The organism is Halomarina pelagica, assembly GCF_024228315.1.
Taxonomy (GTDB): Archaea; Halobacteriota; Halobacteria; order Halobacteriales; family Haloarculaceae; genus Halomarina; species Halomarina pelagica.
Window position 1 is genome coordinate 224,365 of sequence record NZ_CP100454.1, and the last position, 222,711, is coordinate 447,075.

The 222,711-nt window shown below is 60.8% G+C and carries 231 protein-coding genes, 1 tRNA gene and 7 pseudogenes (2 of these 239 cut by a window edge); 124 read left to right on the forward strand and 115 right to left on the reverse strand.

Going from position 1 to position 222,711, the window contains the following annotated elements:
- Together cydB and NKI68_RS01175 are read right to left on the reverse strand one after the other, a co-directional pair.
- On the reverse strand, positions 1-752 hold the 5' portion of the coding sequence (gene cydB, locus NKI68_RS01170; RefSeq protein ID WP_254544858.1) for a cytochrome d ubiquinol oxidase subunit II. It extends 250 nt beyond the left edge of the window; 752 of the gene's 1,002 nt are visible here — the first part of the coding sequence; its start codon is at positions 750-752; its stop codon lies off the left edge, out of view.
- Complete coding sequence (locus NKI68_RS01175) at positions 745-2,169, reverse strand: cytochrome ubiquinol oxidase subunit I (protein ID WP_254544859.1); 1,425 nt, start codon at positions 2,167-2,169, stop codon at positions 745-747. Before NKI68_RS01175 ends, cydB begins: the two co-directional genes overlap by 8 nt.
- A gap of 241 nt (positions 2,170-2,410) precedes the next feature.
- On the opposite strand from NKI68_RS01175, the gene NKI68_RS01180 reads away from it, so the two are divergent.
- The 7 genes from NKI68_RS01180 (at position 2,411) to NKI68_RS01210 (ending at position 8,143) form a co-directional block, all read left to right on the forward strand.
- Positions 2,411-2,950, forward strand: a complete 540-nt coding sequence (locus tag NKI68_RS01180) for a plastocyanin/azurin family copper-binding protein (RefSeq protein ID WP_254544860.1) — start codon at positions 2,411-2,413, stop codon at positions 2,948-2,950.
- 209 nt (positions 2,951-3,159) lie between these two features.
- Positions 3,160-4,131, forward strand: a complete 972-nt coding sequence (locus NKI68_RS01185; RefSeq protein WP_254544861.1) for a transcription initiation factor IIB — start codon at positions 3,160-3,162, stop codon at positions 4,129-4,131.
- On the forward strand, positions 4,128-4,421 hold the full coding sequence (locus tag NKI68_RS01190; protein WP_254544862.1) for a transcriptional regulator: 294 nt from the start codon (positions 4,128-4,130) through the stop codon (positions 4,419-4,421). Before NKI68_RS01185 ends, NKI68_RS01190 begins: the two co-directional genes overlap by 4 nt.
- A 95-nt stretch (positions 4,422-4,516) precedes the next feature.
- The gene (locus NKI68_RS01195) at positions 4,517-4,894 is read left to right on the forward strand and encodes a winged helix-turn-helix domain-containing protein (RefSeq protein WP_254544863.1); all 378 of its coding nucleotides are present in this window, start codon (positions 4,517-4,519) and stop codon (positions 4,892-4,894) included.
- Positions 4,891-5,172: a DUF7521 family protein gene (locus tag NKI68_RS01200; RefSeq protein WP_254544864.1), complete on the forward strand. Its 282-nt coding sequence runs from the start codon at positions 4,891-4,893 to the stop codon at positions 5,170-5,172. Before NKI68_RS01195 ends, NKI68_RS01200 begins: the two co-directional genes overlap by 4 nt.
- A gap of 173 nt (positions 5,173-5,345) precedes the next feature.
- On the forward strand, positions 5,346-7,649 hold the full coding sequence (locus tag NKI68_RS01205; protein WP_254544865.1) for a nitric-oxide reductase large subunit: 2,304 nt from the start codon (positions 5,346-5,348) through the stop codon (positions 7,647-7,649).
- Positions 7,650-7,744: 95 nt separating this feature from the next.
- Positions 7,745-8,143: a group I truncated hemoglobin gene (locus tag NKI68_RS01210; protein WP_254544866.1), complete on the forward strand. Its 399-nt coding sequence runs from the start codon at positions 7,745-7,747 to the stop codon at positions 8,141-8,143.
- 31 nt (positions 8,144-8,174) lie between these two features.
- Here the strand turns inward: NKI68_RS01210 and NKI68_RS01215 are convergent, their stop codons facing one another.
- Positions 8,175-9,362, reverse strand: a complete 1,188-nt coding sequence (locus tag NKI68_RS01215; RefSeq protein ID WP_254544867.1) for a hypothetical protein — start codon at positions 9,360-9,362, stop codon at positions 8,175-8,177.
- Positions 9,363-9,695: 333 nt separating this feature from the next.
- On the opposite strand from NKI68_RS01215, the gene NKI68_RS01220 reads away from it, so the two are divergent.
- The gene (locus NKI68_RS01220) at positions 9,696-9,941 is read left to right on the forward strand and encodes a ferredoxin (RefSeq protein ID WP_254544868.1); all 246 of its coding nucleotides are present in this window, start codon (positions 9,696-9,698) and stop codon (positions 9,939-9,941) included.
- Positions 9,942-10,020: 79 nt separating this feature from the next.
- Here the strand turns inward: NKI68_RS01220 and NKI68_RS01225 are convergent, their stop codons facing one another.
- The 3 genes from NKI68_RS01225 to NKI68_RS01235 form a co-directional block, all read right to left on the reverse strand.
- Entirely contained in the window at positions 10,021-10,893 is an 873-nt protein-coding gene (locus tag NKI68_RS01225; RefSeq protein ID WP_254544869.1) for a succinate dehydrogenase/fumarate reductase iron-sulfur subunit, read from the reverse strand.
- The gene (locus tag NKI68_RS01230) at positions 10,890-11,219 is read right to left on the reverse strand and encodes a cupin domain-containing protein (protein WP_254544870.1); all 330 of its coding nucleotides are present in this window, start codon (positions 11,217-11,219) and stop codon (positions 10,890-10,892) included. Before NKI68_RS01230 ends, NKI68_RS01225 begins: the two co-directional genes overlap by 4 nt.
- A 64-nt stretch (positions 11,220-11,283) precedes the next feature.
- Complete coding sequence (locus NKI68_RS01235) at positions 11,284-11,610, reverse strand: CGCGG family putative rSAM-modified RiPP protein (protein ID WP_254544871.1); 327 nt, start codon at positions 11,608-11,610, stop codon at positions 11,284-11,286.
- A gap of 245 nt (positions 11,611-11,855) precedes the next feature.
- Here NKI68_RS01235 and NKI68_RS01240 point away from each other — a divergent pair, with 245 nt between their 5' ends.
- Entirely contained in the window at positions 11,856-12,833 is a 978-nt protein-coding gene (locus tag NKI68_RS01240) for an IS1595-like element ISHrub1 family transposase (protein ID WP_254544872.1), read from the forward strand.
- Between the two features lie 69 nt (positions 12,834-12,902).
- Here NKI68_RS01240 and NKI68_RS01245 read toward each other — a convergent pair whose 3' ends face one another.
- On the reverse strand, positions 12,903-13,943 hold the full coding sequence (locus tag NKI68_RS01245) for an AI-2E family transporter (RefSeq protein ID WP_254544873.1): 1,041 nt from the start codon (positions 13,941-13,943) through the stop codon (positions 12,903-12,905).
- A 329-nt stretch (positions 13,944-14,272) separates the two neighbouring features.
- Here NKI68_RS01245 and NKI68_RS01250 point away from each other — a divergent pair, with 329 nt between their 5' ends.
- Entirely contained in the window at positions 14,273-16,081 is a 1,809-nt protein-coding gene (locus tag NKI68_RS01250) for an SLC13 family permease (protein WP_254546461.1), read from the forward strand.
- Between the two features lie 96 nt (positions 16,082-16,177).
- Positions 16,178-16,606 (forward strand): DUF7539 family protein, encoded by a 429-nt coding sequence (locus NKI68_RS01255; RefSeq protein ID WP_254544874.1) that lies wholly within the window; start codon positions 16,178-16,180, stop codon positions 16,604-16,606.
- A gap of 159 nt (positions 16,607-16,765) precedes the next feature.
- Here NKI68_RS01255 and NKI68_RS01260 read toward each other — a convergent pair whose 3' ends face one another.
- Positions 16,766-17,284, reverse strand: coding sequence for a DUF21 domain-containing protein (locus NKI68_RS01260; protein ID WP_254544875.1), 519 nt, complete (start codon positions 17,282-17,284; stop codon positions 16,766-16,768).
- Between the two features lie 369 nt (positions 17,285-17,653).
- On the opposite strand from NKI68_RS01260, the gene NKI68_RS01265 reads away from it, so the two are divergent.
- Both NKI68_RS01265 and NKI68_RS01270 read left to right on the forward strand, forming a co-directional pair.
- The gene (locus NKI68_RS01265) at positions 17,654-18,574 is read left to right on the forward strand and encodes an AI-2E family transporter (protein WP_254544876.1); all 921 of its coding nucleotides are present in this window, start codon (positions 17,654-17,656) and stop codon (positions 18,572-18,574) included.
- A gap of 82 nt (positions 18,575-18,656) precedes the next feature.
- Entirely contained in the window at positions 18,657-18,989 is a 333-nt protein-coding gene (locus NKI68_RS01270) for a DUF7344 domain-containing protein (RefSeq protein ID WP_254544877.1), read from the forward strand.
- Between the two features lie 130 nt (positions 18,990-19,119).
- Here NKI68_RS01270 and NKI68_RS23745 read toward each other — a convergent pair whose 3' ends face one another.
- Together NKI68_RS23745 and NKI68_RS01275 are read right to left on the reverse strand one after the other, a co-directional pair.
- Positions 19,120-19,389 carry a HalOD1 output domain-containing protein gene (locus NKI68_RS23745; protein ID WP_368410903.1) on the reverse strand — a complete coding sequence of 90 codons (270 nt, stop codon included), beginning with the start codon at positions 19,387-19,389 and terminating at the stop codon, positions 19,120-19,122.
- A gap of 77 nt (positions 19,390-19,466) precedes the next feature.
- A complete protein-coding gene (locus NKI68_RS01275) occupies positions 19,467-20,267 on the reverse strand; it encodes a TrmB family transcriptional regulator (protein WP_254544878.1) in 801 nt (266 codons plus the stop codon).
- Positions 20,268-20,652: 385 nt separating this feature from the next.
- Between NKI68_RS01275 and NKI68_RS01280 the strand changes: the two genes are divergently transcribed.
- Entirely contained in the window at positions 20,653-21,456 is an 804-nt protein-coding gene (locus NKI68_RS01280) for a TrmB family transcriptional regulator (RefSeq protein WP_254544879.1), read from the forward strand.
- 39 nt (positions 21,457-21,495) lie between these two features.
- On the opposite strand, the gene NKI68_RS01285 is transcribed toward NKI68_RS01280, so the two are convergent.
- On the reverse strand, positions 21,496-21,786 hold the full coding sequence (locus tag NKI68_RS01285; RefSeq protein WP_254544880.1) for a HalOD1 output domain-containing protein: 291 nt from the start codon (positions 21,784-21,786) through the stop codon (positions 21,496-21,498).
- Positions 21,787-21,902: 116 nt separating this feature from the next.
- Here NKI68_RS01285 and NKI68_RS01290 point away from each other — a divergent pair, with 116 nt between their 5' ends.
- The gene (locus NKI68_RS01290; RefSeq protein WP_254544881.1) at positions 21,903-22,475 is read left to right on the forward strand and encodes a diadenylate cyclase; all 573 of its coding nucleotides are present in this window, start codon (positions 21,903-21,905) and stop codon (positions 22,473-22,475) included.
- Between the two features lie 22 nt (positions 22,476-22,497).
- Positions 22,498-23,748 carry a cation:proton antiporter gene (locus NKI68_RS01295; RefSeq protein WP_254544882.1) on the forward strand — a complete coding sequence of 417 codons (1,251 nt, stop codon included), beginning with the start codon at positions 22,498-22,500 and terminating at the stop codon, positions 23,746-23,748.
- A 769-nt stretch (positions 23,749-24,517) separates the two neighbouring features.
- Here the strand turns inward: NKI68_RS01295 and NKI68_RS01300 are convergent.
- From NKI68_RS01300 to NKI68_RS01310, 3 genes are all read right to left on the reverse strand, one after another.
- Entirely contained in the window at positions 24,518-24,934 is a 417-nt protein-coding gene (locus tag NKI68_RS01300; protein ID WP_254544883.1) for a DUF5789 family protein, read from the reverse strand.
- A 575-nt stretch (positions 24,935-25,509) separates the two neighbouring features.
- Positions 25,510-26,334: an IS5 family transposase gene (locus NKI68_RS01305; RefSeq protein ID WP_254544884.1), complete on the reverse strand. Its 825-nt coding sequence runs from the start codon at positions 26,332-26,334 to the stop codon at positions 25,510-25,512.
- Between the two features lie 629 nt (positions 26,335-26,963).
- Positions 26,964-27,167 carry a transcriptional regulator gene (locus NKI68_RS01310; RefSeq protein ID WP_254544885.1) on the reverse strand — a complete coding sequence of 68 codons (204 nt, stop codon included), beginning with the start codon at positions 27,165-27,167 and terminating at the stop codon, positions 26,964-26,966.
- Positions 27,168-27,510: 343 nt separating this feature from the next.
- Here NKI68_RS01310 and NKI68_RS01315 point away from each other — a divergent pair, with 343 nt between their 5' ends.
- Positions 27,511-28,287, forward strand: coding sequence for a YihY/virulence factor BrkB family protein (locus NKI68_RS01315; protein WP_254544886.1), 777 nt, complete (start codon positions 27,511-27,513; stop codon positions 28,285-28,287).
- A gap of 123 nt (positions 28,288-28,410) precedes the next feature.
- Positions 28,411-28,650: a DUF8172 family protein gene (locus NKI68_RS01320; protein ID WP_254544887.1), complete on the forward strand. Its 240-nt coding sequence runs from the start codon at positions 28,411-28,413 to the stop codon at positions 28,648-28,650.
- A 32-nt stretch (positions 28,651-28,682) separates the two neighbouring features.
- Here the strand turns inward: NKI68_RS01320 and NKI68_RS01325 are convergent.
- Positions 28,683-29,487, reverse strand: a pseudogene (locus NKI68_RS01325) (HpcH/HpaI aldolase family protein).
- Between the two features lie 289 nt (positions 29,488-29,776).
- Here NKI68_RS01325 and NKI68_RS01330 point away from each other — a divergent pair.
- The gene (locus tag NKI68_RS01330) at positions 29,777-30,109 is read left to right on the forward strand and encodes a DUF5789 family protein (RefSeq protein ID WP_254544888.1); all 333 of its coding nucleotides are present in this window, start codon (positions 29,777-29,779) and stop codon (positions 30,107-30,109) included.
- 385 nt (positions 30,110-30,494) lie between these two features.
- Here NKI68_RS01330 and NKI68_RS01335 read toward each other — a convergent pair whose 3' ends face one another.
- The 4 genes from NKI68_RS01335 to NKI68_RS01350 all read right to left on the reverse strand — a co-directional run bounded on the left by NKI68_RS01335 (position 30,495) and on the right by NKI68_RS01350 (position 35,466).
- The gene (locus NKI68_RS01335) at positions 30,495-31,745 is read right to left on the reverse strand and encodes a magnesium transporter (protein ID WP_254544889.1); all 1,251 of its coding nucleotides are present in this window, start codon (positions 31,743-31,745) and stop codon (positions 30,495-30,497) included.
- An 83-nt stretch (positions 31,746-31,828) separates the two neighbouring features.
- The gene (locus NKI68_RS01340) at positions 31,829-33,022 is read right to left on the reverse strand and encodes a site-2 protease family protein (RefSeq protein ID WP_254544890.1); all 1,194 of its coding nucleotides are present in this window, start codon (positions 33,020-33,022) and stop codon (positions 31,829-31,831) included.
- On the reverse strand, positions 33,022-33,807 hold the full coding sequence (locus tag NKI68_RS01345) for a mechanosensitive ion channel family protein (protein ID WP_254544891.1): 786 nt from the start codon (positions 33,805-33,807) through the stop codon (positions 33,022-33,024). The genes NKI68_RS01340 and NKI68_RS01345 overlap by 1 nt, the downstream gene beginning before the upstream one ends.
- Positions 33,808-34,257: 450 nt before the next feature.
- Positions 34,258-35,466, reverse strand: coding sequence for a CBS domain-containing protein (locus NKI68_RS01350; protein WP_254544892.1), 1,209 nt, complete (start codon positions 35,464-35,466; stop codon positions 34,258-34,260).
- A 249-nt stretch (positions 35,467-35,715) separates the two neighbouring features.
- On the opposite strand from NKI68_RS01350, the gene NKI68_RS01355 reads away from it, so the two are divergent.
- From NKI68_RS01355 to NKI68_RS01400, 10 genes and pseudogenes are all read left to right on the forward strand, one after another.
- Positions 35,716-37,056: a hemolysin family protein gene (locus NKI68_RS01355; RefSeq protein WP_254544893.1), complete on the forward strand. Its 1,341-nt coding sequence runs from the start codon at positions 35,716-35,718 to the stop codon at positions 37,054-37,056.
- A gap of 71 nt (positions 37,057-37,127) precedes the next feature.
- Positions 37,128-37,523 carry a DUF7567 family protein gene (locus NKI68_RS01360; RefSeq protein ID WP_254546462.1) on the forward strand — a complete coding sequence of 132 codons (396 nt, stop codon included), beginning with the start codon at positions 37,128-37,130 and terminating at the stop codon, positions 37,521-37,523.
- Between the two features lie 79 nt (positions 37,524-37,602).
- Positions 37,603-38,007: a DUF6166 domain-containing protein gene (locus NKI68_RS01365; protein ID WP_254544894.1), complete on the forward strand. Its 405-nt coding sequence runs from the start codon at positions 37,603-37,605 to the stop codon at positions 38,005-38,007.
- A 19-nt stretch (positions 38,008-38,026) separates the two neighbouring features.
- The gene (locus NKI68_RS01370) at positions 38,027-38,305 is read left to right on the forward strand and encodes a DUF7389 domain-containing protein (protein ID WP_254544895.1); all 279 of its coding nucleotides are present in this window, start codon (positions 38,027-38,029) and stop codon (positions 38,303-38,305) included.
- A 50-nt stretch (positions 38,306-38,355) separates the two neighbouring features.
- Complete coding sequence (locus NKI68_RS01375; RefSeq protein WP_254544896.1) at positions 38,356-38,577, forward strand: DUF8129 domain-containing protein; 222 nt, start codon at positions 38,356-38,358, stop codon at positions 38,575-38,577.
- Between the two features lie 55 nt (positions 38,578-38,632).
- Positions 38,633-38,932, forward strand: coding sequence for a hypothetical protein (locus NKI68_RS01380; protein WP_254544897.1), 300 nt, complete (start codon positions 38,633-38,635; stop codon positions 38,930-38,932).
- A gap of 103 nt (positions 38,933-39,035) precedes the next feature.
- Entirely contained in the window at positions 39,036-40,046 is a 1,011-nt protein-coding gene (locus tag NKI68_RS01385) for a DUF6610 family protein (RefSeq protein WP_254544898.1), read from the forward strand.
- A 76-nt stretch (positions 40,047-40,122) separates the two neighbouring features.
- A complete protein-coding gene (locus NKI68_RS01390; protein ID WP_254544899.1) occupies positions 40,123-40,470 on the forward strand; it encodes a DUF8013 domain-containing protein in 348 nt (115 codons plus the stop codon).
- Positions 40,471-40,556: 86 nt separating this feature from the next.
- Positions 40,557-41,483, forward strand: coding sequence for an ArdC-like ssDNA-binding domain-containing protein (locus NKI68_RS01395; RefSeq protein WP_254544900.1), 927 nt, complete (start codon positions 40,557-40,559; stop codon positions 41,481-41,483).
- A 110-nt stretch (positions 41,484-41,593) separates the two neighbouring features.
- Positions 41,594-42,459, forward strand: a pseudogene (locus tag NKI68_RS01400) (hypothetical protein).
- Between the two features lie 70 nt (positions 42,460-42,529).
- Here NKI68_RS01400 and NKI68_RS01405 read toward each other — a convergent pair.
- Complete coding sequence (locus tag NKI68_RS01405; protein WP_254544901.1) at positions 42,530-43,468, reverse strand: ADP-ribosylglycohydrolase family protein; 939 nt, start codon at positions 43,466-43,468, stop codon at positions 42,530-42,532.
- A gap of 168 nt (positions 43,469-43,636) precedes the next feature.
- On the opposite strand from NKI68_RS01405, the gene NKI68_RS01410 reads away from it, so the two are divergent.
- From NKI68_RS01410 to NKI68_RS01425, 4 genes are all read left to right on the forward strand, one after another.
- Positions 43,637-44,557, forward strand: a complete 921-nt coding sequence (locus NKI68_RS01410) for a metallophosphoesterase family protein (protein ID WP_254544902.1) — start codon at positions 43,637-43,639, stop codon at positions 44,555-44,557.
- A gap of 148 nt (positions 44,558-44,705) precedes the next feature.
- Complete coding sequence (locus NKI68_RS01415; RefSeq protein WP_254544903.1) at positions 44,706-45,527, forward strand: hypothetical protein; 822 nt, start codon at positions 44,706-44,708, stop codon at positions 45,525-45,527.
- Positions 45,528-45,557: 30 nt separating this feature from the next.
- Positions 45,558-46,367 (forward strand): hypothetical protein, encoded by an 810-nt coding sequence (locus NKI68_RS01420; protein WP_254544904.1) that lies wholly within the window; start codon positions 45,558-45,560, stop codon positions 46,365-46,367.
- A gap of 436 nt (positions 46,368-46,803) precedes the next feature.
- Positions 46,804-48,708: an ATP-dependent nuclease gene (locus NKI68_RS01425; RefSeq protein WP_254544905.1), complete on the forward strand. Its 1,905-nt coding sequence runs from the start codon at positions 46,804-46,806 to the stop codon at positions 48,706-48,708.
- Between the two features lie 253 nt (positions 48,709-48,961).
- Here the strand turns inward: NKI68_RS01425 and NKI68_RS01430 are convergent, their stop codons facing one another.
- A complete protein-coding gene (locus NKI68_RS01430; protein WP_254544906.1) occupies positions 48,962-50,692 on the reverse strand; it encodes a transposase in 1,731 nt (576 codons plus the stop codon).
- Positions 50,693-50,987: 295 nt separating this feature from the next.
- Between NKI68_RS01430 and NKI68_RS01435 the strand changes: the two genes are divergently transcribed.
- A complete protein-coding gene (locus NKI68_RS01435; protein WP_254544907.1) occupies positions 50,988-51,536 on the forward strand; it encodes a hypothetical protein in 549 nt (182 codons plus the stop codon).
- A 354-nt stretch (positions 51,537-51,890) separates the two neighbouring features.
- Here NKI68_RS01435 and NKI68_RS01440 read toward each other — a convergent pair whose 3' ends face one another.
- Positions 51,891-52,697, reverse strand: a complete 807-nt coding sequence (locus tag NKI68_RS01440; RefSeq protein WP_254544908.1) for a DUF1801 domain-containing protein — start codon at positions 52,695-52,697, stop codon at positions 51,891-51,893.
- A gap of 220 nt (positions 52,698-52,917) precedes the next feature.
- Here NKI68_RS01440 and NKI68_RS01445 point away from each other — a divergent pair, with 220 nt between their 5' ends.
- The 3 genes from NKI68_RS01445 to NKI68_RS01455 are packed head-to-tail and all read left to right on the forward strand — an operon-like array spanning position 52,918 to position 53,983.
- Positions 52,918-53,256, forward strand: a complete 339-nt coding sequence (locus NKI68_RS01445; RefSeq protein ID WP_254544909.1) for an ArsR/SmtB family transcription factor — start codon at positions 52,918-52,920, stop codon at positions 53,254-53,256.
- Entirely contained in the window at positions 53,253-53,744 is a 492-nt protein-coding gene (locus NKI68_RS01450) for an SRPBCC domain-containing protein (protein WP_254544910.1), read from the forward strand. The genes NKI68_RS01445 and NKI68_RS01450 overlap by 4 nt, the downstream gene beginning before the upstream one ends.
- Positions 53,745-53,746: 2 nt before the next feature.
- Entirely contained in the window at positions 53,747-53,983 is a 237-nt protein-coding gene (locus NKI68_RS01455) for a hypothetical protein (protein ID WP_254544911.1), read from the forward strand.
- 225 nt (positions 53,984-54,208) lie between these two features.
- On the opposite strand, the gene NKI68_RS01460 is transcribed toward NKI68_RS01455, so the two are convergent.
- Positions 54,209-56,917 (reverse strand): PEP/pyruvate-binding domain-containing protein, encoded by a 2,709-nt coding sequence (locus tag NKI68_RS01460; RefSeq protein WP_254544912.1) that lies wholly within the window; start codon positions 56,915-56,917, stop codon positions 54,209-54,211.
- Positions 56,910-57,584, reverse strand: a complete 675-nt coding sequence (locus NKI68_RS01465) for a TetR/AcrR family transcriptional regulator (protein ID WP_254544913.1) — start codon at positions 57,582-57,584, stop codon at positions 56,910-56,912. Before NKI68_RS01465 ends, NKI68_RS01460 begins: the two co-directional genes overlap by 8 nt.
- Before the next feature lie 686 nt (positions 57,585-58,270).
- On the opposite strand from NKI68_RS01465, the gene NKI68_RS01470 reads away from it, so the two are divergent.
- Complete coding sequence (locus tag NKI68_RS01470; protein ID WP_254544914.1) at positions 58,271-59,395, forward strand: tyrosine-type recombinase/integrase; 1,125 nt, start codon at positions 58,271-58,273, stop codon at positions 59,393-59,395.
- Between the two features lie 412 nt (positions 59,396-59,807).
- Here the strand turns inward: NKI68_RS01470 and NKI68_RS01475 are convergent, their stop codons facing one another.
- Positions 59,808-61,730: a hypothetical protein gene (locus NKI68_RS01475; RefSeq protein ID WP_254544915.1), complete on the reverse strand. Its 1,923-nt coding sequence runs from the start codon at positions 61,728-61,730 to the stop codon at positions 59,808-59,810.
- A gap of 526 nt (positions 61,731-62,256) precedes the next feature.
- A complete protein-coding gene (locus NKI68_RS01480; RefSeq protein WP_254544916.1) occupies positions 62,257-62,733 on the reverse strand; it encodes an ArsR family transcriptional regulator in 477 nt (158 codons plus the stop codon).
- A gap of 115 nt (positions 62,734-62,848) precedes the next feature.
- Here NKI68_RS01480 and NKI68_RS01485 point away from each other — a divergent pair, with 115 nt between their 5' ends.
- A complete protein-coding gene (locus tag NKI68_RS01485) occupies positions 62,849-63,631 on the forward strand; it encodes a DUF8170 family protein (RefSeq protein ID WP_248898257.1) in 783 nt (260 codons plus the stop codon).
- Between the two features lie 251 nt (positions 63,632-63,882).
- Here the strand turns inward: NKI68_RS01485 and NKI68_RS01490 are convergent, their stop codons facing one another.
- Both NKI68_RS01490 and NKI68_RS01495 read right to left on the reverse strand, forming a co-directional pair.
- Positions 63,883-66,780: a UvrD-helicase domain-containing protein gene (locus NKI68_RS01490; RefSeq protein WP_254544917.1), complete on the reverse strand. Its 2,898-nt coding sequence runs from the start codon at positions 66,778-66,780 to the stop codon at positions 63,883-63,885.
- Positions 66,773-69,355 (reverse strand): PD-(D/E)XK nuclease family protein, encoded by a 2,583-nt coding sequence (locus NKI68_RS01495; RefSeq protein ID WP_254544918.1) that lies wholly within the window; start codon positions 69,353-69,355, stop codon positions 66,773-66,775. Before NKI68_RS01495 ends, NKI68_RS01490 begins: the two co-directional genes overlap by 8 nt.
- Positions 69,356-69,574: 219 nt before the next feature.
- Here NKI68_RS01495 and NKI68_RS01500 point away from each other — a divergent pair, with 219 nt between their 5' ends.
- Together NKI68_RS01500 and NKI68_RS01505 are read left to right on the forward strand one after the other, a co-directional pair.
- A complete protein-coding gene (locus NKI68_RS01500) occupies positions 69,575-69,895 on the forward strand; it encodes a DUF6788 family protein (RefSeq protein ID WP_254544919.1) in 321 nt (106 codons plus the stop codon).
- Between the two features lie 59 nt (positions 69,896-69,954).
- Entirely contained in the window at positions 69,955-70,932 is a 978-nt protein-coding gene (locus tag NKI68_RS01505) for an IS1595-like element ISHrub1 family transposase (protein WP_254544872.1), read from the forward strand.
- A gap of 95 nt (positions 70,933-71,027) precedes the next feature.
- Here NKI68_RS01505 and NKI68_RS01510 read toward each other — a convergent pair whose 3' ends face one another.
- Together NKI68_RS01510 and xseA are read right to left on the reverse strand one after the other, a co-directional pair.
- Entirely contained in the window at positions 71,028-71,213 is a 186-nt protein-coding gene (locus tag NKI68_RS01510; protein ID WP_254544920.1) for an exodeoxyribonuclease VII small subunit, read from the reverse strand.
- Positions 71,214-72,275, reverse strand: a complete 1,062-nt coding sequence (xseA, locus tag NKI68_RS01515; RefSeq protein WP_254544921.1) for an exodeoxyribonuclease VII large subunit — start codon at positions 72,273-72,275, stop codon at positions 71,214-71,216.
- Positions 72,276-72,450: 175 nt separating this feature from the next.
- On the opposite strand from xseA, the gene NKI68_RS01520 reads away from it, so the two are divergent.
- Positions 72,451-72,942 carry a halocyanin domain-containing protein gene (locus NKI68_RS01520; RefSeq protein ID WP_254544922.1) on the forward strand — a complete coding sequence of 164 codons (492 nt, stop codon included), beginning with the start codon at positions 72,451-72,453 and terminating at the stop codon, positions 72,940-72,942.
- A gap of 132 nt (positions 72,943-73,074) precedes the next feature.
- Positions 73,075-73,263 (forward strand): DUF7333 family protein, encoded by a 189-nt coding sequence (locus tag NKI68_RS23905; RefSeq protein WP_438267795.1) that lies wholly within the window; start codon positions 73,075-73,077, stop codon positions 73,261-73,263.
- A gap of 135 nt (positions 73,264-73,398) precedes the next feature.
- Here NKI68_RS23905 and NKI68_RS01525 read toward each other — a convergent pair whose 3' ends face one another.
- The 3 genes from NKI68_RS01525 to NKI68_RS01535 form a co-directional block, all read right to left on the reverse strand.
- Entirely contained in the window at positions 73,399-73,677 is a 279-nt protein-coding gene (locus tag NKI68_RS01525) for a DUF7521 family protein (protein ID WP_254544923.1), read from the reverse strand.
- A complete protein-coding gene (locus tag NKI68_RS01530) occupies positions 73,674-74,048 on the reverse strand; it encodes a helix-turn-helix domain-containing protein (RefSeq protein ID WP_254546463.1) in 375 nt (124 codons plus the stop codon). The genes NKI68_RS01525 and NKI68_RS01530 overlap by 4 nt, the downstream gene beginning before the upstream one ends.
- Before the next feature lie 152 nt (positions 74,049-74,200).
- The gene (locus NKI68_RS01535; protein WP_254544924.1) at positions 74,201-74,857 is read right to left on the reverse strand and encodes a helix-turn-helix domain-containing protein; all 657 of its coding nucleotides are present in this window, start codon (positions 74,855-74,857) and stop codon (positions 74,201-74,203) included.
- Positions 74,858-74,997: 140 nt separating this feature from the next.
- Here NKI68_RS01535 and NKI68_RS01540 point away from each other — a divergent pair, with 140 nt between their 5' ends.
- Complete coding sequence (locus NKI68_RS01540; RefSeq protein WP_254544925.1) at positions 74,998-75,234, forward strand: DUF2249 domain-containing protein; 237 nt, start codon at positions 74,998-75,000, stop codon at positions 75,232-75,234.
- 53 nt (positions 75,235-75,287) lie between these two features.
- Positions 75,288-75,521, forward strand: coding sequence for a DUF2249 domain-containing protein (locus NKI68_RS01545; RefSeq protein WP_254544926.1), 234 nt, complete (start codon positions 75,288-75,290; stop codon positions 75,519-75,521).
- An 88-nt stretch (positions 75,522-75,609) separates the two neighbouring features.
- On the opposite strand, the gene NKI68_RS01550 is transcribed toward NKI68_RS01545, so the two are convergent.
- The 7 genes from NKI68_RS01550 to NKI68_RS01580 form a co-directional block, all read right to left on the reverse strand.
- Entirely contained in the window at positions 75,610-76,137 is a 528-nt protein-coding gene (locus NKI68_RS01550; RefSeq protein ID WP_254544927.1) for a DUF488 domain-containing protein, read from the reverse strand.
- A gap of 191 nt (positions 76,138-76,328) precedes the next feature.
- On the reverse strand, positions 76,329-76,898 hold the full coding sequence (locus NKI68_RS01555) for a methyltransferase family protein (RefSeq protein ID WP_254544928.1): 570 nt from the start codon (positions 76,896-76,898) through the stop codon (positions 76,329-76,331).
- 94 nt (positions 76,899-76,992) lie between these two features.
- On the reverse strand, positions 76,993-77,313 hold the full coding sequence (locus NKI68_RS01560; protein WP_438267796.1) for a DUF2249 domain-containing protein: 321 nt from the start codon (positions 77,311-77,313) through the stop codon (positions 76,993-76,995).
- Entirely contained in the window at positions 77,310-78,011 is a 702-nt protein-coding gene (locus NKI68_RS01565; protein ID WP_254544929.1) for a hypothetical protein, read from the reverse strand. Before NKI68_RS01565 ends, NKI68_RS01560 begins: the two co-directional genes overlap by 4 nt.
- Positions 78,004-78,288, reverse strand: a complete 285-nt coding sequence (locus tag NKI68_RS01570) for a sulfurtransferase TusA family protein (protein ID WP_254544930.1) — start codon at positions 78,286-78,288, stop codon at positions 78,004-78,006. The genes NKI68_RS01565 and NKI68_RS01570 overlap by 8 nt, the downstream gene beginning before the upstream one ends.
- Complete coding sequence (locus NKI68_RS01575; protein WP_254544931.1) at positions 78,281-79,270, reverse strand: hypothetical protein; 990 nt, start codon at positions 79,268-79,270, stop codon at positions 78,281-78,283. The genes NKI68_RS01570 and NKI68_RS01575 overlap by 8 nt, the downstream gene beginning before the upstream one ends.
- 394 nt (positions 79,271-79,664) lie before the next feature.
- A complete protein-coding gene (locus NKI68_RS01580) occupies positions 79,665-79,952 on the reverse strand; it encodes a hypothetical protein (protein WP_254544932.1) in 288 nt (95 codons plus the stop codon).
- A 281-nt stretch (positions 79,953-80,233) separates the two neighbouring features.
- Between NKI68_RS01580 and NKI68_RS01585 the strand changes: the two genes are divergently transcribed.
- Both NKI68_RS01585 and NKI68_RS01590 read left to right on the forward strand, forming a co-directional pair.
- Positions 80,234-80,647: an SRPBCC family protein gene (locus tag NKI68_RS01585; protein ID WP_254544933.1), complete on the forward strand. Its 414-nt coding sequence runs from the start codon at positions 80,234-80,236 to the stop codon at positions 80,645-80,647.
- Positions 80,648-80,703: 56 nt separating this feature from the next.
- Positions 80,704-81,007: pseudogene (locus NKI68_RS01590) on the forward strand (CGCGG family putative rSAM-modified RiPP protein).
- A gap of 80 nt (positions 81,008-81,087) precedes the next feature.
- Here the strand turns inward: NKI68_RS01590 and NKI68_RS01595 are convergent.
- Complete coding sequence (locus tag NKI68_RS01595; RefSeq protein ID WP_254544934.1) at positions 81,088-81,522, reverse strand: universal stress protein; 435 nt, start codon at positions 81,520-81,522, stop codon at positions 81,088-81,090.
- A gap of 146 nt (positions 81,523-81,668) precedes the next feature.
- On the opposite strand from NKI68_RS01595, the gene NKI68_RS01600 reads away from it, so the two are divergent.
- The 3 genes from NKI68_RS01600 to NKI68_RS01610 all read left to right on the forward strand — a co-directional run bounded on the left by NKI68_RS01600 (position 81,669) and on the right by NKI68_RS01610 (position 83,606).
- Positions 81,669-82,100, forward strand: coding sequence for a pyridoxamine 5'-phosphate oxidase family protein (locus tag NKI68_RS01600; protein WP_254544935.1), 432 nt, complete (start codon positions 81,669-81,671; stop codon positions 82,098-82,100).
- Between the two features lie 315 nt (positions 82,101-82,415).
- The gene (locus NKI68_RS01605; protein ID WP_254544936.1) at positions 82,416-82,691 is read left to right on the forward strand and encodes a glutamyl-tRNA reductase; all 276 of its coding nucleotides are present in this window, start codon (positions 82,416-82,418) and stop codon (positions 82,689-82,691) included.
- A gap of 36 nt (positions 82,692-82,727) precedes the next feature.
- Complete coding sequence (locus tag NKI68_RS01610; protein WP_254544937.1) at positions 82,728-83,606, forward strand: universal stress protein; 879 nt, start codon at positions 82,728-82,730, stop codon at positions 83,604-83,606.
- A 194-nt stretch (positions 83,607-83,800) separates the two neighbouring features.
- Here NKI68_RS01610 and NKI68_RS01615 read toward each other — a convergent pair whose 3' ends face one another.
- Both NKI68_RS01615 and NKI68_RS01620 read right to left on the reverse strand, forming a co-directional pair.
- Positions 83,801-84,763 (reverse strand): transcription initiation factor IIB, encoded by a 963-nt coding sequence (locus NKI68_RS01615; RefSeq protein ID WP_254544938.1) that lies wholly within the window; start codon positions 84,761-84,763, stop codon positions 83,801-83,803.
- Positions 84,764-84,788: 25 nt separating this feature from the next.
- Entirely contained in the window at positions 84,789-85,046 is a 258-nt protein-coding gene (locus NKI68_RS01620) for a hypothetical protein (protein ID WP_256562668.1), read from the reverse strand.
- A gap of 170 nt (positions 85,047-85,216) precedes the next feature.
- Here NKI68_RS01620 and NKI68_RS01625 point away from each other — a divergent pair, with 170 nt between their 5' ends.
- The gene (locus tag NKI68_RS01625; RefSeq protein ID WP_368410906.1) at positions 85,217-85,690 is read left to right on the forward strand and encodes a DUF7321 family protein; all 474 of its coding nucleotides are present in this window, start codon (positions 85,217-85,219) and stop codon (positions 85,688-85,690) included.
- 94 nt (positions 85,691-85,784) lie between these two features.
- Here the strand turns inward: NKI68_RS01625 and NKI68_RS01630 are convergent, their stop codons facing one another.
- The gene (locus NKI68_RS01630; protein WP_254544939.1) at positions 85,785-86,114 is read right to left on the reverse strand and encodes a DUF7130 family rubredoxin-like protein; all 330 of its coding nucleotides are present in this window, start codon (positions 86,112-86,114) and stop codon (positions 85,785-85,787) included.
- A 246-nt stretch (positions 86,115-86,360) separates the two neighbouring features.
- On the opposite strand from NKI68_RS01630, the gene NKI68_RS01635 reads away from it, so the two are divergent.
- The 4 genes from NKI68_RS01635 (at position 86,361) to NKI68_RS01650 (ending at position 88,987) form a co-directional block, all read left to right on the forward strand.
- Positions 86,361-87,386 carry a halocyanin domain-containing protein gene (locus tag NKI68_RS01635; protein WP_254544940.1) on the forward strand — a complete coding sequence of 342 codons (1,026 nt, stop codon included), beginning with the start codon at positions 86,361-86,363 and terminating at the stop codon, positions 87,384-87,386.
- A 325-nt stretch (positions 87,387-87,711) separates the two neighbouring features.
- Entirely contained in the window at positions 87,712-87,957 is a 246-nt protein-coding gene (locus NKI68_RS01640; RefSeq protein WP_254544941.1) for a ferredoxin, read from the forward strand.
- Between the two features lie 54 nt (positions 87,958-88,011).
- The gene (locus NKI68_RS01645; protein WP_254544942.1) at positions 88,012-88,314 is read left to right on the forward strand and encodes an antibiotic biosynthesis monooxygenase family protein; all 303 of its coding nucleotides are present in this window, start codon (positions 88,012-88,014) and stop codon (positions 88,312-88,314) included.
- 82 nt (positions 88,315-88,396) lie between these two features.
- On the forward strand, positions 88,397-88,987 hold the full coding sequence (locus NKI68_RS01650) for a DUF7998 family protein (RefSeq protein ID WP_254546467.1): 591 nt from the start codon (positions 88,397-88,399) through the stop codon (positions 88,985-88,987).
- A 27-nt stretch (positions 88,988-89,014) separates the two neighbouring features.
- Here NKI68_RS01650 and NKI68_RS01655 read toward each other — a convergent pair whose 3' ends face one another.
- Together NKI68_RS01655 and NKI68_RS01660 are read right to left on the reverse strand one after the other, a co-directional pair.
- Entirely contained in the window at positions 89,015-89,488 is a 474-nt protein-coding gene (locus NKI68_RS01655) for a metal-dependent transcriptional regulator (RefSeq protein ID WP_254544943.1), read from the reverse strand.
- Between the two features lie 211 nt (positions 89,489-89,699).
- Positions 89,700-90,398, reverse strand: coding sequence for an SDR family NAD(P)-dependent oxidoreductase (locus NKI68_RS01660; RefSeq protein WP_254544944.1), 699 nt, complete (start codon positions 90,396-90,398; stop codon positions 89,700-89,702).
- A gap of 305 nt (positions 90,399-90,703) precedes the next feature.
- On the opposite strand from NKI68_RS01660, the gene NKI68_RS01665 reads away from it, so the two are divergent.
- Positions 90,704-91,882: a hypothetical protein gene (locus NKI68_RS01665; protein WP_254544945.1), complete on the forward strand. Its 1,179-nt coding sequence runs from the start codon at positions 90,704-90,706 to the stop codon at positions 91,880-91,882.
- A 21-nt stretch (positions 91,883-91,903) separates the two neighbouring features.
- On the opposite strand, the gene NKI68_RS01670 is transcribed toward NKI68_RS01665, so the two are convergent.
- The 3 genes from NKI68_RS01670 to NKI68_RS01680 form a co-directional block, all read right to left on the reverse strand.
- Complete coding sequence (locus NKI68_RS01670; RefSeq protein ID WP_254544946.1) at positions 91,904-92,206, reverse strand: cupin domain-containing protein; 303 nt, start codon at positions 92,204-92,206, stop codon at positions 91,904-91,906.
- A 105-nt stretch (positions 92,207-92,311) separates the two neighbouring features.
- On the reverse strand, positions 92,312-93,685 hold the full coding sequence (locus NKI68_RS01675) for a hypothetical protein (RefSeq protein WP_254544947.1): 1,374 nt from the start codon (positions 93,683-93,685) through the stop codon (positions 92,312-92,314).
- Positions 93,686-95,184: 1,499 nt separating this feature from the next.
- Complete coding sequence (locus tag NKI68_RS01680; protein WP_254544948.1) at positions 95,185-96,156, reverse strand: transcription initiation factor IIB; 972 nt, start codon at positions 96,154-96,156, stop codon at positions 95,185-95,187.
- Between the two features lie 216 nt (positions 96,157-96,372).
- Here NKI68_RS01680 and NKI68_RS01685 point away from each other — a divergent pair, with 216 nt between their 5' ends.
- A complete protein-coding gene (locus NKI68_RS01685) occupies positions 96,373-98,121 on the forward strand; it encodes a cbb3-type cytochrome c oxidase subunit I (protein WP_254544949.1) in 1,749 nt (582 codons plus the stop codon).
- 472 nt (positions 98,122-98,593) lie between these two features.
- On the opposite strand, the gene NKI68_RS01690 is transcribed toward NKI68_RS01685, so the two are convergent.
- On the reverse strand, positions 98,594-98,872 hold the full coding sequence (locus tag NKI68_RS01690; protein ID WP_254544950.1) for a DUF7521 family protein: 279 nt from the start codon (positions 98,870-98,872) through the stop codon (positions 98,594-98,596).
- On the reverse strand, positions 98,869-99,246 hold the full coding sequence (locus NKI68_RS01695; RefSeq protein ID WP_254544951.1) for a winged helix-turn-helix domain-containing protein: 378 nt from the start codon (positions 99,244-99,246) through the stop codon (positions 98,869-98,871). Before NKI68_RS01695 ends, NKI68_RS01690 begins: the two co-directional genes overlap by 4 nt.
- Positions 99,247-99,486: 240 nt before the next feature.
- Here NKI68_RS01695 and NKI68_RS01700 point away from each other — a divergent pair, with 240 nt between their 5' ends.
- The 4 genes from NKI68_RS01700 (at position 99,487) to NKI68_RS01715 (ending at position 103,489) form a co-directional block, all read left to right on the forward strand.
- Entirely contained in the window at positions 99,487-101,328 is a 1,842-nt protein-coding gene (locus NKI68_RS01700; RefSeq protein ID WP_368410907.1) for a multicopper oxidase family protein, read from the forward strand.
- Positions 101,329-101,452: 124 nt separating this feature from the next.
- On the forward strand, positions 101,453-101,920 hold the full coding sequence (locus NKI68_RS01705; RefSeq protein ID WP_254544953.1) for a redoxin domain-containing protein: 468 nt from the start codon (positions 101,453-101,455) through the stop codon (positions 101,918-101,920).
- A 394-nt stretch (positions 101,921-102,314) separates the two neighbouring features.
- A complete protein-coding gene (locus NKI68_RS01710) occupies positions 102,315-103,067 on the forward strand; it encodes a hypothetical protein (RefSeq protein WP_254544954.1) in 753 nt (250 codons plus the stop codon).
- Positions 103,068-103,180: 113 nt separating this feature from the next.
- Positions 103,181-103,489 (forward strand): DUF5789 family protein, encoded by a 309-nt coding sequence (locus NKI68_RS01715; RefSeq protein ID WP_254544955.1) that lies wholly within the window; start codon positions 103,181-103,183, stop codon positions 103,487-103,489.
- 92 nt (positions 103,490-103,581) lie between these two features.
- Here the strand turns inward: NKI68_RS01715 and NKI68_RS01720 are convergent, their stop codons facing one another.
- On the reverse strand, positions 103,582-104,454 hold the full coding sequence (locus NKI68_RS01720) for a succinate dehydrogenase/fumarate reductase iron-sulfur subunit (protein ID WP_254544956.1): 873 nt from the start codon (positions 104,452-104,454) through the stop codon (positions 103,582-103,584).
- Between the two features lie 384 nt (positions 104,455-104,838).
- Here NKI68_RS01720 and NKI68_RS01725 point away from each other — a divergent pair, with 384 nt between their 5' ends.
- The gene (locus NKI68_RS01725; RefSeq protein WP_254544957.1) at positions 104,839-106,020 is read left to right on the forward strand and encodes a tryptophan--tRNA ligase; all 1,182 of its coding nucleotides are present in this window, start codon (positions 104,839-104,841) and stop codon (positions 106,018-106,020) included.
- A 75-nt stretch (positions 106,021-106,095) separates the two neighbouring features.
- Here the strand turns inward: NKI68_RS01725 and NKI68_RS01730 are convergent, their stop codons facing one another.
- Positions 106,096-106,545 carry a universal stress protein gene (locus NKI68_RS01730; protein WP_254544958.1) on the reverse strand — a complete coding sequence of 150 codons (450 nt, stop codon included), beginning with the start codon at positions 106,543-106,545 and terminating at the stop codon, positions 106,096-106,098.
- 372 nt (positions 106,546-106,917) lie between these two features.
- On the opposite strand from NKI68_RS01730, the gene NKI68_RS01735 reads away from it, so the two are divergent.
- A complete protein-coding gene (locus NKI68_RS01735; RefSeq protein ID WP_254544959.1) occupies positions 106,918-108,159 on the forward strand; it encodes an RNA-guided endonuclease InsQ/TnpB family protein in 1,242 nt (413 codons plus the stop codon).
- 30 nt (positions 108,160-108,189) lie between these two features.
- Here NKI68_RS01735 and NKI68_RS01740 read toward each other — a convergent pair whose 3' ends face one another.
- The 3 genes from NKI68_RS01740 to NKI68_RS01750 form a co-directional block, all read right to left on the reverse strand.
- Positions 108,190-109,416, reverse strand: a complete 1,227-nt coding sequence (locus NKI68_RS01740) for an MFS transporter (protein WP_254544960.1) — start codon at positions 109,414-109,416, stop codon at positions 108,190-108,192.
- A gap of 353 nt (positions 109,417-109,769) precedes the next feature.
- Positions 109,770-110,072, reverse strand: a complete 303-nt coding sequence (locus tag NKI68_RS01745; RefSeq protein ID WP_254544961.1) for a cupin domain-containing protein — start codon at positions 110,070-110,072, stop codon at positions 109,770-109,772.
- 65 nt (positions 110,073-110,137) lie between these two features.
- Complete coding sequence (locus NKI68_RS01750; protein ID WP_254544962.1) at positions 110,138-110,464, reverse strand: CGCGG family putative rSAM-modified RiPP protein; 327 nt, start codon at positions 110,462-110,464, stop codon at positions 110,138-110,140.
- Between the two features lie 426 nt (positions 110,465-110,890).
- Between NKI68_RS01750 and NKI68_RS01755 the strand changes: the two genes are divergently transcribed.
- Positions 110,891-111,115, forward strand: coding sequence for a heavy-metal-associated domain-containing protein (locus NKI68_RS01755; RefSeq protein ID WP_254544963.1), 225 nt, complete (start codon positions 110,891-110,893; stop codon positions 111,113-111,115).
- A 68-nt stretch (positions 111,116-111,183) separates the two neighbouring features.
- On the opposite strand, the gene NKI68_RS01760 is transcribed toward NKI68_RS01755, so the two are convergent.
- The 4 genes from NKI68_RS01760 to NKI68_RS01775 form a co-directional block, all read right to left on the reverse strand.
- Positions 111,184-112,974, reverse strand: a complete 1,791-nt coding sequence (locus NKI68_RS01760; protein WP_254544964.1) for a ribosome biogenesis/translation initiation ATPase RLI — start codon at positions 112,972-112,974, stop codon at positions 111,184-111,186.
- 97 nt (positions 112,975-113,071) lie between these two features.
- Complete coding sequence (locus NKI68_RS01765; RefSeq protein ID WP_254544965.1) at positions 113,072-114,007, reverse strand: thiamine pyrophosphate-dependent enzyme; 936 nt, start codon at positions 114,005-114,007, stop codon at positions 113,072-113,074.
- Between the two features lie 5 nt (positions 114,008-114,012).
- The gene (locus tag NKI68_RS01770) at positions 114,013-115,932 is read right to left on the reverse strand and encodes a 2-oxoacid:acceptor oxidoreductase subunit alpha (RefSeq protein ID WP_254544966.1); all 1,920 of its coding nucleotides are present in this window, start codon (positions 115,930-115,932) and stop codon (positions 114,013-114,015) included.
- Positions 115,933-116,019: 87 nt separating this feature from the next.
- Positions 116,020-116,310 (reverse strand): DUF5789 family protein, encoded by a 291-nt coding sequence (locus NKI68_RS01775; RefSeq protein ID WP_254544967.1) that lies wholly within the window; start codon positions 116,308-116,310, stop codon positions 116,020-116,022.
- Between the two features lie 225 nt (positions 116,311-116,535).
- Here NKI68_RS01775 and fer point away from each other — a divergent pair, with 225 nt between their 5' ends.
- Entirely contained in the window at positions 116,536-116,925 is a 390-nt protein-coding gene (gene fer, locus NKI68_RS01780; protein ID WP_254544968.1) for a ferredoxin Fer, read from the forward strand.
- Positions 116,926-117,181: 256 nt separating this feature from the next.
- Here the strand turns inward: fer and NKI68_RS01785 are convergent, their stop codons facing one another.
- Positions 117,182-117,646 (reverse strand): NuoI/complex I 23 kDa subunit family protein, encoded by a 465-nt coding sequence (locus NKI68_RS01785; RefSeq protein ID WP_254544969.1) that lies wholly within the window; start codon positions 117,644-117,646, stop codon positions 117,182-117,184.
- A 69-nt stretch (positions 117,647-117,715) separates the two neighbouring features.
- Positions 117,716-118,096 carry a cupin domain-containing protein gene (locus NKI68_RS01790; RefSeq protein WP_254544970.1) on the reverse strand — a complete coding sequence of 127 codons (381 nt, stop codon included), beginning with the start codon at positions 118,094-118,096 and terminating at the stop codon, positions 117,716-117,718.
- 207 nt (positions 118,097-118,303) lie between these two features.
- On the opposite strand from NKI68_RS01790, the gene NKI68_RS01795 reads away from it, so the two are divergent.
- Both NKI68_RS01795 and NKI68_RS01800 read left to right on the forward strand, forming a co-directional pair.
- A complete protein-coding gene (locus NKI68_RS01795; protein WP_438267807.1) occupies positions 118,304-120,445 on the forward strand; it encodes a (Fe-S)-binding protein in 2,142 nt (713 codons plus the stop codon).
- A 168-nt stretch (positions 120,446-120,613) separates the two neighbouring features.
- Positions 120,614-120,817, forward strand: a complete 204-nt coding sequence (locus NKI68_RS01800) for a hypothetical protein (RefSeq protein ID WP_254544972.1) — start codon at positions 120,614-120,616, stop codon at positions 120,815-120,817.
- A gap of 225 nt (positions 120,818-121,042) precedes the next feature.
- On the opposite strand, the gene NKI68_RS01805 is transcribed toward NKI68_RS01800, so the two are convergent.
- The 3 genes from NKI68_RS01805 to NKI68_RS01815 form a co-directional block, all read right to left on the reverse strand.
- Positions 121,043-123,316, reverse strand: a complete 2,274-nt coding sequence (locus tag NKI68_RS01805; protein WP_368410910.1) for a copper-translocating P-type ATPase — start codon at positions 123,314-123,316, stop codon at positions 121,043-121,045.
- Positions 123,317-123,371: 55 nt separating this feature from the next.
- Positions 123,372-123,653, reverse strand: coding sequence for a hypothetical protein (locus tag NKI68_RS01810; RefSeq protein WP_254544973.1), 282 nt, complete (start codon positions 123,651-123,653; stop codon positions 123,372-123,374).
- Between the two features lie 181 nt (positions 123,654-123,834).
- Entirely contained in the window at positions 123,835-124,098 is a 264-nt protein-coding gene (locus NKI68_RS01815) for a NifU family protein (protein WP_368410911.1), read from the reverse strand.
- Positions 124,099-124,264: 166 nt separating this feature from the next.
- Here NKI68_RS01815 and NKI68_RS01820 point away from each other — a divergent pair, with 166 nt between their 5' ends.
- The 3 genes from NKI68_RS01820 to NKI68_RS01830 all read left to right on the forward strand — a co-directional run bounded on the left by NKI68_RS01820 (position 124,265) and on the right by NKI68_RS01830 (position 128,364).
- On the forward strand, positions 124,265-125,800 hold the full coding sequence (locus tag NKI68_RS01820; RefSeq protein ID WP_254544974.1) for a molybdopterin-dependent oxidoreductase: 1,536 nt from the start codon (positions 124,265-124,267) through the stop codon (positions 125,798-125,800).
- A 54-nt stretch (positions 125,801-125,854) separates the two neighbouring features.
- Positions 125,855-126,967 (forward strand): tellurite resistance/C4-dicarboxylate transporter family protein, encoded by a 1,113-nt coding sequence (locus tag NKI68_RS01825; RefSeq protein WP_254544975.1) that lies wholly within the window; start codon positions 125,855-125,857, stop codon positions 126,965-126,967.
- 221 nt (positions 126,968-127,188) lie between these two features.
- Entirely contained in the window at positions 127,189-128,364 is a 1,176-nt protein-coding gene (locus NKI68_RS01830) for a trans-sulfuration enzyme family protein (protein WP_254544976.1), read from the forward strand.
- 159 nt (positions 128,365-128,523) lie between these two features.
- On the opposite strand, the gene NKI68_RS01835 is transcribed toward NKI68_RS01830, so the two are convergent.
- Together NKI68_RS01835 and NKI68_RS01840 are read right to left on the reverse strand one after the other, a co-directional pair.
- Positions 128,524-129,798, reverse strand: coding sequence for an RNA-guided endonuclease InsQ/TnpB family protein (locus NKI68_RS01835; RefSeq protein WP_254544977.1), 1,275 nt, complete (start codon positions 129,796-129,798; stop codon positions 128,524-128,526).
- A 144-nt stretch (positions 129,799-129,942) separates the two neighbouring features.
- A pseudogene (locus NKI68_RS01840) lies at positions 129,943-130,146 on the reverse strand (aminotransferase class III-fold pyridoxal phosphate-dependent enzyme); the annotation flags it as partial.
- A gap of 17 nt (positions 130,147-130,163) precedes the next feature.
- On the opposite strand from NKI68_RS01840, the gene NKI68_RS01845 reads away from it, so the two are divergent.
- The gene (locus tag NKI68_RS01845) at positions 130,164-130,295 is read left to right on the forward strand and encodes a hypothetical protein (RefSeq protein WP_254544978.1); all 132 of its coding nucleotides are present in this window, start codon (positions 130,164-130,166) and stop codon (positions 130,293-130,295) included.
- Here NKI68_RS01845 and NKI68_RS01850 read toward each other — a convergent pair whose 3' ends face one another.
- The 3 genes from NKI68_RS01850 to NKI68_RS01860 all read right to left on the reverse strand — a co-directional run bounded on the left by NKI68_RS01850 (position 130,296) and on the right by NKI68_RS01860 (position 132,941).
- Positions 130,296-130,730 carry a DUF488 family protein, N3 subclade gene (locus NKI68_RS01850; protein ID WP_254544979.1) on the reverse strand — a complete coding sequence of 145 codons (435 nt, stop codon included), beginning with the start codon at positions 130,728-130,730 and terminating at the stop codon, positions 130,296-130,298.
- Between the two features lie 192 nt (positions 130,731-130,922).
- Positions 130,923-131,858 carry a WD40/YVTN/BNR-like repeat-containing protein gene (locus NKI68_RS01855; RefSeq protein WP_254544980.1) on the reverse strand — a complete coding sequence of 312 codons (936 nt, stop codon included), beginning with the start codon at positions 131,856-131,858 and terminating at the stop codon, positions 130,923-130,925.
- Positions 131,859-131,963: 105 nt separating this feature from the next.
- Positions 131,964-132,941, reverse strand: a complete 978-nt coding sequence (locus NKI68_RS01860; RefSeq protein WP_254544872.1) for an IS1595-like element ISHrub1 family transposase — start codon at positions 132,939-132,941, stop codon at positions 131,964-131,966.
- A gap of 208 nt (positions 132,942-133,149) precedes the next feature.
- Between NKI68_RS01860 and NKI68_RS01865 the strand changes: the two genes are divergently transcribed.
- The 6 genes from NKI68_RS01865 (at position 133,150) to NKI68_RS01880 (ending at position 135,988) form a co-directional block, all read left to right on the forward strand.
- Positions 133,150-133,683: a DUF7342 family protein gene (locus tag NKI68_RS01865; protein ID WP_254544981.1), complete on the forward strand. Its 534-nt coding sequence runs from the start codon at positions 133,150-133,152 to the stop codon at positions 133,681-133,683.
- 8 nt (positions 133,684-133,691) lie between these two features.
- Positions 133,692-134,126 (forward strand): toxin-antitoxin system TumE family protein, encoded by a 435-nt coding sequence (locus tag NKI68_RS23750; RefSeq protein WP_368410913.1) that lies wholly within the window; start codon positions 133,692-133,694, stop codon positions 134,124-134,126.
- A gap of 78 nt (positions 134,127-134,204) precedes the next feature.
- Positions 134,205-134,489 (forward strand): DUF8069 family protein, encoded by a 285-nt coding sequence (locus NKI68_RS01870; protein ID WP_254544982.1) that lies wholly within the window; start codon positions 134,205-134,207, stop codon positions 134,487-134,489.
- 5 nt (positions 134,490-134,494) lie between these two features.
- Complete coding sequence (locus NKI68_RS23755; RefSeq protein ID WP_368410914.1) at positions 134,495-134,833, forward strand: DUF7558 family protein; 339 nt, start codon at positions 134,495-134,497, stop codon at positions 134,831-134,833.
- 55 nt (positions 134,834-134,888) lie between these two features.
- On the forward strand, positions 134,889-135,491 hold the full coding sequence (locus NKI68_RS01875) for a DUF7437 domain-containing protein (RefSeq protein WP_254544983.1): 603 nt from the start codon (positions 134,889-134,891) through the stop codon (positions 135,489-135,491).
- Positions 135,488-135,988, forward strand: a complete 501-nt coding sequence (locus NKI68_RS01880; protein WP_254544984.1) for a PIN domain-containing protein — start codon at positions 135,488-135,490, stop codon at positions 135,986-135,988. Before NKI68_RS01875 ends, NKI68_RS01880 begins: the two co-directional genes overlap by 4 nt.
- A 473-nt stretch (positions 135,989-136,461) precedes the next feature.
- Here the strand turns inward: NKI68_RS01880 and NKI68_RS01885 are convergent, their stop codons facing one another.
- Together NKI68_RS01885 and NKI68_RS01890 are read right to left on the reverse strand one after the other, a co-directional pair.
- Positions 136,462-138,342, reverse strand: a complete 1,881-nt coding sequence (locus NKI68_RS01885) for an SLC13 family permease (protein ID WP_256562695.1) — start codon at positions 138,340-138,342, stop codon at positions 136,462-136,464.
- 223 nt (positions 138,343-138,565) lie between these two features.
- Positions 138,566-138,862 carry a hypothetical protein gene (locus NKI68_RS01890; RefSeq protein WP_254544985.1) on the reverse strand — a complete coding sequence of 99 codons (297 nt, stop codon included), beginning with the start codon at positions 138,860-138,862 and terminating at the stop codon, positions 138,566-138,568.
- Between the two features lie 874 nt (positions 138,863-139,736).
- On the opposite strand from NKI68_RS01890, the gene NKI68_RS01895 reads away from it, so the two are divergent.
- The 3 genes from NKI68_RS01895 (at position 139,737) to NKI68_RS01905 (ending at position 143,625) form a co-directional block, all read left to right on the forward strand.
- Entirely contained in the window at positions 139,737-140,450 is a 714-nt protein-coding gene (locus NKI68_RS01895) for an alpha/beta fold hydrolase (RefSeq protein WP_254544986.1), read from the forward strand.
- A 399-nt stretch (positions 140,451-140,849) separates the two neighbouring features.
- Positions 140,850-142,097, forward strand: a complete 1,248-nt coding sequence (locus NKI68_RS01900) for a serine hydrolase domain-containing protein (RefSeq protein ID WP_254544987.1) — start codon at positions 140,850-140,852, stop codon at positions 142,095-142,097.
- Positions 142,098-142,764: 667 nt separating this feature from the next.
- Complete coding sequence (locus NKI68_RS01905; RefSeq protein ID WP_254544988.1) at positions 142,765-143,625, forward strand: DNA-binding protein; 861 nt, start codon at positions 142,765-142,767, stop codon at positions 143,623-143,625.
- Positions 143,626-143,808: 183 nt separating this feature from the next.
- Here NKI68_RS01905 and NKI68_RS01910 read toward each other — a convergent pair whose 3' ends face one another.
- Positions 143,809-144,432, reverse strand: a complete 624-nt coding sequence (locus tag NKI68_RS01910) for a hypothetical protein (RefSeq protein WP_254544989.1) — start codon at positions 144,430-144,432, stop codon at positions 143,809-143,811.
- A gap of 288 nt (positions 144,433-144,720) precedes the next feature.
- On the opposite strand from NKI68_RS01910, the pseudogene NKI68_RS01915 reads away from it, so the two are divergent.
- The 4 genes and pseudogenes from NKI68_RS01915 to NKI68_RS01930 all read left to right on the forward strand — a co-directional run bounded on the left by NKI68_RS01915 (position 144,721) and on the right by NKI68_RS01930 (position 147,674).
- Positions 144,721-145,892: pseudogene (locus NKI68_RS01915) on the forward strand (ISH3 family transposase).
- Positions 145,893-146,075: 183 nt separating this feature from the next.
- Positions 146,076-146,960 (forward strand): annotated as a pseudogene (locus NKI68_RS01920) (transcription initiation factor IIB); the annotation flags it as partial.
- Positions 146,961-146,988: 28 nt separating this feature from the next.
- Positions 146,989-147,534, forward strand: a complete 546-nt coding sequence (locus NKI68_RS01925; protein ID WP_254544990.1) for a type II toxin-antitoxin system death-on-curing family toxin — start codon at positions 146,989-146,991, stop codon at positions 147,532-147,534.
- A gap of 2 nt (positions 147,535-147,536) precedes the next feature.
- A complete protein-coding gene (locus NKI68_RS01930; RefSeq protein WP_254544991.1) occupies positions 147,537-147,674 on the forward strand; it encodes a hypothetical protein in 138 nt (45 codons plus the stop codon).
- Between the two features lie 107 nt (positions 147,675-147,781).
- Here the strand turns inward: NKI68_RS01930 and NKI68_RS01935 are convergent, their stop codons facing one another.
- Entirely contained in the window at positions 147,782-148,309 is a 528-nt protein-coding gene (locus NKI68_RS01935; RefSeq protein ID WP_254546471.1) for a DUF7342 family protein, read from the reverse strand.
- 136 nt (positions 148,310-148,445) lie between these two features.
- On the opposite strand from NKI68_RS01935, the gene NKI68_RS01940 reads away from it, so the two are divergent.
- The 3 genes and pseudogenes from NKI68_RS01940 to NKI68_RS23760 all read left to right on the forward strand — a co-directional run.
- Positions 148,446-149,330 (forward strand): biosurfactant protein 1, encoded by an 885-nt coding sequence (locus NKI68_RS01940; protein WP_368410965.1) that lies wholly within the window; start codon positions 148,446-148,448, stop codon positions 149,328-149,330.
- A 196-nt stretch (positions 149,331-149,526) separates the two neighbouring features.
- Positions 149,527-149,715: a DUF8012 family protein gene (locus NKI68_RS01945; RefSeq protein WP_254546472.1), complete on the forward strand. Its 189-nt coding sequence runs from the start codon at positions 149,527-149,529 to the stop codon at positions 149,713-149,715.
- A 100-nt stretch (positions 149,716-149,815) separates the two neighbouring features.
- A pseudogene (locus NKI68_RS23760) lies at positions 149,816-150,016 on the forward strand (hypothetical protein); the annotation flags it as partial.
- 116 nt (positions 150,017-150,132) lie between these two features.
- Here NKI68_RS23760 and NKI68_RS01950 read toward each other — a convergent pair.
- The 5 genes from NKI68_RS01950 to NKI68_RS01970 all read right to left on the reverse strand — a co-directional run bounded on the left by NKI68_RS01950 (position 150,133) and on the right by NKI68_RS01970 (position 157,269).
- Positions 150,133-152,595, reverse strand: a complete 2,463-nt coding sequence (locus tag NKI68_RS01950; protein ID WP_254544993.1) for a DEAD/DEAH box helicase — start codon at positions 152,593-152,595, stop codon at positions 150,133-150,135.
- Between the two features lie 3 nt (positions 152,596-152,598).
- Positions 152,599-153,981, reverse strand: coding sequence for a ribonuclease H-like domain-containing protein (locus tag NKI68_RS01955; protein ID WP_254544994.1), 1,383 nt, complete (start codon positions 153,979-153,981; stop codon positions 152,599-152,601).
- Positions 153,982-154,122: 141 nt separating this feature from the next.
- On the reverse strand, positions 154,123-154,965 hold the full coding sequence (locus NKI68_RS01960) for a hypothetical protein (RefSeq protein WP_254544995.1): 843 nt from the start codon (positions 154,963-154,965) through the stop codon (positions 154,123-154,125).
- A gap of 33 nt (positions 154,966-154,998) precedes the next feature.
- Positions 154,999-156,438, reverse strand: a complete 1,440-nt coding sequence (gene tnpC / locus NKI68_RS01965; RefSeq protein ID WP_254544574.1) for an IS66 family transposase — start codon at positions 156,436-156,438, stop codon at positions 154,999-155,001.
- 138 nt (positions 156,439-156,576) lie between these two features.
- Positions 156,577-157,269: an MEDS domain-containing protein gene (locus NKI68_RS01970; RefSeq protein ID WP_254544996.1), complete on the reverse strand. Its 693-nt coding sequence runs from the start codon at positions 157,267-157,269 to the stop codon at positions 156,577-156,579.
- 143 nt (positions 157,270-157,412) lie between these two features.
- On the opposite strand from NKI68_RS01970, the gene cofD reads away from it, so the two are divergent.
- Genes cofD through NKI68_RS01990 form a run of 4 tightly spaced genes read left to right on the forward strand, consistent with a single transcriptional unit; the run spans position 157,413 to position 160,631 of the window.
- A complete protein-coding gene (gene cofD / locus NKI68_RS01975; protein WP_254544997.1) occupies positions 157,413-158,408 on the forward strand; it encodes a 2-phospho-L-lactate transferase in 996 nt (331 codons plus the stop codon).
- Positions 158,405-159,208: a tRNA-dihydrouridine synthase gene (locus tag NKI68_RS01980; protein WP_254544998.1), complete on the forward strand. Its 804-nt coding sequence runs from the start codon at positions 158,405-158,407 to the stop codon at positions 159,206-159,208. Before cofD ends, NKI68_RS01980 begins: the two co-directional genes overlap by 4 nt.
- Complete coding sequence (locus tag NKI68_RS01985) at positions 159,208-160,041, forward strand: triphosphoribosyl-dephospho-CoA synthase (protein WP_254544999.1); 834 nt, start codon at positions 159,208-159,210, stop codon at positions 160,039-160,041. Before NKI68_RS01980 ends, NKI68_RS01985 begins: the two co-directional genes overlap by 1 nt.
- On the forward strand, positions 160,038-160,631 hold the full coding sequence (locus NKI68_RS01990) for a DUF447 domain-containing protein (RefSeq protein ID WP_254545000.1): 594 nt from the start codon (positions 160,038-160,040) through the stop codon (positions 160,629-160,631). Before NKI68_RS01985 ends, NKI68_RS01990 begins: the two co-directional genes overlap by 4 nt.
- A gap of 1 nt (position 160,632) precedes the next feature.
- On the opposite strand, the gene gvpO is transcribed toward NKI68_RS01990, so the two are convergent.
- Together gvpO and gvpA are read right to left on the reverse strand one after the other, a co-directional pair.
- The gene (gene gvpO, locus NKI68_RS01995) at positions 160,633-161,226 is read right to left on the reverse strand and encodes a gas vesicle protein GvpO, halophile-type (protein ID WP_254545001.1); all 594 of its coding nucleotides are present in this window, start codon (positions 161,224-161,226) and stop codon (positions 160,633-160,635) included.
- Positions 161,227-161,255: 29 nt separating this feature from the next.
- Positions 161,256-161,537: a gas vesicle protein GvpA gene (gvpA, locus tag NKI68_RS02000; protein WP_254545002.1), complete on the reverse strand. Its 282-nt coding sequence runs from the start codon at positions 161,535-161,537 to the stop codon at positions 161,256-161,258.
- A 180-nt stretch (positions 161,538-161,717) separates the two neighbouring features.
- On the opposite strand from gvpA, the gene NKI68_RS02005 reads away from it, so the two are divergent.
- The 7 genes from NKI68_RS02005 to gvpM are packed head-to-tail and all read left to right on the forward strand — an operon-like array spanning position 161,718 to position 165,430.
- Positions 161,718-162,350 (forward strand): GvpL/GvpF family gas vesicle protein, encoded by a 633-nt coding sequence (locus NKI68_RS02005; protein ID WP_254545003.1) that lies wholly within the window; start codon positions 161,718-161,720, stop codon positions 162,348-162,350.
- A complete protein-coding gene (gvpG, locus tag NKI68_RS02010; RefSeq protein WP_254545004.1) occupies positions 162,350-162,601 on the forward strand; it encodes a gas vesicle protein GvpG in 252 nt (83 codons plus the stop codon). The genes NKI68_RS02005 and gvpG overlap by 1 nt, the downstream gene beginning before the upstream one ends.
- 7 nt (positions 162,602-162,608) lie before the next feature.
- Positions 162,609-163,436 (forward strand): hypothetical protein, encoded by an 828-nt coding sequence (locus tag NKI68_RS02015; RefSeq protein ID WP_254545005.1) that lies wholly within the window; start codon positions 162,609-162,611, stop codon positions 163,434-163,436.
- Positions 163,429-163,905 (forward strand): gas vesicle protein GvpJ, encoded by a 477-nt coding sequence (gvpJ, locus tag NKI68_RS23675; RefSeq protein WP_303657481.1) that lies wholly within the window; start codon positions 163,429-163,431, stop codon positions 163,903-163,905. Before NKI68_RS02015 ends, gvpJ begins: the two co-directional genes overlap by 8 nt.
- On the forward strand, positions 163,902-164,222 hold the full coding sequence (locus tag NKI68_RS02025) for a gas vesicle protein K (RefSeq protein ID WP_254545006.1): 321 nt from the start codon (positions 163,902-163,904) through the stop codon (positions 164,220-164,222). Before gvpJ ends, NKI68_RS02025 begins: the two co-directional genes overlap by 4 nt.
- The gene (gvpL, locus tag NKI68_RS02030) at positions 164,215-165,147 is read left to right on the forward strand and encodes a gas vesicle protein GvpL (RefSeq protein ID WP_254545007.1); all 933 of its coding nucleotides are present in this window, start codon (positions 164,215-164,217) and stop codon (positions 165,145-165,147) included. Before NKI68_RS02025 ends, gvpL begins: the two co-directional genes overlap by 8 nt.
- Positions 165,134-165,430 carry a gas vesicle protein GvpM gene (gene gvpM / locus NKI68_RS02035; protein WP_254545008.1) on the forward strand — a complete coding sequence of 99 codons (297 nt, stop codon included), beginning with the start codon at positions 165,134-165,136 and terminating at the stop codon, positions 165,428-165,430. Before gvpL ends, gvpM begins: the two co-directional genes overlap by 14 nt.
- Here the strand turns inward: gvpM and NKI68_RS02040 are convergent, their stop codons facing one another.
- A complete protein-coding gene (locus tag NKI68_RS02040; protein WP_254545009.1) occupies positions 165,431-166,498 on the reverse strand; it encodes a 2,3-butanediol dehydrogenase in 1,068 nt (355 codons plus the stop codon). It lies immediately after the preceding gene.
- Between the two features lie 558 nt (positions 166,499-167,056).
- On the opposite strand from NKI68_RS02040, the gene NKI68_RS02045 reads away from it, so the two are divergent.
- The 3 genes from NKI68_RS02045 to NKI68_RS02055 all read left to right on the forward strand — a co-directional run bounded on the left by NKI68_RS02045 (position 167,057) and on the right by NKI68_RS02055 (position 168,872).
- The gene (locus NKI68_RS02045) at positions 167,057-167,245 is read left to right on the forward strand and encodes a 30S ribosomal protein S17e (RefSeq protein ID WP_254545010.1); all 189 of its coding nucleotides are present in this window, start codon (positions 167,057-167,059) and stop codon (positions 167,243-167,245) included.
- A 164-nt stretch (positions 167,246-167,409) separates the two neighbouring features.
- Positions 167,410-168,447, forward strand: a complete 1,038-nt coding sequence (asd, locus tag NKI68_RS02050; RefSeq protein WP_254545011.1) for an aspartate-semialdehyde dehydrogenase — start codon at positions 167,410-167,412, stop codon at positions 168,445-168,447.
- A gap of 50 nt (positions 168,448-168,497) precedes the next feature.
- A complete protein-coding gene (locus NKI68_RS02055; protein WP_254545012.1) occupies positions 168,498-168,872 on the forward strand; it encodes a VOC family protein in 375 nt (124 codons plus the stop codon).
- Between the two features lie 3 nt (positions 168,873-168,875).
- Here NKI68_RS02055 and NKI68_RS02060 read toward each other — a convergent pair whose 3' ends face one another.
- Entirely contained in the window at positions 168,876-169,076 is a 201-nt protein-coding gene (locus NKI68_RS02060; RefSeq protein WP_254545013.1) for a hypothetical protein, read from the reverse strand.
- A 40-nt stretch (positions 169,077-169,116) separates the two neighbouring features.
- A complete protein-coding gene (locus tag NKI68_RS02065) occupies positions 169,117-172,284 on the reverse strand; it encodes an FAD-binding and (Fe-S)-binding domain-containing protein (protein WP_254545015.1) in 3,168 nt (1,055 codons plus the stop codon).
- A gap of 140 nt (positions 172,285-172,424) precedes the next feature.
- Between NKI68_RS02065 and NKI68_RS02070 the strand changes: the two genes are divergently transcribed.
- Complete coding sequence (locus NKI68_RS02070; protein ID WP_254545016.1) at positions 172,425-173,201, forward strand: helix-turn-helix transcriptional regulator; 777 nt, start codon at positions 172,425-172,427, stop codon at positions 173,199-173,201.
- Positions 173,202-173,381: 180 nt separating this feature from the next.
- On the opposite strand, the gene NKI68_RS02075 is transcribed toward NKI68_RS02070, so the two are convergent.
- Together NKI68_RS02075 and NKI68_RS02080 are read right to left on the reverse strand one after the other, a co-directional pair.
- Positions 173,382-174,905, reverse strand: a complete 1,524-nt coding sequence (locus NKI68_RS02075) for an amidase (RefSeq protein WP_254545017.1) — start codon at positions 174,903-174,905, stop codon at positions 173,382-173,384.
- A gap of 117 nt (positions 174,906-175,022) precedes the next feature.
- Complete coding sequence (locus tag NKI68_RS02080) at positions 175,023-175,970, reverse strand: D-2-hydroxyacid dehydrogenase (protein ID WP_254545018.1); 948 nt, start codon at positions 175,968-175,970, stop codon at positions 175,023-175,025.
- Positions 175,971-176,144: 174 nt separating this feature from the next.
- On the opposite strand from NKI68_RS02080, the gene NKI68_RS02085 reads away from it, so the two are divergent.
- On the forward strand, positions 176,145-176,768 hold the full coding sequence (locus NKI68_RS02085) for a CFI-box-CTERM domain-containing protein (protein WP_254545019.1): 624 nt from the start codon (positions 176,145-176,147) through the stop codon (positions 176,766-176,768).
- Here the strand turns inward: NKI68_RS02085 and NKI68_RS02090 are convergent.
- The 3 genes from NKI68_RS02090 to NKI68_RS02100 all read right to left on the reverse strand — a co-directional run bounded on the left by NKI68_RS02090 (position 176,728) and on the right by NKI68_RS02100 (position 179,494).
- Entirely contained in the window at positions 176,728-177,264 is a 537-nt protein-coding gene (locus NKI68_RS02090; RefSeq protein WP_254545020.1) for a hypothetical protein, read from the reverse strand. The genes NKI68_RS02085 and NKI68_RS02090 overlap by 41 nt on opposite strands.
- A complete protein-coding gene (locus tag NKI68_RS02095) occupies positions 177,261-177,656 on the reverse strand; it encodes a hypothetical protein (protein WP_254545021.1) in 396 nt (131 codons plus the stop codon). Before NKI68_RS02095 ends, NKI68_RS02090 begins: the two co-directional genes overlap by 4 nt.
- 89 nt (positions 177,657-177,745) lie before the next feature.
- Complete coding sequence (locus tag NKI68_RS02100) at positions 177,746-179,494, reverse strand: Nramp family divalent metal transporter (protein ID WP_254545022.1); 1,749 nt, start codon at positions 179,492-179,494, stop codon at positions 177,746-177,748.
- 258 nt (positions 179,495-179,752) lie between these two features.
- On the opposite strand from NKI68_RS02100, the gene NKI68_RS02105 reads away from it, so the two are divergent.
- The 3 genes from NKI68_RS02105 to NKI68_RS02115 all read left to right on the forward strand — a co-directional run bounded on the left by NKI68_RS02105 (position 179,753) and on the right by NKI68_RS02115 (position 181,948).
- Positions 179,753-179,929, forward strand: a complete 177-nt coding sequence (locus NKI68_RS02105) for a hypothetical protein (RefSeq protein WP_254545023.1) — start codon at positions 179,753-179,755, stop codon at positions 179,927-179,929.
- A gap of 56 nt (positions 179,930-179,985) precedes the next feature.
- On the forward strand, positions 179,986-181,347 hold the full coding sequence (locus NKI68_RS02110) for an NAD(P)/FAD-dependent oxidoreductase (protein WP_254545024.1): 1,362 nt from the start codon (positions 179,986-179,988) through the stop codon (positions 181,345-181,347).
- A 460-nt stretch (positions 181,348-181,807) separates the two neighbouring features.
- Positions 181,808-181,948: a hypothetical protein gene (locus NKI68_RS02115; protein ID WP_254545025.1), complete on the forward strand. Its 141-nt coding sequence runs from the start codon at positions 181,808-181,810 to the stop codon at positions 181,946-181,948.
- A gap of 106 nt (positions 181,949-182,054) precedes the next feature.
- On the opposite strand, the gene NKI68_RS02120 is transcribed toward NKI68_RS02115, so the two are convergent.
- The 6 genes from NKI68_RS02120 to NKI68_RS02145 form a co-directional block, all read right to left on the reverse strand.
- Positions 182,055-182,384 (reverse strand): hypothetical protein, encoded by a 330-nt coding sequence (locus NKI68_RS02120; RefSeq protein ID WP_254545026.1) that lies wholly within the window; start codon positions 182,382-182,384, stop codon positions 182,055-182,057.
- Positions 182,385-182,750: a hypothetical protein gene (locus NKI68_RS02125; RefSeq protein WP_254545027.1), complete on the reverse strand. Its 366-nt coding sequence runs from the start codon at positions 182,748-182,750 to the stop codon at positions 182,385-182,387.
- A 99-nt stretch (positions 182,751-182,849) separates the two neighbouring features.
- Positions 182,850-183,509 carry an HAD family hydrolase gene (locus NKI68_RS02130; protein ID WP_254545028.1) on the reverse strand — a complete coding sequence of 220 codons (660 nt, stop codon included), beginning with the start codon at positions 183,507-183,509 and terminating at the stop codon, positions 182,850-182,852.
- A 63-nt stretch (positions 183,510-183,572) separates the two neighbouring features.
- A complete protein-coding gene (locus NKI68_RS02135; protein WP_254545029.1) occupies positions 183,573-186,260 on the reverse strand; it encodes a PEP/pyruvate-binding domain-containing protein in 2,688 nt (895 codons plus the stop codon).
- A gap of 203 nt (positions 186,261-186,463) precedes the next feature.
- Positions 186,464-187,816, reverse strand: coding sequence for an FAD-dependent oxidoreductase (locus tag NKI68_RS02140; protein ID WP_254545030.1), 1,353 nt, complete (start codon positions 187,814-187,816; stop codon positions 186,464-186,466).
- 473 nt (positions 187,817-188,289) lie between these two features.
- The gene (locus tag NKI68_RS02145) at positions 188,290-189,225 is read right to left on the reverse strand and encodes a winged helix-turn-helix domain-containing protein (protein ID WP_254545031.1); all 936 of its coding nucleotides are present in this window, start codon (positions 189,223-189,225) and stop codon (positions 188,290-188,292) included.
- Positions 189,226-189,426: 201 nt separating this feature from the next.
- Here NKI68_RS02145 and NKI68_RS02150 point away from each other — a divergent pair, with 201 nt between their 5' ends.
- From NKI68_RS02150 to hisD, 5 genes are all read left to right on the forward strand, one after another.
- A complete protein-coding gene (locus NKI68_RS02150) occupies positions 189,427-190,251 on the forward strand; it encodes a helix-turn-helix transcriptional regulator (RefSeq protein WP_368410966.1) in 825 nt (274 codons plus the stop codon).
- A 106-nt stretch (positions 190,252-190,357) separates the two neighbouring features.
- Entirely contained in the window at positions 190,358-191,776 is a 1,419-nt protein-coding gene (locus NKI68_RS02155; protein ID WP_254545033.1) for an FAD-binding oxidoreductase, read from the forward strand.
- 62 nt (positions 191,777-191,838) lie between these two features.
- Positions 191,839-192,048: a hypothetical protein gene (locus NKI68_RS02160; protein WP_254545034.1), complete on the forward strand. Its 210-nt coding sequence runs from the start codon at positions 191,839-191,841 to the stop codon at positions 192,046-192,048.
- A 60-nt stretch (positions 192,049-192,108) separates the two neighbouring features.
- Positions 192,109-192,879, forward strand: a complete 771-nt coding sequence (locus tag NKI68_RS02165; protein ID WP_254545035.1) for an ArsR/SmtB family transcription factor — start codon at positions 192,109-192,111, stop codon at positions 192,877-192,879.
- Positions 192,880-192,924: 45 nt separating this feature from the next.
- Positions 192,925-194,292 (forward strand): histidinol dehydrogenase, encoded by a 1,368-nt coding sequence (hisD, locus tag NKI68_RS02170; RefSeq protein WP_254545036.1) that lies wholly within the window; start codon positions 192,925-192,927, stop codon positions 194,290-194,292.
- On the opposite strand, the gene NKI68_RS02175 is transcribed toward hisD, so the two are convergent.
- Entirely contained in the window at positions 194,293-194,730 is a 438-nt protein-coding gene (locus NKI68_RS02175) for a GNAT family N-acetyltransferase (protein ID WP_254545038.1), read from the reverse strand.
- Between the two features lie 124 nt (positions 194,731-194,854).
- On the opposite strand from NKI68_RS02175, the gene NKI68_RS02180 reads away from it, so the two are divergent.
- On the forward strand, positions 194,855-195,220 hold the full coding sequence (locus tag NKI68_RS02180) for a HesB/IscA family protein (RefSeq protein WP_254545039.1): 366 nt from the start codon (positions 194,855-194,857) through the stop codon (positions 195,218-195,220).
- Between the two features lie 40 nt (positions 195,221-195,260).
- Here the strand turns inward: NKI68_RS02180 and NKI68_RS02185 are convergent, their stop codons facing one another.
- From NKI68_RS02185 to NKI68_RS02215, 7 genes are all read right to left on the reverse strand, one after another.
- Positions 195,261-195,458, reverse strand: coding sequence for a dodecin (locus NKI68_RS02185; protein ID WP_254545042.1), 198 nt, complete (start codon positions 195,456-195,458; stop codon positions 195,261-195,263).
- Between the two features lie 73 nt (positions 195,459-195,531).
- A complete protein-coding gene (locus tag NKI68_RS02190; protein ID WP_254545043.1) occupies positions 195,532-195,759 on the reverse strand; it encodes a hypothetical protein in 228 nt (75 codons plus the stop codon).
- Between the two features lie 114 nt (positions 195,760-195,873).
- Complete coding sequence (locus NKI68_RS02195; protein ID WP_254545044.1) at positions 195,874-196,536, reverse strand: DUF2238 domain-containing protein; 663 nt, start codon at positions 196,534-196,536, stop codon at positions 195,874-195,876.
- On the reverse strand, positions 196,533-197,120 hold the full coding sequence (locus NKI68_RS02200) for a hypothetical protein (protein ID WP_254545045.1): 588 nt from the start codon (positions 197,118-197,120) through the stop codon (positions 196,533-196,535). Before NKI68_RS02200 ends, NKI68_RS02195 begins: the two co-directional genes overlap by 4 nt.
- 60 nt (positions 197,121-197,180) lie before the next feature.
- Entirely contained in the window at positions 197,181-198,107 is a 927-nt protein-coding gene (locus NKI68_RS02205) for a metal-dependent hydrolase (protein WP_254545046.1), read from the reverse strand.
- Positions 198,108-198,191: 84 nt separating this feature from the next.
- On the reverse strand, positions 198,192-198,509 hold the full coding sequence (locus tag NKI68_RS02210; RefSeq protein ID WP_254545048.1) for a DUF7116 family protein: 318 nt from the start codon (positions 198,507-198,509) through the stop codon (positions 198,192-198,194).
- A gap of 79 nt (positions 198,510-198,588) precedes the next feature.
- A complete protein-coding gene (locus tag NKI68_RS02215; RefSeq protein WP_254545050.1) occupies positions 198,589-198,828 on the reverse strand; it encodes a DUF5816 domain-containing protein in 240 nt (79 codons plus the stop codon).
- 178 nt (positions 198,829-199,006) lie between these two features.
- Between NKI68_RS02215 and NKI68_RS02220 the strand changes: the two genes are divergently transcribed.
- Entirely contained in the window at positions 199,007-200,350 is a 1,344-nt protein-coding gene (locus tag NKI68_RS02220) for a bifunctional metallophosphatase/5'-nucleotidase (RefSeq protein WP_254545051.1), read from the forward strand.
- Between the two features lie 35 nt (positions 200,351-200,385).
- Entirely contained in the window at positions 200,386-200,784 is a 399-nt protein-coding gene (locus tag NKI68_RS02225; protein WP_254545053.1) for a universal stress protein, read from the forward strand.
- A gap of 14 nt (positions 200,785-200,798) precedes the next feature.
- On the opposite strand, the gene NKI68_RS02230 is transcribed toward NKI68_RS02225, so the two are convergent.
- Positions 200,799-201,980 (reverse strand): mechanosensitive ion channel family protein, encoded by a 1,182-nt coding sequence (locus tag NKI68_RS02230; RefSeq protein ID WP_254545054.1) that lies wholly within the window; start codon positions 201,978-201,980, stop codon positions 200,799-200,801.
- Positions 201,981-202,056: 76 nt separating this feature from the next.
- On the opposite strand from NKI68_RS02230, the gene NKI68_RS02235 reads away from it, so the two are divergent.
- Together NKI68_RS02235 and NKI68_RS02240 are read left to right on the forward strand one after the other, a co-directional pair.
- Positions 202,057-202,797: a proteasome assembly chaperone family protein gene (locus NKI68_RS02235; protein WP_254545055.1), complete on the forward strand. Its 741-nt coding sequence runs from the start codon at positions 202,057-202,059 to the stop codon at positions 202,795-202,797.
- Positions 202,798-203,338: 541 nt separating this feature from the next.
- Complete coding sequence (locus tag NKI68_RS02240) at positions 203,339-203,548, forward strand: DUF8106 domain-containing protein (RefSeq protein WP_254545056.1); 210 nt, start codon at positions 203,339-203,341, stop codon at positions 203,546-203,548.
- A 91-nt stretch (positions 203,549-203,639) separates the two neighbouring features.
- Here the strand turns inward: NKI68_RS02240 and NKI68_RS02245 are convergent, their stop codons facing one another.
- The gene (locus NKI68_RS02245; protein ID WP_254545058.1) at positions 203,640-204,473 is read right to left on the reverse strand and encodes an eIF2B alpha/beta/delta subunit family protein; all 834 of its coding nucleotides are present in this window, start codon (positions 204,471-204,473) and stop codon (positions 203,640-203,642) included.
- A 73-nt stretch (positions 204,474-204,546) separates the two neighbouring features.
- Positions 204,547-205,332 (reverse strand): DUF502 domain-containing protein, encoded by a 786-nt coding sequence (locus NKI68_RS02250; RefSeq protein WP_254545059.1) that lies wholly within the window; start codon positions 205,330-205,332, stop codon positions 204,547-204,549.
- 133 nt (positions 205,333-205,465) lie between these two features.
- On the opposite strand from NKI68_RS02250, the gene NKI68_RS02255 reads away from it, so the two are divergent.
- The 4 genes from NKI68_RS02255 to NKI68_RS02270 all read left to right on the forward strand — a co-directional run bounded on the left by NKI68_RS02255 (position 205,466) and on the right by NKI68_RS02270 (position 210,296).
- Positions 205,466-205,951 (forward strand): GNAT family N-acetyltransferase, encoded by a 486-nt coding sequence (locus NKI68_RS02255; RefSeq protein ID WP_254545061.1) that lies wholly within the window; start codon positions 205,466-205,468, stop codon positions 205,949-205,951.
- Positions 205,952-206,287: 336 nt separating this feature from the next.
- Complete coding sequence (ggt, locus tag NKI68_RS02260; RefSeq protein WP_254545062.1) at positions 206,288-208,129, forward strand: gamma-glutamyltransferase; 1,842 nt, start codon at positions 206,288-206,290, stop codon at positions 208,127-208,129.
- 77 nt (positions 208,130-208,206) lie between these two features.
- Positions 208,207-209,388, forward strand: a complete 1,182-nt coding sequence (gene priS / locus NKI68_RS02265; RefSeq protein ID WP_254545063.1) for a DNA primase small subunit PriS — start codon at positions 208,207-208,209, stop codon at positions 209,386-209,388.
- Positions 209,385-210,296: a DNA replication complex subunit Gins51 gene (locus NKI68_RS02270; RefSeq protein ID WP_254545064.1), complete on the forward strand. Its 912-nt coding sequence runs from the start codon at positions 209,385-209,387 to the stop codon at positions 210,294-210,296. The genes priS and NKI68_RS02270 overlap by 4 nt, the downstream gene beginning before the upstream one ends.
- Positions 210,297-210,646: 350 nt before the next feature.
- On the opposite strand, the gene NKI68_RS02275 is transcribed toward NKI68_RS02270, so the two are convergent.
- Entirely contained in the window at positions 210,647-212,911 is a 2,265-nt protein-coding gene (locus tag NKI68_RS02275) for a CDC48 family AAA ATPase (RefSeq protein ID WP_254545066.1), read from the reverse strand.
- On the reverse strand, positions 212,908-213,141 hold the full coding sequence (locus NKI68_RS02280) for a DUF7127 family protein (RefSeq protein ID WP_254545067.1): 234 nt from the start codon (positions 213,139-213,141) through the stop codon (positions 212,908-212,910). Before NKI68_RS02280 ends, NKI68_RS02275 begins: the two co-directional genes overlap by 4 nt.
- A gap of 264 nt (positions 213,142-213,405) precedes the next feature.
- On the opposite strand from NKI68_RS02280, the gene NKI68_RS02285 reads away from it, so the two are divergent.
- Positions 213,406-214,203, forward strand: coding sequence for an alpha/beta fold hydrolase (locus NKI68_RS02285; RefSeq protein ID WP_254545068.1), 798 nt, complete (start codon positions 213,406-213,408; stop codon positions 214,201-214,203).
- Positions 214,204-214,254: 51 nt separating this feature from the next.
- Here the strand turns inward: NKI68_RS02285 and NKI68_RS02290 are convergent, their stop codons facing one another.
- The 3 genes from NKI68_RS02290 to panB all read right to left on the reverse strand — a co-directional run bounded on the left by NKI68_RS02290 (position 214,255) and on the right by panB (position 217,434).
- Positions 214,255-215,070 (reverse strand): sulfite exporter TauE/SafE family protein, encoded by an 816-nt coding sequence (locus NKI68_RS02290; RefSeq protein WP_254545069.1) that lies wholly within the window; start codon positions 215,068-215,070, stop codon positions 214,255-214,257.
- Positions 215,071-216,351, reverse strand: coding sequence for an NRAMP family divalent metal transporter (locus NKI68_RS02295; protein WP_254545071.1), 1,281 nt, complete (start codon positions 216,349-216,351; stop codon positions 215,071-215,073).
- Between the two features lie 270 nt (positions 216,352-216,621).
- A complete protein-coding gene (gene panB / locus NKI68_RS02300) occupies positions 216,622-217,434 on the reverse strand; it encodes a 3-methyl-2-oxobutanoate hydroxymethyltransferase (RefSeq protein ID WP_254545072.1) in 813 nt (270 codons plus the stop codon).
- Positions 217,435-217,585: 151 nt separating this feature from the next.
- On the opposite strand from panB, the gene NKI68_RS02305 reads away from it, so the two are divergent.
- A complete protein-coding gene (locus NKI68_RS02305; protein ID WP_438267808.1) occupies positions 217,586-217,780 on the forward strand; it encodes a DUF5822 domain-containing protein in 195 nt (64 codons plus the stop codon).
- Here the strand turns inward: NKI68_RS02305 and NKI68_RS02310 are convergent.
- The 4 genes from NKI68_RS02310 to NKI68_RS02325 all read right to left on the reverse strand — a co-directional run bounded on the left by NKI68_RS02310 (position 217,771) and on the right by NKI68_RS02325 (position 221,941).
- Positions 217,771-218,307 carry an HAD family hydrolase gene (locus tag NKI68_RS02310; protein ID WP_254545075.1) on the reverse strand — a complete coding sequence of 179 codons (537 nt, stop codon included), beginning with the start codon at positions 218,305-218,307 and terminating at the stop codon, positions 217,771-217,773. The genes NKI68_RS02305 and NKI68_RS02310 overlap by 10 nt on opposite strands.
- Before the next feature lie 70 nt (positions 218,308-218,377).
- Entirely contained in the window at positions 218,378-219,499 is a 1,122-nt protein-coding gene (locus NKI68_RS02315) for an acyl-CoA dehydrogenase family protein (protein ID WP_254545076.1), read from the reverse strand.
- Positions 219,500-220,109: 610 nt separating this feature from the next.
- Positions 220,110-221,318 carry an alanyl-tRNA editing protein gene (locus NKI68_RS02320; protein ID WP_254545078.1) on the reverse strand — a complete coding sequence of 403 codons (1,209 nt, stop codon included), beginning with the start codon at positions 221,316-221,318 and terminating at the stop codon, positions 220,110-220,112.
- A gap of 104 nt (positions 221,319-221,422) precedes the next feature.
- Positions 221,423-221,941 carry a helix-turn-helix domain-containing protein gene (locus NKI68_RS02325; RefSeq protein WP_254545080.1) on the reverse strand — a complete coding sequence of 173 codons (519 nt, stop codon included), beginning with the start codon at positions 221,939-221,941 and terminating at the stop codon, positions 221,423-221,425.
- Between the two features lie 121 nt (positions 221,942-222,062).
- Here NKI68_RS02325 and NKI68_RS02330 point away from each other — a divergent pair.
- Together NKI68_RS02330 and NKI68_RS02335 are read left to right on the forward strand one after the other, a co-directional pair.
- Positions 222,063-222,147: transfer RNA gene (locus NKI68_RS02330), tRNA-Leu, on the forward strand.
- Positions 222,148-222,448: 301 nt separating this feature from the next.
- Positions 222,449-222,711 carry the 5' end (the start) of a DUF420 domain-containing protein gene (locus NKI68_RS02335; RefSeq protein WP_254545082.1) on the forward strand. 295 nt of this gene lie beyond the right edge of the window, so only the first 263 of its 558 coding nucleotides appear in the window; the start codon lies at positions 222,449-222,451; its stop codon lies off the right edge, out of view.

Sequence of the window (222,711 nt, forward strand, 5' to 3'; positions counted from 1 at the left end):
CGACGGAAAGCGACGACGTAGGCGCCTGTAAGGACGCCAGTTGTGATTACAAGCAGACCGACGAACGGTGACCGGAACGACGCGCGTAGGCCCGGTGTGGTCGCGTACGCGGTCTCCAATGTGAGCACGGCGAGTCCCAGATAGGTCAGCGCAGCACGTACGCCATACGTACTGGCCTCTGCACGGAGGCTTCCGCGGGTCTTCAGGCCGAGAAACGCCGCCCCGTCGACGACGGTGAGCGCGACGACTGCGAGGCCACCGAGGATACCTGCGGGCGTGATGAGGCCGGAGGCCCCGAGCAGCCAGTTCATCACGAACAGCCCCAGCAGGAACGGCGTCATCGCACTTCCGATGATGAACGCGGACCCCCAGAATCGCCGCCACCGGGTGTCCGCACGTTCTTCGTACATTTCGGGAGCGAGTCCTCGAAGTCCGAGCGCAGCGAGAATCGCGAACATCAGCAGATAATACCGACTGAAGAGATTCGCATACACGGCCGGGAAGGCTGCGAACAGGGCCCCACCGAAGACGACGAGCCAGACCTCGTTGCCGTCCCAGAACGGCCCAACGGCTGCGAGCAGTTGTTCTTTCTCGTGGTCGTCGTCGCGGGTGGCGAAGAGGATGCCGACGCCAAAGTCGAAGCCGTCCAGGAAGAGGAACATCCCGAAGATGAAGAACAGGAGCGCAAACCAGAGGTCTGCCAGCGGTAATCCAAACAGCGGCTCGGCGGCGAGCGCGTCGATGTCAACCACTGGTACTCACCTCTGACGTGGACGATTCCGCGTGGTCGCTGAGTTCGAGGTCGTCACGTGCCGGCGGGCCGGCTCGAATGATGCGACCGACGACGTAGGTGTACAGGCCGAGCAGCAGCGCATACCCGGTGGCGAATCCAAGGAGTGTGAAGGTCGCCTCCGTCGCCGTCAGCCCTGGAGAGACACCGGCTGCCGTCTTCATGACGCCCTGGATGACCCACGGCTGGCGACCGACCTCCGTGACGATCCAGCCGACCTCGACGGCGACGAAGCCGAGAAGTGAGGATGCCATCAAGGCCTTGTGGAGCAGGTCATCGTCGAACAGTTCACCACGCCACCAGCGGTACGCGCCCCATCCCGCGAGCAGGATGAACCAGAATCCCAGTGCGACCATGATGCGGAACGCCCAGAAGACGATCGCGACTGGTGGTGCCCGTGTGTCGAATGACTCGAGTCCGCGTATCGTCGCCTCGGCATTCCCGCCGCTCGCGAGCCACGAAGCGCCACCTGGAATTCCGATTCCGAAAAGATCCTTCGTCCGTGGATCGAGCAGATCGTTGAGGTCAGTCGGAAACGCGACGATGTACTCGGGAACGTACGATTCGGTCTCCCAGACGGCCTCCATCGCAGCGAACTTCTGGGGTTGGGTTTCGGCAACGTGGCGCGCGTAGGCGTCGCCCTGCAGAACCTGGAGTGGTGCCGTGATAATGAGCGCGACGAGCGCGATCTTGAGTGTTTTCTCCCAAAAGCCGATGTGTTGAATCGGGTAGCCCCAAACGTGGTGGCGGAAGACGTAGTAGGCGGCGACGCCGGCCATGAAGAGGGCGACCGATTCGACTGCAGCGTTCTGCATATGGACGAACATATAGGGGAAGCGTGGGTTGAGGTACGCCGCGAGAGGGTCGGTGAGTTTCACGACGCGGTGGCCGTTCTCGACGACGATCTCAAATCCACGAGGCGTCTGCATCCACGAGTTCGCGATCAAGATCCAGACGGCCGAGAGCCACGTTCCGAGGCCGACAGCGAGACTCGAGAGAAGGTAGAGGCGGTCCGAGACGCGGTCTCGACCGAAAACGAAGATCCCAAGGAAGGTCGCTTCCAGCATGAACGCCATCATGCCTTCGAGCGCGAGTGGGCCGCCGAACAGCTCCCCGGCCGTCCGCGAGAACGCAGCGAAGTTCGTCCCGAACTCAAACTCGAGGACGAGGCCCGTCACCGTCCCGACGACGAAGCTCACGGCGAAAATTTTTGTCCAGAATCGGCGCAATTGCTCGTAAATCGGTTGTTCGGTGCGGATCTCTTTCCACGTGAAGTAGATGAGGAATGGTGCGAGCCCCATGCTCATCACCGGGAAGATGATGTGAACGATTGTGGTGAGCGCGAACTGGAGCCGGCTCGCGATGACCGGATCAACCATCGACATCACCGCCATACAGCCATCTGGTATAACGTCTCGGTGGCGTTGAGATGATAGAAAGTTGAAGCGGGTCTGCAAACCCCACTTGCCCTGCAGACGATTCCGTAACACAGGGACGTACAGAGACGATTGGTATTGTCATAGGTAGCCTTTCGAGTGGAGTAACAGTCAATCGACGGCGGAGTCCCGAGAGTTGGGAATCCGCCAAAGTGGCCTATCACTGACGTGCCGAAGTACAAGTATGGAGCGCCGACGGGTTCTGAAGGCAGCTGCAGTCGCTTCAACTGTCGGTCTAACCGGCCTCGCTGGCTGCAGTAGTTCGAATCCAGATGGAAACAATGATTCGGATTCACCATCGAACAGGCCCACGAACACGATCCTGATGGTCACAGAAGGAAGTGACTACTACTTCGATCCAATCGGACTCTTCGTAGAGTCCGGCAAAACTGTCACGTTCGAGATCGACAGCGGAAGCCACTCTGCAACTGCATATACGAAAGGAACGGGTCAGGCATCAGTCACCCGCATCCCCGAGGGTGCTAAAACGTGGGACAGTGGGATTCTCAGCGAGCAGGGCGCAACTTTCGAACATACGTTCAAGACCACAGGAACGTACGACTACTATTGTACGCCTCACAAGAGTCTCGACATGGTCGGACGAATTGTTGTCGGCGAGCCCGGCGGACCCGCTGAAGGCAGTATGCCGCCCGATGGAGACGTACCTGAGAGTCAAACGATTGTTGACCAAGGCGCAGTTTCGTATAGCAGCTTTTCTGAGTGAGGACGTTCTCTCACTCGCTAGGTGATGGATTTCCAGAGGAACACGTATCAAATCCTAATAGCACGAAACTTCGTTGCCTTCTTGTAAACCACATTGACGGATTCCCATCCGTTGGGAATGCGCCATGTATTCTTCGGGAGCCCCGCCCCATCATTGCTAGAGACACCCACTCGGAGCGATCAGAGGAAGAAATCCGAGTCCCAGCACTCATGAGTAATACGCAGCTCAATATCGAAGACGGTCGTCCCGATGAATCGCAATCGGTCACCGAGTCACAGCCCCGTTCATCATGTCCAGAATGCGACGGTCAGATCGTTCGAGACGACGAGCACGGTGAGACAACCTGTGAGGAGTGTGGATTGGTTCTTGATGAGGCGTCCATTGACCGGGGGCCAGAGTGGCGAGCCTTCCATAGCGACGAAAAAGACGAGAAAAGCCGTGTCGGAGCGCCGACGACCCACCTCATGCATGACAAGGGACTCAGCACGACGATCAGCTGGCAGAATAAAGATGCGTACGGGCAAGCAGTCTCCAATCAAAAGCGAGAACAGATGCAGCGCCTGCGAACGTGGGATGAACGGTTTCGGACGAAAGACGCTCACGAACGGAATCTCAAACAAGCACTCGGGGAGATTAGTCGCATGGCTTCCGCCCTCGATGTGCCAGAACCGGTACGTGAAACTGCGGGCGTGCTCTATCGGCGAGCAGTCGATGAAGACCTCCTTCCAGGTCGATCCATCGAAGGAATGGCAACAGCTGCACTGTACGCCGCAGCCAGGCAACACGGGACACCACGCCCGTTGTCCGAATTCGCAGAAGTCAGTCGCGTAGAGAAAATCCGCATACAGCGTGCATACCGGTATCTCTCCCGAGAACTCGGCTTGCAAATCGAGCCAGCGGATCCACTCGAATACGTCCCGCAATTCGCATCAGCGCTGAGTGTGAGCGACGAGGCGACCCGCCAAGCTCGCGATCTCCTCACGACTGCAAAGGCACAGGGTGCCCATAGCGGGAAAAGTCCCGCTGGCCTCGCAGCGGCCGCACTCTACGCGGCAACGCACCTCACGAATGAGCAGCTGACACAGGAGACGGTGAGCAACGCCGCCCACATAAGCAAAGTAACCATTCGGAATCGGTATCAGGAGCTGCTTGACGTCTATGCTGAGGAGGGTTATGCATGATGAACGAGCCAGCAGAATCGCGCCGCGAAGAGTTACCGGCTGCTGGCCGCGCGAGGGACATGATGGGTGAGCTCAGTCGCGAAACCGATCAGGAGATACTCGAGATACTCGTCGCGGATTCGCCACTCTATGTGATGGAAATTGCCAAAATTGCAGAACGCCATCCGATCACCGTAGACCAAATATGTGCGCGGCTTCACGAACACGGGCAGATTCGTCCAGTCGGTCGAGGGCTCTATGACATCACTGAGGAAGGAAAACGACGGTTTGGAGAAGGTTCAGATTCGTGATGCCGAGGTTCTGCTAGCGGGCAAAGCTGGATCCACTCTTTGTCGGTTGGGTCGTAACCGGATAGCCTTTCCCGAGTACCTACCAAATTCAAACAATGGTGCGCAATTCAGCGTCATCTGAGGACTCTCCGTCGCTGCAGGCGGTCCTTGATGCGCTGGATGACGCCGACTGTCGAGCCATCCTCCGTGAAACAGCTGAACCCATGACCGCAACCGAACTCATCGACATCTGTGACATTCCCAAATCAACGTTGTATCGGAAGCTCGAACTCCTCAGCGACGCTTCGCTCGTCCGCGAGCAGGACACAATCAACCCCGGCGGTGGTCGAACCACAAAATACGAACGCGACTTTGACGACGTGATGATCTCCATGGACGATGACAACGACTTCTCGGTGACGGTCGAACGTCCGCCACGGAACGCCGATGAACGGCTCGCCGATATCTGGTCGAAGATGGGTGATGAGCTATGATTTGGGTTGAAACGGCCATCATCGTCGTGAAGACGGTGATTTTACTCCTCGGAAGCGGAATCACATATATTGCGTTTAAAGCATATCGGCGGACTGGGACCCCGTCGCTACGTGTTCTTGGAATCGGATTTGGCGTCGTTACGTTTGGTGCATTGCTTGCAGGAATCGCCCATCAACTTCTTTCGGTTTCGTTCCAGATGGGCATCTTGATCAATAGCGTACTCGTCGCAATTGGATTGGCTATCGTTATGTACTCGCTCTACCTTGAACGTGGATAATTCTTAGAAATTTCTACCCTCTATATCGAAGTGCCGCTCAAAACACGCCATTAGGTGAGGATAGATCGACTCTATCGGACTTCTTTGATACATTCATCTGCAGGGGATAACCTCACGCCGGTCGCATCGGATAAATGTGAAAACTTAGTGTGGCTGGCGTTACCATTAAACACATGAAAATTTCCCGACAAACAATTGCGAAAGTACTGGTGACTGTGTTCGTCATCAATCTGATCGTGATGGGAGTTGGGGCATACTATTCCTCCCAGCAGGTTCCCCCGATCCCACAAGAAGTAGTCGGACCCGATGGAGACGTCATCGCGACTGAATCGCAGGTCCAAGCCGGGAAAGTGGCCTTCCAACAAGACGGACTCATGAATCATGGGTCAATTCTGGGTAATGGCGCGTACTTCGGTGTCGATTACACTGCCGATACGCTCGATTTGAAAGTCGAGTTCATGCAGGAATACTACGCACAGGAACGTTTCGACGAATCCTACGCAGCGCTCGGATCTCCCGAGAAAGGCAGTATCGACAGCCTCGTCCGTGATGACCTGGATGCGTCGTTCAAGCGGGGCACGGAGACCGTACAGTACTCCGCTGCAGAGGCGTACGCCCACCAGCAAGTTCGGGAGGTCTATGTCGAGCGGTATCACGATGGTGCGCTCGACCGGGGCGTGCCAGCGAATATGATGGACTCCGAGGAAGACGCTCGCCGATTCGCTGACTTCGCCCTCTGGACTGCGTGGATTTCCCATACTGACCGCCCGGGAAGTGACCACAGCTTCACGAACGAGTGGCCCTACCAGCCGGCGGCAGGGAACACCCCAACCGGGTCGACGATGATCTGGAGCGTCATCAGTATGGTGCTCCTCATCGCAGCTGTCGGAATCGGCGTGTTTGCGTACAAATCCGTCGAACTTCCCGAACCGAAGGTCAACAACCTCGAGATTCCGGCCCCCGATGAAATCAGTTTGACGCCCAGTCAGCGTGCTGCGACTCGATTCATCCCCCTTGCAGGAGCGCTGTTCGCCCTACAGGTCCTTCTCGGTGGCTTACTGGCTCACTACTACGTCGAGCGGCACGCATTTTTCGGTGTTGAAGAGGTGTTCGGCGTCAACATCGTGCAGGTGTTCCCGTTCGCACTGGCGAAGACGTTCCACCTTGATCTGGGCATCCTCTGGATTGCGTCGCTCTGGCTCGGTGCTGGACTGTTTCTCCCGCCACTGCTGACCAATCACGAACCCGATCGGCAGCGGACCTTCATTCACGTCCTCCTCGGTGCGCTCATCGTCGCCGCAGTCGGAGGTCTCGTCGGGATCTGGCTCGGCGCTCAGGGCTACATTGACGGCCCGCTCTGGTGGATCATCGGGAACGAGGGCCTCGAATACCTCGAAGTCGGGCGGCTCTGGCAGGTTGGCCTCCTCGTTGGCTTCGTGCTGTGGACGGCCCTCGTCTGGCGGGGATTCAAACCCATGCTGCGACGGGAAGCGCGGTACGGTCTCGCGCACATGATCATCTACGCTGGCGGCTCCATCGGGCTGCTGTTCACCGCCGGAATGCTGTACACTCCCCAGACGAACATCGTGATGACGGAGTTCTGGCGCTGGTGGGTCGTCCACATGTGGGTCGAGGGTGCCTTCGAGTTCTTCATCGTCGCGGTGGTCGGCCTGACGCTCGTGAGTATGGGCCTGCTCCGGAAGTCCTCGGCCGAGAAGGCTGTGGCGTTCCAGGCGCTGTTCGTGATGGGGTCAGGTATCATCGGGGCCTCCCACCACTACTGGTGGGTCGGCCAGCCTGACATCTGGATTCCGTTCGGCTCGGTCTTCTCGACGCTCGAACTCATCCCTCTCATCCTCATTCTCTTCGAGGCGATGGGGCAGTATCGCGCGCTCGCGACAAGTGACGAGACGTTCCCGTACACGCTCCCGTTCATGTTCATCATCGCCAGTGGGTTCTGGAACTTCCTCGGCGCCGGCGTGCTGGGGTTTTTCATCAATCTCCCACTCGTCAACTACTACGAGCACGGCACCTACCTGACGGTTGGGCACGCTCACGCCGCGATGTTCGGCGCGTTCGGCTTCCTCGCGCTCGGGATGGCGACCTACATGTTGCGTATCTCGACGAAGCCCAGCGAGTGGACCGAGCGCCGCCTCCGGTGGGCATTCTGGCTCTGGAACGTCGGCCTCGCCGTCATGGTGTTCGTCTCCGTCCTTCCCGTCGGATTCCTCCAGCTGGAGACGGCGTTCACGCAGAGCTACGCCGCCGCACGGAGTCTCGCGTTCTACAACAGCGACATCATCCAGTTCCTCTTCTGGGCGCGGCTCCCCGGAGACACGATGATCATCCTTGGGACGTTCGTCTTTCTCTACGATATGGTGGCCAAGCGATTCACGTTGCGCTCGGTCTCCATGCCAAGCGATACACCCGGTCGGGGGACAATTCCCGACCGAGTGATGGCTGAAGACGACGATTGATCGCGAGGAAAACCAGCGACGTCCTCACGTCCGAATCGTTTTCCGTCCTCGATTTCACAACTCCCTTGGTCGCCTCGCTAGAAGCCAGTCACGGAATGAGCGAGGTCAACACAGTGTTCGATCGTCTCGGTGGTCACGAGGCAGTCGAAAGCGTCGTGAACGACTTCTACGACCGTGTCTTGAATGACGAGAGCGTCATTCACCACTTCGAGGATAGCAACACGACGGAACTCCGGGCGCACCAAGTACAATTCATCTCGGCAGTAACCGGCGGTCCGGTCGAGTACTCTGGAGACGATATGCGCGACGCTCACAGGGGAATGGGCATCACCGACACCGAGTTCGATGTCGTGGCAGGGCACTTGGATACTGCACTCGCTGAAAACGGGGTCTCCGATGAAGACCGTGAACAGGTTCTCGAGACGGTTGAGGAGTTGCGTCCCGAAATCGTAGAGACCACGGAGAATGGCGAAACGAGTTCGGCGACCTCGTGACTACTCCCACGACTGAACAGTTATAGAGTCGTCACTCACCATACCGCTCCCGGAAGAGACTCAATAGCAGGTACGCGTACAGACTAGCACCGATAAGGGCGAGAAATCGCCCGGTCACCGTGGCGACGTCAACCCCGACGAGTGATCCGTACGCCTCAAGACCGACGCCAGCTGCGAGACCCCCCATCGAGGCAAGCGCCGTTCGGTCGGTAGCGCCTCGGAACGTGCCGACCGCTGGCGGGTAGAACTGATAGGCGACGCCGACGATCGTGAGTCCGAGGAAGCCCAACAGGTTCAGTCGGTAATGAGCAATCGACCAGCCAGGAGACGCACCGACGAATGCGACGTGAGCGCCCAATGCAACGCCCACACTTCCCAAAATGACTCCAACCAACGGCCCGTAGAGGCCGACTCGGCGACGCTCGGAGCGAAGAAAGAGGGAGACGTATGCGATGGCGAATCCACCAACAGCGATAGATTCCGCGACGGCACCAACCTGGAACCACGTCCCTCCCCAGAGGTTCCCGGCGACGAGTACGGGGCCGACTGCACCCGTGGTGAGGACCGCGATAACGAGCACCATCGGGGGCGAACTCACAAGAAACCGCGGGAGGAGGCGGAAGCCGACCGCGAACACCAACAACGCACCGACACCGGCTGCGAGCAGGTGGCTCGCACCGGCCATCCCTCGTCCGGTGAGCGTCGGAAGAGCCGCCGAGACGGCGACCGTTTCGTAGGCACCAGCAACGAGGTAGGCGAGAACGACCGGGACGAACACGTTGGCGGCGCGGTCGACCCATCGGCGGTCGGTGTTGACCTCGCCAGTTCCCGTCTCGCGACCGGTGAGGTTGTCCCGGACCGTCCAGCCGACTGTGCCGACGAAGACGAGCGCGCCGAGCGCCCAGGAAACGGCACCGACGACGCCGACGACGGAGGGAATGTCACCGAAGGGCGCCACGGCAAGACCGACAGTACCGAGTGACAGCAGTGGGAGGCTCATGGCTGGCGCCCCGGGGTGCGTAAGCGTCCGGTCAAAGTATGAGGGGATGAGCGCGTACCCCTTTCCAGCGATGGTGTGAAGGACGAACCCGTAGAGTCCGAGGACGACACCCGAGCGGTGGGGAGCATCGACGAGCGCAGCGACCTGCCACGCAACCAGAAAGAGCGCGGCGACAGCTACGTGTCGCCGGGCTCCCTGGGAGACGCGTGCTGCACTCATGTACCGACATAGTCGAAACGACACCCGCTAAGCGTTTCCCTGTCTCCAAAGCCAGCAACACCCACAGACATCGTTGTCACGTTGGTCTGACGATTTCGCGTGCCTGCTGTCGGTGGTCATGGAATCAACCAGCAACGAACACCAGGCCAGCTAGGTGGAGGCGTTTGCAGGAAAGGCGGATGGGATCCAGACGTAGCTTTGGGAATCGGAGACAAGCAACCCTTTCGTGAATCATCATCCATTTCGAACACTATACTGGCATCGTGACAGAATCCACAAGACGGAGCGACTAATGGGTAGGTCAATCTACTGAGTGACAAGAGGAAACACACTATGCGAGTCGAATTCGATCGCGATACCTGTACAGGTATCTTCAACTGTGTCCATGAGTGGGAGAAGTTCATCGAGGACCGTGATGCAGGCAAAGCGACGCTCGTCGGGAGTGACGAAATCGAGGACGACCTCTATGTTCGAGACGTCCCCGAGGGCGAGGAGTTCGATGCGGAAATGGCAGCTCGTGTCTGCCCAGTGGACGCCATCACAGTCTATGATGATGAGGGCGAACGGCTGGTTCCGTAACTCGGTCACTCGATGCGGTCACGACGACTAGAGTGTACGAATCGAGTGGAAGAGAGAAGCCGACGTCCCACCGTTCCGATTACCAGAATTTGAGATTTCGCTTGATAGCCTCGCGTTTCATCTCCTGAATCTCTTCGGTGATCGGGATGTCCTTCGGACAGACCGTTGTACACGAAAACTGCGTATGGCACTGCCAGACGCCGTGTTCTTTGTCGAGGAGTTCCAGCCGTCGTTCTTGTGCATCAGCCCCTTCGCGTTCGTCCATGTAGAACCGATAGCCCTTGACGATCGCCGCCGGTCCAATGTATTCGTCGTCGGTCTGCGCCGGATTGCACGACGATGTACAGCAGCCACATTGGATACACCGGGAAGCCATCTTGATCTGCTCGCGGTTCTCTGGCGACTGCCGCTGCTCTTCTAGCTCACCGGTGGGGAGGTCGTCGGGCTGGAAATACGGTTCGACGGCCTCCATCCGTTCGTAGAAGTGGTCCATGTCGACGACGAGGTCTTTGATGACCGGCTGGTGAGGCAACGGCTCAACCCGAATGGGTTCGTCGAGATCCGAAATCTGCGTCTGACAGCCCAGTCGCTGTCGTCCATTGATGAAGAACCCGTCACTGCCACAGACGGCCATTCGACAGGAATGGCGGAACGTGAGCGACGAGTCGTACTGGTCACGCGCGTAGATGAGCGCATCGAGGACTGTCATGCCCCGTTCGTAGGGGACGGCAAAATCGTCGAATCGGGGTTCCTGTTTGGCCTCGACATCGGGGTCATACCGAAACACTTCGAGCTGGATCGTGTCAGTGTCGGCATCGACAGCCCGCTCGGCTTCAGCCTGGGACTGAGCAGCCATCGCCCGCTCTCGTTTCCGCTCAAGCCGTCGCTGCTGGGGTGTCTCTTCGTCGGCAGATTCGGGCTTCGTCGGAGAGGATGACCGTTGAGAGCTCATAGGTTTCCTTCTGGGGAGTCAGGACCATCCCGTTTCGCAGCGAGAACGAGCAACGCAGTACTGTCTGCCTTCGCAACTGGAGAGATCTCCTGTGCCCCATCGAAGTGAACTACATCGCCCTGATTCACCTGATATGGTTCCCCATCGAGCTGGAGTTCGAGGCTGCCAGAGACGAGGTAAAGTACGATTTCTCGATCCGGATGCGCATGCGGTTCGACATGCTCTCCCTCGGAGAGGGTTAATCGGATCGTCTTCGGTTCCTCACTGGGAAAGGCGTTCGCGTGTGGTGCCCCTTCGAGTTCTGATAGCGATTTGATGTGAACCATAGTGTTTGAATCGATGAGTGGACGGACTCACAGCCTGCTGCCGCCGTTCGCTGCGTTCGTGACGTTATTCGATGTGAGCGCGGACGACGTGGCCGCCACAGCCACATTGTTCGATATACTCCCAACGGACGTCCTCCGCCCCGAATCGCTCACTGAGAGCGTCATAGAGGTACGTCTCCGGGTGGCCATGCGCTTCGTGGGTAACGAGATTGACGTGGTGGCCACTGGTCGTGTGTTCGATGGCCTCGATCGCGTGTCGTTCGAGCAAGGATCGATCATCTGCGTACTGCGGCTTCTCGAGATTTGCCGACCACGAGTTATCGTGCGTGCGGTCGGTGACTGGTTCCGTGTCGCCGTGGCCGTGGTCGTGATCATGGGAGTGGCTTGCCATATTCGTCTGTAGGTTCGCTGGTATCAAAAGAAGTCGGGTGACGAGTCTCTGGCTAGATGGTGTATTGGGGAATTCTTCTCGTAGGTATGGGCATGCTAGTTGGCTGTGTCGGATAGCTCCTCTTACAGGTAGCCCCGGGATGCAGACGACGCTCTTGGTACCAACGAGCCGTCCAACTCTTGCTTTTGATCGCTCTTACGCAAAGCTACGGAAAAGTCAGTGCATTCCGCCGACATCTAGCGGATATGTCTAAAACCCAGCCAGCCTTCGGCGGAATGCTTCGAAACCTAATCGACGACGGTATCTTAGAGCTTCGGACCGAGCCGCTCGACGCCCTCGTCGAGCGGCGTCTCAAGCAACTCTGGGAGCACACACCGTGCCCTCGCTGCGGAAATCGGACGATCAGAACGTGGGAGCACTCCGATCGTGTCTGGTGTCGCAGCTGCCAGTTCAAACCCGCCTACACCTACGGCACACCCTTCAGCGAGAAGGACCTCCCCGCAGGCGAGGTCCTTCTCGCGTTCATTCTCTATGCAGATACCCTGCTCAGCATCAATCAAATCGCGATTGTGCTTGACCGCGCGTACAACACGATTCACACAGCAATTCGTGACCTGGAAGCCGCGCTCGAGCGCGGCTTCCCAATTGTCTGGAACCGTCTCAAACGACCGCACAGCGGCCCGTTACAAATCGATGAGAGTGGCAAAGTCTGCTCAGGATACAAGGGCCAAGACCCGCCGCGGCCCGGACGGGCTCGCGGCGGGTCGTCTCGAACTGGACGCACTCGATGGCAAGGACGTCACGGTGACCAACTGACGCTCGTCGCGGCCTGCCGCGACGAGCTCACTGTCATTCGCGCGAAGAAAGGAATCCGCTACGAGGGTGATCTTGGACCGGTAATTGAGGAGGCTGAAGACCTCTCCCAGCCACTGGGAGAGGTCTGGACCGACGGTCTCCAAGCGTATCGCTGGATGGAGTACGACCACCGGACGGTCGTTCACAAGGAGCGGTACGTTTCGCCGGACGGCGTCCATATTAATCAGGTTGAGTGCCTGTGGTCACTCCTGCATCCGTGGCTGCGGAAGTTCCGCGGCCTGTCCAAGCAAGGCTTGGAACAGGCCGCTCATACCTTCGGCTGCGTTCGATCCTTGAACAGGATCGGCGCGTCGCTGTTCGCACTCATCGATTGCTTCGCCCTCCACCGTTTCCGTAGCTTTGCGTAAGAGCGATTCTGGTGTAGGACTCTGGCGGAGGCATCAGTGTACCCGCCTCGTTGTGGCGGAAACGATCTCCTATCGGCCGACGGTTGAGTCCACTCGCTCCTGGGCAAACAGGTCAAGGACGACCTTCGAGCCGCCGAGTATGACGGGGCCGACGAACAGGCCGATTGCCCCAAACAGAACGATTCCTCCGAAGATTCCCACGACGATGGTCGCGACGTTGAGCGCGCCGCTCCGGTTGATGATCGCCGGGCGAAGATAGAGGTCCGAGGCGCTGACCAACGACCCGTAGACGAAAAGCAGTACCGCTGCGGTGGGACGACCGATTGCGAACAGGTAGCCCGAAACCGGAAGCCAGACACCGAATGCCCCAACGAGTGGGAGCAACGTGAGGACAAACGTCGCCACGGTCAAGAACACAACCCCCGGCATGCCAACGAGCGCCAATCCGATGCCGAGCAGTAGCGCCTGGACCCCCGCGACGGCGACGTTCCCGATAACGGACGCCCACATGAGGGCGTCGAGTTCTCTAAGCAGTTCCCGCTCCACACGATCAGAGAGCGGGACAATCGACCGCAGCCATGTGACGAACTGTTCACCGTCTCGCAATAACGCAAAGAGTACGAAGACCGTCACGGTGAGTCCGATCAGCACACCAGGGAGACCGCCGATGACGGTTACCGCACCGGTTGCGAGACGCTGCAACCCGCCAGCGATTGGCTCTTGATATGTCGCATACAACAGATCGAGATCAACTACATAGCCAATGGTTTCGAGTCGATCCTGAAGGATGTCAAGACTGAGTCTCCCTTCTTGGAGGGCGGTTAGCAGCCCTAGTCCCTGCTGAATTGCGACTGTGAGGAGATATGCGACCGGGATGAAGAGGACAAATACCGAAAGCGAAATGAGGGTGAGGGCAGCCGTAACTGCGCTCGTGTAACGTTCGAGCTTCCGTTGTGCGGGTGCAAGGACGTATGCGAGGACGATCGCGAGTAAGATATACTGAAGCTGTGTGAAAACGAAAAGTAGGCCGAGAACGCCGCTCACTATCGCCAAGACCGACAGTACAAGATGGTCCGAAAACCAATGCTGACGGTCTCCCTGTTTAGTCATATTTGATATAAAGACCCCTTCATTCTTGACTTATGTGTACAGAATCGAGCATCTGTGAATGGTCGTCATTGGCTTCGAGCACTGCCACAATTAAAACGGGTGCAATCACATCAAAGTGTGACTCAGCGACATTCAAACGATCGTACGATACTCCCTCGTGACATTGCAATCGAACGCCCTGTGAATCGCACGTAAAGAATCTACTAAGGCGCGGATGAGTCGGTGTCAATACCAGTCCTTTTCCGTTATTAGCGTCTCTTTTCGGTGTGTCTTTCTCGTTGAATTCTCTGGCAGTTCAGGGTTTGGCCTCGACGGCTGTGACGGCCGAGATGCTCGTCGTCTTCGCCCTCATTCTCCTCGCGCTCGTGCTGTTTGCGACTGAACGGTTCCCGATTGATGTCACCGCCATCTTGGTGATGGTTCTGTTGATGGTGCTCGAGCCGTGGACGCAGATTTCCCCGCGGGAGGGAATTTCGGGGTTTGCTAACCCAGCAACGATCACGGTGCTGGCGATGCTCATTCTAAGTACGGGGATCAACCGAACCGGCCTCGTTCAGTTGATCGGCCGGAAAATGATCGCATTCGCCGGGACTAATCGGCGCAAGCAACTCGCCGCGACGATCGGCGTCACTGGGCCAGTCTCGGGATTCATCAATAACACGCCGGTCGTCGCGATTCTGGTCCCCGTCATCGCCGATCTCGCACACGAGGGGAAAACCTCGCCCTCAAAGCTGCTGATGCCGCTGTCGTTCGCGTCGATGCTCGGGGGGACGCTCACACTCATCGGGACGTCGACGAACATCCTCGCGAGCGATATCGCGGCGCAACTCGGGGCGGAGTCACCTGGCCTAGGGCTGCACGCGTTCGGGATGTTCGAGTTCACCAAACTCGGCATCATTGTCTTCGCCGTCGGTGCCCTCTATCTCATGACGATCGGCGTTCGACTCCTTCCCGAACGAATCCCAGCCGACGAGGACCTTGTCGAGGAGTACGCCCTCCAGGAGTACCTCGCCGACGTAATCGTCCCGGCAAACTCGCCACTGATCGGCCAAACTGTCGGGGAGGCGCTCGGCGACGACGACCTCGATATCGACGTGTTACAGCTGATTCGCTACGGTGAACGGTTCGACGAACCCCTTGCTCGAAAGGAGATTCACGAAAATGACACGCTCCGACTCAGGACGAACCGAGAGACACTCAAGTACATCATAGATGCGGAAGGACTCACACTGTCGGGCGGTCCGCGAACCGAAGACGACCTGCATCCGGAGGAGGAAGAACCCATGCTCGTCGAAGTCGTCATCCCGTCGGGATCGTTCCTCGTCGGGGAAACGCTAGCGAGTTCGTCGTTCCGACAGCGCTACGACGCGAACGTGCTCGCCTTTCGCACCCGTGGTGACGTCGTCCGGGACCGATTCGAGGACATCCGTATTCGAGTCGGAGACACGATTCTCGTCCAAGCACCGCCCGACAGCCTCACACGACTCGTCGAGAACGAGGATTTCATCGTCGCCCACGAGTTCGACGAGGTGACCTACCGGAGCGAGAAAATTCCGTTCGCGGTCGGCATCATCGCCGGCGTGGTCGCACTGCCGGCGTTGAACATCTTCCCGATCGTCGTCTCAGCACTCGCTGGCGTCGTGGCGATGATCTTCACCGGCGTCCTCAAGCCGACCGAACTCTATTCATCCGTCGAGTGGAACGTGATCTTCCTCCTCGCCGGCGTCATCCCGCTCGGTATCGCCCTGCAGCAGACGGGTGCTGCGGCGCTGCTCGGCGATGCCGTCGCGTCGACGGCGACGTTCCTGCCGGCGATCGGCGTCCTGTGGGTGTTCTATCTCGCGACCGGGCTGTTGACGAGCGTCATCAGCAACAACGCGAGCGTCGTGTTGATGATTCCGGTGGCTGCCAATGCTGCCCAGTCGATCGGGGCGAACGCGTTCGCGTTCGTCCTGGCGGTCACGTTTGCAGCCTCGACGGCGTTCATGACGCCGGTGGGATACCAGACGAATCTCTTCGTCTACGGTCCCGGTGGGTACACGTTTTCTGACTTCATTCGGGTCGGCGCGCCGTTACAGTTCCTCCTCTCGATTGTCACCGTCCCCGGGATCGCGTTCTTCTGGGGCGTCCGCGTGTGAGACGAACCGTCCTGCCCGAGATAGTCCGCCAACGTCACCACCTCCGACTGGAGGTGTTGTACGAACGTTGATTCACCTGGCCGTCGTGCTAGATGTATGGCCGAGTTCCCAGACGAACGACAGCTCGTACTACGGGCGCGTTCCCAGTTGGACCAGTGGACGAAGAGTGCCCGGAGAGAGGCGTACGCTGAACTGTTCGAAGGCGACGATCCAATTCTCTCCCCCGAAGAGATACAACTGGTTGATGCACTCGACTCGGAACTGGAGCGACAGGGCGGCGATGGTGTCTGGGGGACCGATCAGTACGGAATCCACACGGCGGGAACCTCAAGCTCAGCTACCTCACTCGGTGTTGTCTGTGTCTATCATCCACAGATTACCAAGGACTCTGTCCTCCGTGGCGGCGACGAACTCAACGACGAGATCGAAGAGCGACTCAACGCAGCACTCTGGAAATACAGCGAGCGCGTCGCAACACTCATCGAAGCAAAACTCGACGAGTTCGTCCGTCAAACCCCACAGTAAGTCCCAAGCAGATCCACTCTCAGTTGATCGCCAGCTTCTATATTAATTCAGCAAGAGAATTGTATTTCCAGACGTTCTCTCCGCCTATGACTTTGTTACTGATACTGTCCTTATGGAGTGATGCAGTGCGAACGTTACAGCCCGTCTCTCGGTGGCTACTCAATCGTCAAGGTAAGGATCCTCAATGTGTTGGTTGCCACCAACGAGTGTCGTAAGCCACCGTGTGACGACATCGAACAGGGCAACCAGCGGGCCGAGCGCTCGTTCGACGTACGAGACAGGGCGAGCCACCCGTAGACTCCGGGACTGTGCGTGGCCGAGACCATAGGACTTGGGAACGATTTCTCCGAAGACGAGGATGAGTACACTCATGCCGAGGGTCGCAATGACGACAGCGAAGCCAGGGGGGACGAACTGAGCAACGAGTACTGTGACGATACTGGTGATAGCGATGTTAACAAGGTTGTTGCCGACCAAGATCGTAACGAGGAGTCGATGTGGGTTCGCACGTAGTTCTTGGAGTGCGAGACTCTCCGGCGATCCGTCCGCTGCAACGGACTGAATCCATTCATCTGGACGCGAAAAGATCGCTGACTCACTGCTGGAAAAGAATGGGCTCAACGCCAGCAGCATCCCGACTGCGATAATCGACGGCACCACTACTGATAGCGTGCTCATACACTTTGCGTTGGTTGGCGTCCGTATGAATACGGCTTTTGAAGAGCGTCAAGGTCCAGTGAGCATCGATGTTCCTTACAGAACCGCGTATGCCCGTACAATCATACAGTTCGATGAAGATACAGGTAGGAACATTGCGAATGCCCGGTCATCCCAGTAACTACCACAATAAGGATGGGGATGACCATGTAGGGGGCTTCGCATACAGTTTGTACAAAAGTCGCATTACCAAGAAGAGTCTCACAAGAAGTAATGAGTGAAAAAGGCACGCAGCCACACTGGTTTCCGGATCGTATTGGGTTATCGATGATGGCGAGTGTCGGCGGAATTCTCGCTGGTCTCATCGTTCTCACATAGCTTCAATACATTTTGTTAGCTATCGTACTGGCGTACGTTCTTGTACCCGTACAACAGCGCCTAGAGCGGTATTTGAGTTCGACGATGGCTGCCATTACGCTCATCGTGATTTCGATTGTCGTGATTCTCGTCCCAGTCGCCTACATCCTCACGATCGCAATTCAGCAAGGACTGGGGCTCCTAACGGTCATTCAAGATGGAGAACTCAGTCTCGACATCATTGAGAACCGGATCGAAAACATCGGATATGTGATCGATTTAGATCTGTTATATGCTACGTATCAAGAGCCGATCGCTACGGGATTACAACGTCTCGCTACCGGCGCGCTAACCGTCATCAGTGGCCTCCCTGGACTGCTGATCGGGCTCACCGTGACGATGTTTGTGCTCTTTACCCTGTTGCGAGACGGCGAACAATTCCTTTCCTGGCTGCAAGCAGTCGTTCCCGTCTCGGAGCACGTGCAGCGGGAACTGCTCAGAGAACTCGACGCCCTCATGTGGGCGTCCGTTATCGGGAACGTCGCCGTCGCGGCGATCCAGGCAGTACTCCTCGGCATCGGATTGGCGCTCCTTGGAGTTCCCGGGGTCGTATTCTTGACCGTGGCGACGTTCATCCTCACGTTACTTCCCCTCGTCGGCGCGTTCGGTGTCTGGATTCCGGTTTCGCTCTACCTGCTCGCCATCGGTCGCCCCACCGCAGCGGTACTCCTGTTCGTATTCGGATCCCTGGTTAGCGTCTCGGATTTCTACCTTCGTCCGGCCATTATCAACCGGAGCGGCGCGCTCAACGTAGCAATCATCGTCGTCGGAATCTTCGGCGGCATTGTCCTGTTTGGGGCGATGGGGCTGTTCGTTGGGCCTGTCGTGCTTGGTGGAGCAAAGGCCGTCCTTGACCTATTTGCCCAGGAGCGAGCAGAATCGTCCAGCTCCTAGGCTTGTGACTCGCTTAATCAAAAGTCCGAGGCGTGTGAATATGTAGCATCTTGATGAAGATAGGGGTGCGTTACTAGATACTATGACAGAACGCAGTCTCGACACGCTTCTCCAGCTTGTGGCTGATCGACGCCGACGGCAGGTAATTCATCATTTGCGGCACGAAGCAAACGGCAAAACGACGATCGACGACCTCGTCGATCGATTGCACAACGGTGGATCGGATGCCGTTGACCAACCGACCGACCGGAAACAGCTCGCCATCCAGTTGTATCACGCTCACCTGCCAAAGTTAGCTGACCAAGGCGTTGTTGATTTCGACCCCGAAAACGGGGCCATCCAGTATCGGTCTGACGACCAGTTTGAGACGATATTGGATTCACTCCCCGACGAACTGTCGCTAGCCAGCCCCTGAATGGTCACAACGAATCGTCGAATTAATGTCTGGAGTCAGCAAACTGAATCATTCGGGACTCTGTCCCGTTACCCCGACTCCGCGCGTGCCTCATCTGGTCGAACGATAACCGTACCGTCACGTTGAACCGTTACCCCGTGGCCATCGAACGCGAACGTAACAGTCGCGTCACCATCTGTTGAATTGGCCCCCCCATAGAACGAATTAGCATATCGAGGGCATCTGGGTCGATAGTTTCGGACCGTGGTTCGAGCACCGTTGGTTCACGGTTTGCTGCGATGGCGACCATCTCGACAACAGCCGTACTCGGGGTCACTTCTGACCAGTCAAATTCGGCCTGAATCGCTCCCCTTGTATCTGAGGTAGGTCCATCCTCGCCTCGCCGGTTCGACTCAGGCATTAAAGATACCACCAGTATTGGACCCCGGTGTTTGGGATCGTATGGTCATATAAGCGCGTCTTGTGTGATTTACTACTTCATTCATCCGGTTCAATCGTATCGAGTCGCCACGTGAAGATCGTCTTCAAAACCACGACCAGACTGTTCGTCTCGCCTTCCCCCCAGATGGCTGTCTCCGACCGCGGATCGGATGGGCTCGCGTTCTCGCCATTGACGAGGGCACTCACGAGAGTTTTCCGCCCGTCCACCATCATGAGCCGACCAGCCGAGGTGTCCGACCAGACCCAGAGCGATTCGAACATCGTCGCGCCGGGGATGGCATCCTGAATGCGGTCCTGCACCTCCGTGGAAACGCCCGCGAGCTTGATCGAAACGCCCCGATCCCCCGCCTCGCTTAACCCCTCGATGAGGTCCTCAGTGAGGAGGTCCTCGACGGTCATGTAGACGATTTCCTCCTCCGCGCTGGCGAAGAACTCTCGTACACGCTCCGTGACCGCGATCTGTCCATCGACGGTCCAGACACCGCGCTGTTCGGCTCGTCGCTCGACGGGTTCGAGTTCGCTCAGGGCTGTCCGCAGCAACTCCGTGCGAGACTGGAGTTCGTGTTCGAACGTTCGACTGGCGGTTTCGGCCGAGATGGCCCAGAATTGCTTGGGCGATGACTGCAGAACATCGACGAGTCCGCGGTCGTGTAATTCGTCGATGGCGTCGTATACTCTGGTACGGGGTACCTCCGACACCCGGCTTACATCCCTGGCCGTTCCCGTCCCGAGGCTGGCGAGCGCCACGAACGTCCGGGCGGCATATGTGCTCAGTCCGAAGTGTTCGAGCTGTTCGACGGCGGTCGCCTCTGGGTGTCCGGTGGGATCGCTACTCATCAAATTTCTGGTTTGCCTCGTCCTCTCGAACCTGCCGCGCGAGGTGGCAGGTCGGCACGCAAAAGTAAGGTGGTTGGGACACAGTACTCGGCTGCGTGCCAGTGGAGAGATAGAGTCCTGCAGGGTTATACTTTTTGTGATTAAATGGGTTACAATCTAATTCACCCATTTACGGACCTTATGTGACTCGAATATCCAATTCAGATGTTGTCACGGGGAGAGTCACAACGAATTGGTCAACCACTGTCGTATCGTTGAATTCAACCGATTTGACCAGTTTTACGCGCATCAACATCGCGCAGCGTTATGGCTTCAGTGACAATGCCTATCTGTCCCGGTGCCTAACGCCCAACCAATTCCCGGGCTGTCCGGGGAGTTGGGACACATGGATACGAACCAGAAGTTGGAGGACGCGGTTGAAGTCCTCCAGCAGCTCGGGTTGAAGGAATATGAGGCGCGATGTTTCGTCGGGTTGTCGCGCTTACGTTCAGGGACGGCAAAGCAACTCAGCGAGATGACCGAAGTGCCCCGGACGCGCGTGTATGATGCGATCCGGATGTTGGAAGCGCAAGGCCTCGTTGAGATCCAGCATTCGAGCCCTCAACAGTTCCGCGCCGTCCCCCTTGAGGAGGCGACCGAGACACTCCGGGATCAATACGAGGCTCGCGTCGAGCGACTCCACGACGCGCTAGACACCGTCGAGATCGTCGATACGGATGACGAGTCCCCCGTCCAACAGGTATGGGCGATGACCGGCCGGGACGCGATCGAGAATCGGACGAACGACCTCGTCGAGGAGGCCACTGACGAGATCGTACTCGTACTGGGCGACGAGTCACTGTTGACCGCGGATCTCATCGATACCCTCAACGAGGTCGGCAACGGGGTTGATCTGCTCATCGGCGCGTTGACCGAGACCCTTCAGGACAGGATTCAAGCGGCCGTGCCGGACGCCACGACGTTCATCTCTGGGCTGGAGTGGCTTCACGGCGAGAATGCCACCGAAGACGAGACAGCGATCGGCCGGTTGCTATTGATCGACCGCTCGACGATCCTGGTGAGTTCGATTATGCCCGAGACGAAGGAGGAACAGGCGATCTTCGGTGAGGGGTTCGAGAATGGTCTCGTCGTGATCGCGCGCCGCCTCATGGCACAGGGATTGTTGACCGTTCGTGATCCAAAGCAGTGATCTGACTGGCTGCAACTATGGGCCTAATCGGCAACCCCGCTACCGTGCGATTGTCCGTCGGTAGATGCTCGGGGGGGGGTTTTCGAGCGGTTCGATGGTGAGATATTCGCCGTTGTCGATGGAGACGCGACAGCCGCAGTAGATGAACGAGAGACAGCCACCAGTCCTGGGTTGTCCGTTCGACTGGGGCTCGAATAGCGCATCCAGAGCATTCGGGTTGAGGACGTACCCCAGCGGTCGGAGGGAACCCAGTTCCCGTCCTTCCACGGCGCTTACCGCGCGCACGACGGCCGTACTCACCGATTCGTTTGCTCCGATTTCGTACTCCACAACCCTAGTAAGGTGGGACGACCAAAAACTCGTGAGTTTTTCACCCGAATAATCAAAATCCGCCCCGCTAGAAAATTCGGGAATACTATCCACCTGACGACCCTACTTACCGGCAGATGACCAACCTCGTAGAGCGTATGAGAGCAACGGCTTCGGAGCGTGAATACTCGGACATTGTCGCGGTGCTCGATAGGATCGAGAGTTGCGTCGAGGACATCAGTCGCGGGTTCGAGCGATGGGACGACCCCTACGCCCGGGGACCGGGTCTCTATTTCGTCATCGAGCGTGATTCAGTAGTCGGGTTCACGGACCCGATGGGGACGAACCGCTGGCCGGTCGAGGACTGTGCGAGTGTATTTGATGAACCCGATGCACTCCTTGAGACGGCACGAAGAGTTGCCTTTTCCTGCGACGGCGCAGTCGTCATCCACAACGACGGTACGATCCAAGAGGAAATGGTCCGGGTCAACCAGTTATCACCGGCCGAACAGGCACGGATCGACGAACTTCCCTATGCGGAATGGATGGGTACCCGCCACATGAGCGCGCTGGAAACCGCGCCCCGCGAAGAAGTTGTCGCAGCGATCACGCTCAGCGAAGAGGACGGACGAGTGACGATTTTCACTAACGAGGGATTCGAAGACTATCTAAGGACGATGGATGAGGAAGACAAATCTGTGACTGACTGAGCCACGGGCTGTGACTATATCCATGGCCGTGGAGTCGGGTTGGTTACTCACGTTTCTCGCCAGTCTGACCCTCATCTTGGCCGCTGCGCATACACTTGGAACGATCACCGACAGACTGGGGTTCGCACTGGTTGTCGGTGAACTTCTCACCGGGCTGGTCTTGGGTCCGTCACTTCTCGGACTCGTCGCTCCGAACGTCACGGCTATCGTCGTCCTGGTTCCCGATCGGCTGGCGGCTCTCGCGTCGCTTGGGCTCATCCTCCTTCTCGTACTGGCTGGAACTGAAGTTGACGTTCAGACGGTCCGTCGCTATATCCGACCGACGATCGCCCTTGCTACAGGAGTCTCGGTTGTGCCGTTCCTTCTGGGGTTCGCCCTGGGATGGTTTCTCCCCGCGAGATATCTCGTCACTCCCGAACAGCGATTCCCGTTTGCGCTATTCCTGGCGACGGCTCTGAGCATCTCGGCGGTTCCCGTCGCCGTTCCCGTGCTGATCGACCTCGACGCGATGGACCGAACGGTGGGACAACTCACCCTCACTGTCGCTGTCATCATCGATGCGGCGGGGTGGATCGCGCTCACCATCGTGTCCGACATCGCAAGAGTGGGCCAGATAAATCCGCTAGTGGTCGGTCGAACACTTGGCGTCCTCGCTGTGTTCGTTGTTGTTGTCGTCGTTCTCGGCCCGCGAATTGTCGGTACACTCTTCGATGTCACCGCATACGTGCGATCGCCCGTATTAACCGGATTTTCGATCGTCATGGTCGTCGGGCTCGGGATGGCGGGTGCCTCGCTCGCACTCGGGCTGGAGGCCGTTCTCGGCGCATTTCTCGCAGGGGCCTTAGTGAGGAACCGACTCGACACGGAGACAGAACGAGTGTCTCAAATAGTGACACTTGGGCTGTTCGCGCCCATCTTCTTTGCGATGGCCGGGTTACGGGTCGATCTGAGTGGGCTGTTCACGCTGGATACGCTGCGGGTCGTCGGGGTCATACTCATCGTTGCCGTGCTCGGAAAGGCACTCGGCGTGGTACTCGGGGCGACGTTCACGGATCTCACCCGAGTAGAAACCATTTACCTCGCCATCGGGCTCAACGCCCGCGGGGCGATGGAACTCGTCGTGGCGGCCCTCGGCTTGGCAATCGGGATTCTCACGCCCACCATCTATGCCGTCATCGTACTCGTCGCCATCGTCACCTCTGTGATGACGCCGCCACTGCTCCGGCGCGCCCTCTCATACCTCCCGGCCAATGGGGTGTCCGAGACGTCGTGACTTACCGTGTTAATTTCGAGATGAATCCGTCAATTCTTGTAGAATGGCTCTGTTGAAACCCTCATCAGTTGATACGAACTCAGTGCTGAATACAGAGAATGGGTTCAGCACAATGACATTCTCCTCGCCGTAACCGGCGAGGTTTCCCCGTCCGCACGCTCGGAGTCGAACCGGCCATCGCACCTCGCAAAACGGTGCGTGGAACCTGGCTCGTCCGACGGGGGCAACTCCACCCGCTTGCGCGGGGTGTCTCGGTTCGTGCGCCGTACGTGAGTCCCGTGAGGGATGTGGCGGGTTGCGCGTCCGACCGGACACGCGGTATCTCCTTGCACCGTGCATCCCCGCCGTCCCGAGGGAGTTTGGGGATACCCCCAGACGCTCCTTTCGGCGCGTCCAGGCACGGGTCGTGCCATCGACCTGCGTCACCTCTCTGCCACGTCAGTGACGCTCAATCGCGGGAGGCTCGCGTTTTTGATGCCCACCTTTCAGCGGGTGCGTCGGTGGACTCACGTCCGGTCGAAGGTGTGTTATCGACCACGTCCCCAGAACGCGGAGCATTCTGGTGTGCGAACGAGACGCATTGCGTCTCGTTAACGCCGTGAGCGGCGGGACTCTCTCCTTGATTCAGGTAGTCGTATGTACTTGACCCGTTGATTTCCGCAGTCTGATGTGATACCTTTCCTTGGACCGTCACGGTATGGATGCAAAAGGGCCGTTAGTCGCTGGACCTGGGCAAATCCGTCTTCCTATGGTCCCGGAATATAAGTCGTTACGCGTCTCCTTCAGATTGATATGGTTCCCCGACCGCCTCCCGTGGGAGTACGTTGTGGAGCTCGGATTCAATATCGGCAGCCGATTCGAACGACTCACGGGAGGTCTTGGAAACCAATTTGCCTAGATTTGTGTCACCGTCGGCCAGTATCAACCTAACATCGGAGAGTTCTTCCGATGCTGTAGTCCGTCTGATGGGATAATCAATTTCATCAAGCAAGGTCGAAATGTCACTGAACTTGATTTCACGAGCCATATTCCCAACTACGTCCGGGAAGGCAATAAGTGACGTAACCGGTGTGACGAACATTCTCCGATGGTTGGGATTCTCGCAGTGCTTTTCGTCAGCGAAATTTGCGTTATCGACCGATTCGATTGGGCTCCCGAGTATATTCAAGAAAGAATGTTGTTCCACGGAAATTCCGCGAGCGATCCACACATGAAACTTGGGAGGTCGGCCACACGTATTTTCCCCACAATCGGACGAGTAGGCTAGCAAGTAACTCGATCGTAAGAATGACTCACGTGACATATGTGCCTACCGTGCGAGACTTGCGCCCTGTATTCAGCACGGACACTGAAACATATCACCGGTTGAGGGTTCCAACAAGGCCTGTAGAATCTATCAGTGGCTAGCTGCGGCAACGCCCAGAATCACGACGTGATAGATGACGACGATGATGAACACGACACAGAGAAGACCGGCGCGAGGAACGGAACTGGACGCATTTGATTCGTGGACATGAACTGAGTCCGGAGCAACAACATCCCTCCACCGATGAGCGCGAGGACCGCTGACAGTGTGTTCAGAAATCCAATAGTCCCCCACGTGACCCCGAGATCCCACGTGGTGAACAGAATACCGAGAGTCACAGGGAGCGTGCCCTAGAACACCATCGCGCCCGTGATATTACCAATTTCGAGTGTATCCTTCCCCTCACCGATCCAGATTACCGAATTGTGCCGTGTTGAATAGATCCTGAGTCACAGTTAGAGTGGTTCACAGAGCTGTTCTATGTTCGAGATAGCGAACATCAGGACAATTTCACGGAACTGCCGATACCAACCGAGCGCTCGCTCGGCGATGCCGTGCGAGCGCTTCGTTGTCGAATACGACGTTTCAGCCATCGAGCGCTGAGAGTAGCCCTTTGCCCGGATGAGCGCGTTATGTCCAATCGTAAGCGGCTTTGATCCACGCTGTAAGATGAGTGGCTCGACACCGAGTGCGTAGCACTCGTATTTCGTGACCCAGTTGTGGAACGCTTTGTCAGCAGCCACAGACAGCAGGTCGTCCGCGTTCCGGCGGACGACCTGCGGCCCGGTCTTCGTATCGTGGTTCCACCGGGCTGAGATGTGGACGTCAAGAACAGCGAGAGACTCTACATCGGTTAACGTCGTCACTTTCAACGTCTGTACGGTGCTTCCGGATCGCTGGCGGTAGTACGACGAGGCAGAGCGTCGGTCGAAGAACGTGCTGTCGAGCGCTGCGTGTCCAGACTGCGGGTGTTGCTGCGCTGAAACGCGCAGCAACGCCCGCCACACCCACATCTTCAGCCGGTCGAACGATTTGTAGATCGTGGTGTAATCCGGGAGCTCGTCTCGGTCAAGTTCTAGGACCTCACGAATCTCCGCCATGTACTTCAGCCGGTTTTCGGTCTCACGGAAGCTGTGGTCTTCTTCGAGCCGGAAACAGTGAAGGACAATATGAACCCAGCGGACGAACCCGCCGCTGGCGGGTTCGCCCGCGTGCTTCCCCAAAGCTTGTTTGGCCAGGCGCTTACACTTCTGAACGAAGTCGAGGAGATCGATTTCCATAGGATAGAGCCGAATTCCTCGGCTTCATCCTTCTAAACCCGTGATTTCGGCTGATCCAATCGCTATTCAACACAGCACTATATTGGACTTCTTGGAATTGCGTTCTGGCCGGGCAAGCGCAAGGCGAAAGGAGAAATCCACGACGTTGAGTCCGGCCAGTGGAAAGAGACCGACGGTGAACAGCGGTAGCCCGAGCTGGAATCACCGTTCTGCCCGAATGCGCGATGACGATCGAGGTTGCCTTGCAGTACGCAGATCTCCAAAAACGCTGTAACGAACTGTAGACCGTCCGCAAACATGACTGAGCGATCGAGTACGTCGATGTTGTCGCCCGAGCGACAGGTGGCACGCTAGGGGAGGACCATCAAAGTGATCGGCGACGAGCGGGGCCAGAGATCTACCGGAGACGGTGGATAGTCGCACTAGCCGCGGGGGGAGAGTTGCGGCCAGAGCCACCACAGGTCGAGTAGGAGTTGACGACGGCGATCCCGGAGGGGTCACTCCGAATCGAGAGCTGATCATTCTGGCACCAGCTGATGAGTTCAGACTAGTGTGATGATGCAGCGTGTATACAACACGCTAGAACCTCGGAGAGTGGGGCCCGTAATCTGTCAATACAGGGTCGGAAGTTACAACCAGTCAGCAGGGAGTTTGTCTTCGTGGGCTTCCAGCAATTCAAGCAATGGCCTGATTTCATCGAACTTCGGCCCTTTCATGACCTCGTGGGTATTCCTGTCCCATTCAATGAACCCGTAGTCGGCCAACTTCGGGAGGTGGACGGCGTTCAACAGCATCAGTTTCACTCTCAGAGTCAGCAATATCGACAGGTGCATCGTCTTGTGGATTATGGTCTAACAACGCTATCAACAGTTTGTGGCGCTGAATGTCAGCCAACGCATCTACCTTGTCATCGAAAGAGAGGGTTCTACCGTCTTATCCATAGTTCATCATCGGGCGCTACAGGGATAACATCCCGACTATTTCATTCTCCAGTGACGTTTGATTAACGAGTAACAGTACTCGATAGAAGGAAGATGACCAACGGCTGCGCAGGCAACTACGACGAGCACGAACTACGGCTACTGTACTCCTTCGATGGTCAACGCCGCCATTGCTCCACATTGGGGTTAGTGGTGCTTACCACGGGTTCAACCGGATAGATACCGTAGCATGTGTATGTCCACGGTTCGCTCCGTCAGTACCCTTGTACGAGAGAAGAACATCACACATCTCGCTGCGGGGATCGCCTACTACGCGTTCGTCTCGATCATTCCGATGATGTTGCTCGCTGTGGCAGTTGCATCGTTTGTCGGGGGACAGGCGCTAGCCGACCGTGTGACCACCATGCTCGGGGAACAACTCACGTCCTCGGGCCAGCAGATCGTGACAGAGACGCTCACCAACACTACCGGCCGAGGGGGCGCCTCCATAGTAGGTTTGATCGCACTCACATGGAGCTCTTTGAAGCTCTTTCGCGGGCTCGATCTAGCGTTCGACGAGATTTATACAGACGATATCGAAGCATCACTACTCGATCAAATCCAGCATGCACTCGTCGTGATCGTGGGGATTGGTATTGCCATCGCCCTCGTCGTCGCCGTCGGGATCGCGCTTTCGGTACTGCCCGTGGGGATTCCGCTGATCAATGTGTTCGGGCTGCTCGTACTGGTCGTCGTGTTGACGATCGCGTTCCTCCCGATCTATTACGTGCTCCCGCCAGTTGACGTCTCCTTACGCGAAGTGCTTCCAGGAGCTGCTATCGCTGCAGTCGGATGGGTACTTCTCCAGATCGGCTTCCGGATTTACGCAGCCAATGCCGATCGCTACGCGGCGTACGGCCTCATCGGCGCCGTTCTCCTATTCGTCACCTGGCTGTACTTCGCAAGCATGGTCGTGCTGCTCGGTGCGGCAGTGAATGCCGTCCGCAGCGGAACAATAAACAACCTCGCGTAGACGACCCGAAGCACTCCCGTCGTCAGTGTTCGACATCAAATTCTCCTCGCTGTGATCGGGATCATCGACGGGATACTCAGCGAGGAAGAGGAACAAGGTAGCGGGTTTTCGACGTACAAATAGATGGATCTAGAGAATATTTCAGATGTTCTGAACCGGGTGGAGTGGAAACAGCCAGTACCCGATGTAGGAGCCGAGTTGCTCTCCTATTTCATCTTAGCTCATCCAATGCCGAACACAACCACCGGACAGGAATTGGACTTCTCAACCGCTACTTCACTTCTTACAATGAAGACTTCACCGTGCCGGACACAGGCGATTGCCATCGATATCGGGGTCACAGTTGTCCCTGAACAACACTGAGGCGATCCTATGCAAATCTTGTTTAGGGGAACTCACTTGCTCGTCGGTCGCTCTCCCTGGTAGGCGTCGAACCAGCCTGGGACGGCCTGTTTGAGCGTGCCGGTCGTACTCCCGAGGTTCAGAAACTGGTCCCCGTTCGCTGCCTTCTCGTTGACGTCATCTACCCCGAATCCGAGACCGCCGACTGGAACACCTGCATCGACGGCGGTTGAACGAACAGTCTCGCCGGCGTCCTGCACATCCGGATGGTCGGTTTCCCTGGGACAGCCGAGCGCGACGGAAAGGTCGGGTGGGCCGATGAAGACGAATCCCAGTTCCGGGATGTCCAGGATTGCGTCGAGATTCTCAACGGACGCCTCGGTTTCAATGGTCACGCCGACGATCGTCTCCTGGTCCTCGGTGGCGATGTAATCGTTGGCGAGCCCCTCAACGGCTGGCCCGGGGCGACCCGAGCCCCCGATCGCCCGGACTCCCGTCGTAGCTGAACCGAGCGGATTTGACCGCCTCACGGACCTCCGTCGCCGTCTCCACGCATGGAAGAAAGACGTTCCTGGCCCCGAGGTCCAGAGCCTTCCGGACCAGCGTTGGGTCCATGTCGGGGAGTCGGACAAGCAGTTCGAGGTCCGTCCGTTCGGCTGCGTGTAGTAGGTCCTCCATCAAATTCGCGTCCCACGGATCCGGCCCACCATGTTCGAGATCGATCCAGACGAAATTCAAGTCGAGTTCACCGTAGAACTCCATGAGTGTGGGACTGTACGTGTTGTCGAGCAGGCCGAGCGCAACGCCTCCGCTCTCCAACGTGGCTGCGAGGTTGTTCGTCAACGCTGGATAATCCATTGGTGTATCTTCTGCCGCGGACGGAAAAATCTACTGCACAGGTTACGGAGACTACGTTCACCACTCATAGCAAGCGCAGCACTGAGGAACATCGAAGGACCCTGACGAACGAGATCGAGCAGAGGAACGGCTCTCACCGACTGACGAAGTGACGGATCGTCGTTCGTCTCGAAAGGTGGAGGATATTGAGTAGGTTCGACGAAGCTGCCACTCCCTCCACCACGTACCCGAGGAGTTCACACCGACGAGCGTCCACACAGTTATCCGAATCGAGCGCCTATATTAAAGGATGCCAGACGACAAACGGGGCCGAGACGAGAACCCAGACGACGAACAGCGACAACCGCCAGAGCGGAAGCGAGAGGATGTACGCGACCGCGCCCATGAAGACCGAGCGATGAGCGGTGACCCTGGTGGAAGGCTCGGTGACCTTGATGAGGTACTCGAAGCCCAAGACTATCCAACTACGACGGATGGATTGGTTGAGGCCTATGGCGACTACGAGATCGAAACGCAGGGCGGGACAGAATCCCTCGAAGAAGTGCTTGCCTCAACCGATAATCAAACGTATGATTCCGTTGACGACGTTAGAAGCCGGATACTGGGACTGATACATCGATAACGAATTAGCTCGCGGCGTACGTGAATCCTATTCTGCTGGCTATTCGGTGGGGCTGCTCGTGTGGACACGCGCGTCTGCCCTGTTCTCGCCCTCATGAACCGTCTTTCCTTATCCGCTGTCTCCACCGGGTACCAGCACGTCATCGTCTGGGACGGGCTCCATGGATCGATTCCCATTGCATTGGTACTGGGCCTCCGTCCGGACCAATATCCCTAACAGCCAATTTAGAGCTCCGGTCGATAGTATTGTCGAGTGGACCCGTCGCTCCCGAGGAAAACCCCCCGAACGAATCGTCCACACAGACTTCGGGTGACATAGGATTCTCGTCGCAATCGAATCGAGCGGCGACAGGAACTGGCGACGCTCGTATACGACCCACACCCAGTCAGAGGAGCACGACCTGCGCCAGACCAAGGAAGATGAAAAACCCGAGGACGTCAGTCGCGGTCGTGATGAAGATGGTCGCAGACGTGGCCGGATCGTAGCCGAACCGATCCAGTCCGAGCGGAACGAGTGCGCCGAAGAACCCGGCGATGATGAGATTCAGTACCATCGCGATGCCGATGACCAGCCCCAACAACGGACTCTGGTTGAACAGGGTGGCGATGGCGGCCACGATAATACCGGTGATCACACCGTTTGCACCCCCTGCAAGCACCTCGTTGCCGATGGCGCGCCTCCCTGTTCGAAGCGAGATCTGCTCTAGTGCGATTCCGCGGACCGTCACGGCCATCGACTGCGTGCCGGCGTTCCCACCCATCCCGGCGACGACCGGCATGTAGATTGCCAGCAGCGTCAACGCTGCGATCGTGTCCTCGAACAGCCCGACGGTCGCCGCGGCGAGGAAGGCCGTTCCGAGATTAATGATAAGCCACTTGTACCGCCGGCGGACCTTCTCGAGGGCGCCATCGAGAACGCTCTCCTGCTCGTCGACACCGGTGAACTCATAGAGCGTCTGGCCGGCCTCTTCCTCGATGGCCCGCAACAGATCGTCCGCGTAGATGACTCCGAGAATGCTATCGTCTTCGTCGAGAACGACGATTTTACCCTGGGGGTTTGCCCTGAACACTTCGATAACCTCCGAGTCGGGCTGTTCGTATCGAACCGTTGGGGCGGAGCGAAGATACTCGGTGATGTCCGCCGGCCCGTGACCAGCCAGGGCCAGGGTATGGCCAGGTAACTCTCCCACCACCTCGTCGCCATCGGTGACGAAGACGGTAGGAAAGCGCCCAGTTCGGGCCTCGTACCGTCGGACGAGCCGTGTCACCTCCTCGAATCCCTGGTCCTTGTCCACGGTGACGTAGTCGAGATCCATCATCCCAGCGGCGCTGTCCGGACTGAACTTCAGGAGGAACTCGATCCGCTCTCGTCGATCTGCACCGAGTTGACTGAGCACGGCCCCCTGAGTGTCTCCGTCGAGCAATCCGACTACGTCGGTTGCATCGTCGGGGTCGAGCCGCCGAACGAATCGCCGTACTTCCTGGCGATCCATGCCGTCGAGTACGTCTCGCTGAATCGACTCGGGTAGCTGGAAGAACACGACCCGTTGTCGTGTCCACGGCAGTGCTTGGAACTCCGCACCTGGTGTCTCCGAAATGGCTATCTGCTGTTGGACATCAATTGTGGATTCTCGCATACGGTTACCTCACCTCGCGTCGCATAAATCCCGAGAATAGACATGATGTGGCGTGTTCTGAGAGGCTCGAACTCATATCTACACTAACGCCCGGAGACAGATACGTCACTGGTCCCAGTCATCGGCATAGACTGATCGCGCTCGCCAACCGTACCAATACCCCGCCGTAATTCGAGTGCGCTCGTGAAATCGGTCTGCGAGAGGATCCCGACGATTGCGCCGTCCCCCTCGACGAGGGCGTACGACGTCTTCGTGGTGCCGAGTTCGACGAATGCATCGAAGGCATCCGCCGTCGCCTGCACGGTTAGCGGTTCTTCGGCCATTACGTCGGCAACCGGAGTGGTTGCACGGTTGCGCTGGTCGACGTCTTGCAGGTGTCGCAGTGAGACGATACCGACAGTGGCGCCTGTCCCGTCGGTGACGCCGAACTCGGTTCGACGGTCGACGAGCATCTGGTCGACGAACTCCGCGACCGTCGAAGTGGCCGAGATAGTTCGTGAATCGGGCGTCATGATGTCCGCAACGGTGACTCCAGCGAGCAAATCTTCAAGTGCCGTCGTGCGTGATTCGGAGGTCGCCGCTCCGTAGATGAACAGTGCGACGAACAGGAGGATGATGTTGAACGAGAACACGCCGATCACGGCGAACAGCAGGGCGAAGATGACGCCGATACGTGCGGCGATCCGGGTGGCCTGCCCGTACGGGCGTGTCCGAGCGAGCAGCGCCCGAAAGACCCGCCCACCGTCCATCGGGAACGCCGGAACGAGGTTGAAGATGGCGAGCGTTACGTTCACGACCGCGAGCCAGCCGACGACGAACACCACGGTTGGGAGCGACGCTGGGATGATCTGCAACAGGACGTAACAAACTACTCCGAGCAGGACGCTCGTGATAGGGCCAGCGATGGCGATCCAGAACTCGCGGTTCCACTCGCGCGGCATGGACGTCATGCTCGCCACACCGCCGAAGATCCAGAGTGTGATCGACTCGATGGTCAGCCCGTACCGGAGCGCGACCCATGAGTGGCCCAGTTCGTGAATGGTCACGCTCACAAACAGACCGAGCGCCGCCACAGCGCCGATCAGCCAAGGCGTCGCGCCCTGGCGCAGGACGGCAACGTCGAGTGTCGACCCTGCCAATCCATCGATTATCCCAGCGTAGAGGGCAATCTGCTGCCCACTTCCGATCAACCACGCCAGGATCGGGAGAAAGACTATCAGCGAGATGTTGATCCGGATGGGAATGCCCCAGACGCTGGTGAGTCGATAGCTACGCATTACTCTCCGCCGTCGGGTTGATTCTGCTCACCGCCGTCGGCCTGGGGCGAGTTGTGCGGAGTCGGCGTCCCGGCGGATGCGCGCCCCATCCAATCGTCAATGTTCTCCGCAACGTAGGTGTGGCCGCCCCAGCCCACGGCGATGCCGACGCCGATCGCGACGGCCGCGGCGAGTCCCCACGCTAACGCGTTGGCGAAGACGAATAGGATGCCGACATCGACGCCCATCGTGTCGAGCCCGATCACGATCGCCGTGAAGTAGAGGAACATCCGCGTGCCCTTCGCGAACCACGAGGTGTACTCGGTCTGGGTGGCTGCCCGGGTCCGCATGATGGCGTCACCGATGAAGTCCGCGACGACGAACCCGAGGACGACGACTAACAGTCCGGCGATGAACGCCGGCAGATACGAGACCGCCGTCGAGATCCACTCCGACAGCAGCGAAATCGCGAGCACGTTTGCAGCGGCGAGGATCGCCAGCGCATTGACGAACCACTTTGCGAGCGTCCCGAACGCGTTCGAGACGGCGGCCTCGGTTCCCCCGAGGATGCGTCCGATCGGCGTTTCGAGCACCATCCGGTCGAGCTCGACCCGGTCCGCTACCTTCCGAACCACCTTGGCGGCGGCAACTCCGAGGACCCAGCCGATCAGGAGGACCAGGAGCGCTCCTACCAGACGGGGGAGAAACGCGACGATCTCCGCAACCGTTTCCTCAAGGAACACCGGGACACCTAGTTGGAGCACGTACGATTGTAGCATGATTAAGATATCGCCCTTCAGAGCCATGAAGAGGCGACATTTTCACATTCCGTGGGTTTATCATTATGTGGGTTACACTTCGGGCGTAGCACTTCCTACCGCCGATTTCGCTCGTGTTCTGGCCCGAGATTGAGAAACACGTCGTCCTCCGCACCGCACCGTGGGCAAGTATGCACGAAGTGGAGGCCGTCCTCATCGCGCTTTTCTATTCGCCACTCCGAGCGGGCGCGAGCGACGTTCCCACATGCCGGGCAACGTTTTGGATGGTCCTGAAGATACGTCTGCATGAAGTCGATAAATGACTGCGTCCCATGACGGTGCGTCCGCATTGGTCAACCGTACGGGAAGCTCACGTATCAGCGTATTCCACCCGTTAGTTCTTCACCAGTACAGATCACACGGTCCAGACTCTCTTTGACAGGCAGTGAGTGTGCCAGCCAGCAACGGGTACTCGTCTGTTTGTGGATATTAATCCGGTTACCCGCCAAGCCACCAACCATAGAGCTGTGCCTGCTCGTCAGTGTCGGGATGCTTCTTCGAGTGGCCGTAGGTCTTCCCCTTGAGCAGCTGTCGTTCGACCGCGTTCGCGGCGAGTCGAAGGGCGTGAGAGGCACCGTACCCCTCCCCATCGGCCGTGAAGTAGCCGCGGTCGGTGACCAGTCGGACCCGTGCCAGTACCAGCGGCACACCCCGATTTTGTTCCTTGTGCTCCTGCAGTTCGATGCTGGCCTTGAGCACGCTCATCTCACCGTACTTCGAGGTCATGCGCTCGATCAGTGCGGAGACATCGTCGTAGTCCATCCCCTCCAAAAGGTCGAGCCCGAACACCTGCACGGCGTTCCGGTCATCGCGCTCCCAGGTGAGCGCCTCGATGACATCCGTTTTCGTAATGATACCGATCGGCTCGTTGGTGTCGTCGGCCGTAACGACGAGCGAGGAGATTTCCCGGTCAAACATCGTCTCGACGACCTCGTCGAGTGGTGCGCTCCGCTCGACGGTCACGACTGCGTCGGACATCAGGTTCCGTACTGGAAGATCGAGCATCCGGTCGGCATCGCCCTCGCGCGCGCCGAACCCGCCACGGTTCTGCCCGCCACCGCCGCGGCCACCGAAGCCGCTCGACGAACCGCCCTGGCTCTTGCTGCCGCCTCGCGTCGTGAACTCGATGACGTCGTACAGGCTCAACATTCCCACGAGGTCGTTCCCGTCGACGACCGGGAGATGGGCGATCCCGGCTTCTCGAAGCATATTGAGCGCTTTCCCGATCGTGGTTTCAGGGGTCGCACTGATCAACTTCACCGTGTAGGCATCCTCGACAGTGGCGGCGTCGAGAAACGGACGCACTGCCTCGAGGACGGCATCGCCGGTCACCACACCGACAACACGGTCGTCATCAAGCACGGGGAGCGTTTTGGCGTCGCTACCGATCATGAACCGGGCGACCTCGCGGACGTCCTCGGTGCGGTCGACCGTCGGGACGTGCTGTACCTGTGAGCCGACCTTCGCAGACGGCTGGTTGGACGAGGAGGCCAGCTGTCGGCGGCTAACAACGCCACGATACTCGTCGCCATCTGTTATAATGACGGCATCCAGTTCCTGATTCTCGAACGCTCCAGCGACCTTCGAGAGCGGTGTACCGATGTCGAACTCCGTGAATTTTGGGGAGAGAATCTCAGATATATCCATGTGTGACTTCCTAATAGGAGGGTCGCTGGACGGTTATGCTTGTTCCACTTTCTACAGTCTGTGCGAGCCAGTTTGAGTGACTATCTCCTGATTTGGAACTACCTGAATCTACGTTGGAACTGGTGATCTAATAGCCAGCATCGCGTTCTTCTGGGGGACTGTGAATTAGGAAATCGCGACCGATACTGGCACTAATGCCGTACAGTAGGAGCCGCCCCCTACAAGACCCTCACCCGACAATGAGGGTGTATGGTCGAGTTAATCTCTATTGGTGGGTTGTTCCTCGCCTTCTTCCTCGTCATCATGAACGGAGTATTCGTGGCCGCTGAGTTCGCGTTCGTAAAAATCCGACCGACCCGGGTGAACGCGCTCGTCGACCGTGGGAAGCCCGGTGCGGGGCTTGTACAGGATGCCATCGAGAACCTCGATGGCTATCTGGCAGTCAGTCAGCTCGGGATTACGCTCTCCTCACTTGGTCTCGGGTGGATCGGTGAGCCGGCTGTCGCAGCACTCATCGAACCCATTCTCGGGCAACTGCTGCCTGCAGGAGTGATTCATCTCGTGGCATTCGCGCTGGGATTCGGCTTCATCACCTTCCTCCACGTCGTCTTCGGCGAACTGGCACCGAAGACGTTCGCCATCCAGGAGGCCGAACGGGTAGCGCTCCTCGTTGCGCCGCTCATGAAATTCTTTTACTACCTATTCCTGCCCGGCCTCATTGTCTTCAACGGCACTGCCAACTACTTCACCAGCCTCGTCGGTGTCTCGCCAGCGTCCGAAAGCGAAGAAACCCATTCCGAGGAAGAGATCCTGATGATCCTCACGCGTTCGGAGGAAACGGGACACGTCGACCTCGACGAGGTCGAGATGATCGAGAGCGTCTTCGAACTCGGCGACACTCTCGCCCGCGAGATCATGGTTCCACGCCCCGATGTAGAAACCGTGTCCGCCTCGATGGCGCTTTCAGACCTTCGTGCGGTTGCCGCCAGCGGGACCTACACTCGCTACATCGTCCTCGACGAAGACGGAAACCAGCCAATTGGGTTCGTCCACGCGAAGGATATCCTCCAGGCGAGCGAAACCGAAGCCGATCACGACTCAATCACTGCACGTGACCTCGTACGAGACATCCTTGTAGTCCCGGAGACGCGACGGATCGACGCAATTCTCGCAGAGTTTCAGACACACGGTGGTGGACAGATCGCGGTTGTCATCGACGAATGGGGCGTTTTCGAGGGGATCGTAACCATCGAGGACATCCTCGAAGAGATCGTCGGCGACATTCGAGATGAATTCGATACGGTACCGCAGGGCCCCGCTATCGAGCAGCGAGACGACGGAACGTACGTCGTCGACGGCGGCGTCCCAATCCAAGACGTGAACGAACGACTCGGCGCCACGTTCGAGACCGACGAGGTCGAGACGATCGGCGGATTCGTCTTTAGCCAGCTTGGACGAGAACCTGAGGTCGGTGACCAAATCGACCAGCAGGGATACGTCCTTCGCGTCGACGCTATCGACAACGCACGAATCGAACGCCTCGTGATCCAGCCACCAGAGACATCTCAAACGGAGGCTACTGAGGAATAATCGGGTCGCAAGCGGTGGTGTATATGACGGGGCACAAGAGAGTGGCCCGGCTGAGCCGGGCATACTCGACAATGAGTCTTGAAATCGTTGACCGACATAGCGAGGCACTGTTCGAGTACCTCTGGTATCCGGTCTGCGGGCACGAGATATTCAATCACATCCCCTTCGAGGGGATGTTCTGCAAGAACTGCAACACACAGGTCGAACTCCAAGAATCACAGGAGGATCGTGGCTACGAGGAAGCCGTCCTTGCCTGCTTCGATACCGACACGACCTGGAATCTCCACGTCGACGAAAAACTTCGTCGTGACCTGCCTGACGGGTCGGCTCGGGTGAAGATTCTCGGCGCACCGGGTGCCTACGAGATCGACTGGTGGAGTCCCGAACCCGGCGACGGCTGGGAGCCGGTCGAGCGCGGTGAATTCGCTGACATCGAAGAACTTGCTGAGGTGTCTCACTTGGCGTAGGAAGAGGTGTTCGTTGGGGGAGTTTTTCACCCCCTGAGGGGTGCGGGGGTGTTCGAACGAGCCCCCCTCGAACAGAACTATGAGTGGAATTAGTGATCCACAGCCAGCTGGAACGTCACACACTTTGGATGAGACCGACGTCATCTACGTCGGCTACCGTCGTCGAGGCCGCGCCATCGTCGAGAAACAGTCCGACCAAGAACAGCTGACGCCGGAGCGGAGTCTCGAGGTGGCGAATCACAGTCCGAGCGGATTCAGCTGGGGATACGCTGGCAGCGGGCCGGCCCAGCTCGCGCTCGCGCTCCTGCTCGATTACACCGACGACGAGGACGTCGCCCTCAAGGAGTACATGGAATTCAAGACCAAGGTCGTGAGCCAGCTGGAGTGTACAGAACCAGACGGCTGCTGGCGACTCACCGGGCGTGAGATCGATGCAGCCCTTCGTGAGACAGTCGACGAACCAGTCGCACCATCCGTCAACTAACGTTCACAGAGAGCAATCCATGTCAGAACCCACCCAGCAGTCCCGTACGAACGCAGAATCGACCGACAACAGTGCGCAACAGACTCCTACTGAATACGTCGAGCGAAGCGATGTCGGCGTCTCACTCACCGTGAAGCTCACTCGCGGCACTGGTACCCGCGATCAGGACAAACTCACGGCCAAAGTGAAGGCGAAAACGCTCGAAGAGGCCTGTGAGGACATGGAGACGCTTCGGGAGTACATCCACGACCTCGCCGAGGACGCTCGCCAAATCCAGCCAGGAGACGACGACGAGTAGCGGGCGGGTGCTGTTTTTCGTCGCCTCAGGAGGCGTGGAGGCGACCAGGAGTGAGCGACACAGGAGAGCACGATCCAGATTCGAGCGATCTATCCCCGGAACAGCGCCTCGACCCACCGAATTCTCGGCTCATCAACGCCGGTATCGCGACGATCAACGACATGGAGACGCTGCGAGCGTGCGTCGCCTACGAGAACACCCACCAGCAACGCGTCCAGATCCTTCGCCGGCTCGAAGACCGGGCCAGCGAGCTTCGGTCAGAAGACACCTAAATGGCCGATCGCGGGCTGTTTGTCGGCGCCGTCAGGGGTGGAGGCTTCGAAATGGATGAGCGACCGACCCGAGATTGAGATTCAGCGACAGACTGCGTTCAGTGAGGACGGCCAGCTCGAACTGGCCGAGACGAGCGTCGAGACCTCGCTCGAGGACTTCGGTGCAGACGTCGATCATCGAGACCGAGACTCACGGCTCGATCGCCCCGAGGCGAGTGACTTCGGCGTCGACGACCGGCCAGAAGTAACGCAGTCCTCAACAGGAGATCAGTCGACGCTCTTCGCGGATACTGACGCCGACCAACAGACACTCACAGGTGACGAGGCAGCGATGCAGTGCCTGTTCGGAGATTAACCAACACGCAGTCCCAATTTCTACTTCCGTTGGTTAATCCTAGCGAGGTCTATCTTGCCCCGGAGAGCCCTGCGGGGCGACGGAGTCCCGCAGGAGACTCCTCATGGCCATTCACGACAGCGCAGACCCAGTTAGCAACAGTACTACTGAGATACACACTGACGCCCGGCAAGCGGCGTACGTGGCGTTCCTCCATCGGGTTCCGTTTGCGATCGATGCGCTGACCCTCGGCTTCCTCCCTGGGTTTCGCGAGGACTGCACGTATCAGCAGTCGCAGTTCGATACCCTCGAGTGCCCGGTCGGAATGCTCGATAACGATTTTCGGAATCCCGATCTTGATCGGTACGTCGATCGAGCGCTCGAGTACGAGCCCGACGTGGGTATCATCGGTGACGCCTACGACGCTGCAGAAGCACAGTCGTACGTCGATACGATTCGAGAGCTCCAAGGGAGTCTTCCCGAGACGGAGTTCATCATCGTCCCGAAATGCCGGGCCGCCATTGAGGCGATTCCCGACGATATTGTGCTTGGTTACTCACGAGGCTACGCGGAGACGCTCGCACACGAGTTCTCCGACCCCGTCGATTGGCGGGGACGTCGCGTCCACATCCTCGGTGGCAGTCCACCCAAGCAACTCGAAGTCGTGGAGCAGCTCACCCAGCCAACGCTGACAGGTGACCCACCGGCCGACATCGTCGGCCTCGACTGGAATGGTCTGCATCGCGGGGCGCAGTTCGGCGAGTTCTGGACGGCCGACGGCTGGGACGACAGCGGTCGCGACGCCGACCACGTTACGGTCCGGAAGACAGTCCGGCATAGCCTCAGCCGGCTCAAGGGGTTCTGGCAGGACCACGGCGTCTGGCCCGATTCGACACCCCAGGCGGACGAGACCGAACTCACCTATTCCGGGCCCACGCCAGGCGATATCGAGAGCGCGGCGTGTACCGAGTGCTGCGCGAACGTATGGACAGTCAAGCGGGGTCCGTATGTTGCCGAGTATGATACGGGCGAAGTCTGTGGGTACTGCTGCTATGAGTGCTACTTCTCACACCGGCATCGGAACAACCTCGAGGAGATCGCCGGTGATCGGAGCGTCTACCTCCCGCCTGCGTGACGCCGCGTCCTGTTTTTCGCGCCCTCCGGAGAGAACGAGGTCGTGCTAGATCAGGCCCTCCGAGATGGTGATTTCCGTGAGCCAACAACAGCAGTCGAACGACGTCTCGATCGATGCAATTCCAGTCGACGTAGCGAACAGCCAGTCAACCGGGGTCGAACCAGAAGATGTTCCCGAGGAGATTCGGTCGATTACGCAAGCGCTCGCGTCCGAGCAGCCACCGACGAATCCGCTCGTCGCGCTGAAGGCCGCCCGCTGGTGGTATATCCATGGGAAGGGCGGCACTGATCCGGTGTTTCAGTGGGCCATCGAGTGGACGCGGCACCTCGTGACCGACAGGCCCAGCGACGTCGACCAGTTCGATTCATTTCTCGACTACCTCGTCACAGTCGGCTTCGCTGACGAGAAAGCCGCTCTTCGGTAACCGCCGTCGCGAGTTTTTTATGCGCCGTCAGGGGTGCGGCGCGGGCTGAATTGAAGCGATCGCAGTAAGGCGAATCTCAGAACATCATGGCTACGACTAGCGACTCGTCGGCCTCCTTCGAGGAGACCGACACACGAAAAGACGAGATGCACAGTACGATCGAAGCATGGATCGACGACCTCGTTGGCGACGTTGATGCGGTGCAGGCCAGCGATGAGTTCCAGGAGTGGCTCGACGTCCAGAGTCGGTTCCACGACTACTCCCATCGCAACACGCTGCTCATCAAACTCCAGTGTCCCGAGGCGACGAAGGTCGCTGGCTTCAACACCTGGCGGAATGAGTTCGACCGGCACGTCCAGGAGGGCGAACAGGCGATCTGGATCTGGGCACCGATCATCACGAAGCAGTGCCCGGAGTGCGAGAACTCGCCCAGTTACCACGAGAACAGCGATTGTGAATACGACGAGACGCCACCCGAAGAGTGGTCGAAAGGGCTCGTGGGATTCAAACCGGCCGCTGTCTTCGACGTCTCTCAGACCGAGGGAGAGCCGCTTCCCGAGCTAGAAACTGAGGCGACAGGCGACGCTGAGGACCTCGTACCCGCTCTCACAGACGCAGCGGATGATCTCGGCGTGACGGTTCGCATCGTCGACGCTGACGAGTGGGCGCACGGCGACGCAAAGGGGGTCTGCAAACAGCGGGATATCCATGATTTCACGCCGATCGTTGAGGCGAAAGCACGGACGAACCAGGCCGACCTCGCGGTTACGCTAATTCACGAGTTCGCGCACGCGCTGCTCCATTTCGACGTCGATGACAAGGCCGAACGGTCAAAGCGCGAAGTCGAAGCGGAAGCCGTCGCGTACATCGTTGGTCGGTATTGCGGCCTTGAAACGAGCGGCTCAGCGTTCTATCTCGCCGCGTGGCAGTATGACGAACCAGAGTCGATCCAAGATCGTTTCGGACGGATTAGCAGCACCGCAGAGGAGATCATCGACGTGATCGATGGGTAGGTCAGTGTAGCGCGTCGATGAACAGCTCTCCACGTCGCCGTGAGTTTCTATTGCGCCGCGGAAGGGTGGCGGCGCGCGTGATCGTGCGTCGACCGGGATAGAACGAATCCATGACTGAACAGTACCTCACGACGGTTCTCGACGAAGCCCGCCAGACAATCGAAAGCCATCCGCAAGTCGGCTACGGAACCGAACAGCCACTCCACGAACACCTGCGTTTCGCGGTACTCCGGCTGCTGGAGAACGAGGCTGAAGACACCCATACGGGCGAATCACGTGTTCCAGGGATCACGGTCGGGTACGGGAACGATGCGGCGATGTTCGATCACTGGAGAGACGAGGTTGAGTGGTGGACCGACATCGACCGCAAGAGCACTGTACGCGGTTTCGCATCTTCTACGAGCAGTCAGCCCAAGACGAGTTGCCGCGACGGGCGTTGGAGGTGATGACGGCACTCGGCGCGTGGCGCGTCTGGGAGGGGCCAGCTGCAGCGTGTGGCTCCTACGATCACCGCGGTCGACGCGAAGCACACTTTCTCCTCCACTACAATCACCCGATTGAAGAGCACCTGGCTCGCCTCGTGGAACCCAACGACCCCGCTCTTGCCCCAGACGGTGGATGGGTGGCAACCAGAGACACCCAGAGCGCCATCAGACCAGAGATAGATACGGTTTCGGCAGAACCTTCAGCCGATGAGCTCGCACCGCGAATGCGGCGAGCATGCGACGAAGAGATGGACGTCTCACTCTTGAAGAAGGGCGGCGTGTACGAGGTTCATTCAGAGTCCGGGAATTTCTACGATGTCGATGTCGCCGCTGAGACGTGTACATGTCTCGACTGGCAGCGACGCGAACCTGAAGGGGGCTGTAAACATATGCGCCGCGTCGATATCGAAATCGATGCAGGGAACGTTCCCCGACCAGACGGACGCCTCCCTCGCACAGAATCGGAACAGCAGCCAAATTCGACACTGTAGGCTGTCAGCAGCCACCTAGACTTAATCTTATTCTTAATATTAAGAATGGGCTAGACCAAGCCCTGGGAAGCTAGCTAACGGAACTCTCGTCCACGGTGAATTCTGCAGTCATAAGTACCGACTCGAGGCGCGCGATTTCATCGGCACACTCCAACTCGCCGGTCCATCGATCGGGGAATGCGTCTGCCCCGAACCGAGCCCCTGCGACAGCTCCCGTAACTGCACCGACGGTGTCGGTGTCATCTCCCATATTTACAGCAGAGACGATGGCATCCTCCGCCGTGTCCGCTGTAAGTCCGTGATACAGCGATGTTTGCAGCGTATCGACCACGTAGCCGCTTGCACTGAGCGTGTCGGGATTGATACCGTCCGGAACCGAGCGTAACGCTGTGAGGAGTTCCTCGGGGGCATCGGCTTCGATATGGTCGAGAGCGTCTCTGAGAGGGGTTGGTCGCTGGGCTACTAATCCTGCCAAAGTGAGATTGAGCACGATACAGCCATACGTGCAGCGCGGATCCGCGTGCGTGATCGCTGAAGACGTCGCACTCACACGTGCAAGGTCACTCCACTCGTCCCGAAAGGCGATCGAATACGGCGCACAGCGCATTACGCTCCCATTCCCAGCATTGCTCCCTTCGGCGCGGGACTCCCACACCTGCTGGCCAGCATCACGCCAGGATGTTCCGTGTTTGATGTTCTGGAAGGCATCGCTGGTCATCAGGCCAATGTCGAACGGACCACTGTCGTACCAGGCGACGAAGCGCTCAGCGATATCGTCCGGCCTGAACGCGTGATGCTCGGCAAGGCTTCGGGCAATACAGAGCGCCATTTCGGTATCGTCAGTAATGGTCCCTGCAGGCTGATTGTGCGTCCCGTGGCCCAGCATCTCTGTAACCGTTCCGTGCGTCTGCGAGATCTGGTGTGAGGAACGGAATTCGATGGGACGTCCGAGGGCGTCGCCACAAGCAAGTCCTAGAAGAACGCCAGCCTCAGCAGCTGTTGACGACATATCCCCTTCTTTGAGATTCGGTGATAAAACTATTAATCAGTGACAGCAGTGGTATCAGCAATCGCTATGGAGAATACGTATGCTGATATTCGAAAAAAGCAGCATCTCGATATTACAGTCAAGGTTGTGACGTGCAGACCGGGTTCAGGTTCTCGACGCGCCTTCGAGATGACTGTCGAGGACGTTGACGGGACTTCATTCTCATTTACAGTTTGGGTGAAAAGCTCGAACGGGCGGGACTACCCGTGGCAGGAAGGGCATTGGTATCGACTTCACTCTGCATATGGGGAGGTGTGGCCAGCTGGCCGAGAGCTGCATGGGACGGGCAAGCTCGAGATCGAACACAAAGGCGTTCGCCCGACCGACCGCCGTGCGAAGCTTCTCTACCTGACTGATACCCATCTGGGAAAGCAAACAGCCGGTCATAAAAACAATTCTTGGAAGATCGACACCGTCGCTGGATTCAACGCTGCGATTGGCCTCGCGATTGAGCATCGTGTCGATGCCGTTGTTCATACTGGCGACGTCTTTCATAACGATACCAGGAACGGGATTCCAGATTCGATCGAAGAAACATGCCATGATCGTCTCACTGAGTTGGCGAACGCCGGGATTCCGTTTTATTTCATCTACGGCAACCATGCGCGGAAAAAGGGGAAAGTCTGTCTCGAACAGTTCTGTGACGCAGGATTGGCTACGCATCTCCGCTCCCGTCCTATTGTGATCGGTGATGCCGTCGCACTCTATGGAGTCGACTATCAGAAATCGTGGGACCACGGTCAGCTAGGCTTTGAGCGTCCACCAAGCGGAGTCGCGACTCTCCTCTGTATGCACCAGTCGGTTGCACCGCTTACGGGAAGTCCGAACCCTGATTGCCACTTACAGGAAGTACTCGAAGAGAGCACGATTTCGATTGACGGGCTTGCTCTCGGCCATCTTCATACGAACGCTGAGAAAACCCTGAATGGCTGCTCCGCGTTTTGTGGTGGGGCGACAGAACGACTAACCAACGACCTAGAGCCAAGCGTAGAAACCATCACTATCGAGAAGGGAGAGATCCGCCGTCAACGACATCTTTTGGGCGATTAGAGAGCCGCTTAATCTTACCATTAATATTAACATCTTGCCGAGCTGGGATCGCTACTGAATTCTCGAGGCAAACATATGCCAGAGAAGGAGAGATATCAACCAATACCTATATCATGATGAGTCTCCCGTCGTATTAATAGATTGGCTTATGTCTGGAAATTCAGAAACCCCACTCGACGTAATCGACCAGTACACGGGGAAGGTCTTCCGGCTTTCCAGCACAGCGGGAAGCCTTGACCTCGACCGGTTGCCGGATATGCTGAGTGGGAAGCGGATTTTCCTAGACCCTCCAAAGGAATATCAGAACGAGGAAATCGAGGTACCAGAGATTTTCAAGACCAATGGCGAAGTTCGAATTATGACTACTGTGGAGAACGTAGAGAGAGTTTCTGATGGGGATCTTGACATCGTTACTGGAGATATCATTCTGGATGAGACCGGTTCAGTGATGTTTCGTAATCAGCAAGTTCTTCTCCTCGACACAGAATCAGTTCAATTTGTTGTTTTCGAGTATGAAAGCATGCACTACATCTCGCTTATTGCCGGGCGCAAGCTCGTCGATAATGTACTGAAGATCCTTGGTGATGACTTCGAGGATGAGAACCTCTCTCTTACAGAGATTCTTCTGAGTTCTTCGGATATCGATAAGGTGGCGGACGATCTCGCCGATGAACTTCTGAACACGACGTTCCAAGACTATCCGCAATCGTCAATCGATAAGAAATACATCTCTGGACGTGGCTATCAGAACGAACCTGAATACCAGGAAGAGAAACGTCGCGGTGCAGTTCGAACCCACATGATGGCTACTGAAAAGCTGATTGACGGAAGTGAGAAAGTGGTGGGCTTGTCAGAGGATGCTCTGGTGAGGAGCTATTCTAATCTCGCTCTCCACACGTACTTAAACATGATAAGAGATTATATTCTTCCGCCCATCTCTACGCAGGCAACAGTAACTGACTTCCAATAGCTCTCTGGGCAGTCAGGCCTTTGATTTATAATGGACATATCCCTCATCGCTCAACTGCTCGATGCGCTCGGAGATGCGTCTCTACTTTTGATAGGTGGTTACGTTCTCAAGAAAGTTGGAGACGCAATCTTAGTCCGTCTCATTGGGGATCGTCTTATCGACAGAGTCGTCCGAAAGGCGACGAAACGATTCAAGGCGTTCACAACTCGGTTCAAGAAAATCAAGACGGACTTCGAGTTCACAGCTTCCATCCGCGATAGCCCAAAAATCAGTGAAGCGAAAAGCTCTGTTGAGTCCACTCTAAAGGCCACTCAGTCGTTCAGCAAGGACAATATCCACATTGAGCGTGTTAATTGGATTGATGAGCAAACCATAGAAGGAAAAATTCGTTACCTAGAATCGGATCCGTTGACCGTCTCAATCCATCTTCTTCAGGACAACGACTCGTTCTCGAATCCCGGTGTCGATACTATCGAGGACGCTAACCTGAGCAGTATCAGTGTAAGTATTCGATTCGAGTTTCCCTTTCACGATTTGAAAGGTACACTCATCAACCTCAGCACCTTCGCAGGGTTCCTTCGTCAAGGATTGAACCAAGAATTCGATATTCGGAGATTCACCCACAGTCGCTTCGTTATTGGGTCTCTTGAGAACGACCTAACGCTTGACGAGTGGATTGAACAGGAGCGCTTCGAGGTTAGCCTACTCCTCCGCGACGATAGTAATGAGAGGTCTGTCGAATTTATGGGAGATAGTGCAATCGTGACCTCTCCCTATTCAGAAATTGATGACACCACGGCGGAGTACATTAGGGCGACTCTTCTCAATTATTACCTTTAAATGGCGGCTCTCAAATCGGCGCTATCATCCAATCGGGTCAGCGTGAGTGAGCGGCTCGTTGTATGTGTATTATTTCCGAAATAAGGGAGAATATTGAAGCTGGATCACAGAGCCCTCACACCCTCATATGACCAACAAATCCTTCAGAGTTATATACTGATTGTACTCATGTATTCTCAATATCATCAGACAGAGTTTACAATGGCTACTCAACATAACCCCTCCAGCTTACCTCCAAGACAAGATGTTAGACAAATACAGGCCTGTCTCGGGCTATTTAGAGAATACGGGGTGAGCTGCGGTTCTACAGGGCCACCTGGTGCATCTGAGGCTTACCAAGCAGGTCTCAATTCAATCCCGTGGCCAAGCCTCCAAATTATCTGCTTATTGCTGGAAGCAGATAGAGAGGTTCTGATAAAGTCCAAGGGGAGTAACAATGACTGAGGATCGAACCTACATTTCTAGCCTCTCTCTTGAGAATATTGGGAAATTTGAAAGGCTCACACTCAAGATGAGCCCGTTTACGCTCCTCGTTGGTCCAAACGATGCAGGAAAGACGACAGTCTTGGAAGCCTTACAGACGGTATGCGGCCATTCTAAGCTGGATTTACAGCGGGTCCGACGAGATAGGACAAGAGAGACGAGAAGAGCACCGCACGCATCAATTGGAGCGGTTATCGAGAACCCGCCAGATGACCTGGTTGATCGTTCCAATCTTAACGACGGCGATGCTGCAGGACTCAGAATCAAGTGGGAAGTCACAGGAGATGCTGAGTCAAATGTCAGTTTAGAAACCCCGAGTTACTATCTCAGAGAGCGAGTTCCAGAAGATGACCGTCTTCATGAATGGGACTACTATGCAGACGAAGAGCGGGAAATCCTGGAGGACTACGAAATTGATCCTGGCAGCAATGGCGAAAAGCGGGAACAACAATACAAGGAGCTGAAGGCTGAACTCCTCCAGGATCCAGAGAACACTTGCCTCAATTGGGTCTCGTGTGGAACACGAGAATTCCGCAGGTTTGCTCCAGCAACCGAGCAGATAGATACTGAAGACGTTGATAGTCCACAGAATTTGCTTTCGAAATTACTTCGACAAGAAACAGAATCTTTCCTCTATTCGGACGATGACGCGGATGAGCCGAGACGAATCGATGAGCTTCTTGAGATTGAACAGCGGGCGACAGAGGCGCTTAATGAGAGGCTCCAAAGCCTCTCCGACAGAATGGATCGTTATCTTCCGGGGTTAGAGGAAATTACAGTCGATCCGGAGTGGAGCTTCGTTAACGGTGCTGACTTTTCTGATATCGTTCTCCGTCGACGCGGTGAATCAATTCCTCTCCAAGAACTGGGCGGTGGAACGACTGCCAGGTCTGCTCTCTCAATGCTTGAGTGGAGCACGGAGACCAATGATGGAAAGCAATCGGTAATTCGAACTATGGATGAGCCCGACCATCGCCTCCACTTCGACGTCCAACGGAGATTAATCAAGCTGCTCCGAAATGACATTCCTGATGAAGAAAGCTACCTCTCTCAATGCATTGTCTCGACACACAGTTTGGTTATGGTCGATGCAACTCCTCTACATGAGGTAGTATATCTCCCGGAAGAAGTAGACTCGGAAGAGGAAAGAGCCCCGCTACTTACGAGAGACGAGGCTGAGGCTGGAGAGCTTATGGGGAATATCATGGCTGGGTTGGGTCTATCAGCCAGCTGGGTCTATCTTGAGCGAGCAATGATCGTTGTGGAGGGGGCAACCGAATACAACTACATCACTGAAATATACCACCGGATAACCGGATCTACCCTAGTAGAGGATGGAGTACAAGTCTGGGATTGCCAAGGATGCGGTCACATCGTTAGAACCCTTGAACGCCTTCAGAAAGCGGGCCGGGTGCAAACGTTCGTTATGCTAGATGCCGACGCGAAAAGCCGAGAATCGTCGGATGAAACCCTCGAAAGCGTTCTAGATGACATGTACGAGGCTCGTGGGTCGGAACCAGAGCTTGTTTGGATCGGTGACAAGGAATTGGAGGATGTCTGGGAAAAAGACGATATAATGCGTCTCGCCGAAGAACACTGGCCAAGAGCGGATGGGAACGACTGGAGCGTAAATCATTTTAACTCGGTCGATGAGGCAGAGAAACCGAGTGGGGAGATTGTCAACGTAGTAAAACAGGGCTGCGCAGCGAACATGCAAACCTGTCCCAAAGTTACCAAAGAACACATAGGCCTTAGAATGGGACGGTTAGAGGGCGTGAACCATCCGGACAAGATTGTCAATCTTCTAAATCACGTTCATGAGTGTTGCAGTCGTGATCGGGAAGTTATTCCTGAATGACTCTAATCTGCTGAGGAGGTCAACTAGCAGTATCTTCGCCCCTAACTCACCTAACCACATTATTCGCATGCTTATAAACCTACAAATGAAACTAGGAAATTCACGAGTTGGTGACTCCAAATTCGGTACGAAAATCGGATGAGGCCAAATTAGCAACTGCGAACTATTCACATATGTGACAACTAGTTCAAAAATCCGCGAAAATCGACAGAGCAACCGCTACCGAATTGGTGAACCCGGAGTGAGAAAAGCGTTACCCGAACTCCCGTAGGAAGTCGCCCAACGCTCGCACGAACGTCTTCGCCGTGATCACTGGCGGCGACCGAATCGGCTCGTCGAGCGCGACCTTGATCAGATAATCTGTGAGCCGCCACAGATTATAGATCAGCGTCGACAGCACGAAGTTGCACAGGCGAAGTCGGTAGTCCGTCGACGACGTCTGTGGCATGAAATCCTTGATCGACTTGTACTGGTTCTCGATGTCCCACCGCCGACTGTACCCGTTCACGACACTCGAGATCTCTTCGGGTTCGACGCAATCTTGGTTCGTTACGAACACCGCGTACTTTCCATCGGCATCGTCGCTCGTACTCGGGGCATAGAGGAACTCTGCCTTATGGTGAATTTCGCCGTCGATTCCGAACGGGACATCGTGCTTGACAGCTTCGTCCGCTGTCGGATGCTCCTGAATATTCTGGATCGCTGCTAAATCATTCTTATACGTCGGAACCGGCGAGAGGTATGTGAGTCCGCGCTCGTGAACATCTGCGTACACGCGATTGACGTAGAATCCACGGTCGAACATCACCGTATCCAGGTCGACGAACTGCTCAGCGCGGTCCAACAGTCGACTCACTAGGTCAGCCTTCGAGTACGATGGCGAGTCGTCGGGCTCCCACGCAGAATCCTCTTTCACTGGCTCAATACCGAGAACGATCGGTGCGTGGTCGCCAACCAGCGTGATAGTGGCGTACTTGAAGCCGCGTTTATACTCACCGTCTTTCTTGTACCCGCTCACCATCTTCGGATAGTCTGGCTTTGCGATGCCCGCTTCCTTGTCCTCCCAGGGCCAGACGTGGAACTGCTCGTGGGTGATGTCGATCGCTGCGACGGTTTCGCGTGAGTCGAAAGGATCGTCGCCACGGATCGAATTGATGATGTTCTCCGTGGCAGCGTTGAACGCTGTCATAATCGCGTCCCGAATCTGGTCGATCCCGGGCATCGAATCGTCATCCTCGAAATCCTCGAATGTGAGCTGCCCGTCGGACTCCTTCGGCGTGGCGATCTTCTTGATTGCGCGTAGGAACGTCGAGTCGTCACAAATCAAGTCATCATCAGTGAGCCAACCGTACTCAGCCTCCGAGTGGGCACTGCCCTTGTTCGCGCAGATACTTGCGAACATATCCAGCATTACCTCGTCGGAGTACGTCTTGTGGGCCGCTCGGTGGGTGTCGAATTCGGGGATGACGTGTTTGCGAGCAAGAGTTAGTGTCTTCTGGGCTTTCTCTTTCTTGTACTCGTTTGTGCTCGGTGACTCATCCTCAACGTCTGTTGGGACTGCTGGAACCAATCCCTCTGTGAGAACACCGTTATCTAGAGCCACCTGCCGGACGCCAGCAACCGTCCGATTGAGGGTTTCCTGGGTGTCCTCGCTGAACTGTGCGTGCGTGTACGAGAGCTGTTGCTGGGTCGGCGTATTCGAGAGATCGGTGATATCGAGGTGGAAGCTCTTGACTAAGCTCGGCTCCCGCCCAAGTCGTTGCGCTAATTCGTTCTGGGAGATGCCGCGAATCCCCTTGAACAAGAGCGTGCGGAACATCTCGTCAGTTCCAAAGGTCACGCGGTTCTGATCGCGGGTATCTTTGAGATTGTCGACGGGAATTGATAGCTGGCGAATGACGTCCCAGAGGTGGTCTTCACGCTCACAGAGGGTCTCCGCGTGGACAATGATTGAGTCAGCGACAGCCGACGGGTCAGTCGGCATTGAGCCACCTCCAGGGCGAACCACTCTGCTTCTGAGTTGTGGTCGATCCAATACTGGAGTGATTCTGTATAGACGTATCTGCTGAGTAGGAGCGAAGAACAGTATAGAGTAGAGTAAAAAGATAGTTGAGCATTGTCGTCGATGATCTGCTCTAAGCTTGCAGTGAGGAACATATCAAGGGGTATGAGCACTGTACTTAGAGAATCGGTCGTAGCCACAATTCGATATAGGTCAAAATTAGTTCGAATCAAATTTCGGTTGGGTTTATACTGATGTGGGGAGAACAGGGTGTACGATGGGCTTGGACGAACTTGAGGCCTTTCTTCGGAAAAAGGGCGCGGCGGAACTCATTACGGAAATCGGGACGGGAACAGCGACATTCAAAGCGCTCGTTGACGCGGTTGCGGTAAGTGGATCGACGGTGTCTTCACGACTCTCAGAAGGCGTTGAGCGCGAAGTGTTCAAGGTTAGCCATAGACCGACCGAGCATGGAACAGAGAAGCGGTATGCACTCACGATTCTTGGACATCGTATCTATGATTGGGCAGAGCAGACAGAGTTCGAACGGAAAGTGCGGGAGCTCCGGCGGCGTCGCCACGAGCGTGATACGGCGTTCGAGCGGATGGTTGGGAAGATTAATCGAGATATGGAGCTCCGCAAGATGGTCGCCGATTCGGAACTCGTGGAGGATCAGGAGGTTGACCTTCCTGAAGGGGCGTATTTAGTGCCGAAGATGGCGTCAGAAAAGAAGCTTCGTGAAGCCAAACACGAACGTATGGAAGCGAATCTCAAGCCAATTGAAGAACTTGATGACGCCGATGGAACAAGCGAGGACAGCAACTGAGTCAAACGATCTAAAGCGACTCGGCTATTTCTTGTGAAATCCTCAGTCACAAATGGAAATGTTCCAGCTGACGGTTCAGAGTAGAAGCACTCCAAACGCACTCTCCACCGTCTCATGGCTCATGAGGCACGAGATGACCTATACTTTAAATAGTTTATTAGGAGATGAACTTCTTCTTAAAAATCAAGACTTAGTCATATGGTATAGGGAGAAGATTCTCAAATGTCTTTATTGAAACCTTCAATAGACAATAATTTCTATCTCTCGATCGCTGTGGACAACCTAACAGTAATCACGCACACTCATGGGTGGGATCCGTGATTGCCTTACGGCCCCACACACGTGCGGGCTTCCTCACCAGTTCATTCCTGGATTGTCTACGGCTTGCCGGATCCAAGAAGCGACTTGCTTCTCGTCCAGTGTGTCTGTCTCCTTTATATCTAGAGCCTGTCGCTCCGGAGCTGTCCCGCTGGGCGGCTCTGGCTTAAGGTACGATTCACACACAAATGTCAGTTTCACGTGTTTCGAGAACGCGCTGAATGACGCGAACCAACCTTGATCCTTGACCCCATAGAACGGTTGGTGATACTTCACCGCGCGGCGCATATTAGGGACTTCGCGTTGGATGATCTCGTCAAATTGTGTTGCGATCTCACGCTTCCATCCCGGCAAGGCTGCAATATATGCCTTTACTGCAGCCGATCCATCGGTATCATCGTTCCGCCGCGCCTTCTGATACTGTTTTTCCCGGTCCTTCCATTCCTGCTCCGTCGGGACCTGGTCCGGCAGTTCGATTTCCCCAAAGTTTTCGTCCATAATGGTTTTCTTCCCCTCTCGGCCTGCTATCGCGGTCACGACTATGACCGGGTCCGACGCTTCAGGTTCAGAAATCAGGTCGAAGTCCAGCCGCAATGTCCCGCCTCGCCAGTGGAGAGCAAAGCCCACCCAGCCGTCGGGGTAGTCCTCCCGAGTGTCTTGCTCTACTCGGAACAGGCCTAGCAAGGCTGGAATAGCATCGGCACCCCACTGGAGTCCCTTGTCAAGATCCGTGAAACGTACCCCCTCGTCCTGGTCTTTACTGTAGTAGGGTGCTCTGATCGCTCGGTTGGCCATCACGAGTTCGGAAACCCGCTGAGTCGTAAGTGGGCTGGACACACTCATACTCTCCAAAATGTAGTATTGAATCATCAATATTCCGTGGTCCTCTGAAGAGTGATGAACCAGACTCCTTCTGTTGTGGCAGGGCGTCGGTGCTTCACACGATCTCAATCGGCAAGCGATCCCGGTGACGAGGCGGTAGATAGTCGTTCTCCGCTTCAGAATGCTCTAAACGACTATTTAACTAGAGAGTTAAATAGTAGTGGGTCATATACTTAACCGGATGGTTGAACAGAAGCCAGACGACCTGGACCTCGACGCGGTTTTCCAGGCACTCTCTCATCCAATTCGTCGGTCAATCCTCGAACAGTTGGCTGATGGCCCAGAGAGTGTGAGCGACCTGGCCGAGCCTCACGACGTTTCCCTGCCAGCCGTCTCTAAGCACCTGCGCGTGCTGGAGGATGCTGGTTTGATCGACGTCGAGAAGGACGGTCTCGTTCGCCGCTGTCACCTCGACGCTGCACCGCTTTCCGCGGCGTTCGGGTGGCTTACACAGTACCGCGTTTTCTGGGAGGACCGGTTAGCTGCGCTGGCCAACCATCTGGAGAACGAAGACCAATGACAGACAACGCCACCAAAGACGATGCATCATCGACAGAGAACCCGGCTGGCGAGGGGCAGAGCATTACCGTAAATCGCGTGATTGAAGCGCCGACGGAGCGGGTGTACGAGGCATTTCTTACCCCTGAGGACATCGCGGTGTGGTCGCCCCCGGAAGGATTCCGCGCTGAGGTTCAGGAGGTCGAGCCCGAAGAAGGCGGTTCCTTCCGCGTTGAGAACATCGGCGAGGCCGAAGGGATGGAACAATACTCCCACACGTTCGAAGGCACCTACCAGGAACTGAAACGCGGTGAGAAGATAGTCTGGACTGAAGAGTCAGGAGAGGGTGAGGATTTTAGTACTGTCACGGTCACCTTGAATGCAGTCCCTGACGGGACTGAGGTCACCCTCCGGTTAGATGGTATCTCCGAGGATGTCGCCGAGGAATACGGCGTCGCGGAAGCGTGGGAAGACTCCCTCCGGAAACTCGCCGGTCAGGTGGAGGACTGACCATGTCAGCTGACGCCACTAGTGGAGAAGCACCCACAGAACCCACGACGAGTGAGGACCAAGATTGGGGGAGAGTCGCCCTGTGTGTCGTGGTCGCCATAATCGCGGCCCTCGGTATCCACTACGTCCTCTTTGAGGTCGTGATTACGGGCATGAACCTTTCCCCGACCGTGCACGCGTTCGCAGGAATGGTTCTATTCTTCTTTGCTGGTTTCATATCGTTCAGCACGATCTATTGAACCTCTTCGGGTTTTATTTTATCAGCGGCACTATCTAGTTAAGCAAAACCACATGAAAAAGCGCGTGACGAACCGCGGATGCTCTGGTGACTTCCCAGACTGTTCGTCAATGGAGCTTGAGCTGGATTGACGGTGTCCACAGTTCTATCCGCTCCTTGTCCGAAAAACAATTGGATTCAATCAGTTATCTTCTATTGAGCGAAGTCATTTCCATTATCTAATTTGTTACTCATCATCATCGAGGAGCTCGACGATCCCTTGTGTCCCATCGATTCGTACTCGTTGACCCGTTTTAATGCGGCGGGTCGCCTCGGACACCGACACTACCGCAGGAAGTCCGTATTCACGCGCGACGAGCGCGCCGTGGCTCATTTGGCCGCCGACCTCCACGACCATCCCTGCCGCGTTCAGGAATAATGGCGTCCAGCCTGGGTCGGATGACGGAGCGATGAGAATTTCACCCTTCTCAATCGTTTCCTCGGATGGATCACGGACGACCCGAGCGACCCCTTCGACGACGCCACCAGAGACACCGGTTCCGACGAGTGCCCCCTCGGGAACGTCTTCGCGCTCGATGCGACTACTTGGCGCTTCCCCCTCACTGGTTAACACAGGTGGAGCGTCCACGGTTTTGTGCCGCTCGAACTCCGCGCGCCGAGAGGCAATATCGATCTCAGGTGGGTTGCCCCCCAGTGCGGCGAACAACTCCTCTCGTCGGAGGAACCAGACATCATCGATTTCGTCCAACTGCCCTTCGTTGACGAGTAACTCACCAGCGTCGCAGATTGCGTCGTGCCACGCCGCAAATAGGTGGGCAAGACCCTGTTTCGGATGCTCGCGCGTCTGGATGTAGCCGCGATAGGTTCGAATCAGCCGCCGGACAACTCGTTTGCGAAGCGGGCCGAACACCCCGCGGTCGGCCCGTTCTTCGAGGGACATCGCCGCTGCGGATGCCTGCTGTTCCATTTGGCGGAGATGCTTACGGTGTTCACCTGCTTGCTCGTGTTTGAGGTTCGCCCGAACCGTCGCGAGTAATCCGGAGGGTTCATCGCGCCACCGAGGACGGCTGATATCGAGTTCTCCGGTCGCACGGTGGCCGAACTCCTCGAGAAAGCCGTCGAGTTCAGTACGGAACGCCTCGCCTCCCTCGAGGGATTCAATCTCATTGAGCGATGCACCCTCTCGAAGTGCTTGGGCGACTGCTGGATGGTCACGCGCCACGTCAGCGAGATCCCCTAGACCAAGATTGATTCGCGTCACTAATTCATCTGGGAAACCCCTACCAACATCGTTCAGTTCCTCGGGAGCATCTGGGACGAGCTGCTGGAGCAAGACTTCTGCTAGCTGGGCAGCATACAACGGTCCGAGACGCGGATAGTTTGTAAGTGCGCTATTATCACTATCAAAGACAGCACGAGCGCGTTCAGCAGGTGTTTCGGGGGTACATACGGGGGCAGCAGCGTTCCATCCCCACGTGTTCCACCGAGCTTCCTCTTGCTTCGGGGTAGGTTCCCCGATGAACGCTCCGAAGAATCCTCTCACCACTGCCGAGATCATCGGTCGCGCTTGTGTCCGAACCGCGCTAGCGACTTGATTCACTAGTGTGAGAATCTTACGAGCTGTCCACTTCTCTTGGAACTCATCACCACGTCGAGCCAACAGATCATCGACGGCAATACCAAGCGGTTCACTGGTCGCTGATAGCCACTTCGGGAACCCACGGCGAACAAAACCGATCTTCAAAAACGGCGTCATATCGATATAGACTCGCCCACCGGCCTCAACTGCCCACTGCGCAGTGGTATCCATTCCTAACTCCACCATCCAGAGGTTGCAGAACTCAATCCAGACATCTCTGACTAGCGGTGGCATCGCTTCGGCAAACGCTTGAACGTGCCCTAAACTGAAGTAGACATGTAGGCGATCGTCATCCGGCAGAGGCGATGGCAGGGGGAACAGTGACGTGATCGGGCGGGACTGCACGACGTAGAACTCTCCCCCATCCAGACACCATTCGATGTCCTGAGGACTTTCCAACAACGCTTCGATGTCCTCGCCTAACTCCACCAGAGTCCGAATCTGCTCAATCGTGAGCACACGCGAGCTGCGTTCGGTCGTGTTTAGTTCGACCGTCTCGATTCCTCCTTCCGGACTTGGTCGAACTGCACTCTGTTGATCCCCCACCTCGTAGTCGAGCACTTCACCAGTCCGCGTCTCCACGCGAATGTTGTCTGCGGTCACCTCCCCAGACACCAACGCCTCTCCAAGTCCTATCCCGGCCTCGATAGATGCGATGCGGCGGTTGCCCGTTTGTGGATCGGCGGTGAAGAGGATTCCAGAGACGTCGGGTATGACCATCTTCTGGACGACAACCGCAATCGAAACCTCCTCGTGAGCGACGTCGTTTCTATCTCGATACGCGATTGCGCGATCGGTGAACAGACTCGCCATGCAGGCGCGAACTCGAGCGATAATCTCATCTGTGCCACGAACGTTAAGAAACGTCTCCTGTTGGCCTGCAAACGACGCCTCTGGCAGGTCTTCGGCTGTCGCGCTGGAACGAACCGCATACGCCTGCTCTGGATCGCTCGAAATCTCGCCAAGGGCAGTCTTGATTGCGTCTCGGATCTCCCCCGGAATACTGCGGTTCTGGATTCGAGCGCGCAATGCGCTTCCCGCATCGGAAATCGCCGCTGTGTCTGACGGATCGATTCCTGCGAGCTTGTCGATAGCCTTCTTGATGGTTGGATCGTCGATTAGTTCCTCATATGCAACAGTCGTCACACAGAAGCCCGCAGGCACCGATAGTTCAGCTTCAACGAGTTGAGCGAGGTTAGCGCCCTTGCCACCGACAAGCGCACGATTCGTTGCCCTAGTGTCGTCGAACGGGACGACGTACGTACCGGCTGCTCGGGCGTCTTCAATATCACTCATGAGTGTCTCCCGCAGAATCAGGTTCGTTCGTTAGCCCGTCTGCAACGGCGGCGATGAGTGTGTTTCGAACTGCTGGGTAATGTTCCTCACCGATATCGTCCTCGTGGAGCGTGATGTATGCTACTGATTCAATCACACGCCCGATTATCTCCGGATCAGGACCGGACATCCGCCCGTCATCGTACCATTGTTCGATATACGGCAGAAGATACGCAACGTTGTGTTCACGCTCTGCTTCTCCTTTTTGCTCCGTGTACTGGGCCTGAATCCGGTCGAATTCGTCTTCGACGATGACCTTGTGGATAAGAGAATTTGATTCGAATTCGTCGGTGAGAAGTTTGAGAAACGCCGCAATCGCGTCCTTTGGATCATCGTGTTCTTCGAAGGAATTCCTCAATAAACGAGGGCCAAATTCCCTGCTGTACTCTTTCAAAATCTCGATATAGAGCTCTTCTTTCGAGTCGTAAAATTGATAAAACGTCCCTGTAGCGATTTCAGCGGGTTCTGTGAGTTCCTGTAGCGTGGTCTTGCGTAGTCCATAGCGGCCAAACAATTCACGCCCAGTCTCGTGAAGTGTTTCGCGAACCCGTTCTCGCTTTGCATCAGTGAAGCGTGGCATGTGTGGTAATAGGTAGTGTGGTGGATGTTTGGTTGGGAAGTCGAGCATAGGCACTCGTCTCTGAATGAATGGCGATGTCCGTTTTACCGATCGAGGGGTATCTGTCGTAGTTGGTTCCCTTGGCCTCTCCTACCTGCTTCTGACCAGGAAACGTACGACGACAGCGAACGACACCTATTCGGATTCTCCTCTCCTTTGCGCTGAAGTATCCGATGGCTTCGTTCTGGCTACCGGCATTTATGCGATTCTCGCCTTCGCTGTCATCTGGTGTCCAGAGGTTCAGTCGGAATGCTTCCATCAGGTATCCTATGAGTTCGTCTTCGTGGTATGATTATATGAATATTTTGTTCAAGATATTCATGCAGGCAGAGACGGCTAGAGATAGGCAAGGCTCTGTTGAATGCTCAATTCACTATACGGGCTGAGACCCCGATATTTGCCCGATCTACTTTTGAGAGGAGGTGTCGACTAACTCGAATAAAGCGCTGAATTAGTTCGGAGCCTGGGAGAATTGATATTCAGTTGGTGATTTGTAGAAATTCAAACGCAGAATCTGTGCCTAACCGGCATTGAAACTCTGTATAGCCACATACAATTTATAAAGTAGAATGTTGTCGTTATAGCCTGTGTATCCTTCGATATAGGGAGAATTCGAGAATGCAGATTCACTGTGTATTATCCCAGTTGTACACAGTAGATTTACGTGGGTCGCCGCCGTCGGTCGAGCACGAACCATGGAACCCGACGAGGGCGACGCTACACCCAGGAAAACACCAGTCGAGACGGCCATCCAGCAGTACCTCGACAGCGTCGAAGCCGGGAACTCCCGGAAGAACTTCGCGTCGACCCTCGCGACGTGGCGAACCTGGCTGCGCGAGGAGCGCGGTGTGACGGACCTCGAGGACCTGGACGTCCTCGACTGCCGCCGATACGCGCGTCATCTCAAAAAGCAGGCCCGCGACGGCGATTTGAAAGCGAGTACCGCGACCACCTACTACGCGTACGTCCGCGCGTTCCTCACGTTCTGCGTGGCCGACGAGCTCCTCGATACGAATCCGGCCAAAGCGAAGCGTGCCACCGACGAGCTCCCCGAGGATCTCGGTGACGCCGACCGGCAGTTCTGGCGGGAAAAGGAGCGGCGGGCGATCATGCGCTACGTCGACGAACGTGTCGATCACGCCCTTGACGAGGAAGCGGACATGAGTCGTGAGCGGGCCTTTCGCGACCGAGCAATCGTCTATCTCCTGGGACTCTCGGGCGTTCGCGGCGCGGAGGTGTTCGCTGAACCCTCGGACGACAAGCGCAACGGCATCACCTGGGGAGACGTCCAACTCGACTCCGGTGCCGTCCGCGTCCTCGGGAAGTCACGAGAGTACGAGTACGCACAGCTTCCCGAGCGGGCCGCCACGGCATTAGAGCGGTACAGGACGGTCCTCGATCCACCGACCGACGAGTGGCCGGTCTTTCCCAGCGGCCACATCCCATCGAAATATCGCGCCGTTCGCGAGCAGCTGACCCGCGAGGGAGTTTCGGACGACGAGATCGAGACCATTCTCGAGCGCAGCGATATCGAGACGGTGCTCCGAGAACATGAGATCATCCCACCAGCGCTCTCGACGAACGGTGCTCGCAACCTGATGAAGCGGCTGTGTGATGACGCTGACCTCGACGTCGACGGTGACTACCTGAAGCCACACGGTGCCCGTCGAGGGCTTGGTCACGAGCTCTACGCGAGCGGCCACGCCGAACTTGCCCAATCAGCACTCCGACACGCGAGCATCGAGACAACCCACGAATCGTACTCCGATATCCAAGCAGCAGAGACCGCGAAGCAAGTCGACGATCTCCTCAAGGACTGAATTAACCAACACTAATCCAATTGTATGGAGACTGTTGGTTAAAGCAGAGGGGAACTCCCCTGACCATTCATTAATCTTAATATTAAGATTAATTCTAGAATCAACCGATCAGCTGTAGTGACTCAGCTATCATTGGTTAGGATGGAAGCATGAGAACTCCCAGGCTTTGTTGAGCACTTGAGGTCTGATAGGTTTCAGGAGTCGTGCTGAACGTAGAGCGCGTATCGTGTATTCGAGATTGATCTGTTGTGTGAGAGCGTGATCCGACTGAACAGCTTCATCCGCTGTGAGTCCGATTTAGCGAGTTCTAGAGTTTCTGCTCGGTGTCATTCAACTGCTTGAGAGAGTTTTGACTGCCTCCGGTAACGAGACACGAACGATACCGCGTATTGATTAGGTATTGAGAGCGGATTTAGATTGAGGGATTGCAGTCATCAACAAGATGAGTCCGGAGATCTGTCGCTATCGTATTGCCGCAGAGAGGACAGCTTTGCTTGACGTTGATTCGAATTTGATTTGTCAGGAATTGGAATCGCAGCGTATGTTCTGTAAACCAGAATCCTGGTTCCCCGATTTCGTAGTGTAACACCAGTTTCGGTGGCGTAGGGCCATCCGCTCCGAGATCCAACTGCTCGAGGATCTCTTCCACCTTGGAGGAGTGATCGCTGAGAGCCTCGACTAAGTCCTCGTATCCTCTGGCCACCACTTGGAGATCCTTTCCTGGGTCACCCCATTCCTCTTCGAACTGTTCTGTGTGCTCGTCCTCGTAAAACTCGATATCAGGGATTAGTTCGCCCTGTATCTGGCAGACAGGTTCAGACTGGAGTGTGCGGCCGTCTAAGGTGACTAAGTCGACATGGACAGTAGTCCAGTGATTCTTTTCACCAACTGTTTTCAGCTCTTCTACAGCGGCTACAGCATCGTCTTGTTCCAGGTCTGATTCGATGCACTCGTTGATGATGTCTCCTTGTTCCTTCGCAACGTTCAGAGGAATCGGGATTCGCTCGCCGCTGATCTGTTGCAGCCAATACAGCTGTTTCAACTCCTCCCACTCCAGGAAGTAGTCCAGTTCCTCCGGGATGTCGAAGTTCTCTGGGGTTCCGGTGTCGATCTCTTGATTCGCCTGTTCGTCAACGATGATAATTCGGTCAATTCCTTCGCCGTTCAGCTCTAACTCCTGGAGATTGAGGTATTCGAAGTACTGGTCGACGTCGAGTTCGTCGACGATGAAGTTGAAGTTAACACCGAGTAACGGTTGCGGGGTAAGACCGACGACTCCGCGTTGTAGCGTTGTAACCTCCAGAGGGTACTCTTCCGAGGTTTCCTCATCGTATTGGGTCTTGATGTAGAGGGTGCGATGATCTAGTTCGATCCTGCCCGGAAATTTCACTTCCTGTGGCTGCTGTAGTTCTTCCAGTTCCTCGATTTTAGGGAGGATGATGACTCCGCTCTTGCTTGTGGCTGTAATCCACTCCTGTTCATCCTCATCATCGGCTTCCTCGAACCGAAAGAAGGAGAGGTCGATTTCCTCGCCAGAGGTTTCTGCCCGGGAAACCTTCTTGAGGTAGCTGAACACTCGGTGTGTCTTCCCAGCTATTTTCAGCGAGTGGTCAATGAGGTAGTCGATAGGGACACCGGCGAGGAATGGCTTCCAGTCCTGGGTTCTGCATAAGAACAGTACGAAGTTCAGATCAACTTCGAGTTCCGTGTCTTTCTCATTTTCCCGGGAGATCTTGAATCCGTTCTCCAATTGAGGTAAGGCCCTGTTCCCGTGCTTTACCGCGTTGTAGATATCGTGGAAGTACAGATAGAACTCGCCTATGCGTCGAATATTGGCGTCTAAGACTTCGATGGACTGGTCGATTGCCTCCCGCAACTCTTCTTCAGAAACTTCTTCTCCAACTTCGTCGATGAAGGCGTAGCCAAACAGTGACTCCAGGACGGCTTCATAGTCTTCGTCGATTCCCTGGTTCTGCAGGTATTCGTCTTCTTCTCCATCCTGGAGGCTTTCGAAGAAGCGGTGGAGGTGTTTGGGTCGGATTTCAACGAGATGGTCGACGAGGTTCTCTTTGCCTTTGACGTAGGAGAGTAGGTAGATTCCGAAGGCTTCGACGTACTGTATGGTGGATTGGAAGACTTCGACTTGGGCGTGGGTATTGATTTTCTCTTCCTTGCCGTCCGCGTCGATTTGTATTCCTGATTTTGTTTTCTCGTAGGCGTCTTGGATGTAGTAGTAGAGGATGTCCTCATCGTGGATCGTGTCGATGAACTCTCCTGCAGTACGTTCTTCAGACCCGGATGAAAATTCCAGGCCGTCAAGAGAGTCTTCTGTCATTAAGTTGGTTCAGTTGTTCACTGCATATAGTCCTACTCTCAGCAATAATTCGAGGCGCTCGCTTGCGGGGTCTCTGACTTGTACAGTGAAGGGAAGACGCGTTTAGTTGTCTCGCTGTACTTAGCAATTCAGCCGTCTCACTCTGGGTACTCCGCTGCAAGATACACCTCTGTATCTTGCACGAGGGTTGTATCAGCTATTGAGAGCTTCAATAGAGCCAACTCCCAATACAGTACTTGTACCTATGAGTTCCTCAGAAGATGTTAATATTAAGATTAGAGTTGAGGGCAACACAGCCCATTCGTGGTCTCACAGCAAGGAGCCAGGATAGCGGTAGCTTAGAGCTACCATGGTAGCTCTGAGAGAACATTCATCGGGGAAGACACCATGAATACACTCAGATGAAAAGGCGCTCGCAGCCATTAACCATCGCTTCCAACAGTCGCAGCGACGGATATGGCGTTCAAAGTACCAGCCAACTTGGAGGCAGCGAGAAAGTGCTCTCCTCGAAACCGCCTGACGAACCCTAGGAAGCCTCAGCCGCTTCCACATTCGGTTCGTCGAATTCGAGGGCCTCTCTAACGGCTTCGGGAAGCGTCGGTCGCGGTGCGTCCTCGTGGCGCTGCACCCGCTCGGATTTTTTCGTCTCCTCGTAGACAGCGCGGGCAATCGGGACGCCCCGCAGGAAATTATGCTCGTAGAGGATCTCAACCCCGCGCTCGGTCGGTCCCCAGAACTTTGACGGGAGGTCTCGCGTCGACACGTTGGGTTCGTGCACGTAGACGTCGAGGATTCCTGCCTCTTTGAGTGTCTCGAGCTGGTCGAGGATGGCTGCCTCGTTCTTCGGAATCATGTAGTCGAGCTCGGCCAACGACGCGAGGTGTGCTGGATGACCGAGAACCAACTGCAAGATGAGATGGCGCGTCTCCTGGGAGAGCAGCTCACGCATCCGCTGCTGCTCTGCGAAGGGATCCTCGAACCCTTCCGGGGCCGTGTCGCTCATACTGTAGAGTAGTGGGCTCGACTGCATAACGGTTTGGGTTGAACAAGTCAATAGAATCACCGAAACACTGAGTTAGTTAGAAACGCCTTTTACTCAGCCAGTATAGTTCCCACTTATGAGTGCTCCATCTGTGCCCCCGAACTCGGGCAAGATCATGAAGGCTGTGCAGCAGGCCTTACGCGGGCTCGACGTCGGGTCAATGGAGGCCGTGCAAATCCTCTCGTGGGCAAACAGTGAGACACCAGCAATCTACGACCGGGATCAAACCGCGTATCTCGTCCTCGGAAGCTACCGCGATCCGTATCTCCGACGCGTACGGGCAGTCAGTGATCGGCTGAACCGCCGATACGGAACATATGCCTTCCTCATTGGAGACCTCTCAGACATCGACCTCCCCCGACTTCCGGAGTTCCGCGTGAAGTTCCATATCACGGCGACACTCTGTGATTATGTGGCTGCTGTGTTCGAGCAAGATGCGGGCGGTGAGATCAACGAACTCGGCAAACTGGGCGAAACAGAGTACTTCGAGAAGGCGTACGCCTTCCCGCGCGCATACCAATGGGAAACGGAGGACCACCTCACCGACGAACGTGATGTAATCGCTGCTGCTGCGCAGATCAGCGCTGCCACCGGCATCGATGATGAGACGAAGACTGCAGAACTCGAGGCCCTCGTCGAACGAGCGGACGACACTGGGATCGACATATCGGTCGATGCGGTGAGAACCACGCTTGAGGAACACGATATCGAGGTTCCGTCGTACAGCTGGGTGCATCTGAATGACTTCCGTCTCTTCGAACTCCACGGACGATGTTATCCCTGGACGACTGTGGAAGAGTTACTCGGCGCTACAGATGATCTTCCAGGGTCACCGAGACCAGGGTGGGAACAACGATAAATCCAGTTTTAATATTAATTCTAATCTTAAGGGAAGGTCTTCCGTTGTTGTTCGACATCAGCGTGCCCAATCGAAAGTCCTCTTGCCTGAGAGAAATGCCGAAGTTTCTACTAATTTGAAGAGATCCTCATTGAAACGGCGCTGTCTGTGATCGGGACCAGGGCCGCCATTAATCTTAACTCTAAGATTAAACCAGAGTTGTGACCTGTTATCAGGAGACTTGAGAGGAAACTTCCGCTCCACTGTTCGGCTTAACGGGAGCTACCTAACGGAGATGGAGCTTGGAGCGATTCCATATCAGACACCGACTTTACGATGTCGACCAGGTCGTCTCGCGAGAGGGGGTCGATCTCTTCGCGAACGCCGTCGACTGTATAGAGAATCGACGCCGAAATCTCACGCTCAGGATACAGCTCCCGAAGCACGTGATAGTAGACACTGAGTTGTTTTCGGTACTCGGCTTCCGCATGCCGACCACGGTCGGTCTTGTAGTCGACCACTTCGATGCGGTCAGCTCGAACGTGGACGAGATCGATAATCCCGGAGATCATCACGCGAGTCCCGTCGACGTCCAGCGGAAGGTAGGCGTCCTCTTCGACGAGCAGGTCGCCCGACAGGCCATCGAGAAACGACATCACGTGCTGTTTGTCGTCCCATCCGGGGTCATCCTGATTCAGTTCTACATCATCGCCGCGCGCGTACGCTTCCGCAAAATCGTGGACGTCGGTGCCGAACGACTTCCCCATACCATCGTCGACGTCCTCGAAAACGTCCTCACGCATCAGTGAATGCGGTGAGTGTCCGACCGGTCCCTCCGGTGTCGGTACCGTAATCAGCAACTCTGTCTGCTCGGTGTCGTCGACGGTGTCTGCATCGGGTTCAGTGTCCCACGCTTCGATTTCAACCGGGAGTTCTTCGAGGAACGTGTTTGGGTCCTCCCCGGCCGAGAAGATCACGTGGCTCTCGGCGCGCGTAATCGCCACGTAGAGCAGTCGGCGCTCCTCGTCGTACTCCCTGGGCAAACACCGGCGGAGGACGTCAGTCCGCCAGTCATCGTATACGTGAGGAAGGCCGTCAGCCTCGGCGTAGCGTTTCCGCTGTCGGAGTCCGACCGGATCCTGAAACGTAATCGTTCCACTCCCGCCGCCCGATGGCGGGAATCGCCCACTGTTCATGTTGGCGAGCACGACGATAGGATGTTCGAGCCCCTTCGCTGCGTGAATGGTCTGGACCGTCACTGAGTTTGCACCGGCGTTCGCATGAACATCGTGGGTACTGCCCGCTTCGATGCCGCGCTCGATGAACCGGATAAGGTCTCCCCGAGTCAGTGTCGTCGCGGTGTGTACCGACTGAATCGTGTGGAGTACGACGTCGGCTGTAGCACCGTCGTACCCGTACCGCGAGAAGACGCGTTCGGCCACCCCGCCGAGCGTCTCCAGTTCTGCCAGCTTCTCGCGGAACGAGCGCATGTTCTCGGGATACGCCTCGGTCTCCAGGACGTGCTTGATCTCATCGAGTGTGTAGCCTGCTTCCTCGAGGACGACCGCCCAGCCGCGGTCGGTGTCGGATTCGAGGATGCGGAGCCACGCCAGCAGTAACTTTGCCTGGGGCGTGCGGAACAGCTCGATCCCGCCCTCGTACGCCATCGGCAGTCCGTACTCTTCGGCGGTCTGCAGCAGGTCGCGGCCGAACTCTCGTGTTCGCGTGAGAACTGCGACGTCTCGATACTCGGGCGTCCGAAGCGACCCGTCATCGGCCTCAACCTGGTAGGCGTCGTTGCCCACTAGCTCCTGTATCTTCGCGACCACCGACTCGTGTTCCTCCGGGCTCGTGATCGCTTCGATCTGGGTGTTCTCGTGTTCGGTGTTGGTCGAGAGTGAGACGATTCGATCCTGAATGGCCTCGACATCGACATTGTCCCGGTTCGCCGCCGGAACGAGTAGCCCGTGCTCCGAGAAGTCAAGGATCTCCTGGGTGGAGCGGTAGTTCTCGATAAGCTCGATGGTATGAATCGGCCGAGTGTCGAAGGTAACCCGTTCGTGGTCGGCGTTCAGTTCGTCGACGAACCGATTGAGGCGGTCCTCGAAGGCAGTGATGTTCTCGACTTCGGCGTACTGGAAGCCGTAGATGCTCTGTTTCCAGTCGCCGACGACACAGAGGTTGTTCGTGCCCGCGAGTAGCAGCGTCAGCTTGAACTGGATCTCGCTGGAGTCCTGGAACTCGTCAACCATCGCGTAGTCGAACGCAATGGACTCACGAAGCGCGTGATCCTCACAGAGCAGGACGAACGCGAACAATTGGAGGAACCCGAAGTTGAGGTAGTTCCGGCCGAGCGCGAATTCGAGATACTCGTAGTAGACGTCGTGAACGAATGCCTTGAGTCCCTCGCGGTCAGCGTCGAACACCATCCGAGCGACAGCATCGGGGACGCTCTTCGTGCCCTGCCCGCGAATCTGGGCCTTCTCAGGGGCGTCTGGCAGGTAGCACTTGTTCTTCCCGTAGCGATTGAGCTTCGAGCGAAGCCGTGACTGCTTGCTCCCGCCATTCTGTGGCTTATTTACCTCGTCGAACAGCGATTTGAACGCCTCAAAGTCGCCATCGAGATACCGTTCGCCGTTTCGATACCAGCCGTTGGCTGTCGGGAACACGCCCTTCGAGGCGAGTTGTGAGACGAGTCCGAGGAGTTCAGTCGGCTTCGAGACGATGCGGAAGTAGTCATCGTACTCGGGGTGGTCGTCGCTGAACCGGTCGATGAACTCCCCGAACAGGGCTTCCTCGACGAGGTCGTCCTCAACGATGCGTGTCGAGCCCGTGATGCGGTCGTCGATCCCGAGGTGCGTCGGCGCGGCATAGCCGTGCTCCTGGAGGAGATCGTGGCAGAGCGAATGGAACGTCTGGATCGGCGCGTCCGCGAGATCGCGCATTCCGTACTCGCAGTGGCCGACGATCCGGTCCTTCATCTCGGCTGCAGCGTTGTTCGTGAACGTCACCAGCAGCACGTCCTCAGGAGCGACGTCGTCCTCGTCAACGATGTTCGCATAGCGGCGCGTGATGGTGAACGTCTTCCCCGTGCCTGCGCCGGCGTCAACGAGGTATAAGCCGTCGGTGCTGTCGATGAGGTCCTGCTGTTGAGGGTTGGGGTCAGTCATGGTCAAGAAGGAGGTCGCGGTTGTCCACGCGACGGTAGTTCGGTTCACCGGCGAGTCCGTTCACAGGGAAGCGTTCTTCGCCAGCACGTCGGTGGTTAAGTTCCATCATACGCTCGGTGACGAACGTCTCGAAGGCGTCGAGATCCTCTTCGAAGTAGTTCTGACTCCGAACTCGTGCCAGCTGACGAAGCAGCTGTTTACAGCCCGACGAGACGTATTTGTACTCGCCGACACACTCCTGGAGTCGGGTTTGCATCGCCTGCCCGAACTCGGAGTCGATGAGTTCGTCACTATCGCGTGTCGCCGGTAGCGGGACCGACTCGAACGCGGCTTGATAATCAGTGTACTCAATCTTCGAGAGCGTCTTCTGGCAATTCTTCGCCCCGTCATCGCGGAGCTTCTCGAACGTCGCTCGCGACCGGGCGTGCTCCTCGAACTGGGTCGGATGATACTCAACGGTCGTCAGCGTCTCATCTAAGTCCGCCTCGCCGGCGACGACGTCGTCGAGCGTCTCGAGAAAGTGGAAGAACGTGAACTGTAGGCGCTCGCCTGGGCGCTCGCTCCGACGGTGGGCGAGATAGAGAAGTGCCTGGAAGTTCGGCGTATCGCTCGGTGGATCGAGCGCGGAGTTCTTGACGACGCGAGACGCCCGTTTCCGACTCCCACTCTTGTAGTCGAGGAGGTGAGTCGGTCCATGAACAAGGTCGATCTTGCCTTTCAGTCCGAGGTCTTCGTTCTCGAACCAGCGCTCCGTGAACGGCGAGTCGACTTCCCTGTCAAAATGGGCCGCGAAGAAATTCTGCCCCCACCCACTGTTCGGAGTGAGCAGGTCGTCACCCTCCGGGGTGCGTTCGTCGAGCAGCTCGACGATGGTTTCGAGGCCGACCCGGTATTTGGTACGGCGCGTTGGACGGTCGACGCGCCGCACGAACGGACCCGCCTCCTCGAGCATTACGTCTACAAGGTCTTCGATGGTCTCCTCGTCGATCAGGTCGGGGTGGTTGACGTAGAACTCGGCGAAGTCGTGGAAGAGATTCCCCTCCTTGAAGTAGTCCTTATCGGGGCCATCGACAAGCCGACTGAAGAGGTAGTCACGCGGGCTGTTGACGTACGTACTCAGACTGGACTGGCTGACAGTGTCGATTTGCGTCGGTGAGACGTCGAGTGATTCCTTCTCGAACCCATTCTGGGCCGCACTGAAGGTCCGTCCGTGAGTCACCGTGTCGAGATCGCTGAACCGTTCGAAGTCGTCATCAAGGAGGTCCTCGAAGTAGAGACACGGCGTTGCGGGTGAGCCGCCGATCGTGTCCTGAACGAGGTAATACTGTTCGACGCCGTTCTGGAGGAGGAGCTGAAACTGCGTCAGGTTCCGACTGAATTCAGCGTCACGGTCGACCCACGGACGACGTGGTGGAGAGTGAGTCCACGCTTCGTCGAGGCCGAGGTAGAATACGACGGGGCGGTCCACGTAGGCTGCTGACTTTGCGTCGGCCAGGAGAACCCCTTCGTCTTCGCGGTCGACGGGGACCTCGTAGCTCTGAAGGTAGTATTCGAGCCGATCAATGCCCTGTCTAGTGACGTCGTCGGTAGCGATCCCGAGCGCCTCGAGTTCATGTCGGAACGCATCGAGGCTGATTCCGGCCTGTCGTTCGTATGCAGTAAGTGCTCCAGCGAACGTTGTTTCGCCGATCTCCGCGCTGAACTCCTGAAACCACGTCAGACTGGCAGCGTCGACATCCTGTAGCCGCTTGTCGTCGTGTTCAACGTCGACGGCGATCCCGAGGCTGGAGAGAACAGAACGAATGGTCTTCACGCGCGTCTCCGTCCCGCGAGTAGCAGCGCGAAGGAACTGGACGAATCCACGGTGGTGCTGTTCGTCAGCGAACCCGGGGCCACCGATAAACGGAATATCGGCGGCTTCGAGCGCGCTCGGAACGAGCGTTGCATATTCACTCCCGCGATCCGCGACGACCGCGACGTCCTCCGCATTGTCGGCGGAGACGATGCCGAGCACAGCGTCGACGATTGCTGTACTTGAATCGAAGATGTGGAACGGCGGTCGGTCGAATGCGGCATCGGTGAATGGATCGAACGTATCGTACTGCGTTGGGAGAATCGATCGTTCGAGGGTCGTGAATTGGTCGTGGCCGACGACGGCGACGTCTTTGCTGTCGTCGATTTGGTACTCGTCGAGTCGCCGGGAGGTCGTATCGAGCGTTGAGAGCTGTTCGACGGTGGTTTCCGTCGCGGTGTCGGCGTAGGCGTCGTAGTCGAGAACGGCATCGACGCGTCCCTGGTGCTCCCAGCATTGGAGCGTGTTGCCGATCGCGTATGCAGCCTGCTTCCACTCGAGGTCGGTGGTCGTAACGAGTTCGAGAAAGGCACTCCGGTCCTCGGCGCGTTCGCGGCGGCCTGCTGCGAGTCGGCGCGGCGTGATGGCAAATATACCGAGATGAGCGCGATCAAGACGTCGGTTCAGCCCACTGGCAAGCGGCGCATCAGGAACGATGACGAGGTCATAGTCTCGGACTTCGTCGTAGAGGGAGTCAAGTGGTTTCGCCCGCGTAACTGGCACGGTAACAACAACTCAGCCAATAATTCATATAATTATCGCCAAGTGTCTATTTGATAGCGATCACTTGGTATCGGTGAGAAAGAAGTCGGCGGCTAAGACATCAATCCCTTCATTTGCGGAGGGGTGGGTTGGGAAGCGCAGGACAGTCGTAATCGAAGGCCCCCTGTTTAACCAACAAAATTAAGCTTTAGAGCCCCATCTGTTGGTTAAAGTGCTCCCATGTCGTACACAGAACCAGCAACCCCACCCGAGGTTCCCGAAGAAGTAGCGTCCTCACTCGAGGAGTGTAATGCGGAAACGCTCCGGTCTATCGCCAAGTATGCTGATGCACTTGCGGAGTATCGAGAGCGAGAGGCACGGTTGGATGAGGCTGATGACGACGAACCTCAAGAACGCCCTGAGGACCTACCTGAAGAAGTCCCTACCAAAGCCACACTGACAGAGAAGGAAATTAACGGGAATCAGTATTACTACTGGCAGTGGAGAGAGGGTGACAAAATCAAATCTCAATACAAGGGGCCAGTGAATCCGAGCGAGTAAAGATCGCTCTTACGCAAAGCTACGGAAAAGTCAGTGCATTCCGCCGACATCTAGCGGATATGTCTAAAACCCAGCCAGCCTTCGGCGGAATGCTTCGAAACCTAATCGACGACGGTATCTTAGAGCTTCGGACCGAGCCGCTCGACGCCCTCGTCGAGCGGCGTCTCAAGCAACTCTGGGAGCACACACCGTGCCCTCGCTGCGGAAATCGGACGATCAGAACGTGGGAGCACTCCGATCGTGTCTGGTGTCGCAGCTGCCAGTTCAAACCCGCCTACACCTACGGCACACCCTTCAGCGAGAAGGACCTCCCCGCAGGCGAGGTCCTTCTCGCGTTCATTCTCTATGCAGATACCCTGCTCAGCATCAATCAAATCGCGATTGTGCTTGACCGCGCGTACAACACGATTCACACAGCAATTCGTGACCTGGAAGCCGCGCTCGAGCGCGGCTTCCCAATTGTCTGGAACCGTCTCAAACGACCGCACAGCGGCCCGTTACAAATCGATGAGAGTGGCAAAGTCTGCTCAGGATACAAGGGCCAAGACCCGCCGCGGCCCGGACGGGCTCGCGGCGGGTCGTCTCGAACTGGACGCACTCGATGGCAAGGACGTCACGGTGACCAACTGACGCTCGTCGCGGCCTGCCGCGACGAGCTCACTGTCATTCGCGCGAAGAAAGGAATCCGCTACGAGGGTGATCTTGGACCGGTAATTGAGGAGGCTGAAGACCTCTCCCAGCCACTGGGAGAGGTCTGGACCGACGGTCTCCAAGCGTATCGCTGGATGGAGTACGACCACCGGACGGTCGTTCACAAGGAGCGGTACGTTTCGCCGGACGGCGTCCATATTAATCAGGTTGAGTGCCTGTGGTCACTCCTGCATCCGTGGCTGCGGAAGTTCCGCGGCCTGTCCAAGCAAGGCTTGGAACAGGCCGCTCATACCTTCGGCTGCGTTCGATCCTTGAACAGGATCGGCGCGTCGCTGTTCGCACTCATCGATTGCTTCGCCCTCCACCGTTTCCGTAGCTTTGCGTAAGAGCGTCACGCCTTAACCAACGCTCGCCATCTAAAGCGACTGACCGTTGGTTAATCCGAGCGATTCGCCTTGGCTCGCTTCCAAGCAAGAGCAAATCACTCGTCGAGCTCGATGATCTCGCCCTGCTCACCGTCAAGGCGGTCACGAAGTGCAGCAATCCGCTCGTGACCGTCCGCGAGGAGGGTCTCGCCCTCGTCTAGAGAGAGATCGTCGGACTCCAGGTGGTCGATGATTTCGTTGACGTGGTCGATGGCGTCCGCAATGTCGGTATCCTTCGCCATTTAGACCACCAACCAGAGGAACACGACGATGCCGAGCAGGATGAGCAATCCGGCGATCGCTACCTTGTAGTAGATTGTCTGCACGCCGTCATGAGCCTGTGCTTCCTCGACCGCCGTAGAGAGTTCTTGCTCGTGTTCGTGCTCACGTTCGAGTGCTTCATAGGCTGCATCGAGATTCTCTTCGAGCGCTTTCAGCTCACTCGTTCGGAACTGTTCGAGTGAGGTGACTGCGTATTCCCCAGCTTCGGTCGGCGTAATCGCGTCGACGTCCGCGATGCGACCGGCGATGGTTTGATCTTCGGTGTGTCCGACGGCGGCAACGACCGGTGTTCGCGCCGTAAAGATTGCTTCGGCGACGGATTCGGTGTTAAACGCCATCAGGTCGCTATCGCTGCCGCCGCCTCGTCCAACGATGATCGTATCCACCTCATCGTTTCGGTCGAGGAAGTGGATGCTGTTCGCGAGGGACGTCGGGGCGTGGTCTCCCTGCACGGCCGCGTGCTTCACCACGAGGTCGACGGTCGAATTTCGGCTGTGAATTGCGTTCTGGATGTCGTAGCGAGCGTCACCGTTGAGTGAGGTGACGATGCCGATCCGGTCGGGGAATCGTGGCGGATCGGTCTTGTGCTGCTCGTCAAACCATCCTCGATCGTCGAGTTCTGCATGTAACCGCTCTAGCGCAGCCGCTTGCTCTCCCTCGCCGACGACGGTGACTTGCCAGGGCTTCAGACTGATACGTCCACCGTCTACCCAGAAATCGATATTGCCCTCGAGGATGACCTGCATATCATCGTCGAGGTCAATGTTCATGTTCTGGTAGCGATTCCGCCAGAGCATACAGGGCAGTTCGCAGTCGCCATCAGTGAGTGAGAAGTAGAGGGCCGATCGGCTCTGGCTAAGATTCGTAACCTCTCCGATGCACTGGACACCATGAAGCGTATCGGTAGATTCTATGGAGTAAGCGATACGCTCGTTCAGCTGACGGACGGTGAGAACGTCGCCTCCACCAGAAGCTATTGATTCGGTGTTCGCATCTGTTGTCTCACGTCGTCCACTATCCATATCTTCTACCGAGGAGATTCCAGGGATAGCCACTTCAATCCCTATCCTACCTCGAAATTCACCGTACTGCCGGGTAGAACTGCCCGACAAAGGTTTGACGAACACATTCGGCTATTCCTGACCTCTGAGAATCATAGAGGTCCCCATATCTCCTCTACTAATACATCCACATGTAATGAGCCCAGGCCTGCACACCGATCGACGGAACTTCCTGAAGACAGCGGCTGCACTGACCGTTACTGGCTCACTCCTCGCTGGCTGTACCAGTAGTGGGACACCTGGCGATTCCGATAATACCCCGAACGCCGATAGCGGTGGTCAAGCGTCATTTGATGGGTGGTTTGAAAACACCGCAAACTACCAAGAAGTCATCGACAAAACTGACGCGAGTACCGTAACTGTCCAAGTCGGTGCCGACGGGAACAATGGTGCGTACGCGTTCGCGCCGCCGGCGATCAAGATCGCCTCGGGAACAACGGTCACCTGGGAGTGGACCGGCATGGGCGGATCCCACAACGTGGTTGCAGATGACGGAAGTTTCGAGAGTGAGATGACCGCTGAGCGGGGGCACACCTTCGACCACTCGTTCGACAGCGCCGGGACGTACAAGTACTACTGCCTGCCGCACAAGGCGATGGGAATGAAAGGCGTCGTTGTAGTTGAGTAGCGTCGTATCCTTCGAAACTTCAATACGTGATCTCATGGGCTCTGTCGGACATGGTTGTAATATTAATCCAAACGTAGAGTACTATACCAACAGAATTAGGAGTACTATCGCACTACTGTCATCCGAGAACGCATGCAATTTAACACGACGATAACGGCGGTAACATTTCTCGTCCTCTTTGCGGTACTCATTGGCGGAACTGCTATGAGTCCAATGAGCACGAGTACGGTGGCAATGGTTAGCGTCGGCCTCTTCGTATTCGGTATACTGTCGCTCGTGCTCGGCGTGAAACACGGGGAGTATCGCGCAAAAGGACAATAACCGTCATTGGTCGCGGTCCAGTTCCTCCAATCGCCGATTCATTGGACCTATCCGGAGTGGCTCACGTCTGAGCAGACGAGCTAGATCCACTGGAGTCCCCGAAAAACCCTACGTCACTTTCCTAAGCTCCACTTCTCACTCCACGTACAATGAATACAAGATGATCGCGAATCCTGCTGTCGTGAAGATGCTCTCGACGATGAGTGCAATGCTCGGATCGACGGGGATGAGCTGATCCACGATACCCGCGAGAAGGGCACCTACCGTAACGAACCCGAAGCCGAGCGCAAGCGCACGCAGTGCGGGCGATGCCGTCCGTCGGTATGCCGTAAATGAGTGGTAGGTAATCAGTCCTCCGAGTAGCAGTGTGAGTGTCTTGAGTACCGTAACGGCGGTCGTAATCTGTGGGCTCATATTTCCTTGCGTACCTCCGACCAGAGTTCAGACAGCCGCCGATCCGGCGTCTGTTCCCGGCGTTTGATTGCTACCTCGATCGATCGATCCTCATCGAGGCCGACTCGGACCTCCTCGAAGCCGAGGTCGTATCGTGTTGTGTGTCGGCCATCCGTTCTGACCTCGATTCGTTCCTCCAGTAGCGAGGCTTCGCTGAGAAGTTCGAGCTTTCGATACATCGTTGAGAGCGGAATCTCGCAGGTCTCAGCGAGTTCGCTCGCGGTCATGGGTTCCTCAACATGTTTGATGATGGTCCGGCAGTCCGGGTCGTCCAGCGCGTCGAGGACGTCCTGTAACTGTGGGGTATCCACAGCGAATGGATCACGTACCATTGCTAGGCCTTTCAGTGATGTCCAGTGACGGTCGATCACTTCCTCGGACATTGCTTAGGTGATCATTTTGGTCTCCAATGGCGTACTCCACCATGGTTTGCTGCGTCTCGATCGAGGGGTCGCCGCTCCTCTCCGTGCCTCGATCCAGCATTTCATGTGGTCTCCGTCTCAGGGGTACCGTCGCCCAAATTCTCGACGAACTCTTTGACGATTTTCTCCTCGGCGCGGTGCAACGTTTCGCTACACGTGGATTTCGCGATGCCCAGCTCATCCGCGAGTTCGGTTAACGAGCAACGCCGCGGGGTGTCGTAGTAGCCGTGTTCAGCTGCCGCCCGGAGGAGCTGTAACTGGCGGTCCGTTAACAGCTGCTCAGCCTCGATCTGCTGGTGGATCTCATTGACGGTGAATGGAATCCCAAACGACTCGAGCTGCGTACCGAGTTCGGAGAGTCGACGCTGTGGCGCCGTGACCTCCCATTCGATCTGGCCGTCGATCAGGCGGAACGGCATTTCGAGCGGAATACCCGCTCCTTGCGCAGAGAGCAATAAGAGCGGCATCGTCGTCTCGAACTGGATCAACGCCGTGTCGTCGTGCCGTTGGAGGATGTCAAGTTCGATGACCGCTTCGCTATCCGCGAATTCAGCGAGTATGGTCTCTAACTCCTCGGCAGTCACCTCGGTCAGAGCAACACCAGCATGGTCACTGGGAAACGCCGCCAGAATCCGAAACAGTGCATCAGGATGCGTACGGGAAATATCTCCGATCCAAATTCCGTTCGGGATGGTGAGCGTGAGGTTTGCTCGTGGCATTGGTGTTCACGTGAACATATTCGGTCGTTGCCCCAATTAGTATTGCCGAACATATTCGGATAGCCAACCACGACTACTAGATTTGCTTCCGAACATCATCGGCGGAACGACCATTCACCTCGCTACAAAATGGATACTCGATGAGTGTAGAAGCCATCGACGACGGGACGTACGAACTCGACGCGCGCGAAATCGACGGTGAACCGTTCGGTGACATCATGGCCGCGCTAGAAGGCCTTGATGATGACGAGACACTCGTCCTCATCAATAGTTTCGAGCCAAAGCCACTCTACAACGTCCTCGAACAACGCGGATTCACGCACGAGACGACGCAACGGGCGGACGACGAGTGGCACGTTTCGATCACTCACGTATAGCCGAACACGTTCGGAACAATACCTTCACAGGGCGCCATAGTATACACGTACGCATGTCTGATCAGACCCTCGATCTCCGTAACATCCCGCCTGCTGAGCGGCATCCGATGATTCACGACAAGTTTGCCGAACTAGAAAGCGGCGAGGCGCTGACGTTGATCAATGATCACGAGCCGAAGCCGCTGTTCTACGAGATGCAGGCGGAAGTCGACGAGTTCGACGCCGAGCGGTATGAAGTCGAACAGCGCGACGTCAACGAGTTCGTCGCGAAGCTCCCCAAGAAATAGGAGTTAGTCCCGAGAGGTGCTATCGCACGACGACTTCTTCGTCCCTGCTTTCATCAGTGTCCTGCTCTGGCTGAAGCTTCTGACTGCGCTACGATCGGTCAGCTGGGTAGGTGACCCGTCCATTGGATATCTCTGCGAAGCGAGTCAGCTCGTGCTCGTCAGCGCGGCCAGCATCATAGATGTTGACGACCTCGCAGCCACGAGCGAGGAGCCAGTCGGCGACGATCCGGCGGTGACACCGCCAGTAGACGGCCTCGGCACAGACGATCACCGGTACTTCCGTCTCTGCGAGGGCGACCAATTCGTCGAGTGCGGTCTGGAACTCGTCGGTGAGCGCGTAGTCGGCGTAGGCCTGAAACGAATTGTTCTCCCACTCATCGTTCGGTGAATCCGCGGGCGGAGCCGAACGTCTCCCTCCAAGCGCTTCGAAATGGCGATACTTGATGCCGTGCTCGTCGAGGGCCGCAGCCAGCGCGTCGGCACCGAACTGTGGATTCCGTCGCGAGCCCGGAAACCGACGAATATCGACCACGATGGTGATATCGTACGCACGGAGTGCCGAGACGAACTCCTCGATCGAGCGTGAGGAGTGGCCGAAAGTGTACACGCGGGTCATACTGGTCGGTAGGGCAGAGATCTACGTATGCGCTGGGGGACGACCGTTCGTCTCAAGATATCCTCTATTCGAGTACCTGATACTAGATCCAGTGATCGGTAGAAGTGAGGAAGAGAGTTCATGTTCCAGAACGTCGGTCATCTGCCGGAGTCACTATCCGAGCTTTCGCCCATCACTAACTGGGTGTCGTTTCACGGGACTCGGAACGACCGGAGTCCGACGAACCGGGGCACCTGCTCGTAGTACTGCTGGTACACTTCGCCGAACTCCTCGGTGAACCACGGTTCCTCAGCAAAGGGAAGCAAGAACACCCATGCGGCGTTCAGTACGCCGAGAAACGTTACGAGGGCAGAATTAACCAGGAAGATGAACCCAACCATGCCGACGATCATCCCGACGTACTGCGGATTGCACGAGCGAGCATACGGCCAGTCCGTATGCAGGTCACCTGCGAGCCCCATGGTTTCGTCCGTCTCGAAGTACCGCTCACTATAGAGGAAGATACCCGCCCCACCGAGTGCGAGGAGACCGCCAGCGATGAGGCTCTCTGGACGGGGGAAGAGCCACGTATTCCAATCCAGATACGCTACGATAACGAGTGATAGGTTAAACAGGGTGACGAGGCTCCAGTGGAGATAGTACTTCCAGGACTTCTCGCCCGGCGGCCAGAACTGCCGTGCTGGGAGCCAGATGGTAACGAGGAGTGTGAGCAGTATCATGCACGCAGCGAAACCACCAATACCGAAGGCGAGATACTTCATCCGATTGGGTCGTTCTCTCGACGGGAGGCGCTTGGAACTACCGGTGCATCAGCGATGTTCTTCGTTCCTCAAGAATGTGTTCGTGTTGTAGAAGCTATTGAGGTCGCCAGATGACGGTGATGATACCGAGTTCGGTTTCGAGCGTATCGTGCTCGTAGCCGCGGTCGGTGAGCTGGGGATACAAATGTTGGGGCGCTCGGTCGTTGAGTTGCACCAACAACGTCTCGTCGTCCAGCTCGACGAGTCGTTCGAGCGTCTTCTGAAGCGGTTGTGGCGGCGGGAGCTCCCGGGCGTCGAGCACTTCTCGCGGTTGGTCGGCGGGCGCATTCGTGTCCGAGACGTAATCTTCGACGGCAGCCATGTCTTCATCATCGCGGCGAGCGACCACGGCCGCTTCGCCGAAGATGTTCGTCACTCGTCGACTATTTCGACGGTGAACGGACTGTTTGGCCCCGGCGAGGCGTCAAGCACGCGCTGTACCCGGCCATGCCACCCGTCGTAGAATTCCTGGCGCTCCTCGTCAGAGGCCTCGCCAGCGACGAGTCGTGGAATGAGATCGGCTGTGCTGTCGCCTCCACCCGGCGGCGCAACACCGACGGTACCGGGCGAGAACGAGACTCGTACCGTCTCATCCGTATCCATCCGTGTGAACGCAAACGAGCGGCCTCGGCCGGACGATTCGCTGAACGAGAGCAGATTCTTCCGCCCGCCGTAGCCGCCGAAGCCGGTGAATCCAGTCTCTCGCGCTGCACCCGTGATGTGACTGATGACGCTCGCCATCGGACCGACACCCATCGCTTCAGGGTCGTCGTCGACGATGACCGCGATGTCGCTTCTGACGGGGTACGCGTTCGGGTAGAGTTCCGCGAGTGCCAGCTGCGTGCTACGGTACGCTCCGGCGACGGCGGGGCAGGCGTGCCCGGCGTGTTTCGCGGCGTCCGCGAACGTCACGACCAGCGGTTCGCCGGGTGGCACCATGCCGAGTAGTTCGGCGAGCGGGTCACGAATTTCGATCGGGTCGGCGTTGGCTAGGCGCTGCCACGGCGTGCCGGCGTCGGTTGAGGGAAGCTGTGCGTGCGTCGGAGTCTCTGGTTCGGTTGTGGGTTCACTCATGATGGATTCTGAGGTAGGTCGTGTACTCCTTCCGGAGCAGGCCGGTTCGATCTTCCTTGATGCCGAGGAGTTCGTGTGCGGTCTGGGCGGCGAGCTGTGGATACTCGACCCTGGCTCGCCGATCTGTACTTCTGATTTCGAGAATGGCTCCGTCAGGCAAGTCTTCGAGTGCTCGCTGTACTTCGACGATTCCGCTCGCGCAGCCCTTGCCCCGATTGTCGACGGTCATGGCTGGTTCGACGTCGGGTACCTCCGCGAGTGCATCGAGGTCAGTCATCGGTTCCTCCCTCTTCAGGTGCGGCTGGCGGCGATGAACGCTCGAGATCTGCGAGATCGCAGACGCCGTCGATCGGCGAACAGGCCCGCCACATCGGACAGGTGAGGAAGATCACCATGAGCAGGGCGATGAGACCAACCTTCGTTAGGACGGCTTGTCCAACGAGCGTTCCGAAGTACGTACTCGGTTGCGTGCCCAGTGCGTCGACGGCCTGGTAGATGCCCGTGAGAACCAGGGTGGGGATGATGAAGCGAACTGCCCAGCGGAATCGTTCGAGTTGCTCCCCTGCTGCTCTGATGACCGGTACGGTGGGCTGTGCTTGACCGCTCGGGACGGCGACGAAGATGTTCCAGACGGCACCACCGACCCAGACGGTGAACGCCAGAAGGTGGACTGCGCGGACGCTCGCAGCAAGCAGTCCACGGCCAACGAGCGCCACCTCTGCGCTCGCCGTCAGGATTACCACCGCAATGGCGAATCCGAGTGCTGCTACGCCCGAAACGGTGCGAAATCGCTGCTCGATCGGATCTGCTCGAAGGACGTCGACGAGGGTACACACCACGAGCCCGATGACAAGCACCCCGAGGACGCCACGAAACAGCGGATTCACTCGAGATGAATTGTAGACGAAGCCGAGCACGATGGCTGTACTCGGGATGAGGATGACGACCGCGGCGATGGCGAGCCGGTCGAAGCGGTCGTACATCTGAGCGCAGTATTCCGCGGCACCGGTCCCGAGATCCGCTGGGCGGACGAATCCGTGCTTCCAGAGTAGCCCGCCCAGAAGAACGCCGAGCGAGACGAAGTAGCTGCATTTCAGCACCGCAAGGGCAAGCGCTCCGGTCCCAGCGAGGCGGGCAGAGAGTACCGTTCCAATGAGTGAGGCCGCGAGAATCACCACCAGTGCGGCTTTCGGGAGGAGATACTTATCGAAGAGCTCGTCGGCAACTGTATTGAGTGATTGGTGGGTTGATCCTGCCATCGCGGGCGCTCACCTCATGCGGGTGTTTGGTTCACCTAAACTAAGGGATAACCGCGTACATGTTCGCTTGTCAGATGTCGGTGGTCGATTCCATCATTCAGAACTGAACGTGAAACAACCGCTTTGTACAGGACATGTACCTGACGTTGTCCGTTCGGTGTACTCTGGGTACCGCAATAGCCGCTGCTCGTGGTTGTTCAAGAGAAGGGGCAGGCCAGTCAACGGTGACAACACGTGTAAACTACGTGAATTGAAAGGTGCTGGTGACCGTGCCGTCTACCTGTCTCCTTTTTGTTTCGCTACAAAACACCTCCGGTACTCAGGTCTGGCGAGTGTCGGGTCTTTTGAGGAACATCGCTCTGCGAGCTACGTGGTCTGTTCTGACCGATGGCGGTTACACGTCGTCAATCAACTTTGTCCGGACATAGTACGGTCCTTCCCAGTCTTGGACCCAATCGGGAGCTGCCGGATGGGACCGAAGCTGATTTGCTTCGTACGATTCGTCTGGAAAAACGGTTCCCTCCTCGTCAGTCCCGTCTTCCCACGGCACTACGAACGTCACTGGGTCTCGATTTTCGGCAGGGTTCAGTTGTTTATCTGCTCCATCATCTAGATGGTACGGTCCATCGACCCATTCCTGTGGATTGAACGTGACCGCTATCTCTAACTTTTTGTCTGCCATGTCTATTGGTATTCTGTCAATCTACTGTATTCGAGGAAGGCTTAAAAAGAACAGGGCAAATCCCACGTTTTTAGATGCAGAGGAGTTCATTCCTTCTAACAGATAGTGACTCTCCCGGAGGGAGGGAATCCCTATGACCATTGTGTAGGCCCACGTATCGTTCAGTATCCCTGCATATTCTGACCAAAGAACCTGTATTTCCAACTGCTATTACGTAAATATCGATAGGATCCGAACATATTCGGGGACGTGGTCATTCTGCTTGTACCGAACACTCGCATATGAACTCCGTGTCGGTCACTCGCCAACTGAACGCATCGCCTGCGGCACTCCGTGATGCAATTCTTGATCTCGAACCGTTCATGCGTGCGGCGGGGTTCGACGAAGTCGAAGTTGACGGCGACACGATTCATGTCGCAAATCAGGTTGGGCCGATCCAGATCGAACTCACGCTTGCCCTCGTTGACAACCTCGACGCAGTCCTCACCTACGAGCAACGTGAGGGGATCTTCGAGACTATGCGAACGACGTACATGCTCATCGAGGATCCGGAAAAAATTGAAATAGTAGCGACGACCGACTTTGCGCTCGATCTCGCCGTTGTCGGGAGTATCCTTGACGCAACCGTGATCAAGCGCCAGCGACGGATCGAACTCGAAGCACAGTTCGACTACCTTGAATCGACCACTCGCTAAGATGAGGTGAACACGTTCGGAATTTTTTTTCTGCCGATTGTGGCCGACCTACAGCTATGGCGAGCGTATCACACGAAGACGCCGAACCAGCCACAGATCGCATCCGTCAGAACTCATCGGCAACGAACCTCAAAGACTCAAGCACGCTGACGACCGCCACCCCGTCATCGCACAGGCGATCGACGCTGTGAACCACACGGCGGTAGGCCATCACGTGAACGTGGTCATGGACGCGATCACGGCCATCCCGGTGAGTTCCCGTTTCAGACGCTCACTGACGAATTTGGTGACGACCTCGAGTACGAACACATCGAACAGTGTGGTTGTGGTGGACACGTAACTCGAGTCTACGTCGAGTAGCTCACAATTGACTAGAGGACTACTCGTGAAATCGATGGGATCATCTATCGATGCATCCTGTCCATTACAGCTGCTGCCTGCTATTCAGCAGTCCGAGGTCTGAGCGGGACCGTAATAACGTGAACCGGTGCCGCTCGAACGACGCGTTCGGTGACGCTGCCGAGGTGAACCAGCCGGTCAATACCAGTCCGCCCATGGGTCCCCATCACGACGAGATCGATATCATACGCCACGATTGCGCCGAGAATTTCCTCGTGAGGGATTCCAGTTCGCAAATGCTTCTCGATGGGAATGCCCTGTTCAGCCCCCAATTTTCCGACCCAATCTAATGCCTGTTCGGCCTCGGATTCAGCCTCTTCAACCACGGGATCATAGTCGGTAGCGACGAACCGTCTATCAATCACATACAGGGCATGTACTACCGAATCGAATCGCTGTGCAATCTTCAACCCGACTTCAATCGCCTCCGCTGCGCCTTCGCTCCCGTCCGTCGGAAGCAGCAGATTTGAATACATGTCAGCGGGTTCTATCGCTGGACGACATAACCGTATTGTTCAACTACTGACACATCCTCCGAACATATCCAACTAAATGATTCAGGCAAAGTTCAATCCGGGAATGAGAGAACAGCTACTTTGTGCCTCATGACGTGTCGTTCTGCATGAAGCACGTTGAATATGTGTACACGACCGGGATGGACGAACTGGACCTTGAAGAGCACCTGCGAACCGGTGAACACGGTGTCCTTGCTCTCGCCGACAATGATGATGCGTACGCAGTTCCGTTGAGCTACAACTACGACGGAAACCAGTTCCTCTTCCGGGTGAGTGGTCACGACGACAATGCTGAAAAGAGACGGTTTCTCGAAACGACGGACACTGCGACATTCGTGTGTTACGAGGCGTCAACGACAGAATCGTGGAGCATCCACGTTCGTGGGCCAGTACGCCAGTGGGACGGAGATATCGACGAGACGACGCTCAACGAATGGTTTGAACCGTTTCGGCTGTTCGACGAGACGGTCGAATCCGTCGAATTCATCCTGTACGAACTCCAGATGGAGTCAGTTATCGGTCGGAAAACGGTTGAATAATTCCACTCTGTTCACTGAATCGGTAGACTCCGTAGCAGTCACTTTTACTGTCAAGGCTGCATTTCTTCATCTCTCCTTTATCGAATCCTCGAAGAGAGGGTCCCGAACACATTCGGGAATTGACTTTCCCTCGCAGATCTCGAAGCTGACTCTATGGTGAGCGTATCGCAGTACGATCTAATCTTGGAATCCGACGAACAATCTAGTGGCCATGTTGCGTGACGTGGCCAATGACCCCGACCAAACGTCCACGAGACGAGACACCTCAACCGCAGGTTAAATATGGATACGTCCTCACCTTACCCACCATCCATAGTGCTCTCGAACCCTGACGACGAAGATCCTGAAGCGGTTCGCCGAGCGATTCATCGTCGTAGTGAAAAGCTGAAACAGCAGGAGTTAGAGCGAGCGTTCAACAGGCTTACCGCACGGAGTGACCTCACGCAGGAACAGAAAGAAATCCTTACGCAAATGGCATCAGAAATCGTCGACGGTATCTTGGCTACGCCGGATTCGATGCTGGAATGCGCATCAGAGTCCGACGGTATCTCGGTGCAGACGGCGATCGAACTCTTTGATCCTAATCGATAATCACTCCATAGGGCGGATATTCCACTAGGAGAAAGCATGTACGACAACGTACTCATTCCGACGGACGGTAGTGACGGAGCGACAGTCGCGTTCGATCACGTACTCGAGATCGCTGACACACATGATGCGACGGTTCACATCCTCAACGTGGCAGATACGACTCGGGACAGCGTCATCCAGATACAGGGCAACGTCGTCGACGCGCTCGAAACAGCGGGTGAAGAAATCGTTCGTGACGCCGCTACCCGCGCTCAACAGCGTGGGATTTCCACGAAAACTGACGTTCTACAAGGAGAGCCCTATAGCACGATCATCGACTACGCCGAGTCACGCGATATCGATCTCATCGTTATGCCGACCCACGGACGTCGGGGGCTTGAACGATTCCTGCTCGGCAGCACTACCGAACGTGTTGTTAGGCGGGCAGAGGTCCCCGTGCTTACGATTCGCTTGGGCGACGACGTCAGGGTTACGTACCCGTATCAGACGGTGTTGCTACCGACCGATGGAAGTGACTGTGCGAGGGGAGCACTCGAAACAGGAGCTAATGTGGCGAAAGCGGACGGAGCCACACTCCAACTTCTGTCCGTCGTCGATGTCACGAGTTTCGGGGCGGATGTTCACATCCAGATGCAGGTCGAGTCCTTCGAAGAGCGTGCGAACGATATCATCAAGGAGGCAACCGAAATCGCAGAGGATACTGGCGTCGAATCCGTTGCTGGCTCAGTCGAACTTGGCACATCGATTCATCGTACGATCCTCTCGTATATCGAGGATACCGATGCCGATCTCGTCGTCGTCGGGACCCATGGGCGAACTGGGTTCGAACGGTACATGCTTGGAAGTGTTACCGAGAAACTCGTACGAACGTCACCCGTTCCCGTGTTGACCGTTCGAACGCCGAAACCAAAGTAATGTACGTGCCGTAGAACTCATCCGAGTATCGAGTGACCTGTCTCTTTCTGTTTGCAAACGACGAATCCAGCGCATCTAGAATCCTGGATGTTCTAGGCCAGGATTCGGCGGAGTCGATCGACGCATTTCAAAAGCGATTCGAGAATTGATCTGTTCTCCGTTTTAATTCTCTGAAATTACCTGCCACCGAGTTTTCAATGAACACCGAGGGCCTCGATCTGTTCCTGATACCGATTTCGAATTGTAACCTCCGTCACCTGAGCAACAGTGGCTACCTCGCTCTGTGTTCGTTTCTCATTACACAACAGCGAGGCTGCATAGAGAGCGGCCGCGGCAAAGCCAGTCGGCGATTTCCCGGAGAGCAATCCCTTCTTAGCCGAGACATCGATGATTTCTCGTGCTTTTACTTCGACCTCTTCGCTGACCCCGAGTTCGGAAGCAAATCGTGGCAGATACTGTTTCGGATCAACGGGTTTCATTTCGAGTCCGAGTTCCTGTGCGAGATAGCGATAGGTACGGCTAATTTCTTTATACGGGACACGGGATACCTCAGCTACTTCATCGAGACTCCGTGGAATGTCTTCCAGGCGGCACGCTGCATAGAGAGCGGCCGTCGAGACGCCTTCGATCGAGCGCCCCCGGATGAGGTCCTCGCTGAGCGCACGCCGATAGGTGACGCTCGCAACTTCTCGAACCGAGCGTGGGACGCCCAGCGCGCTCGCCATTCGGTCCATTTCTGAGAGCGCGAACTGAAGATTTCGCTCGCCGGCGTCCTTCGTGCGGATCCGCTCTTGCCACGTCCGTAAGCGGTGCATCTGACTCTTCTTCTCTGAGGAGATCGTGTGGCCATAGGCGTCCTTATTTTTCCAATCAATCGTCGTTGTAAGTCCACGATCATGTAGCGTGTTCGTCGTCGGTGCCCCAACACGCGACTTACGGTCGCGCTCTCCCTGATTGAACGCCCGCCACTCCGGTCCACGATCCACCGTCTGCTCACCAACCACGAGACCACAATCTTCACAAACGAGTTCCCCCTGATCAGCATGGAAGACGAGTACAGCAGAACTACACTCTGGACAGGTATCTGTGCGGGTTTCCTCGTCCACTGACTCGTCTCTTTCATAGGCCTTTTCTGGCTGCCGAGACACGCGCTTCATACGATCCATTTTCTTAGTGGTATTATCAAGGCTCGGGCGAGGGCATCAACCGGCACTCCAAACGGTATTGGTGGCGTGATTCCGTCTTCGGTGAGATCTGTGGGTCGGGAGCGAATGGATCATCGTGTACGGTGAGCGTACGTAGTCGTGAAGCGCCACGGCAGATGTCCTTTGCGTACCACGCAAACAATTTTGTCGTCTCTTCGTAGGCGATTTGAGCAGTGGAAGCGGACACGCTTCCAACGTGGTGGAGCGTATCGGCCTCACGCTCTCGAACGAACACTTCCCACCGGTTTCGATAGTATTACGTGGATACTCACTGACGCGATACTGGTCCGGTTTTTCCACCATAGAGGATGTGTGGAAGATGGCCCGAACACCCTTCTCCCGATGATGTTCGGTCGAGAAGCTACAGGATTGCCGCGATATCTTCAACGCGTGGTGTCTGATCTGATGACTGCGACGCTTACAGTCGGGATACTAACGGTGAGTCTCGGCTTCTATCTCTACGGGTCATGGCTCATCATTACTGCATCACCCGTGACATGGACGATTCTCCGCCGACATCTCTGGTACATTTCCATCGGGTTGGCCCTTACGACTATTCCGCTACTCAGCTGGATGCTGCCTCGATTATTCTTTCGATTCGGAGGAATCCTCACTGTCCATGGGTTTCTTGGCCTCCAGGCGTACGCCTTTCTCCTGTTCGCAGTCTGTGGAATCGTCCCGATCGTTCAAGCGAAGTGGCGTCACGATCTATACGCCGAATCCAGCTCGGAAGTGGCGTTAGACGACCTGCACGAGAATATGAGTGCGTGGCGGCTCCGACTGCGCATCGGAGTCGTTGGATACCTCTTGTTTTGGTTTCTCTCGTACATTCTCGGTCTTGCGTACTACATTAACCGGTATCTGCTTTGGCGGTTGTAGCCGTCAAACTATCACTCAGAGCAGCCGACCTGACCTCAGACCCCGGTTTCGTGGGAAGCTGAGCGTACACCTCACATTAAACGGCAGAGGCCGTTCAGTCCTCGGTCCAGTACATGATATTCTCTTTTTCGATCCCACAGTTCGGACAGCTATCCGGGAACCCCTCGTCGATCTCACCCATCTCGCCACAGTTGGTACACCGCCACATAAGCTCGGCCTCGCCGAATCCGTGCCCCGAACGGGCGTGTTCAATGCTCAGACGCTCCACTCCCTCTCGCGTCGAAACGAAGAATCCAGCCTCGGCGATACCTCGGGCCTCCCCGAGAACCTCTCCATCGCTATTGTAGACGGTCTCTCCCAGTCTGACCGCCACTGTTTGTTGCTGACTCTCCTCATCTTCGGGTGTTTCACCGTGACCACTCATACCGTGTGATTCGGACACGAGACCTTTCAAGGCTTCTACCTGCTAGAATTCGGTTTCGGATAAGCCAGCAGTGTTTCGTAAGAGATCAACTACTGATAGAGCCTCCAACAGCGGAATCGGAGAGGATAGGTTGGAGTTAGTTCATCACTCATAGTTCTCAACACGAATATGTTCGTACTGATTCCCGTCTTATAGGAAACAGCTCAGCCTGCTATATCTGCTGTATTCGTAGGATTACCTGTAACCATGACTACGCGACAACCAGCAATGAGTCAGGGTGTTTCACGGCGGGCAGTACTTCGCGGCGCCGCAGGAGCAGCGACGACCGCGGTTGTTCTCAATGCTGCAGCGCCTGTCGCGGCGCAGACAGGCACCGAACCTGATTACGGTGGCTGGTTCGAGAACGTGGACAACTACGACGGTACGATCGACAAAACCGGCCAGAAACGGGTTACCATCACGGTTGGTGCTGAGGGCAACGGCGGGAGCTTCGCGTTTAATCCTGCCGCCGTCCGCGTTGATCCTGGGACGACGATCGTCTGGGAGTGGACTGGAAAGGGTGGCGTCCACAACGTCGTTGACGAGGCCGGCGCCTTCGAGAGTGAGATGGTCGGTGAGGCCGGGCACACGTTCGAGTACACGGTCGAATCTAATGGCATCATCAAGTACGCCTGTCAGCCGCACAAAACGATGGGGATGAAGGGTGCGATCGTGGTCGGAAATCCTGCCGGTGCTGGTGGAGGTGGGAACACACCAGCAGGTGAGGTAGCTGAACCAGACTACGGTGAGTGGTTCAACAACGTGAGTAACTACGAGAAAACGGTGGATAAGACCGGACAGCAGGAAGTGACAATCACCGTCGGTGCAGAGGGGAACAACGGGAGTTTCGCCTTCGATCCGCCCGCAGTCCGGATCGATCCTGGAACGACCATCGTCTGGGAGTGGTCCGGAAACGGCGGCGCCCACAACGTCGCAGCGGAAGACGGGAGCTTCGAGAGTGAAATGACTGGCGATGCAGGATTCACATTCGAACAAACGTTCGAGGAGACGGGAATCGTAAAATACGCTTGCGTTCCGCACAAGACGATGGGGATGAAAGGTGCCGTCGTCGTAGGCGGATCACAAGCAGATGGAGCAGCAAACACGAGTTCTGATACCGGTGAGATCCTCGCCATCGGTGGCGGTCTCGGACTCGTCGGTGTGCTGATGGCGATGTTCGTGTTCGGAACGCGCAGTAAATCACGCAGGTCGACGCAGAAATCTAATCGCTAGGACATTACGTCCTCTTGGTCAGACTCTCCGGTCTGTATGATACTCAGACTTCTGGTTTGTCTCAATTCTTCCGAACATATTCGGATAGAGAGGTCATAAACTGCAGGATGAGTGACGCAGGATATCAGGGTGTGGATTCCAGGACACCGCCATCGTTAGGATCGGAGGCAGCGGCGAAGATGTTCGGAGGAACCATCACCCGTTCTCGACGGCTATCGGCTAGTGATGCCGACGGTAGAATACCTCAGTCAGTCGAGATCAAGATCAGATATAGCGCCAAGTACCTTGACCACTTACAAAACCGCGTAAGTTGAGAGAGTAGATCATGCGCGTCGAATTCAATCGAGATACGTGTATCGGGATATACAACTGCGTCGCCGAATGGGAGAAATTCCAGAAGGACCTTGAGGAAGGGAAGGCCGATCTCGTGGGAAGTGAGGAAATTGACACAAACATCTTCGTCTTGGAAGTCCCCGAAGGAGAGGAGTTCGAAGCGGAGATGGCGGGACGCGTTTGTCCCGTGGATGCGATTACCGTTTATGACGATGAAGGGAATCAAACCGTCCCTTAAAAGCGAAATCGCAGTGACGGCCACCCTCAAGCAGACAAACTGACAAAACACAAAATGATTGTCGTCGAAAACCGAGTCCAGATCGCCGAATCGCACGCTGAGACGTTCGTCCAGCGACTCAAAGACAGCTTCGGGATCGAAGAACTGCCGGGATTTCTCGGACTCAAGCTGCTCGCCCCCGTCGACGCAGAGACGTATATCACGATGACCTTCTGGGAATCAGTGGAGGATTACGAAGCGTGGAAGGATGGCAAAGCGTACGACCGAGCTCATACCGATCGATCACCGGGAGAGGTGTTCACTGCCCCAAACGAACTCGAAATTCACGAAGTCGTGGTTGAACGGGGCCCAGAGTAGCTGAAAGCGCGTATGTCGACGCCGACGGAAGGCGAACAGGTTCGGGATGAAACCTACGCTCCACGACATCGAACAGATCTTTATGTCAGGCTTCCCGTCACCGTTCTCCGGTTCCGGCGACGACATCTTCGACGAGTACGACGAGTTCGTTCCTGAGCATATCCCCGAGTTGGGACCGTTCATCGAAGACCACGACGTTCTCACTGACGAGTGCCACATCTCGTTCCACGAACTGACGAAAGAGTTGTTCGAAGAGCGCGGCGTCTACGACATGACGTTCGGATATAATCTCGCCCAGCTCAACCTCGACCATCGGCATCCGGGCGCAGGGTATCGATATGCCGAACAAACCGATGAGCCGGCGGTACTCCGAGCGGAGTTTACGCCGACGACGCCGTTCTGTCCGCAAAGCCACACGCTCACTATGGGTTCGTTTCGCGCATGGAATGGACTGAGTGAGCGACACAACTACGACCTCGTTCGGGTGCGCGTCCATCCTATGCATCACAAGAGCGCGGCGATCAACGCCCAACTCGAAGAACTCGAGGAGAAATATCTCGAGACCGGCTCCGTAACGGTCGTTCTCGAGAAGGGTGATGAAATCGGCTCGAACCCGATGGAACGGGCGATGCGGGAAGAGGGGCCGAGCCGAGGTCCACAAGCCCCGTTCTAAGGAAACCGGCTCATTGCTTCCGTGATTTCACGTGGCGAGGCATATCTCCGCTGGATGAGCTCGTACCTCACACTGATGCACACACGGATCGTCAATGTGCTCGTATAGGCGACGAATACCGTTTTCGGGGAGCTGCTGGCCGATGTCGTACGCGGTTTCTCGATCGAGTTCGGCCCCTAGGACCGAGCAGAAAAATTGGGTCACGATGCACTGTCGCCGAGCGAAGCTGGTTGCAACCAGTTCGCCGACTTCCGTGAGCGTGGCACCGCAATGTTTCTCGTACTCGATGAGCGAATGGTCGGCAAGTTTCGAGAACATTTCCGTCACGCTCGCCGGGTTCACGTCGAGGTACGCTCCCAGGTCGCCGGTTCGCACAGGGCCACCATCCGTTCGAAACAACCAGTAGATGCCAGTCAAATACCGACCCGCCGAGGGACTTAGGTCTACCTCGACCGTCCTGATGGACTGGTGTGAATCTACACCATCTGTAAGTGAGGACATTGCTGAACGCGAATTGGTACTCACCTGTACGTAGAAAGCTTCGCTCCGAATGTGTTCGCCTGGAATACTATGCTATTCATCAACGGACATCCTCCATACGGAGTCGACCGATGAAGTCTCTGGGCCGTAGGCCGTTGAGAAATTAATTTTGTCAGGAGGTCGAGTCAATCCCGAAATAGGGTACATTGCGTAGTGCGATGGCCCTCTTCACTCAGAACGCTTCGACGTGTGGTCGAAGGTCGAGTTCGAGCGTCCAGGCGCTCGAGTCTTGCTCGACGAGGTGCCAGTAGTTCTCAGCGATCGCAACGGGATCGAGATATGCCGCCGAATTGGTATCCTCAACGTCAGGAGTGCGGATCTGGCCATCGATGACGACGTGGGCGACGTGAACTCCCTGTGGACCGAGTTCACGCGCCATCGACTCGGCCATACCGCGGACGGCGAACTTTGCCGCCGAAAAGCCGAGTGCACCCTCACGGCCCCGCATGGCAGAGGTCGCCCCGGTGAAGATGATCGTCCCGCCCTCGTTACCGAGCATATCTGGGACGGATTCCTTGGCGCAAAGGAATCCTCCGCGCGGGCCGACCGTCATAGCATTATCGAACTCCTCTACTGAAAGGTCGATTATTCCGTTCCAGGCACCGCCGCTTGCGTGGTTGACGAGCACGTCGACCGGGCCAAACATCTCTCGAACCGACTCGAACGCGTGGGTTACGTCTTCAGCATCAGTGAGATCCGTCTGGACGGCCAGTCCCGTCCCCTCGGTGTCGTCGAGGTCAGCCGCGAGGTTCTGGATGTAGGATTCCGTACGGGCCAAAAGAGCGACCCGACAACCTTCGTGGGCGAACTTCTGTGCAATCGCCGCCCCAAGCCCTGGACCGACACCAGCGATAACTGCGGTACGTGGCATATCCAGAAGGTTGAACGCCGGCAGGATAGTCTTTGACGACAATCGGGTATTATTCCTGTTCGATTCAAGGTACGGAACGATAACAGGTACGGGGTGAAACCGCGACAAAACCAGAACACGTTCGGGTGAAGACTACTCAAATTCCCAGATACTAGTATCGGTCGAGGGTATAGAAATCCGATGATTTTCCCATATACGTCGTCCAGCCGAATACGATACGAACGACCCGCGGCGTGGAAATCCTACAACGGAGCCACCGACACGCTCCAATTCTATATCAGAATACAAGTCGGCGGGGCGTGTCGATGACGGCTGCGACGGTATCGCGATGGGCACGCCGATACGTCATCGTCAGTGCTCTGTTCCTCGTCGTCTGGCAGGGAGGGGCACTCGTCGGTTTCCCGCAACGGACGGAAGTGCTGCTGGGAATCTTCGGATTCGTTCTCCACATGGTCTTCGGGAAGGCGTACTCGCTCATCCCAACGTATTTCGATCGGCAGCTAACGGTTGCTCGCGCGCCGATGGTGCAGTTTCCACTTACAGTCGTAGGAACGGGCTGTCTCGTCGGTGAATCACGTGGAATCGGGCCGAATTGGATCGGGACTGTCGGGGCAATCTTGTGGGGCGTTGGCGTCGCAGTGTTCCTCGGTGCGCTCCTATGGACGATCCGTGATAATCTGACCGGGCGTGAATCCGCGACGGGAGAGTCAAACGCAGACCGACGACCGATCGATCGCCTCGCAAATGGCTTCGTTCCTGTTGCTCTCGGTTATTTGGCCTTCGGCTCGTACGAGACTATCGCAATCTACACTGGCCTTCCAGCGCTCTTTGACGGGTACTTCCCGCGCGTATCACACCTGCTCGCCGCGGGGACAGCCGCAATGCTGATCTTCGCTCTCGGATTCCGGTTGCTCCCTCGATTCCTCGTTGCGTCACCACCGAAAGCACTCGTCACCGTCATCCTGCCCGCTGGCGCGTTCGGCCCGGCGTTACTCGCGGGGTATCTCGGTGGCGGTCGCTGGTTCCAGCTCGGAGCCGTCACCCAGGCAACCGCAGTAGTTGGCTATGCTCTCACGTACAGTATCCTCTTTGCGCGTTCGGATCGCCGACGCGTTGGTTTCTACGGCGTGCTTGCGGGAGCGGGAAGCGGTGTATTCGGTGTAGCACTCGGATTATCATTCGCATTCGGCCATTCGACGTCGTCGCTGGTGCTCACGCATTTTCGGCTAAACGTACTCGGCTTCCTCGGACTGACCATCATTGGCGTCGCCTACCAATTCTATCCCCCGGCTGTCGGAGCGCTTCGCGGAGCATCTGATCGAACCGCACTCGGTTCCATCGGGAGCCTCACTGGAGGCCTTCTGCTCCAAGTAGTTGGCCTCATCGGGCAGCTGGCGTCCATACTACAAGTCGGTGAGGTACTGACGTTCATTGGCGCGATGATGTACGCGTACGTGATCGTCGCCGTGTTCCACGCGCGCTAATTCAGGAAGGCGAGCGTCCGCCTACTCTTCGACTGGTGCGAAGACGACGACGGCCGTACTATCCTCGATTGCGTGCGGTGAAATTCCATGCTCACCGCTAAATCGGATGAGATCTCCTGGTGCGAGGGAATACGTTTCGTCGTCGAGAGACAGGTCAATCTCGCCGGTGAGAAGGTGGAGTACGATATTGGTGCCGGGATGCTGATGTGCCGGGATTTGCTGATCGGCTTCTAGCTGTAGCCGGACGGTTCGAGGCGAGCCGTGGTCGAACACCTCCGCGTGTGGCGTCTTTTCCAAGTCGTTGAGGTTTGTGATCTCAGGCATGGGTGATTCGAGTTGAACGGGTATGGTTTCTGGCGTCACTCACAGTTGATCGTTCACCATATGCCTGCCTTCGCCTTTCTCCGAATATGTTCGGCAGATACGTTGTCACTGTCCCTCGGATGGTGGTTCTCGTGGCTCAGGTGCACGGTTCTGTTCAACCGGTCCAGACGTAGACATGAGGATGCCTCGAAGCCCGTACGGGCTGTGATCGCGGATTACGAGCAGCATGTTGACGACGAAGAGGCCGAAGCCAGCCGTCGCCGAGAATCCGCCAATAACCAGCACGATGGCCGGGAGTGTAAACCAGTCAGCGATGACAATTAGCCCCGTCCCGATGACAATCGCACCGAAGTCAATTGATGCGATGCGTGCGTTGTAGAGATCGTCGATCATCGGCACTGGTTCGTAACCGAGTAGGTCGCTGTAGCGGTGGACCCAGATGATGAACGGGACGATGTGGTAGAGCGTTCCCAGTACGACGAAGCCGATGATACCGAGTACGAGCAGGTGAACGGCTCCAGGCGCGCCGAATAGTGTTGCTCGGGTAAGCGGGTCAGTGAGCCACGCCGACGCCGTGAGCAGTGCCCAGATCGCCATCACTGGAGCGACGACCGCGTACCGCGATAACATCGGCGTCCAGTCGACCTGCGTCTCATAGAGGCGGCGAGCCAGAATCACACTGAATGCGAATAGACTGATGACCACGAGAAGTCCCCCGACGCGAGCGAGCATTTCCATGGAGAAGAAACGTCCGAGTGCCAAGGCGATGACGCCGATCGGGTATCCGACTTCCTCAATCCGCTGGAAATACTCGTCGATACCGTGCAGTTTGGTCTGCGTGAACATCGTTCCGAGCTGGTAGAGCGCCCCGAGCACGGTAGTCAGAACAGCCCCGAATACGGCGAGTGTCGCGTGAGTCATGACAACGGTTGACCGAGAAATGTCGAGCTGACTGAAAACGGGGTACGTGAAATCGATTGCGAGGAGGTAGCCGAGCACAGTGAGCACTGCGAAGTAGCCGAGTGCAAGTGCGAAGTGACGTTCGGTGACGTCGAGCGAGTCGATCGTGAGGAGCGTCCGACCGATGTTATAGACGAAGACCCAGAAGCCGGCGACCATGAACCCGCCAAAGACGATGAGCCACGAGAGGGAACCCCAGAGCAACGTGGCGGCGAAGCCGAGCAAACCGATGGCGACGAGCCAGAGTTGTCCGACTGCAAGTCGGCGTGAGTGTAACTCCGCGCCGGACCAAACCGGAACGAACTGCGTCATCGCGCCCATAATGGTAATACACACCCACCCCGCGAGCAGTAGGTGGACGTGGGCAAGTGTCCCGAGTCCGGGAAGGAGATTCAGGGCTCCGAGAACGCCGGCGACACCACCGAACAACAGAAAGCCGAACCCGATCACGAAGTGTCGAAGCGGAATCGTCATCGGCGGCTGTTGATCAGTCTCTAACCCACCCGGGATAGCGCTCATAGCATTCGGTACGGGTCGTGTCCACCTCTCCCTAATTCCGAAGATGTTCGGGACGACGTCCGCCCGAACTGTGCGAGGTAGTTCGAGAGACGCCAGAGGCGTCTCTCGTCATCACGAAAATCTCCAATTTTCGGACAACCGGCCTCGGAAGAAGAACGAAGTGAGTATGCCGGCGCTGACCGTCTCTACGTACATACCGTGTGCACTCAGCCGAACATCTCCGGACGTAGTCCTTTGCGATTCGCGTCCGTAGGACTAGCTGCCAACAGAACAAATGAGGGACGAATACGACGAGTTACAGGAGCAAACTCACAGGAGGTACTGGGAACGCGTTTCAGCCGACCAGATAGAGCCTCCGATTCAGGTTGGACTCCCGTACGTCGAACTCAAGCTTGAACATCCGGATGTCGAGCCCACCCAGTTTAGTAATTCGTTCTTCCCTGATGTGGTTCCCTATCAAATTGGCGCGGAACATCGTATCTTCTACTGGCGATCGGCTCTCTCTGCCGGTCATGCGCCTCTTGCGCAATGGGCCGGAGTCTGCGCGACGGCACATAGAGTAGAGCCTATCACGACAGGGAAATCGATGGCTCCAACGCTCGTGACTACCGCTGACGCCACGCATGTGGTCGTCGTCGACGGGATTATTGGAGGCGAGTCCACGGAAGCTATCCTTTCACAGTACGAGCCACCGAGAATTTTGGTCGATCGAGTAACTGCCGATGCGGTGGTACTCGATACACCGGCCGGTCGACGCCGAGTTTCCAGCGGGAACCGCGAGCAGATTGAACTCCTACCGCAACGCGTACGTGTCGGAGACAGCAAGAAGCGGATCTGCGTTACCCCACAGCTTCATATTCGGTATCCGGGGCAACGAGTCGTGTATCATCCAGCACCAGACGCAACGTACGCGTTGTTTCCCTCGTTCGGATTGACACTCGATGACGTTCCTAATCCAGTTTCGATTCCGCAAACGGGAGACGATCTCGATGACACTGCACTCACGGCAGCATTCGGTGTCGATCTGTCAGCACGACCGTATGCCGAGCGAGTGCTCTGGCAGGCATTTGCGTACACAAGCTTTAGCCCCCACCGAGAGTCGCCGCCGCAACTCGCTCAGCTCGACTCCGGGCTACTCGCTGTCCTCAATCCAAGCTGACTGAAGACAGACGTACTCAACTAACCAAACCATTCTAGGAACGAGAACTAGCATCATCAAGAAGCTGCGTTCCTGCCTCCGTAAGTTCGTATACGCCGCCACCGAACATGGCAATGTAGCCCTGATCGTGAAGAGAACTACACTGGAGGTCGACCTCAACAGGGTGCATCTCGAGTCGGGTGGCGATCTCCACTACCTGCAGTGGTCCATCCGTATCGAGGAGATCAAGAACGGCCGTTCCTACGCCATCCATCTGTATACATTCAGTTTGTCGTGGGTGTCGATTTGGCATGGTGATCGAAATTAGCTGAATTCGGCGTTTGTTGCATTTGTTCCGAGGTCAGGCGAATTCATCATCAGCTTGCGCTTCGAGGAGTTCTTGATAGCGATTCCGGATTGTCACCTTGCTCACTTGCGTTACGTCGCTGACTTGCTGTTGGGTCACGGACTCATTCGTGAGATGTGATGCGGCGTAGACCGCGGATGCAGCGAGTCCGACGGGACTTTTACCACTGTGCAGGCCCAATGACATCGCTGTTTCGAGGAGATCCCGTGCGACGCGTTCTGATTCTGCACTGAGTGTGAGCTCCGAGTTGAATCGACTGACGTAGGTTGTGGGATCAGTTGGCTCGATTCCCAGCTCCAGTTCTTGGACCAGGTACCGATAGGCACGCTGGATCCGGAGCTTCTCGACCCGGCTGACGTCGCTTATCTCGACCAGACTTCGAGGGATACCAGTTTGGCGGGCCGCACCGTACAGACACGCCGTCGCTATGCCTTCGATCGAGCGACCGGGCAGGAGTTCTTCCTCGAGTGCTCGTCGATACAGGACGCCGGCGGTCTCCCGGACGATTTCCGGTAATCCAAGTGCCGCGGCCATCCGATCGATCTCGCCGAGTGCCTGTTTCAGATTCCGCTCTTGGTTACTCTTCGCGCGGAAGCGCTCATCCCAGACGCGGAGTCGCCCCATCAACTCACGTTGGCGTGTATTCAGCGACTTCCCGGATGAATCTTCATTCCGCCAGCCGATCGTCGTGCTCAGTCCTTTATCGTGGAGACGATTCGTGGTCGGTGCACCAACGCGACTGCGAGATTCCTTTTCCTCTTGGCTGAACGAACGCCACTCAGGTCCGCGATCGACGAGTTCGGCGTCGACAACCAATCCACACGACTCACAGAGCTGTTCGGCGCGCTCGGGATCATAGATCACATCGGCGTCGCACTCCGGACAGACCAACTCGGTGACCCCATCCTCTGATGCGGTACCACGTTCGGTAGTGTCCGTCCGATCGTGACTACGGATTTTGTACATTGATCTGATGGTTCACGGATTGCTGTGGTGGCTTTCTGCATCAGGAGACGATGAACGGTTCCTGACGGAGCAGTACTGTTTGGTCATGACTAGCACGGAATCTGTGAGCGGAGGGGAAGTAGTGCCTGTCCGATTCCCAACTTCTGGGAATCACGTACGTAGAAACCGAACATGTACCGGAGAACCATCATGGACTCCTACCAGTAACGCTCAGTTATGGCGACGGTTACGGTTCAATTCGCGCTTACACTAGTAATGGGTCTCCTTCTCGGAGGGGCAGTCTGGTGGCTCACGTCGGTCGAAAACTGGCGGTCGTATACTCCGGCCGGTGGCGGTACACAGCAACAAGGAGAGGAACACCAACACGTGGAAAAACCGGGCGGCCTCGTTCGGTGGCTCACCACCGTCGATCACAAGGACATCGGCCTTATGTACGGCGCGTTCGCGCTACTCTCGTTCGCGTGGGGCGGCATCGCGGTCACACTGATGCGAACGGAGCTCACAACACCTCCAGCCGACCTCCTCGGAGCAACAACGTACAACGCCCTGATGACTAGCCACGGGATTACGATGCTGTTCCTGTTCGGCACGCCTATGCTCGCTGCTATCTCGAATTACATGATCCCGCTCTTGATCGGGGCGGATGACATGGCGTTCCCGCGGATCAACGCGATTGCGTTCTGGCTGCTTCCACCAGGGGCACTACTCATCTGGGCAGGGATCATCCTCGAACCGCTCGGAATCGGGGTCGAAGGAGCCCAAACTGCATGGACGTTGTACGCACCACTCTCGATTCAACAGACGAATCCCGGTGTCGACCTGATGATCCTCGGACTGCACCTCACTGGAGTGAGTGCGACGATGGGCGCAATCAACTTCGTGACGACAATCTTCACTGAACGCGGGGAGGAGGTCACGTGGGCGAATCTCGATCTCTTTTCGTGGACGGTACTCGTGCAGTCGGGCCAGATTCTATTCGCCTTCCCACTATTGGGTTCAGCCCTCATCATGCTCCTCCTCGACCGCAACTTCGGCACGACATTCTTCACCGTCGAAGGTGGAGGGCCGATCCTCTGGCAGCACCTCTTCTGGTTCTTCGGTCACCCTGAAGTGTACATCCTGGTCATTCCACCGATGGGCCTCGTGAGTTACATCCTCCCGCGCTTTGCAGGCCGGAAGCTGTTCGGGTTCAAATTCGTGGTGTACTCGACGCTCGCACTCGGCGTGTTGTCGTTCGGTGTGTGGGCCCACCATATGTTTGCCACCGGCATCGATCCGCGAATTCGCGCATCGTTCATGGCGGTCTCCATCGCAATTGCGATTCCGAGCGCGGTGAAGACGTTCAACTGGATTGCCACCATGTGGAACGGCGAACTGCGGCTTACCGCGCCGATGTTATTCTGTGTCGGGTTCATTGCGAACTTCATCATCGGCGGCGTCACCGGCGTATTCGAGGCGTCTATTCCAGTTGACCTCGTCCTCCACGACACGTATCACGTCATCGCGCACTTCCATTACGTGATCATGGGTGCGATTGCGTTCGCCATCTTCGCCGCCGTCTACTACTGGTTCCCGCTCTATACGGGGAAGTGGTACCAGCGTACCCTTGCGAAGTGGCATTTCTGGCTCACCATGATCGGAACGAACGTCACGTTCTTCCCCATGATTCTCCTCGGTTACGGTGGAATGCCTCGCCGTTACGCCAGCTACGAGCTTCCAGTCGGTCCCGAGGCGTACTTCGCGTTCCTCCACCAGCTAGCGACCTTCGGAGTCTATATTCTCGCTGTCGGACAGCTCATTTTCGTCTGGAACATCGTCCAGTCCTGGCTTGAAGGACCGGATGTTGAAGATGGAGATCCGTGGAAACTCGGAGAGCGTGGACTGCTAACGCACGAATGGGACTGGTTTGACCGAAAACTCGAGACAACGATTCCCGACGGCGGTGCTGAATGTGGTGATGAATGATTGACAAGGTCATTGTCGTCTACTACGCGCTCGGTTGTGGTTACTCGCCCGCAAAGGCCCAAATTAAGCTCTGGATCGTCTTTCCGATGAAAAATCCCATTACGGACCCGAGCACCACTCCTTCAATACTGCCAAGCAGGTAGCCGATCATCGCCCCCATAGTCGTAAGGAAGTACTCTGGATAGGCACGAAGCAGCCGTAATCGGGTGAAAGGTGGCTCAGTCGTCGTCATTGATTCGGTGCCACAGGGGATCGAACCTCGGCGATTCGGTTGAATCGAGGGCCTCCGTTCGATACCGCTCCTGGAGCAGATCAGAACAGAGGATGCACTGACTCGGACATCTTGTGCCGAAGGTGTTCGGCTCGCTTGGATTCCTCTCCCCGTGTATGGAACGTATATCTTATATGCCGTTTTCAGGGGAGGGAGCTAATGTATTTTTCAAAGATTGTCATGAACGGTACGCTCTCACTATTAGTCGACGTAGAGCGAGTAGAGGATAATCGCAAACCCGATCGTAGTCAGTGCACTCTCGATGATGAGCGCATACTGCGTCTCGACGACGATGAGTTGATCGGCGACACCTGCGAGGAGCGATCCCAAGGTAACCACACCGAATCCGAGCGTCAAGAGACGGAGTGCGGGCGCACCCGTTCGTCGGTACGCTTTCAGCGCGTACAATGTGATCAATCCACCTAACAGTAGCGTCGCGGTCTTGAGTACGATGACCGCGACAGAGATGTGCGAACTCATGTTTCTTTACGTATCTCCGACCAGAGCTGTTCAAGCTGTTCGTCCGCCGATCGGGGCGGTCGCGTAATTGTGACTCCGAACTCACGCTCCTCGTCAAGCTCGATCTCGAGTGATTCGAAGGCCAGTCGATATCGCGTGGTATGATGCCCATCGCTACGGATCTCGGTCTGCTCATCAAGTATCGAGGCGTCCGTGAGAAGCTCTACCTTCCGGTAGGTCGTCGAGAGTGGCACATCGCAGTGTTCGGAGATCTCACTTGCCGTCATCGGTTCATCGAGGTGCTTGATTATCATGCGACACGTTGGGTCGTCCAGCGCGTCGAGGACGTCCTGTAACTCGGGCACGCTCTCCTGTAGAAACGGATTGCGTACCATTACCTGGTCCTCGCTGTGTGACCACGATAATTCGTTCGATATGAATGACCGATCCTCCGATTTAAAATTGAATTGAATCTTCTCTACATAGAGTCACGGGATACACTGTCCAGAAACTCGGAAGCGAACAGTAGAAATGTAGGCACATTCCCGAACATATTCGCTCTGGTTCCTACAAACCGGGAATCAGCGTGCCGGGCTATGTACGTTATCTTCCTACCCACAACCAGAGACCAGACCATGACTGAACACACCGGCCTACCCGGCACTGGCATCTCACGACGGAAATTCTTAGCAGCGACGGGGAGTGCTGGTGCATTAACCCTCGCAGGGTGTACAGCCCCGACCAATAGTGCAGGAAGTCCGCCACGATCACCCACAACCCACCAGACAGAGACTACACCACAATCCTCCGCAACTGCGCATTCGTCACCTGAGCTCGAAAAGTGGGTCGACGAAGTCCCCCGTCCAGGCGTCATAGAACCGGTGGGGACGAAGGACGGAAGCCCCTATTACGAGGTGGAAATGCGGGAGGCAACGCAGAAGATCCACCGAGACCTGCCACCGACGACCGTCTGGGGGTACGACGGCCAGTACCCGGGGCCGACGATCGAGGCGCAGCAGGGCGAACCAGTCTACGTGCGCTGGAAGAACGAGTTGCCGGACGAGCATCTGCTGCCGGTCGATACGACTATCCACAGTAGTAAGATTCCCTACGACAGTACCGGCGTGCGAGTCGTGACTCACCTCCACGGCGGGAACGTCGAGCACACGAGCGACGGCAAGCCGACGGCGTGGTTCACGCGGGGCTTCGAGCAAACCGGCCCGAAGTTCGAGAAGAAGGACTACTACTACGTGAACGACCAGCCACCGGCCACGCTCTGGTATCACGACCACTCGCTCGGTATCACTCGGCTGAACGTCTACGCTGGTCTCGCTGGCCTCTATATACTCCGCAACGACCACGAGGAATCCCTCGGATTGCCCGCGGGTAAGTACGAAATCCCGCTCGTGCTTCAGGACCGCAGCTTCAATGAAGATGGGTCGCTGTATTACCCCGACGGTGTTTCGGAGGTGGATCGGGAGGAATCGACCCCCAAGCCGAGCATCGTCCCACAGTTCTTCGGCGACATCTCCGTCGTCAACGGGAAGGCCTGGCCCCGTCTGAGCGTCGAACCCCGGAAGTACCGCTTCCGCATACTCAACGGGTCCAACTGCCGCTTCTACAACCTCAACCTGCTCAAGTACGATGAGGCGTCCGGGATGACCGGTTCGGACGGTCCGCCGTTCACGCTGATCGGCAACGACGGTGGCCTCCTCGGGTCACCCGTCCAAATCGACGACGGGCTCGAAGTCGGAACGGGCAAACGAGCCGATGTCGTCGTCGACTTCTCGGACTACGCTGGCCAGACCCTGTTGGTCCACAACGACGCGCGTGCGCCGTACCGAGCAATGCCTGACCGCGACATCGAGGATCAGCAACCCCTCCCGGAGGTGATGCTCATTGACGTCGCGGACGTGGGAGATGTGGATGATCCGAGCCAGGTACCCGGTACCCTGACCGAGGTTCCCGAAATCCCGGTCGATACAGTGGACCGCGAGCGATATCTCCCACTGACCATGAGCACTGACGACTTCGGACGGCCCTTGCACCTCCTGGGCTCGGAGGAGGACCCGTCGGGTCACAACCTATACGACCCGGTGACCGAGGACCCGAAGCCCCACGATACTGAAATCTGGAGTTTTGCTAATCTGACTGGTGTGTCCCATCCGATGCACCTGCATCTCGTGCACTTTCAGGTGCTGGGCCGACAATCCATCCAGGATTACAACGACTCGTCAGACTCCATCGACGTGGACGCACTTGAGCCGCCGGCACCGTACGAACGCGGGTGGAACGACGTCGTCACCGCGAACCCGGGCGAAGTGACGCACGTAATCGCTCACTTCGGCGAGTTCGAGGGACTGTTCAACGACCAGACGGGCTGGTACATGTGGCACTGCCACATGCTCGAACACGAGGATCACGATATGATGCGACCCTTCACAGTCCTCCCGGATTCTGACGACGGCGGGCACTGACGACGACGGGCACTACGATTTCCGTGCGGACGAGGCGAACGTCCCGGGGCTTGACCCTCGTACCTCCCGTAACCGATGATGTTCGTGATTGATTCTTTCCCTCCGCCGGTCGCATACCGAACTGATGCTCACGAATGGAGATACGGCGCCGACGTTTTCAGGCACGGTCGGAACGAGCGACCACGAACCCTTCGACCTAAACGACCACCTCGGTGACGGACCAGCTGTCCTCGCGTTCTTCCCAGGCGCGTTCACACCTCCATGTACCAATGAAATGGTCGCCCTCCAAAATCACCATGAACGCTTCCGAGATGCTGGAGCGATTGTGCTCGGAGTGAGCGCCGACTCCCCGTTCTCTCAGGGCGCGTTCCGCGAGGAATACGGGATCGAATTCGACCTCATCAGCGACATGTCCGGCGACGCTATCCGGGCATACGACCTCGAAATCGACATCGAGCCGCTCGGGCTCTATGGCGTCGCGAACCGGGCAGTGTTTGTCCTTGATGAGGACGGAGCAGTAACGTACAACTGGGTCGCTAAGGACCCAACGAACGAACCGGACTACGATGCCATTCTCAACGCGATCGAATAGAGGATAATGTACTTCATTTTGGGTTGCTATTCTCTCATATTGGGCAGTCAAAAGGATATCCCAGCCCGAGATGCTTCACCAGTCGCCACCGCGAACGTGCAGGTAGCTCCAAAGCGTCACCTGCAAAACGACCGATTTGAGTCATACAGGATACAGGCGCCGACCTCGTCGGCACTGTAATCGTACAATCGCAGTCTACGATGATGGAGGCGACCACCTACTGCCCTAACGTGACAATCATCTCCGCAGCGTTTCGACTCCTGTAATCTCACTCGATCAACCCAGTGAGAGCGTTTTCGATATGAACAAGGGCAAGGACGAAGAGTTCTTGAGATACGCACCTTGCATAGCCGCGAACTCTATTGTTTGACTGAACAGAGTAATGAACCTGTAGTTGGAGTCCGATGATAGGGAGAAGACAAGAATGAAATGGGAACTTAGAGAGATTGAATGGGATGCAGTGGCGGGAATCCTAGCTGCGCTTCTCGCACTGATTCTCCATTTTCTACATATTGTGGATGAGGGTGTACTTTTGATGATCACGCTCGTTCTAATGGCCCTCCTCTTTCTCCGTGATCTTCGGTTAGAATCGGACACGGAACAGATCACTGAATCAGTGACGCATACCGAACGTACTGTCGACGAAATTCGGTCTGCGATAAATCCATCCGACCTCGAACTGATCGGCCCCGGTGCGCTCAGACAACGAAGCAAACGCTTTTGTCAGCATGCCCGGGGCGATATGATCTGGTTCAACGTCTGTTTGCTCATGTTCGTGCCGCAGGACCTTTTCGATTCACTACTTCGGCCGGCAATCGAAAACCCGAACGTCACGTCAATACAATTCATCCTCGACGAGAGTGAGAAGGAACGCTGGCGAACGGAGGTTAAACCCAAAGTGGAAAATTGTAAGCGTAGTCAAACCGTGCGTGAACCGATCTGGCGTGAGTTAGACGAGAACGTCTCGTTTATCCTTGGTGAAAAGGAAAACGAGAGGACAGATGCCCTGTTGAGTTTCTGGGGCGAACCGTTCATGGCACGGACGACGAGGGACGTCCCTCGGTATATCATCTACGTCACGGACGAATCCGAGTTAATTCCACAGTTGCAGGATATCGAACGCGAACACAGGTTGCGGCGGTCTTGAGCGGTATATTTTTGGCCACGTTTCTCCACCAATAGAATACGGCGATACAGCTCCATCGCGTATTATATCGATGAATATGCGATTGAGCAGCCGTTCGCACCCACTACGATACAATGAGACTGTCAAAATTACCCGCCTATCTCGAAAGTGAGTTCGAGTATCCCGTAGACCACGAAACGGTACTCAATCAGATTGGAGATGCAACGGTTGATGCTCCCGATGACACTGACTCCGAGACGATCAATGAAGTACTCGCCTACGACAACGATGAGATATACGAGACCCCCGATGATCTCTTAGAGTCGATCGTTGGGAATTTGGATGACAACTACATCGGACGCAAGTACTACGACGATCGTGGCCCGAATATCGAGGGAGGGGATGGAGAGTATCCCCACGACGAACGCGACCAGTCGTTCTAAAGACGAGGAGTAGGTAGCCGACTCGAAGAATGGTGTCCGGTGTGACTTCCGGCCAGATATCGATCGTGCTTTCGAAGCTTACCCGTACTTGATCACCAAAACTTAATATCGCGTTTTACTGCTTCCCGTTTCATCTCCTGAATCTCTTCGGTGATCGGAATGTCTTTTGGGCAGACCTCGGTACAGGAAAACTGGGTGTGACACTGCCAGACGCCGTGTTCTTCAGAGAGGAGATCGAGCCGGTGGTCTTGTGCTTGCTCACCTTCTCGTTCGTCGAAGTAAAATCGGAATCCTTTGACGATAGCTGCAGGGCCGATGTACTGGTCATCGGTTTGGGACGGATTACACGATGACGTACAACACCCACATTGAATACATCGTGATGCGATTTTTATTTTCTCACGGTTTTCGGGAGACTGTCGCTGCTCTTCGAGTTCGCCATCGGGGAGTTCGTCGGGTTGGAAGTACGGTTCGATGGACTCCATCCGTTCGAAGAAGTGGTCCATATCGACCACGAGATCCTTGATAACGGGTTCGTGAGGGAGCGGTTCGACCTGGACGGGGCTATCCAAGTCGGATATCTGCGTCTGACAGCCGAGCCGCTGGCTACCATTGATGAAGAAGCCATCGCTCCCACACACCGCCATCCGGCATGAGTGTCTGAAGGTAAGACTCGAATCGAAGTGATCACGAGCATAGATAAGTGCATCGAGGACGGTCATGCCCTTCTCGAGAGGGACGTGAAAGTCATCGTATCGAGGCTCCTGTTTCTCTTCGACCTCAGGATCGTACCGGAACACCTTCAGGTGAACCGTCTGCTCATTGGAGCCAGACTGGTCTTCTACAGCTGCCTGTTCCTCACGTTCGACTACCCGCTCGTATTTCTTTTCGAGCCGTCGTTGCTGTGGCGACGATCCAGTATCGGACTCAGATTCCGGGTCGGAGGAGGTCTGTGGTGAGCTCATTTGTGTTGTGGCAGATATGCGGTCAAGCCTAATGTGGATATCCTTCTCAATGCTGATCTGTGAGAGTTGCTAACGGAGCGACCATTCAAATAGCTGACCCCACGAAGGGGAACCTTGCAGGCAATTCCCTAGGAACCTCGATGATCCACAAGTTGTGAAGGGCCGAGCACGTGCAGAATACATATGCCAGCTCCAGCCATACTACTATACACGTTGCCTGCTCCCCACGATACCGACTATCGGCGTTGGCGATGGCCTGCATTATGGAAGTAGATGGTGTCGAAGGGTGAGATAAGGTGAGCCTCACCCAAACGGCCAGATCAGGTCGCCCACTAACGTTCTCGTACGTGCCGCCAGATATTCCTACGATACGCACAATCAACGATGACCGAAGAAGAAAACTTCACCGTTACACCATACGCTGTTGAGGGAGCCATTGATTATGAGAAGCTCCTTGCTGAATTTGGAGCTGACAAGCTTACTGACGAGCAGATTGCAACATTCCCTGATCCAATCCATCCATTAGTCCGGCGGAACGTCTTTTACGCAGAACGCGACGTTGATCGATTTCTTGAGGCTGCAAATACGGGGAGACCCCATTCAATCGTCACGGGGCGTGGTCCGTCTGGACCGATGCACATTGGCCACGTTTTCCCGTTCTACTTTGCAAAGTATCTACAGGAGCAAACAAACGCCCTGGTGTACATCCCGATATCTGATGATGAAAAATATCTCCTCAAAGAGATGTCTCTCAAAGCGATCGACAGGCATACTCGGGACAATTTACTGGATTTACTAGCCGTTGGATTCGACCCTGATCGGACGCGCATTATCGTGGATACAGCCGATGCAAACGTAGTGTATCCCCTTGCAACCGCCTTTGCGAAGGAAGTGACACAATCGACAGTTGACGCAACGTACGGGACGCCAGCAAACATCGGGATTTCCTTCTACCCCGCTGTACAGGCGACGCATCTTCTTCTCCCGCAACTCGTTGAAGGCCGACACCCGACGCTCGTTCCAATCGCAATTGACCAGGACCCCCATGTTCGGGTATGTCGCGATATTGCGAGTAAACAGCGGTACAATGTCGAAAAACCAGGTGCGTTACTCTCGAAATTCCTCCCGAGTCTTGGAGGGCCAGGCAAAATGAGTTCCTCGGACGATGTCCCCAGTATTCTTCTCTCCGACGATCGAGAGACAGTGTTCAAGAAGATTCGTCGGTACGCCTATTCTGGCGGTCAGTCAAACATCGAAGCGCACCGAGAACAGGGTGGAAATCCTACGATAGACGTCTCGTATCAATTCTTGGCGTACTTTTTCGAAGAGAATGATGAACGACTGGAACGACTTGCTCGTGAGTATCGCGATGGATCATTACTGAGCGGCGAACTCAAGGAGATAGCAGCGACACAGATTGCAGATTTTCTCGAGAATCATCAAGGACGGCGGTCACAGTTGGGCTCACTCGCGAACGAATTAGCACCGTACCGATTGAATAGCGATGAGCGTACCCGAGCCCGAGAACGAGTCGGATATCCGGATGATGCATTGAGTCAGTGGTAATCGTCTCCGTGAAAACCGATCAAAAAGTTAGTGTGACCTGATGAATAGCGGAGATGTAGGGATTCGACGAGGACCCTATTCTTCCACTTCTGTCTTTATCACAACCGTCGGTCGAGTCGTCAGTCGAAGCACACGGTCAGTGACGCTTCCCAGGAGAGCACGGTATTCTGCAGGCCGGTGTTTCGTTCCGAGCACGACCATATCGATGTTTTTTCGATCACCATAATCGAGGATTGCTTCAACCGGGTCGCCGTGCTCGATTGCTTTGATAATCTCGACTTCGGCATCCTTTGCAGTCGACCGGACGTGTTCAACCGATTCTTCACCGAGTTCTTTTAATCCGTGTTCCGGTCCTTCTGCTTCATCCACGTACTCGTCTCCGCTGTAGGCCGTATAGATGCCCTCATCGACGACAAAGAGTACGTGCAGGGTGGCAGAGTGCTCCTGTGCCAGGTCGATCGCGTGGGATTCAGCGTTCTGTGATGAGACGGTGCCATCAGTAGCGAGCAGAATTTGGTCGTACATTCGCTCGAGAGTTTATCCCAGTACAAAATAAGGTTACTCCACGATTCCAATATATCGCAGAAATTTTTGGTAGGATAATGTTCTTAGCAGAAAATAGGCGCTAAGCCCCCTTCCTCAGCGAGCGACCAACGGGAGCGAGCAGGGAGGGGATACAGCGCCGCACAGTTCTCATACACGTTCGACACTCGGCCCACAGGCCAACGTCTCAACCAAATCATTATACGCGTAGCGTGCATAGCGTGCATTACGGTGAAGCGAAAGACAATCACTATTCGGGAAGACCAAGACGAGTGGATTGAGGACCAACACCTCAATCTCTCGTCATTCGTCCGAGAACAATTGGACGAACTAATCGAGGAGCGAGAGTAACGGATGTACTACGCCTACAAATACCGTCTTAAACCGTCTGACGCCCACCGCGAGGAGTTGGACCGCTACCGAGACATTTGTAGGCAACTCTACAATCACGCACTCTACCGCCTCAACGAGTACCAAGACGAACACGGTGAACTGCCGTCCATGACCGCCCTACGGTCGGAACTCCCCGACCTCAAGACGTGGTGGGACGGCCTCTCCGACGTGTACTCGAAGGTTCTCCAAACCGTCGTGGAGCGTCTGTTCAACAACCTCAAAGGACTCTCGGCGCTCAAGGAGAACGGCTACGGCGTCGGCCAACTCAAGTGGAAGCCGCCACGGGAGTTCCGCAGTTTCACGTACAGTCAGTCCGGCTTCAAGCTCGACAAGAAGGGCGGTCAGACTGTCCTGTCACTCTCGAAACTCGCGGATATACCGATTCAGCTTCACCGTTCCATCCCCGACGACGCCACCGTGAAACAGGTCACGGTCAAGAAGGAACCGACGGGCGAGTGGTTCGCCACCTTCGGCGTCGAGATGGACCGTGAACCACCGACGAAACCCGAGAACCCCGAGCGGTGCGTCGGTATCGACGTGGGGATTCTCAAGTACGCCCACGACACCGACGGCACGGCGGTCGGGTCGCTCGACCTCTCGGACGAACGGGAGCGGCTGGAACGTGAACAGCGGTCCCTCTCACGGAAGCAACACGGGTCGAACAACTACGAGACGCAACGGCGTCGAGTCGCGGAGTGTCACGCCAACCTCCGACGGAACCGCCGCGACTTCTTGCACAAACTCTCGAACTACTACGCTCGGGAATACGACCTCGTGGCGGTCGAAGACCTGAATGTGAAGGGGATGATGGAGTCGCCGTCGAACAGCCGCAACACGGCGTCTGCCGCATGGCGAACGTTCCTCTCGTTGCTCGAATACAAGTGCGAGCGTGAAGGAACGCACTTCGTTGCGGTCAACCCGAGAGGGACGACCAAGGAGTGCGCGTCGTGCGGCGTTTCGACGGACAAACCGCTGTGGGTCCGTGAACACTCCTGTCCCGCCTGCGGGTTCGAGGCGGACAGGGACGCGAACGCGGCATGGAACATCCTTTCTCGCGGCCTCGAAGACGTAGGAGTGGGATACTCCGAATCAACGCCTGTGGAGACTGCGCTCCCTGTGGATACGTCCGTATCTGCAAAGCGCGTCGTGGAAGCAGGAAGCCCTACCTTCAAGGAGCGAACGGCGTCAGCCGTGAGCGAGTAGAGTAGGGTAGTTCACTAGCGCTCAAACTCTCTAGGCCATCCTGCCCTGGACGATGAGGTAGCCACCGATACCGACTGCGAGAGCCGCGAAGACTGCCAACACGGCGAAGAGCGCGGCGGTGTTGGCGTAGGTCAGCACGGCCCCCGCGACCGCCGCGCCGAGTGCGCCCACGCCGAACGTCCCGAGATACGTGTAGCCGAATGAGAGCCCATGGACGTCGGACGGAGCGTACTTCGCGATGATCGCCTGGTTGATGGGTGCTTCCATGTAGACGAAGAAACCGAGCAAGGCACAGACGACGAGCAGGGGGGCGAGCCCAGCGTTCACGGCGGGTACGAACGCGAGCGAGATGAGGACGAGGACGGCGAAGGTGCCGACGAGCGCGTACTCCGTGGTAACGCGGTCGCTCAGCTTTCCGCCGACGTATTGGCCCACACCCCCGAGCATCAACAGTCCGGCGTAAACGTACTGGCTCGGCAGGAAGGACTCGCCCGCGATCGAGACGGGCTCGAACAGCGGCACGCTCGCGAGGATGTCTGGCAGGAAGGTGAACACGCCCCGGTAGTACAGCCCATAGAGCATCGCGATGAGAAAGACGAACGCGAACCCGCCGGTGAACAGGAGCTTCGACTGCGCGAGCAGCTCGGTCGGGCTCGCCGCGCCGCCGTCGGCGACGGTGGCCTCCTCGCTCGCGTCGACGCCGGCGGTCTCGTCGAACTCGATACGCCAAGAGATGATCGCCGCCAGCAGCGCGGGGACGACCAGAAGCAGCGCGACGGTTCGCCAATGAAAGAACGCAAGGAGGATCGCGCCCAAGAAGGGACCCACCGCGACGCCGAGGTTCCCGGCCAGCCCGTGGTACGCGAAGGCCGTGCCCCGCTCTTTCGCCCCGCGGCTGATGAGCGAGAGCCCAGCGGGGTGATAGACGCTCGCGGCCAACCCCCAGAGCAGCAGGCCGAACGAGAGGACGACGACGTTCGGCGCGATACTCAGGAGGACGAAACCCCCACCCATGCCGAGCATCGCTCCGATGATGAGCCGCTTCGAGTCGTATCGATCCGAGAGAATCCCACTCGGGAGCGCGCCGACGCCGATCAGGGCGAACCCCGCACCGACGATCAGCCCCAGCGTGGCGGCCGTGACGGGAAAGACGCCCAGCCAGAGCGCGACGAAGATCGGGATGACGAGTTCGTAGGTGTGAAACATCGCGTGTCCGATCATCGTGAACGCGGTGAGCGCCCTGTCGTTGGAGTCCATGGTGTTAGTTAACAAGTTATATTATCGAACAGCTTTTTCGGTGTCGGAGCGCTGTTCAGATAAGCGGATGTCGCGTGATCAACCGCTGCGAGTGGAATGGGAGGCCCGACGACGGATGACGACGTCTAATACAGCAGGAACGCAGTAAGCAGGACGAGATTGTCTCTCATCTCGCTTACCGTGCGTACGACTACGTGAGTCGCCCGTACGTCGACGAAGGCTGCAGTGAGTGGCCCAATCGAGACGACAAGAGGTGATCGAGGCGGTCTTAGTCAATTATTCGTCCAGTAAGCCACTTATCTGAGCAGTTCCCAGAGTAGATACCCTAACCATTTTCTGGAGTTCCTCTTCGTTCACTCGACCTTCTTCGAGAGAACGATTAACGCCATACTGTCCGTCTTGGCAGACGACGTGATATCGTGTGCTCCGTCGAAATGAACGACATCGCCTGCTTCAAGCTGATGTGATTCCTCATCGAGTTGTAACGAGATCTCGCCCGAGATAAGGTAGAGAATCACGTGGCGATTGGGATGATCGTGTGTCTCCGCACGCTCGCCAGCAGAGAGCGTTAGTCTGAGGGTTTTCGGCTCTTCGGTTGGAAACGCGTTGGCATAGGGTGTGCCGTCGAGGTCGTCTAATGATTCGATCGTTACCATCGTATCAGTGTGCAGTTGGTCTTTCTCATTATCTGTAGTGGGAGCATTCCCTCGGTGGATTGAATCTACTCGACGTGGACGCGTACGACGTGGCCACCACAACCGCACTGTTCGATATACTCCCAGTGGACTTCCTCATCACTAAACCGCTCGTCCAGCGTGTCGTACAGGAACCCCTCGGGATGGTCGTGTGCCTCGTGGGTGACGAGATTCACATGGTGACCACTGGCTGTATGTTCGACCGCTTCGATCGCGTGGCGTTTGAGGAGCGAGAGATCGTCCTCGTATTGTGGTTTTTCGAGGTTTGCCGACCAGGAATTCTCGTGAATTCGATCGGTCACCGGCTCAGTTTCGCCGTGAGCGTGGTCGTGATCGTGGGAATGACTTGCCATCACACTATGTTGGTCTGCAATTCTCATAAGGGATGTGGTGCCTGCGTCACAGATGCAAAGAGAACGATGGAACGTCAATCGTCGTCGGATCCGGAGATTCACCCCTTCCTCGGCGAAGATGCGCCGGAAAATAATTGCCCCAGCGGAGACCGTATCGGGTATCTCGCGACGAACAAAACGCTTTTTCACGACCTCATAACTGAACACGCCAGCGCCGAGGATGACTAAGATGTCGCGAGGTAGGCGTGCCCAGAACAGTAGATACACTCCCCGACAATTATGAGTAGGATGAGTTAGTTCTAGTGCCGCTGAACTAAGGAATCTCGGCTGTGCAGGAAGTCATCAGAAGAACGATCACCACCCTCGTTAGGAGGGCGCCACACGAAAGGCTATGCAGCCTGCGGACGTACAGGCGATTGATTCAATATGGGAGACCAGATCCAGTTCCACGTTCAGGATGCGGATTTCGACTGTGAAACATGTACGACTACGGTTGACCAGGCACTTCAATCAGAAGGTGGGATCGAACAGCTCAATGTTGAAGAAAACGGCACCATAGAAATCACGTACGAAGCCGACCACACCTCGCCAGAGATGCTCGAACGGATAATCGAGAATCAGGGATATTCTGTTAGACGAAACCAATCGTAGTCAGCTGAACTTATCTAACTAATGCGCTCGATCATACAGAGAATCTCTACATCCATTTGATACGATAATTAGTCCCGGTAGTAGTATTCGCCGCTCGATTTTTGTTTCCGGTCAAGTTGACTGTCTGGCTTATTCACTCGAGGTCTGCCAGTTCGTTCGTCCCGTCGAAACGTGATTCCGAGGGCAGAGAGAAACGCGTTCATACCATCCCGAATCGATTGCGGAGGATTTGCATGGCCACTCTGACTCGGCTCACCCTCGAAGACGATCAATCGGTCGGCAACTCGATCGATGACGAAGAGGTCGTGATCCACGACGAGCACGGGTCGGTTCGTTCGGTTGCTGAACTGGCGGATTCGATCAGCGAGAATCACTCGACGGTCCACGTCGAGGAACGCCGAGGGTTCGTCTAAGAGGTAGAGATCCGCGTCACGGGCAAGACAGAGCGCGATCCCGATACGCTGTAACTCCCCGCCCGAAAGCGAGTCGAGCGAGCGGTCGTACAACGGTTCGATGTCGAACGGATTCTGGATTCGTGTCTTGAATGATTGGGCGTGGATATCGGTGGCAGATGCAAAGCGCTCACGGACTGTTACATCGCTGTCCGGCGTGATGTACTGGGGTTTGTACGATACGATGGCCTCGTCCGGAACTCGTCTACTATCAGGAGTTACATTCCCGGCGAGCATTTTCACGAACGTCGTTTTGCCCAGCGCGTTCTCTCCCACGATACCGACCGATTCACCGGCGTGAATCCGTCCCGGTTCGACGACGAGCGAAAAGTCCGCGAGCGATTTTTCGAGTTTGGGATACGTGAGAATCGGTTCGTCGGATCGGCTGTCACGAGAGCCAGCTGACGGGAAGTCGATCGCCTGGCGCCGAATTTGGACGTTTTCCTCGGACAGTTTCCCCACTAAGAACTGGTTGATGCCCGTCCGGACTGCCGACCGCTGAGCGACGACACCGAACCCGCCCGGCTCACCGTACAGTATGTGGATCGCGTCAGAGAGTAGGTCGAGCGTCGCAAGGTCGTGTTCCACGACGACTGCCGTGGCATCGGCTTCCTGCACGTGACTGCGGATCGTCCGTGCCACTGACAGCCGCTGTTCGATATCTAAAAACGACGATGGTTCGTCGAACAGGTAGAGATCCGCTGTCGTCGAGAGGGTCGCACCGATCGCAACTCGCTGTCGTTCACCGCCGGACAGATCGGACAGCGATCGATCGAGAATCGAGCGGAGACCGAGTGCATCGACGAATCGGTCCGGATCGTCCGAACGGGTAGCGAGCAGTTCGTGTACCGTTTCTGCGTCGGTCTCGTGGAGGGAGTCGACCCGTTGGTCCTTGTAGGCGGTGACGACTGACTCGTCTCGGAGCCGTTCGAGATGAGTCTGCAGGGTCGTCCCCCGAAACAACTCGATCGCCCGGTCCCAGTCTGACTCTTCACTTGTACCCCCAAAATTCGGCACTCGATTGCCAGCCAGAATGTCCAACGCAGTACTCTTTCCGATGCCATTGCGGCCGAGGAGGCCGATAACTGAACCGTCGACCGGGATCGGGAGATTGTACAACCTGAATCCGTTCTCACCATACTGGTGGACGAGCTGCCCGGTTTCCGCCGGAAGTGGTATGATCTGAATCGCGTCGTTGGGGATCTTCTTTTCGATGAGCTTGTGCTCGGCCAGTACGTTGGCGTCGTCGATGTGGAGTTCCCCACTCTCAGTGACGTGGAACCCCTCGTGACCGGACCGATTCAGCGGGTCGTATTTGACCGCGATGTTTCGTACTTCGTCGGTGATCTTGTCCTGGTCAATGATTGCGACGTATTCTTGCTTCCGTCCGCTTTCGGGCCCTGTCATGAATTACCTATACCGTCTGTCCGAGCGTTTATGGGTCGCTGTCGCGGCGTAATCCTCGGTAGACCGAATCGTATGCGGTGGATTTGGGTTTGCTCGATCACCGATGCCGATCGAGCAGGTCGGCAGACGGTTTCCACTCGGCATCGTCGTCAAAGTACTGTTCGACGATCGGTTCGTCGGGCATCTGACCGGTCTGACGTTTCTCTTCGCTGTAGGACGGGCGCCCCTCTTCGACGAAGAACCGGCCAGTCAGAATTTCGCCTTGGTGGAGGCGTGTGTCAGTTTCCCGCATCATTTGCGCTGCCTCATCACGATCGTGGACGTCGAACTCGAAGTCTTCGGAGTCCTGAACGTCGATGTAGGGCACGTACTGCTTGGCGTCCTTGTTCCACGTCGGACACTGAGTGAGGAAATCGATGTGTGCGAAGCCGTCGTGGTCCATCGCTTCGACGAGAATCTCCGTCGCCTGTCGAGGATTAACCGCTGCTGTCCGTGCAATGTACGTCGCACCCGCATTGAGGCCCCACTCCAGTGGCCGGATCGGGTTCTTCGCCGAGCCGGACGGTTGTGTCTTGGATTTGTGCCCCTTCGGACTCGTCGGCGACGTCTGCCCTTTCGTCAACCCGAAAATCTCGTTGTTGAACACGATGTAGGTCATGTCGTGGTTCTCTCGGGCAGTGTGCGTGAAGTGGTTGCCACCGATCCCGTATCCGTCCCCATCGCCACCCGCGGCGACGACCTCCAGATTAGGATTCGCAAGTGTCGCCGCCCGCGCCACCGGGAGCGATCGACCGTGGATCGAATGGAATCCATAACTCTCGAAATACGACGAAAGTTTGCCCGAGCATCCGATTCCCGTGACGAGCAATACCTCGTCGGGATTTTTGCCCCGCTCCACCATCGCTTGCTTTAGCGTCTTCAGGACGGCGAAGTCCCCACAGCCGGGACACCACGTCGCCCGTGGTTCGACGCCGGGGGTGAACGCGTTCGTGTCTACCTCCTGATCTGCACCGATTGCGTTGAATGCACTCATTGTGGTTACCTCGAGTTAGCTGCTTTCGTTGGTTCGAGACGCGTCGTCGGTGGCGCCTCGCTCGGATCGTCAGTAATGACGGCACGGACACCGTCGACAACCTCAGCGGGTTCGAAGGGATTACCGTCGTACTTGAGCAGACTAGATAGCCGATCGCCGTACGCTCCCAGTTCGCGCTGTACCAATCCCCGGAATTGACCGCCGGAGTTCATTTCGACGACAACAGCTTCCTCAACGCTTTCGAGGAATTCGACAACGTCAGACTCCGGGAACGGCATCATTTCGCTTACGCCTAGTGCCGAAACGGAGTCATCAGTCTCGTTGAGTCGATCGACCGCTTCGAAGACAGTACTCTGTTGACTCCCCCACACCAGGATCCCGTAGCGGGCATCTTCGGGCCCATATCGGGTCTGGTGTGTGCCCGTCTCATCGAGTGTCTCGCGGATCGCCTCTTGCTTTGTTCTGCGTCGGTCGACCTGTCGACGACGATTTTCGGGATCTTCGCTAATATGGCCTGCAGGGTTGTGTTCGTTTCCGCTCGTCAGAAATCGGCCACCTTTCTGGCCGGGGAGTGTTCGCGGTACGACACCATCGTCAGCGTCGTACTGAAAGCGGAGATACGTTCCCGACGCGTGGTGAGCTGCATCTTTGATTTCTTCTTCCGTGAGAACGGTGCCTGGATCCGGATCAGGGGCCGATTCGGTGAACACGCTATCCGGGACCGTCCGATACTCCCCCGAGAGCTTCTGGTCGATGATGACGATCGCGGGGAGTTGGTACTCGTAAGCCAGTTCGAACGCTCGACGCGTCTGTTCGTAACATTCCCTGATCGTTCCTGGTGCGAAGACGACTCGGTTGGAATCGCCCTGGCTGGAGTACAGGACGTGGTCGAGATCTCCCTGCTCTGGCTTTGTCGGCATCCCGGTCGATGGGCCGCCGCGCATCGCCTCGACGAAGACGACCGGTGTCTCGGTCATTTCAGCCGTTCCGAGCAGCTCGGACATAAGTGCGAACCCACCACCCGAGGAACCGGACATCGCCTTGACACCAGCGTGGGACGCACCGATCGCCATTCCAGCAGCGGCGATCTCGTCTTCGACCTGTTCAGAAACACCACCGTACTCGGGGAGATGCTGGGACAGTATCGTGAACACTTCCGTCCACGGCGTCATGGGATAGCCCGAGATGAACCGACAGCCGGCGTCGAGCGCACCGTATGCCACCCCGTGTGATCCGGAGAGAAGGATCGGATCTTCCTCGTGCGTTCCATCCGGAAGGACTACATCATGGTCAATCTCGTTTTCGTCCCGTATCTGATTGTATGCTGCTTCAAGGATCGTCAGGTTCGCCTCCAGCGCGTTGCCGCTCATCGTATCCGACATCAGCGCTTCGAAAGGTTCGAGATCCATAGACAGAAGCGCCGCCGTTGCACCAACGCCCGCCGTGTTGCGCATCACTTCACGACCGTGTTCGGTTGCAATGTCCCGAAGGTCGAGCGGATACACGTGCCAATCGTGTTCCGCAGCTAGCTCTTCGAGTGACGTATCGAGTACTGCATCGACGTCGTCGATGTCGATCACACCCTCATCGTAGATGATGATCCCCCCATCACGAAGGTCATCGAGGTTTTCTACGAGAGGCTTGATTTCCTCATTCCCGTAATAGGCGTCCTCATCCGGGCTTCGTGCAAACGAGTCACCCAGTGCCAAGAGAAAGTTATACCCGTCTCCCCTGGACTGCACCGGCGTTGCCTTGGTTCGAATTTCGGTATACGTGTGGCCACCGCGTATCCGTGATGGATAGTGGCGATGGGTGAATACGTGGAGCCCTGACCGCATCAGTACTTTCGCGAAGTTCTGGCTCGTTGAGTCGATGCCGTCGCCAGAGCCTCCTGCGAGTCGCCAAATGAGTTCTGTATCTGTCATCCGTTAGGTTTGCTCACCTGATTATCGTACGATTTCGTGCCATAAGTAGTGCCACGGGAACATGTTCGTTTGAGCCCAGCGGACTCTTCAGAACGAATACGTCTGGTCTTTCTGTTCAATATCCCAGACCCCAGCCCGGTCATCGTAGGATTTCCGCCCCACGAATGACTCGTCAAGATTCCCAAGAACGGCTAGATAGATGTCCTCACTGGAGTGGTAGGTTTGCTCGTTCGCCGTATCCAGAACTGCTGCGACCGTTGTCGGTTCCCCGGTTGGGGGAGTTAGTTCCCTCTCACCAAACTCGTCGATGAGAGCGTCGTCCTCGATTGGAAAGTCAAATTCGCGTTCACACAACTCTTGAATTTCGACTGGTCCCATGCGTGTCTCGTCATCCCCTATCCCGATAAGTGTTGGTTCGCGTTGCCAAGTGACGAGAGAAGACACCCCACGACAGGGCGTCTATCTCACAGCTTCGAAAAGATCATGAATTCGGATTCGAGCACACCACACTCATCGTTCCAGGAATATTGTTTCACCTTGCCGGTGCCTAACGAACATATTCTGCGGAGGAAATAAGCGAGAGGCGACCGTCAGTTTCTCCTAATGCCAACCATCGAATATCTGAATTACGACGTGGTGGACGATCAAGAGTGGGATATCTACGACGACGAAAATTTTGAACGGGCCGAGGAACTCGATCTGACGGACGAGGACTACGGTACGTTCGAGTGTAACGAAGGCGAATTTATTCTCGAAACAGCGGAAGCCAATGGTTACGACTGGCCATTCTCCTGTCGAGCTGGGGCATGTGCGAACTGTGCTGCGATCGTCATCGAAGGCGAGATCGAGATGGATATGCAGCAGATCCTCAGCGACGAGGAAATCGAAGAGAGAAACGTCCGACTTACGTGCATTGGATCGCCAGCAACTGAGCACGTAAAGCTCGTCTACAATGCCAAGCACCTAGATTACCTGCAAAATCGGGTGATTTGAGCAACTCCAATGCACGTTGGATTCGACCACAACACCGGTTCTGAGATATGCTTGGATGTATTGAACAGATGGAGGTATTCCCTGAGCCGCCCGATGTAGACAAGGCGAGACTCATCGAGGGCAAGGAGCTGATTCGTTTCTGTAAGGCTGCGGATTACCGTTGGAGAAAGAATTCGAGATAGTGATAGCGATCCACGTTTCAGTTAGTTCTGGGATAGATATCTACGAGGCAACTGGCATAATGCCACTGTCGATATCACTGGTAGTCGATTTCTCCGTCTCCTTCACCGATCCACGCGCCTCGATCTGGCTCCCGAGATTCCAAAGGATCTGGAAGATCCTTGTACCACGGAACATTCTTGAGCTGTTCTTTATTGTATGCGAGATCATGTTTCGTATCTCCTGTGAATTCGAATTGTTGAGTGAGAATGATAGCGTCAGTCGGACACACTTCCTCGCAGAGGCGACAATAAATACATTGGCCGATATGGAGGTTGTACTGTTCGCCATTTCGATCTTCGTCCATAACGATCTGGATTGTGTCGTTCGGGCAGACGTTTTCGCACTGCCGGCACCAGATACAGCGCTCCTCACTGAATTTGTGGACTCCTCGGAACCGGGGACTCACTTCAGGTGCTTCATCCGGATATTCGACAGTGAACGTTTTCCCATCTAAGGCGTGTTTCATCGTCACCGCCATCGATTTGAGAATCCCGATCATACACTGTTCAGTAACTTCCCCTTCCTACACCTTAGGTGTACGTGCGCTCACGAGGAAAAATCATCACCATTACCCATTCTCTGAACCTGCACCGTTGTCCTCATCAATCGCATCATCAGATACGTTAGGAGCACCGATGACAAGTACGCGGCTGCTCTCCACAGCAGTCAGTTGACGCCAAGATTCTGGAGGGACAACGATACAATCCCCTGGTGTTACAGTGAACGCCTCTCCTTCAATTTCCATCTCAAGACGGCCATCAAGAACGACGTACAGTTCCTCTTGTTCACGTTGCCGATGACGATCGTTCGAGTCGCCAGAATCAAACTCCCACACACTCGGGCGCATCTTCGATGGTCGAAGTTCGTATCCTACTGCACGCAGAGATGGGTCAAGTCCGTCGATATCCCGTACTTCGAGATCCTCAATGTTTGTCTTAGTGTACGACATACCATCTGGTAGGGAAGCTATCCGTTTAACTTCGGATGATGCCCTTCGAATCTCCGGAGAAAGCAGTCTTAGCAGGACAAGGATGCGTTGGTCACAGAATCCAAAGCGACAGTAGTATGGCGAACATCTTCGCCTCGAAACGAACGACACAGCCGTAGAGAATCAAGAATTATTAGGTACGGGGCCTAATTGTGCCAAACTGTGTCAATATTACTGCAGGCAAGTGAGCCAATCACCCGGCCGACTTTCTGGAAAATCGGGCCAATCGGCAAAGCGGTATTCTACTACCTCTCAGTAGTGGCTATTGTAGTCCTTCTTTGGGGCACCTACGACCGCTTTAAACGATATACACGGGGACAAGAAGACTGGTTCGACCGACTGGACAACCTTCCGGAGAGGATCGTCGTCGCAGCTAAAATCGTCATCACCAACGAGAAACAGTTCGATCGTGACCTAGTCGGTGGGCTGATGCACGCATTCATCATGTGGGGATTTCTAACGCTCTTCATCGCAACGTCAATCCTGTTCGTCGATATGGACGGCTACCGGCTGCTCACGGGTGAGTCGTTCTGGGTTGGTGATTTCTATCTCTCGTATTCGTTCGTGGTGGACGCTATGGGGTTGCTTTTCGTCGTTGGGCTCGCTATTGCTCTCTATCGACGATATATCGGTCATCTAGATCGCCTTTTCGGTCCAAACAGTAGTCTTGAGGATGATCTATTCCTCTGGACGTTGTTTTTCCTCGGTATCGGGGGATATATCACTGAAGGGATACGCATCCTTGGAACTAGTGCCGTACGTGATGTTTCGTTTGAAACGGTCAGCTTCGTCGGTTGGTTCGTCAAAGATGTATTCCAGATCGCCGGGATGACACCTGAATTAGCTGGACAACTGTATCCCATCGTCTGGTGGGCACACTCCCTCAATGCCTTCATCTTTATCGCAGCAATTCCCTACGCGAAGCCCTTTCACATGATATCGTCGTTCGCCAACGTCGTCGCTCGCGACAAAAAGGCAGGGAAACGCTTGCCATCGATTCCATCAGATATGGACGCCGACACCGGCGCCGCATCCATCAACTCGTTCTCGTGGAAGGACATACTTGATCAGGATGCCTGTACTAAATGTGGTCGGTGTACGGCAGCCTGTCCCGCTCACGCCTCAGGGCGCCCTTTGAGTCCGCGTGACGTCATTCTTGACCTCAAACAGTACCGTGAACAGGTGGACGCTGGTGGCGAAGAACAACCGATTATCGCTGACGGTGGTAATTCCGTTATTGCAGCTGAAACAATGGAATCCTGTATGGCCTGCATGGCCTGTATGGATGCCTGTCCCGTCGAAATCGAACACCTCAAGACGTTCACTCGGTTGAACAGACATCTCACCGATGAGGGCGAAATCCAGGCTAGCCTCCAGGACGCCTTTCGAAACGTCATGCAGAACGGGAATACGTTCGGGAATAATCAGCGGCACCGAGGCAACTGGACAGAGGAGCTGGCGTTTGATGTGACTGACGCCCGTGAAGAAGAAGTAGAGTATCTCTGGTACGTCGGCGACTACCCGAGTTACGACGATCGCAATAAGAAGGTCGCTCGCTCACTGGCTCGATTATTCAAGGAGGCTGATGTGGAGTTTGGGATCCTCTTCGAGGGTGAGGTCTACGACGGTAACGACATCCGTCGCGTCGGAGAGGAGTTGTTGTTCATTGAGCAGGCCGGAACTATGATCGAGAAATTCCAGGACTGCGAGTTCGAGAAAATTGTCTGTACTGACCCCCATTCGATGAATACGTTCAAAAACGAATATCCAGAGCTGGACTTCGGAGAGTGGGCCGACGATCCGATGTTCGACTTCGACATTGATGACAATCAGTGGAATCCTGAAGCAGACGTGTATCACTGGTCCCAAGCCGTGGAGGAACTGGTCAGAGATGGTCGTTTAGGCCTCGATGGGACCGAACTTGACTATACTGTTACCTACCATGATCCCTGCCACCTAGGTCGGTTTAACGATGTATACGAGACTCCGCGAGAACTCGTCCGTGCAACAGGATGCGATCTCCACGAAATGCCACGAAATCGCGCTGATTCATACTGCTGTGGCGGTGGCGGCGGTGGCCTCTGGATGGAGCACGAGCAAGACGAGAAACCCAGCGAGGAACGTCTCCGTGAGGCATTAGAAGACACTGACGCTGGCGAACGCATCGAGAAGTTTGTTGTCGCCTGTCCACTCTGTATGACGATGTACGAAGACGGCCGGAAAACCGGCGGATACGAAGACGACATCGAGATCGTCGATATCGCCGAACTCCTCATCGAAGCTATTGAGACGTCACGCAAGACGGTGTAATCCAGGAAGATACGCACCCATATATTGACTCGGATAGAAATGAGTACAATTGTTTCAGACTCGTTACGATGAGCGGCAGATAGTCGGTATGTTCTGAGCGTGAGCGAGCAAGACGCTGGTCGATGCATTCCCAAACCGGTATCTCGATTGGCTATGAATACCGATGTAATGTTCCCACGAGCGAGTGGTGTTCTCGGAATAGTCGTGTCGATCATCATGGCTATCGGTGCCATCTACGTTCTCGTCACTGAGACGTTCGGTGGATATGCCGGAACAAACGCAATTCTTGTCTGTCTCTTTCTCGTAGTACTTGGCGGGTTAGAGTTGAGCGTCATCTTGAAACATGGACGTGTTTCCACGCCGTACTGGTGACGGCGGCTTAGTCTCTCAGTTGAACGAGACGGAAGACTACAGTAATCACCGCGAAATAGAAGGTGTTTCCGACGATTTGCGTTGCTACTGATGGAGGTGAGTTCCGCCCAAGACCGGTTTGAACTTACTCCTCTCGCTGATCCCAGTCGGAAACCCCCAAATCAAAGTCACACATCGGTCGGGATAGATCTGTATCGATCATTGGTGATGATACGATGGAGGCCCTTACACTGTTGGTCGCGGTTCTTGCGGTCCAGACCTACCCGTCAGACTCGGAATTGAGAGGTCGATCCGCCGAAGGAACTGAGCATTGATTGCGACGATTACCGTGCTGAGCGACATCAGGAGCGCGCCAACGGCGGGCGAGAAGAGAATGCCGATAGGTGCCAGTACGCCTGCTGCAAGCGGAATCGCCAGGACGTTATACCCTGCCGCCCACACGATATTCTCCTGCATCTTTCGGTAACTCGCCCGACTCAGCTTCACGAGGCGGACGACGTCCATCGGATTGTTCTGGACGAGGATGATATCTGCCGATTGCACCGCGACGTCCGTCCCGCTCCCGATTGCGATACCGATGTCGGCCCGCGTGAGTGCGGGTGCGTCGTTGACACCATCGCCGACCATCGCCACGAGTTTCCCCTGATTCTGAAGTTCAGTTACTTTCTTGTCCTTGTCCTCGGGGAGCACTTCGGCGAAGACAGTGTCGATACCGAGGTCGTCGGCGACGGCACGGGCGACGTCCTCTGAATCACCGGTCAGCATCGCAACCTCGATGCCGAGTTCGTGGAGCGCGTCGACCACCTGGTAGCTTTCCTCTCGAATGACGTCGGCCAGCGCAAACGCAGCGATGAGTTCGTCCTCGCGGACGAGGTATACGACCGTCTGTGCGTTCTCCCCGGCCTGTTTTGTGAAGGCTGTAAGCTCGGATGGGACGTCACTGTCGAGGTGCGAGAGGAGGTTCGGCCCGCCGACGTAGATTGAAGTCCCGTTTACCGTCGCGCGGACGCCGCGACCCTTGAGCGCCTCGAAGTCGGTCGCCTCCCGTGCCGTGACGCCCTGCTGGTCGGCCGCCTCCCGGATCGCCTGTGCAATCATATGTTCCGAGTCACCCTCGACGGCCGCCGCCAGCGCGAGCGCTTCGTCCTCGCCGACACCCTCGACGGTCGCAACGTCGACGACGCCCTGTTCTCCCTTCGTCAGAGTGCCCGTCTTGTCGAAGATAATCGTATCCAGTTCTCGCGCTTGTTCCATGGCGATACGGTCCCGGATGAGCATCCCGTTGCGTGCAGCAAGTGAGGTGTTGATCGCGACGACGAGCGGAATCGCCAGGCCGAGCGCGTGTGGACAGGCAATCACCAAGACTGTGACAACCCGCTCAATGACCTCGACATTGAAGGAGATAGCAGCCGTCCACGCGATGGCAGTTACGACTGCGGCGGCCACAGCGACGTAGAACAGCCAGCCCGCCGCTCGGTCGGCAAACAGCTGTGTCTGTGACTCGCTCTGTTGGGCCTCCTCGACTAATCGCATGATGCCCGCCAGCGTCGTCTCGTCGCCCGTCGCGCTGATGCGGACCCGGAGACTCCCGTCACCGTTGATAGTCCCGCCGATAACCTCGTCGTCAGGCTCCTTCGAGACCGGCTTCGATTCGCCGGTGATCATCGATTCGTTCACATCCGAGTCGCCCTCCTCGACAACGCCATCAGCTGGCACGCTCGCGCCTGGACGCACAAGCACGAGATTGCCTTCGGAGAGATTGCTGACCGGTACCTCTTCAGTGGTACCGTCGGCAGTGATACGCTCGGCCGTGTCGGGCAGGAGTTTCGCCAGTTCATCGAGTGCGCTCGACGCCCGGCGGACGCTCCGCATTTCGATCCAATGTCCAAGGAGCATGATGTCGATGAGCGTCACCAGTTCCCAGAAGAACGCCGACATCGTCGGGAGGATGATGCTCGCGAGACTGTAGACGAACGCGACGGTGATCGCCATCGAGATGAGCGTCATCATCCCCGGCGAACGGTCGCGCAGCTCGGGAACGGCCATCTCGAGGAACGGCACGCCACCGTAGGCGAAGACGATCACCGCGAAAACCGGGTTGATCCACTCGCTACCGGGGAACGCCGGGACCGAAAACCCGAGCCACTCCTGGAGCGTCTCGCTGTAGAGGAGAACGGGAATCGAGAGGAGCGTCGAGACGAAAAAGCGCCGCCGGAACATCTGCTCGTGACCCTCGTGCATCCCACCGTGGCCGCCATGGTCGCCGTGAGCGTGGCCGTCGCTTCCGTGGTCCATGTCGTGTTCGTGCTGCTCGTGAATCCCTTGCTCTGCCTCGTCTGCATCTTCCGCCTTCTCTTCAAGTATTGACTGTTCCACTCGCGACGTTTCCCGGTCACCCCCAGCCACGTCCTCACTCCCCTCGTTTACGTGGTGTCCGTCATGGCTCGCGTGACGATCAGAATGTTCATCATTACCGGTCGAATCTCTGTGCTTATCCATAGGTAATCCCAGTTAGTGATGCTACGTTACTCAGAACGAAAGGAGTGTGGATTATTCAATCAGTTCCGTATTCGCGCATGAATTCGAGAGCGAGTTGTTTCGCGTCATCGAACTCCTCGACGATTCCGAGTTCCTCGGAATGTTCACCTGCCGTCCATACGAGATATCCCCATCCACCGAATTTATTTGGCTCTTGGACTCGGTTGATCCGAACGAGTAGATTTCCGCCGTCATAAGAATAGACGACTCGAGGATACTCTTGATCGATGAATCCGTGATAGGAGACCCCTTCCTCCTCGAGATGCCAGTTCTTCGGCAAAGTTTCTGCTATGGCCATAAGAGTAGGTTGCGTTGCTGTCACTATGATGATTCCACCGAAGATGTTCGGTTAACTTTCACCGATAATCACCAGTGACGGATCATCATATCTGGTGTCTGGTGTTATTGGTGGAATCCTTGAGTGCGGATAAGAGACAGAATGCTAAATGGGTATGTGGATTTCTCGCTAGCTGCTGTCCTTAGTCCACCGTTTCGGCGTACACCGTAGTTACTTCTGGAATTTCCATTGGCAACTTGTTCTGGATCGCTTGAACGGTGAATGGAGAAATCCCACATCCACCACAGGTACCACTCAGTCGAATCCACACTTCACCGGTTTCCTCGTCAATATCTTGAATCGCGGCGCTCCCGCCATGCATGGCGATTTGTGGGAAATTCGTCCGTAGAAACCCTGCGACACGGTCGGTGAGTGTATTGGATTCTTCGGTCGACTCTACAGCCATACCTTGATATGGCCTGTCCAACCGGGTAACTGTTGAGCCGAACATCTTTGCTCAATCATCGAAGGAGGTCATTGTCTCAGCTAAATGCAGAGCCAATCGATGATGTATTTGCTGGTACTTGACGACCGAACCCAGTCTTATTGGGGTTGCGTCCAACAGTTGAACTATGGCAACAGGTCTCGACTACCCATGGTGGCTCCGAATCACGCACTGGTTCAATTTCTTCTTCATCATCTTGCTGTTCCGCAGCGGGTACGAGATTCTCATGAGCCACCCCAAGCTCTACTGGACCGACGACGGTATGCCGGGCGACGAATGGCTCCGAGTCGGCGACAAGGAACGATCGACCGACTTCGATAAGGACGTCATCGACGGCGAGGACCTCTGGGCGGCCGAAGACGAAATCGACCCGCCGTCACCGCTCATCTCTTTGCCCGGCCGAGACGCCATCGGGATGGGTCGTCATTGGCACTTCTGGGGCGCGCTCGGATGGACGCTCTGCGGTGTCCTCTACGCCGGAGGGCTCTTTGTCTCTGGTGAATGGACGCGCCTCGTTCCGACATCGCTCGAGATCTTCCCGCAGGCGTGGAACGCGTTAGTGTCGTACGCACAGCTGCAGATCCCCCATTCCGCTGGCTACAACGCCCTCCAACAGCTGACGTACTTCAGCGTCATCTTCATCCTGTCGCCGGTGATGATCGTCACCGGTCTCCTCCAGGCACCGGCCTTTCGGGCGCACTGGCCCGACCGGTTCGGCTGGAATCGACAGCTCAACCGGAGTATCCACTTCATTGGATTCGTCGCGTTCAACGTCTTCCTGTTCGGCCACGTCGCCCTCGTCGCCGCGCACGGGTTCTGGTCCGAGATGGGAAAGATCGTTCTCGGGAGCGAGACGGCCTCGACCGACCTGACGATCGCACTCACCGTGTTGGGCATCGCAATCGTCTTCGGGTTCGCCGCCCTCGCCACGTGGGTCTCCCTGAAGCGGCCGTACTTCACTCAGAACCTCCTCGAAATCGGCGTCGACCCGTTGTTGAAAGGGCTGTTCCACCACGTCTCGTTCTACGACGGCGACGACCGACCGGAAGAATCGGACTTCGCCCGCGTCAACGGGAAGCCGCCGCGCAACGATGAGTACCGGGCCCACTTCGAGAACGGCTTCGAGGACTGGACGATCACGGTCGACGGCCTCGTCGAGAACGAACTCGAACTCACCAACGACGAGATCCGGGAGATGGACAAGCAAGAACACGTCACCCGCCACGACTGCATCCAGGGCTGGACGTACTACGCCAAGTGGGGTGGTATCCCGCTGTCGGCCATCATGGACCGGTGTGAGCCCCACGAGGACGCGGAGTGGCTCGTCTTCTGGACGCTCGACGAGAAATGGGAGTACTCCGAGGACGGTCCGTTCGAGGAGAAGGGCGTAGACGACGAGATTCCGGAGTTCTACTACGAGGCCATCCGGATGGATAAGGCTCAGGAGCCACGTTCGATCCTCGCCTACGAGATGAACGACGGCGATCTCCCCGTGGCCCACGGGGCTCCCTACCGACTCCGCATCGAGAGCCAGCTCGGGTACAAAATGGCCAAGTGGGTCACTCACATCGAGTTCGTCGAGGACTTCGAGGACATCGGAAAGGGCTACGGCGGGTGGCGCGACGACGTCCTCCACTACTACCCCAACAGCGCCGACATCTGAGACGACGATGATCGTCCCCGTCCTCGCGACCGCATCCGGCGCTCCACCCCTTCGATGACAACCGACCACGACCCAGACGAATCGGGTGAGTCGCCGGTCGGCAGTGTCAGCCATGCCGGGAACGTCCTCGGCCTTCTAGAGGACTGGGACCCGCTCTACTTCGCGCTCGTCATGGCGACCGGCATCGTTTCCATCGGTGCATCTCTCGTCGGGTTCGAGCGAATCGGTCGAGTGCTGTTCGTAATCAATGCGTTCGCGTACGTCGGTATCGGCGTCCTCACGGTGGCACGAATCGGCCGCGCCTTCGGATCGACGCTCGAGGACCTCGTCTCGCCGGACCGGGCGGTGGGGTCGTTCACTGCCGTCGCAGCGACCTGTATCCTCGGGAGTCAGATCGTCGTCTTCGAGCAGTCGATTCTAGCCGCGACGGCGCTCCTGGTCTTGGCAGGCGGTCTCTGGTTCGTTCTCACGTACACTGTGTTCGTGGGGCTCACGATTCGGAACGTCGACGACCCCATCGAAGAGACGCTCGACGGCGGCTGGTTGCTCGCCGTGGTCGCCACGCAGTCCGTGGCCGTGCTCACCGCGTTGATCGCCCCGCAGTATCCGTCGATCCTCGAGAGCGCCGGTCTAGTGGCACTCGTCCTGTACCTGATCGGCGGCGGGTTCTACCTGGTGTTGTTCACGCTGGTGTTCTACCGGATGACGTTCTTCGCGTTCCGACCGGTGTCTGCGACGCCGCCGTACTGGATCAACATGGGCGCCGTTGCGATCACGACGCTGTCGGGCGCGTTGCTCCTCCGTCTCGGACCGTCGTGGCCGTTCATCGCCGAGATTCGTCCGTTCCTCCTCGGGTTCACGTTCTTCTTCTGGGCGACGGCCACGTGGTGGATCCCGTTGCTCGTCGCGCTCGGCGTCTGGCGACACACCGTCGGCGGAATCGCACTGCCGCATCGCCCGGGGGGCTATGACCCACGATACTGGGGGATGGTCTTCCCGCTCGGGATGTATACGGTGAGCACGTTCCGTCTCGCGAGCGAAACGGGAATCGAATTACTGCACGTCGTCCCGCGAGTGTTCGTCTACGTCGCATTGGGTGCGTGGATGGTCGTGAGTGTCGGGCTGGTCCGTCGCGCGGTACGGTGGTCACGGGCAGCTTTCGGGTAGGATCGCCTCTCACTCGGTCAATTCGACGTTCACGCGAGTGATGTCTCCGCCACAGAGACACCGTCCTCGATCCGAGGGCCGAACATACCAATTCGCCGATTGCACGGTTTCGTCCCTGTTACCACTGTGATCCGAAGAACTGGAGCCGTCCCAGCCCGGATACAGAGTACGCGCACCTCGGTTCGTTTTTGGCCGTGGGCCCAAAGGGTTGGAGCACTCGTATGACTGATTCGAAGTATCACCTCGAAACTCTGGCAACGCGGTTCGACCGGGCCGGTGGCGGCGTCCGCAATGCCGGTGATGTCGTTCCGCCAATTCACCTCTCGACCACGCACGAGATGCGCAGTCCCGGGGAATCGGACCACGGGTACAAGTACAACCGGTTCGGCAATCCCACGCGTGACATCCTCGAAGAACGACTCACCAAAATCTGCGATGCCGAACGCGCAGTCACCTGTGCCTCCGGGACCGCTGCGATTGCAGCCACCTGCCTGTCGGTCGTCGAAGCGGGCGATCACATCGTCGCCTTCGACGGCATCTACGGTGGCACGCGCTTACTCTTCGAGGATTTGCTCGTCGATTCGCTGGGCGCCACCGTCGAGTACGTCGACGCGACCGACATGGACACCGTTGACGCGGCAATCACCGACGAGACCGCCTTAGTGTGGATGGAGTCGCCGACGAACCCGTTGCTCCGACTCTGTGACCTCGCCGCCGTGGGCGAGATTGCGACGGCGGTCGACGCGACGTACGTCGTCGATAACACGTTCGCGACGCCGTACTTCCAGCGGCCGCTCGAACGGGGGGCCGACATCGTCGTCCACAGTACGACGAAGTACCTGAACGGACACAGCGATTCGATGGGCGGGGCCATCCTGACTGATGACCACTCTCTGGCTGATGCCGTGGAACACACCCAGTCCTACGATCTAGGTGGCACGCTCGCTCCGTTCGATTCGTATCTCACGCTACGCGGTCTCCGGACGTTTCCGCTCCGGATGGACCGTCACGAGGCCAACGCCGGCGAGCTCGCACGATACCTCGACGGCCATCCGTCGGTAGCCCACGTCAACTATCCCGGACTGCCACACCATCCACAACACGACCTCGCTCGCGAACAGATGGACGGGTTCGGTGGAATCGTCTCGTTCGAACTGGATGCGACCGCCGCAGAAACACGGGCCGTCCTTGAAGTGCTCGACGTTTTTACGCTGGCTGTGAGTCTCGGTGGTACCGAATCACTCGTCGACCATCCCGCCACGATGTCCGCGTCCTACCTCGCAGACGCCGAACGGGAGGCTGCCGGAATCTCGGATTCGCTCATCCGGATCGCCGTCGGCGTCGAGCATGTGGACGATCTACTCGCCGACCTCGATCAAGCCCTCGAGAACCTATGAATCCGCGCCCGAAACCAGTGACCGTGATCGGAAATCGGGATCTGTTCTGATACAGCCGAAAACTACGTGGCGTTGACCGCTTCGTGAACGCCTGCTTGACATCCTCCCGCGCCTGAAGACGCAGGAATCCCCACGGCACCGCACCGCTGAGTTGGGAGATTACGGTTCGCGGTTCACGACCTGTTCTCGTGGGGCGAAAACACCCGCACTACGGTCGAACAGGTGAACCGCTGGCTGTGCCAACCAGCCGTTATCCCTATCATCGCCATCCGTGGCGAGACTCGGGAGTACCTTTTGCCGAATGTTCTCCGCGCCGTTCACGTCCGCGTTCGCAACCGTGTCGCACGTCTCACAGACGTACAGTCCACGTTCGACACGCTGATTATTGTCCGTGTGGCCGCACGCTGAACACGACTTCGACGTATCACGTTCTGACACCAACTCCACGTCGATGCCTTCGGCTTCTGCCTTGTAGTCGAGTTGCGTCGTGAAGCGGTCGAACGCCCACCCGTGCAAGTCCAAGTTGCCGTGGTCGCCCCAATTCCGAGAGTCACCGTTCTCGTCGTCCTCTCGGATTCCACCAAGGTCGCCAACAACAAGTGTCCCAACACCTCGTTCAACGCACTCCTCCACGATTGCTTTCGAGAGTGCGTGCAAGCAGTGTGTCCGACGACCCGTCCGCTTGCGGTCAAGACGAGTCGCCTCTTGGGACGAGGAATCGTCGCACGTGGCTTTCTTCTTCGTAAAGTAGTATTCGTCCTCTTTGAGTGCGCCACCGGGATACAACACGGATTCACCGCCGAAGGAGACGGCGGCGAAGTTGCAAATCCCGAGGTCAACACCAGCCACTTCGTCGCCCGGCGGTTTCGGGTCGATGGTGGTGCGACAGACGAATTGGAGTCGCCACTCGTCGCGCTTGTAGACGGCGCGAACCTGTTGAATGTCCCACTCGGTCAGGTCAACATCCGGGCGCGTCTGGTACTCACACAGGATGAAGTCCGAACGGTGTTCTTTGAGGTTTCGTCCTTTCGAGAGGCGGACACGGGCGAACTGTGCGTCGTGTTTGAAGCCGGCCGCTTTGAACGACACGGTTGAACGCGGGTGGGAGTCTCCGTGTTTGCGGTAGCCGGGCGGTCGGGCATGGTCGTCGCCGTTCCGACGCTTGCCGAACCAGCCGGTGAACGCTTCAGCGAGTTCTTCGAGAACGCGCTGACTGGACTGAGAATGTAAGTCCGTGTAGCGTTCGTGGCCTTTGAGTTCGGCTTTGAGTTCCCCGTCATCGGGAATCTCGCCCGTTTCATCCCACTGTTCTTGTGCGTAGTAGCGGCCGACGTTCCAGAGTTTTGAGGCGGCCCACCCGAGTTGGTTGAGGTCGTCACGAACCTGTTGCTGGTTCGTGATGGTGGTTTCGAAGGTTCGGATGGTTCGACTCATTTTCTGGCTTCATAACTGGTTATGGGCGCCGTTCTCTCAATAGTGTCGGTTAGCGTGGGTTATCCGGCCTTGCCATCGATGGTGGATTGTGTAGGTGCTGTCGGATTCATCCTGATCCTAAAGGGTCAGGTATTCTCCTTGGTTATCTATAATCTCGGCGCGGCCGCCGATCGCTCCGATCGGGAATCCACCGCCGATAACCTTCGCAAACGTCGTGAGATCCGGTTTGATGCCGTACTTGCCCTCTGCACACTGCAAGCCGCCGACCCGGAATCCGGTGATGGCCTCGTCAAAGATCAGTAGCGAACCGTAGTCGTCACAGAGATCACGGAGCGTCTCGTGAGAGCCTGCAAGAAGAGGATGTCGTGGTCCGCTCAGTAGACGAAGCAGCCACGCCGCCGACTGTCTCCTACTCGTTGTCTACGAAAGGTGACGAATTCACCGAAATCATTACGCAGATCGAGGAACTCGAACACGGTGCGCACACGACTGATTGACTATAGCTGTGCAGTGAGGTGTTCCTGGAGGAGCGTTCGATGACACCGTTTCTTATTGGTGTTCTCAAAACAGACTAAGACGAGCTGTTCCTCGGCACGAAGCCGGTCCGTGAGTTCAGCGATTGCTTCTTGTGCATCCGCTGCTTCGGTGAGATGTGCTTGGTACCGATCCTCGAACCCGACCTCGTCCCAGGCAGCATTATGCGCGCCTTCGTCACACATCCCCTGCATTTTGAAGTCCTCTTGACGCTGTTTAAATTCGTCCAACAGATCGGGAGGCGGGCCAAGGGGAGGATAGTTCTCATCGATTACAGATCTAAACCACCCTGTTGGTCGACGAACTACGCCCGCAAGCGTGGCATCCTCCGGGAGGTCAACAAGATCGTATTGAAGAGCAGCCACATACGTGTCTTGGAGTAGTTCGTCTGTATTCATGATTGCCGCCTGGATGTTCAATGTCCAGAGTAGTCAATTTTTTCGGTGAACCGTATATTCGAATGTGGACCGAAGAGCGGTGTGACACTGAGTTGAGAAAATTTGTGGTCTCCTGTTGGAGAGTACACGCCTCGGCTTCCCTGAAGAAGCTAAATCTACAGAATCTCTCCACACTGGCTTTGTCGAAGCACTTCAACAGCCTTTAAGCGATCGAATCCCCTCTGGCACCTGTCCCGCATCAGTCCACATTCCATCCGAATCACGGCTGATGAGTTTGCCGTCGTTCGTACCAGCCAACACACGCCCGTCGACGACAGTCCACGCGAGGATGATCTCCGCTGGGCCACCTGGGTAGGAGACGGTCTCAAGCGTCTCGCCAGAATCCGTCGACTCCACCAGAATCGCGTCGGCACCACCCTCACCGCTCCATGTCCCCGGTGAACTCCGTGCGGCCGCTGCATAGAGCCGTCCATCGAACATGAAGGCCTCCCGGAAGTAGCGATGATCGAGTTCGGTGTCGAGCCGCCTCCACGACTGCCCGGCATCGCGCGTTCGGTAGAGCCCATCGCCACACGAGGCGACGTACTCGTCCGCCCCGAGGACGAGGATGTGATGGACGTCGTCGTGGACGCCGTCGCGGCGCTCGGTCCACGTCTGGCCCTGGTCCGCGCTAATATGGACGCCGCCGACCTCGACGCCGGCGATTACTCTGTCGGGCGTGTCGGGATGCACGCCGAGACTCCGTACATGGGCTTCGTTGCGGTGGCGCGGCGTATGCCACTCATCCCGCGATGGAAGGTCCTGAAAGCCCTCGAGTTCGTCCCACGTCTCACCGCTATCGGTCGAGACGTAGAGATGCGCGGGGTGAGTGCCCGCGTAGAGTCGCTCACCGTCTGGACTGGTGACAACCGAATAGACCTCCTCCTGTGGGACGCCGAGATCCTCCCACGTCTGTCCCTCGTCCATCGACCGATACAATCCAGTCTTCGTGGCCGCGAACACGCCGTCGACCTCCGGAAACGTCCGGACTCGAGGCGTATCACCGCTGTCGAGCACCTGTTCGACGTCCTCGACGGGGACAGTTGCTGTACGGTAGACGCCGTCGCGGGTGCCGATGAAAATGGCCATAGCGGGAGTACGCCCGCCGTCTGGTTAACCTCCGGGGTGCCCTTCGTACGTAGGCTCTTGCTGTCCTTCGACCGTGAACCGGGCGACCGTCACGCCGTATCGCTCTTACGCAAAGCTACGGAAACGGTGGAGGGCGAAGCAATCGATGAGTGCGAACAGCGACGCGCCGATCCTGTTCAAGGATCGAACGCAGCCGAAGGTATGAGCGGCCTGTTCCAAGCCTTGCTTGGACAGGCCGCGGAACTTCCGCAGCCACGGATGCAGGAGTGACCACAGGCACTCAACCTGATTAATATGGACGCCGTCCGGCGAAACGTACCGCTCCTTGTGAACGACCGTCCGGTGGTCGTACTCCATCCAGCGATACGCTTGGAGACCGTCGGTCCAGACCTCTCCCAGTGGCTGGGAGAGGTCTTCAGCCTCCTCAATTACCGGTCCAAGATCACCCTCGTAGCGGATTCCTTTCTTCGCGCGAATGACAGTGAGCTCGTCGCGGCAGGCCGCGACGAGCGTCAGTTGGTCACCGTGACGTCCTTGCCATCGAGTGCGTCCAGTTCGAGACGACCCGCCGCGAGCCCGTCCGGGCCGCGGCGGGTCTTGGCCCTTGTATCCTGAGCAGACTTTGCCACTCTCATCGATTTGTAACGGGCCGCTGTGCGGTCGTTTGAGACGGTTCCAGACAATTGGGAAGCCGCGCTCGAGCGCGGCTTCCAGGTCACGAATTGCTGTGTGAATCGTGTTGTACGCGCGGTCAAGCACAATCGCGATTTGATTGATGCTGAGCAGGGTATCTGCATAGAGAATGAACGCGAGAAGGACCTCGCCTGCGGGGAGGTCCTTCTCGCTGAAGGGTGTGCCGTAGGTGTAGGCGGGTTTGAACTGGCAGCTGCGACACCAGACACGATCGGAGTGCTCCCACGTTCTGATCGTCCGATTTCCGCAGCGAGGGCACGGTGTGTGCTCCCAGAGTTGCTTGAGACGCCGCTCGACGAGGGCGTCGAGCGGCTCGGTCCGAAGCTCTAAGATACCGTCGTCGATTAGGTTTCGAAGCATTCCGCCGAAGGCTGGCTGGGTTTTAGACATATCCGCTAGATGTCGGCGGAATGCACTGACTTTTCCGTAGCTTTGCGTAAGAGCGTCGCTGATTAACCAACAGCGGCTCACATATTCGGGGATTGTTGGTTACTATGAGCCTCCCCCTCTTCAGCTGGTGAGTCCCACGCCCTGTCGACTTGTACAGGAAACTATTCCTCGAAGTAAGAACTATATCCTTCGCCACGCAACGCTGAGTATGGCCAATACAGAGTCCCCCGGTGGTCCCCCGCCGTTCGAGGATGCGTTTCGCGGTGACGACGTCGAACAACGCGTCTACGGGACGATCCTCCAGACTCGGGAGCCGACGACAGCGAGCACTATCGCGGATCGTGTCGGCTGTGATCCGAAAACGGCTCGAAAATACCTCGGCTGGTTCGCCGAGCTCGGTATCGTCACGCACCACGACGGCCACCCGGCGACATACGAGCGCAATGACGCGTACTTCGAGTGGCGACGAATCAACCAACTCGCTGCCGAACACTCCGTCGAAGATCTCCAGCAGCGTGTTCAGGAGTTGACCACGCATATCACCGAGTACGAGGACAGGTACGACGCCGCGATGCCGGCGGCCGTCGACGCTGTCGCTGCTGCGGAGGGGAGCGACGACTGGACGATCGATGATGTGTACAGTGACCTCGGCGACTGGGCGACCGCACGTGAGGAGCGCGAGCGCTACGAACGTGCCCGGCAGCAACGCGCCGGCGCCGAGACCGAACAGGCGTCCGGGTAGTCTCAGCGATGGTACCGCCAACAGGGGACGGAGGTAGCCCCGCGCCTATCGATCGCCCACTACTCGAATTTCTCCAATCGCGCCTGCAAGCGACACAACAAGTCAAACAAGCAATCATCACGAACGCAAGTGGGCATCTCGAACTCCGTGTCACACTCGCACCAGTGTACTATCCCGAACCCGTCGACGAGGCAACTATGACTGTTCGTCGGTACACGAACGACGATTTCAAAATCCACTATCGAGAGGAGTATCCGGACCACGCCTGGGAGTGCCGGTGGGATCGACACCCGAACCCCCACAATACACGGGACCATTTCCATCCCCCACCAGCTGCCTCCACACCCGGCGACGATGCCTCGTGGCCGAGCGATCATCGCGATACCCTCCGGCTTGTCCTCGACGGGGTCGAAGACCGAATCGCGACTCTGTGGGACGAGTAAGCGACCGCAGCCCTCAACGGTTTGTCGGCGCCGAAAGGCGCGAGGCGCGCCTGCGAGCGTGCCGGAGCGTGAATTCATATGACCGATCCAGACATACTCGACGACACGGCAGCCGATCACGAGCGGCATGAAACCGAGCTCCTCGCCCAGGACCGGGATGCGGCCCGAGTGTCGACGGCGGACGTCGACGAGACGACGGCGCAACAGCTCGTGAGTGACCTCGTCGACGACGGTGTCGTGACGGCGGTCGCCGAGCAGCGAGTCCTCGTTCACGAACCGAGCGGCGAAGCGTTCAACGCGATTCGACAGCTCGCCGTCTTCCATCGTGGGTGGACGGCTGGCCGTGATACCGACGAGGAGTAGTCGTAATGCAGCAGACGCTTTCGGGATGTGCGTTCTGCGATGCGCTTCCCGGGTCGGAGCGTGGCGCCGCCGTCACCTGGGGGAAAGATGAACGGGTTTCGCATCCGATCTGCGTCGACTGCGCCGTCCAAGCCCGGGCCGACCCCGATGACCGAGATCACCACGCCTGCGATGGGTGTGGGCTCATCGTTGACGCGCTGTCGGCCCTCACATCGTTCCGCGTGGTGATCGGCCATCTTGAAGGGACGTTGCGCCTCTGTGCGCAGTGTAGCCCCGGTGGACCCGCGACGTACTGGACACGGGATCTCGATGAGCATCTCGTCGCTCGCTCCCAGTCCAGATAGGCTGACCACAACACTCTTTACTGATTCGCTGTAAACTGTAAACATCTACTCGCCCATGTCACGCACCTCAACCCGAGCCAACGGCGATATCATCCGCGACTTCCTCTCAGTCGCGAACCTCCTCGAGGAGCCACAGCTCGCCCAACTGTACGCGTATGTCGCTCGAGAGGAGGGAGTGACCGTCCGAGAGGTGATGGATGCCCTCGATCTCGCGCAGGGAACGGCCTACACCTACGTGAACCGGCTCGTCGACGCCGGCGTCCTCGAGACGACGACTGACGGGCAACCTCGGACGTACGTCGCCCGCGACATCGATCTAACCGTCACGGCCGCCGACGGCGGTCGCGAGTACACGATCACGCCGGCGCTCATCGACGCCGTCGGGCGGCGAGCCACTGACGGCGACATCGACACGTACATCGACCGGCATGGAATCGCTGGCCTCGCGACAGCACTCACCTACACCGTCGACCGCGAACGCGGTGAGGTCACCCACCGGCTGATGGCTCGTGATCTCGATATCTCCCCGCTCGCTGCCGAGATCATTCTCCAGGCGCTCCGGCCAGTCGTCCACGAGCACTTCGATATCGAGGAGGCAGGCGCGTCGGTCGCGGATATCGAGGGTGTCGACCGGGACGTCGCCGGCGACAACGCGTGAGCACCATCCATATCGCTGATACCGGCCTGTTCGTTGCGATGGGCCAACCGTCGAACCGTCGGTATCAGGTCGTCCGGACGTTTGCACGCCGGAACGACATGGCGTTCGTGCTTCCGGAACGCGTCTACGATGAACTGACAGTCAACGCGCCCGACGTCGAGACACCGCCGATCGATACGGCAATTGATGAACGGTGGGCCCGAGTCGCAGCCCCATTGGAATACTCACATGGACTGGTCTCGCGGACGATGGACGGCGTGCAGCGATACATCGCGAACGCTGATGACCGCCCGGCCGACGAGATCGAGCGTGCGGATCCAGCGCTGGCAGGGGTCGCCGCGCACGCGTTCGTCGAGGGGACCGCAGATCACGCCTACATATACACGACGGATACACTGGCTGGCGAGGGAGCCGAAACCGTCTTCGCCAGTGAGGGCTACGGCGATTCAGTCACGTACGTGAACGGCTTCCGGTTCGTCGAAGATCTTCTGGAGTAGGCCGCTCCTCGGCGAGTCCGCACATCGTCACTGTGAGTCTAGGAGTCGATAGCAGCCCGTAAGCGATGGTCCTCATCGTCTCGAAAGCCCTCGGGCCGTTCACGGGCGGCGTCGCCGCCCGTTAGCCCGGGAGAGCGGAGCTCTCCCGTTGCTCGGCATCCCGCGACCACGCGAGACTCCGTCCCGCTGGCCCTCGTTCGCTCCGTCGCCGGCGCAAAGCGCCGGCTTCAAGCAGGACCGTCGGTCCCGCCCGGCGCACGGGAACCCCGCTGCGCTCCTCGTTCTTGTGGTGCTTGCGGAGTCGGGGACGACCGAGGCGGCCTCGCCCGTTCTGAGTCCGCCAGGATGTCGGCTGTGTCACTGAGCGTCGGGCCCGGTTGAATAGATGAGTACGCCTAGTACAGCAATACAGCTTCCTCTGATATCACGAATTATGAGATGTCTAAAAGAGAGTAGAATCTGTTGGACGCCTACTAGTGAAGTCCCCAGAAGAATGCGATCCCGAGAACCGTCACAACGGAGAGCAGAAGCTGAAGCGGGGCACCAACACGGGCGTAGTCGGAGAACTTGTACCCGCCTGGGCCATAGACGAAGAGGTTCGTTTGGTATCCGACGGGAGTCATGAACGCCGTCGAGGCGGCGAACGTGACCGCGAGGACGAACGCGAACGCGTTCCCACCGACTTCCTGTGCTGTCTCGACAGCCACCGGAATCATGAGGACGACGCTCGCGTTGTTCGAGATGATGTTCGTGACGAGACCTGTGACGAGGTAAAACACCCAGAGCACCCCGATCACGGGAAGGAACTGACCGGAGAGGGCGACGAGCGACCCAAGGAACGTGGCAGCCCCCGTCTGTTCAAGCGCGATACCGAGCGGAATCACGCCGGCGAGCAGGAAAATAACGCTCCAGTCAACGCCCTCGTAAATCTCACCGGGCTTAATTACGCCAGTGACGACCATGACGACGACACCGGCCAGCGCCGTCTGGACGATGCTGAAGTCGAGCGAAGCGAAAACGTCGATACCGGTGATTGACGCGAGTCCACCCCACGGCATGCCGACGAAACCGACGACACCGACGATGATGGCAATGGCCCACGGAATCTTCTCAGTTCGATAGTTCGGGGTCTCAGACTCGTGAGCGACGATGAAATCCGGATTCAACGAGAGGCGGTCGATGCTGTCGGCAGGTGCCTGCACGAGGAGCGTGTCGCCGACCCGGAGTTCGACATTGTCGAGACGACTCCGAATCGTTTTCCCACCAGACCGGAAGGCGAGAACACTCGCATCGTAGCGCTCGCGGAACGCGGACGATGTGAGCGTCTCACCGAGAAGGCTGGAGCCGGATTGAATGACGATTTCGACAAGCGTCTGGGTGTCCTCACCGGCATCGAGTTCGGAGTCAGAGGGCGGGGTGCCAACGATGTCGAGACCCACCAGTTCACGAAGTGATCGGAGCGTCTCGCGGTCCGTACGAACCGTAAGGATGTCTCCTGGGTGGATTTGTTTACTTGCGATGCCCTCGAAGTAGGTCTCACCGTCGCGGACGAGTTGGACGATGTCTGCATCGAACCGTGATTCGTCGACGGCTTCTCGAACCGTTTTTCCGATGATTGCGGCGTCCGCACGCACGGCAACCTCGGTGATGTAGTTCTGCAGTTCATACTCCTCGATGTAATCCTCGCGGGCAGGGACCCGCTCGGGGAGGAGCCGGGGGGCGACCGTCATGAGGTAGGCAGATCCCGTGAGGAGGACGATTACGCCGAGACCCGTGAAGGTGAACATCGAGAATCCCTGTCCGATGAGGCGTTGAGACACGCTGGACGCGAGAAGATTGGTCGATGTTCCGATGAGGGTCAGCATCCCGCCGAACATAGAGGCGTATGAGAGCGGGATGAGGAGTTTCGAGGGTGAGGTCTCTCCTTCATGCGCAAGGTCGGAGATGACGGGGACGAGAATGGCAACGACGGGTGTGTTGTTGATGAACCCGGAGACGGGGCCAGTCACGCCGATGGTCGCGGCAAGCTGTTTCCGCCGGTCGGTACCGGCGAACGCAGCCATCTTTCGACCAATGATCTGGACAGCGCCTGTTTGACTGATACCCGTGCTGAGGATGAGCATCGCAAGAACGGCGACGGTTGCGGTGCTGGAAAATCCTGAGATACCCTCGGTGACAGAAACGTCCGTCCATGGCTTAAGAACCGTGAGCAACACCATGACGAAGATCGCAGTGATGTCTATCGGGAGAAGTTCTGTGATGAAGAGGATCAGCGCAAGAAGAACGATTCCGAAGACGACGAGCATCTCCGTCGTGAGAGGTGGAATTGCCCCGGCTTGCGCTGGGAGAAGCATGAGTTCCATATGCGTACTATCAAGCTCGCATGACATAATACTTCCGGATAGCAAATGCATAAGTTATACGATGGATAGTGAAATGAACAGGCGCTATCCTTCGGTGAACAGGCCGATTGACCAACTGCTCCACACGAGAAGAACTGTGAGAAAGGAATGTGACGAATCCATCCTCCTCCAAGGTTGTGACGTATCCCTACGCTCTACATAGAGAGTTAAACACTCAACGACGAATCGTCTCAGTAGTCGCGATTAGCTCATCGATGAATGCAGCGAAGAGCGATTCGAGATCGTAATCAGGGTCGTTCGGAGACTCCTTCCAGAGTTCGACATCAAACTCTCGTGCTGCGGTTGCTTTCCCTTCTGTGGCGATGACCATGAGAATCGTCTGTTGATAGATTACGATCGTTCGGTGTTCGTCGACGCCGAGATGTTCAATCGCGGCCGTTTCAAGTGCAGCGCGGATATCGACTGGTTCGACCACCGAATACTGCTGTACCGGCTCCTCAGCGCCCGTCATAGCGGCCGATACTATCCGTCAGTACAAGTATGCCGGACTTCGGTGAAATCCAATCTCGTGAAAGCTTCGGAAACGGTGGAGGGGCTTGGCACAGTCGAAGCGGCTGTCCTGTTAACCAACAACTGCGGATTCGAGCGGGTCTCTGTTGGTTAACCCCCTCGTCGTACGCGCTGCTACTCTGTTAGTGGAGACGACACACTGGCCGGCTCTGATTTCGAAAGCCCTCGGCCGCTCGGCATCCCGCGACCACGGGAAGACGGTCCTGCTCACTTTGTTGCGCGGGCTGCGACTTCCCTACCTTCGTTCGCTGCGCTCACGAAGACCACGCTGCGCGCCTCGTTTCACTCGATGCTTACGGGGGCGGGGGACGACCGAGACGGCCTCGCCCGTTCTGAGTCCACCAGGATATCGGCTGTGTCACTGAGCGTCGGGCCCGGTTGAACGGTGTTTCTCTCCGGCACGCCCCGCTCGCCGCTGCCGCCCTCTGCTTGCTCACGGCTCCTTCCGGTCGCCGTTCGCTTTCGAGGCGCTCCCTGCGGTCGCGCCTCGCTTCGCTCGCGACCGACCATTCGTAGAGAGTTCGATGGAATCACCGAGTTGGTGACAGTTTTTCACACCCGTGCTGACTACAGAGCGCATATCTCGTAGATCATTACGCATTCGTTGGGGGCGACTACTTTCACCCAACTAGGAGTACGTATTTGACCGGTGAAACCCTTGAGGACACAGATAAACCAATGAACCTGAACAAATCCATCTCTGATGAACTTTCATTCGCTCCGGTCTCTGGCTCGAAGACAGATCTCTACTTTCGATACCTGACTGAACAATGAGCCGAGAGTCGTCACCACAAGACAGTTCCGTTGATAGTAAAATGTCGTTCGTCCTCGTTCCCGGTGCATGGCTCGGGGGTTGGTGTTGGAAGCATCTCACACCACTGCTCCGCGAAGAGGGGCAGGAGGTGTACACTCCCACACTGACGGGCCTCGGCGAACGAGTACATCTCGCTCGCCCTGACACCGACCTGGAGACACACGTTCGCGACATCGTGAACGTTCTTGAGTACGAAGATCTTGAGGATGTTGTCCTTGTCGGCCATAGTTACGCTGGGCTGGTGGTGGTGGGGGTGGCTGAGGAAGTCCCCGAACGACTCGCACACGTCGTCTACCTCGACGCGCTGGTTCCGATGGGTGACGAGCCTGTCTCGGCATCGGATTTCTATCCACCAGACGAGTGGACAACGATGGAGGCAGCAGCGGAAGGTAACGATGGCGGCTGGCCAATGCCGGACGACCACTCCGGCTGGGTGGGCATTTCGGACGAGGACACACAGTGGATGCGAGAAAAGGCAGCCCCCCACCCATTGAACACGTTCAAACAAGCAGTCGCTACCGAAAATCCGGATGCAACAGCGATTCCATATTCATACATCCTGTGTCAACGAAACGGGATGGATGACGGTGTTCTAGAGATGGTTCGACAGCTCTGTGATGAGCGAGCGTGGGATTTGTACGAGCTAAATACTGGTCATTGGCCGATGGTATCCGCACCTGATAGACTCGCTCAACACCTGCTCGACATTCTCTAGACCGATTGAACAAGCTCGAAAGGTTGAGACGGACCCGTTTATTAGGAGATATTGCCGCCGTCGAACGGCCTTCGATTCGATGCTGTATCGACATCGGGCCAAGCGTGCTGAATTCACCCTCAGTATGTTGCACGCACTTCCTGTCACAATCTGAGGGTTTCAATAGATCCCTATGTTCTTTATTCGTTACGGCACGCACCGCTCGCCGGTCGCTATCGAGGCGCTCCCTACGGTCGCGCCTCACTTCGCTCACGATCGTCCATTTATACAGGGTTCGTTGCAATTGCCGAGAAGGTGACCGTTTTTCACACCCGTGCTGAATACAGCGCGCATATCGCTCGAACGCCCCCACGAGTATCGACTGTCGCAGTTATCGTTTGAGAGAACGTAGCAGATGGTATGGCAAATGTCAGCGCGCCGTCCGTGGACACCGGGACGATCCACGGCACTGTCGCGCCCGGGTTCGAGCCGGTCCGTGACGTGTTCGCGGAGAATTTTCGCGACCGCAACGAATTGGGGGCGGCCATCGCCGTCTACTGGCGTGGCGAGCCAGTCGTCGACTTCTGGGGTGGCTACCGGGACACCGACCGCGAGCACCCGTGGGAGGCCGACACGATGGTCCTCGTGGCCTCGGGGACGAAGGGGATGACGGTGGCGGCCATCGCTGTCGCGCTCTCGCGGGGGTTGTTCGCGCTCGACGACCGCATCGCCGACCACTGGCCAGCGTTCGCCCAGCACGGGAAGGGCGAGGTCACGGTCCGACAGTTGCTGAGTCATCAGGCCGGTCTCGCGACGCTCGATGAGCGCCTCTCGCCGGAGCAGATCGCCGACCCGGAGTTCCTCTCGGACCTGCTCGCGAGCGAGGAACTCGACTGGGAGCCCGGCACCCGCCAGGGCTACCACGCGTTCACGCTGGGCTGGTACGCGAGCGAACTGCTCCGGCACACCGACGGACGGACGCTGGGCCAGTTCTTCGCCGACGAGGTGGCCGAGCCGCTCGACCTGGAGTTCTACATCGGGCTCCCCGAGACGATTCCAGCCCACCGCGTGGCGGAACTCGATGCGTTCGGGTATCTTGATATGCTTCGGAACCTCCGCACGATGTCGCCCAGATTCGTCCTGTCGTTCTTCAACCCGTGGTCGGTGACGAGTCGGGCGCTGAACGTCCTCGCCACGAGCGAGCCGAGCGACCTCAACAGTCCAGCGTTCCGTGCAGTCGAGATTCCCTCGGGTAACGGCATCGGGACCGCTCGCTCGATGGCACGGCTGTATGGTGAACTCGCGACGGGCGGCGAAGCGCTGGGGCTCGACGAGGACGTGTTCGCGGAACTGACCGCGCCCCCGGTGCCGCCGTCAGGTGACCGGCGGGACGTCGTCATCGGCAAGGAGACGGCGTACGCGATGGGGTACTCGAAACCGTCGCCCGATTTCCAGTTCGGGACGTCCGACGCCGCGTTCGGCACGCCGGGTGCCGGCGGTTCGTTCGGGTTCGCCGACCCCGACGTGGAACTGGGCTTTGCCTACACACCCAACCGATTGGGCCTCCACCTGAAGGACGATCCCCGGGAGGTGGCACTCAGAGAAGCCGTCTACGAGTGCCTCGACCGCCGAAGTTCGGAGACGGATTCACCTCGTCCCCGACTCTGATTTTCTGCATAATTCGATACCGCCGCGAATACAGGTCCCGGCAGACTACTGTCGCTCCCCTGACTCTTTCGTTACTCGCGATGGTCGCGACCGGGTCGGGGAATATATCCTCTGTATGTCGCACACACTTCCTGTCACGACCTGAGGGTTCCAACAGAGCCCTATGTTGTTAATTCGACACGGCACGCACCGCTCGCCGCATTCCGCCCTCCGCGTCGCTCGCGACCGACCATTCCGGGCTGTCGCGGTCTCGCTCCTTCGTCACTCGACCGCGTTCCGGGTTAAAGTGAATGTGCCCTCGACGCCAACATTAAGCGCGTTTTCGGTTGCGCCCCTCGCGGGCTTTCGTGTTCCAGCGCTTTGGGCCGTTCCGCGCGGCGAGTCACACCACGACTCGCCGTGCTCACGACCGTCGCCCTGGACACGGACCCGTAGTCCGGGCCAGACGCGAGAAACGGCTTAAAGCTGGCCGCTCGCTCCAGGCGGACGGCGCGCGGTGCTGGATGATTGGCCTCCCTATGGCGCGCTCTCGCTCGCGCCCAGAGGGCACTCGCGAAGGCGCGAGCGAGCGCGCGCAGCTGGGTCTGTCGATCGGTGTCGTCGGAAAACCGCGATGTAGGAGCATCGCGGTGTCGGGCGCGTGAGCGCCTTCAGGAGCTGAACTCCAATGTCGAGTAAGAACGTCTTTGGTAATGAGGTTTCGGTCGATGAACAGGCATTCGAAACAGCGGACGAAGCGACGGTCGACGAGGACGGTTTCGAGGTCGTCGATGAGACGCCGGCGTTCCAGGCGACGGTCGAGATGGAGATCCAAGCGAAGGTCGATTCGAACCACCCAGACGCGCGGATCGAAGAAGGCCCAGATCACCTCTACGGAAAGACCCTCGAACAGGAAGAGCGCATCAAGGCAAGAGAAGCCGAGTTGGCGCACATCAGTGCCCAGGCCGAACTCGGGCGGCAGGACGGCCGAGCAGAGCGGACACGTGAGGTTGTCGTCGAACAGTGTGGTCAGAACGACCCTGAGGTCGAGGTGGATCCCCGTGAAAAGCTCACGCAGGCGGAACTCGCGGCGGTAAATCGCCAGGCGATGCGGATCAGTGAGCGCGTTGAGGGAGGGTGGTCGCGAGCGGTCGTCGCCAAGGAGTTAGCCAGGTATGCCGCTGGACGGGAGGATCTGACGAAGGCAGTGTTGGAGATGCTGGAGCGACAGAAGACAGTCCCCGGAACGGTTGTTCCGATTGCGGAGGTGCCGGACGTGCCGGTCGGTGAGGTGACCGTGCAAGGTGAGATCACTACGCTCTGGGAGCCCTCTGCACCGAGTATCCAGCAGGTGGGACTGATCGAAGACGAAAGTGGACGAACGAAGTTCACGATCTGGGAGCGCTCGAACCAGACGGTGGTCCGTGAGGGCGAGACGGTCCGGTTCCGGGCGGCTGCGAAAAACTGGTACAATGGCCGGTGCTCGATTGCACTGACGGGCTGGTCGCGAATCGAGTTCCCAGAGCGCGCTCGGTGGTGGGAAGCATAGCTGGCTAGTGTAGCCTTCTTTTTTGCTACATGCCGGCCTGACCCAGGCCCCACCGCCCCACCCTCCGCTCCGTGCTCGCTCAGTGAGACTCGCGTTGCTCGTCTCACATGCTCTCGTTCGCGATGCTCACGAGAACTTCGCTGCGCGCGCAGCCACGACCTCGTTCGAGACCTCCTTCTCGCATTAACCGATTCGGAATACCAAGTACCGGAAATCTGAATTTCCCGTCACTGAAATATTATCACGATATTCGTAATCTGACCACTCAGCAGTATATTGCCCTTCTAGTTCGATTGGATCACGCCATTTCTTCCGCTCGATCCAATCAGAGTTTGTTTTGCCTGACCAGTGCATTGACCCACCTAGCTCGGCACCCTCGTGGACGCGCATCTCATCGTGTAACGCAGTATAGCCAGAATGCGACCAGTAATTCGCGTCATTCGTCAATAGAATCGCGTATCCATAGCGGCCCTGCTCCGCCACAATCTCTTCAACCCGGTAGATGTCTTGCAGGAATCGATAATGAGCTTGGTCTCGAGCTCCTTGACGGCTGAGTTCGAACGTCTCTCCGAATCCTTCGTCTTCGACAGTAGCGCTCTCGGTCTTGTATTTGAGCTCAATTGGTATTGTAACGTCGTCACGACGAACCCCGATATCAACCTTCGTTCTAGGAAGTGGCTCCCACTCCATCCTGACCCGTTTTTCCTCGTACATCCGGCCGAGCTCCGCTCCAAGTGAGAGCTGAAAATGACGTTCGGAGTGGTAAATCGAACTAATCTGTTTCAATGCCCAATCCACATCGACCATACACAAGTTGAAAACTCAATATAGTTAAAATAATAGGTGTAGCCCTATCGCCTTGGCCAGTATAGGCCCACGACTCTTTGAATGAGAGATTAACAGATGTATTCATCAGATAGGGAGATCGCGGAGGGACGAATAATCCCAGAACACCAATTCATAATAATCAGTGTCTGGATTAGTAGAAGCCATCTCATAATCCAGTACGTCAGTACAATCGGTAGTTCCCATCACGTCAGCCGATAGCTACGACTGTTGTAGTTAGATTCTCGGAGAACGTCTGGATGGGTGATTATGAGATTTCTCTACCATCCAGACACTGTCCTTACGGCCTCTGACCTTGAAACCCTAGCGGAGGAACTCCTCGCAGCGATTCCGATCCCCGGAGTCGAAGCCGCAGCCTTCGACTCCGGGATCATTCGGAAGGCGCTCCTTCAAGCTGCTATTGATCAGACATCGATCAAGGCTGTCACTGAGAGCACACGCGGAACGTACTCCGACGACTACACGCTTGCGCAGCTTCACACCATTCCACCCAAACTGCTCGAAGCGGTCGTTAATGACCTCCTCAACCAACAGGCGACGATGACCCTCGGCGGCGGGCCGAGGATCATCTGCCTCGACTTCGTCGACATCCACTACCACGGCTGTCCACACCGTGATCCCGGTGAACTCTGTCACACGACTCCACACGATGGCACCTCGCAGTGCTATCGCTACCTCACTGGGTCGTTCTCTGTCGAGCAAAACCACTCGTCGTCGCGGTCACTGCTGTGCGTGGCGACGAACCGAAACACGACGTGGTCGAGCGATCGCTCGACCACGTCGTGGAACTTCCGTTCGACGTCGCTAGGCTCCTCTGTGACCGTGGGTTCTACAACGGCGCGTGTATCCGCCAGCTTCGTGAGACTGCACCACTCGTTCTCCCGATCATCCGCCGTGGAGAACGAATGGCCAAGAAACTGGAGACGTCGATCTCCTACTGGACGGAGTACGCGATGTACAAGGGAAGCGAGCGGAAACTGCGCTTCCCGCTCGCGGTCTGTGTCTCCTACCAGCAGGGCAACCGAGGGAAGCACGGCCTACTCGTCCGGGCGTACACGGCGTGCGATCTGGCCGATCGCACGCCTAAACAGGTCGAAGCACTCTACCAGAAACGCTCAGCGATCGAGACAGCCTTTCGAACCATGCGCGAAGCGCGTGCGCGAACAACCACGACCGATCCAGTCGTTCGGCTGGTGTTCATCTTGGTGAGCTTCCTGTTGCGGAATCTCTGGCTGATCGTCCGGTGGAGCGTGCTCGCCACGCCGCGTCGCGGCGGGCGAGCACTGCCCGTCTGGTTCCGTTTCGAGGTGTTCCGAGAGTGGATCACCCACACGCTTGAGGAGCTGCTGTGCCGGACGTGGGAAGCACCGACCAATGGTGTCGGGATTCCCGTGACGTATGGCCAGCTGGACGCGGGCTGACCGAGCCCGCGTCCAGCGAGTGCCCTTCGATGAGCGATTGCTTTGCACCGCTGTCACGGATTCGGCGCTCTCACTGGCGTGAGACCACCTTTTGCTGTTCATCGTCTCCTTTCTGAGATCAAGCCTGTCGCTTCCATCGTAGAAAATCAGGTCAGCGCGTAGAGCCGATGGGAACTACCGACAGTCGAAACTGTCTGTGAGGACGGTGGCCTGGTCATCGATGAACAATGTATCGATCACGGGCCGGAGTGGCGGGCGTACGACAACGAGGAGTGCGAGCGAACGGGTGTCCCGCTCACTGCGGCTCGCCACGATCGAGGCCTGTCGACGGAAATCGGTCGCGGCACCGACGCGAAGGGGAACGAACGCTCCGGGAAGAAGTGGCGGCGACTCGCTCGGATGCGCCGTGAGCAAACCCGTGGTCGCTGGCGGTCGAAAGCGGAACGGAATCTCGCACACGGGCTTGGCGAAGTGCGACGGTTGACGAGTGTCCTCGAGCTCTCCGATTCGGTCCGTGACCAGGCGTGCCAGCTCTTCCGGAGTGCCTAGAACGAGGATCTGCTTCGTGGCAGATCCATCGAAGCCATCGCCGCGGCCAGCGTGTACGGGGCCTGCCGGTGCAACGGCCTCTCCCGACTACTGGGCGAGGTCAGCGAGATGGCCCGCATCGCAGAGTCACAAGTCACGAACGCGTATAAAACGCTGAACGAAGCGCTAGGGCTCCCTGCCGAGCCCGTCTCCCCCAGTATGTTCGTGCCGCGACTCGCCTCGGACCTCGACTGTCCGGATGTAATTCGGCAGCGGGCCCGAACGCTCGCGGAGCAGGCTGAAGAACTCGGTGTGATGACGGGGGTCCATCCGGCCGGGGTCGCAGCGGCCTGCCTCTACAAGGCCGGTCGCGAGGAGGGGTGATAGCTGACGCAATCCGAGGTTGCAGGAGCCGCTAACATCTCACCAACAACGGTTCGGACCCATCGAGACATACTACAACAGCTGGACGATGAGCATAGAACGGGCATCAAGGGCGATACAGAGAAGCGAGTGGCACCGGCAAAAAGCAGAGGTTAGATAAGCGTTGTCACAGAGGATTTCGATAATGGACGAGGACTCAGAGTCAATCAGCTATCTGTCGGCTGCTGATATCCGTGACATCCACGAGTTGATCGTGGAGTCAAATGCGGAGACGACCGCTGGAGTCTCCTCGCCAGGCGATATTGAATACGTCGTTGAACATATTCAGGAAGGACATTTCGGTCAGGTTCCCGAATCGCTCCATGAGAAGGCATTTCAGCTGCTGCGGCTCATTGCGACGAATCATCCATTCGTCGATGGCAACAAGCGAACAGCGCTCATGTCGACCCGAATTTTCTACGCGCTGAATGGCCGCCGCTTTGACTACGATCGGGAGATCAAAGAGATTCTGAAGGCGCTCGCGACAGATGAGAGCAGTGTCGATGAGGACGACGCGGTCGAGTATCTACGAGCGCACACAGAGCCGCTTGCAGCAGAATACGAGGCAACAATCAACCTGTGGCTGGCACGTATTGAGGGCACAGACCAGCTACCGACGGAGCACGACACAGTCGATCAGGAATCCCACGAACCGAACGATTATGACCACGAACCCCATAGTGAGGAGTAAGGATGGCCGCTGAAAGTGAACAGCCCAAGATTCCCGATGAGATGTCCCCCGAAGAGGCACGGCAGTATCTCATCCGGTTCCTCGGACGCCAGGACCTCGACGAGCACGAGGAAATCTACGACGAACTCGCGACTGAGTAGGACTACCTCTTAGCTGCGGGTTCTGCTAATTACGCCGGCCATGCGGGCAATACCGGTCTTCCATCTTTCCAGCGAATCGCCTCTATTGCCGACGAGAACTGCTATAGTCAATTCGTCTGTTCGCGAGCAGCTTCGACATCCGAGTAGAGTTCCAACGCGTGCTTGATGAGGCGGCGGTCTTCCTGGTTCTCCTCCCAGCGGGTAATCACGTCGCGGCGTTCACGAAGCTCGTCACTCGAGAGGTCGCCGTCGGCGAGCGACTGTTCGAGGTCCTCCCACGTCTCGACATCGTAGGTCGCCTGCCACTCCTCGATCTCCTCGGTGATCGCGGCCAATTCGTTCCGCAACTCCTCGCGCGTGTTCTCCTCGATGAGCGTGCGGATTTCCTCGAAGAGCAGTCGCGTGTAGTCCGGCTGGTAGCGCGTCGTCTCGCCGGCCTCGACGCGGCGCAGCTGGCCCCGGTCGACGAGATCCTGGAGCTCCTCGTTGGTCGTGCTCCAGGCGGCGTCGGCCTGTTCGCTGATCCAGTTAACCGACCGGGGTTCACGAAGCGTCTCGGCCACCGAGCGAATACGGTCGCGGGCGCTCATCGATTCAGTCCACGACTGGACGCCATTCCGTGGAGATTCGGACATGCTTGGCACCACTTGTAACGGTGTTCGTGCCCTACTCGCATATATGTTTGTATCCTCGCGCATAATCGAGAGTACGTTCAGAGCATAGACATCCGGAGATTGAAATGCGAAACGGATGGAAGCTATGAGCCAACTGATGCACAACAGATATTCTGACTTTGAGGAACTGCGGCCGACCGGCGAGGGGTCCCACATTCCAGACACAAGGCTGGACGACGGGTTTGAGGGTGGCCCCAGGCGACAATGCGTCGCGACGACCACGGGTGGCTACCCCGCCGAACCGTCGGACATCGGCGCGGAGTGTCAGTCCTGTGGTGCGTCGATCCCGGCTGGCCAGACGAAGTGCCGGTTCTGCCTCACGAATCATCTCGGTGAATCCACCGACAACCAGCAGCCCGCAGACACCGAGTGGACACTGCTTCACGTCGTCCAGCTGCTCGTCGAGGCCTCGACGGGCTATCACGCCCTCGCGAAGGGCGCTGCGGCAGCAACCCTCCTCGCGAAGCCCGACAGGGATCCAGCCGTCGACGACTGCCAACTGCTCTACGATTTCGACGACGCACCTGCCGCGCAGCTGACCGACCACTGGCCCGCGCTTCCTGACGCCGTACGGGCGACCTCTGAGCGTGGTGAACGGATACTTGCGGTGGCTCGTGAGCGGTCAGTGTGGACTGAGACGACCGAGTCGTCACGTGGAGAGGCGCACACGACGTTTCTGTACGACGAGGGTGGACAGGGCATTCGCGACGGAGGTCGGCTTACAGGCCTCCTTGAGTGCGCCGAGACCGACGTCTGGTTGGTGCCAGCGATTGCACTCCAGCGTTCCGTCGACGACAACCATTCCGAGAATCGGCAACCAAACGTTCCCTCGAAAACGCGGCTTGACTGTCGCAGCTGCGACCGAACGACTGTGCATCAGTTCCAGGAGTTCGAGTCTGTCCCAGCTGAGAACTGGACTGGGCAGTCGATGTGGGAGTGTCAGGTGTGTCAGTCACCTCGTCACGGGCCAGCCCCTGAATAGGAGGGTCGGTTGAATACGTCCTTAACCAACAAAGGATGCCTATACGAAGGTTGTTGGTTAAGGCTGATGCAGGGCTTCGGCGGGAGACATCGTCGTACCTGCGTTGTTTTTCTGCGTCTCCAAAACGCTCTGCGTTCTGATGTGCGACGAGACGCGGCGCGTCTCATTAACGCCGGGAGTCGGCGAGGCGCGCATTATGGACCCACGGGACACGCCCGGATATCGACTGCATCGCGCTCTGAGTAACCTCAACAGCACAGATATCGAGCAACTGGATGGCCCCGACCGAAAACGAATCGCTGAGGCGACGACGCTTCTGGAACAGGTGGAACTGCTCACCCGACCCAGTGCTTCGGAAGAGACTGACGCTACCGTCGACTCCTGAGGAGATCCATAGCCGCGGGACAGCAATCTCACTTCTCCCCCGGTCGGTTTGTTACCCCCCGAAGGGTGCGAGGGCACGAAAACGCCCTTGAGTACAACCAATGGCAACGCTACAAGCTGCGACGACATCGACCGGGGCGATCGTAACGAATGCCCAGACAGTCGCCAGCTCTGCGAAGCACATTGATTCGATATCCTGAATTGGAAGTTGGACGAAGAAGGGGGAGCTCATCATCTGGGGATACGACGCCTTCGAAGTCTACGAACCCCGTGGGGATGGCCTTCATGACTACGAAATTGGTAACTCTTGCGAATCCGCTCAACAACGAGAATACCTACTGTGACACTTCAACTGGCCACTGGCAGTTCAATTTTATATTTGTCAAGATCTTGTCCCCAAGAGTTCAGTTGAGGATATTTATATTTCTCTACTATTATCGTTGCTGAGCTCAGCCTCCTCGACTTGCTCTAAGGCGGCCCGGAGGAGGCTGGCCGCGGCCGGTCGGTGCAAAGGTTCGTTTTGGTTCCCGCACTGGCTGCTCATCAGACATGAGGGGCAGCCAACGTCACGGTCACAGTCACAACTATCAATCCGCTCCAGGGTTCGCTGCGCGACCGCTTCGAAGTGCTCGTAGACGCTGTGGGCGAACCCGACGCCGCCCTCGACCGTGTCGTGGATGAACCATACTGGCGACCCGACCTCTGGGTGCCGAAGCGTCGACAGCCCACCCATGTCGCGATTCTCCAAGCGGAGTTCCAAAGGTGCCATCTTGATCATCCCATGCTCACCGCCGTGTAGCCCACCAGCGACAGTGTACTCTCGCTCACCCATCGAGACGAACTCCGACCCTTCACTCGGCTGGATGTAGGAATTCGCTGGAATCTCGGCGAGAACCTGATCAACGATGCCATTCGGGAACGCGATCCACATCAGCTGCGTCCGCAACGATATCGGGTCGAGGTCGATCGGCAGCAGTCCCTCGACGAGTTCACCGGAGTACATATCGAAGACGTTGTACGCACTATAGTTGATGTGGACGGTCCCCATCCCGGCACAGAGTTGAAACCCATTATCGAGACCGTATGACCGCTCAACCGTGATGTCCGTAATCTGCTTGTCATGGATGGACTGCGTGTAGCTCCTGGATTTTGACCGCTCGACGGCGACGTACGGGTTGATACGATCCTCAACGACCTCAGTGACCTCGTACTGATCGCCGTCGTACAGGACCAGAGCGCCGGGGTAGTACTCTCGGTAGACACGTTCCTTGTCCAGAGGCTCCATGTCGATGTCGCCGTCCGTCTGGCGTACCTCGTACTGCTGGTCGCTGGTCGCATAGAGCGAGATCCGGCTCTGTGGACGAGCGGTACCGTTGTACTGCGCTCCGCGGTCAAGGTCACCGACCAGTTGCCCGGCAGCCGACCACATGTCGATGGCGCGCGCCAGTCGCTCGCGCGGACCGAACCATCGGACGTCATCTTCTGTGAGTGGTCGTTCAGCGGCCGCACAGAGCAGGTGTTTCCCGTACACCGGATTGTTCGAGAGGTCGATGACGGCGTCTTCAACGTTATCCTCGAGGACATATGCGGGATTGTTCAAGATGTACTGGTCGATTGCGTCAGACCTCGGGACGAACACCGAAAGCGAGTCCGTCGTACCGCGGCCAGCGCGGCCGATACGCTGCCAGAACGACTGCCGAGTCCCCGGATAGCCAGCGAGTACGGTCGCATCCATCGACCCGATGTCGATACCCAATTCGAGCGCACTAGTCGAGATGACTCCATCGACCTGCCCGCCGTTCAACTTATTCTCGACCGCCCGGCGCTTGCGCTTGCTGAGGCCCGCGTGGTACGGTTCGAGTTCGACGTACGACTCTTCGGGATGGGTTCGTGCAGCTTCGATAGCCCGCTTCACGCCGATTTCGGTACCCTGCCGGGACCGCGTGAACATCAATGTCTGAACGTCGTTTTTCGCGAGGTGGACGAGGACTTTCGCGGCTTCATCGTCAGCATTCTTTCGCAGCGATGGTGGAATCTCATCCTCGTCAAGTTCGTTAACGACGTCATCGTCCGTCTCCGCGAGCGGTGGTTGCCAAAAACCTACATCCCGGCGACCGTGCGGGCTGCCATTCTCGTCAATGACGGTGAAGTCCGCTCCAGTCAACTCTTCGGCATGTTCTTGAGGGTTTCCTATCGTCGCTGTCGAACAGACTAGTTGCGGGTCCGCGCCATGATGGGCGAGCAGGCGGCGGAGCCGACGGATGACCCACGCGACATGCATCCCGTGAACGCCGGTGTAAGTGTGGCACTCGTCGATGACCACTAACTCACAGTTCGCGAATACGTCGCGCCACTTCATGTGGTGATTGAGATACTGGTTGATACCCGCAAAGTTCGAAATAATCACGTCCTGGCGGTCCCTGATGAGCCGCCTTCGGTCCGACTTTGTGTCCCCATCATACGTTTCGGCGATGGCGTCGACCCCGAGCTGGTTGAAGAGGTCGTTGACCGCCTGTTCCTGGTCGGCACTCAGTGCCTTCGTCGGATACAGAAATAGCGCCCGTGCGTCTGGGTTCTCGAGTTTCTGCAAACAGTAGTAGAGCGCGTACACCCACGTCTTCCCGGACGACGTCGACGTTGCGACAGTCACGTTGTTCCCGGCTTTCAGCTCCCGAATCGCCTCAGCCTGATGGGTGTAGAGATCGACCCCGAGGGCGTCAGCTAGTGCCTCAGGTAAGATCTCCGCCGCTGACACGGTAGCTGCGGCCCGTGGTGGATCCGAGATCGTTTCAGTGAGTTGGCTCTCGTAGTCCGGGAATGTCGCTTCCAAGGTGTCCGCATTCAGTATCGCGTCGAGCGATGGCGTGGAGTTCTGGCTCATGTGTTAGAAATCATGCAGGGTGCCCTGCGAGGTTGACTCGGCAATCGAAGACCCCCCGTTACCGCTGTTTGTCGTCATTCGGTTCGTCGAGTCCCTGATCCGGTTGTAGACATACGCGAGCGATCGGACATCGTCCTCGCAATATGTCTCGTGGCGATTCCAGTCCAGTTCCGTCGCCGGGCACGGGTTCTCAGCATAGCGCTGGAACAAGCGGCCAACCTCGCCACCCGTCAAGCCAGTGTCGAGTGGCTCCCAGCCGAGTGCTTGCGCAACGTCCTCGAGTTTATTCGTCAGACCAGGCAGAATCGCGTTCTTCTTGTTGACTGCCCAGTCGTAGAGGTCGAACCGGTACGTGCTCTCCCAGAAGTCGAGATACTGTGCACAGTGGTCCGCGATGTGTTCGGTGATGACCGGGAAGTCGAAGTTCCAGCCGTTATAGGCCACGATTGGCCGACCTTCCCCGTTTGCGACTAGCCAGGAAAGAAAGGCATCCAGAGCTACGGCAGGCTGCGTCGGGTCCGTTTCGAGAAACGACATGTAATGGTCATCCTCACCAGGCGCAAGGACGCCGATCAGCCAGATCATCGTCGGGTTGAGCCCGTCAGTTTCGATGTCGATGAAAATCGGCTGGGTTTCGGGGAGCTTCGCACCGGAGGATTTCCGAATCTCACCCTGTTCGATGACTTGAGCCGATTCAATCGCCGTTCGGGCAGTCTTCTGGCCGAAGCCATCCAGCGACGATATTTCATAGACAGAGCCCGTCGCGAGGTCTGCACGTGATTGAACACCTGCCTGTCGGAGTGTTGTCGCCCGTCTGCGGCCGACTTGGTCGGCGGACGTCAATCCGAATCGTTTCAATTGTCGCGTTTTTGCACCTACGATGCCGTCAGGCTGTAGGTCGAAGTGGGCGATGCTAGCCTGCGCGATGCCCTGTTGCTCAGTCGCGCCAGGCATGACGCCTTGCACATCGACGCCCGCCCATATTGCACGGTACTCCGGATTCGCCTTGGTGGTGAGATGGGTGAACGCACCAACAATCCCGTGTTCGTCCAGCGGCGCACGATATTCCTTGAGGCCGTCAAGCCGAGCATCCAGATTGACGAGATCGACGGACAGCGAGAGACAGTCGGACAGGAGGAACGAGTGCGTACTGCCATTCGGTGGTCCAACCCGTTTGTTTCGGGCGACTCGTTCGAGGTCTGCCGGTGAGGATATCCAGCTTAATCGCACGTCGTTTTGTCGGGCGAGTCCGCGCGGACTGCTACCACTGAGTGGCTGGGTCGCGATCGTCGCGGTATCCCCGACATGAGTTTCGAGGAATGGTTCGTGAACGCGGTCCGGGGTGAAGACAATGTCGGAATCGAAGTACTGGACGATGTCTCGCATCTGTTCGCCCTGGCAGCGGTCCATCGTAATCGACGGAAGGACTGTGAGCCCGATCATGCGTGTCCACCGTGTTGGTACTGCCTGTCGGTCCCTGTTGGGAGCAGCGTCCATGACGGTGCGGTACATCCAGTCATCGCCATCTCATACCCGTTCCTCGCCCCTCGCCAGCGCGAGATTACAGGCCGGGCGGAAGCGACAGCTCGCACATTTCTTCCAGTGGTTCGCTCCCAGAGGGTCTCCACCGTCGCGCCAGAAGGCGACGAAGCCGCGGAGCTGTTTGCCTCGCTGTGAATCGCGTTCGTAGTCAAGCAGGTGTTGCCTGATGTTCGGATGGATCGTGGACTTCTTATTGAGTGTAACTGTGACATCGTCGCCGTCCTCTGTGGCAAGCAGTAGCTGGGCTCTGCTCACCTCAACCGGGTTGAATTCGTCCTGTGGATACTTTAGATAGCGAATAGAGAGGTTCGAGACATCGAAACCGATGCGGTCCAGCAGGTTCGCGTGACACCACAGGAGAAACTGCTCGTTCGGGAAGAACTGATCGAGGTACCTGTCCTTTGTCACGCCACGGACGAGTGTCAGCTGTGTTGGCTGGCTCTCCACGAATCGAATGTACCACGGACGCCCCGCCACGAGCATGTTCACCAGTTCGTGCACGAAGGGCGGATGGAGCAACGAGACATCACCGGCTTCGATATCCGTCCACACATCCTCAAGACCGTACTCCTCGTCAGTATCGCCAACAGTCGTTTGCGCCAATTCGATGTGCTGTTCCTGTGCCCGAACAAGCCGTTCTGGACGGGAATCTTCGTTCGATTCTACCGCCCGCTCGAATTGAGCCTTCTGCTCACAGTAGTGCTGGGTCTCCAGCGTACTGAGTGGGACGATGCGCTCGCTGTTGTCTTCGGTTATCGTATCAAGAATACCTAACTGGTGGCGTGCGATCTCGGAGATCGGTTTCGAGTGGGGTCGGTCGCCAGCCATGCATTAGAGTACACTTGCATACCCCGTATGTGTTTACCCCGAGGGCTCGACAACCGGCACAGCTTGCGCCCGTGAAATCATCTCGTTGTCTCGGGCAACTCGCTTGAGTTCCTCGTAGGGGTTGCGTCCCTGCTGGCGCCACGTCGCCAGCAGGGACAGCAACGTCTCGTGGACGAACATTCCATGGTCGTTACGGAGCGTCCCGATGATTTTCCGGAGAACGACCGGCTCACGAAGCGCGTTCTCGGCAGCATTGTTCGTCGGTGAGACCGCTGGCTCACCGACGAAGGTGAGCCAGTGGTCGAGCCCACCTTCGATCTTCCCGAGCAGTGTTGCCACTGCTCCGTCGGTCTCTGACCGCTCAACGAGCGAGGTGAGTTCGGCCCGGGCAGACCGATGCATCTGTGCCCGTTCACGGACTGTTGGGTCGGTCTCCAGCCACGCCTGGAGACCGACGTACATCTGCCTGAGAGATCGGTGAATCCGCTCTCCCTTCTTGTGGTCGTCGGCGACGTCTTCGGCCTCACGGAGCAAGTGGGCCCAACACCGCTGGAGGTTGCTGGTGAAGGCCGGATACGCCGTCCAGCCGTCACAAACGACCGTTCCCGCGAAGTCCTCACCGAGGACTTCCGCGGGAACATCATGACCACGGCTCTCTCTGACGGCGTACAGCGTGTGCTCGGCCGTCCTGAACGTCCAGATCCACGCTTGGTCACCGTCACGTTTGACGCCGGTTTCGTCGACGTGGACGACATCAGCGTCCTGGATGTGGCGACGGATTTGTTCGTACTCGCAGCGACCGGCGCGCGCAGCGCGCTCGGTCGCGTGCCACGCGGACGCGCCCGAAAGCTCCAACCCACAGAGCTGCTCGAAGCGATCAGCGATCTTCCGGTAGGGAAGTCGCTGCTCGTACCGGGAGAGTGCGGCCTGTGCGATGACGTTCACCCCGAACTGCCCCTCATCGGGGCAGTCGGGGTGTGAGGCAACAGTTGCGGTTCCACAGGACTCACACTCGTAGCAGTGACGGTTGTACCGGGTGACGACAGGCGGCTGTGGATCGGGAATCTCTTCGACGAGTCGGGGGCTGACGCCCACCGACTCGTCGAGATCCTCACCACACTCTGGACAGCAGTCGCAGGTGACCTCAACTTCCTCATCGGGATCAGACACTGTTCGCCACTCTGGATCGTGTCCGTCGTTCCGACCCGGTGTTCCGCCGTCAGTACGGACGTTATCGTCGTCCTCGTCACTGTCCGAGGTCGGCGACCGAGGGGTCGCCGACCGTCGTTTGCTGGGCGGGGTGTGTGGATTTTCGTACTTGCGAAGCCGTGCTTCGAGTTCCTCGATCTGCTCGTTCTGTTCTTCGATCCGCTTGTTCTTCTGAGTGAGTTCCTGTTCGAGTTCTTCGACCCGCTGCTCAAGTTGAAGAAAGCGAGAAAGCAGTTCCTCCTTGGTGAGATCGTCCCCGTTCACAGATCCCACCTACCAGCGATGACAGCAGGGGTGACGGGATGGGCTCCGCCGCGGAGCCCATCCCTGTGGATCACCACGAAACCCTGCCGCCAGTACATACAGCCCGGCTTGTGCGCTTCCTATGAGACAGTGGCGAAATCAGTTCGGGCTAAACACATACTCGGACGGGATGTAGTAGAAGTCCCGACCGACCGTCCCGTCGTAGACGAGGTTCGGGTGCGACCGGACGATCTGGTTTATTATCTCGGGGGAGAAGCGGTCGACGTTGTACTGACAGATGCCGACACAGTCGAGTTCCGGAAACACGCCGTTGAGCGTCTCCTCGTACTCGATCAGCCGGTCGACGCTGTGTTCGCCGTCGAGCGCCCACGTCATCTCGCCGGCGATCCGGATCGCGTCGTACGACCCCTCCTCGGTCGCCGTTCGGGTCATCTCGTCCGCGAAGGCGATCACCTCCTCCGGCTCGAACGCCCCGTTCCGGAGGAAGGTACCCTCCTTCGAGTGAAACGAGAGATCGCCGGCCTCGACCGCGGCGTCGACGTCGATCCCGGCGGCCCGCATCGCCCGCTCGACGTCCTCCCGCGGGTTGTCGTCGCAGATGTAGAGACAGCGCTCCCCCCGCTCGAGGCCGTCCCGGATCAGGGGAACGACGGCGGCGAACTGCTGGTCCTGGGTCGCATAGAGCAGGGCGACGTGGTGGTGGAGGTCGGGCGTCTCGGACTCTCGCTCCGGCCCGCGGACGGTCGGACCGGCGACGGTCTCCCCGGGATCGCGCGGCGGTGACGAGGTACCGGAGACGGCGTCCCGACCGGTCAGTCGGTCGTGGTCCATTCCACGAGGCCGAAGGCGGCACGCGCCTAATAATGTAGCGCCGGGGGAACGCGACGGCGCACGTCCCCCCGGCGGTGTGTTCGCCAGCGGTCGCCGCGAGAGACAGGCGCAACCGTTTAACGTCGCCGCGCGGAGTTGCGGATATGACGACCTTCCTCGCAGGCGGTACGGGCACGCCGAAGTTGCTCGCGGGTGCCGACGCCGTCTTCCCGCCGGGGGAGACGACGGTGATCGGCAACACGGGCGACGACGTGGAGCTGGGCGGGATGCTCGTCTCGCCGGACGTCGACACCGTGCTCTTTCTCGACGGTGGCGTCCTCGACCGCGAGACGTGGTGGGGCGTTGACGGCGACGAAGACACCACGCACGCGGAACTGCGCCGCCTCGCGGAGCGGGCGGGCCTCGACGCCGGGCCGCGCTACCTCCCCGAGAAGCGGCAGACGGCGGGCCGCGACGTCGCCCGGTGGCGGCGGTTCTCCGGCGTCGCGGAGTTCATGTTCATCGGCGATCGGGACCGCGCGGTCCACCTCACGCGGACGGGCCTCGTAGACGAGGGGTACACGCTGACGGAGGCGACGCGGACGCTCGCCGACGCGTTCGGCCTCGAACGCGACCTCCTCCCGATGAGCGACGACCCGGTCGCGACGATGGTCCACACGCCCGACGGCCCGATGCACTTCCAGGAGTGGTGGGTCGGGCGCGGTGGCGACCCCGAAGTGGTCGACGTGGAGTTCCGCGGCGCGGACGGGGCGCGGCCGACCGACGCGGTCCTCGACGCGCTCTCCGCGCCGGTGGTCGTCGGCCCGTCGAACCCGGTGACCAGCGTCGGCCCGATGCTGGCGATGGAGGCCTTCGAGCGCGCGCTGCACGGGACGCCCGTCGTCGCCGTCTCGCCGTTCGTCGGGGATCGCGTCTTCTCCGGCCCGGCGGCGGAACTCATGGCGGCGGTCGGCTACGACCCCTCCACCGCGGGGGTCGCGGAGGCGTACCCCTTCGCGGACGCGTTCGTCCTTGACGAGGCCGACCCGACGGACCTCGACCGGCCCGTCGTCCGGACGGACACGACGCTCTCGACGGATGCGGACGCGGCGCGCGTCGCCCGCGCCGCCCGCGAGGCGCTGGAGGCGGTCGGCGGATGACGACCGTCGACCCCTTCGAGCCGCGCGTCGCGCTCGCCAGCCTGAGCGGGGCCTCCGACGCGGCGTGGGCGCGCCGCGCGGCCGACCACGCGGGCTGTGCGTTCCTCGGCGGCATCGCGCTCGATCGCGACACCCGCGCTGCCGCCCGCGCGCTCGTCGCGCGAGACCGCGAGGAGTTCCTCCCCCACGATCCGGTCGCGTTCGTCGACCGGGAACTCGCGGCGCTCGACGGCGTCCCCCTCCGGGCGGGCGTGAACGTCCGCAGCGCGACGCTCGACCCCGTCCGCGCGGTCGCCCGCGTCTGCCGGGACCGCGACGCGATCCTGGAGGTGAACGCCCACTGCCGGCAGGACGAGATGTGCGCGGCGGGCGCGGGCGAGGCGCTCCTGCGCGACCCCGACCGGCTCTGCGAGCAGGTGGCGGCCGCGAGCGGCGAGGGGGCGACCGTGAGCGCGAAGGTCCGCGCCGAGGTGCCGGGCGTCGACCTCCCCGACCTCGCGCGTCGGATCGAGGCGGCGGGGGGCGAGGTCATCCACGTGGACGCGATGGACTCGGAGGCCGTCGTCGCCGACGTGGTCGACGCCTGCGACCTGTTCGTGATCGCCAACAACGGCGTGCGCGACCGGGCGACCGTCGAGGAGTACCTGAACCACGGCGCGGACGCGGTGAGCGTCGGCCGCCCGAGCGACGACCCCGCCGTCCTCGCGCGGGTGCGGCGGGCGGCCGACGCGTGGTTCGCCGGGGGGCGGACGGGGCAGAACCGGAGGAACGTCGAACGAGAGGAGGGGGCCGACGCCTGATGCGCGATCACGTGCAGAACGCCGAACTCGCCCTCCTGCTGGAGGTGGCGGGAACGCCCAAGCCGGGGAACGTGGACCGCCGCCGCGACCACCCCGACCTGCGCTTCGAGCACTTCCTGGCCGGGGCCGTCGGGAGCGTCCCGGGGCTTCGGATGGCGGCGGGCGACGCGCCGCTCGGCGACGCGTTCGAGCGGGCCGTCGCGGGGATGGGGGAGCAGTCCGGCGGCAACACGCAGTTCGGCGCGCTCCTGTCGCTCGTCCCCCTCGTGCGGGCCGCGAGCGAGGGCGACCTCTCGCCCGCGGGCGCGGGGCGCGTCTGCGCGGCGACGACGGTCGACGACGCCTGCGCCTTCTACCGCGCGTTCGAGGTCGTGGCCGTGGCCGTGGACGACCCGCCCGAGGGGATGGAGGCGCTCGACGTGCGCCGCGGGGGCGACGCCGAACCGGCGCTTCGCGAGCGCGGGCTCACCCTGGCGGACGTGCTGGCCGACAGCGCGGGGGTGGACGGCGTCGCCCGCGAGTGGACCGAGGGGTTCCCGCGCGCGTTCGAGGCGGCGGGGTGGCTCCTGGCCGACGACGGGCCGATCGCCGATCGCGCGTCGCGGGCGTTCCTGCGTCTGCTGGCGGACGAGCCGGACACGTTCGTCGAGAAGCGCCTCGACGCCGCGACGGCGCGAGAGGCGACCGAACGCGCGCGGGCCGCGCTCGACGGCGGGGAGGACCCCGAGGCGCTGGCCGAGGAGTTCGTCGCCCGCGGCGTGAACCCCGGAACGACGGCCGACCTCACCGCGGCGGCGCTGTTCGTCGCGCTGGAGCGGGGGATGGAGGTGTGACCGACGTGCCGAACGCCGCCGACTGGCCGGTCGACCTCTCGGGCGTCACCGAGTCGGTCGTGACGACGCTCGGGCCGAACGACCGGTGGAACGTCGCCGCCCTCGGCCTGTTCGCGGCGGACGACGGCCGAGTGACGGCCCGGACGTGGGGGCGCACCCGGACGCGGCGCAACTTCGAGGAACGCGGCGAGGGGTACGTCCAGTTCACCCGCGCCCCCGTCGACTTCGTCGAGGCGGCCTGCTCGATCCGCGAGGAGGACGCGCCGATACTCGACTCGGCGGACGCCTGGGCGCGCGTCGCGGCGGAGGCGTCGGACGCGGGGACGACCGACGGGACGCGGTGGATCGAGTGGACGCTCTCGCCGGTCGAGTCGAACGTCGAGCGGCGGGCCGTCCCGACGACGAACCGCGCCCGCTGCGCGGTCGTGGAGGCGACCGTGGCGGCCTCGCGCCTGGACACCCCCGGGTACGACGACGCGGCGCTCCGCGAGCGCATCGCGTACTTCGAGTCGGTGGTGGACTCCTGCGCGGGCGAGCGCGAGCGCTCGGCGTGGGAACGCTTCGAGGAGTTAGTGGAGTGGCGACCCTGACCTAGAACTGTTCCTGGTCGGTGTCGCCGCGGCGGAAGCGCCGGACGCGCCGGTAGCTCTGGATCTCGCCGCCGTCGTCGAGGTCCACCCGGTACTCCCCGATGATGTCCGAGGTGTCGGGGATCGATCGCCGCTCGATCACCTCGACCAGCACCGACCACTCCTCCTCGCCGTTCGCGCGCTCGATCGCGGCGATGCCGTCGAGCGGGTAGCCGATCAGGTCGGCCGCGGACGATCGGATGGTGTCCCGGACCGCCGCGACGCCGGTGGTCGTTGACTCCTCGCTCTCGTCTCCTTCCTCGCCTTCGCCCCCGTTTCCGTCGTTTCCGTCGCTCTCGTCGCTTTCCCCCTCGCTCTCCTCCCCCTCGTCGTCGTCGTCGCCGTCACCGTCGCCGTCGCCGTCGCCGTCGCCGTCGCCGTTACCGTCTGCGATGAGCACCTCCTCCGTCTCCCCCTCGTCCTCCCCGGCCTCGTCGATAGTCGGGTCGTCGGGGCCGTGTTGGTAACAAAAACCGTCGACGTCCGCGGAGCGTGCGCAGCGAGTGCCGTCGCTCGTGAGGGCGCGACACTGCGCCTGCTCGCTATGGTCGCTCATCGTTCAGCTGGTGGCTGTTCGTGTGGCGTTCATGACGGGGTCTGTTTCGGCTCGACGAGCGGCGAGGACCCGATCTCGAGTTCGTTCAGGTCCTCTAACTCGCCGGACTCGCTCGCCAGTTCGATACGTGATATCTCCTTCGCGTAGTGGAGGAACGTATCGACGGAGGCGACGACGATCCGCGCCTCGACGGTCAGGATCTCGATGCCGATGATCGAGATTCGTGCCCAGATGTCGATGACGACACCCTTGTCGAGGATTCTGTCGAGCACGTCAGCGAGACTGGACGTCCCCGGTCGTTGGCTAGACATCGCAAGTTGTCGGAACTCGACCGGACTATTTAGGCGTTCGCCCTGCTCACCCCGGGCGCACACTTATACGGTTCCGTCGTCTGATTTCAGCCCGATGGACGACCCGCGGATACAACCGAACTCGTCGCCCCTCGCCCGGCGATCGTCGCGGTCGATCCGATCGGACGGTGAGCGCGGCACATGAGCGACCGACACCTGTACGTCTACGGCGTCGTCGAGCGCGACGAGATCGAACTGGAGATGGAGGGCGTCGACGGAGCGACGGAGATCTACTCGGTCGACCACGGGCCGTTCTCGGCGGTCGTGAGCGACGTAGAGACGCTCGAGCCGGAGGAGACCGACGAGAACAGCCGAGCGCACGACGAGGTCATCCGGGCGGTCATGGAGGGCGGGGAGGGTCGGACGTTCGTCCCGATGCGCTTCGGGATGGTGTTCAAGAACGGCCGGACGCTCAAGAGCGTCCTCCGCGAGGCGCGGCCGGCGTTCTCCCGCGCGCTCCGCGACCTCGACGGGACGGTCGAACTCGGGGTGAAGCTGGTCGCGCCCGAGGAGACGTCGATCGACCGCGAGGCCGTCGCCGAGGACGTCTCGGAGCGGCTGTCGGCGGTGAGCGCCGGCGAGGCCGACAACGGACTGTTCAGCGACCGCCTCGTGTTCAACGCCTCCTACCTCGTCGAGCGCGACTCCCGGGAGGCGTTCGACGAGGCGGTCGAGGGGATCGAAGACGACTACGGCGACGAACTGACGGTGCAGTACACCGGCCCGTACGCGCCCTACAACTTCGTCGACATCGAGATCGGGGCACAGCACTGATGTTCCTCGTCGACGACCTGCTTCTCCGGCCGCTCGTCTCGCTGGGTAACGTCATCCACTCGATGGCGATCGAGGAGATGTACGACGTCGACGCGCTGCGCGACGAGCGCAAGGAGAACCGCCTGCTGTACGAACTCGGCGAGCTGTCGCGGGAGGAGTACGAGCGCCGCCAGGAGGAGATCCGCGACCAGATCGCCCTCGCAGAGGAGGCGCGCGAGCACCTCAGCGGCCGCGTCGAAGTGAAACGGTGACAGAACCATGCCCGACAACGACACGCAGAACGCAGACGAATCGTCTCCGGACCTGGACGCGCTCGTCGAAGACGCCGAGACGGCCGCCCGGGACCTCGTAGAGGCCCTCGATTCCGAGGGCGGGGTCGAAGACGCCGCGGACGCCGTCGAGGCGTTCCTGCGCGTCGTCGAGGAGGCGGAGGAACTGCTCGAGACGGTCGACGTACCGGGCGTCGCGGCGTCGATCGACCCGTCCGAACTCCCCGAGGCCATCGACGTCGACGCGCTCGCGGAGGGCGACGTCGACGGGGCCGTTCGCCTCGAGCGACTCCACGAACTCGTCGAACTCGGCGAGATCTGGAAGAACGTCGACGTCCGCGAGTTCTGGCGGAACAAGCGCGAACTCGACGAGGCGGTGACCGACCTCGTCGGCGAGGAGGCGGCCGAGGAGGGGGACTCGATCGTCGGCGGAGTCGGCGGAGTCGGCGGGGACGGCGGGGACGGCGTCGACGTGAACATCGGTGACGGCGACGAGATCCCCGCCGAGGCGATCCAGACGAGCGCCCAGCGACGGATCGCGGCGGCGCTCGAGGAGTTCCGCGAGACGGTCCTCGACGCGCGCGACCGCCTGGAGATCGCCGTCGAGACCGCACAGGAGCAGGTGCCCGAGCGCGACTCGGCGTCCTCGCGCAACCCGACCGCGGTCTCGCTCGCGCCCCGGACGCGGAAGCGACTCGACATGGGGGTCGTCGGGCGGAACTCGACGGTGCCGACCGAGACGCGCTACTCCACCGCGCCGAACTTCGACCGGATCGTGGGACGCCGACTCCGCCAGCGGGGGAAGCGCGATGAGTGACCAGCCCCAGCGCTCGGGGAGCGGCCCCTCGACCCGACCGCGGAGCGACAGCCTGGCCGACGTGGTCGAGATGGTCCTCGACAAGGGGATCGTCATCAACGCCGACATCGTCGTGACCATCGGCGAGACGGAGCTGCTCGGGATCCGCCTGCGCGCGGCCCTCGCGTCGTTCGATACGGCCGCCAGGTACGGTCTCGAGTTCCCCGAGGGGACCGACATGCGCCGACTCGAGGAGGCCTCCGGCCGGGCCTCGATCGAGGACATCGGCGAGGCGCGACCCATCGACGTCATGGCCCCCGTCGGGGAGACGGGTTCGTCGGAGGACGACGGGGGAGACGCTGAGGGCGCTGACGCGGCCGGAGAGGCCGGAAACGAGGGATCGAACGAGCGCGACGAGGACACCGGGAACGACGAGAACGACGAGCGCGACGAGAACGACGAGCGCGACGAGGGGAGAGCCGAGCGATGACGACGATCGACGTCGACGGCGAGCGGGCGAGCGACGGACTGCTCACGCTCGTCATCGCCGTGGTGGAGGTGCTGGTCGAGGCGCTGGAGCGCGAGGCGGTCCGTCGCATGGAATCGGGGACGCTCACCGACGAGGAGATCGAACGGGTCGGCGCGCAGCTGGCCGCGCTGGAGGAGGAACTCGAGGAGTTGAAGGCGAGCCAGGAACTCGAGGAACCGGTCGACGACCTGCGCGCCGACCTGGACGGACTCGTGGGGCAGTTCCTCGACCGCGTCGAGGCGACGCCGACCGGCTGGGAGGTGCGCGACGATGCGTGAGGGGACCGCCGAGGAGGCCGCCCACGAATCGGGGGGCGGCTCCGACTCCGACTCCCACTCCCGCTCCCACCCTCTCGACGAGGGCCGATACCTCTACTGCGCGGTCCGGACCGGAGACGATGGCAGGGGTGAGGACGAGGGAAACGGCGGTGACGGCGCGGACGGGGGCGGCCGATCGCCCCTCGACGCGAGCGGGATCGACGACGAACCCGTCTTCCTGATCGAGACGGACGGCGTGGGGTTCGTCGTCCACGAGCGCGCGGAGCCGTACGACGCCGACGACCCGACGCTCGTCCGGCGGTGGCTGCTCGCCCACCAGCGCGTCATCGACGCGGCGGGCGAGCGGTTCGGGACGCCGATCCCCTTCCGCTTCGACACGCTCGCACGCGGCGACGACGACGGCGTCAGGGAGTTGATCGACGAACGGCGCGAGGCGTTCGTCGACGCCCTGGACGACCTGCGGGGCCACTGGGAGTACCGGATCGAGGTCGTAAGCGACCCCGAGGCGGTCGAGGCGGCCGTCCTCGACGAGGACGACGACCTCGCGGCGCTGCGCGAGCGCGTCGAGGGGGCCGAGGGCGGAACGCGCCACCTCCTCGAGAAGCAGTACGAGCAGCGCCTCGCCCGCGCCAGACGGGCGCGCGGCGGCGACCGCACCGACGCGCTCGCCGCGCGCCTGGACGACCACGCCCGCGAGGTGCGAGCGCTCCCCCGGGACCGCCAGACCGCGGGCCTCGTCGAACGCGACGACGGCGACACGCTCGCCCGACTCGCCGTGCTGGCCTCCGAGGCGGGGGCCGACGCGATCGGCGGCGTGCTGGACGACGTGGCGGTCGAACCGGGCGTCGAGGTCCGCTACACCGGTCCGTGGCCGCCGTACACCTTCGCGCCGTCGCTGGAGGAGGACGACGATGGAGCCGCGTAGGGACGACGCGCTCGTCGACCTCCTCGACGTGCTGCTGCGCGACGGTGCCGTGCTGCAGGCGGACGTCATCATCTCGGTGGCCGACGTGCCGCTGGTCGGGCTGAAGCTCCGGGCGGCGCTCGCCGGGATGGAGACGATGGCCGAACACGGGATGTTCGTGGAGTGGGACGAACGGATCCGCGAGCGGGCGCTCGAGCGGGAGGAGGCGGAACGTTCGGAGACGAGGGAGTTGAACGCGGACGCGGACGTGACCGACGACCCCCGTCCCGAACTCGACGGTTGACTACGGCTCGACCAGTATCTTGACCTCCTCGCTTCCGCCGAGGAGTCGCTCGAACCCCTCCTCGACGATGTCGTCGAGGTCGATCCGCGAGGTGACGAGGAGTTCGGGGTCGAGCCGTCCAGTCTCCATCATCCGTATCGTCCGCCCGAACGAGACGTTCGAGAGGGGACCGCCCTGATACGCGAGCGTCCCGCTGATCCGCCGCTCGCCGAGGACGACGTCGTTCGGGTGGACGCTCACCTCGTCCTCGAAGATGCTGACGATCGTGACCTGCCCGTTGCGCTTCGCGGCGTTGATGGACTGGTTGACCGTCGTCTCGATGCCCGCCACCTCGAAGGTAGCGTCGACCCCGCCGTCGCTCTCGGACGTTATCCGCTCGACGGGGTCGGACTCGGTCGGATCCACGACGACGTCAGCGCCCGAGTCGACGGCCATCTCGGCGCGCGCCTCCTGCGGTTCGGAGACGTAGATCTCGCCCGCGCCCGCCGCCCACGACGCCTGGATCACGGCCTGTCCGATGGGACCGCTTCCGAAGACGGCGACGGAGTCGCCGGCTCGCACGTTCGCGCGTCGGACCGCGTGCACCCCGACGGTGAACGGTTCGACGAGCGCGCCGTGCTCCACGGGAACGCCGTCCGGGAGGGGAACGGCCGACACGGCGGGGACGACGGTCTCCTCCGCGAACCCGCCGCCCCCGCCGGAGAGACCGACGAACCCGCCGTTCACGCAGAGGTGGTACTTCCCCTCGTCGCAGTAGCGACACGTCCCGTCCCAGATGACCGGGTTGACCGCGACGGGGTCGCCCTCGGTGAGCGTCTCGACCTCCGAACCGACCTCGGAGACGACGCCGGCGAACTCGTGGCCCATCGGTATCGGGGCCGTCTCGCCGGTCACCGGATGCGGCGTCTCGTCGGGGACGAAGATCGGGCCGGCGGCGTACTCGTGGAGGTCCGACCCGCAGATCCCGGCCGCGCGCAGATCGATCCTGACCTCGTCCGCCCCGACGTCGTCGCGCGCTATCTCCTCGACCCGGACGTCTTCGCGGTCGTGAAACACGGCGGCTCTCATACGCCGTCCTCGACGACCGACGCGACAACCGTGGTGCATGCGAATGCCAGCAGTTGACATATGGCGGGACGCCGTCGGAGCGACGACGACACTCGATCCCTCCCAGCGGTCGGGCGACGCTCGTTCGGGTCGGCCGTCAGGTATCGACTCCGCGAGCGGAGTGCCGCTACGGCCGCACCATCGGCGTTCGAGCGACGACCGACCCGCGAGGACCGTCCCGACGAGTATAGCCAACATATTTATCCCTCGGGGTTATCGGATCGTGGTACAGCAACCGGCCGCCGGGGCGTGCCTCTGACAGCACGAGACGCAGGGCGGTTCGATGAGCTCCTGAGCGCCCTCTTCGGTCCCAGCGGCCGTTGCTGCCATTCGACGAATCCTCCGCGTCGTCCGAAACGCCTCCTCACCGTCGGTCGCCCCGTTCGACGATCGTCGACGCCCCGTCCACCGACCCGTCGGTACAGACGGACGGCCGACGGCGTGGGCGTCGCCCCCTCGATCCTCCGCGTTCCGGACCGAAGACGAATCCTTTTAGCCGCGCCGTCGGGAGGATAGGGTATGGCCATCAAACCCGCCTACATCAAGAACACGGCGAACGTGCTGCTGGAGAAGTACTCGGACGCGTTCAACGCGGACTTCGAGCGCAACAAGGAACTCGTCACGGAGTTCACGAACATCGAGTCGAAGGAGGTCCGAAACCGGATCGCGGGCTACATCACCCGGAAGAAGGGCGGCACGGTCGAATAACTCGCTTCTCGCGTCGACGCGCGCTCACGGGCCGACCAGCGCGGGCCAGCGGAGGCCGACGCGGCCGTCGGCGGGCGCGAGCGATCGCCGACGGCCGCGTCGGTCGGGGGGCCGTGCTTGCAACTATCACAACCGTTTTGACGCGCTCGGACAGAGGCTCGGTAATGGCTGTCAGCGTAGGCGTCCTCGGCGCGACCGGTGCCGTGGGCCAGCGACTCATCCAACTGCTCGATCCGCATCCGGACTTCGACCTCGTCGCGCTCACCGCGAGCGACGACAGCGCGGGGAAGTCCTACCGCGAGGCGGCGAAGTGGCGCGTCGATACGCCCATCCCCGCCGACGTCGCGGAGATGACCGTCACGGCCACCGAGGCGGACGCCGTCCCCGACCACGTGGAACTCCTGTTCTCCTCGCTCCCCTCGAGCGTCGGCGAGCGCGTCGAACCCGAGTTCTGCGAGGCGGGCTACGTCGTCTCCTCGAACTCCTCGAACGACCGCAACGCCGACGACGTTCCCCTCACCATCCCGGAGGTCAACGCCGATCACCTCGACCTGCTCGAGGTCCAGCGCGACACCCGCGGATGGGACGGCGCGCTCGTGAAGAACCCCAACTGCTCGACGATCACGATGGTTCCGACGCTCGCGGCGCTCGACCGCGCGTTCGGCCTCGAATCGGTCCGCGTCGCCACCCTCCAGGCCGTCTCCGGCGCGGGCTACGACGGCGTCGCCTCCATGGAGATCATCGACAACGCCATCCCCTACATCGGCGGCGAGGAGGAGAAGATGGAGAGCGAGGCGCGAAAGCTGCTCGGCTCGTTCGACGGCGCGGAGGTTCGCTGGCACGACGCCGACGTCGCGGCCTCCTGCAACCGCATTCCGACGCTCGACGGCCACCTGGAGAACGTCTGGGCGGACACGCGCGAGGAGGTGACGGCGGAGGGGGCCGCCGACGCGATGCGCGAGTATCCGAGCCTCGACCTCCACTCCTCGCCGGACCCGCTCGTCCACGTCTTCGAGGAGCCCGACCGCCCCCAGCCCCGCCTCGACCGCATGCGCGGCGGCGGCATGGCCGTCACCGCCGGGGGCTTCCGAGAGACGGGGGGCGGCGTGCAGTACAACTGCCTCGCGCACAACACCATCCGCGGCGCGGCGGGTGCGTCCGTGCTCAACGGCGAACTGCTGCTGAACGACGGCTGGCTGTAAGAACCGCCGCGACACGTTCCTTTATTCCGAATCGACGCCCGGGTGTGCGTATGGATCTCATCCACGTCAGGCTGGCCGTGTCGGACGCAGACGAGAGCGCGGACTGGTACGTCGAGCAACTCGGCTTCGAGCGCTCGTGGGAGTTCACCGCCCCGGACGGGAGCGCGCGGCACGTCTACGTCGCCGACGGCAACGGCTTCGAACTCCAGCTCACGGACGCGGAGGGCGAGGACGCGATCGCCGAGGCCGACCGGTTCGACCACCTCGCGCTCGGCGTCGAGGACGTGGACGCCGCGTTCGAGGCGATCGACCACCACGGCGTCGTGAAGGAGCCGGGCGACCAGCCCGAGGCGGGCGCGCGCACGGCGTTCGTGCGGGACCCCGACGGGCACGTGGTGGAGCTGGTACAGCCCCTCTCGGACTGAACGTTACGGCTCCCCGACTCGCGCCTCCAACTCCTCGACCCGACCCTCGAGGTAGCGCACCCTGTCGGACTCCGCGGCCCACTTCGCGCCGATCCCCGCGCCGACGACGATGCCCGCGACGGCTCCGAGAGGACCGCCCGCGGCCGCCCCGACGTTGCCGATCAGGAACGCCAGCCCGACGACGACGAGGTCCTTGTAGTCCATCGGGTAGGCGTTCACGGCCGACGAAAAAAGCCTTCGGACGTTACCGGAACCGCCCGATCAGCGCCGCCACCGCGTCGGTCGGCGATCGCCGCCGGTCGGCGTTCGCGTCGGCGCGGCGTTCCCACGGGCGATCGGCCATCGCGTCCGCGACCCGCTCGATGGGGTGGGGGGGCATCGCCTCGCCCGGCCTGTCGCCGAGCTGGGAGCGACAGGAGGCACCCGGGGCGGTGACCTCCTCGCCGGGGCTGGTGTCGACCTGGCGGAAGAGGATGCGCCCGATGGCCTGCGAGAGGTCGTAGTGTTCGGCCTCGTAGCCGAAGCTTCCTGCCATCCCGCAGCAGCCGGAGTCGAGGGGGTCGACCTCGTAGCCGGCCCGGCGGAGGACGCCGACCGCGTGGTGGTCCTTGTTCGTCGCCTTCTGGTTGCAGTGGCCGTGGTAAGTGAGCGACTCACCCGCCTCGCCGAACTCGACGTTCTCGTCGAGGCGGTAGGTGTCGAGGAACTCCAGGACGCCGTAGGCGCTGGCGGCGACCGCCGCCGCCTCCTCGCCGGTGAGGAGGTCGAGGTATTCGTCCTGGAACATGACGGCGTCGGAGGGTTCGACGAAGACGACCGACCAGCCGTCGCGCACCGACGGCGCGAGCGCGTCCACGTTGTGCCTCGCGCGCCGGCGCGCGAGGTCGAGCATGCCCTTCGAGTAGGCCGGGCGACCGCTGGAGGTGACCTCCCGGGCGAGTTCGACGTGACAGCCGGCGGCCTCGAGCACGCGCACCGCGGCCTTCCCCGGTTCGGGGTAGCTGTAGTTGGTGTACGTGTCCGGGAACAGCAACACTCGTTCCTCGGCCTCGCCCTGGGGGACCCGCGACCCGCCGCGGGCCTCGAACCAGTCCTCGAGCGTCTCGCGGGTGAAGTGCGGGAGTTCGCGCTCGGCGGCGATGCCGAGGGTACGCTCCATCGCCTCGCGGGCGTAGGGGAGCTTCGGCGCGACGTTCGAGAGCGGCGCGAGGGCGCTCCCGACCCGCGAGAGGCGGTCGATGTCGGCGAACAGCCGTTCGCGGAGGCCCACGCCCTCGCGCCGGTGGTACTGGTGTTTCACCTCCGTCTTGAGCTTCGCCATGTCCACGCCGGTCGGGCAGTCGCTCATGCAACCCTTGCAGCCGACGCAGAGATCGAGCACCTCCGACTGGAAGCGCTCGGAGTAGAGTTCCTCCTCCGACAGCTCGCCGCTGATCGCGGCCCGGAGCATGTTCGCCCGGCCGCGCGTGGTCTGGATCTCCTCCTGGGAGGCGCGGTAGGTCGGGCACATCGTGTCGGAGGTGGTCTGGCGGCAGGTGCCACAGCCGTTACACAGCTCGACGAGGTGGGCGAACCCGCCGTCCTCGGAGAAGTCCATCGCGGTCTGGGGCGAGATGGACTGGTAGGTCGCGCCGTAGCGGAGGTGCTCGCGCATGTCCGCGCCGACGCCGCGCTCGCCCGCCGGCCCGACGTCGTCCGGCCCGTCGCGGTAGACGACGTTGCCGGGGTGCATCCACCACTCGGGGTCGAACGCGGTCTTCAGCTCCTTGAACGCCGTCCAGAGTCGATCGCCGTACATCTTCGGGTTGAACTCCGTGCGGGCCATCCCGTCGCCGTGCTCGCCCGAGAACGCGCCGTGGTGCGCCAGCACGAGGTCGGTCACGTCCTCCGTGATGGAGTGCATCGTCTCGATGTCGTTCTCCGTCTTGAGGTTGAGGATGGGTCGGATGTGGAGCGTCCCGCTGCCGGCGTGGGCGAAGTAGGCCGCCGAGGTGCCGTGGTCGTCGAGGACCCGCTCGAACTCCGTGACGTACTCCGCGAGTTCCTCCGGCGGGACGGTCGCGTCCTCGATGAAGGGGTAGGGCTTGGGGTCGCCCTCCAGGCTCATGAGGAGCGGGATCGCCGCCTTGCGGAGCTTCCAGAGGTCGGCCTGCGCCTCGTCGGTGTACGCCTCGAGCACCTCGAAGGCCTTCCCGGCGTGGACGAAGTGGGCGTTCGTCTCGGCGATCGCGTCCTCGAAGTCGTCGTGGAGTTCGTCGTCGAACTCCAGCATGAGCGCCGCCGCGGTCCCCTCGGGGATGGGCTCGGCGTACTGGGCGAACTCCGTCGAGTCGAGCGCGAGGCGGAACACCTCGTCGTCCATCAGCTCGACGGCGCTCACGTCGAAGTCGAGCGCCTCCGGAACCGCCTCCATCGCGTCGACGAGGTTCTCGAAGCAGTAGAGCGCGAGGGCCGTCTCCTCGGGTTTCGTGACGAGGCTCACCGTCGCCTCCACGACCACGCCGAGGGTGCCCTCCGCGCCGACGAACAGCTTCGAGAGGTTGATCACTTCCTCGCCCGCCTCTCGCGGCTCGCTTCGCTCGCCGCTCGACTGTTCCGAGGCGCTGTGCGCCTCGTCCTTTTCGTAGATCACCTTGTGCAGGTTGTACCCCGAGACGGAGCGCTTGAGCGTCGGGTAGCGCTCGTCGATCTCCTCGCGGTTCTCCTCGACCAGCCGGCGCGTCTCGCGGTAGACGTGCGCCTCCAGGTCGTCCTTCGCGACGATCTCGTCCCACTCCTCGCTGTCGAGGACGACCTCGCGCGTGTGGATGAGCGATCCGTCCGCGAGGACGACCTTCAGTTCCTCCGTGTAGGCGTCGGTGATGCCGTAGCGCACCGAGTGTGCGCCCGTCGAGTTGTTCCCGATGCCGCCGCCGACGGTGGCGCGGTTCGAGGACGCCGGGTCGGGGGCGAACTTCAACCCGTGGGGCGCGAGGGCGTCGTCGAGGTGGTCCTGCACGACCCCGGGCTGGACCCGGGCGCGGCGGGCGTCGGGGTCGATCTCGAGGACGTCGTTCATGTGCCGCGAGCAGTCGAGGACGACGCAGCCCGGTCCGACGGCCTGCCCGGCGAGCGAGGAGCCGGCCCCGCGCGGGAGGACGGGGACGCCGTGGTCGGCGGCGACGCGCACGGCCGCCCGCACGTCGTCCGCGTGCTTCGGGTAGACGACGCCCGCCGGTCGAGCCCGGTAGATGCTCCCGTCGGTCGCGTACAGGAGCTGTGCGTACTCGTCGAAGGCGACGCCTCCGTCGAGCGCCTCGCGGAGGTCCCGCGCGAGCGCCCGGTATTCGGCGACGTCGCTGTGCTCGAAGCCGAGTGACGCGACGGACGTCTCGAGATCGCTCGGATCGTAATACCTGTCCTCGACGGCCATGTCTGTCAGTACGGCGCACGGATGTTAAGCTTGTGGTGCACGGTAACTATCCGGACGATCACGGGTCCCGATACCGCCGGCCGAGTGCTCGGCACGATGTCACAACGGTAATGTATCGGTACTCCTGACGGTGCTGATATATGAGTGCGCGAGAGCAGGTGGCGTTCCTCGTCGGGTCCGAACACCGGGTGGGGGTACTCGAAACGCTCGCGGAGCGCCCGTCACGCCCGTGCGAACTGGAGGAGTCGCTTTCGGCCTCGCGGGCGACGATCCAGCGGGTCCTCGCCGGACTCGCCGATCGGGGCTGGATCCGCAAGGAGGGCCGCGAGTACCGTCTGACCGCGGCGGGCGACCTCGTCCTCCGGGCGTACGACGACCTGACGGCGCTCGTCGAGGCCGTCGACGGGATGGACGAGACGCTCGCGCTGTTCGACGCCGCGGACGTGGCCGTGCCGCCGGCCGTCGTCCGGGGCGCGACGGTGACGGCGGCGACGCCGCAGACGCCACACGCGCCGATCGAGCGCTACGCGACGGCGCTCGACGAGGCCGACGTCGAGTCGTTTCGCGGCGTCTGCCCGATCCACAGTTCGGTGTTCAACGACGTCCACCGCCCGCTCGTCGAGGCTGGCTGTCCCACCGAACTCGTCATCGACGAGGCGACGTTCAGGACCGCGCGCGACCTCGCACCCGAGGCGCTGTCGGAGGCGGAGGAGTCCGGTGCGTTCACGCTGTACGTCCACCCCGACCCCGTCGACGTCGGGGTGTCGCTGTTCGACGGTCGGGCGTTCGTCGGGGCGTACGACGACCAGGGGCGGTTCCGGGCCTGCCTCCACGGCGCGGACGAGAGCGTCGTCGAGTGGGCGCGCGACCTCTACGAGCGACACCGCGACGCGGCACGGCTCGTCGAGATCGCGTGACGGATCGCGACCGTCTCAGCGGGTGAGACACCGTTCGGGGAGTGCGTATAAGATCCCTGACCCCCCACGTTCACCCGCGTCCACGCACTTGGTCCCCCGCTTTTGCATCGGTCCTCCGTGACGCGGCGAGAGAGTCACCAGGGCACCTGCGTGGGCCGCACCCGTCCGTTTCCGCGCCGACTACGCCGTCGAGACCGATCGCTCGAACGCGTCGCCAGCACGGAGCACGTCGGCGTCCTCGAAGCGTCCGCCGACGAACATGAGTCCGACGGGAAGCCCGTCGCTCGTCCCCGCGGGCACCGAGATCGCGGGGTGGCCGGTCACGTCGAACGGGGCCGTGTTCGCGAGCATGTTCAGCGCCCGCTCGATGGCCTCGACGCGCGTGAGGTCCTCGCGGACCTCGTGGGCGGTCTGGGGCGTCGTCGGCATGGCGAGGACGTCCACGCCCGAGAGCGCGTCGTCGTAGCGCGCCGCGAGTTCGCGCCGGAGGTTCTGGGCCTTCGCGTAGTAGCGCCCGCGGTAGCGATCCGAGAGGTACTCCCCGAGGATCAGCGTGAGTTTGAGCGTCGTCAGGTAGTCGTCGGCCTGCGCCCGCCGCGCCCGACCGAACGCCTCCGCGAACTGCACGTCGTAGTAGCCCGTCCCGTACCGCCCCACGCCCTCGTCGCGCACGAGCGCGGTCGTCTCCTCCATCACGACGGCGTTCCAGATCGGCAGGCCGTCCGCGTGCATCGGGACCGACACCTCCTCGACGGTCGCCCCCTCGCTCTCGAAGGCGTCGAGTGCCTCCTGGACCGTCTCGTCGACGCCCGCCTCGCTCTCCTCGTGGCCGAACCCTTCCGCGACGACGCCGACGGTCACCTCCCCCGGGTCGCCGTCGAGCGCGTCCTCGTACTCGTCGGTCTCGACGCGGCCCTGCCGGGGATCGAGCGGATCGTGGCCGGCGATCACGTCGAGCACGCGCGCGCAGTCCTCGACGGTCCGCGCCATCGGCCCGACGTGGTCGAACGAGTGGCCGAGCCCGACGACGCCCGTGTAGGGGACGAGGCCGTGGGTCGGCTTGTGGCCGACGCCGCCGCTCCACGACGCCGGGATCCTGATGGAGCCGCCCTGGTCGCCGCCGATGGCGACGTCCACCTCGCCTGCGACGACGGCGGCGATCGACCCGCTCGACGATCCGCCCGCGACGTGCTCGTCGCTCTGCGGGTTGAGCACCGGGCCGGTCGCGGAGAGTTCGCCGCTGCCGGAGAACGCCATGTCCTCCATGTTCAGCTTCCCGGTGATCGTCGCGCCCGCCCCGAGCAGGCGCGTCACGATCGTCGCGTCCGTCCGGGGGACGTACCCCTCGAACAGCTTCGAGCCGCAGGTCATCTCGACGCCCGCGAGCGCGACGTTGTCCTTCAGCCCGATCTCGTAGCCGACGAGCGGCCCGTCGTCCGCCCCCTCGACGGTGCACTTCGTCACGAAGGCGTTGAGGGGATCCTCGGCCGCGTCCGGGCGGTACCCGGGATCGCGGTCGGTGAACTCCACCTGCGGCGTCGGCGCTGACAGTTCGTCGAGCCGCTCGTACCCAGAGAGCGTCTCCTCGATGACCGCGGCGAAGTCGGCAACCTCCTCGTCGGAGAGGTGCATGTGGTGGCGGGCGGCCATCGTACGGATCTCCCCGGGGGTCGGGGGGCGGACGTTCGGCGGTGTGTGGGACATGCCATTGCGTAACACGGTAGAGGCCGACAAAACAGTATCCCCGCGGGGACGGAGGCTCTGGCGTCGGAGACGGTTCCGACGGACGGTCGGACGATCCTCAGAACAGGTCGGAGACCCTCAGAGGTGGACCCGGTTCACGAACTCGGGGGACGCGGCGTCGAGTTGCTCCACGTTCTCGGCGACGATGTCCGCGAGGCGCTCGTAGTACTTCGGCGTGTGACCGCTGTTGTGGGGGGTGACGAACGCGTTCTCGAGCGTCCAGAGGACGTGGTCCGGGGGGAGGGGTTCGGGGTCGGTCACGTCGAGCGCCGCACCCCGAATGTGGTTGCTCCGCAGGGCGTCGACGAGGTCGTCGGTGTCCACGACCGGCCCGCGCGCGACGTTCACGAGCACGGCGCTCGGCGGGAGCGTGTCGAACGCCTTGGCGTCGATCAGTCCCTCCGTCTCGTCGGTGAGCGGGACGGCGAGCACGAGGTAGTCCGTCCGCGCGAGCGCCCGGTGGAGGTCGTCGGTGCCGAGCACCTCGTCGGTCGGGCCGCCCTTCTCGGGGGAGTGGCGCACGCCGATCGTGTGGACGCCGAACCCCGAGAGGCGCTCCACGACCGCCGACCCGATCGCGCCGAGGCCGACGACGGTGACGGTGCTCCCCGCCAGTTCGTGCGCCCGGTAGTGACGCCACTCGCGGCGCTGCTGTCGACGCCAGCCCTCGGGGAAGCGCCGGACGAACGCGAGGATGGCCCCCACGACGTGCTCGGCGATGTTCGGGCCGTGGACGCCGGAGGCGGTCGTCACCGCGACGTCGCGCTCGGCGAGCGCGTCGAGCGGGAGGTGGCCGTACCCGGCGTAGGAGCAGGCGAACAGTCGGAGCGCCTCGGCCCGATCGAGGAGGTCCTCGTCGATCAGCTTCCCGGTGACGACCTCGGCGTCTGCGACGAGTTCGCGCTCCTCGGCCGGCGTCTCCGCGACGCGGATCCGAGCGTCCGGGAGGCGCGCTCGCAGTTCGTCGGCGTACGCCGAGACGGGCATTCCGTGGACGCCGTCGCGCAGGACGAGAACGGTAGTCATCGTGTTCGACCGTTCTGTCCACCCCGTATTCAATGTAGGCGGTGACGACGGCGGCGAGAGGGGCGACGGGCGTTCGGCCCGCGCCGGCGAGGTCGTCCCGTCGCGGACCGACCGACGCGCGACGCGTCCGCGCGGGGCAACCGATTTACCGGCGCGGGCGAAAGCGCCGCACGCATGAGCGACGAGGACGGGAGCGCCGCGGACGGGTTCGTCGGCGACGGACGCAGGAAGCACGTCACGGTCGACACGGCGGGCGGCGAGCGCCACGAGCACGGCGACGTCTACCTCCGTCACTCGGTGGACGCGTTCGAGGTGTCGCCCGACTTCGAGTTCCCGGCGGCCGAGACGACGCGCTACGAGAAGGCAGACCTCGCCCACGTCGCGGTGACCCAGCACCACTCGGCCTGCTTCGTCACCACGGCCGCCGCGGGCGAGGGCGAGACGCTCGACGCGCTCCGGTCGTTCCGCGACGGGACGATGCGTCGAACCCCGGTCGGTCGAGCGCTCGTCGGCGTCTACGAGGCCGTCAGCCCGCCGGTCGCCGCGACGCTCGCCGACCACCCCGACGCGCGGACGACGCGCGTCGTCCGCTGGCTGGTCGACCGCTGTGCGACGCTCGTCCGGGTGCGCGAGGCCCGGACGACGCCGCTCGCGCGGGACGCGCTCGCCGTCGCGCTGACGCTCTGCTACGTCGTCGGCGTCTGCGTCGCGCTGGCCGGGCACGCGGCGATCCGCGGGCGAGCGCGGCTCGGTCGAATCAGTCGAGGAAGAACCGCTCGACGCTCTCGCGGGGGCTGAACCCGATGCCCCGGCCGCGCTCGACGGCGAACCCGTGGCGCTCGCCGCACGCCGCCACCGCGTCCGCGAGCGCGTCGAGGTCGTCCACCTCGTGGAGCCGGTAGGCGCGGCTCGCCCCCGCGACGGGGTGGACGGCGATCCGGGGGCGGCCGAACCGCCCGCCGTCGTGGAGCGTGACCCGATCGAGCGCGTCGTAGGCGTACCAGCGGACGGCGTCCGCCTGCAGGAGCACCTCGTCGATCCCGTGGATCTCGTAGATGCGCGCCATCGCGCCCGCCTCTCGGCGGTGCTTTCGCGTGCCGAGACCGAACATCGGCGTGAGGTAGGCGTACTCGGCGACGTGGAGGCCGTCGTTCGCGAAGAACACCTCGGCGAGGCGCAGGGGGAACGACCCCGTCATCCCGAAGTGGACGTGGCACTCGACCTCGACGTCCGAGGTCGGGAGGTCCTCGAACTCGTTCGGGTCGATCTCCGCGGGATCCGAGGCGTCGGTCACGCCTCCGCCCTCCGGTCGCCGTCCTCGCCGTCGCGGAACGCGATCCGGCCGAACAGCAGCGCCCCGCCGACGAATAGCAGGCCGAGGATCGGGTTCACTTCGAGGGCGGCGTAGAGGCCGGCGGCGACGCCCGCGAGCGCCAGGACCGCCGCGAGGCGGGTCCGGAGGGGATACGACGGCTCGGCCGTCTCGCCCCGTCGCGCCGCCCGCCGGGCGCGTCGTTCGCCGAGGTACGTCACGATCATCACCGCGAGCGTCACGGCCACGAGGGCGGTCCTGACCGCTCGCGGGACGGTGATCCCGGCCGCCGCCTCCAGGGCGATCGGAAGGGCGATGACGGCCAGACCGCCGAGGTAGACGACGGTGCGGTGGGCGACGAGGAGTCCTAACATCTGTGCTGGCAGTCCGAGTTGGCGCGTCGCGCGATAAAAAGCGTGTCCCTCCCTGACGCGCCCGTCGAAAAACGTGCCGCTCGATCCGTTCAGGAGAGGAAGCCGCTCGCTTCCTCGGCGTCGGTGACGGTACCGCTCGCGTTCAGCTTCGCCCGCGCGGAGACGTACATGGTGTACACCTGCACGACGAGCGCGAACAGCCAGAGGAGGTAGCCGCCGAGACCGCTGTCGACGACGTTGATCGACGTGCTGAACGCCGACAGACCGACCGGCCCGCTCAGCTGTGCGCCGATGAGGAGCACGCTGAAGAAGCCGAAGAAGCCCGTCGCCCACCACATCGCGACGACGCGCGCCCACCCGGGCTGGGTGTGCTCCGGCAGGTGGGTCGTGTTGAGGATGACCGTGAGCGCGTTGTACGGCCACATCATCACGCCCGCGATGGCCGCGCCGATGACCAGCAGGATCCACGGCTGGCCGAGGCCCATCGTCCCGGTGGCGAAGATGATGGCGATGCCCCAGAGCGTGAACAGCGTCAGTAATCCGAGGAACACCCGCGAGAGGTCCCAGCCGTGGGTGCGGCCGTAGCCCTGGTAGAGGATGTCCACGCTGTTTCTGACGAACGACTCGACGATGGCGTACTGGGTGCTGAACAGCGCGATGAAGATGACGGCGTACAGGAGCGTCGCCGTGAGGCCGTCGAGCTGCGGGATGATGACGTTCACCCACATCCCGATGGCGTCGTCGACGACGTTCGTCCCCGGCGGGACGTACTGTGCCGTGATCGTCATCGCCACGGTGGCGACGACGAGCAGCCCGATGACGAACGTCAGGAAGTGCTCGCGCTGGGTGACCTTCCACCACCCGCGCCAGCGCCGGAGGTTCGTCTCGGTCGGCTCGAACGCGAACCCGTCGTAGATCCGCTCGGGGGTCGCCCCCCGGAGGGGGTTCTTCACGCGGCCCTGGTAGGTGCCCATGCCGTAGCCCTTCTCCCTCGACCAGACGCCCTGAGAGAGGTTGATGTAGCCGCCCGCGCCGGCGTAGGCCAGCCCGCCGAGGAACGTCGCGATGTCGAGTTCGTTCTGCGGCGGGAGCGCGCCGAAGCTGACGGCCCCCGACGGGACGTTGACCAGTTCGCCGGCCGAACCGACGACGAAGATGAGGACGACCGCGAAGACGATGGCGAGCGCCATCAGCACGATCTGGATCTTCTCGATGACGTTGTACAGGACGGGGCCGGCCATGTACGACAGCCAGATGACGACCATCGAGGCGACGCCGATGATCCACCACTGCTCGCTCGGGTTCGCCAGCCCGGCCCAGTTGGCGAGCACCTGCGCGCCGCCGGCGGCCCACCCGGGCCAGCCCAGGTGGAAGAACCCGGCGGCGAGGAAGAACCACGGCCAGACGCCGTTGATGCGGTCGTACCCCCGGAAGATGCTCTCGCCGGTGGCCATGGTCCAGCGTTGCAGTTCCGTGTTGATGAAGAACTGCGTGAGGACGCCGACCCAGAACGCCCAGTAGAGCGTCCACCCGTACTGGGCGATGAGCGTCGGCCAGAACATCGTCTCGCCGCTGCCCAGCGACGCGCCGAGCATGATGGCGCTCGGCCCGACGATGTGACTCACCTTCGGCACCTTCGGCAGGTCGGCCTCCTTGAACGGTTCCAGACGACCCCGTTTCGGGTACTCCGCCGTCTGCGGAGCCGTCTCGAGGTCGTCGTAGTCGAGTTCTCGGTACACCGTGTCGCGGTACTGTTCTCCGACCTCCTCGCTCGCGTAGACGTCGTCGGAGACGACCCCTCCGTCGCTCCTCGTCGGTTCGTCGGGTGATTCAGTCATGGTTCCTCTCGTGTGGGTGGGTCGGAATCGGACACGATCATTGGTGTCCAACACCGTGGCATATGACTGCATGCAACGTGTAATAAAGACACGGGGTACCTCCCGGAATATTTGGATCACGCGAGCGGAACGTCGGAGGATCGTCGCTCGGTTCGTCCCGTCCCCTCGATCGTCCACGTCCGTCCGCACGGTCGGACTGCCATCGCTATCGGGACACGTAGCCGATAGTATATGCGCCCCGGCCCCCTATGTGCCCCAGTGTCACTGCTCGGGTTCGTGCTTACCCGCGCGATCATCGTCGCCGCCGCGATGCTCGCCTTCCTCTTTCTCGTCAGCGGCGCATACGTCCTCTCGGCGATGTTCGCCTCCCTCCTGGTCGTCTACGGCTACCTGCTGTACTACGGCGACGCCCCGATCGAGCATCGAATCCCGTAATTCACGAAACACGAACGAGTCACGTCGTTTAAGTCACTACGCGCGGGCGTAGGCGTATGCACGAGGTAGACGTGGCCATCGTCGGTGGTGGCCCCGCCGGGTCCTCGGCGGCGCGGGCGGCCGCCGAGGAGGGGGCCGACGCCGTCGTCCTGGAGAAGGGCGTCCCCCGCGCCGACCGTGACGGCCTCGGGCCGGACTCGACGGACGCCGCAGGCATTCTCGACTACTGGGTCGACATCATGGAGTTCGCCCCCGACGAGATCCCCGAGTGGGTGAAGTGCCGCGAACTCTCCGGTGCGGCGTTCGTCGGGCCGAACGAGTCGATGACGCTCAGGTCGACGGGCATCGACTCCTCCTACCCGAACTTCGGGTTCACGATGCACCGCGCGCGCTTCGACGACTGGCTCCGGGAACGCGCAGAGGACGCGGGCGCGGAGTACCGCGTCGGCGCGGCCGTCCGCGAGGTCGAGACGGACCACCGATCGTACGTCCACACGCTGACGCTGCGCGACGGCGAGCAGGTCAGGGCCGACTACCTCGTCCTCGCCGACGGCCCGCAGCGCACCGTCACGAGTCGGGTGCTCGACCCGCTGCTCCCGGACGGCTCGGTCGATCGCCTCGCTTCGCCCCGCGCCAACCACATCGCCTACCAGGAGCACCGCCGATTCCCCGAGGAGGTGTTCGAGGACGACCTCCTCAAGTTCTGGTGGGGCGTGATGCCCGGCCACACCGCCTACCCGTGGGTCTTCCCCAACGACGGCACCGTGGCCCGCGTCGGACTCACGATGCCCATCGGGATGGACCTCGCCGCGGTCGAGGACCGCGACTCGTACAGGCTCCTGCGCCCCGACGACGAGCGCATCCCGCAGGGGAAGGTGTACGTCCGCCGCCTGCTCGAACAGGAGTACGGCGATCGCTACGACATAGAGGAGCACTTCCCGCTCGTCGAGGACCGCGGCAAGCGGGGCGGCACCGAGACCTATCCGATCTCCTCGACCCGGCCGATCGACTCGCCCACGCCCGCGAACGTCGCCGTCGTCGGCGGGGCGATGGGCGCGACGAGCGCCTTCCACGAGGGGGGCGACCACGTCGCCGTCCGAACGGGGAAGATCGCGGGCCGTCTCGCCGCCCTCGGCGCGCTCCGCGCGTACAACAGCGAGTGGAAGCGGGCCATCGGCGAGGAGGTGCTCCGGAACGTCGCCCTCGCGGAACTCGTCCGGGGGTACCGTCCCGCCGACTGGGACCGGACGCTCCGCACCGCGGGCAGCATCGTCGAGCGCGGGGAGGGGTTCGGCCTTCGCAACTCGGTCGCCGCGGGCGCGGCGGGAGCGAAGCTGTTCGCCCGCTACCAGCGCGTCAAGCGCCGCTACCGCGACGGCCGGTACGTCCAGATCCGCGAGGGCGACTACGCCGTCTGAGCGGAAGGAAGGGCTTATCTCGCCGCGTCGACTATATAAAGTGCGCGCCTCTAGTCCCCGCCCGAGTTCATCCCCCGCGGATGCGATGACAGCGCGGAGAACCCGGGCGCGCGACATGCGGGCGCGGTCCCTCGGGACCGCGCGTTCGGCGGTTGACGCCGCCTCACTGAAACGCGGTGCCTCTGGCACCGTGGACTCGACGGCTAACGCCGTCTCGTCGTTCCGCGGCCCTGACGGGCCGCGCGCGCCCGGCACGAGGGTTTCCCGACCGACGCGGCACGCAGCCACGGGATGAGGTCGGACGTTAGTGTTCCGGGCGACATTCCAAAACTACCGCCAGCGCTACGCACGTCGCCTGCTACGGGGTGTCCATATGACGAAGCCGTGAGTCGGACGTGGGTCGATCGTAACTCGTAGTCGGACCTGAACGATTAACCAGGCCCGCGGACCAAGAACGGGTATGGCGACCGAAGAACAAGCGGGTGAACGTACGCCGCTCGACGACGTGATGGAGGACATCCGGCGTGAACTCGTGTCGCGAGTCGCCGAGGCAGATCGGGACGAACGCCGCGAGATCTACGATGCACTCGAAAACGAGTAGGTCACCGACGCTCTCCGGTTCTCGCCCCGAAAACTACGCTCACTGCGCTTCCACCGAGCCTACTAGTAGATTCTCGCCCAGTCGCATTCCGGGCGAATATTTCGATTCACCGAAGATACGTCTCCAGCTCGGAGACGACGCGATCGACGAACTCGTCGCTGACCCGACCTTGCCACGCCACTATATCCTCGATACGTGGAGAGTGGACCGCCCACGGAGAAACGAACGAGTCACGAGGTACGCCACCGATCTTCCAGACTCCGGATTCGAGCGTGAGCGAGTCGTCGTACTCCTTCGTCGAGATGGCGACCGCGACGTACTGTTCGTCAGCGAACGGATGGGACTCGTTGTTCACGATGAGCCAGGGACGCTGCCGGTCGTTCCCCACTTTGAACGGATCAATACTCCGAACGACGTCACCGCGTTCCGGCTGCATCTATCGATCGTCTCGCTCGCTCGGGTGGGGCGTTTCCGGGGCAGTAGACTCCCATTCGTCGGCGTCGATGCCGCCGTCTTCCTCGTCGAGCCTCTCGGTAACGGTGTGAAGATCGTATGCAGCAGCTACGCGGTCCAAGTCGTCCGTTATCGCCCAGTACTCCCTCTTGTGCCGAACGAGATCGCGGTCCTTCAGCCGGGAGAGGGCGGTTCCCACCGTGTTCGGGTCCTCGTCGATCCCGGCTGCGATCTCCGACCGGGTGAACGCCTGCTCTCGATGGCTGTAGAGATAGGCGAGTACCTGCTTCGGGACGCTCGATCCACGCGGAAGCTCTCCCGACTCGAAGTCGTCGATACTTACGGGCATACTGTGTAATAGGCGTGCCGATGTAATGAGCGTACTGCTGTGCTGACCTGCTACCAGTAGTTCGGTTAACGCTAGCATGCCTCGCGACGCCCCCGCCCGTCACTCCACGAGCGCGACGACGTCGTGAAGCGAGTCCACCTCGAACGTCGGCGCGACCGAGAGGTCGACGTCGCGGCGGTGAGAACGGCGGAGAAACACGGAGTCCAGTCCCGCCCTGTGAGCCGCGACGACGTCGCTCTCGCTGTCGCCGACGTAGAGCGCCGACTCCGCGCTCAGGTCCGCGAGGGCCCGCTCGAGGTAGTGCGCGTTCGGTTTCTTCAGCGAGAGGCTCTCGATGGTCATCTCGCGTCCGTAGAAGGTGTCGAACAGCGGACGCAGGTCGAAGAAGTCCAGTTTGAACTCGACGGTGCTGTGGTGGTTGTTACTCACGACGCCACGGTTTTCCGGGAGTTCGGCGATTGCCGTCACGTCGTCGTAGCGGGTTCGGAGATTCGCCCTGAACGCCTCGAACTGCGACCGCTCGTCGTGGCGTTCGCGCGCGTCCCAGAACGTCTCCGCGTCGAGGTCGTACGCGGCGCAGATCTCGCGAAGTCCGTCGACGGTCACCCCGCTCGTGAGGTCGAGCAGGTGTCGGCGCTCTGGATCGTCGACGCCAACCTCGCGGAACGCCGCTCGCGTGGCCTCGATCTGCGTCTCGCTTGCCGGCGGCTCCACGAGGACTCCGTCGCTGTCGAACAGGACCGCGTCGTACTCCGTCACGTTCGCTACGTCACCGCGACGGACCGTTAGCCCTTTCGACCGGTCGGTCCCTCCGGGCCCGTCTCAATCGCGGTCGAGGGGTTCGACGGTCCCGCGCGTGCCGTCGATCCGGACGCGCTCGCCGGTCCGAATCGTCGCCGTGGCCCCGGCGACCGCGGCGACGGCCGGGAGGCCGTACTCGCGCGCGACCAGCGCCCCGTGGGTCATCCGTCCGCCGGCCTCCATCACGAGCCCCGCCGCGTTCAGAAAGAGCGGCGTCCACCCGGGATCCGTCGAGGGGGCGACGAGGATCTCCCCGCGCTCGAGCGTCTCCCGGGCGGGGTCACGGATCACGCGGGCCGGCCCCTCGACGACGCCCGCGGAGACCGGCGTCCCGGTGAGCGTCCCCTCCGAACCCTCGACGTCCCCCGTCACCGTCGGAGCCTCGCCCTCGCTCGTGAGTAGCGGCGGGGCGTTCATCGAGGCGTAGCGATCGTGAGTCCGCCGACGGGCGTCGAGGTCGGCGTCGATCGGCGCGTTCCGCTCGAGCGCGTCGAGCAACTCGTCCCGGCGGAGATACCACACGTCGTCCGGCCGATCGAGGCGACCGTCGGCGGCCAGCGCCTCCCCCGCGTCGGAGACCTCCTCGTGGACGGCCGCGAAGAGGTGGGCAACTCCCTGTTTGGGGTACTCTCGAAGCTGAATCCCGCCGCGGTACGCCCGAATCGATCGCCGGACGACCCGCCTCCGTATCGGTCCGAGGACGCCGCGATCGGCGCGCGCTTCGAGGCGGGCGGCCGCCTCCTCGGCGTCGCGTTCCAACCGCCGCAGGTGCTCCCTGTGCGCTCCGCGGTCGCTCCGGGCGAGGTTCCCCCGGATCGTCCGTAGCAACGTGGCGGGGTCGTCCCTCCAGCGCGGCCGGCTGAGGTCGATCTCGCCGCTCGTCCGGTGGCCGAACTCGTCGAGGTACTCGTCCAGGGCGACCGCGAATGCCTCCCCGCCCTCCACCTCCTCGATCTCCGGGAGCGACGCCCCCCGCCGTAGCGCGTCACGGACGTCGGGGCGCTCGCGAGCGAGGTCGGCGAGGTCCCCCAGTCGCTGGTTCATCCGCGTGACGAGTTCCGCCTCGAACCCCTTGCCGATCGCGTCCACCTCGGCGCGGGCGTCGGGGACCAGACGTACGAGGCCCCGCTCGGCGACGAGGCTCGTCACCAGATGGGGTCCGATCCGGGGGAGGGCCCCGGTGAGTACCGTCGACAGGTCGGTCCCCTCGAAGGCCGCCCGGACGCGCCCGGCGGGGGTATCGGGATCGCGGACGCGCGCCGCCAGTCTCTCGCCCCACGCCTCGATCCAGGCCCGTTCCCGCTCGGGGTCCGGGGGGCCGATCGCGAGGTCCCTGACGGACCGGGCGAGTATTCGTGAGACGACGGCCCCGAGAACCGGGAGACCGCGGCGGACCGCGCCGGCCACCGCGAGCGCGTCCGTCGATCGCCCCCGGTCGGGGAACGCGTCCCGGCGTCGGGCGAGCAGGTCCCGGAGGGCGTCCGACGCCGGTTCGTTGACCGCCGCGATCCGACCCGGGAGCGCTCGGCGGAGGGGACCGACGCGTAGCGGCGGCGTCAGATCGAGGTAGATGCGGTCGCCGGCTTCGACCACCCATCGCCAGCGAGCGTCGTCGGCCCGAAGCGCGTCCGCGCCGCCCTCCATGAACCCGCGCCAGAAGTCCACGACCAGCGGCGGCAACGCCTCGGGCATCGCCTGGGCGTGACCGAAGCTCAGGTAGACGCGGAGGCGGTCGTCCGCCGGCGGCGGCGAGGGGAGCGGGAACAGCGACGTAATCGGACGGGACTGGAGGAGCACGAACTCCCCGTCTGCGAGCGCCCACTCGACGTCCTGCGGATCCCCGAGCAGGTCCTCGACCCGCCCGCCGAGGTCGACGAGCGCGCGCAGCTGCGCGTCCGATAGCACGCGCGACTCCCGCCTCCCGGAGGGGAGTTCCACCGTCTCCGTCCCCCCGCGTTCGCCCGCGCCCGACCGGAGGGCGTGGCTCTTCTCGCCGATCTCGTACGCGAGTACCTCCCCGGTTCTCCGATCGACGCGGGCGTTGTCGGGCGAGACGGTGCCGGCGACCACCGTGTCGCCGAGGCCGAAGTTGGCGTCGATCGACGCGACGCACCGATTGCCGGACGCGGGGTCGGCGGTGAAGAGCACGCCGGCGGCCTCGGGGTCGACCATCGCCTGGACGACCACCGCCATGGCGACCTCGGAGTGCGGGACGCCGTTGCGCAGACGATACGCCACGGCGCGCTCCGTGAACAGGCTCGACAGGCACTCGCGGATCCGGTCGAGGACCTCTCGACCGCCGACGCCGAGGAACGTCTCGTGCTGACCCGCGAACGACGCGGTCGGCAGGTCCTCCGCCGTCGCGCTCGATCGGACGGCGTACGTCCCCGCGTCGAGTGCGTCGAGCGCGTCCGCGACGTCCCGTCGGACCGCCGCCGGGAGGCCCCGCCGCTCGATCCTCGACCGTACCGCCGCGCTGCGCTCGGCGATCGCCTCGGCGTCCCCCGGGTCCAGTCCCTCCAGCGATTCGATCGCCGTCCTGATCGCCGGCGTGTCGGCGACGGCTCGGTACGCGGCGGTCGTCACGCAGACCCCGGGCGGGACGGCAAAGCCCGCCGCGACGAGGCGCGCGAGGGCCGCGCCCTTCCCGCCGGTCGACGCGAGGTCCGTCGCGGCCTCGTCCTCCAGAGGGAGTGCAAACTGGTTCATTTCAACTGTCGACGGGGCTGTGGCGTCGCGTCCCTAGCCGGTGGCGGTAGATTCATCCGACCTACGTCCAGGGTAGGACGGGTTTCGTCAACTACCTGGCGGTGTTCGCGGCCCGTACCAGTGCCTCGGCGGCCGGATATGTCCCAATCCCACTCCACGGAAGCGGGCACACGAACGGACCTGACGTGGGAGCGACTGAGCCCTCAGCCGGCCGGCCTGAGCACGCGCCACGCGACCGAGGGGTGCAGCAGTGAGGTAGGGGGCTGCTGCATCGAGAGGACACGATTGAAGGCGTCGGTCAGTTCGGCGTCGGTGTGGGCGTTGCGGAAGAGCCGAGATAGATACCAGTTGAAGAAGGCAGTCCCACGCGGCCTGTGGCCTTCTGTCTCTGGAAAGCTGAAGTCGGCACCGGTCGCCATCGTCCACGCGACGTCTATCACCGCTGCGACGCGATCGAAGAAACGGAGTGCGAGCTCCTCGCGGCCACCGTTCGCGAGCGCCCGGTGGAGCACCAGGGCTTCGAGCGCGGCCACCGACATGCCCTGTCCGTAGATCGGGTTGAAACTCGCGATCGCGTCGCCGATCACGACCAGGCCGTCCGGGAATCGGTCGAGGTCCTCGTATCGATACCGGCGATTGGCCGGAAAGGGGTAGCGATGAATGTCCCCGCTGACCTGCGGGTACTCAACGAGGAGTCGCTTCAGCTCGGGGGTCGGAAGGCTCGCAGCGAAGTCCACGAAGCCCTCGGTGTCCGTCGGGGGATGGTCGCCGTGTACGCCGTGCAGGTTCACCAGCCAGCGATCGCCTTCGACGGGAGCCGCCAGACCACCGCGGGTACGAGGTGTCTCCGCCAGTACGGTGAATGTCCGGCAGTCGTCGGCGGGTCGCTCGATGAGGGTCGTACTGTAGGCTACGTCGATGCAAACCTCGTTGAGCGGGGGCGGTGTGTACCCGTGTCGCTCCAGCCAGGCCGGAGTCCGGCTCGTTCGTCCGGTAGCATCGACGACCAACTCCGCAGAAATTTCCTCCCGCTCGGCGTCTCGATTCCGGATCACCACGCCCTCCACGACGGTCGCTTCGTCGGTGACGAGGTACTCCGTGAACTGACAACCGGCTCGCATCTGGACCCCATCAAGCGTGAAGACATGCCGTCGGACCAGTTGCTCGTACAACGGTCTAGTTGCTGAGTACAGCACGAATGGATCTGTTCCAGCAGTGAGGAAGCCACCCCGACTGTAGTTGTAGAGATCACTCCGACCATCGATCAACACCCCACCAGTCGCTAGCAACGCCTCGCTGTATCCGGGCAATAAGTCTTCAAGCGTAATCCGGCCGGCCTCCCACAGGATATGGGGTTGCCGTGCCTGGGGTACCCCACGACGGGCGACAGGCTCGTCGGGGAGGGAGTCCCGTTCGATGACCGTGACGGTGTCGAATCCATCCGCGAGGACGCGAGCGGCGCATAGACCGGCCATGCTCGCTCCGACCACTACCGCGTGGTCACCAACCTCTGGAATCCGAGTGCTGTCGTACCGCGAAACGGTTGCCAGGGTCATGACGGCAGCCCTCTCAACCGGTGACGTTCCAGTTTTCTCGTCGTGTACTCAGAGATTCCACCGATCCCGCCGACCGTATCTGTGCTGTCACTGCGGCAGCGGCCAGTTGCGCTACTCGCTGCGGACTCTCGGTGCAAGCACTGACAGGTGTCGTCAAGTACTTCGGTTAGCTGCAGCGCGAAGCAAGTACCAGCTCGGGACCGGACATACTCCCCCCTTCGTTCGCCGATGTCAGTCGTCTCTCCAAGTCCCCTCTCCGGTTGTATTAGACACGTCGGGTTCACGACCGATGTAGGCTGATTCTGTGTCGTCATCGCCCCTCGAAGGTAACAGATCCCGCGCAGGGGGATAGGTATAATCAGTACGACATTTCTGTAAACTCGCTTTCCGTACTCCGTTACTGTAGGTGCTCCGACAATCGATGCTGGCGGCAGGTGGAGACCGTACGCTCTCCCGGCTACGGGCGAACGGAGTCACCTATCGACTTCTACGACGGTGCCCGTCTCGTCGAGGACGACGCGGAGTTCGTCTCCCCTGTGCGGCACGGTGATTCGAAGGCGCGTCGGATCCGTCGCCAGGAGTTCCTCTCGCCACTCGAAACTCCGGCAGATCGCCTCCCACGATACCGATGCGTGTTCGATGCCGCGCTCGTAGTAGAACGAAACGACGGCGGGATGGCGGTGAACCGGTGCCCAACTGGGACTCCGCCAGGCGAACTTGCAGGACTCGCAGACGAACGTGAGTATCCCCAGAAAGTAGAACCCACACGCATCGCAGAGGTCGTACCCGACTTCGTGATCTTCACACGCCGCGAGCGACGCGTCCACGGTGCCACCGCACGCCGGACAGACGCCGTCGCTCATCGTCTCGAACCGGCGGATCGAATACGCGATGGTGGCGTCGAAGATCTCGTCGGATTCGCGGTTCCGGAGTCCCTCGGGCGGCAGGCCGAACCCGAAGATCCGCCCGTCTCTCTGCGGCCAGTATCCCTCGCACTCGGTACACCGCGCCCAGACGGTCCCGTCCTCGTAGGTGATCTCGACCGGGCTATCACAGCGCCCGCAGGTCGCATCGACGACGGCGGGGTCCAGAATCGGATTCTCGGTAGCCGTCCCCGCGATGACGGCCCGTACGATCGCGAACCCGGGGGTAGCGAGTTCGTAGCCGCCGTCGGTCCGGCGAACGAAGTGGTCGATCAACCTCCCCAGGTGGTAATTGAAGTTCCCGGTGTCGTCGATCCCGACGCGGTCGTAGAGTTCCGAAAACGGGACAGCGTTGTCCGCCGCGTACGGATCGTAGGCCTCCCACAGCGCACGCAGGATGCCCATGCGCGTCGCGTTGCCCAGGAGCGTGAACGCGCCGTCGGGAGACAACGCGGACGTCCCGTCGTCGTTCGGCTGCGTCGTCATGCGTACACGTACCACTGACACCTACGTAAACCCCGTCTCGGACGATCCGCCCTCCGCACACGGGGTATCGAAGTACACTGTTGTCGGACGGCAGCCCGAGGAACGTCGACGACGCCGGCACCGCAACTGACGATTGCCGTCGAACCGCCAAACGTTCACACCGCACCGTACACGTTATATCGTGGCATGCGTACCCACACCATGAGTTCGGCTATCGAGGACATCGAGTTCCTCGCGCGTTCGGCCCACCGGGTCGGTGTGCTCGACTCGCTCGCGGAGCGTCCGCGCGACCGGAACGATTTACGAGCGGCGACGGGGGCTTCTTCGCCGACCATGGGAAGGATCCTCGACGATTTCGAGACACGGCGGTGGATCGTCCGGGAGGGGCGGGCATACCGACTGACGCCCCTCGGTCGGTTCGTCGTGGAGCGGTTCGCGGACCTCCGGGAAGCGATGGAGATCGAGCGAAAGCTACGCGATGTCTGGCGGTGGCTCCCGCGAGAGATGGAGGGTTTCTCGGTCGACCTGTTCGCCGACGCGGTGGTGTCGTATCCCGGTCCCGGCTATCCCTACCAGCCCGTCGAACGCGTCACGCAGTTGATCGAGGGGACCAGCGCGATGCGCGGGTTCGGCACGACGGTGTTCAAGTCGATCAACAACGAGACCGTCTGCCGGGCCGTCGTGGACGGCATGGACTACGAGTACATCTACGCCCCGGAGACCCTCGAAGCGACCGTCGCGTGGGATCCAGAGGCAGTCGCGAGGGCGGCCGCGTGCGAGAACTGCACCATCCTCGTGCACGACGACCTCCCCGACGAGCATCGGTGCGGTCTCGGCATCTTCGACGACCGTGTCGGCATCTGCTGTCACGACGCAGAGACGGGGATGCTCGAGGCCGTGATCGACACCGACTCGCCGGAGGCTCGCGAGTGGGCCGTCTCGGTCTTCGAACGGCACCGGGTCGACGCGCGGTCGGTCGACGGCGGTGAGAAGGCAGCGCTCTTTCCGTCGGAACTCATCACGTGAACGGTCACGACGGGCTCGTGTCGACCAGAGTCCTTTCACGTCGTGAAATATTTCACTAGAAATCTACAATTCAGTCCCGGGTGTCAAAGAGCGTGGGTACGAAGCCATGACGACATCCCGAGTCCAACAACCACTTCCCGAAGAGGCGGTGACCGAACTCCGAGAGGAGATCCGCGGTGACGCGATCCTTCCCGGGGAGGAACGTTACGACGAAGCCCGCGCGGTCTGGAACGCGATGATCGATCGATCGCCGGCCATCGTCGTCCGAGCACTGGGCGCGGCCGACGTGATGACCGCCGTCGACTTCGCCCGGACTCACGGACTCGAAATCGCGATCAAGGGCGGCGGTCACAACGTCGCGGGGAACGCGGTCTGCGATCACGGCCTCGTGCTCGACCTCTCGCGCATGAAGTCGGTACACGTCGATCCCCACCGACGAACTGCCCGGGTCGAACCGGGGGCCGTACTCCACGATCTCGACCGGGAGGCGCAGGCCCACGGCCTCGTGACGCCTGCGGGGTTCGTCTCCACGACCGGCGTGGCCGGTTTGACCCTCGGGGGAGGTATCGGATACCTCTCGCGGACGTTCGGCCTGACCGTCGACAACCTCCGATCGGCCGACCTCGTGACGGCCGACGGGGCGTTCGTCCGGGCGGGCGAGGACGAACACCCTGATCTGTTCTGGGCGCTGCGGGGCGGTGGCGGTAACTTCGGCGTCGTGACGTCGTTCGAGTTCGAACTGCACGATCTCGATCCGACGGTGTTGGCCGGGCCCGTGGTGTGGTCGTTCGAGGACGCGCCGGCCGTCCTGCGCGAGGTGTCCGCCGCCGTCCGCGACGTACCCGACGAAGTATCGTGTCTCCCGGTGATTCGGCATGCACCGCCGGCACCGTTCCTCCCGGAGGAGGTACACGGCGAGATGGTACTGGTGATCGCGATGATCTACGCGGGCGATCCCGCCGATGGGGAGAGCGCGCTGGCGGCCCTGCGCGACGTCGGCGAACCGATCGCCGACGCGGTCAAACCGATGCCGTACGTCGACTTCCAGTCGATGTTCGACGCGGCTTCCGGGCCGGGTGCGCGCAACTACTGGAAGTCCCATTACCTCGCCGAACTCGACGGCGAGGGGATCGCCGTCCTCTGTGAACACGCGGCGCGGATGACCTCGTCCGAGTCAGCGATCGGGATGCTCTCGCTCGGTGGCGCGGTGGCGCGGGAACCCGACGAGTCGACCGCCTACCCGCACCGCGACGCGGCGTGGGTGCTGAATATCCAGTCGCGGTGGCGCGAGACTGAGAATGAGGAACGACACGTGGACTGGACCCGGGCGCTGTTCGACGCCATGGTCCCATTCTCGACCGGGGGCGTCTACGTCAACTTCATCAGCGGGGACGAGGGCGACGAACGCGTGCGAGCCGCCTACGGCGACCGAACCTACGATCGGCTGGCGGAGGTCAAGGCCCAGTGGGATCCCGAGAACGTCTTCCACCTGAACCAGAACGTCACGCCCGGAGCAGGAGGGTAGGTCGCCGTCCGCGACGGCCCGAGCGACAGATTCGATATTCGAGAGCGCCACCCGACGTTCGGATGCGACACCAGACGTACGGGAAACTCGCCGCCCTCGCCTTCGCGCTGATACTGGTCAGCTTCGTCGTCCTCGGGTTCTCGCGGGGGTTCGTCGGCTACCGCACGGCGCGGCTGCTCGCGGCCCCGACGACTCTCCTCGCGGCCGCGCTGGTCTGCTTCCTGTTCGTCCGGGGGATCCTCTCGTACCTGGGAATCGCCAGACTGGAGTGAATCAAATCCCGGTTTGAGGTACCAGAAGAGCCTTACCGTCGTCATCGAGAGAGTGAGTCGATGAGCCTGCTGCCGCTCCGCGGCACCCCGACGAGCGAGCCGGGCGAGCCGCGGGTGGTCGGTCTCGACGGGGAGCGCGCGGACGAGATCTTCGACACCCTCTCGGCCGGGACGACGCGCGAGGTGCTCGCGCGGCTGTACGACCAGCCGGCCACGCCCGCCGAACTCCGGGACGCCATCGGCACCTCGCTCCAGAACGTCCACTACCACCTCGGGAAGCTGGAGGACGCGAACCTCATCGAGGCCGCCGGGGTGGGCTACTCCGAGAAGGGGACCGAGATGACCGTCTACGCCCCGACGAGCGAGGCGGTCGTGCTGTTCGCCGGACGGAGCGACGACCGCTCGCGCCTCCGATCGCTCCTCTCGCGGCTGTTCGGCGTCGCGCTCGCGCTCGTGGTCGCCACGCTCCTCCTGCGACGGTACCTCTACGGATCGCTCCTCCCGCAGTTCGGCGGAGGCAGTCCGGCGGGCGGCGGTGGCGACGCCGGGAGTGCGGGGGGCGCGGGCGGCGACTCGGGGTCCGGCGCGAGCAACGTCACCGCCGGGTCCTCCGGCGCGTCGGGCGCGAACGACACCGCCGCGCCGACGTCGACGCCGGGCGACGTCTCCGCGCTCTCCGGGGACTCGACCGCCACGCCGACCGAGGCGGCGGCGGAGGCCACGCGCGCGTCGGCCGAGGCCGCGGCGAGCCTCGATCCCGTCCTGGCGTTCTTCCTCGGCGGCCTGTTCGTCCTCCTCGCCGTCGGCGTCGTCTGGTACGTCACGCGCTGACCCGGGTCAGCAACCGTTTTCCGCGCCCCCTTCGAATCCGCGGGCATGGACGTCAAACGCGTCGCGGACCTCGGCCCGGCAGACCGGCGCGCGCTCTTCGAGCGCGACGCCGGCGTCGAGGCCGTCCGCGGCACCGCCCGCGACATCGTCGATCGGGTGCGCGAGGAGGGCGACGTCGCCCTCCGGGAGTACGCCAGCGAGTTCGACGGCGTGGCGGTCGGCAACCTCGACGTGACCGACGACGCCGCCCGTGCCGCGGAGGCGATCGACGACGACCTGCGCGAACACATCGAGCGGGCCGCCGCGAACGTCCGCGAGTTCCACGAGCGGCAGGTGCCCGAGGACTGGCGGCGGGAGTTCTCCCCCGGGCGGGAACTCGGTCGTCGCTTCCGGCCGATCGAGCGCGTCGGGGTGTACGTCCCCGGCGGGGCCGCCGCCTACCCGTCGAGCGCGCTGATGGGCGTCGTTCCGGCGACGGTGGCGGGCGTCGAACACGTCGCGGTGGCGACGCCCCCCGCGGAGACGATCAACCCCGTCACGCTCGCGGCGATCCACCTCGCGGGCGCGGACGCGGTCTACCAGGTCGGCGGCGCGCAGGCGATCGCCGCGCTCGCGTACGGGACGGAGACGGTGACGGCCGTCCAGAAGGTGGTCGGCCCGGGCAACAAGTGGGTGACGGCGGCGAAGGCCGAAGTGCGAGACGAAGTCGAGATCGACTTCCTCGCCGGCCCGAGCGAGGTGCTCGTCCTCGCCGACGGAACTGCGACGCCGGAGTTCGTCGCCGCGGATCTGCTCGCGCAGGCCGAGCACGACCCCGAGAGCGCCGTCGTCGCGGTCACGGACGACGACGCGACGGGCGAGGCGATCGCCGAGGCGGTCGAGGCCGGAATCGACGAACGCGAGCGGGGCGACGTGATTCGCGAGTCGCTCGCCAACGACGCCAGCGGCGTCTTCCTCGCCCGGTCGATGTCCGAGGCGGTGCTGTTCGCGGAGGAGTACGCCGCCGAGCACCTGTCGATCCAGGCGGAGGACGACGAGGCGCTCCTGGAGCGGATCACGAACGCCGGGAGCGTCTTCCTCGGCCCCTATACCCCGGTCGCGGCGGGCGACTACGCCAGCGGGACGAACCACGTCCTCCCGACGGACGGCGGCGCGCGCGTCTTCGGCGGCCTCTCGGTCGAGACGTTCCTCCGATCGACCACGGTCCAGCGCCTCTCGCGCGAGGGGCTGGCGGATCTCCGGGGAACGGTGACCACCCTCGCCCGGACCGAGGGACTCGAGGCCCACGCGGCCAGTATCGAGGCGCGGTTCGCCGATGACAGTGACGAAGCGCGGTTCACGGACGACGGTACCGAGGACGAGCACGACGAACACGACGAGTGCGGGGAGGACGAGAACGCGGACGCCGAGTGATCACCGGTCGCCCGTCCCCTCCGACAGCCGTCGCTCGTAGACCGTCCCCCAGGGTTCGTAGCCGCTGCGCTCGTAGAACCGCCGCGCGCCGTCGTTGCCCTTCCGCGCGGCGAGCGCCGCGAGGTCGCACCCCCGTTCGCGCGCCCAGTCCTCGACGAAGGCCAGCAGGCGCGCGCCGCGTCCCTCCCCCCGGCGGGACTCCTCCACGACGAGGTCGTGCAGCCAGACGTGACGCTCGTGGTGCAGGACGGGACGGACGGAGACGCCGGCGACGGCGACGGGCGCGTCGCCCTCGTAGAGGCAGAACGCGCGGTAGGCGTCGTCGTCGAAGAACGCCCGCACCTCCCCGTCGTCGAGGTCGCCGAATAACTGTTTCAGGAGCGCGACGGCGTCCCGCTCCTCCCGTTCCGTCGTCGCCTCGCGGATCGCGTCGGTCATCGGGGGGACCTCGCTCTGCGCTGGGATGCCGCTTGCGCTACCTCGTGAGGGCGTGTCACGGGCGGTCGACCGGAGCGGTCGATCCGGCGTCAAGATTAACACCCTCGGGGGATCATGTTCGGGTATGAGTAGCACGACTGCGAACGCCGACGCCGACGCGGCGGTCGAGGTGACCGAGGAGGCCGCAGAGCAGGCCCTCTCGCTGCTCGACGGCGAGGGACTGGACACGTCCGAGGCGGGACTGCGCCTGTTCGTCCAGCAGGGGGGCTGTGCGGGCCTCTCCTACGGGATGCGGTTCGATCACGAACCGGAGCCGGACGACACCGTCACCGAGCACGACGGCCTGCGCATATTCGTCGATCCCGCGAGCATGCGCTACATCGAGGGGAGCGTCCTCGACTTCGAGGGGGGGCTGCAAGGGGCGGGCTTCCACGTCGAGAACCCCAACGTCGTGAGCGAGTGCGGGTGCGGCGAGTCGTTCCGCACCTGAGGGGTCGAAAAGCGGTCGCGAGCGGACGCCGTCGGTCGCGCTACTCGATCTTGAACGCGACTTCGACCTCCGCCTGGTACTCGCGATTCTCCGCGGTCGCGATCTCGACGCCCTGGTGGGTCACCTCGACCCACTGGACGTGTTCGAGCGTCTGCTCGGCGCGGTCGATGGCGTCGTCCACCGCGGCTTCGAAGCTCTCGTCGCTGGTCCCGATGAGGGTGATCTTCTTGAACACCATCGCCCGTTGCACTACGCTCCGGTGTGCAATAAGTGTACACGCGGCGGCGGTCCGCGGCGTCGCCGGGGCCCGCCTATCCGCCGCGGGCGCAGGCGCAGGCGCGCCGTCCGGGGCATCCCCCGATCCGGCGGAGGGCGAGGAGGACGAAGACGAGGCCCTCCAGTCGGGTCGCGGTCGCGACCCAGGGTTTCCACTCGCAGTCGTCCGGGGATTCGACCGTCAGCCGCTTCGAGACCTCGAGCACTCGCTCCGGAAACAGGAGTTCGAGCAGTCCCAACGTGCCGAGCAGGAGGGTCAGCATACACGTCCTAGGACGGCCGCGGAGATGTCCCTTGCGTCGAGCGGTCAGCGGCAGGCGTCGGACGCGCCGACCGTCGGGAACGTCCCGTCGGTCGCTCACCGAAGGCGCGTCGGCTCACTCCGCCCGGCGCAGCGCCAGCCTGGTGCTCAGCGCGTGGGCCACGTCCGTGAGGTGGGCGGTGCCCCAGACGGCGACGATGACCGCGCCGATGATGTCGAACACGAGGTCGAGCATCGTGTCGCCCACGCCGTACTGCGTGAGCACGGTCCCGCCGCCGAGCAGGCGGGAGAGTTCGCTGATGAGGAACTCGACGACCTCCCAGAGGACGCCGAAGGCGATCACGAACAGCAGGATGTAGACGAACATGAACGGTCCCGGGAAGCGGTTGCTGTCGGAGTGGAGTTCGAGCGCCCGCGCGCTCGCGTAGCCGACGGCGGCCACCACGGTCGCCGAGAGGGTGTGCGTGAGGTGGTCCCACCACCACACGGATCGGTAGGGCGTCGACGCCGCCCCCGGGAGGCCCACGGTCCCGAACGCGTGGAGGAAGACCGCCGTCGTGATCCAGAGCGTCAGGCCGGGGTCCATCGGGATGCTGAAGTCGCGTTCGAGGAGCGACGGCAGGCGCGTCACGCCGAGCGCGACGGCGGTGTTGACGATGACGCCCGTGTTGCCGCGTTCGAGGCCGATGAAGAACATCCCGACGAGGCCGAGTTCCATCGCCCACACGAGCTGTCGCTGTCGGCGGTCGCTCAGACCGAGGTACTCGCGGACCCTCACGGCTCCACCTCCAGGCGTTCGACGACGTTCGCGTACCGCCGGAAGTAGAACTCGAAGAGGACGCCGGCGACCACGCCCGCGGCCGTCGAGGCGACGAACTCCAGCATGAGGGCGCGCTGGTCGAGCTGAAAGCCCGTCCCGAGGTAGACGTCGGCGACCCAGCGGACGACCGCCCAGATGCCCGCGGCGGCCATCGTCGTCACGACGACGAAGAAGATGGCGAACCCGTAGCTCATCTCGACGGGCGTGAACACGTGCAGTTCGACGGCGACGATGAGCGCGATAGCGGCGACCGCGAGGTACGTGGCGACGTCGCTCACGCCGGGGGGCCCGAACGGACGGGCGAGCAGGGGGAGCGCCGCGAGCAGCACGACCTCCCACGGCAGCATCGAGCGCGCAGAGCGAAGCAACACCGCGGGGACGATCGACACGACCGCGACGACGGCGGCGAAGCCGGCCCACAGCGGGTCGTCGGTGAGGACGTTCCGGATCGCGACGAGGGCGACGACGCCGACAAGCGTCCACGACAGCCCGGCGTTCAGCCGGGCGTTCCGCAGGACGCGTCCGATGTCCCTCGTTTCCATGGGCCCAATAACGGGCGGCGCGAATAAAATAGTCCCCGATGCGGCGAGCGCGCTCGCCGCTCACCCGGCGACGAGGTAGCCCGCGGTGTACGCGAGCGCGCCGATCGTGACCGTCGCGAGCGCCGTCACCGCCGCGGCGACGACCGTCTCGGGGCGGTCGCGGCGGACGACGTGCGGCGCGCTCCCGACCGCGCCGACGCCGAGGATGCCGAAGACGAACGGGTAGGAGAGGTCGAGCGTCGGCGCGGGGAGCGCGAGGACGGCCCCCGCGTAGGCGAGGCCGAACGCCGCCCACGGGTGGACGACGTCGCGCACGCGGCGGTCGCGCAGTCGCAGGAAGACGACCGCGCCCGCCCACAGCGCGAGGAGTTCGAACAGCATGGCTCCGAGGAGGTGGAGCGTCGGATCGGGCGCGAGCGTCACGCGGTGGACGACGAGCGCGGCGTCGAGCGGGTAGAGCAGTCGCGGCGGTTCGCCGGTGAACAGGTCGCCGAAGGGGTGGCTCAGCAGGCCGATCAGGGCCGCGCCGAGGACCGCCGGCGGCGAGAGGTCGGCGCGCCGGGCCGCGCCGACGAGCGCGAGCCCCCCGAGGACGAACGTCGCCATGACGAATGCGCCGAGCGCGCCGCTCTCGAGCGCGGCGACGAGGACGAGGCCGGCGAGGAGCGCACCCCCGACGAGGCGCGCCCGCACCGTCTCACCCCGCCACGCGGCGAGTCCGGCGGCCGCGACCGCCCCGACGACGAGCGAGTGAGTCACCGCCCGGTGGACGACGGTGCTCGCGGCCCAGAAGTCCTCGGCGAGACCGAGCGCGGAATTCGCTCCGGAAGCGAGACCGACGAGCGCGTAGACCATGTCCACGTCGGGGAGGAGGCCGAACGCGCCCGCGAGGAGACCGACGGCGAACGCTCGCTCGCGCGACCAGCCGATCCGTCGAGCGGCGAGGGCGGCGAGGGCGAAGGCGACGAGACCGTGCCCCACGAACATACCCATCCGTATCTGTTCGACGCGTAAAAGGCGTTCGTGCCACCCGGTCGCGCACCGGCGGTCCCCCGTTTCCGAGTCCGCGTCTCAGGTGGGGAGCGCCTGGCTCGCCTGCGGGTGGAGGACGTCGTAGTCGCCGTCGTCGCCGACGCTCATGACGGCCCAGTCGTAGTCCGGGGCGCGAGAGAGGAGCTTCTCGCGGAGGCGATCCGCGCGCTCCCGGCTGGCGACGAAGCAGCGAAGGTCCACGTCCTCCGCGACTTCGTCCGGGTCGCTGGCCGTGACGTAGACGATTCGCCACCGCCGTTCGGCCCGTAGCTCGGACCCGAGATCGGTCACCGTGTAGCCGAGGTCGGTGAAGATCGTGCGCGCTTCGTCGAGTAGCGGCTTGTTAACAACCCCCATTCACGTACCGATTGTGTGCGACGGGGCTTAGTCTTTACCACGGTCCCCGTCGACGGCCGCGGGGGAGGAGGTTACCCGGTCACTCGTGGGCGGCGTCCCACTCCTCGGCCTTGTGGAGGTTGCTGCACACGTTGCACTGGATGCGCCCCATCGAGTCGACGGCGGTGTCGAACGTCTCGCAGTTCGAGCAGAAGAAGCCCCAGCGCCGCTCGCCGTCGTCGGTGCGGTAGACCACGTAGAACGGCCCCTTCGACCCGCGCTCGGGTTCGCCCCGGTCCACGAAGAGCCTCGTCCCGTCGGGATGCGTTCGCGCTTCCATGACGACTACTCGTCGTTCCGCCCGTAAATATACTGGCCGGATGCACGTCGCTGCGAACGCCCGCCGGCGTCGGCCGTGAGGCCTCGTGCAACCCACGGCGGACGGTGGCGTCCACCGATGCGGCATGCCCACCGATCGGACGATGGGTCTTTGTTGCGCCGCCCCTCCGTAGCGGGTAATGTCTCCCCGACTCCTCCACTACTCGGACATCGAGGGGGTCTACGACGTTCCCGAACGCCTCGCGCGCCTCGCCGGTGCCGTCCGCGAGCGCCGCGGCGACGATTCGCTCGTCGTCGGCACCGGCGACGACACCGCGCCGGGCGTCCTCCCGCTCGTCAGGAAGGGCAGGCAGGCCGTCGAGTTCTTCGAGGCCGTCCGCCCCGACGCGGAGACCTTCGGCAACCACGACTTCGACTACGGACTCGACGCGATCCGCGGCATCGTCCGCGACACGCCCCAGACGTGGGTGAGCGCCAACGTCCGCGACGACGGGACGGTCTTCGGCGAGGCGGCGGGCGTGGTCCCCTCCGCGACGTTCGCGGTCGACGGCGCGACCGTGGGCGTCGTCGGCGTGACCGACCCGACGACGAAGGAGATGAGCCCCCGAGCGAACGGTCTCGACTTCGCCGATCCGACGGCGGCCGTCGGTCGAGAACTCGACTCGCTTCGCGACGACGGCGCGGACTACCTCGTCGTCCTCTCGCACCTCGGCGGCGCGGACGACGACCTCGCGCGCCGGTTCGACGTCGACGCGATCCTCGGCGGGCACGTCCACGTGCCCCGCGTAGAGCGCGTCGCGGGGACCCTCTGCACCCGGCCGGGGCCGAACGGCGAGCGCCTCGTGGAGGTCGACCTCGACGCCGGAACCGCGACGAGCCACCCCGTCGACGACGCGACGCCCGACGCCGACCTCCGCGAGCGGTTCGAGCGCCACCGCGCCGAGACGGGCCTCTCCGAGGTCGTCGCCCGCGTCGACGAGCCGATCCGGCGAACGCGCGACCTCCGGCGGGGCGGGGAGTGCCGGATCGGGAACTTCGTCGCCGACGCCTACCGCTGGGCGACCGACGCCGACTGCGCGCTCCACAACAGCGGCGGCATCCGCGACGGCCCGTCGCTCGACGGGGCGGTGACGGTGGCGGATCTCGTGAGCGTCGTCCCGTTCGACGAGCCGGTCGCGACGGCGGCGGTGACGGGCGAGGACCTGCGCGCGCTGTTCGGCGAGGCCTACCGCGCCCCCCACGGCGACCCGAACTGGAACGCCCACGTCAGCGGCGCGGAGGTGGTCTACGACACCGACGCCTGCGAGGTGGTCGAGCTGACCGTCGGCGGCCTCCCGGTGGACGACGGGGCGACCTACCGGCTGGCGACGAACGCCTACCTCCTCCAGGCAGGTCACGAGTTCCCGACGCTCCGCCCCGCCCACCGCGTCGAGACCCACGGCGTCCAGTACGAGGTGCTCGCAGACTACGCCCGCGCGGTCGGCGTCGCCCCCGAGTGCGAGGGACGCGTCGTGCTCCGATGAAAAGGTTGAGAGCACCCCACCGATAATCGGGGGCAATGACGCTGGTCGTGGTTCCCGTCCGGTACCCTCTCTCTGCGCACTCCCGAGCGACGCTCCGCGAGGGCGTCCGCATCGCCCGCGAGCGGGACGCGGACCTCACCGTCCTGCACGTCAACCTCTACCAGAACGGTCGGGAGGTCGGCCGGAGCGACCTCAAGCGGGCCGTCGAGGCCGAGGTCGGTCCCCTGTCGCGCGCTCGCTACCTCGTCCGCTCGGGCTTCCTCGTGGAGGAGACGATCCTCGACGAGGTCGCCGCCGAGGGGGCGGACGTGGTCGTCATCGGTCGCAAGCAGGCGAGTCGCTGGCAGCGGATGATCCGACAGCTCATGGACGACCCGGACGTCGAGCGGTACCTCAGGCGGAGCCTCGACTGCGAACTCGTGACCGTCGGCTGACCTCCGCCGGTCGGCTACCCGCGGTCGTTCCGGCCGGCGTCGGGGTCGGTCGCCCCGGTCGAGTCGCCGGTGAGTCGCGTTCGGCCGTCGCTCGCCCGCTCCTTCGCGCGGTCCGTCTCCTCCCCGTCGCCCACCTCCTCCACGTCGCCCGCTCCCGCTCCGTGGTCCACCCCCGTCCCGCCGTCCGCCTCCGTCCCGTCGAGCGCCACGTCCAGGTGCCCGCTCGTGTCGTCGAAGACGACGTGCGAGTGGGGATAGGGGATCGCCACGTCGGCGTCCGCCAGCCGCTCCCAGACGCGGGTCTGCACCTTCGAGCGGACGGTGAGCAGCTTGTACGGCTCCTTCACCCAGTAGCGGAGCGTCAGGAGCACGCCGTGGTCGGCGAACTGGTTGATGTAGCACGTCGGCGCGGCGGGGTAGCGCGCGCTCCCGATCCGGATGTCGGGGCCGCCGTCGATCACCACGTCCACGCCGCGGGCGGCGTCCTCGATGAGCTGTCGGGCCTCGTCCAGGTCGCCTTCGTACGTGACCGTGACGTCGAGGCTCAGGCGCGTCCGGGGGTCCTCGGCGGAGTAGTTGACCACGTCGCGGTCGCGGATGGTCCCGTTCGGGATCGTGAGGAAGGTATTGTTTAGCGTGAATATCTTCGTGTACCGGAGGTTGACGTCCTCGACGAACCCGCGCACCCCGGTGCCGCCCACGTCGGGGATCTCGATCATGTCGCCCACCTCGTAGGGCTGGTCGGCCAGCACGAACAGCCCGCTGATGTAGCTGCCGACGATGGGGGCGAGAATGACACCGACCACTGCCGTGAACACCGTGACCGAGAGGACGATGTCGCCGAGCCGAGTGCCGTAGATGGTCAGGACGATCGAGAACGCGAAGAGCATCACGATCAGCCGGATCAGCCGGAGGACCGTCCGCGAGACGCTGGGCCGGCGGAATCGCCGCGCGATGCGCCGTCCGAGGAGGCGGTTGATGAGCTTCGAGGCGTACCACGCGAGGGCGAGGATAAATATCGCGGCGATGAACTTTCCGATCGGCTCCGCCAGGTCGGTCGGGATCCAGTCCGGGAAGAGTTCGACGATCTCGCGGGCGAACTTGCTCCCGGTGGTGTTGTTCGTCCCGTTGCTCGGCCCGCCGAGAATTGTACTCTCGTTCCCGCCCGACCCGTTCGTCCCGTTCTGTGCCACCATTACCCGTCACTTTCGCGACACGGGAAAAAGAATTGCGACCCGCGATTCTAAGTCGCGAGGCGTCGCACACCGACGCATGTCCATCCGCTCGACTGAGCGCACCCGCTTCGACGTCACGCACGACAGCGCCCCGACCGAGACGCTGCTCTGTGGCTTCTCTGAGTTCGGGCTGGCGGGACTCACCGCGGCCGACTACCTCGTGAAGCAACTCGACCTCGAACAGACCGGGCACGTGGCCGCCGAGGGGCTCCCGGCCATCACGCCCTTCAGCGAGGGAGCGCCGCGCAACCACACCCGGCTGTTCTCGCGCGACGGCCTCGACCTGACCGTCCTCGTGGGCGAACTGTTCATCCCCGTCGGGATGGCCAAGCCGTTCGCGGACGCCGTGCTCGACTGGGCCGAGGAGGAGATCGCCGAGGTAGCCGTCCTCTCGGGCGTCCCCGTCGCCCACGGGCCGGACGAGCACCGCGCGTTCTACATCGCCACCGAGGACTACCGCGAGCACCGCCTCGACGACGGCGAGGTGCCGCCGATGGGCGGGGGGTTCCTCGACGGCGTCAACGGCGCGCTGATGCAGCGGGGGCTCGACTCCGATCTCCGCGTGGCCGTCTTCGCGACCCCCGCCCACGCCCAGACGCCGGACGTGGAGGCGGCGCTCCGACTCCTCGACGCCCTCGAACGGGTCTACGACCTCGACGTCGACACCGAACCGCTGGAGTCGTTCGCCGAGGAGGTGAGACAGCACTACGCCGAACTCGCCGCGCGGATGCAGGCCGTCGAGGCGGGTCGCCAGCCGGAGGACCGGATGTACATGTAAACCCACCTTTTGCCGCGGGAGCGGCCTCCGGCCGCTCCCTGACAAAATCTGGACCAAAACCCTCGTCGCTCCCGCCGCCGGACTCGCGGTGCTCGTCCGGCGTGCCCCCGCTCGCCTCCGGCTCGCGGGCACGCCGGCGCGCTCGCTTCGCTCGCGCCCCGTTGGTCGCTCCTCGGTCCGCTCGCTCACTACGCTCGCTCGCGGGTGCTACGCTGGCAGTGATCGCGGTGATAGCGATTATCGCGGTGATGGTGATGGCGGTGATTGCGGTGGTAGTGGTGGTGGGGACAGTGGTAGTGGTGGTGGGGGCAGTGGTGGTGGGGACAGTGGTGGTATTTGCAGTCGGGCGACCTCGGCGCCCCACGTCGATGACGGCTCGCCCCTCTTCAGTCGTTCGCGGAGTGTGTCCCGACGAACGGTATCTCCTGCTGTCAGATCGACCCGTGATACCGCGATTCACGGCCCGAAACGGTCGTAAACGACCGTTACGGATGGGTTCGGTTCACCAAGCATTTACCCGTCCGGATCCTACGGTATCCCGATGAGTCACGTGGATCTGCGTCGTCGTTCCCCGGGCCGCCGCAGCCGGCCCAAGACGACGCTGTTCTGTCCGACCTGCGGTCACGAGAGCACCGCGACGGCGGACGGCGACTGGGTGCTCGTCGAGCGCACGCGCGACGGCGAGCGACAGCTCGCCTACGAGTGCCCCGTCTGCGGGACCGCCCTGAGCGTCCACCGCGTCCTCCAGTAGGGCCCGCGGCCGTATCGAAGCGGGTCGCACCACGCCGTCTCCCGCTCCTGCTCCTCCGCCACTCCCGTCATCGTCCACCGCGAGCGGTCGATCAGTCGGTGACGACGCCGTCGACGAGTCGGACGGGCGTCTCGTCGTACGCGGGGTTCTCGATCGCGAACCCCTCGGCGGGTTCGCGCATCACCTCGCTCGGCGAGCGGTACTCGTTCTCGAAGGCGAAACCGCTCTCGATGATCTTGGCGCGCGACCCGACGACGGTGACGGGCACGTCGAGTTCGTTCGCCGTCGCGGCGATGGGGAACGTCCCCACGCGGTTGTAGAGCGTCTCCCCGACGATGCAGTCCATCCCGACGACGACCCGGTCGCACTCGGGGAGGACGCACCCGGAGGCGCTGTCGACGAGCAGGTGGGCGTCGACGCGGTCCATCGCGGCGAGCACGCGCGTGGTCTTCCGACCGAGGTACCGCGGGCGCGCCTCCGTCACGTAGACGGTGAGGTGCGCGCCGCCCTGGACCGCGATCTCGATCGCTTCGAGGACCGTCGAAGAGTAGTCGTGCGTGAGGATCGTCGTCCCGTCGTCGAGCAGCGTCGCGCCCTCCTCGGCGGCGCGGTGTTTCGCCGTCTCGACCTGCTCGACGGCGCGCTCGACCGCCCGGACGGTGAGTTCCTTCGCCCGCTCGAGCGTCTCGGGGTCGGCCTCGGTGACGCTCTCGACGATGTCGCGCTGCGTGGTGTACAGCGAGGCGTGGGACGGGTTCGCCCGCCGGAGCGCGCTGCTGTTGCGTTCGAGATCGCGGAGGTACTCCTCGACGGTCGCGACGTCACGCTCCGTGAGCGTCGCGAGCGCGCGGGCGGCCTTCACCGCCACCACCGACGAACTGTGCGTCTGCATCTCCCGGATCTCCTCGACCGTCTCGTCGATCATAGGTAGGAAGTCGCCGCATTCGAGCAAAGAACTTCTGGGTGCCACGATCGACGAAGGAGCGACGCCTCCGCGGTCATCCGCGCTTCGGGGACTCCTCGGCGGCGTCTTCCTCGGCGACCGGCTTGCCGGCGGGATCGCCCATCCCGAGCGCCCTGAGGCGTTCGGGGGGGATCGCCCGAGAGCCCCCCTCCCCGTTCACCGTGACGCCGCTGGTGACGATGGACTGGACTGCCTCCTCGATGGTCATGTCGACGTCGATGACCCGATCGCGCGAGGTGTGCAGGACGTAACCGCCCATCACGGGGTTCGGGGCCATCGGCATGAACAGCGTCACCATGTCCTCGTGGCCCGTACTCTCCTCGACGTGGGTCGGGGTCTCCGCGGTGACGAACGCCACCGTGTACGATCCCGGCGTGGGGAACTCGACGAGCTTCACGTCGCGAAAGCTCTCGACGTCGCCCTCGACGACGACCTCGCTCATCTGTCGGAAGCCGGTGTAGAGCGAGCCGATCCCGGGAATACGTTCGATGGTCCGGTCGACGACACCGGTGAGGCGACCGCCGGTCGGGCGCGTCTCCGCGACGATGCCGATCACGAGGACGACCGCGAGGAACGCGACGACCGTCGCGGCCTTGAGCACCGTCGGATCGACCGTCTTCGTGTCGGCCTCGACGTAGAAGAGCGTCATCACCACCGGATCGAGCAGTCCCGAGAGGAAGTCGAGCGCGAAGGCTAGCACGAGCAGAGTCGCGAACAGCGGGATCGTGAGCGCCGCTCCCGTGATGAACCACTGCCGCACCCGCTCGCGAAGCGTCCGATTCGTTCTCCGCCGACCGACGTTCCGGTCCCCCAGCGTCATTGGTCCGGCCAACACGGTCGGCCGTCAAGAACAGTGGGGTTTACAGGTAGTCGAGGCGGCCGCCGCGGGCTTGCCACCGGGCCGATCCACCCCCCGGTGGAATTATATCCGAGAGCACGCATATGGTGTGGTAGTGAGCGTCAACGTCGAGTCCCGTATCGTCTCGCCGGGGAGTGACGACTACGTCGAGGACGCCTGGAAGCTGAAAGAGCGTATCCGCCGGGAGGAGGGGGTCCTCAAGCAACGTCGGGGCTTCTTCGTCGACGCGTACCGACGCTCGACCGTCTACTGCTACATCACGGCGGGCGTCACCGAGGAACTGATCGCGTTCGCCTCGACGCGCCGCGACGGTTACATCCTCTTTCTCGCCGTCTCCCCCGACTTCCGCGGCGACGGCTTCGGCGAGCGCCTCGTCGCGACCGTCGCGGAGCACCACCCCTCGGTCACCTGCCACGCCCGGACGACGAACCACAACGCCCTCGACTTCTACGAACACCTCGGCTTCGAGGTGCAGCGCCGCGTCACCGGCTACTACGAGGACGGCGGCGACGCCTACTACCTCCGCCTCGGCGATCACGCGGGACTGAAGGAGAAGCTCTCGCGGTTCATGGGGTTCTGAAACCCCACGTTTTGCTGCGGGAGCGGCCGAAGGCCGCTCCCTGGCAAAACCTGGACTAAAACCCCGCCTCACCCCCTCAGTCGCTTCGCTCCTTCGGGGGTTCGGCGGGTCGCGGCCTCGCTCTGCTCGGCCGCGCGGGCGTCACGGGCTGGTCGCCGGGGTCAAGTCAGATTCGTACTGGTAGCGCGTGCAACCACGGGGTCTGCGGCTATACGCGACACTCGTACGCCGCCACTCCGAGATCGTCCCGAACGAGAGTCGATTATATTGATATTCTTCATACATAAATTTATCCTCAAAAAGTAATATTTGTAGCCTCTCCGTCTCTCGAACGTCATGCCAGTTCGCGGCGGAGACGAGAGCGGTACCGAGGACGAACCGACCGAGGCCGAGGGAACGGGGACCGGCCGACGGACGTTCCTGAAGGGATCGGCGGCGACGCTCGGGGCGGGCGCGCTCCCGGTCGGTGCTGCGGCGGCGCAGGAGTCGGACGCCGAGAGAGTCACCGCGGGCGACGTCCCCGTCGCGCGCAGTTCCGAAGGGATGGTCTCCTCGGTCCACCCGCAGGCGACGGTCATCGGCGCGGACGTTCTGCGCAGCGGCGGGAACGCCATCGACGCCGCCGTCGCCGTCCAGTTCGCGCTGAACGTCGTCCAGCCGCACTCCTCGGGGATCGGCGGCGGCGGATTCATGGTCGTCTACGTCGCCGAGGAGAACGAACTCTACGCGATCGACAACCGCGAGCGTGCCCCCTTTGGGGCGGACCCCGAGATGTTCCTCGACGACGACGGCGAACCGATCCCGTTCCAGGAGCGGCGCGCCAGCGGCGACGCGGTCGGCGTCCCGGGCACCCTCCGCGCGGCCGACGTCGCGCTCAAGCGGTTCGGGACGATGGAACTCGCGGACCTCGTCGATCCCGCGGTCGGGCTGGCGGGGGAGGACGGCCCGGAAGTCACCGTGGACGCGGCGCTCGCCGAGGCCATCGCCGGAAACTCCCAGGTGTTCAACGAGGCCGCGAGCGAGGTATTCACGCCCGGCGGTGACCCGCTCGAGGAGGGCGAGACGCTCGTCCAACCCGACCTGGCCGAGACCCTCAGAACCATTCGCGACGCGGGCATCGGCCCATTTTACAAGGGCGAGATCGGCGAGGCGCTCGCCGAAACCGTGCGGGACGCCGGCGGGAGCATGCGCCCCGCCGACCTCGCTCGCTACAACGTCACCGTCGACCACCCCGAGTACGCCGAGTACCGGGACGTGACCGTCCGCACGCAGTCGCTGCCGAGTTCCGGCGGCCTCACGATCGGGCAGATCCTGAAGCTCGTCGAACCGTTCGAACTGCGACGGCGCGGCCGCTACTCGCCCGAGACGTACGAGGTGCTCCTCGAGGCGTTCGGCCTCGCCTACGCCGATCGCGGGGAGTACATGGGCGACAAGGCGTTCGTCGACGCGCCGTGGCAGGGTCTGTTCGACGAGGAGTACCTCGCGACCCGCCGCGACCTGATCCGTCCCGACAGCGATGCGTTGTCGCCGCTCGAACCGGGGAACCCGTGGGACTACCAGCCCGGCGAGCCGTACCGTGTCACGCCGGTCGGTCGCGGCGACCTCGCGGGGGGACCAGTCCGCGACCGCGGGCAGACGACGCACTTCACCACCGCCGACGGCGAGGGGAACCTCGTCTCCTGGACCAGCACCATCGAGCAGTTCTTCGGCTCCGGGCTGATGGTCCCCGATTACGGCTTCATGCTGAACAACGAACTCACCGACTTCGACGCTGTCCCCGGCGGGCCGAACGAGGTCCAGCCGTGGAAGCGCCCGCTCAGCAGCACGAGCCCGACGATCGTCTTCAAGGACGGGGAGCCGTTCATGACCGTCGGCTCGCCAGGCGGCAAGACCATCATCACGACGGTCGCGCAGATCATCCTCAACGTCGTCGAGTTCGGGATGGGCGTTCGGCAGGCCGTCGCCGCGCCGCGCGTCTACAAGGACACCGACCCGGAGATCCTCTGGGAGGCCGGCGTCCCGCGCGGGGTCCGGAAGGTGCTCGGGCGAGCGGGCTTCTCCTTCGAGTCGGAGGCGGCGCAGCTCGGCAACGCGCAGCTCGTCCTCGTCGACCCCGACTCCGGGGAGTACGTCGGCGCGGCCGACCCCCGGCGACAGGGTGCGGTCGAGGGGATCTGACACGAACTCGACACACTCTCCCCGGCGGGATTCAACCCGACGCCTTCTTGTCCCCGCGACCTGATTTACCGTGACGCATGAACGATCGGACGCGCGAGTACCTCCGGGGGCGGTTCGGCGACCACTACCGACGGACGGAGCTGACGCCGCCCCCCGCGTTCGAGGAGCGCGAGTGGGGGTACATCCCCTTCACGTCGGGGTCGGGGACGACGATGGTCCGGCACAACTCGCACCTCGATCTCGGCGACCTCGGGACGTTCCTCTCGCGCGAGCGCCCCCGCCACGTCTACTTCTCCGCGGGGCGCTACGCCGACCCCGGCGCGCGCTCGATGGACGAGAAGGGGTGGCAGGAGTCGGATCTCGTCTTCGACCTCGACGCGGACCACCTCCCCGGCGTGGATCCCGACGGCGACGCCTACGCGGACATGCTCGCGACCTGCAAGGAGGCGCTGTTCAGGCTCCTCTCGTTTCTCGAGGACGACTTCGGCTTCGAGGACCTCACCGTCGTCTTCTCCGGCGGGCGCGGGTACCACGTTCACGTCCGCGACGAGAACGTTCGCCGTCTCGGCCGCGAGCAGCGCCGCGAGATCGTCGACTACGTCCGCGGCCTCGGCATCGACCACGTGGACGACCTCACGCGCGTCGAGACCGTCTCCGGCCTCGGCCTGAAGAACCCCGTCGAGAAGCGGATCCTCCGCGCCGACGGCGGATGGGGGCGACGCGTTCACGCCCGAATCGTCGCGCTCGCCGACGAGGTCCGCGCGCTCGACGAGGAGGAGGGCGTCGCCCGCCTCCGGGAGTTCGACGGTATCGGCGAGAAGGGAGCGGCGACGCTCTACGCGGCGATGACGGACAACTACGACGAGATCGCGGCGGGCAACCTCGAGGCGGCCGGGCAGTACACCCGGACCCTCGCGGACCTGCTCGCGGAGCGGGCCATCGAGGCCGAGAACGCGCCCATCGACGAGCCGGTGACGACGGACATCAACCGGCTCATCCGCCTGCCGGGGAGCCTCCACGGCGGGAGCGGCCTCGCCGTCACGCGCATCGCTCGCGACGAACTGCGGGACTTCGACCCGCTCGTCGACGCCGTCCCGGAGACGTTCCGCGATCACGAGATCCGGATCGACGCCGACGGATCGCGGACGGTTCGGCTGAACGGGGAAACGCATAATATTACGGACGGAAACAATACGGTTCGAGAGTGCGTCGGCGTGTTCCTGATGGCGCGCGGCGACGCGGAGAAGGCGGCAGAATGAACCTCGACGAACTCCAGTCGGCACAGAGCCGAGAGCGGCAGACCGACAGCCTCCAACAGCTCCGGGAGTCGTTCTACGAGGAGGCCGGTCGGTTCATCCGTCAACTGCGCGAGGAGCGCGAGCGCGCCGCCGAGCGCGCCGACGACCCCTTCGACGCGCCGGAAGTGCGGCGGCTCACCGACGACATCAAGACCGCCGAGCGCACCGTCGAGGCCATCTACGAGCGGCGCATCGGGAAGCTGGTCAAGCAGGCCAGCCTCGAAGCGGCGGGGATGGCCGCGGACGCCTCTGGCCTCACGCGCGAGGAGCAGGACGTGTTCGGGCGGCTCGTCGGTGCCATCGAGGAGAACCGGGTGCGGGTGCTCGACGACGTCCTCGGCGACGGGCAGCCGGCCGACGGCGCGGCCGACGACGCGGCGCGGATCCAGGAGTCGGCGTCACCGTCACCGCCACCCGAAGGGGATGCACCGCGGGACGAACCTCACGGCGAGGACGGTGCCGGTCCCGAAGACGGTACCGGCCGGTCGTTGGGGGTGAGCGCGGCCGACGTGATGGGTTCCGGAGCCGAGAGTCGGTCGCCCGACGCGGTGCCGAGCGACGACGCCGAGTCGCCCCTCCCCCCGGACGATCCTCCCGAGGAAAGCGCCCGCTCTCCGGTCGAACAGGGGGGCGAGGACCCGACGCCCCCCGAGGCGTCCTCGGCGGCCGACGAGACGGCCACCGATGGCTCTCCCGACGATACCTCCCCCCCGACGGAGCGGACGACCGTCCGCATCACCGCCGACGTCGGCGAGATCCTCGGCGTGGACGAGCGCGCCTACGACCTCCGCACCGAGGACGTGGTGACGCTCCCGACGCCGAACGCCCGGCCGCTCCTCCAGCGCGACGCGGCCGAGAAGCTGGACTGAGTTGGGCTGACAGGCGACACGTACCCCTCGCCGACGGCTGTGTCGCGCTCCCGCGGGACCGTCGGCGGCGATTCGTCAACGCACGCCCGTCGCTGGTCCCGTGATCGCATATAAAATCGAGGGCTCGATCGCCGAACGTCGGCGAACGGTGTCGTCCCGCGTCGTACTGGGGGCGGACGAGCCTTCGAGAAGGTGGCAATCGAGCGTCCGCGCGAACGAAGTGAGCGCGGTTCGCCGACGGCGAGGCGTGCCGAGCCGTCGGCCTTTTTAGCGTAGCTTTTTCGAGGAGCGGTGCCCGCAGCGGACGCCTTCGGCGTCCGCGAGGACACCCGACGACGAAAAAGGTACTGCTATTGGAACGTTCGGGAGACCTGTTCCTGGTCGGCGGCGGTCTCGCCGCTCGAGAAGTTCTCCTCGATCTCCTCGTAGCGTTCCCGGACCTCCTCGGTGACGCTTGCGTTGACCTCGTCGAGCGCCTGCTCGAAGTGGTCCATCGTGATGCGGACGTTGCCGACGGAGCCGCCGATGTCCTCGGGGTCGACGTTCTTGATGAAGTCCCGGGAGGCGATCATGGCCGCCTCGCGGCAGACGGCCTCGATGTCCGCGCCGACGTAGCCCTCCGTCCGCCGGGCGAGGCGGTCGAGGTCTACGTCGTCCGCGAGCGGCTTCCTGCGGGTGTGGACCTCGAAGATGGCCCGCCGGGCCTCCTCGTCGGGGACGGGCACGTGGACGTGCCGGTCGAGCCGACCCGGGCGCATGAGCGCCGTGTCGATGAGGTCGGGGCGGTTGGTCGCGGCGACGACGACCACGTCCTCCAGTTCCTCCAGCCCGTCGAGTTCGGTCAGGAGTTGCGAGACGACGCGCTCGCCGACGCCCGAGTCGCTCATGTTGCGACCGCGCTGGCCCGCGATGGAGTCGATCTCGTCGAAGAACACCACGGTCGGGGCGTTCGACCGGGCCTTCTCGAAGACGTCGCGGACGCCCTTCTCCGACTCGCCGACGTACTTGTTGAGCAGCTCCGGTCCCTTGATGGAGATGAAGTTGCTCTGGGACTCGTTGGCGACCGCCTTGGCGAGGAGGGTCTTGCCGGTCCCCGGCGGACCGTACAGCAGCACGCCCTTCGCGGCCTCCATGTCCATGGCCTCGAACACCTCGGGGTAGTCGAGCGGCCACTGGATGGTCTCGCGGAGGCGCTCCTTGGTGCCCTCGAGCCCGCCGACGTCGTTCCAGGTGACGTCCGGCACCTCGACGAACACCTCCCGCAGCGCGGAGGGCGTGATGCCCTTCAGCGCCTCGCGGAAGTCGTTCTCGGTGACGCGGAGCGACTCGAGCACCTCGGCGTCGATCTCGTCGCTCTCGAGGTCGAGTTCGGGCCGGATGCGGCGGAGCGCGTTCATCGCGGCCTCCTTGGCCAGCGATTCGAGGTCCGCTCCGACGAACCCGTGGGTGTTCTCGGCGTAGACGTCGAGGTCGATGTCGTCCGCGAGCGGCATCCCGCGGGTGTGGACCTGCAGGATCTCCTTGCGGCCGCCCTTGTCCGGGACGCCGATCTCGATCTCGCGGTCGAAGCGCCCGCCGCGGCGGAGCGCCGGGTCGAGCGCGTCGACGCGGTTGGTCGCGCCGATGACGGTGACCTGCCCGCGCTCCTCGAGGCCGTCCATCAGCGAGAGCAGCTGGGCGACGACGCGGCGCTCCACGTCGCCGCTCGTCTCGCCGCGCTTCGGGGCGATCGAGTCGAGTTCGTCGATGAAGACGATCGCGGGCGCGTTCTCCTCGGCCTCCTCGAACACCTCGCGGAGCTGCTCCTCGCTCTCCCCGTAGTACTTCGACATGATCTCCGGGCCGGAGATGTCGGTGAAGTAGGCGTCGATCTCGTTGGCGACGGCCTTCGCCATCAGCGTCTTGCCGGTGCCGGGCGGACCGTGGAGGAGGACGCCCTTCGGCGGCTCGATGCCGAGCTGGCGGAACAGCTCGGGGTGGCGCATGGGGAGTTCGATCATCTCGCGGACCTGTTCGAGTTCGTCGTCCAGGCCGCCGATGTCCTCGTAGTTGACGCTCGGCGTGCCGCCGCTCTCCGCGCTCGGCTGGGAGACGATCTGCTCTGCGGGCTTCTCGCTCACCTGCACCTCCGTCGAGTCGGTGACGACGACGGTGCCCGTCGGCTTCGTCTGCGCGATCTTCAGCGGAATGCGCTGGCCGGACATCGACGAGAGGGGACCGAACCCGAGCGAGAACGGGACGGTCTGGCCCTTCGTGATGGCCTGACCGCTCAGCTTGTCGCGGATGTGACCGCCGATGTTCCCCCGGATGCGGAGGTTCTGCGGGAGCGCCACGGTGACGGCCGTGGCGGGTTTGACCTCCGCCTTCTCCACCTCGACGCGGTCGTCGATGCCGACGCCCGCCTCCTGTCGGAGTCGCCCGTCGATGCGGATGACGCCCTTCCCTTCGTCCTCGGGGTAGCCCGGCCAGACGCGGGCGACGGCGCGTCCCTCGCCGTTGCTGATGAGGATGTAGTCGCCGTTCTCGAGGTCGAGGTCGGCCATCGCTCGGCGGTCGATGGCCGCCAGTCCCCGCCCCGCGTCCTTCTGTTTCAGTGGCTTGACGGTGAGCTTCATGGTCTCACCTCGATAGTGACGACGCCGTTTTTGATAAACGCTTGCGCGTCGCCCGCGGGGACGTCGAACTCGTACTGCTGGTCGCCGACGACGACGATCGCGGTCCCGTCGACCACGTCGACGTCCGCGTCACCGACGTGTCCGAGGTCCGCAGCGAACACCACCGCGTCCTCGTAGTCGTACCGGCGAATCGGATCCTCGCCCTCTGCGAACCGTTGGTGATTGCTCATTACTAACCCTTAGTTAGTCATTTCTATATTTAAAACTTGCGCCGGAATATCGATAGACGGCACCGGGTACGGGGAATTCACTGTAGTTGCGGTTCACACTTCTCGTCGGTCGCACTCATTGGTCGCACTCGTCGGTCCACGAAGGGGCGCGACCGTGGGACGCCGGGACGGAGACATCGGGCGGAAGTCACGTGGTGTTAGCCACGTGGTGTGGACGTTTCGCGCAGTGCGGGCGTTTATGTCGCGTCTGGGCGGAGAGTGGTCATGGAACCAGAGGTAGTGACGCACGACGGGCGGCGGACGGCCTACCGCCGGACGGACTTCGGCGGCGGCGGACCGACGGTCCTGTACGTCCACGGGAGCGGCGGGAACCGCGGGGTGTGGGTCCGCCAGTACGGCTGGCGCGAGCATCCCGGCCCGGCGGTCGCGCTCGATCTGAGCGGGCACGGCGAGAGCGAGGACGTGACGACCCCGCCCGGTCCCGAGACGCTCGACGCGTACGCCGACGACGCGGTGGCGGTCGCCCGCGAGGTCGGCGCGGACGTGCTCGTGGGGAACTCCCTCGGCGGCGCGGTCGTCCAGCGGGTCGCGCTCGACCGCAGCGACGACCTCGATCTCGCGGCGCTCGTCCTGTGCGGAACGGGCGCGAAGCTCGGCGTCGTCGACCCCCTGAAGGACGCGCTCGCCACCGACTTCGAGGGCGCGATCGAGACGCTCCACGGCGAGGACATGCTGTTCCACGACGCCGACGCCGAGGCGCGCGCGGCGTCCGAAGCCGCCATGCGCGAGACGGGACGGGCGGTCACCGAACGGGACTTCCTCACCTGCGACGCATTCGACGTGCGCGGCCGACTCGGCGACCTGGACGCCCCCTGCCTCGCCGTGACCGGCGAGCACGACCGCCTCACGCCCGTCGCGTTCCACGAGTACCTCGCCGAGCGGCTCCCCGACTGCGATCTCAGCGTCGTCCCCGACGCGGCCCACCTCTCGATGGTCGAGGCGAGCGCGGCGTGGAACGCGGCGCTCGCGGAGTTCCTCGACGGGCGCGTCGAGCGCGCCTGAGTGCCGACGCTGGACGGCCGACGAGCGCGAAGATGCGCCGCTGCGCCCCGCCTAGACGACCGCGAGGTACGGCCCGAGCGCGACCAGCACGGCGGCGAGAGCGCGCTTCAGCCTGACCACGTCCACGGCGTGCGCCAGTCGCCACCCGAGGAGCGCGCCGACGAGTTCGGGGAGCCCCACGAGGAGCGCCAGCGTCGGCGACACCGACCCCTGGGCGAGGTAGCCGGCCGTCGCGCCGCTCGCGATGAAGACGGACTGTACCTGCGCCACGGCGACGGCGGCGAGCATCGGCGTCCCGGCCGCGACGAGCAGCGGGACCGCGAGCACGGGTCCGCCCACGCCGAGCAGGCCGCTGACGACGCCCACGCCGAACCCGATGGCGGTGACGGTGCCGTGGGACGCCGGATCGCCCCCGTCGCCCTCGCGACGGGTGCGCCACCAGACGAGCGCTCCCGACAGGGACACCACCGCGCCGAGGAGGAACCCGAACGCCGCCGTCGGGAGCCGCGCGTTCAGCCACACGCCGACGAGCGCGCCGACGACGCCCGCGACGCTGAGCAGCAGCGCGTCGCGCCGCCCCGCTCGCGCCGACAGTTCTCCGGAGCGAAGGTAGGCGACCGCGCCGAGCAGGCCGGTGGCGACGAACGTCGCGCTCGCGGTCCCGGCGACGGTGGCCGGCGTCGCGGTCGTGAGCGCGAAGAGCGCGGCGGTGACGAGGATGCCTCCCGGACCGATGGCGGTGATGCCGACGCCGCCGATCAGGGCGACGGCGGCGAGCGCGAGCGCGGTGGCCGGATCGATCTCGATCACGGGAGTCGAACCGAGTTCGATCACGGGAATCGAGTCGAGCGCGATCACGGCGGGCACTCAGAAGTTCCCCGAGAGGATCGCGCCGAAGACGTCGCCCGCGGAGGAGGCGGCGAGGAATATCGCGAGCAGGACGAGCGACACGTTGACGGCGTTCAGCGCGAGCCCGTTGTCGTGCTCGCCCATCGTCTCGTCGTCGTTGACCGCCCAGAACAGGAGCAGGGCGGTGATCGGCAGGCCGACGACGCCGTTGTACGCCGGAAAGAGGATGATCATCTCGACGACGCTGAGGCCGAAGACGGCGTGGACGAGCGGCGAGAGGCTCCCGACGGCGACGAGGGCGACGTAGAGGAGCTTGAACCGCCGGTCGTCCGGCGTGACGTCGTGGCCGAGCGCCTGCGGGATCATGTACGCCGGCGTCCACATGATCGGGACGATGCTGTTGAACGCCGCGGCCAGCGCGCCGACGAGGAACAGCACGAGCGCCCAGCCGCCGAGCACCTGCGCGAGCGCCCGACCGGGCGTGATGAACGTCTCCAGGCTGGTGATGCCCATCGGGCGCAGCACCGCCGCCGTGGAGACGATGATCGCCACGGTCGTCAACCCCCCGACGAGGTAGCCGAGACCGAGGTCCCGGCGCATCGTCGGGATCGCTGCGGCGTCGGTCCAGCCCTTCTCCTCGACGAGGATCGACTCGAGAAAGAAGTTCGGCCAGAGGGCCGTCGTCCCGATGATGGCCGCCACGAGTGTGAGCGCCCCCGGGGCCGGGATCGAGGGGACGAGGCCGGCGACCACCGCGGCGGGGGCGGGCGCGCTCGCCCCGGCGACGGCGAGGTAGGCGGCCAGCAGGCCGAACATCGTCACCGTCATGACCCGCTCGATGCGGTCGTAGCTCTGGACCCCCGTGACGATGGCCGCGAGCCCGGTGAGCAGGGCGATCGGTTGCCAGCCGACCGCTCCCCCCGAGAGGACGGCGACGCCCTTCCCGACGGCGGCGGTCAGTTCCAGACACCACGCGACGCAGCCGACCGACAGCAGGAGCGCGACGGCCGTCGCGCCGGCGCGTCCGAGCTTACGCCGGGTGAAGACCATCAGCGACTCGCCGAAGATGCCGAGTCGCGCGCTCATGTCCTGCGCCATGAAGCCGAACAGCACCGCCCCGACGGCCGCCCACAGGAGCGCGTAGCCGTACCGCACCCCGGCGGAACTCGCGATGAACACCGACCCCGAGCCGAAGTAGCTCGCGACCATCACGAACCCGAGCCCGTACTTCTCGAAGAAACGCCGCACCGATGCCTCGATTCCGATACCCGTCGATGATTGTCGTTCGTCCGTAGCCATGTATACGTAGTCTCCGCTCCGCCGGCCGAGAGCGGTCGCTCTCGGCCACTCTCACTTCACTTCGATCGACGAATCGATACGACCGGACTGCCCCTCGCCCTGACGTACTCGATGCCGACAATTATAGGCTACGCTTGCACCTGCTGCTCGCCGGAGATTCGCATCTCCTGAGACGACTCGGCGCGATCGTTCGCTCGCGCCGTCGCTGACCTCTCTCGCGAGCACGGTCACCTCTCGGAGTTTCGACCGTATCGGGTTCGAGGGGGCCGTTCAGTACAGGTGCTCGAGGTCCTCCTCGACGTGGCTGTGCTCGTCGCCGGGGAACGCGCCCGATTCGACCGCCTCGACGTAGTCGCCGAGCGCGCGCGCCATCTCGGCGCGGGCGTCGCCGAACGGTTTCGCGAACGGCGGCGTCCAGTCGGAGAGACCCACCACGTCGTGGAAGACGAGCACCTGCCCGTCGCAGTCCGGGCCAGCACCGATGCCGATGGTGGGAATGTCGAGTTCGTCGGTGACGTGCGCCGCGAGGTTGGCCGGGACGTGCTCGAGCACGAGCGAGAACGCACCCGCCTCCTCGTGTGCGCGCGCGAGGTCGACGATCTCGCGGGCGTCCGCCTCGCTCGTCCCCTGCCTCGCGTACCCGCCGAGTTCGTTCACGCGCTGGGGGGTGAGTCCGAGGTGGGCCATCACCGGGATCCCGAGCTGGACGAGCCGTTCGGTCAACTCGACGGTGTGCGGCCCCGACTCCAGTTTCACGGCGTCGGCGTGCGCCTCCTTGAGCATCCGTCCGGCGTTTCGGACGCTCTCTGACTCCTCTACGCCGAACGAGAGGAACGGCATATCCGCGACGACGAGCGCGTCCTCGACCCCTCGGGCGACGGCCGCCGTGTGGCTCAGCGTCTCCTCGACGGTGACCGGGAGCGTCGAGTCGTGGCCGAGGACGGCGTTCCCCATGCTGTCGCCGACGAGAACCATGTCCACGCCGGCCCCGTCGACGAGCGACGCGCCCGGCGCGTCGTAGGCGGTGAGCATCGTGATCGGTTCGACGCCCGCCTTCGCGCGAACGTCGGTGACGGTGGTCATGGGTGGAACGCCTGCTCGCGCGGAGAAAACGTGTTCGGTGTCGCTCGTCCGGCCCGCGAACGAAGGGATCATACCGCCCCGCTCCCGAGACCCGGACGTGTCGCCGCACGTCGAACGGACGGATCCCGAGGGCATCGACTACGGGTGGGTGATGCAGACGACGTTCGTGGCCACCATCGTCGTCGGCGCGCCCGTGGTGGCCGCCCTCTCGCTGTTCGGACCGCCGCTCGAGACGTGGGGCCAGCGCGCCGAGTTCGCCGTCCGCGTCGGCGCGCTCGTCTGGGTGTGCACCGCCGCGGGCGTCTACCTCTACGCGCGGCGTAACCACGGTCGACGTCAGACGTAGCGGAAGTCGGTCGCCGCCCGCCGCGCGGTGAGTTCGTCCCGCTCGGAATCGCCGACGAAGAGCGTCCGCTCCGGGCGCGCCGAAAGCGCCGTCACGACGGTCAGGAGGGGTTCGGGGTGGGGTTTCTCCGTCGCGACGCTGTCCCGGCCGACCAGGGCGTCCACGTGTTCGGCCAGGCCGTGTGTATCGAGCGCGATACGACAGGCCGCCTCGCAGTTGAGCGAGCAGACGCCGACGGGGACGGACAGCGGCAGGTCGTCCGCGGCGGTGAGGCGGTCAGAGTCGTGTGCGCCCCGGCGCTCGTGCTCGCCGATGGCCGCCTCGACGGGCGCGCGGTGTCCCGTCTCGTCCGCGAGCTCGAGCATCGCCCAGAGGTCGTGCCCGTCGACGGTCACGCCCCGGTCGCCGAGAACCGTCGCGACGTCGCGCCTGACCACCTCCCAGTCGACGGCCAGATCGACGAGCGTCCCGTCGAGGTCGAAGACGATCGCCTCGTAGCTCCCCTCGTCCGTACGGTATCCGGTCACGCGACCGAGTAGGACACGGGAGGAGAAAGGTTACGCGGCCGACGCCGTCGGCCCGCGATCGAGGTCGCGCTCAGTCGAGGAGCCCGCGCGCGATGACCGTCTTCTGGATCTGCGAGGTCCCCTCGTAGATCGTGGTGATCTTCGCGTCGCGGTAGAGCCGCTCGACGCCGAAGTCCGTCGTGTAGCCGTAGCCGCCGTGGATCTGGATCGCCTCGTTCGTCACGTCCATCGCCCCCTCGCTGGCGACGTACTTCGCGACGCTCGCCGCCCGCGCGAAGTCGGCACTCCCCGCGTCCTTCTTTCGCGCCGCCTCGCGCGTGAGCTGTCGGCCCGACTCGACCGTCGCGTGCATGTCCGCGAGCGTGTGCTGGACCGACTGGATCTCGGCGATCGGCTCCCCGAACTGCTCGCGCTCCGTCGCGTAGGCGATCGAGCGGTCGAGCGCGTCCTGCGCGAGGCCGACCGACTGGGCGGCGATGCCGATGCGCCCGCCGGTGAGGATCGAGAGCGCCGCGGACAGGCCCCGTCCCTCCGGCGTGAGCCGGCAGGACTCGGGGATCCGTACGCCGTCGAAGGAGACGCTCGTCGTGTCGCTCGCCCGCAGGCCCAGTTTGTCCTCCCTCGGCCCGACCGTCAGACCGTCGGCGTCGCCCGGGACGACGAACTGCGTTATCTCGTCGGGGGCGGTCTTGGCGAAGACGACGTACACGCCCGCGCGCTCGCCGTTCGTGATCCACTGCTTGTCCCCGTCGATCACGTACTCGTCGCCCTCCCGCTCCGCGGTGGTGGTCATCTCCGCCGGGTTCGAGCCGGCACCGGGTTCCGAGAGGCAGAACGCGCCGACCGGCCGGCCGGAGACCATCTCGGGGAGCCAGCGCTCGCGCTGCTGCTCGTCGCCGAACTCCGCGATGCAGGAGGTCGCGAGGCAGTGGACCGAGAGCGCCGTCGCCACGGCGAGCGTCCCGTAGGCGACCTCCTCGTTGACGATCGCGTAGGTGAGCGCGTCGGCGTCGAAGCCGCCGTACTCCTCGGGGACGGTCAACCCCGTCAGGTCGAGTTCCGCGAGCCCGTCCCACACCTCCTCGGGGAAGCGCTCCTCCCGGTCGCACGCCGCCGCGATCGGCTGTATCTCCTCGACCGCGAACTCGCGGACGACCTCTCGGATGGCCTCCTGCTCGGCCGTGAGTGTCATACCCGACAGTTCGAGGCCGGGGGCAAAAGTCGCGCGGCTCGGTAACCACCACGTTTTGCTGCGCTCGTTCGCGCGCCTGCGGCGCGCTCACTCGCTGGCAAAACCTGGACTAAAACCCTCGTCGCTCCCTACGGTCGCTCCTCGGTCCGCTCGCTCGGCGCTTCGCGCCTCGCTCACGGCTGGCGCGCTGGCGTCGGCGGTGGCGGTCGAATCACTCGGATCAGTCGTCCGGTCCGTAGCTTTATACCGGAGAACGGGACCAGCGTCCGTGTGACGTAACTTCCGTCGCGGGGCGCTCGCGGTTGCGCGACGCCACGCCCCGCGAGCCCCACCGCGGCGTCGCCTGCACGCCCACCTTTTACTGCGGTCGTTCGCGCACCTACGGCGCGCTCTCTCCCTGGCAAAAGCTGGATCAAAACCGCGCCTCACCCCCTCAGTCGCTCCGCTCCTTCGAGGGTTCGGCGCGTCCGCTCGTTCGGCCGTCGGCCCCACTCGCGGGTGCTCGATACCAGACTCCGCGAGCCCCACCGCGGCGTCGCCTGTTCGCCGGGACGCGTCGCTGGTCGCACGAGGACCGATCGCTCGTCGACACCGCGGCCGATCCGAGTGACTACTCCCCGCGCAGGAACGACACGACCTCCTCGCCGTCGGCGTTCAGTCCGCCGCCCTGCGCGACCGTGGGGCTGCCACCCCCGCCGCCGCCGAACTCGTCGGTCACCCCGTCCACCACCGCGCCGGCCGCCGGGTCGCCCGTCGTGGCGACCGCGAGCGACGAGCCGTCGACCAGCGCCACCACGTCCGCGCCGTCGCCCGCGAGCGCCTGCGCGCGGTCCGCGAGGCCGTTCGCGTCCAGCCCCTCGACCTCTCCGACGAGCCAGGTCCGCCCGTCGCGCTCGATCGTCTCCTCGCGCAACTCCGCGATCCGGGCGTCGACGAGCCGTTTGCGGAGGGCTGCCAGTTCCGACCGGAGGTCCTCGCGCTCCTCGCGCAGTCGAGCGACGGCGTTCGGCAGGTCGCCGACGTTCGTCTCCGCCGCTCGCGCCGCGTCGAGAGCGGCGCGCTTCTCCGCGACGCGGCGCTCGATCCCGACGCTCCCGACGGCGAACTCCACCCGGGTGAGGCCCTCACCGGGGTTAGACCGGCCGAGGACCGTCACGGGACCGATCTCCCGCGTGTTCGAGACGTGGGTGCCGCCGCAGGCCGCGGCGTCCCACGGCCCGTCCGCCCCGTCGATCGTGACCACGCGGACGGCGTCGCCCTCGATCCCCTCCTCCGTCTTCGTGTTGAACGCGACCTCGTCGCGCGAGAGGGCCTCCTCGCGGGGGTACTCCTCCCAGGTCACCGACCGGGAGTCCCAGACGACCTCGTTGACGAGCCGCTCCAGTTCGACCAGCGTCGCGTCGTCGATGGCCGTGGGCGTCGAGAAGTCCACCCGGACCTTCTCCTCGGTGATGCCGAAGCCGCCGTAGCCGAGGTCGTCGAGGAGCCGCCGCCCCGCGCCGTAGAGCGCGTGGCTGGCGGTGTGCGCGCGCATGCAGTAGGTCCTGAACGCCCCGTCGACGGCGCACTCGACGGTCGCGCCGGCCTCGATCCCGTCGGCGTCCGCGTCGACGTCGCCGGCGAGCACGTGGACCACCCGCCCGTCGCGCTCCTGAACGTCGTCGACCGGGATCCCCGCGATCGTTCCCCGGTCGGCGGGCTGACCGCCGCCCTCGGCGTAGAAGTAGGACCGGTCGAGGACGATCTCGCGGCCCTCGCGTGACTCGACGGTCGCTTCGAAACGGGTCGTGTAGGGGTCGCGTGCGGCGCGTGAACTCATCACCCTCTCGGCAGTCGCGCTGGCTGAAAAACCCCTCGAAGCCCACGAAGCCCACGAAGCCCACGAAGCCCACGAAGCCCACGAACCGCCGGACGGGACGCCGGTCACTCCTGGGCGAGCTGGACGTTCAGGCGCTCCTCGAGCGCGGCGACGAGCGAACCGCCGATCCCCGCGCTCGTGGCTCGGCCCTGCTCGACGGCGAGGACGTCGGCCTCCCGGACGCCGAGTTCGCCGGCGAGTTCGGCGGCGGTCAGCCCCGCCTCCTCGCGCGCCTCCGCGAGCCTGTCGCCGTATCCCCGGACCAGGTAGGGGAGGGGATCGTCCTCGTAGTCGGTGCCCTGCTCCCAGCGGGTGGAGTCGCCCTTGCGCGCGTCGGCCATCCGGGCGGCGTTGCGGACGGCGCGTCGCTTTCGGTCCCGCTCCCCGGAACGACGGGTGTCGGAGTCGCGATTCCGGCCGCCGCCGGACGAGCGATCGTCGCGCCCGTGGCGGCGACAGTCGGGACAGACCTGGAGGACCGCGCCGGCCACGTTCGCCGATTCGAGCGACGCGCCCTCGGCACCGCAGAGTTCGCACGCGTCGCTCTCGCCGGAGCTGACGCCGCCGGTCGAGTATTTCGCCATGGCCCCAGTAGCGGGTAGTCCGTATTGAAACACCCGCTTGCTGACGTGTCTCACCCGAAGCGGCAAACGGAAGCGCTTTTATTAGACGGCTGATTACGAGAAGACGCGCACGACACAGCGTGCGTGGGTAGCCAAGCCAGGCCAACGGCGCAGCGTTGAGGGCGCTGTCCTGTAGAGGTCCGCCGGTTCAAATCCGGTCCCACGCACTGTTGAGCGAACCACGCTCACCGTGCGAACGGCCGGTTTGAATCAGGAAGCGCTTCGGGTGCTTCCGTGGTTCAAATCCGGTCCCACGCACTGCCCGGTGGCACACCCACCGTACACGTGCGGGTGCTCGCAGACAGCACCCACGCAAATTCCTTCGGAACTGCTCGGCGAGCGGACGCTCCCGTTGGAGGACGACGGGACGATCCGCCCGACGGGACGATCCGCTCCCGGAGAGAGCGTCGAGTGACGTCGCCCCGAGAAGGCGGAACAGTGATGGCCGAGTCGCACTCACCTCCACCCGTGCAGCTCCAGGCCAGAGAGCACGTCCCGGCGCTGACGGGCGTGCTGACGATCGTCTCGCTCGCGCTGGTGTTCGGGGCCGTCCTCGGCTACCTCCCCACGGAGTCGCTCCCGCGTTCCCGAGCCGTCCTCGACCTCATCCCCCACGTCAACGCGGTCATCAGCGTCGCCGCCATCGGGACCATCCTCGCCGGATGGCGCTGGATCCGCGCCGGTCGCGTCGAGCGCCACCGGGTGGCGATGCTCGCGAGCTTCGCGCTGTT

Coding starts and splice junctions, on each gene's coding strand:
- NKI68_RS01175 (WP_254544859.1), bottom strand. CDS start 2,169: ATGGTTGATCCGGTCATCGCGAGCCGGCTCCAGTTCGCGCTCACCACA.
- NKI68_RS01180 (WP_254544860.1), top strand. CDS start 2,411: ATGGAGCGCCGACGGGTTCTGAAGGCAGCTGCAGTCGCTTCAACTGTC.
- NKI68_RS01185 (WP_254544861.1), top strand. CDS start 3,160: ATGAGTAATACGCAGCTCAATATCGAAGACGGTCGTCCCGATGAATCG.
- NKI68_RS01190 (WP_254544862.1), top strand. CDS start 4,128: ATGATGAACGAGCCAGCAGAATCGCGCCGCGAAGAGTTACCGGCTGCT.
- NKI68_RS01195 (WP_254544863.1), top strand. CDS start 4,517: ATGGTGCGCAATTCAGCGTCATCTGAGGACTCTCCGTCGCTGCAGGCG.
- NKI68_RS01200 (WP_254544864.1), top strand. CDS start 4,891: ATGATTTGGGTTGAAACGGCCATCATCGTCGTGAAGACGGTGATTTTA.
- NKI68_RS01205 (WP_254544865.1), top strand. CDS start 5,346: ATGAAAATTTCCCGACAAACAATTGCGAAAGTACTGGTGACTGTGTTC.
- NKI68_RS01210 (WP_254544866.1), top strand. CDS start 7,745: ATGAGCGAGGTCAACACAGTGTTCGATCGTCTCGGTGGTCACGAGGCA.
- NKI68_RS01215 (WP_254544867.1), bottom strand. CDS start 9,362: ATGAGTGCAGCACGCGTCTCCCAGGGAGCCCGGCGACACGTAGCTGTC.
- NKI68_RS01220 (WP_254544868.1), top strand. CDS start 9,696: ATGCGAGTCGAATTCGATCGCGATACCTGTACAGGTATCTTCAACTGT.
- NKI68_RS01225 (WP_254544869.1), bottom strand. CDS start 10,893: ATGAGCTCTCAACGGTCATCCTCTCCGACGAAGCCCGAATCTGCCGAC.
- NKI68_RS01230 (WP_254544870.1), bottom strand. CDS start 11,219: ATGGTTCACATCAAATCGCTATCAGAACTCGAAGGGGCACCACACGCG.
- NKI68_RS01235 (WP_254544871.1), bottom strand. CDS start 11,610: ATGGCAAGCCACTCCCATGATCACGACCACGGCCACGGCGACACGGAA.
- NKI68_RS01240 (WP_254544872.1), top strand. CDS start 11,856: ATGTCTAAAACCCAGCCAGCCTTCGGCGGAATGCTTCGAAACCTAATC.
- NKI68_RS01245 (WP_254544873.1), bottom strand. CDS start 13,943: ATGACTAAACAGGGAGACCGTCAGCATTGGTTTTCGGACCATCTTGTA.
- NKI68_RS01250 (WP_254546461.1), top strand. CDS start 14,273: ATGCTCGTCGTCTTCGCCCTCATTCTCCTCGCGCTCGTGCTGTTTGCG.
- NKI68_RS01255 (WP_254544874.1), top strand. CDS start 16,178: ATGGCCGAGTTCCCAGACGAACGACAGCTCGTACTACGGGCGCGTTCC.
- NKI68_RS01260 (WP_254544875.1), bottom strand. CDS start 17,284: ATGAGCACGCTATCAGTAGTGGTGCCGTCGATTATCGCAGTCGGGATG.
- NKI68_RS01270 (WP_254544877.1), top strand. CDS start 18,657: ATGACAGAACGCAGTCTCGACACGCTTCTCCAGCTTGTGGCTGATCGA.
- NKI68_RS23745 (WP_368410903.1), bottom strand. CDS start 19,389: ATGCCTGAGTCGAACCGGCGAGGCGAGGATGGACCTACCTCAGATACA.
- NKI68_RS01275 (WP_254544878.1), bottom strand. CDS start 20,267: ATGAGTAGCGATCCCACCGGACACCCAGAGGCGACCGCCGTCGAACAG.
- NKI68_RS01280 (WP_254544879.1), top strand. CDS start 20,653: ATGGATACGAACCAGAAGTTGGAGGACGCGGTTGAAGTCCTCCAGCAG.
- NKI68_RS01290 (WP_254544881.1), top strand. CDS start 21,903: ATGACCAACCTCGTAGAGCGTATGAGAGCAACGGCTTCGGAGCGTGAA.
- NKI68_RS01295 (WP_254544882.1), top strand. CDS start 22,498: ATGGCCGTGGAGTCGGGTTGGTTACTCACGTTTCTCGCCAGTCTGACC.
- NKI68_RS01305 (WP_254544884.1), bottom strand. CDS start 26,334: ATGGAAATCGATCTCCTCGACTTCGTTCAGAAGTGTAAGCGCCTGGCC.
- NKI68_RS01310 (WP_254544885.1), bottom strand. CDS start 27,167: ATGCACCTGTCGATATTGCTGACTCTGAGAGTGAAACTGATGCTGTTG.
- NKI68_RS01315 (WP_254544886.1), top strand. CDS start 27,511: ATGTCCACGGTTCGCTCCGTCAGTACCCTTGTACGAGAGAAGAACATC.
- NKI68_RS01320 (WP_254544887.1), top strand. CDS start 28,411: ATGGATCTAGAGAATATTTCAGATGTTCTGAACCGGGTGGAGTGGAAA.
- NKI68_RS01330 (WP_254544888.1), top strand. CDS start 29,777: ATGCCAGACGACAAACGGGGCCGAGACGAGAACCCAGACGACGAACAG.
- NKI68_RS01335 (WP_254544889.1), bottom strand. CDS start 31,745: ATGCGAGAATCCACAATTGATGTCCAACAGCAGATAGCCATTTCGGAG.
- NKI68_RS01340 (WP_254544890.1), bottom strand. CDS start 33,022: ATGCGTAGCTATCGACTCACCAGCGTCTGGGGCATTCCCATCCGGATC.
- NKI68_RS01345 (WP_254544891.1), bottom strand. CDS start 33,807: ATGGCTCTGAAGGGCGATATCTTAATCATGCTACAATCGTACGTGCTC.
- NKI68_RS01350 (WP_254544892.1), bottom strand. CDS start 35,466: ATGGATATATCTGAGATTCTCTCCCCAAAATTCACGGAGTTCGACATC.
- NKI68_RS01355 (WP_254544893.1), top strand. CDS start 35,716: ATGGTCGAGTTAATCTCTATTGGTGGGTTGTTCCTCGCCTTCTTCCTC.
- NKI68_RS01360 (WP_254546462.1), top strand. CDS start 37,128: ATGAGTCTTGAAATCGTTGACCGACATAGCGAGGCACTGTTCGAGTAC.
- NKI68_RS01365 (WP_254544894.1), top strand. CDS start 37,603: ATGAGTGGAATTAGTGATCCACAGCCAGCTGGAACGTCACACACTTTG.
- NKI68_RS01370 (WP_254544895.1), top strand. CDS start 38,027: ATGTCAGAACCCACCCAGCAGTCCCGTACGAACGCAGAATCGACCGAC.
- NKI68_RS01380 (WP_254544897.1), top strand. CDS start 38,633: ATGAGCGACCGACCCGAGATTGAGATTCAGCGACAGACTGCGTTCAGT.
- NKI68_RS01385 (WP_254544898.1), top strand. CDS start 39,036: ATGGCCATTCACGACAGCGCAGACCCAGTTAGCAACAGTACTACTGAG.
- NKI68_RS01395 (WP_254544900.1), top strand. CDS start 40,557: ATGGCTACGACTAGCGACTCGTCGGCCTCCTTCGAGGAGACCGACACA.
- NKI68_RS01405 (WP_254544901.1), bottom strand. CDS start 43,468: ATGTCGTCAACAGCTGCTGAGGCTGGCGTTCTTCTAGGACTTGCTTGT.
- NKI68_RS01410 (WP_254544902.1), top strand. CDS start 43,637: ATGACTGTCGAGGACGTTGACGGGACTTCATTCTCATTTACAGTTTGG.
- NKI68_RS01415 (WP_254544903.1), top strand. CDS start 44,706: ATGTCTGGAAATTCAGAAACCCCACTCGACGTAATCGACCAGTACACG.
- NKI68_RS01420 (WP_254544904.1), top strand. CDS start 45,558: ATGGACATATCCCTCATCGCTCAACTGCTCGATGCGCTCGGAGATGCG.
- NKI68_RS01425 (WP_254544905.1), top strand. CDS start 46,804: ATGACTGAGGATCGAACCTACATTTCTAGCCTCTCTCTTGAGAATATT.
- NKI68_RS01430 (WP_254544906.1), bottom strand. CDS start 50,692: ATGCCGACTGACCCGTCGGCTGTCGCTGACTCAATCATTGTCCACGCG.
- NKI68_RS01435 (WP_254544907.1), top strand. CDS start 50,988: ATGGGCTTGGACGAACTTGAGGCCTTTCTTCGGAAAAAGGGCGCGGCG.
- NKI68_RS01440 (WP_254544908.1), bottom strand. CDS start 52,697: ATGAGTGTGTCCAGCCCACTTACGACTCAGCGGGTTTCCGAACTCGTG.
- NKI68_RS01445 (WP_254544909.1), top strand. CDS start 52,918: ATGGTTGAACAGAAGCCAGACGACCTGGACCTCGACGCGGTTTTCCAG.
- NKI68_RS01450 (WP_254544910.1), top strand. CDS start 53,253: ATGACAGACAACGCCACCAAAGACGATGCATCATCGACAGAGAACCCG.
- NKI68_RS01455 (WP_254544911.1), top strand. CDS start 53,747: ATGTCAGCTGACGCCACTAGTGGAGAAGCACCCACAGAACCCACGACG.
- NKI68_RS01460 (WP_254544912.1), bottom strand. CDS start 56,917: ATGAGTGATATTGAAGACGCCCGAGCAGCCGGTACGTACGTCGTCCCG.
- NKI68_RS01465 (WP_254544913.1), bottom strand. CDS start 57,584: ATGCTCGACTTCCCAACCAAACATCCACCACACTACCTATTACCACAC.
- NKI68_RS01470 (WP_254544914.1), top strand. CDS start 58,271: ATGGAACCCGACGAGGGCGACGCTACACCCAGGAAAACACCAGTCGAG.
- NKI68_RS01475 (WP_254544915.1), bottom strand. CDS start 61,730: ATGACAGAAGACTCTCTTGACGGCCTGGAATTTTCATCCGGGTCTGAA.
- NKI68_RS01480 (WP_254544916.1), bottom strand. CDS start 62,733: ATGAGCGACACGGCCCCGGAAGGGTTCGAGGATCCCTTCGCAGAGCAG.
- NKI68_RS01485 (WP_248898257.1), top strand. CDS start 62,849: ATGAGTGCTCCATCTGTGCCCCCGAACTCGGGCAAGATCATGAAGGCT.
- NKI68_RS01490 (WP_254544917.1), bottom strand. CDS start 66,780: ATGACTGACCCCAACCCTCAACAGCAGGACCTCATCGACAGCACCGAC.
- NKI68_RS01500 (WP_254544919.1), top strand. CDS start 69,575: ATGTCGTACACAGAACCAGCAACCCCACCCGAGGTTCCCGAAGAAGTA.
- NKI68_RS01505 (WP_254544872.1), top strand. CDS start 69,955: ATGTCTAAAACCCAGCCAGCCTTCGGCGGAATGCTTCGAAACCTAATC.
- NKI68_RS01510 (WP_254544920.1), bottom strand. CDS start 71,213: ATGGCGAAGGATACCGACATTGCGGACGCCATCGACCACGTCAACGAA.
- xseA (WP_254544921.1), bottom strand. CDS start 72,275: ATGGATAGTGGACGACGTGAGACAACAGATGCGAACACCGAATCAATA.
- NKI68_RS01520 (WP_254544922.1), top strand. CDS start 72,451: ATGAGCCCAGGCCTGCACACCGATCGACGGAACTTCCTGAAGACAGCG.
- NKI68_RS23905 (WP_438267795.1), top strand. CDS start 73,075: ATGCAATTTAACACGACGATAACGGCGGTAACATTTCTCGTCCTCTTT.
- NKI68_RS01525 (WP_254544923.1), bottom strand. CDS start 73,677: ATGAGCCCACAGATTACGACCGCCGTTACGGTACTCAAGACACTCACA.
- NKI68_RS01530 (WP_254546463.1), bottom strand. CDS start 74,048: ATGGTACGTGATCCATTCGCTGTGGATACCCCACAGTTACAGGACGTC.
- NKI68_RS01535 (WP_254544924.1), bottom strand. CDS start 74,857: ATGCCACGAGCAAACCTCACGCTCACCATCCCGAACGGAATTTGGATC.
- NKI68_RS01540 (WP_254544925.1), top strand. CDS start 74,998: ATGAGTGTAGAAGCCATCGACGACGGGACGTACGAACTCGACGCGCGC.
- NKI68_RS01545 (WP_254544926.1), top strand. CDS start 75,288: ATGTCTGATCAGACCCTCGATCTCCGTAACATCCCGCCTGCTGAGCGG.
- NKI68_RS01550 (WP_254544927.1), bottom strand. CDS start 76,137: ATGACCCGCGTGTACACTTTCGGCCACTCCTCACGCTCGATCGAGGAG.
- NKI68_RS01555 (WP_254544928.1), bottom strand. CDS start 76,898: ATGAAGTATCTCGCCTTCGGTATTGGTGGTTTCGCTGCGTGCATGATA.
- NKI68_RS01565 (WP_254544929.1), bottom strand. CDS start 78,011: ATGAGTGAACCCACAACCGAACCAGAGACTCCGACGCACGCACAGCTT.
- NKI68_RS01570 (WP_254544930.1), bottom strand. CDS start 78,288: ATGACTGACCTCGATGCACTCGCGGAGGTACCCGACGTCGAACCAGCC.
- NKI68_RS01575 (WP_254544931.1), bottom strand. CDS start 79,270: ATGGCAGGATCAACCCACCAATCACTCAATACAGTTGCCGACGAGCTC.
- NKI68_RS01580 (WP_254544932.1), bottom strand. CDS start 79,952: ATGGCAGACAAAAAGTTAGAGATAGCGGTCACGTTCAATCCACAGGAA.
- NKI68_RS01585 (WP_254544933.1), top strand. CDS start 80,234: ATGAACTCCGTGTCGGTCACTCGCCAACTGAACGCATCGCCTGCGGCA.
- NKI68_RS01595 (WP_254544934.1), bottom strand. CDS start 81,522: ATGTATTCAAATCTGCTGCTTCCGACGGACGGGAGCGAAGGCGCAGCG.
- NKI68_RS01600 (WP_254544935.1), top strand. CDS start 81,669: ATGAAGCACGTTGAATATGTGTACACGACCGGGATGGACGAACTGGAC.
- NKI68_RS01610 (WP_254544937.1), top strand. CDS start 82,728: ATGTACGACAACGTACTCATTCCGACGGACGGTAGTGACGGAGCGACA.
- NKI68_RS01615 (WP_254544938.1), bottom strand. CDS start 84,763: ATGAAGCGCGTGTCTCGGCAGCCAGAAAAGGCCTATGAAAGAGACGAG.
- NKI68_RS01625 (WP_368410906.1), top strand. CDS start 85,217: ATGACTGCGACGCTTACAGTCGGGATACTAACGGTGAGTCTCGGCTTC.
- NKI68_RS01630 (WP_254544939.1), bottom strand. CDS start 86,114: ATGAGTGGTCACGGTGAAACACCCGAAGATGAGGAGAGTCAGCAACAA.
- NKI68_RS01635 (WP_254544940.1), top strand. CDS start 86,361: ATGACTACGCGACAACCAGCAATGAGTCAGGGTGTTTCACGGCGGGCA.
- NKI68_RS01640 (WP_254544941.1), top strand. CDS start 87,712: ATGCGCGTCGAATTCAATCGAGATACGTGTATCGGGATATACAACTGC.
- NKI68_RS01645 (WP_254544942.1), top strand. CDS start 88,012: ATGATTGTCGTCGAAAACCGAGTCCAGATCGCCGAATCGCACGCTGAG.
- NKI68_RS01650 (WP_254546467.1), top strand. CDS start 88,397: ATGTCAGGCTTCCCGTCACCGTTCTCCGGTTCCGGCGACGACATCTTC.
- NKI68_RS01655 (WP_254544943.1), bottom strand. CDS start 89,488: ATGTCCTCACTTACAGATGGTGTAGATTCACACCAGTCCATCAGGACG.
- NKI68_RS01660 (WP_254544944.1), bottom strand. CDS start 90,398: ATGCCACGTACCGCAGTTATCGCTGGTGTCGGTCCAGGGCTTGGGGCG.
- NKI68_RS01665 (WP_254544945.1), top strand. CDS start 90,704: ATGACGGCTGCGACGGTATCGCGATGGGCACGCCGATACGTCATCGTC.
- NKI68_RS01670 (WP_254544946.1), bottom strand. CDS start 92,206: ATGCCTGAGATCACAAACCTCAACGACTTGGAAAAGACGCCACACGCG.
- NKI68_RS01675 (WP_254544947.1), bottom strand. CDS start 93,685: ATGAGCGCTATCCCGGGTGGGTTAGAGACTGATCAACAGCCGCCGATG.
- NKI68_RS01680 (WP_254544948.1), bottom strand. CDS start 96,156: ATGTACAAAATCCGTAGTCACGATCGGACGGACACTACCGAACGTGGT.
- NKI68_RS01685 (WP_254544949.1), top strand. CDS start 96,373: ATGGCGACGGTTACGGTTCAATTCGCGCTTACACTAGTAATGGGTCTC.
- NKI68_RS01690 (WP_254544950.1), bottom strand. CDS start 98,872: ATGAGTTCGCACATCTCTGTCGCGGTCATCGTACTCAAGACCGCGACG.
- NKI68_RS01695 (WP_254544951.1), bottom strand. CDS start 99,246: ATGGTACGCAATCCGTTTCTACAGGAGAGCGTGCCCGAGTTACAGGAC.
- NKI68_RS01700 (WP_368410907.1), top strand. CDS start 99,487: ATGACTGAACACACCGGCCTACCCGGCACTGGCATCTCACGACGGAAA.
- NKI68_RS01705 (WP_254544953.1), top strand. CDS start 101,453: ATGCTCACGAATGGAGATACGGCGCCGACGTTTTCAGGCACGGTCGGA.
- NKI68_RS01715 (WP_254544955.1), top strand. CDS start 103,181: ATGAGACTGTCAAAATTACCCGCCTATCTCGAAAGTGAGTTCGAGTAT.
- NKI68_RS01720 (WP_254544956.1), bottom strand. CDS start 104,454: ATGAGCTCACCACAGACCTCCTCCGACCCGGAATCTGAGTCCGATACT.
- NKI68_RS01725 (WP_254544957.1), top strand. CDS start 104,839: ATGACCGAAGAAGAAAACTTCACCGTTACACCATACGCTGTTGAGGGA.
- NKI68_RS01730 (WP_254544958.1), bottom strand. CDS start 106,545: ATGTACGACCAAATTCTGCTCGCTACTGATGGCACCGTCTCATCACAG.
- NKI68_RS01735 (WP_254544959.1), top strand. CDS start 106,918: ATGTACTACGCCTACAAATACCGTCTTAAACCGTCTGACGCCCACCGC.
- NKI68_RS01740 (WP_254544960.1), bottom strand. CDS start 109,416: ATGGACTCCAACGACAGGGCGCTCACCGCGTTCACGATGATCGGACAC.
- NKI68_RS01745 (WP_254544961.1), bottom strand. CDS start 110,072: ATGGTAACGATCGAATCATTAGACGACCTCGACGGCACACCCTATGCC.
- NKI68_RS01750 (WP_254544962.1), bottom strand. CDS start 110,464: ATGGCAAGTCATTCCCACGATCACGACCACGCTCACGGCGAAACTGAG.
- NKI68_RS01755 (WP_254544963.1), top strand. CDS start 110,891: ATGGGAGACCAGATCCAGTTCCACGTTCAGGATGCGGATTTCGACTGT.
- NKI68_RS01760 (WP_254544964.1), bottom strand. CDS start 112,974: ATGACAGGGCCCGAAAGCGGACGGAAGCAAGAATACGTCGCAATCATT.
- NKI68_RS01765 (WP_254544965.1), bottom strand. CDS start 114,007: ATGAGTGCATTCAACGCAATCGGTGCAGATCAGGAGGTAGACACGAAC.
- NKI68_RS01770 (WP_254544966.1), bottom strand. CDS start 115,932: ATGACAGATACAGAACTCATTTGGCGACTCGCAGGAGGCTCTGGCGAC.
- NKI68_RS01775 (WP_254544967.1), bottom strand. CDS start 116,310: ATGGGACCAGTCGAAATTCAAGAGTTGTGTGAACGCGAATTTGACTTT.
- fer (WP_254544968.1), top strand. CDS start 116,536: ATGCCAACCATCGAATATCTGAATTACGACGTGGTGGACGATCAAGAG.
- NKI68_RS01785 (WP_254544969.1), bottom strand. CDS start 117,646: ATGATCGGGATTCTCAAATCGATGGCGGTGACGATGAAACACGCCTTA.
- NKI68_RS01790 (WP_254544970.1), bottom strand. CDS start 118,096: ATGTCGTACACTAAGACAAACATTGAGGATCTCGAAGTACGGGATATC.
- NKI68_RS01800 (WP_254544972.1), top strand. CDS start 120,614: ATGTTCCCACGAGCGAGTGGTGTTCTCGGAATAGTCGTGTCGATCATC.
- NKI68_RS01805 (WP_368410910.1), bottom strand. CDS start 123,316: ATGGATAAGCACAGAGATTCGACCGGTAATGATGAACATTCTGATCGT.
- NKI68_RS01810 (WP_254544973.1), bottom strand. CDS start 123,653: ATGGCCATAGCAGAAACTTTGCCGAAGAACTGGCATCTCGAGGAGGAA.
- NKI68_RS01815 (WP_368410911.1), bottom strand. CDS start 124,098: ATGGCTGTAGAGTCGACCGAAGAATCCAATACACTCACCGACCGTGTC.
- NKI68_RS01820 (WP_254544974.1), top strand. CDS start 124,265: ATGGCAACAGGTCTCGACTACCCATGGTGGCTCCGAATCACGCACTGG.
- NKI68_RS01825 (WP_254544975.1), top strand. CDS start 125,855: ATGACAACCGACCACGACCCAGACGAATCGGGTGAGTCGCCGGTCGGC.
- NKI68_RS01830 (WP_254544976.1), top strand. CDS start 127,189: ATGACTGATTCGAAGTATCACCTCGAAACTCTGGCAACGCGGTTCGAC.
- NKI68_RS01835 (WP_254544977.1), bottom strand. CDS start 129,798: ATGAGTCGAACCATCCGAACCTTCGAAACCACCATCACGAACCAGCAA.
- NKI68_RS01850 (WP_254544979.1), bottom strand. CDS start 130,730: ATGAATACAGACGAACTACTCCAAGACACGTATGTGGCTGCTCTTCAA.
- NKI68_RS01855 (WP_254544980.1), bottom strand. CDS start 131,858: ATGGCCATTTTCATCGGCACCCGCGACGGCGTCTACCGTACAGCAACT.
- NKI68_RS01860 (WP_254544872.1), bottom strand. CDS start 132,941: ATGTCTAAAACCCAGCCAGCCTTCGGCGGAATGCTTCGAAACCTAATC.
- NKI68_RS01865 (WP_254544981.1), top strand. CDS start 133,150: ATGGCCAATACAGAGTCCCCCGGTGGTCCCCCGCCGTTCGAGGATGCG.
- NKI68_RS23750 (WP_368410913.1), top strand. CDS start 133,692: ATGGTACCGCCAACAGGGGACGGAGGTAGCCCCGCGCCTATCGATCGC.
- NKI68_RS01870 (WP_254544982.1), top strand. CDS start 134,205: ATGACCGATCCAGACATACTCGACGACACGGCAGCCGATCACGAGCGG.
- NKI68_RS23755 (WP_368410914.1), top strand. CDS start 134,495: ATGCAGCAGACGCTTTCGGGATGTGCGTTCTGCGATGCGCTTCCCGGG.
- NKI68_RS01875 (WP_254544983.1), top strand. CDS start 134,889: ATGTCACGCACCTCAACCCGAGCCAACGGCGATATCATCCGCGACTTC.
- NKI68_RS01885 (WP_256562695.1), bottom strand. CDS start 138,342: ATGCTTCTCCCAGCGCAAGCCGGGGCAATTCCACCTCTCACGACGGAG.
- NKI68_RS01890 (WP_254544985.1), bottom strand. CDS start 138,862: ATGACGGGCGCTGAGGAGCCGGTACAGCAGTATTCGGTGGTCGAACCA.
- NKI68_RS01895 (WP_254544986.1), top strand. CDS start 139,737: ATGTCGTTCGTCCTCGTTCCCGGTGCATGGCTCGGGGGTTGGTGTTGG.
- NKI68_RS01900 (WP_254544987.1), top strand. CDS start 140,850: ATGGCAAATGTCAGCGCGCCGTCCGTGGACACCGGGACGATCCACGGC.
- NKI68_RS01905 (WP_254544988.1), top strand. CDS start 142,765: ATGTCGAGTAAGAACGTCTTTGGTAATGAGGTTTCGGTCGATGAACAG.
- NKI68_RS01910 (WP_254544989.1), bottom strand. CDS start 144,432: ATGGTCGATGTGGATTGGGCATTGAAACAGATTAGTTCGATTTACCAC.
- NKI68_RS01925 (WP_254544990.1), top strand. CDS start 146,989: ATGGACGAGGACTCAGAGTCAATCAGCTATCTGTCGGCTGCTGATATC.
- NKI68_RS01930 (WP_254544991.1), top strand. CDS start 147,537: ATGGCCGCTGAAAGTGAACAGCCCAAGATTCCCGATGAGATGTCCCCC.
- NKI68_RS01935 (WP_254546471.1), bottom strand. CDS start 148,309: ATGTCCGAATCTCCACGGAATGGCGTCCAGTCGTGGACTGAATCGATG.
- NKI68_RS01940 (WP_368410965.1), top strand. CDS start 148,446: ATGCACAACAGATATTCTGACTTTGAGGAACTGCGGCCGACCGGCGAG.
- NKI68_RS01945 (WP_254546472.1), top strand. CDS start 149,527: ATGGACCCACGGGACACGCCCGGATATCGACTGCATCGCGCTCTGAGT.
- NKI68_RS01950 (WP_254544993.1), bottom strand. CDS start 152,595: ATGAGCCAGAACTCCACGCCATCGCTCGACGCGATACTGAATGCGGAC.
- NKI68_RS01955 (WP_254544994.1), bottom strand. CDS start 153,981: ATGCGAGACATCGTCCAGTACTTCGATTCCGACATTGTCTTCACCCCG.
- NKI68_RS01960 (WP_254544995.1), bottom strand. CDS start 154,965: ATGGCTGGCGACCGACCCCACTCGAAACCGATCTCCGAGATCGCACGC.
- NKI68_RS01970 (WP_254544996.1), bottom strand. CDS start 157,269: ATGGACCACGACCGACTGACCGGTCGGGACGCCGTCTCCGGTACCTCG.
- cofD (WP_254544997.1), top strand. CDS start 157,413: ATGACGACCTTCCTCGCAGGCGGTACGGGCACGCCGAAGTTGCTCGCG.
- NKI68_RS01980 (WP_254544998.1), top strand. CDS start 158,405: ATGACGACCGTCGACCCCTTCGAGCCGCGCGTCGCGCTCGCCAGCCTG.
- NKI68_RS01985 (WP_254544999.1), top strand. CDS start 159,208: ATGCGCGATCACGTGCAGAACGCCGAACTCGCCCTCCTGCTGGAGGTG.
- gvpO (WP_254545001.1), bottom strand. CDS start 161,226: ATGAGCGACCATAGCGAGCAGGCGCAGTGTCGCGCCCTCACGAGCGAC.
- gvpA (WP_254545002.1), bottom strand. CDS start 161,537: ATGTCTAGCCAACGACCGGGGACGTCCAGTCTCGCTGACGTGCTCGAC.
- NKI68_RS02005 (WP_254545003.1), top strand. CDS start 161,718: ATGAGCGACCGACACCTGTACGTCTACGGCGTCGTCGAGCGCGACGAG.
- gvpG (WP_254545004.1), top strand. CDS start 162,350: ATGTTCCTCGTCGACGACCTGCTTCTCCGGCCGCTCGTCTCGCTGGGT.
- NKI68_RS02015 (WP_254545005.1), top strand. CDS start 162,609: ATGCCCGACAACGACACGCAGAACGCAGACGAATCGTCTCCGGACCTG.
- gvpJ (WP_303657481.1), top strand. CDS start 163,429: ATGAGTGACCAGCCCCAGCGCTCGGGGAGCGGCCCCTCGACCCGACCG.
- NKI68_RS02025 (WP_254545006.1), top strand. CDS start 163,902: ATGACGACGATCGACGTCGACGGCGAGCGGGCGAGCGACGGACTGCTC.
- gvpL (WP_254545007.1), top strand. CDS start 164,215: ATGCGTGAGGGGACCGCCGAGGAGGCCGCCCACGAATCGGGGGGCGGC.
- gvpM (WP_254545008.1), top strand. CDS start 165,134: ATGGAGCCGCGTAGGGACGACGCGCTCGTCGACCTCCTCGACGTGCTG.
- NKI68_RS02040 (WP_254545009.1), bottom strand. CDS start 166,498: ATGAGAGCCGCCGTGTTTCACGACCGCGAAGACGTCCGGGTCGAGGAG.
- NKI68_RS02045 (WP_254545010.1), top strand. CDS start 167,057: ATGGCCATCAAACCCGCCTACATCAAGAACACGGCGAACGTGCTGCTG.
- asd (WP_254545011.1), top strand. CDS start 167,410: ATGGCTGTCAGCGTAGGCGTCCTCGGCGCGACCGGTGCCGTGGGCCAG.
- NKI68_RS02055 (WP_254545012.1), top strand. CDS start 168,498: ATGGATCTCATCCACGTCAGGCTGGCCGTGTCGGACGCAGACGAGAGC.
- NKI68_RS02060 (WP_254545013.1), bottom strand. CDS start 169,076: ATGGACTACAAGGACCTCGTCGTCGTCGGGCTGGCGTTCCTGATCGGC.
- NKI68_RS02065 (WP_254545015.1), bottom strand. CDS start 172,284: ATGGCCGTCGAGGACAGGTATTACGATCCGAGCGATCTCGAGACGTCC.
- NKI68_RS02070 (WP_254545016.1), top strand. CDS start 172,425: ATGAGTGCGCGAGAGCAGGTGGCGTTCCTCGTCGGGTCCGAACACCGG.
- NKI68_RS02075 (WP_254545017.1), bottom strand. CDS start 174,905: ATGTCCCACACACCGCCGAACGTCCGCCCCCCGACCCCCGGGGAGATC.
- NKI68_RS02080 (WP_254545018.1), bottom strand. CDS start 175,970: ATGACTACCGTTCTCGTCCTGCGCGACGGCGTCCACGGAATGCCCGTC.
- NKI68_RS02085 (WP_254545019.1), top strand. CDS start 176,145: ATGAGCGACGAGGACGGGAGCGCCGCGGACGGGTTCGTCGGCGACGGA.
- NKI68_RS02095 (WP_254545021.1), bottom strand. CDS start 177,656: ATGTTAGGACTCCTCGTCGCCCACCGCACCGTCGTCTACCTCGGCGGT.
- NKI68_RS02100 (WP_254545022.1), bottom strand. CDS start 179,494: ATGACTGAATCACCCGACGAACCGACGAGGAGCGACGGAGGGGTCGTC.
- NKI68_RS02110 (WP_254545024.1), top strand. CDS start 179,986: ATGCACGAGGTAGACGTGGCCATCGTCGGTGGTGGCCCCGCCGGGTCC.
- NKI68_RS02115 (WP_254545025.1), top strand. CDS start 181,808: ATGGCGACCGAAGAACAAGCGGGTGAACGTACGCCGCTCGACGACGTG.
- NKI68_RS02120 (WP_254545026.1), bottom strand. CDS start 182,384: ATGCAGCCGGAACGCGGTGACGTCGTTCGGAGTATTGATCCGTTCAAA.
- NKI68_RS02125 (WP_254545027.1), bottom strand. CDS start 182,750: ATGCCCGTAAGTATCGACGACTTCGAGTCGGGAGAGCTTCCGCGTGGA.
- NKI68_RS02135 (WP_254545029.1), bottom strand. CDS start 186,260: ATGAACCAGTTTGCACTCCCTCTGGAGGACGAGGCCGCGACGGACCTC.
- NKI68_RS02140 (WP_254545030.1), bottom strand. CDS start 187,816: ATGACCCTGGCAACCGTTTCGCGGTACGACAGCACTCGGATTCCAGAG.
- NKI68_RS02145 (WP_254545031.1), bottom strand. CDS start 189,225: ATGACGACGCAGCCGAACGACGACGGGACGTCCGCGTTGTCTCCCGAC.
- NKI68_RS02150 (WP_368410966.1), top strand. CDS start 189,427: ATGAGTTCGGCTATCGAGGACATCGAGTTCCTCGCGCGTTCGGCCCAC.
- NKI68_RS02155 (WP_254545033.1), top strand. CDS start 190,358: ATGACGACATCCCGAGTCCAACAACCACTTCCCGAAGAGGCGGTGACC.
- NKI68_RS02160 (WP_254545034.1), top strand. CDS start 191,839: ATGCGACACCAGACGTACGGGAAACTCGCCGCCCTCGCCTTCGCGCTG.
- NKI68_RS02165 (WP_254545035.1), top strand. CDS start 192,109: ATGAGCCTGCTGCCGCTCCGCGGCACCCCGACGAGCGAGCCGGGCGAG.
- hisD (WP_254545036.1), top strand. CDS start 192,925: ATGGACGTCAAACGCGTCGCGGACCTCGGCCCGGCAGACCGGCGCGCG.
- NKI68_RS02175 (WP_254545038.1), bottom strand. CDS start 194,730: ATGACCGACGCGATCCGCGAGGCGACGACGGAACGGGAGGAGCGGGAC.
- NKI68_RS02180 (WP_254545039.1), top strand. CDS start 194,855: ATGAGTAGCACGACTGCGAACGCCGACGCCGACGCGGCGGTCGAGGTG.
- NKI68_RS02185 (WP_254545042.1), bottom strand. CDS start 195,458: ATGGTGTTCAAGAAGATCACCCTCATCGGGACCAGCGACGAGAGCTTC.
- NKI68_RS02190 (WP_254545043.1), bottom strand. CDS start 195,759: ATGCTGACCCTCCTGCTCGGCACGTTGGGACTGCTCGAACTCCTGTTT.
- NKI68_RS02200 (WP_254545045.1), bottom strand. CDS start 197,120: ATGGAAACGAGGGACATCGGACGCGTCCTGCGGAACGCCCGGCTGAAC.
- NKI68_RS02205 (WP_254545046.1), bottom strand. CDS start 198,107: ATGTTCGTGGGGCACGGTCTCGTCGCCTTCGCCCTCGCCGCCCTCGCC.
- NKI68_RS02210 (WP_254545048.1), bottom strand. CDS start 198,509: ATGGGGGTTGTTAACAAGCCGCTACTCGACGAAGCGCGCACGATCTTC.
- NKI68_RS02215 (WP_254545050.1), bottom strand. CDS start 198,828: ATGGAAGCGCGAACGCATCCCGACGGGACGAGGCTCTTCGTGGACCGG.
- NKI68_RS02220 (WP_254545051.1), top strand. CDS start 199,007: ATGTCTCCCCGACTCCTCCACTACTCGGACATCGAGGGGGTCTACGAC.
- NKI68_RS02225 (WP_254545053.1), top strand. CDS start 200,386: ATGACGCTGGTCGTGGTTCCCGTCCGGTACCCTCTCTCTGCGCACTCC.
- NKI68_RS02230 (WP_254545054.1), bottom strand. CDS start 201,980: ATGGTGGCACAGAACGGGACGAACGGGTCGGGCGGGAACGAGAGTACA.
- NKI68_RS02235 (WP_254545055.1), top strand. CDS start 202,057: ATGTCCATCCGCTCGACTGAGCGCACCCGCTTCGACGTCACGCACGAC.
- NKI68_RS02240 (WP_254545056.1), top strand. CDS start 203,339: ATGAGTCACGTGGATCTGCGTCGTCGTTCCCCGGGCCGCCGCAGCCGG.
- NKI68_RS02245 (WP_254545058.1), bottom strand. CDS start 204,473: ATGATCGACGAGACGGTCGAGGAGATCCGGGAGATGCAGACGCACAGT.
- NKI68_RS02250 (WP_254545059.1), bottom strand. CDS start 205,332: ATGACGCTGGGGGACCGGAACGTCGGTCGGCGGAGAACGAATCGGACG.
- ggt (WP_254545062.1), top strand. CDS start 206,288: ATGCCAGTTCGCGGCGGAGACGAGAGCGGTACCGAGGACGAACCGACC.
- priS (WP_254545063.1), top strand. CDS start 208,207: ATGAACGATCGGACGCGCGAGTACCTCCGGGGGCGGTTCGGCGACCAC.
- NKI68_RS02270 (WP_254545064.1), top strand. CDS start 209,385: ATGAACCTCGACGAACTCCAGTCGGCACAGAGCCGAGAGCGGCAGACC.
- NKI68_RS02275 (WP_254545066.1), bottom strand. CDS start 212,911: ATGAAGCTCACCGTCAAGCCACTGAAACAGAAGGACGCGGGGCGGGGA.
- NKI68_RS02280 (WP_254545067.1), bottom strand. CDS start 213,141: ATGAGCAATCACCAACGGTTCGCAGAGGGCGAGGATCCGATTCGCCGG.
- NKI68_RS02285 (WP_254545068.1), top strand. CDS start 213,406: ATGGAACCAGAGGTAGTGACGCACGACGGGCGGCGGACGGCCTACCGC.
- NKI68_RS02295 (WP_254545071.1), bottom strand. CDS start 216,351: ATGGCTACGGACGAACGACAATCATCGACGGGTATCGGAATCGAGGCA.
- panB (WP_254545072.1), bottom strand. CDS start 217,434: ATGACCACCGTCACCGACGTTCGCGCGAAGGCGGGCGTCGAACCGATC.
- NKI68_RS02305 (WP_438267808.1), top strand. CDS start 217,586: ATGCAGACGACGTTCGTGGCCACCATCGTCGTCGGCGCGCCCGTGGTG.
- NKI68_RS02315 (WP_254545076.1), bottom strand. CDS start 219,499: ATGACACTCACGGCCGAGCAGGAGGCCATCCGAGAGGTCGTCCGCGAG.
- NKI68_RS02320 (WP_254545078.1), bottom strand. CDS start 221,318: ATGAGTTCACGCGCCGCACGCGACCCCTACACGACCCGTTTCGAAGCG.
- NKI68_RS02325 (WP_254545080.1), bottom strand. CDS start 221,941: ATGGCGAAATACTCGACCGGCGGCGTCAGCTCCGGCGAGAGCGACGCG.